We start from the raw sequence: 230,686 nt of genomic DNA, 5'->3' as shown, positions 1-230,686 counted from the left end.
GCTGACCTCCTATGAAGGCTGGCGCGCCACGGGAACGTGGACCGGCACCGGTAAACATATCGAACAGCCGCGAGCCGCGCTTGGCAGTGCAGTGAATAGATGACCTACCTCCCGCCTCGCCGCTCGGACGGCACCGCCCAGAAACGCCGCCTGCAACGCCCTTGGCCGAAGGGCCGGCCCTTCCGCATCTTGTCGATAGATGGTGGGGGTATCTGCGGCATCCTGCCGGCAGCTGTGCTCGCCGAGCTCGAGCAGCGGTTCCTGGGCGGCAAATCGGTGGCGGGTTGCTTTGATATGATTGCCGGGACCTCCACCGGCGGCATTATCGCGCTGGGGCTTTCGCACGGCAAAACCGCGCGCGAGATCCGTGAAATCTACGTCGAACGCGGCGGCTTGATCTTCCCGCCGCCCAATCCCCTTCAGCGCGTGTTGCGCAGGGTGCGGCGCTTCGGCCGCTATGCCTATGATCGCGATAACCTCGAAAGCGAGCTGTTGCGCATTTTCGACGACACCCCGTTCGGGATGGCCGGCAACCGCCTTGTGATCCCAAGCTTTGAGGGGCGCTATGGCGAGCCGTGGTTGTACAAGACCCCTCACCATCCCGATTACAAAAAGGACCGGTTTGAGCGGATGGTCCGGGTCGGGCTTGCGACGGCGGCGGCGCCGACGTTCTTTCAGGCTCTTCCCAACAATGGCTACATGATGGTCGACGGTGGCCTATGGGCAAACAACCCGACGATGAACGCCCTTGTCGATACGCTGGCGTGTTTCGAAATCGACCGTGCCAATATCCAGATTCTGAGCCTCGGCTGTGGAGAGACTGCTTTCAAGGTCGACGCTACCAAGTCCAAAGGTGGGATCCTACAATGGCGCGACATCTACTTTGGCGCTATGCGGGCCCAATCACTAAATGCCCTCGGACAAGCATATCTGCTGGTTGGTAAGGACAATGTGATGCGGATCGATGCGCCCGAAGCCCCTTCGCCTATAGCCCTCGACGACCACCGCCGAGCAAGAACCGAACTTCCCGCGATGGCCAGGGTTTTGGTTGAAGCGGCAGGGCATCGGATTGAGCAAATGTTCCTTCATTCGCCAACGGATCCGTATGTGCCACTTCCACTTCAGAGTGAAGCCGACTAGCTCTGACCTTCTATTTTTCTCAAGTTTCCTCAGTTAATAATGTGCGCGTGTAATAATGATTCTCTATTGATTCTTCCGCAACGCATGCTTGGGTGCAAGCGAGATGGGTCGCACGATTGTAGCTTTCGACGGCCCCAGCGGCGTCGGCAAGTCAAGCTTGCTGCCGCAGGTCATCTCCCTATTGGCTGATCGAGGACAGCAGTACGAGCTGTTCAGCAATGTGGAGTCTTCCTCCCTCAACACGCTGATACGTAAGCTCGCTAGCTCCGCAACACCCGGTTTGACTCTCAGCTTGGCGCTTTCCACAGCTCGCGCAGAACTTATCGAAAGTAACATGGGCAACCTTCTGCTCGACAGATTCGTGCTGTCTGGCCTTGTCTATCAACCCATTTCCGGGGTCGACCAGGATTTCGTCTACGCAAGCAACGCGCCCTTGCTTGAAGGGGTTACAACAGTTGCTCTCGAGATCACCGCTATCGAGCTTCGCAAACGCAGGCGATCACGTGGACCGATGCGATCGGATTTCTTTAAGGACCGATTGGATATCGAAACAGAAATATCGCTTTTCGCCGAGCGTGCGGAGTTCCTTCGGTCCAAAGGCCACGTCGTTATCACATTGGATGCGGGAGGAACCATCGAAGACACCGCGATGAACGCTGTGAATCTAATCACTGCTTGTGGCCCAATGTCATGAATGATCCGCGCATTCTAGGCGCGGACGGCCGCCTTGACCTGCTGCTCGTTAATTCGCCGCTGAAGGACTACGGCCACGCGCGCCGCGTCAACGACTTCACTCTGCCAACCCTTGGGCTCGGCTACATCGCTACTGTAGCCGCGGCAACCGGTTTCAGCGTCGGACTGCTCGACAGCGAAGCGCTTGGGCTTGGGCTCTCAGAGACGGTCGGCATTATCAACGACGCACAGCCAGGTTGGGCGGGATTCAACCTGCTCGCGCCAACCTACGCCCATAGCCGCGCAATCCTTGCCGGCCTGGATCCGGGCATTTCTGTGATGCTAGGCGGTCATCAGGCGAAAGCAATGCCCCGGGAAATCCTGGAGGATCATTGCATTCCCCGTATCGACGCACTTGTTGTCGGCGAAGCGGAAGCCCGGGTGCCGCTTCTCTTGGCCGATATCGAGTCACGCAGCAGCCTGCCCTCAATCGGCTGGCGGAACGGTGACAGTCTCACCATGCCGCAGATGCGGGGTGACAAGGCCCTCCTGGCACCGAATATCGATGCTATGCCGTTTCTGGATCGCAAGTATCTGGCGCAAGACCCTTACCTCGACGCCGGCGAACTGGAATCAGCCATGGTCGCTTCACGGGGATGCCCCTTCGATTGTTCGTTCTGCGGCGCCGCGGTGAGCGCGAATCCTGACGTGAGCATCCGCATACGAAGTCCAGACAATCTTATCGCCGAGATGGCCACGCTACGCGATCGATACGGCGTTACCCGCATACGATTTGTCGACGACCTCTTTCTTGCCAACTCCAAGATAATTGTCAGGACGCTCGACGCCTTTGTCCGAGCCAATCTTTCGCTTCGTTGGGACGCGACCGGCCGGATCAACGTCCTCGATAAGGTTCCGAACGACACTATTGACCTTATGATAGCGTCCGGTTGCCGCGAAGTTGCTCTCGGTATAGAGGCTGGCAGCGACCGGCTGCTCAAGCACATCGACAAGAAAATTTCCGTCGCGCAGACCATCAGAGTGGTCACCCGCCTCTGCAGCGCTGGCATTTCGGTGAAGGGCTATTTCATCCTAGGCTTGCCCACCGAAACGCGCGAAGAACATCGCGCAACATTGGATCTGATCGAGACCCTTTGGTCGGTGACAGACGCCCTTCCGGGGTGTTTTCGGTGCAGTGCCTTTGAATACAGACCTTATCCTGGCACCCCAGACTGGCACCGCCTCCTTCGCGCGGGTTACTCCCCGTCTGCAATGCTAGCCTATAGCTCACCCGAGCCCTCCGGAATCCAAGCCTCTGCCGGCCGCGACGAGTTCAATTTCTCGACTGGGATTCAGTTCGGGGAAGTTCCCGTGGATCAGGTTCGAAAGAACTTATATACCATTATGGCGTTACAAAATGCGAGATGATCGGACAGAAGATATTGTTTCTCGGATTGTGCGCAAAAAAGACCGCCGACGGCGGATTGCATGCACCGCTCGCTCCCACGTCCCGCTCCGGCAGTTTCCTAGCCTCTTTGTTGGAAGAATTGCCGCTAGGCGAAATTGCCATCGCACGTGACAATATCATACCCGGCCCAGTATTTGGACAGAATGGCATAGAGCGCAATCCGACATGGGCGGAACTGTTGCCCTGGCTGCGTGACCATTGGCTCTGGAGAGACGATACGCTAGCAGCGATCGTTGCGTTTGGCGCGGAAGCCAAACGCGCATTCGCAGCTCTCGCTGCAGAACGATCATCCGATACACCGGTCTATTTTTTCCATCATCCCTCTTACGCGTTGCGGCAGCCGAAAAGCCGCCGCGCGGAGTATGCGCGCAAGCTTTCGCAAGCGATTGTTGGTACCGATGCATCGGTAGCTGCGCAGCTCTAGAACATGCTTAGGCGTTTCGGGTGCCGTCAGGCGTACGAAACCCTTAAGCATGGCGGCCATTGATGGCTGCTTGTCGCCTCCTGAAAGCGGACGTTGCTGGCGACGAAGCCAATGGCCGTAGCCTCGGGCAAATCTGCGAGCCTCAATAGTTGGCGTCGGTTTATCAGGTCGAATGCCACACCGAGGTTTCGCCTCCGAAGGGAGAACGGATTTTTCAGTTTAGATTTATTCTTGATTTGGGCAAGCCGCCTTCTGACATCACCCTATTCCAAGGCACAAGAACTTGCCATCAGTGATAACGTCGCGATTCGATGGCAAACAGAGACAAAACAGGAGACGACAATGAAGCTCGTGCGCCTACGACTAAGCAACTTCAGGTCGTTTTGTGAGGCGCACGTAGAAGTAAATTTGGGAGATCTGACATTTCTGCTCGGTCCGAACGGCGCTGGCAAGACCACGGTTCTGCAAGCGTTGGCCAGACTGTTCAGTCTCGATCCCGTGCAGCGCAAGATCAGGAAGTCCGATTTTCACGTTCCGCATGACGAGAAGCCTGATGGGGTACCGGCCGAACGAGAACTCTGGATAGAGGCCGACTTCGAGTTCCCGGAGCTGGCAGGCGAGGATGAGGAGGAGGACGCACCGGCGGTTCCCGGCAACTTTGCGCATATGCAATTGATGGGAGTTGACGGGCCGGCCCAGGTACGCTTCCGGCTGGATGCCAAGCTCGATCAGGATGATGACATCGAAGAGAATTTCACCTTCGTCATGAAGGTGGATGCCGATGGGAATCCGCTCGAGCGGAGCCGGGTCGCAAAGCACGATCGGAACGCCATTCAGGTCCACTATCTGCCCGCCCGGCGCGATCCGGCAGACCACATCTCATACTCGGCGAATGCACAGCTTGGCCGGGCCCTGCGAGCGGCGGACTGGGCCGGAGAACGCGACAAGGTCTCCACTCTGACCGAGGAAATCAGCTCGACCCTCGCCGGCAATAAGGCCATCGAGGGGATGACGGACGCGTTGTCGGGCCAGTGGGGCAACCTGCACAGGGGGGACTATTTCGCCGACCCATCAATTTCGTTTGATCGGAGCGAATTGGAGAACCTGCTGCGCCATCTGAGCATAGGCTTCACGCCAGGCCACGGCGAGCAGCTGGTCGATTTCTCTCGCCTGAGCGACGGGCAGCAGTCGATTCTCTATCTTTCGATCGTGCTGGGCATGCACCAGATCGGCAGTGATGTGCTGAGCGGCAAACTGCCAGATGCCTTTGACATCGACAAGCTGCGGCCCGCTGTCTTCACGCTGATCGCGCTGGAAGAGCCCGAGAACAGCCTATCACCGCATTATCTGGGACGAGTCGTCCGCGCGCTCGAAGAATTCGCCGGGGGACAGGACGCGCAGGCGGTGCTCGCTACGCACTCCCCCTCACTGATGCGTCGCGTTCCGCCGGAAGCCGTCAGATACATGCGGCTCAATGAAAAGCGCACTACCATCGTCAGGCACATCGAGCTGCCCGAGGACGGGGAGGCGCACAAGTTCGTTCGCGAGGCGGTGCAGGCCTTTCCCGAACTCTATTTCTCGCGCTTGGTGATTCTCGGCGAAGGTGACAGCGAGGAGGTCGTGTTGCCTCGGCTGCTGGCCGCCGAGGGGATCCTGGCCGACGACGCATCGATCTCGGTCGTGCCGCTCGGCGGCCGGCACGTCAATCATTTCTGGCGCCTCCTGCACGGCCTCGGTATCCCCCATGTCACTCTGCTCGATCTGGACCTCGCAAGGTACCAGGGTGGCTGGGGACGGATAAGATACGCGGCCCGTCAACTGCTTGCCTATGGCGACGTCGCCAACGCGGGATTCACCGTGGCCGATGCGAATGCCATCCCAGCATGGGACAGCGACGACGGTCTTATGGTGGATGATCTTGGATGGATCGAGCGTCTGGAGGAGCATCGGGTGTTCTTCTCGTCGCCGCTCGATCTCGATTTCCTCATGCTCACCGCCTACCCGGACGCATATGACCTCGAGGAGGACGAGCTTGAGGAGCCTGATGAGGATGGCCTCAGGGCGGTGCTGGGCAGGAAGCACGACACTGTCGGCAACCAATATGAGGATGACGAGCTCGAATACTTTGACGCCTATCACAGGCGATTCAAGCTTGGCAGCAAGCCCGTGTGGCACATCCAGGCAATGGCCAGCCTGACGGACGAGGAGCTGAGGGACGAGATGCCCGAAGTCCTCAAGCGTTTGCTCGCGCGTGTCCGCGACGACCTGAAGGCGTTGCCCGAATGATGCGCGTTGACCGCTGGACGCCATCGGACAACCTCAAGCTCGAGCCGAATGCCCTCCTGGCTGCAACAGAAATCGACCGAAACCTGGCGCTGACCGCTGGGCCAGGAGCGGGCAAGACCGAAATGCTGGCGCAGCGGGCGGACTTTCTCCTCCGCACCGGCACGTGCCGTTATCCCAAGCGCATCCTCGCCATCTCGTTCAAGGTCGATGCGAGCCACAATCTGAAGGCGCGCGTTCGCAAGCGCTGCGGCCCCGAGCTGGCCGCGCGGTTCGACAGCCATACATTCCATGCGTTCGGCAAGCGCATCATCGACCGTTTCCGGCTGGCGCTGACCGGGCGCGATGCTCTTGATGCGGACTACAGTGTCGGGCCGGCACGGGTCCAGAGACAGTCGATCACTTTCCAGGACATGGTGCCTTTGGCTGTAACCATCGTTGAGTCCAGCGCCATCGCCAGGAACGCCATTCGACAGACCTATAGCCATGTGTTTCTGGACGAGTTCCAGGACTGCACGAAGGAGCAGTACGCGCTAATCAAAGCCTGCTTCCTCGACTCAGGCGTCAAGCTCGTTGCTGTCGGCGACACCAAGCAGCGGATCATGGGCTGGGCCGGCGCGCTCGAGGGAATCTTCAAGACCTATGCCTCGGATTTCCACGCCAAAGCGCTGAACCTGTATCAGAATTTCCGCTCTGCGCCCCGACTTCGCCGGATGCAGAACGCGATGGTGCGGGTCATGGACCCGCCTGCTGCGCTCGATGACGACGAACTGCAGGGTGACGATGGTGAGATCGAGATCCTTCACTTCAAGAATGCCAGGGAGGAAGCCTCACATCTGGCCGACGCGATCAAGGGATGGATAGAGAATGATGGCCTGGACCCTTCCGAGATCGCGGTGCTGGTGAGCAAGCAGCAGAACCTCTATTGCCGGAAGTTGCGAGCCGCGTTGCGGGACCGAAAGGTTCCGTTTCGCGAGGAAGACCAGACGCAGGACTTCGCATCCGAACCGGTTGTTCGTCTGATCACCGATTTTCTTCTTGTAGTCGGGGGAGGCGCACAACCGGAAGCGTTTCGCCGCCTGCTCGAAGCCGTCGTCTACAATGAAGGTCTCGATGAAGAACAGGAATATCGGGCCCGCTCCCGATGGGATCGGTTTGTCACGGACATTCAGGCGAGGGTGGCGGCGGGACAGATCAAATATGCCGATCGAGATGCGCTCGCGGCGCTGGTGGAGGAGTTGATCGAACTGATTGGCCGGGATGCTATTGTCGCCCTTTCCGCAGACTATGCTCAGGGCAACAGGCTCGATCAGCTGATACAGGATACGGTGACCCGCATATCGCAATTGACGCAGGATGGAACGGACATCGGCACGGCGCTCACGGCGTTCTCGGCCGATCGCTCCGTCAGGATCATGTCAATCCACAAGAGCAAGGGACTGGAGTTTCACACCGTGGTCGTGATGGGCGTCGAGAACGAGACATTCTGGGGAAAGATCGCCGAGGAGCGATCGGCCTTCTTTGTCGGTATCTCCCGCGCCAAGCAGCGGCTGGTGCTCACGATCTGCGAGCATCGCGACCGGCCCGACGGAGCCAAGAACTGGAGCACTGAGCGTTCGCCACAAGCGGAATTTGTCGGCTACGCGCAGGCACACGCTTAGCCGACTCGACGAGCCCTTGAGCCTTGTTGCGCTGGCCGCTAGGGGGCGAGATCATTGGATGCACGGGAGCGGTGGTGCACCCAGTGAAACTCGCCTGAGGTCATGTAGACGATCGCGCCCTTTTCGGCCGCGACCAGCTCGAGATACGCGAGCAATTGACTCACATAGCCGGCGTGAATGTCCGGCGTGGGCGCGACATCGCTCTTCCAGTCGAAGGCCGCGATTGGCGCATTTGCTTCGAACGCGATCGCGTCAGCCCGGGCGGACACCAGGATCGTGTCGGACCGCGCACCATAGAGCGGTATCTCCGGCTCGAGCTTGCCAATGTAGGGCTGCAATTCCTTGTGCGAGAAGGTCCTGAGTGCCGTCCCGGCCAATTCGGCTGGGTCCGGCCTCTCGGGACCCTTGATGCCCAACTGTCCGATCAGCGCCGATGCCCGGTCTTCGAGCGCGGGCAGATCCGGTAGGAGGAGACCGGTCAGCAACTCCTCCATCAGCTTGTGAAGCAGTACGCCGCGGGAGACGCCAGCTCCGACCACAATGGGCTCCGTGTCCGCGCTTTCGTCGAGCGCGGCGACATCCAGCGTGGCGCGATCGAGCAACTCGCGATCGATATCCGCCAGACTGGGGCGGCGCCACTCGATCCTCGGGTTGAGCCGGACGATCCGGGCGTGCTCGTCGGCGTAGATCGCGGCGGATTGCCCATTCGGCGTGGGCGGCGAAACGGGCTCGGACGGCTGGCGAGTCGGATACCTTACCTCCTCCAGCGCGGCTTGACCCAGGTCGAGGAACCTTGCCCAGCCACCGTCGGGAGCCCAGCTCGGCGCCGGCAGGACCAAGAGGTCCAGGGCGCGCGTGCAAGCAACGTAGAGAAGCCGCTCGCGTTCGTCTGCTGCCTCGGCCCGGTCGGCGGCAATGGCTGCGTCGAGCGTGCTCGAGACGACATCCCCCAATGTCCAATGCACGCTGTTGTCGACTGAGCCGAAGAAGAAGTCATCGTCGCCATCCGGCATGGTGACGAAGTTGATGGGTACGACAATCGGCCATTCGAGGCCCTTCGCCTTGTGAACCGTAACGATGTCGATGCTGTCGCCCTCATAGTCGGACGGAGCTTCGTCGGTCGCCGCTTCGCTTTCCCATTCGGCTGCGAGATCGATTGCCAACTGTTTGAGCCCCCGCACCTGATAACGGCGCGCGCGTTCGAGAAACAGATGGAGGTTGCCCAGGGCGCGTGCCTGTTGATCCAAGCCGCGGGCAGCGATGGTCGGGATGATCCGGAGTTGTTCGACGGCTTCGGCAAGCAGCGCATACGGTGTCGTCCCACGACGCTTGCGCCATAGCTTCTGCAGGCAATGTATGGCACGATGGGCAACAGGGTGGGTGACCCGCGACAGGTCGGTTTGAAGGTCGAGGACGGCGCCTTCATCCTGCTCGCGCAGGGCCGAAGTGATGTCCAGAAGCTCTGCTTCGGTGAGGCCGACCAGTGGTCCCCGCAACACGGCCCCCAGCGCGAGTGTGTCGCGGCTGTCGGCCAGGGCGCCCACCAACGACACGACATCCTGGGACTCCTGGCGACGATAGAGGTTCTTGCCCGCTTGCGACGCGACGGGCAGACCCCGTTCCTCGAGCGCGCGTTCGTACCGCCATAGCTGGGTGCGACGGGGAGCCAGCAGTGCAATGTCGCCCGGCTCGGCGCGCACGACCTTCCCGTTCGACCGACGTACCCACACGTTGCCCACAAGTCTGGCGCATAGCTCCGCCACCGCCTGCGCCTCGAGATCCCGGATCGGGTTGACATAGCTGTCTGGCGGGACGTCATAGCTCAGCTTGGCGATACTCTGGATGCGGCTTGGGTCTTCGACGACCGTGGCGTCGAGAGCCGCGTAGCCGCCCTGCTGTTTCGCCAGACGATCGGCGAATACCCGATCGACATGCTGGAGGATGCTCTTCCCGGAGCGGAAGTTTGCAGAAATCTGCAGAACGTTTCCAGGGAACTGGGCCTCGATCGTGGCGCGTGCGCGCAGATACGATTTGAGATCGGCGCGACGGAAGCGATAGATCGCCTGCTTGGGATCGCCAACCACGAACAGCGCTCCAGGACGGAGGCGGCGGTTGTGCCACGGCTCCGCGCCTCCGGACTCGCCGGCGATCAAGAACAGGATCTCGGACTGAAGAGGGTCGGTGTCCTGATATTCATCCACCAGGATGTGGCGATATCTCGATGCAACGGCCACCCGCACCTTCTCGTCGGATCGAAGCAGGGCGCGTGTGCGAACGAGAATGTCGTCGAAGTCAAGAACCGCGGCGTTGCGTTTGAACGCCTCGAATTCGGCGACCAGTTCGTCGGTCTCGCCGAAGAAACGGGCAAGCAGCGCGTCAGCGATGGCGCCCATCGAGTCGGCGAAGAGTAGCGCGCAGCACTCGTAATGCTCCTTGCCAGTGGCGGAGAACGCTTCGCCGTCAGCCTTGCCAGCAGATCGGGACCAGGCGCCCACGCGGTTCTTGTATCTGGAGACCACGTGTCCGCCGCGTGGCAACAGCGCGTCGCTCGTCGGGTGAACGAGCAACCACAGTTGTGCGAAATCGAGATTCGCCTCGCTTGCCGGCGCGAGCATATTGGCGAGCTCCTCGAAGGCCAGCACGTCGGCGATCGCGTCGTCCGGCGCGGCGACACGGCTAATCCAGCGCCGGTATTCCGCAACAGCGTCGATAAGTTCGTGGATGGTGTCAGCGTAGCGTGGCGGTGGAAGGGGACGGGCCTCGGGGTGGGCGCGACGGAATCTGGCCAGGGATTTTAGCGTCTTTACTGCGAGATTTGGATCGTGTGCCGCCATGACCACGATGGGATCGTCTCGTCGGCCGTCATGCCCGAGTCGACGGTTGAGCCACGCGTCGAAGACGGCGTCGAAGGCGAGGTCGGTCTGGTCCGCGTCCATGACGGCAGCACCGGGGTCGATGCGCGCTTCGACGGCGTAGCTCTGCAGGATAGTGAGGCAGAAGCTGTGGATGGTCGAGGCGGTGAGTTCGCCCAAACCGGCCCGCGCAGCGGAGAGGGCCTCGACTTGAGCTTCGCTCAGCGTTTGCGCTCGAAAGGCCGGTTCGAGGTCTTTCGGTATCGTTCCATCGATCAGCAGGGCGGCGAATTTGTCGACGCGTCCACGAAGTTCGGCGGCAGCGCGCTCGGTGAAGGTGATGGCGGCTATCGATGCCGGCGAGCGGCCGGCCGCGAGCAGCACGGCGACGCGCCCCGCAAGCAGCGAGGTTTTGCCGGTGCCGGCCGCGGCCTCGACTAGAAGCGTGGCGTCGAGATCGGTGAGGGCGCGCTCGCGTTGCGTGCTATCAGGAACTGAGGTCATTTGGTGCCCCAATAGGCTGAGAGCTCACGGCCTGCCGCCTCGCGGATGGCATTGCCCTTGCGTTCGAGGTAGCTGGCTATCGCAGGCAGTGCGATCTTGCCGAAGCGCTCCGGCATACTCGCGACACCCGGGTAGACCACACCAGACTCGAGGGCGCTGCGCGCGAGACCGACCCAGGCCGACACCAGAGCAATGAAGTGATCCGGGTTCTTCAGGGGCGAAGCGATGACCGGCGGGCGAAGGTAGATCAGGCGAGCGACCAGTTGCTTGGTGTCGGGCAGCAATTGGCGGCAGGCAAGCGAGTAGAGGACGCGTTGCAGTTCGGCGCCGCCATCGATATACATCTGATCGGGAATCTTTGGCCTCTGGCCAGTCTTGTAGTCGGTTACGCGTGCCGCGACGGCCGCAGCCCGAAGGTCGAGGCGGTCGATGCTCCCGCGAATGTGGATATCCGTGCCGGGAAGGACGACGGGGAGAGCAGGATCCCACGGCAGGGATTGGGTCACATCGTTGTCTCGGACCTCGCCGCCAAACGGCAGCTCGGTCCAGGATCGGGTGCCAAGCTCTGTGAACGTCTCGAAAGTGAGGCCGGAGAGGCTCATCTCGGCCGCCTTCCGCACCGTGTTGGTCCACAGCACCGGCGGCGGCACATTCATTTCCAGCGGCCAGGTTTCGATGACCTGGGCGCATGCGTTCGCGAGCGCATCCTCCATCTCATGCCGAGCGGCTACGGTATATCCGGGCTCGGGTTCGAGCTGATCGACCGTTCGCCGCAGCAGTTCGTGGATAAGCTGCCCGAAATCATCGGGGGATAGAGTGAGGCCACGTTCCTTGTGGACCACGTCGCGCCAACCCAACGCATAGTACCAGACATAGCCGAGAGGATCTCGCAAGAGACGGGACAGCGATGTAGGCGACTGGGCTTTGCGCAGCAAGGCTGACAAGAGGGGATGGGCTCTTGCGACGAATCCGTCGTGAGGGGTGAGGCTGCGCAGGTTCCAGTCGCCCCACGCCGCGAGGCCCGTCGCGACGATCGGGTCCGAATTTCTGTCCCGCGGCCGGACAAGCAGACGGTCCGCTTCGGTCAGCGCGTGAGGGGCGATATCGTCGCGATGGAGGTTTGCAACCTTGGCGGCACGCGGCATGAAAGGGCTGGTCCCGACGCGCTTGCCGTCGCTGCTCAGTCTTCCGCATGAGAGCACCGCTTCTTCGGCTGTGGCGAGAATGTTGTCGAGGCAGCGTCGGTCCAACTGTTCGAGGGGCTCGGCGTCGACCAGCGCGGCAGGGATGATGTAGCTGGGCAGGATAGGATCTAGTCCACTGCTGCGTGGCCATCCGCTGGTCGTGAGTCCGACAAGCCAGACGAAGCGGCGCGGTGCTGCAGCGAGTTGGTCCCCCGAGCACCATACGACTGCGTCAGCCGGATCTCGCTCGTCGGGAATACGCAAGGACTCGAGCGAGAACATAAGCGCCGATGCCGGCGCTGACCGCAAGGCTTCATCCCAGAGTCTGCGGGAGCGCCCTCGGAGCAGCAATCTGCCCGCCTCGGCGGCAGCGTCACTTCCGGCCTCTATCAACTTGAGTATGGGCAGGACTATTGCAGCCGTCTCGGGATGAGGCCGGAGGGCGCGTTCCCAATCGGCCGCGGTCGAGAGCGACGCCGCGCCAGACACTGGCAGTCTACCCTCCGGCAGAATATCCATGGTGCCGTGATCCGAGAGCAGAGAAAGCAGGCGCCGGACCCGGGCCTGACTCAGGCCGCCCTGCAGTGCATCGGCAAGCGCGGCGCAGCGTTGACCGTCCCGGGTCGAGAGTGCCGGTCGGCCGTGGACGAAGCAAAGGGGCAGACCGGAGGCTGAAGTGAGCGAAAGCATGTAGTCGTCCCACGCGGTCGGCACCGTTGCCACGATGGCGATGTCGGCAGCGCGGGCGCGACCAGAGGCGAGGAGTTCACGTGCCCACCGCATCGCTTCGAGGACCTCGTGATATGGGTCGGCACAGCTGACACCGCGCTGGCTTCCATTCTGGCCTGCTGCCCGCCTAGGCGTGCCGTGGAACCAGACGGTATCGCAGAAGGCTGGCGCGTCCCATTCAACTTCAATCACCTCGCGCAAGTCATTCACTAGCTGCCGCCAGATTGGATCGATCGCATGCGCGCCTTCAATGCGGAGGGTTCCTATCAAGCGAGGGGCGAGCCGGACCGCAGCACGGGCCAGATCGTTTAAATCTGGCAGAAGGTATTCGCCCGGCCGCAGCTGAAGACGTACAACGTCTTCGATTCGTGACAAGTCTTGGACGCGCGGCTGTTTGGCATAAGGCCCTGATCTAAGATCGAATCCTGCGCGCCAAACATTTCGAAGCGTACGGAGTATAGCACGTGTCGCTCCGGGAAGGTCGGCTATCGGGGCGAGGTCCTGGAGAAGGCCGGGTTCGCTCAACGCCGTGCGGATACCGATTTCAATGCTTTCTCGGGAAGCTGGGTGCAGCAATCCGCCAGCGAGGCGTGCCGCCAGCAAAGGAGTCGTCATAATCTGGAGACCGAACTCATGACCGCGTGCGGCCGCCGCGCGACGCATCGCAAAGGCAAGCCGACCTTGAACGAGCACGCTGCGAAGAGTGAAGCCACCGGTCATGCTAGTCTTCGTAGCAGAATTGATTGCATTCGTCCGCGTCGGCCAAGATTGCATTGCGGTAGAAGGTGTCGACTAGGCGTTGAACCTTATAGTCGAGATTTGGAAACTTTACCCGAGGGTCTAGTCAGCGGTTTGCGCTTAATGTGTGAGCCGGTCCGGGCGGAGTCTTAGTGCGAGTCCTCTTCTAACCAAACTATCGGTCCTTAGGGTCCAAGTCGCCAGAAAGGACCGCGACCAACCTTCTAGAGTCGCCTGTGGGTCAATCAAGCCTGCGATCCTGCTTGGCAGGATATCTGCCAACGCCTTTTGGGCTCGGCCCAGAGCCATCTTCTCCCAGTCGCGACCTAGCAATGGCGGTGTCATGGGGACGATCTCAGCATTCCCTCGAACCCGGCCATCCAATTGGGATTGATCTCCATCCGGAAGACTTGCGAGCGCGTCGAGCGCAGGAATTCCACGAAGGCCGTGTCGCTGCCGTCGCTCAGGACGCTGGCGCGGCTAAAATGATGTTTGGGCCGCGTCTCGGTCGCAGCGAGTTCCGCCATATCTTGAAGAGCATGGGCAAAGCCCATCAAAACTGGCTCGGCTTCAGCTTCGGCGTCCCAGCCAAAATGTTTGTCCGCCCGGTAATAGGCTTCGCCAAAGCCCCGGTGCGCCTCGGCGACGATCAACCCGCCGGCCAATGGCCCCAGCTTTTTGATATGCTCTGCCGCTGGCACGTGCTGGCCGAGGGCGCCGAATAGACCTACTTCGATTCCGCCCCGGGCCGCGACCGCTGATCGCAGTCCATATTGCTCGAGCCGCCCTTCGAAACCGAGCGTCTCGAAACCCTCGAGTACCGCCGGATTGGAGCTTTTCCAAAAGGCGCGAATCGGCTCCGGAACTAGAGTCTCGCCGTTGCAGATCCCGCGTACTAGTCGAACTAGCATCAGCTGACGGGCAAATAGGTTGGTCCCTTCATGAGCGATTGCAGCACGCTTTGTGCCGCGCGGCAGACGAGGGAGGAGCCGGCGCAGCATCATCAGCATTTCGGTGTATTCGAGTGCCATAAGAAGGATGCGGAATAGCGTATCCGCCGAAATATTGGCTTCGATCGCTGCGTCGCTTGCCGCGAGAAGCCCAAGCCCATCGGCCTGAGTTTCGCCGATCAGCCGCGCAGTCATCACATGCATCCGTTGTGCCATCTTGCTGCCGCGTGTGGCGAAGCCGTCGGGCCGGCCGTTGTCGTCGAACTTCTGGACCGTCTCGGGCAGGAGGAAGCGTTCGCGCGCGGGACCATCGCCGGTCTTATCGAAACGGAGCTCTTGATACTGGTTCGCAATCCAGGCGAACATCTCGAAGGACGGCGCGCCCTCGGCCTGCTGCAGGATATGCGCGATCTCGTGGCCGGCGATGAAAGTGAGGAGCAATTGTGCTTCGATGATCACGACCAGTTGCTCATCGAAATACTTGGGCCGGGGGACAACAGTGCCCGCCCCCTTTTCCGCGCTGTAGGCGGCGAGGCGCGCATTGGCTCGCTCGGTCATTGCGGCGGCAAGCGCTAGATCGCCGTCGTCATAGAGCGCCTCAGCTGCTCGGATAAGGAATTCTACATGTGAGATGATCGGTCGTTCGCCCCAGAAGCCGCGCAAGAGCAATAGCTCGAGCGCATTGGCCTGCTCGATGTCGACGAAGGCGACACGCGCACCCTTATGGCTCATCACGACACTCGACCATTGCATAGTGCTGATTGGCACCAAGGCGACATGGTCAAGCATCCAGGAATAGTGGTTCGCGAGGAAAGCGCGCAAGCGATGAAGCGCAGCACGGTGAGAGGCGGTAACGCGTCCTGCCGGCGTGCGGCCGAGGCGCTGCTTGATTGCCTGCCAAGCCGGACGGGGAATCATGGTTCAGTCCTTGTCACGCGCGTCGAGCAGCGTGAGCACCTCCTTTACCTGCGATGGCTTGAGATTCTTGAAGCGGACCCTCTCGCCATCTTTTTCATACTCGAATTCTCCACGCGATGTGATCAGATAGGTGAGCGAGGCGGTCACCAGCGGCACCAGAAGCGGCTTCAACTCCACCACCCACTGGACAAGGTTCGCACCGTCGAAGTTGCCAACCTCGATCGGATCGCCCAGATCATTCTGTGGGTCGAGCGCATCGGCGAGCCTGAGTTCCTTCCAGAGTTGCCGAAACTCGCCGGCATAGTCGGTGGGAATGCTAATCGAAATGATCGTCATGGTCGTCCTCCCCTGTTGTATCGCCCTGTTGGATCAGCAGCGCGGGCCAGTCAATCGGTCGCGTGCCTTTGGTCGAGTTTTGAAAGCACGTGAAAATTATGTCGACTATTGACGATGAACCGGAACCGGTCGGACCTATCTGGCACAAGTGTAGGGAGCTAACCAGTCGTTGGAACCTGCCGAGCAGAAAACGGCACCAAGCCTGCATTCCGCCTCGCGAACTATTAAAAAACACGCCGTATTGAAAGGCACTTGATATGCAGTTTTATGTGCATAATATTGTGCAGAGTGAATTCTGAGGTTTCGTCATGACTCAAGCGCTGCTAACTCACAATGCGATGGTCTCCGGCTTTGTCGATAGCCTGCAGGAGCCGCGTACGCCCTACATTTCGCCGAAGCGCCTGTCGCAGGCGCTCGGCGTGAAGGTGGCCAACCTGGCGCAGTTGACCGGTGTTCACCGCAACACGCTGCGCAACCCGTCATCGGAGCGCCTGCAGGGCCGGATGCGCGAGATGGTAAAGGTGATCTCGGCCGCAACGGAGCTCACCGGCGACGTCGACAAGGCGATCTACTGGTATCGCAACGAACCGATCGCCGACTATGGCCATCGCACGGCGGCCGAGCTCGTCGCCGATGGCCAGGTCGAAGCAGTCCTGGCCTTGATCCGGGATCTCGAGAACGGGGCGCGCGGGTGAAAGTCACCCGAGTCGGGCCGGACGAGATCTTCCATCGCTATCTGACGCCCAAATGGGCCTTCCTGCCCACCAGCGGTGCAGGCGCGGCGATCGACGGCGGTCGTTTCAACCGGCCCGGCCTCGAAGCGCTTTACCTGTCCCGCGCGCCTCAGACAGCGTTGGAGGAATACAAGCAGGGCGCCAGCATCAGCCCGCCGGCGACCCTTGCCGCTTACAAGGTCACACTCGCTGAGACGGCCGACCTTTCGCAGGGATTCGACCCGGACATCTGGGACGGCGCCTGGCGCGAATGGGATTGTCCCTGGCGCCAAATCGCTCGCATCAACAAGAAAGTCTCGCCCTCGTGGAAACTTGCGGACATGGTCATCACGACCGGGCTGCGCGGCATCCTGTTCCCGTCGCTGCGTCATGCCGGCGGCACCAACCTGGTGATCTTTCCGGCCAATCTTGTCGACGGCGATCATGTCGCGGTTCACGATCCCGATCACCGGCTGCCGCACGACCAGTCGTCCTGGTCCTGAGCGAGCGCCTGTCTCCGTGGCCGCAACGCGACAACGCCCCGCTCAGGACACCTGGTCCTCAACGACATCATCCTCGCCCTCGCCGCTAGGCAACCTAGCTGGAATACCGCCGGCCAGCAGCTTCTCCTTAGACAGCAGCCCGGCATCCTCGAGCGCCTCGAAATCCGGCAGCTGGCGCAGCGTGTCGAGCCCGAACTGCGAGAGAAAATTTTTTGTCGTCACATAGGTATAGGGCGCCCCGGCTGCGGGCTGCGCGGTCCCGAGGCGATCAGATCTTGCGCGCGCAGCACGCCGATCAAATCGCGCGACACTTCCTTGCCGAAGAAGCTCGACAGCTCACCGCGGGTAATCGGCTGGAAATAGGCAATGCACATCAAAACAAGCGCTTCGGATTGCGATAGTTCTTTTGCCCCCTCGCCCGCCGCCGTGCCGAAGGCGGCGCGGATGGCGTCGCCAAAAATTTTCTTGGTCCGGTGTTGCCAGCCGCCGGCGACCGCGACCAGCTCGTAGGGGCGGCCGGCGAGCTCGGCGCGAATGTCGTCGATGATCAGCTCGAGATTGCAGTTTCTTCCCACCACCCGCGCGAGGACACTACGTGTCACCGGTTCATTTGCTGCAAAGATCACCGCTTCGACGCGGCCCATCCATTCGCGCCAGCGCAATTCTGGCGGCAGGTGGTCCAATTCCGTGTCGAGCAACACAGGCTGTTCGTTCGGCTTGCGGCGGCAGAGGCTTCGCTCATCACTAGAGTCCGAACAGGCGAAAAGTCGTGCGACCGGAAAGCTCGCGCACAGCCTCGAGTTGTTGCAGCCGCTCGAAGAGGCGTCGCGCCGCAAAGCGGGACAGGTTTTTGGTCGTCAGCGAGCCCGAAACGGCGTCGTCCTCGAGCAGTCTTTGGACCACATCTCCCGCGCCCTTGGCGCGCAATTTTGGTGCGACGGCCAGGAGTTTTTCGGCACGACGCGACAGCTCGGCAGCCAGCCGGCAGGCGTCCGCCGCCGCCTGCGCCAGCGCCGCGCAGACCGCCCGCTCAAAACCTTTTTCGCCGGGTCGAATGCGCTTGCCGCCGGCCTCGCCGCGAAAAGCCGGACCAAAGGCCTGCGCCATCAAGAGCGGCAGCGGCCGCGGCCAGCGCAGGCTTTGCGCCAGCACCAAGTCGGCCAGCCACCAGGCCAAAAGCTCGGAGTCGGGCCGCATGGCGAGGATGCGGGTGGCGATTGCCGCCGCGGCGAACGGCGCCGGCCGCTGCGACCCCGCCACTTCTTCTACCTCCGTAGAGAGGTCAGCGAGAGCCGCGCCGTCCCAATGGAGCCCCAGCTGGTCGACGATCTTTTCGAGTCGATCAGCGCTGGCGGCGGGCGGCTGCACGGCCAACTGCCGCCAAGCGCCAAGAACCGCGCCGGCCGGACCGGGATCTGCGCAGGCCGGGCGGAGGTACCAGGCGTCGCGCAAAGCGACCGCGTCCTCGGCGCGGCCGGCGAGCCGCATGCTGGGGGCGGCGCAGTTGAGCGCCAACCGCTGCCGCCAGGCGCCGGACCAGCTCGGTTGCGCGCGGGCGACCGTGTCGAGGACACCCAAGGCGGCGCCGGCCCGGAAGGCGGCGTCGCCGTCGCTCGGCGCGCCGGCGCTTGTGATCGCCCACGCCGGAATGGAGGGCGGCGCAGAGGAGCTGGCGGTCGCGGGATCAAGGCGAATCATGATTTTGGAGGGTAAAGCGCTCGTGCGCTTTGTGCTACGATTTTCGTACCAAAACGCACAGCCTGTCGCCTGATAAAAACGAACGATAATGTTGCATTATCTGTCGTTGTCCGGAATTAAGCCGGGCTTCGGAGGTCGTGCGCGGCATTGTGCGCACCATGGCAAACCGCGCGTCTACGCCGGCGGCGTTGCGGCTGCCGGTCGCCCGCATGCAACCCACCGAGTAACAGCTGGAGTTATATCTGTCGTGACAATCGCACCTAGCATCGCCACGCAGCCTGCAAAGGCGCGCCTAAAGGCGCACGCTGGACCTTGGTCGAAAGGGCTGCTTCGGTTTACCAATCCTGTCGTCCTAGGTTGACCAATCCGTTGTTGACCGTGAGCGGGTTTACCAATAAGGGCGGCTATATTCTCCGCAAATCCAATAACTTAATGCCAACCCAGAATTAACTGTCATTGAGGCCATAGGTAAACTCGATCTTTGGATCGGAAATCCCTACCCTCAGCCAGCAAACACTCCTGTTTTCAATCGCATAGGCCACCCACAAGCGATCCATAATTCCGGACTGGTAAATCCCCTGAAAGGCCAAATAATTCCGGACGTCATAACACGTTGCGATCTTATGCGATTTTCGAAGCACAAACCATGAACATGTGGCCCAGTAGCATTAGGTTTGAACTTGCCGCCTCAAGGTCAGCTTGGCGCCGATTCCGGCCTTTCAGGCAACCTTTGCCTCCGTCCAGAAGCAGAAATTGCGGCTGACGATGCTGACGGTCGCAGCTGTACCACGAGTCGGACATCTTGATTAGCTTTACCAATGGCGGCTTCCGCAATCTCGACATCGCCAGCGTCCCAAGCGCTAAAGGTTTCCGCGGATTGACGATAATGATCGAGTGTATTTGGCAAATCTATTGCGGGTTACGGGTCGACCTTTGAATATCAACATGTCTTTGAAGTGCGACGAATGCTCAAACAGCGATAGCCAAAATACTGGTGGTTGAGGGCGTCGAGAACTCCGGGCCGGGTGAGATTCGGGAATCCGAGGACGGTAAGGGTGCGAAGATGGTGTTCGCCGAGCATCGGCTCCAAGCCGCCGGTAAGCGGCGCGTCGACCAGGATGCCGCCGAGATACATCGGCGCTTCCGGGACCGCGACTGGATGCCGGCGGGTCGATATTATGCCGTGCAGGTAAGTCAGGGTCTCGGCATCGTCGAGCACGCGCACCTCGGGCATGAAACCGGACAAAAGATCGAGGACCCGGTCGGTCTCGTCGCGAAACCGCGCCAGCTCCTGGGGCCAGTCTCTCCCGCCGCCAGATTGGTGTGCGTCAACGAGCGCGCTTTCAGCCCTCGCCCGTGCGTCCGGGGGCGGCATGAACAGCAAAGTCAGGTGATAGCGGCTCTCGTAATGCGCGACCTTGCCCTCGAAGGCCGCGCGTCGTTCTTCATCGACCAGCCAAGACGCGGCGTCGGGAAAGGTTGAGTTAGGATAGCCGAGCGCCTCTATGCGCTCGGCTTCGAAGAACAATGCCCAGCCGGAGCCGAGCCTTCTCAACGCGTTGTTTCCCCGGGCGCAGATGCCGACAAGTTCTGCTTCCGTCGCGCTTTCGAGATCGGGCCCGCGGAACCGTAAGGTCCGCTGAAAGCTGCCGTCCTTATTGAGCACGATGCTGGGCGCGACGAGCGCTGCCCAGGGCAGATGGTCGGCAAGTTTGTCGGCTTTGCTGCGGTATTCTGATAGGTTCAGCATGCCAACCATCCCTTCAGACGAAGGTGACGAACGAGCACGCTGGCGAAGTCTGGATCGCGTTTTGTGGCAAAGACCGCCAGCGTGTGGCCGGCAATCCAGAGCACCAGCCCAGCGATCCACTGCTGCAAACCGAGGCCGATAGCTGCGGCCACCGTGCCGTTGAGGATCGCCACCGCTCGCGGTGCACCGCCCAGCAGGATGGCTTCGGTCAATGCCCGGTGAACGGGAACCGCGAAGCCCTCAGTATGCTGCTCTCCAGCGGCCATCACACGAGTGCTCCGCCGCCAAAGGAGAAGAAGGAGAGAAAGAAGCTCGATGCCGCGAAGCCGATCGACAGCCCGAAGACGATCTGGATCAGCCGGTGGAAACCGCCTGCGGTGTCACCGAAGGCAAGGGTTAAGCCCGTGGTGATGACGATGATCACGGCGATAATCTTGGCGACCGGTCCCTGTACAGACTCCAGGATCTGCTGCAGCGGCTGTTCCCAAGGCATGCCGGAGCCTGCTGCGCGGTCTGAGACCGTGAGAACAAGCACGAGCGCGGTGGACGAAAGAAAGCGAAGCTTCTTGCACATGAATTGGCCTTTCAAAACAGCTGAAGTTGCGGGAGCGTCAGTTGCATGACGGCGTAATCGCCGCTGGCCTCTGACCGCTGGACCATAGTTCGTCCGGTTTGACGACCGACTTTTCAGATTGGTCGGCTGAGTAGCCAGCGTCGCCCGCCGCCACCGAGACCGGCAACTGTTACGCAGAAGGACGAAGCCGATGCCACACATCCATTTCGTAAATCTTTCTATCTACCAATTTGATTTCCCCGATTACCTGATGAGGAATATGAGGGCGCCAGGTGGCGTGGTGGGTTGCATCAAAAGGAGTATTTGCGATGGCAAACATCATCGAGAGTAAGTCCTCGCGTACCGAATGGCTCATCGGCACCGATCTCGAGGATTGGATGGCGGGTGACGAGGGCAATGACCGGCTTGAGGATCGTCGCGGCAATGACAAGATCGAAGGTGGCGATGGCGATGATCACGGCATCGGCGGCGAGGGAAATGACCGAATCTGGGGCGGAACGGGCGACCACTATCTTCGCGGCGACAACGGCCGCTTCCAACCGCGCCTCGTCGGCGAGGATCATGACAAGCTCTCCGGCGGTCCCGGCAACGATGTCCTCTACGTGGTGATGGCAAAGACAATTTGACGGGGGGGCGGCAATAACACGTTTCTGTTCCAGTTCCACAATCCGATCCACGGAGTAGTCGAGGGGACGGCGGACATTACCACTATCAGCGATTTCAACGCGAAGGAGGACACTTTCGCCTTCGATGCGGTGGGCCTCGGCGACGACGGTTTTGGCGCGAACTTCGTCAACAACGCCGCCGCAAAGTCTGGCAGCCCGGTGAGCAGCTTCGACAGCGGTCCGTCTGCGGGTGCGAAGGGCGAGCATGTGGTGGTGATCACTGACGATTCTTTTGAGACTGCCTCCGACGCAGCGCGTAAGATCTCCGGCGAGGCCGTCGGCGACATCATCGTCTACTACTGCCACGACGATTTTAGCAAAATGGCGAAGCTGGCGTATGTCACCGGCGAGAACCAGGCGCATGACTTCGTCAACATAAGTGGTGTGACGAGCTTTAGCGCCATGGCCGACCTGGGCCTGACCGCGTCCGATTTTCACCTACATTTAATCCGGAAAACCCTATGTGGAACCCGCGCCCCGCCACCCCCGGCGGGCGCTTTCCTTTCCGCTACTTGCCCTGGCCGCGGGTTCCGGGAGCGGGCGGAGCGTGATTAAACCTGTGGGTCGCGCCGGAACTCTCCCTGAGACCGACATAGTCGAGGCGATAAGGCTGTTCCGGCCTACTGCCTGGGTCGATAGCGTCACCCTTCCAGAGGTTCAGCCGGAGGCTGTTGTTGACGCGCACCATCATATGCCAGGACTAGGCATGTTTGGCGCGAAGCACTGGTCCCTGGATCAGCGAGCGGATGCGGTCAGTGTATAGGCTCCTGCGGCGAGCACTGTGCGGTGCTAGATGGATAGATCATCACAATACTTGTACGGAGGGCGCCCTGAGTAACCATCCTTGGAACATTTCAGCTTTGAGACCTTTCCCTCTGACCTCCACTGTGTTGGGAATTTTACTAATCAGTGGCGTAGTCAACGTGCTTGCGCTGATCTCGCCGCTGTTCATGCTGCAGGTCTACGACCGCGTTCTGGCAAGTGGCAGCGTACCGACGCTGGTGGGGCTCGTCGTGCTTGCTGCGGGGCTCTTTGCGTTCCAATGCCTGCTTGACATCCTTCGCGCCCGCGTGCTGCTGCGGATCGGCGAGCGTTTCGATGGACAGCTTTCCGGACGCGTTCACGATGCGATCGTTCGCCTTCCGCTTTTAACGCGTATGCCTGGCGACGGGTTGCAGCCGCTTCGCGATCTCGACAATGTTCGCGGATTCTTAGGTGGAAACGGCCCGACGGCGTTTTTCGATCTGCCATGGTTGCCAGTTTATCTTGGCATTTGCTTTATCTTCCACTTCTGGATCGGCATGACGGCGCTTATCGGAGCGATCGTCCTTATGTCTCTGACACTTCTTGCCAACGCTCTCTCGCGACGGGCGATACGCGATACGATTGCCCACAGCATCGTACGCAATGGTCTACTGGAAGCTGCGCGCCGCAATGCCGAGGTCGTGCAAGCTCTCGGTCTCGGAAAGCGGATCGCTGCCCGATGGCACAAGGCCAATGCCAAGTATCTGGCCGCCAACCGGAAAGCCGGGGACGTGGCAGGTGGGCTGGGTGGCGTTTCAAGATCGCTGCGCGTGATGCTGCAATCGGCCATTCTTGCCGTCGGCGCGTACCTTGTCATAGGGCAGGAGGCTACGGCCGGGGTCATGATCGCCAGCTCGATCATGATGGGCCGTGCGCTGGCTCCGGTCGATCTGGCTATTTCAAGCTGGAAACCCTTTCTCATGGCGCGCCAAGGTTGGGCGCGGCTGGAGGACGTTTTGGCAAAGATTCCTGAAGCCGCTCCTGTCATGCCTATGCCTGCACCTGGACGCGAACTGCGCGTCGAAAGCGTGACGATCGTTCCGCCCGGCGATACGAAGCCGACCGTGACCGGCCTTGCGTTTGCCGTTCAGGCGGGAAGCGCACTCGGGGTCATCGGTGCATCGGGTTCCGGCAAGTCGACACTGTCGCGCGTCATCGTCGGCGCATGGGCGCCGGTCGCTGGAAAGGTTCGCATCGACAGCGCAAGCCTCGATCAATGGGACCGTGAAGCACTAGGCCGTCATATCGGCTATCTGCCGCAGGGCGTTGAACTGTTCGACGGCACCATTGCCGAAAACATCGCGAGGTTTGAAGGCGATCCCGACCCTGAGGCTATTGTGGCGGCGGCGAAAGCAGCTGGCACGCACGAACTGATCCTCCGATTTGAGCAGGGTTACGACACTCCGATTGGTGAGGCCGGATCAGCGCTTTCCGCCGGGCAACGCCAGCGCATCGGTCTTGCCCGTGCTCTCTATCGGGACCCCTTTCTTGTCGTGCTTGATGAACCCAATGCCAATCTCGATGCGGAAGGCGAGGCCGCCGTCGTTGAGGCGATCCGTTCTGTGCGCGCGCGCAAGGGCATTGCGGTTGTCGTCGCTCATCGGCGGAGCGCCCTGCGTGCAGTGGATTACGTGTTGGCGATGGAGAGTGGGGGGCAGAGGGCCTTCGGTCCGCGTGATGAAGCGCTGTCCAAGGTCCTGAAAGGGGGCAGCGACGGCACCAGGCGCATGCGTCAAGGCGCACCAAGTCTTCACACGATGAAAGGCGAGTGCTGATATGGTGGCCCCGATCTCCGGAATTTGTCAGAACAATGACGTTTCCAGCTCCATTCGCCGTCACCTGTTGGTGGGCCTTGTGGCCAGCGTGATCGTTGTCGGAGGAGCCGGAGCCTGGGCGGCCGTCACGAATCTTGCCGGCGCAGTTGTCGCATCCGGACACTTTGTTGTCGATTCCCATGTGAAGAAGGTGCAGCACCCAACCGGCGGGGTGGTGGGAGAAATCCTAGTGCGCGAAGGTGATAGAGTGAAAGCCGGCGACGTCGTCATGCGGCTCGATGCCACCCAGACACGCGTCAATCTCGTCATCATAACCAAGCGGCTCGATGAGCTGGCCGCCCGGCTGGCACGACTGGAAGCTGAGCGTGACGATCTGGCGGAGATCGCCTTCCCCCACTGGCTGCTCGCTCGCGGAGAGGGTCCGGACGCAGCCGCGGTAATACATAGCGAGACGCGGCTATTCGAACTCCGAAGACAATCCCGCGAAGGAAAACAGGCCCAGCTAGCGGAGCGCATTGCTCAGTTTCAGCACGAGATCGAGGGACTCAAGGAGCAGGAAACTGCCTACGAGAAAGGCATCGAAATTTTCCAAAAGGAAATTGCTGCCCTCAGTGGGCTGCGCGAACAAGGCCTTGTCTCGAACCAGCGCTTGAATAGCTTGAAGACGCAGGTTGCCACTTTCGGCGGCGAACGCGGTGAGAAGATTGCATATCAGGCACAGACGGAAGGCCGCATAACTGAAACGCGCCTTCAGATCCTGCAGGTCGATCAGGATCTCAAGACGGAAGTCGGCCAGGAGATCAGTGAGGTTCAGGTGCAGATAGGGGAATATATCGAACGCAAGGTGTCGGCTGAAGACGAACTGCGACGACTCGGTATTGTCGCGCCTCAGTCAGGCATCGTTCAACAACTCGCAGTTCATACGGTCGGCGGAGTGATCACGCCCGCCGATCCGATCATGCTAATCGTGCCCGAAGGCGACGACCTGACGCTAGAAGTGCGGATCAACCCGAAGGACATCGACCAAATCCAGCTCCGTCAGAAGGCTATGCTGCGGATGTCGGCCTTCAACCTGAGAACCACGCCGGAATTGAATGGATATGTAAGCCGGATCGCAGCCGATCTGGTGACGGACGATAAAAGCGGCATTTCCTTTTACTTGGTGAGTCTCTCAATCCCGCGTGCGGAACTGACGAAACTCAAGGACCTGAGGCTCGTGCCCGGCATGCCGGCCGAAGCGATGGTCCAGACGGGCGAGCGTACGGCGCTTTCCTATCTTGTGAAGCCGCTGTCCGACCAAATCAGCCGCGCATTCCGCGAGGAATAGAAAATAGGGCTTTTCGCCGCTGAACTCTCTATTTGCGAAACGACTGAATCAGGATGCCGTCCGGTTGTCCGAGTCCTCAGCAACCGCAGGTCGTTGCGGGTGATGTGAAACGGCGTACGCCCCCGCCCTACCTGGGTTCACGGCATGCACGCCGGCCGGAGGAGACGAATACTTGCCCGCTCCGTCTATCAGACACAACACAGGAGACACATGGCACTAGTCAGTGGCAGAGACTTCCGCACAGCGGCGGCAGCGGGGGCGCCCCAGGGACGAGGAGATCCGTTGTGGCGACGACGCCGATTATGTGAGCGGCGGTCCAGTGCGACGATGTGATATGGGGCGGTGGCGGCGACGATTTTTTGCGCGGCAATGAGGACTACGACTTCCTCCATGGTGAGAGGGGCAACGATTTTCTGTTGGGCGGTGGGGGAAAGGATTATCAGTTCGGCGAAGAGGGGCGACGATCATCTGTTCGGCGGAAAGGGCGACAATAATCTGTCCGGCGAAGAGGCAAAGATATTCTGTCCTGCGATGAGGCAATGACTTGCTCCACGGTGGCAAAGACGACGATCATCTGTTGGGCGGTAAGCTCCAACAACTTCGTCTTCCAAGCCCAGAGCGGCAACGATAGAGTGATGGACTTCGAGGCGGGGCGGGACGTCGATCGGCGAGGTGAAGTTCAATTGTACTGAAGCTACGGTAAATACTTGTCGATCGCGCCTTTCAGTCTGGCAAAGACACGGTCGTTGCCCTCGAACCGGGTAATTCGATCACGCTTGTCAATGTGAGTTTTTGACGACTTTCACACGCACCCGGACCAGTATTTCTAAATCTGGATGTGAACTTTCGATAAATTGTCCATTCGGCCCGATCGAGGAGACTCGAGTTACCACGCTTCAGATTCGTCGGAGGGACCGAATGAACATCCATAAGAATGCCCGTCTGACGCCGCTCCGTTGAGAGGAGATGGCGCTTGCGGTCATCGAAGGCGGCGTTTCGCAAGCCCCGGCGGCGTTGCATTCGCGGTGACGGCGAAGGTCGTGAAGCGATGGATCGAGCGCGACAAGGCCGAAGGCCGTGCCGGCATGGGCGACCGCTCGTCGCGGCCCAGTCACAGTCCAAATGCGACCGATCAGGCAGCGGTCGACCGGACCGTCGCGTTGCGACGCCAGCGCCTCACGGGCGAGCGCATTGCACGTGTGGTCGCCGCCTCGCCGGCGACGGTGAGGCGGGTGGTGGCGCGGGCCGGGCTGTCGCGGCTGAAGGACCTGAACCCGCAGAGCCGGTGCGTTGATATGAGCATGACGCGCCAGGCGACATGGTCCACATCGATATCAAGAAGCTCTTCACACCACCGGGGATAGCACCGGCCAAAGCAATGACCGGGCGTCCCGTAAAGGCGGCACCGGCTGGGAGTTCGTCCACCTCTGCGTTGACGATTCCTCCGCGTCGCCTTCAGCCAGATCCTGCCCGACGAGAAAAAGGAAAGCGCCGTTGCCTTCCTGAATGCCGCCATCGCCTATTATGTCGGAGCCATCGCGAGCGGCCGCGAGCACATCAACGACGAAGCAGTCGAGAACTGGGAGCCGGAATTCGAGGCCGAGGCGGCATGAGCAAGGATTCTCATAAACTGCCAAATCCGAACGAAACTGGCGCATTCTTATGATTAAGTGCCAAGCGACAGCTGCGAACCGGTTGCATGCTTGTTCGGCATAATGGTCCGTCGACGCGGGAGAAGGAGTGTGGCGCTGGGACATTACAATCCAGCCCATGCAGAAGGCGCTGACCCAGATGAGCCTGCAGCTCCAGCACGTGGAGACCGACAGCACCGGCCAGACGGGGCTGCGCAGCAGCCAGATCAGGGTTGCGCCGCCCGGCAGCCCCTGATCGATCTGGGACCTATGACTCGCGCCAACGCGAAACCTTCCTTGACGCGAGCCTCGTGGCAACCCCTCCAGAGTCGCCATGGCAAAGGCATGGCCTCCCAGGCCCAGGACTCCCACGATGGACGCCTGGGTCGGGAGCCGGAGCGTCCTCCTTGCACCGTCAGAAGAGGAAGAAATAGAGGTCTGGGTGGGCGAGAACGTCCTCAGCCTTGACATCAAGGAGCAGGATCGAGTTGTCCTTGCCGAGGTCGACAACCGTGCCTTCGTAGACTTGGCGAATGCCGTTAGCGAGGTCGGCGGGCGTCTTGATGTTGGTGCCGTTGATCCCCTTGTTGACCTGGAGGATGTCCTCGCCAGGCATAAAATCCCAAACTTGATCTTTGCCGCTGCCGCTCAGGAATTCGAACGTGTCTTTGTCCAAACCGCCCACGAGCTTATCGTCTCCGCCCCCCCCAGCAGCCAGTCGGCCCCCTCCCCGCCAATGACCTTATCGTCTCCGCCGCCCCCCAGCACGATGTCGTCCCCGTCCTCGCCCCAGACATTATCGTCTCCGCCGTCGCCGAACACGTTGTCGTCCCCTCCGCCGCCCATGAGCACATCGTCTTGGGCGCCGCCCGTCAGGAAGTCGACCCCTTTTCCGCCCGTCTCAACGATCCCGGCTTGGAATTCACGTTCAGGGTGCTCGGGATCAACAAATCCGCGTTCAGGGTCGCCGGGATGAGATCCGCCGGAAGGAGATTCATCGCCGATGTCGGGATCAGGTTCATCGCCGATGTAGGGATCAGGTTCATCGCCGATGTAGGGATCAGCGCCCGCGGAAAGGTCAGGGCCAAGAACACGTTTAGAATCCCTGGAACCAACAAATGGTTCAGGGTCGGTCTCGGGATCAGGGCCGCCTCCAGTGACCAACTGGGGGACGACGGCATCTCCACCGGCATGACGGTCGAGAGCGTAGTTGCCAAAGATCACGTCCGATCCAAACGTCGTGCGCAGGATCTCGCTGCGGTCTGCGCCATTAATCGTAGCCATGCCTATCTCCTTTGTTAGGTCCGCCAGCCGAGAGGTCGCACTGTTTGCGGCCGCGCCCGGAGGGGCGGCCGGATCAACCATTGAGGTCGCTGTGAGCGCGCTGGAGTGGGAGCCATCACGAAGCTCCTATGCACCCTCTCATGCAGTATTCCGGAAGAGTGGTGAAATTGATTTTTTCAATGGCAACATCCACGCTCTGGATGAGCTATAGCGGAATCGGTACTGTCAACTTGACGCCGTCGAGGCAAAGTTGTTGCGCGCAGCGTCACGCGGTACTGTCAAGTTGGCGAGAGGCGGCGATCTGTGGCACCGTCTTGGGCATGAGCACGACGTCCAATCCCTACTGGGGATGCAATTCTAGACATTTCCGTAACGAATAAAGTTAACATTCTTTTCACTTGATTTTTGGGCATAGGAGTTGGGTTCAACCATCGCTCACAAACGCGAGTATGTCCGATACGGTATCAAAAGCGATTGTGGCCATGGCCTCAATAAGGCGCATTGCTGCTGCGTGCGGTTGCGCAACACCATGCCCTATGCGGGGCGATGATAGGGGGCGATCTGCACAATCTGACGATGCTCTTCACGCCCGCACCGTCACACCCCCATGCTCGCTTTCACCTCAGATGAGGCTTCCGACCAGACAATAGTGGATTCCGCCGTACCTTTCCGCATGTATGTGATATAAACATCAAAGTTATGGAGGACGCATATCCTGAATTGCCGCTTTGCTCCGCCATCTTCAATTGGTAGGACGATCAGAGGTCGGGAAAATCGGAGGTAGCGGACCTGCGATTAGCTCACGCGCCATGCAAATGCGATCGAGAGGGCCTATCTGCACCAAACTCGAGTAGCGACAGCAATGGGCTTTTGAGCTAAGGTTAGGACGCGATGGCATCGAGCGAATAGAGCGATAACCAGGAACCGAACCAATCCACAGAAATATTTTGTTGGTATTTCTGTTGGCTAGTTCTGCTATAGCGGCGCGCTAACCATTTGGAAACAGAGCGAGTTTTCCATAGCTTGGATTCCGCCTCTGGGCACCATCCTTATACCTTTGATATTCAAGTCTTTTTAGGATCGCGTCATAGCGGCGAATTCCAGAGTTTGACGCTTTTCTCAGACCGGTTTGACAATTTCCGTTCGCCGCCCTTCGCCTCGGCGTCGAAATTCTTAACCACCGCCAAGCCGCCGGGCGGAACTTGGCCATGTCTATCACCGAGCCGATCTGGCGATGCCTGCAGCGCCATTTGAATGGCGGCTTCCGATCCTGCCAAATGGCAAGGCCTTCGGCGATCGCCCCACCTTTTCGATGAGTTCGTTAAATTTGGCTTCGAGCCGGAGGAGCTTGGCGTCGGAATTCCTCGCCTTAGCGCCTATCATCTTGCCTTCCCTGCGGGGCGCTTGACATCCGAGGCCGCGGCAGCGACGCCCACGATGGCCGATTTCAGGCTTGACTAGCAAGACAGTGTTCCTCCAACCCCGTCCGCGACGAAGCCTACAGGGGACCTTGCGTCACTGACTCCATTTTCATCTTTTTGACGAAAACTGCTCGTTTTCAACTTTTATTGACGAAGACTGACGTCATTCGATTAACGCTGGCGGTCAAAAATCAGTCAAAATAATTCTAACGAAGCCAAAACGGTGGGAAATCGCCCACCAAAAATGACAAACGATTGGGCTCGCTGGATGGATTCGTGATATTTGCGGGACATCGCTCGCGTGATTCAGGCGAGCGTTTGCGGCACGGTGCGGAGATACAAACGTGGCAAGGAATGTCCGAAAATCAGCGGTGGAGGACATGGCGCCCTCGGCGTCCGCCGGGTCATGGGAAGACGATGGCGGGCGCGGACGGGTCGATTTGATTCCGGCCAAGCGTCATGCCTTCATCCTCGAATGCCTTAAACGGCAAGGAGCCGTAGGCGTTCAGGAGCTCATCGATCTCATCGGCGCATCGCCTTCGACGATCCGGCGCGATCTCGAGACGCTTGAACGGCAGGGAGCACTGGAGCGAACGCATGGCGGGGCGATGCTTCAACGCACGGAACTCGCCACCTTCGAGCCGGATCTCGCCACCGCGGCGCATTTCGCCAGGGCTGAGAAAGAGGCCATCGGTGCCGCCATGATGTCGGAACTCCGCGCCGGCCAAAGCGTCATTTTCGACGCAAGCACGACCGTGCTGGAAGTCGCCCGCGCTATCGCCGCGGCGCCTATTCCGCTTACGGCCGTTACCAACAGCCTTGCGATCGCGCAGATACTTGCAGCCGTGCCGGAAGTACGCCTCGTCATGCTTGGAGGCACCTGCAAGCCGGGCTCACTGACCCTGGTCGGCCAGCCCGGCGAGAATTTCCTGCGAACCATCCACGCCGATGTGGCCATTCTTGGGACCCATGCCATCACCGGAGACATGCTCACGGAGACCTCGCTAGAGGTTGCGGCGATGAAGCAGGCGATGATCGCGGCGGCGCGCCGTGTCGTCGTGCTTGCGGACAATTCGAAGTTCACTGCCCCCAATTTCTGCACCATCTGCCGTCTGGCCGATATCCACCAGATCATTACCGACGAGGGCATCGATCAGGCTCACCTCACCAATCTTCGGACGCTCGATGTGAACGTCCGCGTCGTGCGCGTCAGCCGTCCAGGTTCTTCAGTTGAGCGCTCTTGAGATTGCGGATATCCGGGTCGTAGCCGACGACCTGACCGGCGCCCTGGACAGCGCGGTTTCCTTCGCGTCGCCTGGCCACGGCATTGGGGTGAGCTGGCGACTGGACGGTCCGTTTTCGGGGCGCATGGCTGTCGATGTCGCCACACGAGAGGGCGCCGAGGCCACGGCCGTCGCCAGGCACCAGGCGCTCGCGCCATGGCTCGCCGCCGGACAGCTGAGTTTCAAGAAGATCGACAGCCTTTTGCGCGGTCACGTCATCGCCGAAATAGAAGCCTGCATCGTCGAGGGGACGTACCAGCGCGTTGTGCTGGCGCCTGCTTTCCCGTTTCAGGGGCGCGTTACGCGCGTCGGACGCCAATGGCGGCTCGATCGCCCCGAAATGGTAGGTCCCGACCTCCTCGCCGACCTCGGCCAGCGCTTTTCGGCCGGGCGTTCAACACCGGGGGCACGGTCGGCTCATTTCATCACCCTCTACGACGCCGAAACGGACACGGACCTGGACAAGATCGTCGCAACGGCCGGAATGCCGGAGGCACGGATCTTGTGGGTCGGTACAGGCGGCTTGGCGGCGGCACTCGCCCGGCACATGAAAGCACAGCAGAAGCCTGCTCTTGCGTTATCCGGGCCGTTCCTTGGCCTGGTCGGCACAAATCACGAGGTCACAGCGGGACAGGTGGCCCTCTTTGCCGCCCGGCATGCGGATGCGCATATCGTTATCGAACGCGACATCGACAAAGCGAGAAAGCGCTTGGCGGAGCGGATGATGCAAGGCGCGCCATCAATTGTCAGCGTCGCTGCATCGGGTGATCGCCACGCGGTGGCGGATCATATCGGCAAGGTGTTTGCCTCGCTTCTCGAAGATTTGCCGAAGCCCGGCACGTTGCTCGTCACTGGCGGCGAAACATTGCGGTCGGTGTGCGACAGCCTAGGCGCCGTCGAACTCACGGTCGAAAGCGAGATCGAGCCGGGGCTGCCGGTTTCCGTCATCAAAGGCGGCGTTTTCGAGGGGCTGGCCACGATTTCGAAATCGGGCGCGTTCGGCGACAGCGCCCTGCTCTGCAGGCTTGCCGCTCTCGCGCGTTCCTGATCAGGACGATCGCCGGCGAAGACGCGGCACATCCGCCTTGCCGGTCGAATAGCGTCAAAAAACACTGCGAAGCCGAGTGCGGTCGAGATTTCAGCCCGCAGAGGGAGAAGCGGAGGCCGATCAGCCGTGAAATTTGATTGCGAATGATCGCGAAAGAAAACTATTGCGCATATCTGGCCAGAAGGATTAGAAGATGATCACAATTGACCGATATGGGGTGTTTATGTCTGGTCCAAGGCTCGGCATCACAATGGGTGATCCCGCGGGCATCGGCCCCGAGATCATCGCGAAGGCATGCGCACGGCTGAAACCGCGCCTTGCCGAGGGGTCACTGTCGCTTCTCATCATCGGCAGCGTCACCGCGATGCGCGCGATGGAGTCCATTTCAGGACGTATCGAGCGGGAAGAACCGTCGGCTTCGCCCAACGGACATTTTCCGCCCGTGGCCATTCTTGAGGCCGGACCAGAGCGGATACCCATAGAGACAGGCGTCATGTCGGCCGAAGGCGGGCGCCTTGCCTACCTGGCCATCGAAAAGGCTGTTCGCCTGGCTCAGGCCGGCTCGATTGCAGGCCTCGTTACGGCTCCTCTCAACAAGGAAGCGCTCAACCTGGCCGGCTATCACTATGCCGGCCATACCGACATGCTGGCAGAACTGACAGGCGCACGCGATTCCGTGATGATGCTTGCCCATGGCGATTTTCGCGTCAGCCATGTCTCGACCCATGTGGCGCTGGCTCAGGTTCCATCGAAACTGACCGAACCCCGATTGCGGCGGGTGATCCAGTTGACCGTCGAGGCATTGCAAGGCCTCGGCATTGCGCATCCGCGCATTGCGATTGCCGCGCTCAACCCGCACGCCGGCGAAGGCGGCATTTTCGGTCGTGAGGATATCGACATCACGACCCCGGTCGTCGCCTCTTACACATCGCCCGATTTCACCGTGATTGGACCTGTTCCGGGCGACACGGTCTTCGTCAAGCTACGTGCCCGCCAGTATGACGCGGTGGTCGCGATGTATCACGATCAGGGCCATGTTCCGGTGAAACTGCTCGGCTTCAATGTCGATCCCGCGACCGGTGAGTGGAAAGCGCTCTCCGGTGTCAATGTGACGCTCGGCCTTCCGATCATCCGCACCTCCGTGGACCACGGCACGGCCTTCGATATCGCCGGCAAGGGCATCGCCAACGAGGACAGCCTGGTCGAGGCGATCGAGTTCGCCGTCCAGATGGCCGCGGCAAAATCCAAACCTTAGGCACCGGCACGCCTGCAACGCACGAAGAAGCGGATCGAACCATGGCTGTAGAGAAGTCCCATCTCATGCTGATCGACGGCAGATTTGTCACCGGCGAAGCCGGCACGCGCCCGGTGATCAACCCGGCCAACGGCAAGGTTTTTGTCGACGTGCCCGAGGCAAGTCCGGATCAGGCTCGCCAGGCGATAGAGGCAGCCCGTAAGGCGCAGAAAGCCTGGGGGCTCAAATCACCCCTCGCCCGTGCGGCGATCATGAAGCGGATCGCGGTCTTGATCCGGCAGAACACCCGACATCTGGCCGAGGTGGTCGTCAGGGAGCAAGGCAAGCCGATCAATGAGGCCATGGGTGAAGTGGGCGGTGCGGCCGAGTTCTTCGACTACTACGCCGAGTTTGCCCGCCGCATTCAAGGTGAGATCCTGCCATCCGACTACGCGGGAGAGCAGGTCTGGATCCAGCGCGTACCCGTAGGCGTCGTCGCCGCCATCATTCCCTGGAATTATCCGAGCGCCCTGGTCAGCCGAAAGGTGGCGCCCGCCATGATCGCCGGCGACACCATCGTCCTCAAACCGCATGAAGACACGCCGCTTTCGGCGCTCGAAATGGCTCGCATCTTTGTGGAAGCGGGCGTGCCGGACGGCGTCGTCAACATCATAACAGGACGAGGCGAAACCATAGGCGAGGTGCTGTGCACGGAACCCGGCGTCGACCTCATCACCATGACCGGAAGCGTGCCGACCGGCAAGCGCATCATGGTGAATGCTTCGCGCAACCTGACGCCCGTTTCGCTGGAGCTTGGCGGCAAGGCGCCCTTCATCGTCCTGGCCGATGCCGATCTCGACCTGGCGGTGCGGTCGGCGGCCACCTCGCGCTACATGAATTGCGGGCAGGTCTGCATATGCAACGAACGCACGCTCGTCCACCGTTCGATTTACGATCAGTTCGTCACGCGCTTCGTGGAGTTCTCGAAGTCGCTGGTCGTCGGTGATCCGATGCAGGCGAATACCGATATCGGTCCCAAAGTCAGCCGTGAGGAATTGGAAAAGGTCGAGGTGGTCCTGGCGGAAGCCGTCGCGGGCGGCGCGAAGCTGGCTCTGGCCGGCGGACGCCCGGCCAAGGCGCCGATCGACGGTGGCTACTGGCTCAATCCGACCGTATTGACCGACGTGACGCCCGACATGCCGATCATGACGCGGGAAATCTTCGGCCCGGTCGTGCCTATCATGCCCTTCGACACCTTCGAGGAGGCAGTCAGCATCACCAATGCCAGTCGCTATGGCCTGTCGGCCTATCTTTTCACCAACGATCTGGGTCGCGTCATGAACGCCGTCAACGAGGTTTCGTTTGGCGAAATCTATGTGAACCGGATCGGGCCAGAAATGCTGCAGGGCTTCCATGTCGGCTTCCGCGAGAGCGGATTGGGCGGTGATGACGGCGTACACGGGCTCGAGAGCTACATGCGCAAGAAGACGGTCTACGTGAATTACTCGGGTGCCGCCACGGCGGCATTGATGCCTTACGGGCGCTGAACAGCGCCCAGCCAGTACGACCAGCCAGGTCGCTACCCGGCCGCAATGGCCGTTTCATCTCATCGGGAGGAATAAAATGCACTATCGTGGATTCATGGCGGCGGCTTTGGCCGTGGCACTATCAGGACTGGCCGCATCTTCGGCGATCGCCGACGACACCATTCCACCGGAAGCAAAGGCATTGCTTGAGCCGTTGCCCCTGTCGCCGAGAGGCCAACCCGTTCCGGGCTTCCCTGACGGTCCACCGGCGGTGTCGCCAGACGTGCTGAAATTCTCCGATGCCGACCTTGCAAAGCTGAAGGCCGGAAAGTTCACCGCCGGGCTGGTGATGCACACGATGGATGCCGGCTGGCCTCAATTGCAGGTGGCCGGGATCTCGAACACGCTCAAGGACCTTGGCATCGAGGTTGTCGGAACCACCGACGCCAAGTTCCAGCCCGGCCAGCAGATCAGCGATCTCGAGCAGATGATCGCACGCAAGCCGGATGTGATCTTCTCGATCCCGATCGATCCGAAGTCCGAATCCGAAGCCTACAAGAAGGCGGCGGCAGCCGGCATCAAGCTGGTTTTCATGGACAATGTTCCGGTCGATATGGCGCCGGGCAAGGACTATGTGTCCGTTGTCGCCTCCGACAATGAGAAGAACGCCTATTTCGCCGCCCAGGAACTTGTCGGGGCCATTGGCGGCAAGGGCGAGGTCGGCATCATCACACTGGTCTATGACTATTACTACTCTGTCGCGGCCCGCAAGGTCGGCGCACTCAAGGCATTCGGCGAACACCCCGACATCAAGGTCGCGGACGTCGGTACCTTCACCGCGCCTGAAAAGGCCTACGAGGTCGCCACCGCCATGTTGACGGCGCATCCCGACATGAAGGGCATTTTCGTTGCCTGGGACACGCCTGCGCAGCAGGTCGTGGCCGCGGCCAAGACACTCGGCCGCGACATTGTCATCACCACGAATGACATTGCCGCAGACAGCGCGCTGAACGTTGCACGTGGCGAGTTTCTGGCCGTGGGTGCGCAACGCCCCTACGACCAGGGTGTCGCGGAGGCCAAGGCGGCCGCGCTTGCACTGCTTGGACATGACGTCCCGCCGTACATTTCGGTACCGACGTTGCGCGTCAAGAAGCTCGACCTTCTCAGTGCCCTCAAACAGGTCACCAAGGAAGATGCGCCGGCTTCGGTGGTGAAAATCTGCAACGGCGAGTGCTTCTAGAGCAGTTCACCGTTTCACGGAAACGGCGAACCGCTCTATCTCTTTGTTTTTGCGCAATTCCAGACGGAAAACCGTACACACTTTTCCTGGAATTGCTCTGGCTCCTTCTTTCGCCGGCGGGCCGCAGCAGTCCGCCGGCGCTCCCCGAGCGATCGAGAAATCGTCATGGCCGAAGCGAAAACTTCAACGTCCCAGCGCCCTATCGTAACGATGCAACGCATCGGCAAGTCGTTTGGCGCGAACCGCGTGCTGTCGGACATTTCGTTCGAGGTCAAGGCCGGCGAAACGCATGCACTGCTCGGCGAAAATGGTGCGGGCAAGTCGACGCTCATGAAGATCCTCATGGGCGCGTATCGGACGGACGAAGGCCGGATTCTGTTCGACGGCGAGGATGTCACCGCCCTGTCGCTTCGAGAGAGGATCGATCGCGGGATCGCAATGATCTTCCAGGAGCTGAGCGTCTTGCCGAACCGTTCGGTTGCCGAAAACCTGTTTATCCTTCGCGAACCGCTCGCCTTCGGCCGACGTGTCGATGCCAGAAAGATGGTGCGCGAGGCCCAGGCTCTGATCGAGCGGTATGCCTTCTCGCTCGACGCTTCGGCACGTGTGGGCGACCTGGCGTTTGCTCAGCGCCAGATGGTCGAGATTCTCAAAGCGATCTCGCGGGGCGCCAAGCTGCTCGTAATGGACGAGCCGACTTCGTCCCTGACCATCCATGAGGAGGAAACGCTTTTTCGGACAATCGGTCAGCTTAAGCAGAACGGAATCGGTATCGTCTACATCAGCCATCGCATGGCCGATGTGCTGCAGCTTTCGGATCGCATCTCGATTATCAAGGATGGACGACTGGTCGGCCCGCTCCATCCGGAGAAAACGTCCATCGAGGATATCGCGGCGTTGATGTCCCGGCCCAAGGTCCAAACGCCTTCCCCTCCCGCAGCAAATCGGCAGCCTGCAACGCCCGCAGGGACGCCGGCTCTTGAGGTCCGTGACCTTGCCACCTCGCGCAAACTGTCCGGCGTGTCGTTTTCGATCAGCCCGGGCGAGATCGTCGGCCTTGCCGGGCTTGTCGGCAGTGGCCGCTCGACCCTGGGCAAGGCTTTGTTCGGCATCCTTCCGGATGTAACCGGCCACATCGCCGTCGGGAGCGACCCCGTCCAGCCGGGCAGTGTGAGCAGGGCCATCGCTGCCGGTATCGCGCTTGTTCCCGAAGACCGTCGGCTCGAAGGTCTTGTGGGTGGGCGCTCGATCGAGGAGAACCTCGCGCTCCCCCGCCTTTCCGAGTTCTCGCTGGCGGGTCCGTTCGGGCCGATGGCGAAGGCCCGGATAACGGCCCTGTTCAGACAATACCGGGACGATCTCAGTATCCTGTGCCGCGGTCCCTTACAGAAAGCCCAGGAGCTTTCGGGCGGCAATCAGCAGAAGATCGTCTTCGCCAAATGGCTGGCCATGAAGCCGAAGCTGTTGATCCTCGACGAGCCAACCTCCGGCGTCGACATCAATGCCAAGCGCGATATGCGCGACCTTGTGCGCCGCACGGCCGGCGAAGGCGTCGCCGTGCTGCTCATTTCTTCGGAACTCGAAGAACTCCTGGATTTGTCCGATCGCATTCTGGTGATGGCGCAAGGGCGGATCACGCGCAGCATCGATCGCGCGGACGACGAGACAAAACTTCGCGCGTTGCTGCAGGCCGAGGCGGCCAGACAAGCCAGTACGCGCGCCCAGGGAGTTGCAGCATGAAACCTTCGCCTATGCCCTCGCACGCAAATGCGATAAATTTTTTCCGCGATCACATCACCTATGTGATCTTCCTGGCGATAACCCTCTACTTCGTCCTGTTTGCTCCCCACTTCGCGTCTGTGTCGACCGCAAGCGCGGTTCTGCGCATCACGGCCATCGTTTCGGCAATGGCGATCGGCATGACATTCGTCATCATCTGCGGCGAAATCGACCTGTCGGTAGGATCGGTTGCAAGTTTTTCAGGGATGATCGGAGCGCTGCTGCTCGGCCAGGATGTTCCCACCTACGTCGCAGCTCTTCTGGTGCTGGCAGCCGGCGCAGCGATCGGGGCCACCTCCGGCATCCTTGTTACAAAAATACGCATTCCATCGTTTCTTGTGACCCTTGGCATGCTGTCGATCTTTTCCGGACTGGCGCTGACGATCACCGGCACCCGGCCAGTGTCGATCGTCGACGATGATTTCTCGAACCTGTTCTGGAACGGTATTTTTCTGGGCGTGCAGGCGCCAATCTGGTGGACAATCGTCCTAACTTCCGTCGGCTATTATCTTCTGCACCAGATGCCCTTCGGCAGGCGTGTTTATGCGACTGGTGGAAACCCTGTAGCCGCCCGCTTTTCCGGGGTGCGGACGGACAGCGTCAAAATTTTCGCCTTTGTGCTGTCCGGCATGATGGCATCCCTTGCAGGCATGATGCTCGCGGCCCGCTCCACCGCCGGCAATCCCAGCCTGGGGGCGGGTCTCGAACTCGACGTCATCGCGGCCGTGATCATAGGCGGGACAAGTCTCTTCGGCGGCTATGGATCGATCGTCGGTTCTGTCGTCGGAGCAATCTTCATAGGAATTCTCGGATTCGGTCTTCTCGTGCTCGGTCTTTCGACCAGCATCCAGGAGGTGATCAAGGGCGCTATCATCATCATTGCCGTCTCGTTGAACCGGCGTTGAAAGCAGCAGAGTTCCATGACCCGACGAAACGCGCGCGTTCCACGCGTTGACTGCCGAAGTAGGACCGACCCACCCGAAATTCTCTGCCGTCACAGACCTGCTGGCCCGCTCGGTGTCTGCGCTAGGTAGCGGCTTCGTTGGCCAGGTGATCCTTCATGAGGTCACCATAGGGTTCAACATTGAATGCCGTTGGAAAATTCTCGGGCTTATAGGCCGGGATCGCCGCCTTCCGATCCAGAACCGACTGATGGACCAGCGGCCGCCGTTCCTGTCGCTCGATCGTGCGCGGCTCGGCTTGCGGTAGGTAGAAGCCGAGGACCGATTTTCGCTTCCATTCACGCCATTTAACCGATTTTGGAATCCACTCGAGCGGCTTCCAGCCCACGGCCATTGAATCATGCACGATCCCCAACGGATCGGGGCTGACGAACGTCATCGTCCCCTCGCCCTTCCCTTCCCCGAAGACAAGCCGCTCCAGCATGCGGGAATTGGTCTGCAATCCAAATGCTTTGGCCTGATCAATCATCCAGTCGAGCGGAAATTTGGATATGGCGCTTTCCTCTTCAGGATAGCCACCGCCGATATCCGAATGAGATCCGGCGAACCAGACTTGTTTGATATCCTGCTCTTTTGCCGGCGCAATCTTGTCGAAAGGATTTTCGACGAACGGCTGCGGCTCGATCCACCGGTTCAGCCGGAACATGCGGCGATGCTCATCGATCGCAATTGCATGTCGAAAGGCTTCGACGCTCGGGTTGGTCCTCGTATGCGGCAGTGTGAGGAGCTGTGGCAGAAGCCGGTCGCTTCGCGGCACGATGATCGACGCCACGGTGTCCCAAACACCAAGAAATCTGATGCGCGCGTCCCGGGCTCCTGAAACCTTGGAAAAGTGCCAGGCAACGCTAAGGTCGTGCTCATCGCTGGCTTGCTTGTAAGAGCTTACGGCATACTCGACGATGTTGAGTTGGTCCGGATGCAGCAGGCCGATCATGTGGATCAAGCCCGCAACGGCGCGGGCTGTATAGGCTCCGCGGCTGAAGCCAAAGAGGAAGATTACGTCCCCTTCGACGTAGTGCCTGCAGATGAAGGCGTAGGCGCCGGCGATTTCAGCGTCGAGACCATATCCAGTTGCGAGCTCGAACACGGATTTCGCGTTCTGGCGCCATCGCGTCCAGGCATCGCTGGCACCGATGGTTCCTATGCCGGCGTCATAATAGACGCGCTGCTCCTCATTCTTCTTCAGGATGCGGAACAACTTCAAGACATTCGAGAGATTGCGCTCGATCTGGTTTCCCGTTCCATCGCAGCAGACAACGATGTTTTTGCCAGTCCGCTTCAACGCCACCGCCTTTGAAGGTCCAGTTCAGACCAACCGACTTTGACCCAAGCTGTCGATCACATCAACAGGCGTCTGACGATGGATACCGATGAGAATGTAGCGGCGCGGTCGGCGTGGTTCCGGTGGCGAAAGAAGAGGGGTTCAATCAAAGAAGCCCGTATCCTCTTCCCTGAGATACTTCCTGGCTGCTTCGGCGTCGATATCGAGGCCCAGTCCCGGCGCTTCCAGCAGGTCCACCATGCTGTCCTTCACGATCTGCGACGGCAGGCCGATCACGAGATCCTCCCACCAGGGGTCAGAGGCGCTCGGATATTCGAAGGCAATGTAGTTGGCGGGCAAGGTGGCGCAAACGTTGATCAGGGCGCCGAGGCCCAGCAGGCCGTTGGCGGTGCCGTGCGGCGCCATCAGGATGGAGTGCATGTAGGCGTGCTCGGCGACCCATTTGAGTTCGGCAATACCGCCGATATCGGCAGGATCGGGGCCGATGACGCGCACGGCCTGCGTCTCGATCAGCTCCTTGAAATTGTGCCGCAAGTAGATCTGCTCGCCGGTATGGATCGGCGTCGAGGTGGAGGTTGTCAGCTCCCGATAGGCCTGCGGATTGACCCACGGCACATAGTCACCGGTCAGCATGTCCTCGAGCCACATCAAATTGTACTTCTCCACCGCGCGAGCGAACTTGATCGCGTCGGGCAGCATCCAGCCCGGGCCGCAGTCGAGCGCCAGGCTGACCTTGTCGCCCAGCACTTCCTTCATGGCGATCACGCAGTCGAGCATGTGGTTGAAACCGCGCTCGCTGATCACGCCCTGATCCATGGCACCGTGATAGCCGGCCTTCTTCTGCGTCACGCCATAATGGAAGTCCTCGATGCTGTCCTTCATGTTCGAGTGGAACGAGATTCCTTGCTTGACCATGAAGAAGTTCTGCGGCTGCTCCATCATCCATTTGACGTCGGCCGCATAATCCTCCGGCCGGTCGCCCGCGCGTTTCCGGCGGATCGAGCCGTTATAGACGCGCACCTTGTCGCGCACCTTGCCGCCGAGCAGTTTGTAGGCCGGCACGCCAGCGGCCTTGCCGGCAATGTCCCACAGCGCATGCTCGATCGCGGAGACGGCGGCGCCATAGGGCTTGAACGAACCTCGCTGGCGGATCTTCAGCATCACCCGCTCGACGTCGGTCGGATCCTCGCCGATCAGCGCCTCGCGGAAATGCAGCACAAAGGGCTTGAGATAGGTCTTTGTGAACTCGACCTCGCCAAGGCCATGGAGGCCCTCGTCAGTGACGACGCGAACGATGGGATGCCGCCCGATGACGGCGCAGCGCAGGTCGGTGATCTTCATGGCACAGTCCTATTTCACAGACGAGAAAGCTGTCGGTGTGAGCAGCTGGCTGGCGATATTGGCAACGATCTGCCCGTCACGATCAGACTCGTCCCGGGCCCTGTGCCATGCCGGATCGGTGACGAAAGCCGCCCATTTCGCCTCACGCTCGGCCAGCGATTCCCAGGCGAGGAAATAGGTAAGGCGATTGCTGTTTTCGCCGATCGCCGTGGTGAAAAACCCGGCTTGGCGGATGCCATGCCTCTCCCAGATGGCCAGCGTTTGGTCGGAAAAGCGCTTGAGCAAGGCCGGCAGCCTGCCCGGCAGGCAGTCGTAGATACGCAGTTCGTAGATCATGGTTTCGTCCGTTTCTTTCTTCGCCTCTCCCCTCGGAGAGGTCGACACGAATAGTCGGTCGTTGGCCCTGTGAGCTTGAGGAATGAGGGCTGGGCGTCTGGGCTAACTCCAGGTCCGGTCCCAGCTATATTCATTGTCCCAATGCTCGGTGGATTGCCAGATGCCGGTGACACCCGGCTGCAGATGCTGCGAGATCACCTCGTCTACGACGTCGTCGATCCCCAGACCCGGCTTGTCCGGAACAGTGATGAACCCGTCCTGCACGAGCGGCTTGGGAAGGCCGGTGACGATATCGTCCCACCAGTCGACATCGGCGGAGTGATATTCGAGCGCCATGAAATTCTCGGTCGCGGTCGCGACATGGGCCGCGGCCATCGCTGCGATTGGACTTTCGGCCATGTGGATGGCCATGGCGACGCCGTGATCCTGCGCCATGTCGCCGATCTTCTTGGTCTCCAGGATGCCCCCGCTGGTGAGCAGGTCCGGGTGGATAATGGAGAGGCCACCGCTCTTGAGCAGAGGCTCGAACCCCTCCTTGAGGTAAATGTCCTCGCCGGTGCAGATGGGCACCGTGGTGGCGTCCTGCAACTGCCGGTACTGCTCGGTGTACTGCCAGGGGATTACATCCTCGAGCCAGGCCGGCACGTATTTTTCAATTCGCCTGGCGAGCCGAATGCCGTTCTGGAGTGAGATGTGGCCGACGTGGTCTATGGCGAGAGGGATCTCCATGCCGATGACCTCGCGAACCTCGGCAATGTACTGCTCGAGCAGGTCGAGGCCCTTGTCGGAAAAATGGAGGCTGGTAAACGGGTGGGCGACATTATGCAGGTTGTAGGCCGCGTTGCGGGCGCGCCGCTCATCAACGGTCTTGAGCGGGCCGCGGGCGGGATGAACGCGGTAGCCCTCGAGTGAGCCGGCAGGAGACACGACCGCGCCGGGCACATCCGCGATCTGCATCAGCCCCAGATCCATCTTGAGGAAGGTGAAGCCGAGCTCCATGCGCTGCTTGAGGCGCTTGCCGGTTTCTGTGCCGCTCGGCACGGTTGCATCGGTATCGCAATAGAGGCGCACCTTCTCCCGAAATCGGCCGCCGAGCATCTGGTAGATCGGAACGCCATAGGCCTTGCCGGCGAGATCCCACAGCGCGATTTCGACCGCCGAGACGCCGCCGCCTTGCCGGCCGTGCCCGCCGAACTGCTTGATCCGGCGAAACAGGCGGTCGATATTGCAAGGATTCTCGCCAAGCAACCGGCTCTTCAGCATCAGCGCGTAGGTGGCGCTGGCCCCGTCGCGCACCTCGCCAAGCCCGACGATGCCCTGGTTGGTGTAGATCTTGAGCAGCGCCGTCGTGAACGGTGCGCCGACGATTTCGGCCACCCGCATGTCGGTGATGCGAAGATCGGACGGCTTGGAGTTCACGTTCACTCGATCAAGGGCTTCGTCGGCTCCACCGGTCTTGGGCATCACTTATCCTCGTTTTGGTAGGCAGGGGCTTATCGGTGCGCATGCAGCCCCGACATGAGGCGACATGCGTCAGCCCAACTCAATCTCGTGGGCTTGCAGGTACTCGCGGTCCATCTCAATGCCGAGACCGGGCTTCGACGTCAGTTTGAGGCTGCCGTTCGAAACGTCGAGTGGTGTGTCGATGAGATGATCGTATTTACCCAGGTTCCACTCCGACGTCTCGAGTTTGTAGAAGTTAGGAACTGTCATCATCACCTGCGCCCCCGCCACCACGTTGATCGGCCCCGCGGCGTCATGCGGCGAGACCGGGACGTAGTAGGCTTCGCACAGGGCAGAGATCTTCTTGAGTTCGGTAATGCCGCCGGTCCAGGTGACGTCAGGCATGATGTAGTCAGCGAGCTTGTTTTCGAGCACCGGCACGAAGTCCCACTTGGTGTGGCCGCGTTCGCCCCACGAGATGGCGGCGCTGACCTTCTCACGCACCTGCTTGAGGGCATTGAGGCTCTCGGGCGGGCAAGGCTCCTCGAACCAGTCGATCTGGCCGGCTTCCTCGAGGCTTCGGCAGAGGCGAATGGCGGTCGGAACGTCGAAACGGCCGTGCGCATCGATGAGGATATCGACATCAGGGCCCGCCGTTTCGCGGATCAGAGCCGTGAGTTCGGCCGCTTCGCGCTCGTCCTTGCGAGTCATGCTGCCATCGAGGTAGCCGTCCCGCTGTTCGCGCGACACGCCATCGGCGCCACGTCCCTGATGCGGGAAAGGATCAAACTTGAGCGCAGTGTGTCCGGACTCGACGATGTCCCGAATTTCGCGGACCACCGCCTCCTTGCTGGTAAATTTGGACTGGTTGGGATGGGTGTAGAGCGCGATTTCATCGCGCACCGGCCCGCCCAGCAGCTCGTAGATCGGCTTGCCCAAAACTTTGCCCCGGATGTCCCAGAGAGCTATGTCGATGGCGCTCACGCATTCGACCGCGGCGCCGCGGCTGCCCATATAGGTGAAGCTGCGGAAAATCTTGTGCCAGAGATGCTCGATCCGGGCCGGGTCCTCGCCGGTCACGGCGGCGCCGATCTGCCGCAGGATCGTGCAGAGCGCGCGGTTGGCGAGCTTGGTGGTGGTCGTGATCTCTCCCCAGCCGCTCACCCCCTCGTCGGTCGTCACTTCGACGAACAGGTACTCTCCCCAATAGGACGCATCGGACTTGATCAGCCACGGCCGAATGCTCGTAATTTTCATGTCAGCTACCTCTGTCTGATCGTCGGGCTAGCGATGTTCTGGAACGGGCATTCTATCCGGCCCGAGCGGCGTTGCGCGCACGCATATGTTCGAGGATGTGCCGGCCGGAGCCCTCGACATGGCGAGCAACGAGTTCGGCCGCCTTGTCGGCATCTCCCGCCTTTACCAGCGCGATGAGCTCGCGGTGCTCGCGAATGATCGCGGCACGCCGGGCAAGCGTGAAATTGAAACGCCGGCTCACGGCTCGCAGCACTTCACGATGCTTCCACCAAAGCTCGGCGGCATGGCGGTTGTAATGCCGCTGGTACATCACGGTGTGGAAGGCGGTATCCAGCTCGCTGTGCCTGAACGTATCGGCGAAGTTGTTCTCTTCAATCAGGTCCTGGAGACGTTGGAGTTCGGCGATGTCCTCGCCGGTGGCCATATTCACAAACCATCGCGTCAGAGCCGGCTCGATCAGAACGCCGATCTCATAAATGTCGCGGACAAACTCCTGATCGATAGGCCGGACGCGCGCCCCGCGGTTGGGGAGAAAGGTGACAAAGCCTTCGCCGCGCAACAGCTGCAAGGCTTCGCGCACGGGGTTGGTCGAGGTGCCGTGGCGCCGGGCGAGATCAGTGACCACGAGCCGTTCGTTGGCGGCAAGCCGTCCCTCGATGATGTCTTCCCTGATCAGCTCATAAAGCGAGGCGCCTTCGCTGGACGCCCCTATGGGGTCAATCCCCACCGGTGGCTTGGCTTTGAAATCGTTTGGTTCGGCCAAGGCCGGCTCCCCTGGATTAATACACACCCTTTCCGATTAACACGCAAAGTTTCGATAAACAATGTACGATCTAACGCGTTGACAGGCAATTCATGATCTGAAAACGTACAAGGCTCCCGAACGGGTACACAGATACAAAGACGTCCTGCGATCAAACGAGCAAGACCGCTTTGCCTCGCCGCAAAGCGGCATGGGAGAACCAGGGAGGATACCTATGACGAGGATTATACTCGGCAGTGCGGTCCTGCGCGGCACTGTCGTCAGCGTTTTGGCGGCATCGCTGATGTCCACATCGGCGCTGGGCGCGCCGCCGGTCGACCTCAGCAAGTGGTCGCCGGAATATGTCCGCGCCATTGCGGGAACACAGGATTTCGACACGGCGGCCGATTGTGCCAAGGTCACCCCGCTGGACTACAAGGGGCGACTGACCTTCTGGTATCAGGGCGTGTTCGAGGGCGACCCCGACCTCCTGCGCCAGTACTACAAGGAATTCTTCGAAACCTTCCGCAAGACCTATCCAAACATCCAGCTCGAGGAACAAGCCCTCACCTATAACGATCTTCTCGACAAGTTCCGCACCGCGCTCCTCGGCAATGCCGCGCCGATGGCGGTCCGCTTGCAAATCCTGGGTGGTACCGAATTCGCTTCAAAAGGCTATCTGCAGCCGCTCAAGCCGGAGGATGTGGGCTATTCGACCGAGGACTTCTGGCCCGGCGCCATGAAGGCCGTGACCTGGGACGGTGTGACCTACGGCATTCCAACCAACAACGAAACGATGGCGTTCATCTGGAACGCCGACATCTTCAAACGCGCCGGCCTCGATCCGGACAAGCCACCGGCAACCTGGGACGACGTCATCAAGTATTCCAAGCAGATCCACGACAAGCTCGGCATTGCCGGCTACGGCCTCGTGGCTCGCAAGAATGCCGGCAATACGCCCTATCGCTTCATGCCTCAGCTATGGGCCTATGGTGGCGGCGTCTTCGACGAAGCGGCGGCAAACCCGACCTATGAGCAGGTCGAGCTGGACAGCCCGCAGAGCAAGGCGGCGCTGCAGGCTTCCTACGACATGTATGTTCGCGACAAGTCGGTTCCGGTTTCGGCACTCACCAACCAGCAGGCCGACAACCAGCCCCTGTTCGTCGCCGGTCAACTCGGCATGATGATCTCGCATCCTTCCGACTACAACGTCATGCTCGACCTGCAGAAGAAGGCGACGGGCACCGACAAGGACAAGGCGCAGACCGTCATCGACAACATGCGCTACGGCCTGATACCGGCTGGGCCCGACGGCAAGCGCGCGGTCGTGTTCGGCGGCTCGAACATCCACATCCTGAAGCCCGAATATGTCGAAGGCGGCAAGGTAGACCAGCCGGCCGCGAAGGCTATCATCTGCATGTGGACGAGCCCTGAATGGTCGCTGAAGATGGCCTATGCCGGATCGAATCCCGGCAACCTGAACGGCTTCAAGACCAAATGGATGAAGGAACGTCTGGACAACATCAAATTCCTCGATGTCACGACCTCGATGCTGCCATACGGCATCCCATTCCCAGCGCTGCCGCAGGCCCCGGAGATCATGAACATCATCGTCCCGGACATGCTGCAGAATGCCCTGACCGGAGCGATGACCGTCGACCAGGCGGCGGACGACGCGGCCCAGAAGGTGAAAGACCTGATGGGCGGGCTCTAGCCTGCGCCTGACCCACGACCTGACCGGCCGCGCTGACAGCGCAGCCGGTTCGTTCCGAAGAAACAAGGGCATACCATCGTGACGATCGTGACCGGCCAGGCCGAGGCGCGCCGAAAATTGCAACCCGGCAGGTCCGGTGCGCTGCGGAATATCTGGGAGCATCGCGCCGACTACGCGTACGTGCTGCCCGCGATCGCCGTGATGCTCATCGTCATCGCCTATCCGATCTACTACACGATCGAGCTGTCGTTCTATAAGACGCCGCCCGGCTTGCAGCTTCGTGACAAGACCTTCATCGGCTTCGACAACTACACGGCCATCCTCACCAGCGAGGTGTTCTGGAAAGTCACCTGGAACACGCTGATCTGGACATTCGGGTCCACCTTCATCTCCTTTGTCCTGGGGTTTGCCACTGCGCTGGCGCTCCACCGCGACTTTATCGGACGCGGTGTGCTGCGCGCTATCCTGATCATTCCCTGGGTCATCAGCGCGGTCGCCGCCTCCTATATCTGGAAGTGGATCTACCATTCGGATTTCGGCATCATCGGCGCAGTGCTGGTCGGCCTCGGATTGGCCGACCGACCGCCGAATTTCATCGACAATGTCAGCACGGTTCTCCCCTCGCTGATCGTCGTCAATATCTGGCGCGAGTTTCCGTTCGCCATGATCATGATGATGGCGGGCCTGCAGACAGTCCCCGAGCAGTTGCTGCTCGCCGCGAAAGTTGACGGAGCCAATGCCTGGCAGCGCTTCTGGCACGTCACCTTCCCGCATCTGCGCAACGTCTCGGTGGTGACGATCCTGCTGCTGGCAGTGGCCAACTTCAATTCCTTCATTATCCCCTGGATCATGACCGGCGGCGGGCCGTCGAACGCATCGCATATCTGGATCACCCATATTTACGAACTCGCCTTCGGCCGGCAGCGCTGGGGCGTGGCATCGGCCTATTCGGTGCTCCTGTTCATCATCCTGATGACGCTGGGCTACTTCTACGTCCGTGCGCTGAGCGGCAACGAGCGGAAGGAGGGCGGCGTATGAGCGCGATTGCCGAGACGGTCTCCCGAGGCCAGACCCGTCGCCGTATGCGCGTCGACGGATGGCGGTGGGCCGGGCGCATCTTCCTCGTTTTCATGCTGCTTTATACGGCGTTGCCGATGATCTGGATGCTGATCACCTCGATCAAATCGGGGTTCGCGGCGACGCAATTCCCGCCGCAATGGTGGCCGGACGAGCCGACCCTCGCCAGCTATCAGAAATTGCTCGATCCGCAGAACAGCGTCGGCCAGGACTTCCTCCGCTTCTTCTGGAACAGCCTGTTCGTGTCGACCGTCACGACAATCCTTTCCGTGATCGTGGCTGTCCCCGCGGCCTACGCTTTTTCGCGCTTCAGTTTCCCCGGACGGAACTTCCTGTTCTTCGCCGTTTTGCTGCGCAACATGTTCCCGGCAGTGATCTTTCTCGTGCCGCTCTTCATCCTGATGCGCGCGATCGGCCTGGTGAACACGCACGGCTCGCTCATTCTCACCTATCTGACCTTCGGGCTGCCGCTGGCGATCTGGCTGCTCAAGGGCTTCTACGACAACATCCCGGTGCAACTCGAGCAGGCGGCGCGCATCGACGGCGCAACGCGGTTCCAGGCCTTCATCCTGATCGTGATGCCGCTCTCGACGCCTGGGATCATCGCCACCGCGATCTATTCCTTCATCGGCGCCTGGAACGAATACATCTACGCCTACACCTTCCTTTCCAAGAACGAGCAATTGACCCTGCCGGTCGGCATCCAGCGCTTCTTCTCGGAAAACACGACGGACTTTCCGGGCCTGATGGCGGCCAGCTTCATGATGAGCGTGCCCGTCGTGGTGCTGTTCCTCGTCCTGCAACGATACTTCGTACGCGCCCTTACAGAAGGCGCGGTCAAGCATTAGGGAGTTGCCGATGGCCCACGTGGTCCTCAAAGATCTCGTCAAGACCTATGGCGGCTTCAAAGCTGTCAACGATGTTTCGCTGACGGTCAATGACGGCGAGTTCGTTGCGCTTGTCGGCCCTTCAGGCTGCGGCAAGACAACCACGCTCAATCTCGTCGCGGGGCTGACCTCGATCACATCGGGCGACATCGTCATCGGAGACCGGGTGGTCAATGATCTCGACCCCAAGGACCGGGACATCGCAATGGTGTTCCAGAACTACGCGCTGTACCCGCAGAAATCGGTCTACAAGAACCTGGCGTTCCCGCTGCAGATGCGGAAACTCTCCAGGGACGAGATCGACAAGAAGGTCAGAGAAGCGGCGCGCGTTCTCGACATGACGCACCTGCTCGAGCGCAAACCGCGGGAACTTTCGGGCGGGCAGCAGCAGCGCGTCGCCCTTGGCCGTGCCCTCGTCCGCGACCCCGCTGTGTTCCTCATGGACGAGCCGCTCTCCAACCTCGACGCCAAACTGCGCGTGCAGATGCGATCCGAGATCAAGCGCTTCCACCAGGACCTCAAGGCAACGATTATCTACGTGACGCACGACCAGCTCGAAGCCGTGACCATGGCCGACAAGATGGCGGTGATGAATGGCGGCTATCTGCAGCAATACGATTCACCGGCGCAGGTCTTTGCCCATCCGGTCAACATGTTCGTCGCCAGCTTTATCGGCAGCCCGGCGATGAGTCTCATTCCGCTGGAGGCTTCGACGGCAAACGGCAGCACCGCGCTGACCAGCGCGGAAGGCTGGACGCTTGAGCTGTCGCAACTCAACGCGCGCAAGGTCCAGGGAGCGACCACCAAGAAGGTCGTGCTCGGCGCGCGGCACTCGACGATCAAGCTGCACAAAAGCGCGGTCCCGGGCGCCATTCCGGCCAAGGCCTATACGGTGGAGCCGACCGGAGACGTCACCTTCGTGCAAGCATTCCTGTCGGGCGCCATCGTCAACATCAGCGTGTCGCCCAACGTCGCCGTCAAACCTGATGAGCGGATCTGGCTCGAGTTCGACCAGGAGCGGATGCATCTGTTCGACGGCGAAACTGAAATGGCCCTCAAGGCCGACTGAGACAGGGGATGCGCGTGGAACGCGGGCGTGTATGACCAAGAACCTGAAGATCACCGCGATCAAGCCCTACCCGGTATGGGTGGGAACGCGCAACCAAATGCTCGTCAAGGTCGAGACCGACCAGGGTATCTTCGGCTGGGGCGAAAGCGGCTTGAGCGGTCGCGAGAAAGCCGTAGCCGGCGCGGTCGAGCACTACCGCGAGTTTCTCATCGGCTGCGACCCGATGCAGATCGGGCGTATCTGGCAGGAAGTTTATCGCAGCCAGTACTTCGAAGGGGGTCGGGTCCTGCAGGCGGCGATTTCCGCCATCGACATCGCCCTTCATGACATTAAAGGCAAGGCGCTGGGGGTGCCGGTCTACGAGTTGCTTGGCGGCAAGCAGCGCGACCGCGTGCCCACCTTCGCCTCGACCGGAGACGAGGCCGAGGGCGATGTTGCGATCGAACGCGCCCGCGAACTGCGCGCGCAGGGCTGGCAGGCGATCCGCTTCTTCCCCATCGGACAAAGCAGCAAGGACGTCTTCGAGCCGCGTGAATCGATCGGCCCTACCGCGAGCATGCTGAACAAAGCGCGCGAGGCGCTGGGCGATGAGGTGGTGCTCGGCGTCGATTATCATCATCGGCTGTCGGTGGCCGAGGCGGCGAGCTTCTGCAACAAGCTTGGCCGCGGCGTGCTTGATTTCCTCGAGGAGCCAATACGGGCCGAGACACCAGAGGCGTACGAGTCCCTTCGTACGATGACCGACATCCCCTTTGCCATCGGCGAGGAATTTGCCAGCAAGTGGCAGTTCCTGCCTTACATCGAGCGCGGCATCCACCAGTTCAACCGGCTCGATGTCTGCAATGTCGGCGGGCTCACCGAGGCGATGAAAGTCGCCGGCTGGAGCGAGGCGCACTATGTAGACCTGATGCCGCACAATCCCCTTGGCCCGGTGTGCACGGCCGCAACCGTGCATCTCGCCGCCGCGGTGCCCAACTTTGCGTGGCTAGAAACCAGGATCCCCGAAAGGAAGCTGGGTTTCGACAATTCCGACTTTTTCCCCGTACAGCCAAGGCTCGACGGGCCCGATTATCCGGTCAGCGACCTGCCGGGGCTCGGCGTCGAGGTCAATGAAGCGGCGGTCCAGGCGCAGAGTTTCCGTTTCTGGGAAGCGCCACATCTCAAGCGCCGCGACGGCTCTGTCACCAACTGGTAATTCAATTTCAACCGGAGTCCGAAAATGACGCATACTCCCGATATCACGCGGCCGCCCAAGGACCTGATCGACGCGCTAAGGGAGATCGGCGCCGCCACGGTCGCGGGCACACTTGGCCATATGGGCTTTCGCAATCCGCACATGGTCGGCCCGGTGCCGCAGAACCATGGGAAGTCGATCGTCGGGCCGGCACTGACATTGCAGTTCATGCCGCAGAGACCGGACCTCTTCACCGAGGGAGAATATGCCGATCCGGAGACGCAACTTCACAGACATGTGCTCTACCATGCGCAGGAGGGCGACGTGGTCGTCGTCGACGCGCGCGGCGACATGAGCTCCGGTGTCTTCGGCGATATGATGTCGACCTATTTCAAGGGCAGAGGCGGCGCGGGCATCGTCATCGACGGGTGCATGCGCGACCGGCCCAATGTCGAAAAGCTCGACCTGCCTCTTTGGCTGCGCGGCTGGACGCCAAATTATCATGTGCAGACCAGCATCTATCCCAATGCGGTCAACGTTCCGATTGCCTGCGGCGGTGTCACGGTGATCCCCGGCGACATCATTGTCGCCGATGACGACGGGGTGGTGGTGCTGCCCGTCGCAATGGCCTCGAAGGTCATCGAAGAATCCCAGAAACATCACGATTGGGAGGAATTCTCACGAATGAAACTCATGGGGGGCGCGCCGTTGCAACGCTACTATCCACTGCACCCAAGCGCGAACGACGAGTACGAGGCTTGGCGGAAAGCCAACGCCAAACCTTGATAGACAGGATGAGCTGACAGTCGCCAGCGCGCGTCAGCCATTCCCCCTAATTTATCCTGGCGCCGCGCTGTGCGTCGAACAGGTGCGCCTTGCGCATCATCATCTCCAGCCCGATCTCCTGATCAGGTTTGAATGGCGGCCGATCCCGGCTCTCCGCCCGCTCGTTGACCTAAGCTGGGTTTAATCCCTGGCCACTCCAGACCTGTCCCTGCCGAAAGCTGGCGGCTTTTGCATCGGGAGATACCTGACCGCGCTGGTGGCGACACATTACCGTAACGGAAGCGGTCCTATCATCATTCGGTGATTTTGGGCGGGGGCCGGGATCGTCGGCCGGGACCGTCAAGATTAGGGGACCTGATATGGCCACGCAGCTTTGTCACATAGAGACAGCATTCTCGGGAGCGGGCTCGGCAATGGCTCCAAAGTTCGCGGAATCATGCGCTTGGGCGAATGCACGAGGCGTAACAATCTATCAGCGTTCAAAAACGGTATGGATCGCGGCCGGCGGCTATCGAGGCCGCGATTTGAAAGTAAAGGGACGGTCGCCTGCCACCGCGCTCGCACTATGGATTGAGGCTGTCCAGTACAGAGGTTCTACATGAGGCTGACCAACGAGGCGTCCAAGGCACGCAAGGAGATCAGCATCCATCGTATCGCCGCCCTGATACCAGCTTAGGATATCGCAGGCGGTCGCCGAAATTGGATCCCTGGCCGAAACGACCAACCCGGACCGCACGGCTTTCGTCGAGCTTGGTTCATCATGAGCTCGCGAGCGCCAGCATGACGCTCGCCCCAAGAGCGGAACACACCTGGCTCAACATCAAGCGGCCCCCTGGAGCTGAAAATTTTACGCGGCCGCGCCTGGCGCCGCGGCTCCGGTCGCGTAAAAATGCTTCTGCCGAAGCCGAATCAACTCCGCCATCATGTTTTCTCCAGAAGAAACGCCCATATTAAAAACAGGTTGGCGGACCGTTGCCATTCGGGCAGATACCGCTGGAGTTGCGGCGGTGATCCGCACCCGCCAAAACGGTTGGTGCGCCCTGCCGGAACGGTTGGATATCGCGGTCAACACGTAGGGAGAAACACGCGATCGGGTTGCGCTCGGCATGTGTTGATGGTTTGTTGCCGGTCAGCGGAGAACGAGTGATGCGAGAATCCATCGGTCAAGACGAATACGGGTCGACCAGCCCCTTCGATCCGGATGACCTGCCGAATTTGAATGCGATCGGGCCGGCCATGGGTAGCGGTAATGACTTCGAGAGATACGCGGTCGCCGTCATAATCGTGTTCGGCGCCCTGATCATAGGCGGGCTGATGGCCGCGTCGATGACCTTCGGCCACCGCAACGGTTTCCTGTTCGCGCTCGGCGGCGCCACATCGGCCTGGATATCGGGAAACGCGCTTCTGCTCGACCGGCCGCGCATCTACGCACTGTTCGTCGGCATCGCGGCCCTGATGCTGATCGCATCCACCGTCACGCTGATTTCGTGACGGCTTGATCGTCAATTAGAGCGGTCGTTTCACGGAAACTCAGGCCGCCCTGTCTTTTCGTTTTCGGTGCGATTGCGGACGCGGGTTCACGCGCTTGCGGAGTGCGCCAGTCCCATCAGTAGCCGAGCGCCTCGCCGGAAGCGGCGCGGCTGTCGATGGCGCCATTGTAGCGGGCGCCGCCACCCTTCCCGATTTCCGCAAGGCTCTTGCCGCCGACCAGGATGCCCGCCGCCTGGCCCCAGGTCTTGTCGCTGAGATCGAGGTGATAACCCATGCCGGCCAGCAGCCTTTCGGTGTCCGGCGACAGTCCGAACGGCTCGATATAGACCGTGTCGGGCAGCCATTGATGATGGATGCGCGGCGCGTCGATCGCCTCCTGGATGTTCATGCCGTGGTCGATGACGTTGACGATGGCTTCCAGCGTAATGGTGATGATGCGTGAACCGCCGGGGCTGCCGATGACCATGAACGGCTTGCCGTCCTTGGCCACCACGGTCGGGCTCATCGACGACAGCGGCGTCTTCTTCGGCTGGATGGCGTTGGCCTCGCCCTGGACCAGGCCGTAGAGGTTGGGCACGCCGGGCTTCTGGGTGAAATCGTCCATCTCGTTGTTGAGCAGGATACCGGTGCCGTCGGCGACGACGCCGGCGCCAAACGAGCCGTTGAGCGTGTAGGTGACCGCGACCGCGTTGCCGTCCTTGTCGATGATCGAATAGTGGGTCGTCTCCTTGCTCTCGCCGAACCCCTTCGGCATCAGGTCCTGAGAGACGCCGGCCCGGAACGGGTCGATCTTGTCGCGAATGTCCTTGGCGTAGGCCTTGTCCAGCAGTTTCGAGACCGGATTGTCGACGAAATCGGGATCTCCGAGCGCCGAGTTGCGATCGACATAGGCGTGGCGCATGGCTTCGATCATGACATGCACGGTCTCTGCCGAACCGGCGCCGAGATAGGACAGCGGGTAGCCTTCCAGCACGTTGAGGATTTCGCAGATGATGACGCCGCCGGAGCTTGGCGGCGGCGAGGAAATGATCTCGTAGCCGCGATAGGAACAGGTCACCGGCTTGAGCTCGCGCACCGCATATTGTTCGAAATCGCCCTTGGCCAGGATACCGCCCTTGGCGCCGCTTGCCTTGACGATGGCATCGGCGATGGCGCCCTTGTAGAAGGCGTCGGGGCCTTTTTCGGAAATCGCCGAGAGCGACGCGGCTAGGTCAGGTTGGACCAGCCGCTCGCCGATGCCATAGGGCTTGCCATCCGGCTTCAGGAATATGGCCGCCGCAGCTGGATCCTTCGCCAGCCTGTCGGCACCTCCGGCAAACGAGGCGGCGTCACCCTGATTGAGGATGAACCCGTCCTTGGCATAGCGAATGGCCGGCGCCATGAGGTCCTGCCGGGACAAGGTGCCGTATTTTTCGCGCGCCATCTCGAAACCGGCGACGGAGCCCGGCACGCCGACGGCGAGGTAGCCGTCGAGGCTGGCGCCTTTCACCGGTTTGCCGTCCTTGTCGAGATACATGGTCTTGGTCGCGGCCAGCGGCGCACGTTCGCGGAAATCGAGGAAGGTCGACTTGCCGTCCTTGAAGCGGACAGTCATGAAGCCGCCGCCGCCGATATTGCCGGCGTTGGGATAGACGACGGCGAGCGCATAACCAACAGCGACCGCCGCATCGACGGCGTTGCCGCCCTTCTTCAGGACTTCAACGCCCACCTCCGACGCCAGATGCTGCGCGGTGACAACCATGCCGTTCTCGCCCTTGACAGGCGCTGGCGAGGCGGCGATGGCGGCCGCCCATGGCGCGAAAGCGATCGTGAAGGAGAGGCTGACGGCGATCAGCGTGCGGCGAGTGATATGCATGGCGAGGCTCCTGGCGGGGGAACGCCTAGGAAACCGTGTTGGGGTGATCGAGTCCACTAACAATTGAGGGAGCACGAGAAAGAGCCCCCACCCGGATTGCCATCCGACCTCTTCCCTAGTGGAGAGGAGGCCGTCAGCGCTCGCGCCAGTCTCTTCTCCCCAGCGGGGAGAAGGTGGCCGTGAAGCGGCCGGATGAGGGGGCGGGCTCGGCCTCAGACAATGCCACCGCTGCCGCCGGCAACGGCCGGGCGTTCCGCCGCGACCTTGGCGCGGTAGCCTGCCGCCCGGTAGGCGGCGACTGGGTCGATGGCGCCGCCGGTGTTAAGCCGCGCCATGGCCAAGATCGGCTCGACATCGGTGCGGTAGGCTGATTTTAGCGTCTGCGTTGCCATCAGCGCGTCGTTGCCGTCCTGAAAACCTTCAAGCGCCTTGCGGTCGACCAGCAGCGCCTGCGCGTAGGCGCGCTGCACCTCGACCGCGGACAGCATCAGGCTCTCGATCGGATCGGTGACGTTGTGGCTCTGGTCGAGCATATGCGCCGGATCGAAGCCGTCGGCGCCGGACAGTTCGCCGTCGACCAGTTCGTTGAAGACGAGGAACAGTCGGTAGGGGTCGATCGAACCGGCATCGAGGTCGTCGTCGCCATATTTCGAATCGTTGAAGTGGAAGCCGCCGAGTTTCCTAAACTGGATCAGCCGCGACACGATCATCTCGATGTTGACGTTGGGCGCGTGGTGGCCGAGATCGACCAGGCAGAAGGCCTTGTCGCCCAATTCCTTGGCAATGATGTAGTTTGTGCCCCAGTCCTGCACGACGGTGGAATAGAAGGCAGGCTCGTACATCTTGTGTTCGGTGAACAGCTTCCAGTCAGCGGGCAGCCCGACATAGACCTCTTTCATGGCATCGAGATAGCGCTCGAACGCCCTGGCGAAGTTGACCTGGCCGGGGAAGTTCGAGCCGTCGCCAATCCACACCGTCAGCGCCTTCGACCCAAGCGTCTTGCCGATCTCGATGCATTCGAGATTGTGCTCGACCGCTTGCCGGCGCGTTCCGGCGTCGGCATGCGACAGCGAACCGAATTTGTAGGACAGCTTTTGGTCCCTGGCGTCGGAGAATGTATTGGAGTTCATGGCGTCGAAGCCGAGGCCGAAACGCGAGGCCGCCTGCTTCAGCCGGTTCGGGTCGGCCTTGTCCCAGGGAATGTGCAGCGACACCGTCGGTGTCGCCTGCGTCAATTGCTTGATGACGGCGCAATCCTCGATCTTGTCGAAGATGTCGCGCGGTTCGCCGGCGCCGGGGAAACGGGCAAAGCGCGTGCCGCCGGTACCGACACCCCAGGAGGGGATCGCCACCGCGAACTTCTCGACCTTGTCTCGGATCGGGTCGATGGCGATGCCGCGACGGTCGAGCCGGTCGCTGAGCGAGGCGTAGTCACGCTCGAGGTCGGCCTTGCGCGCGGCGTTGTCTTTTTCGACGACGTCAGCCGAGATGATGGTTTCGGACACTGCTGTTCCTCCCAAATTTCGTTCGGCTGGCGCTGCCCCTCATCCGCCTGCCGGCACCTTCTCCCCGTGAACGGGGAGAAGGAAGGCCTAGCGCGTAAAGCTTTGCGCGTTGCCGGCGTCGACATTGACGATGTTGCCGGTCGACTTGGCCGACATGTCGGAGGCGAAGAAATAGATCGCTTCGGCTATGTCCTCGGGAAACACCGAGCGCTTCAGCATCGAGCGCGAGCGGTAATGTTCCTCAAGGTCGTCGGTCGACATCTTGTAGGCGGCGGCGCGCTGTTCCTTCCACTCGCCGGACCAGATCTTGGAGCCGCGCAGTACGGCGTCCGGATTGACGACGTTGACCCTGATCTGCGCCTCCGCGCCCTCCAGCGCCAGGCAGCGGGCGAGATGGATCTCGGCGGCCTTGGCGGTGCAATAGGCGGCGGCGTTCGGCGAGGCGGCAAGGCCGTTCTTGGAGGCGACGAAAACGACGTTGCCGCCAATCTTCTGCACCCTAAACAGCCGGAACGCTTCCCGCGACACCAGGAAATAGCCCGTCGACAGGATGTCCATGTTCTTGTTCCACAGCGCCAGCGTCGTGTCCTCGATCGGCGCCGAGGAGGCGAGGCCGGCGTTGGAGACCAGAATATCGATGCCGCCGAACTCGACCGCCGTTTCGGCAAAGCCGGCGACGACCTGATCCTCCGACGTGACGTTGATGACCACGGGGCGGACAAAATCCTTGCCATAGGCCTTGGCCAGTTCGTCGTTGGCGCTGGCAAGTGCTGTCTCGTCGATGTCGGCGAGCACCACGCAGGCGCCTTCGCGCAGCAGCCGGCTCGCAGTCGCGCGGCCGATGCCGCCCGCGCCGCCAGTGACGAGCGCGATCTTGCCGGCAAGAGCCTTGGGCTTCGGCATGCGCTGCAGCTTCAGATCCTCGAGCAGCCAGTATTCGATGTCGAAGGCTTCCTGCGCAGGCAGGCCGACATAGGAGGAGACGGTCGAGGCGCCGCGCATGACGTTGATGGCGTTGACGTAGAACTCCCCCGAAATGCGAGCAGTCGCCTTGTCGCCGGCGAAGGTGAACATGCCGACGCCGGGCATCAGATAGACCACGGCATTGGGATCGCGGATGGCGGGCGAGTCCGCATGCTTGCAGCTGTCATAATAGGCCTGGTAGCCGACGCGGTATTCGGCAATGTCGTGGGCCAGCCGCGCGATGACGGCATCGACATCGGGCTTGGCCGGATCGAATTCGATGACCAGCGGCCGGATCTTGGTGCGCAGGAAATGGTCCGGGCATGAGGTGCCGAGTGCCGCCAGCGGGCGCAGATCCCTGGAATTGACGAATTCGAGCACGGCGGCGGAATCGTCGAAATGGCCGAGCTTGTGGCTCTTTTCCGAGATCAGGCCGCGGATTCTCGGCATCAGCTTCGCGGCGATGGCGCGGCGTTCGGCGGCGTCGAGCGACTTGACCGCTTCGCCACCGAAAATGGCGACGCCCTCGGAACGGCGCTCGAACCACTCGATCGCCTGGTTGATCACCGAGATCGTCGTTTCGTAGCATTCCTTCGGGCTGTCGCCCCAGGTGAACAGGCCGTGGCTTTCCAGGATGACGCCCTTGGCGGCCGGATGGTCGAGGCAGAATTTCTCCAGCCACAGGCCGAGTTCGAAGCCCGGCCGCTTCCACGGCAGCCAGCCTATGGCATCGCCGAAGATTTCTTTCGTCAAGGCCTTGGAATCTTTGGCGGCCGCAATGGCGATGATGGCGTCGGGATGCATGTGATCGACATAGGGCTTCGGCACGTAGGCATGCAGCGGCGTGTCGATCGAGGCCGCGCGCGGATTGAGATTGAAGGTGCAGTGGGGCAGATAACCCACCATCTCGTCTTCACGCTCGACGCCGCGATAAAGGCCTTTGAGGGCTCGCAATTTGTCCATGTAGAGCGTGGCAAAACCATCAAGCTTGATCGAAGCGCTGTCGCCGCCGGAGCCCTTCACCCACAGCACTTCCACGTCCTGTCCGGTGAGCGGATCCTTTTGCCGGATTTTCGACGATGTGTTGCCGCCACCGTAATTGGTGACACGCTTGTCGGAGCCGAGCGTGTTCGAACGATAGACCAGAAGCTCGGGATCGCTCATCCCCCTTGCCTTCGCATCATCCCAAAGATTGGCGAGGCGCGAGCCGGAGCGCTTGTCGAGCATGGGTAATCCTCCCTTGAAGCGCGGACGGTGCGCTCCTCTTTTCGTCGGGAATGTCTACGCAAGACGTGGCTTTGTCAATCACAAACGATCAACATCAATCATATTGCACTGCACAATGAAATTATATGATCGGAAATGATTGACACTGCGCGATTTCTAATGCCAGATGGCCATGCAGGGAGGAACCATGCACGAAAAAGAGCGCCACAGGATCATTCTGTCCGCCGTCCAGGAAAAGCCTGTGGTGACGGTGCAGGAAATGGTCGATCTGACGGAGTCTTCCGAGGCGACGATCCGGCGCGATATCGCGGCCCTGCACGTGCAAAAGCGACTGCGCCGGGTGCGCGGCGGCGCCGAGGCGATCACGCCGCCACAGTTCATCGGCCTTGCCGGCAGGCCTTTTTCCGTGAACGAGACGCTCAACGCCGCGCAGAAGCGGGCGATAGCGCGGGAAGCGGTGGAGCTCTGCAAGGACGGCGAGCCGATCATCATCAACGGCGGCACCACCACCTTCCAGATGGTGCATTTCCTGACCGGCCGCCGCATGCCGATCTTCACCAATTCCTTCCCGATCGCCGAAAGCCTGCTCAAGCACTCCAAGAACACGGTGATGCTGTCCGGCGGCACCATCTACCGCGAGCAGAACATCATCCTGTCGCCCTTCGACAATGACGTGACGCGCAATTTCTACGCGCGCCGCATGTTCATGGGCGCCCAGGGGCTCGGGCCGCTCGGCCTGATGGAAGGCGATCCGCTCTTGATCCAGGCGGAACAGAAGCTGATCGATCAGGCCGACGAGTTGGTGGTGCTGGTCGATTCCTCGAAATTCCGCAAACGCTCCAGCCTGATCCTGTGCGGGCTGTCGCGCATCGCCACCGTCATCACCGACGACGGCATCGAGGACCGCGAGGCAAAGATGCTCGAAACAGCGGGGGTAACGCTGATCGTCGCCCGCAAGTCGGCAAAGGAAGAATCTTCGCTGCAAGCCTGAGACACCCTCACGCCCGCAGCGGCGATGGAATGCAACGCTCAAGGGAGGAATATTCGATGAGCTTTCTGAAGAAACTGATGGTTACGGCGGCCTTTTCCGCCGCCATGGTCGTGAATGCCGCCCATGCCGAGAACGTCAAGATCGCGCTGGTGGTGAAGTCGCTCGGCAACGGCTTCTTCGACGCCGCCAACAAGGGCGCCGAAGAGGCGGCCAAGGAACTGGGCGATGTCGACATCATCTACACCGGCCCGACCAAGGCGACCGCCGAAGCGCAAATCGAGGTGGTCAATTCACTGATCGCGCAAAAGGTCAACGCCATCGCCATCTCGGCCAATGATGCCGACGCGCTGGTGCCGGTGCTGAAGAAGGCCATGGAGCGCGGCATCACCGTCATCTCCTGGGATTCGGGCGTCGCCAAGGAAGGCCGCCAGCTTCACCTGAACCCGTCCGACACCGGCCTGATCGGCGAGACCATCATCAAGCTCGCCGCCGACTATTTGCCGGAGGGCGGCGACGTCGCCATCCTGTCGGCCTCCTCGACCGCGACCAACCAGAATGCCTGGATCGACGCGGCCAAGAAGGTGCTGCCGGAGAAATTCCCGAAGATCAAGCTCGTCGCCACCGTCTATGGCGACGACGATTCGGCCAAGAGCACCGACGAAGCCAAGGGCCTGCTGAAGTCCTATCCGAACCTCAAGGCGATCATCGCGCCGACCACCGTCGGCGTCGTCGCCGCTGCCCAGGTCGTCACCGATGAGAAGCTGATCGGCAAGGTCAACGTCACCGGCCTCGCGCTGCCGTCGGAGTTCAAGAAGTTCATCGACAACGGCGCTTCACAGGCCGTGGCTCTTTGGAACCCGATCGATCTCGGTTACTCCGCCGTCTACCTCGCCCACGATCTGGCGGTGAAGAAGGAAGAGGCCAAGCCCGGTGCGACGCTGTCGATCGGCCGCGTCGGCAAGGTCACGCTCGACGACACTAATTCGGCTGCGATGGCTCCGCCCTTCCAGTTCGACAAGACCAACATCGAGAAGTTCTCCAAGATCTACTGATCCGGAGCTTCAAGCTGACGCGGCGGGGTTCACGCCCCGCCGCAACTTCAAACGCACCTTGTTTCAGGGCTTGATACGACCATGGACACGACAGCCCAACACGGCACGGTGAAGGATGGGCCCCTGGCCTCCACGCCACGCCTGACGCTGTCCGGCATCTCGAAGAGCTTTCCAGGCGTGCGCGCGCTGCACAATGTCAGCCTGTCGCTCTATCCGGGCCAGGTGACGGCGCTGATCGGGGAAAACGGCGCCGGCAAGTCGACGCTGGTCAAGATCATGACCGGCATCTACCAGCCCGATGCGGGCATGATCAGCATAGAGGGGCAGGACGTCACCCTGCCCAGCGCGCACGCCGCCTTCGGCCATGGCGTTACCGCCATCCATCAGGAAACCGTGCTGTTCGACGATCTGACGGTCGCCGAAAACATCTTTCTCGGCCATGCGCCGCGCACCCGCTTTGGCACCATCGACTGGCGCACCATGCGCAGAAATGCGCGCGAAGTGCTCGACACCATGCATGCCCGCCATATCGACGCCGATGCAAGGCTGAAGGACCTCGGCATCGCCAACAAGCATCTCGTTGCCGTGGCGCGGGCCATGTCGATCGACGCGCAGATCGTCATCATGGACGAACCGACGGCCGCCCTTTCGATGAAGGAGATCGAAGAGCTCTTTTTGCTGATCGAGTTCCTCAAGAGCGAAGGCAAGGCGATCCTGTTCATCAGCCACAAGTTCGACGAGATCTACCGCATCGCCGACCGCTACACCGTGTTCCGCGACGGCGAGATGGTCGGCGAAGGGCTGATCAAGGATGCCGCCCAGAGCCAGATCGTGCGCATGATGGTGGGCCGTGCGGTCGATCACATCTTTCCACAGCGCAAGGCCGAGATCGGCGCGCAGGTGCTGTCGGTCTCCGGCCTGTCGCACCCCACCGAATTCAACGACATCGGTTTCGAACTGCACAAGGGCGAGATTCTCGGCTTCTACGGTCTTGTGGGCGCCGGCCGCAGCGAGGTGATGCAGGCGATTTCAGGGATCACTGGCACCTCCGGCGGCACGATCACGCTGGACGGCAAGTCGATCGTGCCGAAATCGGCGGCGGATTCGATCGAGGCCGGCATCGTCTACGTGCCGGAGGAACGCGGCAAGCAAGGCGTGGTGATCGGCCTGCCCATCTTCCAGAATGTTTCTCTCCCGTCGCTGGCACGCACCTCCAAATCCGGCGTGCTGCGGCTGGCGGAGGAATTTTCGCTCGCCCGCTCCTACACCGAGCGGCTCGACCTCAGGGCCTCCTCGCTCAGCCAGGATGTCGGCACGCTGTCGGGCGGCAACCAGCAGAAGATCGTCATTGCCAAATGGCTGGCGACCACGCCCAAGGTCATCATCCTGGACGAGCCGACCAAGGGCATCGACATCGGCTCCAAGGCCGCCGTGCACGGCTTCATGGCCGAGTTGGTGGCGCAAGGCCTGTCGGTTATCATGGTGTCGTCGGAGCTGCCCGAAATCCTCGGCATGTCCGACCGCGTCGTCGTCATGCGCGAGGGCCTTGTCGCGGCCGTCTACGACAACAACGGACTGGACGCCGAGACGCTGGTCCGGACGGCGGCGGGGATCGCGGCATGAAAACTTTGCTGAAATATCGCGAAATCTGGTTGCTGGCGGCCATCGTCGTGCTGATCGGGCTGATCTCGACGCGTTTTCCCGCCTTCGCCGACCCCGGCAATTTGCGCCAGGTGTTCAACGACACCTCGATCCTGATGATCCTGGCGCTCGGGCAGATGGTGGTCATCCTGACCCGTTCGATCGACCTGTCGATGGCGTCGAACCTCTGTTTCACCGGCATGGTGGTGGCGATGCTGAACGCCGCCCACCCGGCGATCCCGATCCCGCTGCTGATCGTCATCGCGCTGGTCGTCGGCCTGGTGCTCGGCGCCATCAACGGCCTTCTGGTGTGGCGGCTGAACATCCCCTCGATCGTGGTGACATTGGGCACGCTGACCATCTATCGCGGCGCCACCTTCGTCATCTCCGGCGGCGCCTGGGTCAATGCCGACAAGATGAGCCCCGAGTTCATCGGCTTCCAACGCGCGGCCTTACTCGGCATTCCGGTGCTGTCCTGGATCGCCATTCTGGTCATCGCGCTGTTCTTCATCCTGATGACGCGCACCGCGCTCGGCCGCTCGATCTATGCCATCGGCGTCAATCCTACGGCGTCGGTTTATGCCGGCATCGATGTCGGGCGGACGAAATTCATCGTCTTCTGCATCTCCGGCATGATCGGCGGGCTCGCTGGCTATCTCTGGATCTCACGATACGTGATCGCCTCGGTCGAGGTCGCCAACGGCTATGAGCTCAACATCATCGCCGCCTGCGTCATCGGCGGCATCTCGATTGCCGGCGGCATCGGTTCGGTCGGGGGCGCGGTGTTGGGGGCGCTGTTCCTGGGCATCATCTCCAACGCGCTGCCGGTCATCAACATCTCGCCCTTCTGGCAGATGGCGATTTCGGGCAGCGCCATCATCCTCGCCGTCGTGCTCAACGCGCGCGGCGAACGCCAGCAGGGCCGCATCATCCTGAGAAAAATGGAGGCGGCATGAGCGACGTCCCTGCCCCGCGCCACATTCCGGACCGGCTCGACAAGCCGTTTCGTTCGGCGATCTTTTCCTGGGAAGCGCTGCTGGTCGTGGTGGCCCTCGCCATCTTCGCCATCAACAGCTTCGCCTCGCCCTATTTCCTCGACCCTTATTCGCTGTCGGACCTGACCTTCAACTTCACCGAGAAGGGCCTGATCGCCTTCGCCATGGCGCTGCTGATCATTTCGGGCGAGATCGACCTGTCGGTCGCCGCCATCATCGCGCTGGCCTCGACCATGATGGGCATGGCGGTGCAGGCCGGCGCCGGAACGCCGGTGCTGGTGGCGATCGGCATCGTCGTCGGGCTCGGCTGCGGGGCCTTCAACGGCCTTCTGGTCACGAGGCTTGGCCTGCCCTCGATCGTCGTCACCATCGGCACGATGAGCCTGTTTCGAGGCATCGCCTTCATCATCCTCGGCGACCAGGCCTACAAGGGTTATCCCGAGAGCTTCGCCTTCTTCGGCCAGGGTTACGTCCGGTGGGTGGTGTCGTTCGAATTGGTGCTCTTTCTCATCGCCGCCGTCGTCTACTGGTTCGTGCTGCACCGCACGAGTTTCGGCCGCCGCGTCTTCGCCATCGGCAACAATCCGGTCGCGGCACAGTTTTCCGGCGTGCGTGTCGGCCGCATCAAGTTCATCCTGTTCTGCCTGACCGGGCTGATGTCCGGCATCGCCTCTGTGCTGATCACCTCCCGGCTCGGTTCGACCCGTCCCTCGATCGCGCAGGGCTATGAGCTGGAAGTCATCACCATGGTGGTGCTTGGCGGCGTCAGCATCCTTGGCGGCGCAGGCAGCATTGTCGGCGTCGTGCTCGCCGCCTTCATCATGGGGCTGGTGACCTTCGGGCTCGGCCTGCTCAACGTGCCCGGCATCGTCATGTCGATCTTCATCGGCCTGCTCCTGATCATCGTCATCGCGCTGCCGATCGTCTGGCGGCGGCTGCGCGGGGGACGCTGATGGCCGAAAAATACGCGTTCAAGATGATGCTCAAGCCCGGCATGAAGGCGGAATACAAGAAGCGTCACGACGAGATATGGCCATCGCTGGTCGCGCTGTTGAAGCAGGCCGGGGTTTCCGACTATTCCATCCATCTCGACGAGGAGACCAACATCCTGTTCGGCGTGCTGTGGCGGCGGGACGACCATGGCATGGCCGACCTGCCGAAGCATCCGGTGATGCAGCGCTGGTGGGCAGACATGGCCGACCTCATGGAGACCAGGCCTGACAATGAGCCGGTGGCCGTGCCCCTGGAAACCATGTTCCACATGGCATGAGTGCCCCGCGCCACATCGCCGTCATCGACATCGGCAAGACCAACGCCAAGGTGGCGCTGGTCGACCTCGCCACGCTGCGCGAGGTCGCGCTGCGCCGAGTGGCGAACGCGCCGGTGCGGCAAGCCCGCTACCCGCATCACGACGTCGAGGCGCTGTGGGCCTTCATCCTCGACAGTCTTGCCGATCTCAACCGCGAACAGACCATCGACGCCGTTTCGATCACTACCCATGGCGCGACGGGCGCTCTGGTTGAGGCCTCCGGCGAACTGGTGTTGCCCGTGCTCGACTACGAATTCGACGGCCCCGAGGAACTCGCGGCCGAGTATGACGCGATCCGTCCGCCCTTCGCTGAAACCGGCACGCCGCGGCTGCCGCTCGGCCTCAATCTCGGCGCGCAATTCTTCTGGCAGCAGAAGCGCTTTCCGACGGAATTCGCCAGGGCAACGGCGATGTTGATGTATCCCCAATATTGGGCGCTGCGGCTGACCGGCATCGCCGCCAACGAGGTGACCTCGCTCGGCTGCCATACCGATCTGTGGAACCCGTGGAAAGCGGATTTTTCGGCAATGATCGACCGCCTCGGTTGGCGCGCGTTGATGGCGCCGGTGCGGCCGGCAAGGGACCGGCTCGGCCCGCTCCTGCCGGCGCTTGCCGAGCGAACGGGGCTCGATCCGCGGACGCCTGTGTTCTGCGGCCTGCACGATTCCAACGCCTCGCTGTTGCCGCATCTTCTCGCCGACGCGCCGCCTTTCAGCGTCGTCTCGACCGGCACCTGGGTGGTGTCGATGTCGGTCAGCGGCAGATCGGTGGCGCTCGACCCGGCGCGTGATACGCTGGTCAACGTCAACGCGCTGGGCGATCCCGTGCCATCGGCGCGCTTCATGGGCGGCCGCGAATTTTCCGTGCTGACGGATGATCAGCCGGAGAACTGGACCGAAGACGATGTCGGGGCCGTGCTGGCAAAAAGGACGCTGCTGCTGCCATCGACACAACAGGGGTCGGGACCGTTCCCGCATCATGCGGCGGCGTGGCTCAACGCTGACGGCATGAACAGCGGCCAGCGCTTTGCCGCCATCTCTTTCTATCTGGCGCTGATGACGGCGACCTGCCTCGATCTGATCGGCGCCGACGGCCCGACCATTGTCGAAGGCCCTTTCGCCCGCAACCGGCTCTTTGTCGGCATGCTGGCGGCGGCGACCGCCAGAAGCGTCGTCGCCTCCGAAGCCGCGACCGGCACCAGCATCGGTGCCGCGTTGCTGGCATCGGACAAGGCTGAGGCGCATGGCAAGGGCTTGAGACAAGAACCGCCGGTCGACCCCGCCTTGACGGATTATGCAAGCACCTGGCGTGCGGCGGTCGAAGGGCGGGGCTAACTACGGATCCGCTTGCCTAATCTTCATAGACCAGCCCCTGTGGATCGATTTCGGGCTTTCGGCCGGCGACGAGATCGGCGAGGAATTTGCCCGAGCCGCAGGCCATGGTCCATCCGACATGGCCGTGGCCGGTGTCGAGATAGAGATTTTTGTAGCGGGCCCGGCCGATGACCGGCACGGAATTGGGCATCATCGGCCGCAGGCCCGCCCAGAACATGGCCTTCTTCTCGTCGAAGGCGCCAGGGAAAAGATCCTTGCCGGTGCTGATGATGGTGTTGAAGTCAGCGGGCTTGAAGCTTCGGTCAAAGCCGGTGAACTCGGCCGTCGAGGACATCCGCAAGCGGTTGCCCAGCCTGGAATAGCCGATCAGCCGGTCCTCGTCGGCGCCACCCATAGTCGGCCCCTTGCTTTCGTCCCCCAGGGGGATCGTCGCGGTATAGCCTTTCACCGGATAAACCGGCAGGTCGATGCCGTAGCGGCGGCCGAGTAGGCCGCTTTCCGGGCCCATTGCGATGACAACCGCATCGCCGGCCACCGGGCCTGACGAGGTGATGACGGCCCGCACCCTGTCGCCTTCGATATCGAAACCTTCGACCGTGGTGCCGAACCGGAACTCGGCGCCAAGCCTCTCGGTCGCATAGGCGGCGAGCCTGTCGACAAACAGTTTGGAATCGCCAGTCTGGTCAGTGGGCGAATAAACCCCGCCGGCTATCTTGTCCTTCACCCCGGCAAGCCCCGGCTCCAGTTCGACCAGCCGGTCGCGCCCGACGATCTCGATCGGCAAGCCATGCTCGGCAAGATAGCGATAATTGTCGGTCCCGGTGTCGAGACTCTTCTGCGAGCGGAAGAAGTAGAGGATGCCCTTCTTGCGCTCGTCATAGTGGATGCCGGTCGCCTCCGACAGCGCATTGATGCAGTCGCGCGAATAGAGCGCGAGCCGCAGCTTGATGTCGGTGTTGGCGCGCAGGCGCGCCACCGTGCACTGGCGCAGGAAGCGCAGGCTCCAGGCGAGAAAATAGGGATCGAAGCGCAGTCGCACCTTGATGCCGAGATCGTGGTTGTAGAGCCCGCGCAGGAAGGTCTTCAGCGCCGCCGGGGAAGCCCAGGCGGTGGCATCGCCCGGCGACACCAGCCCGGCATTCGACTGGCTGGTGCCCCGCGCCGGCGCCGGATGACGCTCGATGACGGTGACCTCATGGCCGTCGCTCGCCAGATAGTAGGCGGCCGCCGTGCCGACGACGCCGGCCCCGAGCACCGTTATCTTCATGTCGTCCCCCCAAAAAGGTCGAACCGGGCAGCGCGCTTCCGCCCTCCGCGAACGCTTCCATAGCGCTTCGCGGAGCGGCTTGCGAGCCCTTGGGAAAACCCGCTCAACCGCGTGCGGAATTCTTCCCCGTCAGGATACGCTCCCAAGCGAGCGCATCTGCAACGATCTGGTCGAGATCGTCGCGTTGCGGCGTCCAGCCGAGTTCCGTCCGGGCGAGATCGGAATTGGCAACCACCGCGGCGGCGTCACCGGGGCGGCGCTCGCCCGTCCTGACCTCGAAATCATGGCCGAAGGCGCGGCGCACGCTCTCGATCACCTCCAGCACCGAATAACCGTGGCTGTAGCCGCAATTGGCGACGAGACTCGCGCCCCCGGCGCGCAGCCGCTCAAGGGCCAGACGATGCGCCGCGGCCAGGTCGCTGACATGGATGTAGTCGCGCATGCAGGTGCCGTCCGGCGTCGGATAATCGTTGCCGTACACCTGCATGAACGGCCGCTTGCCGAGCGCCGTCTCGCAAGCGACCTTGATCAGATGCGTGGCGCCAGGCGTCGACTGGCCGGTGCGCCCCCTGGGGTCGGCGCCCGCGACGTTGAAATAACGCAGCGCCGTATAGCGCAAGCCATGCGCGATCGCCGCATCGCGCAGCATCCATTCGCTCATCAGCTTGGAGAGACCGTAGGGCGATTCCGGCGCCAGGCGGGCGTCCTCGCGCACCGGTTCCAGCCCGGCGCCGCCATAGACGGCGGCGGTCGAGGAGAAGATGAAGTTCGGCACGCCCTCGCGTACCGCCGTTTCGATCAGCGTGCGCGTCTTGCAGGTGTTGTTCTCGTAGTAGCCGAGCGGATCGGCGACGGATTCGGGAACGACGATCGAGCCGGCAAAATGGATGATCGCATCGACATTGTTGTCGCGGATGATGGAGCCGACCAATTCCTTGTCGGCGACATCGCCGACGAACAGCTTTGCCTCCGGTGCCACCGCCCATTCGAAACCGGTCGAAAGCCGGTCGAGAACGACCACGCTTTCGCCCGCATCCAGCAATTCCCAGACCATATGGCTGCCGATATAACCGGCGCCGCCCGTCACCAAAACCGTCATTCCGCGTCCTCGCATTCAAGATCTATCGGAAACTGTCTCAATAACCGCTCTACTGGAAAGCCCGCCCCATGACCAATAAAACCCTGCGTAACCGACTTGGCCGGCATAGGGCATCATGTCGAAACAAAAGCGCCCTACAGGCCGGTGTTGCCAGGACATAGGCCATGATCCGCCCTCGTTAGGAACAGGCGCGGGGCGTGGCATTTTGACCAAAACGGGCCGGTGGACGGCCAATCGGGCAATGATTATGATCCAGCGCAAAACTGGGAAGCCGACATGAATTATCAGCGGTTCTTCGAGGACGCGATCGACCAGCTCCATGCGGAACGACGCTATCGCGTCTTTGCCGACCTCGAGCGCATAGCGGGCAAATTTCCGCGTGCCATCTGGCGTGCCAACGGCCGCGCAGAGGAAATCACCGTCTGGTGCTCCAACGACTATCTCGGCATGGGCCAGCACCCGGATGTCATCGCAGCGTTCCAGAATGCGGCGGGCCGGATGGGTTCGGGCGCCGGCGGCACCCGCAACATCTCCGGCACCAGCAATCCGCTGGTCGAACTCGAGCATGAGCTCGCCGATCTGCACGACAAGGAAGCCGCGCTGGTCTTCACCTCCGGTTTTGTTTCCAACGAAGCCTCGATCTCGACCATCGCGCGGCTTTTGCCCAACTGCCTGATCATTTCGGACGAGCTCAACCATGCCTCGATGATCGAAGGCGTGCGGCGCTCGGGCGCGGAAAAGAAGATTTTTCGCCACAACGATGTCGCGCACCTGGAAAGCCTGCTGCAGGCGGCGGGCCGCGAACGCGCCAAGCTGATCGTGTTCGAGAGCGTCTATTCGATGGATGGCGATATCGCGCCGATCAGAGAGATCGTCGACCTCGCCGAGCGCTATAACGCCATGACCTATATCGACGAGGTCCACGCCGTGGGCATGTACGGTCCGCGCGGCGGCGGCATCACCGAGCGGGAAGGCCTCGCCGACCGCATCGACATCATCGAGGGCACGCTCGCCAAGGCATTCGGCACGCTGGGCGGCTATATCACCGGCACCAGTGCGGTGATCGACGCCGTGCGCTCCTACGCGCCGGGCTTCATCTTCACCACCGCGCTGCCGCCGGCCATCGCCGCCGCTGCCACCACATCGATCCGTCATCTCAAGCGCTCGCAGGCCGAGCGTGACGCCCAGCAGCAGCAGGCGACGCGGACCAAGCAGATCCTCTCCGCCGCCGGCCTGCCGGTGATGGAATCGGCGACCCACATCGTGCCAGTGCTGGTTGGCGACCCCGAGCTTTGCAAGATGGCCAGCGATCGCCTGCTCGGCGTGCACGGCATCTACATCCAGCCGATCAACTATCCGACCGTGCCGCGCGGCACGGAGCGGCTGCGCATCACGCCGACGCCGTTCCATTCGGATGCGCTGATCGCCGAGCTGCAGGACGCCCTGGTCGAGACCTGGGACGCGCTCGGCATTTCCTATGGTTCAGCAGGACGACCTTCCGTGGCCAAGACCGACCGGATCATTCCCCTGCTGGTGCCCAAGTCAGGCGGCTGAAAGCCGCTTGAAACTCCACTCCGGCGGCCATCTGGCGCGCCGGAGCGACTTTCAATTCGGGCTTCGTCAATCTCTCAAACAGCTGTCATCCACTTCGCAAGCCGGTGCGCCGCCTCCTCGAGCTGGTCGAGGCGGCGGTGGAAGCACAGCCTGAGGAAGGCTTCGCCGCCCGGGCCGAAAGCCGTGCCCGGCGCCAGGCCGACATTGGCCTTGTCGACGATCTCGAAGGCGGCGCTGCGCGAATCGGTAATGCCGTCGACCCTGAAGAACAGGTAGAAAGCACCTTGCGGCACGGTGAACCGAGCGCGGTCGGTGGCGCCGAGAATGCCGCAGACCAGATCGCGCGCCTTCCTAGCCCTCTCCACCTGTTCGGCGACGAAGACATCGCCTTCATCGAGCGCCGCGACCGCGCCGCGCTGCATGAACTGGGCGACACCTGAATTTGAATACTGGATCAGGTTCTCGAACACCTGCTGCAAACTCGGATGGGTTTTGATCCATCCGACGCGCCAGCCGGTCATCGCCCAGTTCTTGGAGAAGCTGTTGACGAACAGGATGCGGTCCTCTCCGGTCGCGATGTCGAGGAAGGACGGCGCGCGGCCTTGGCCATAGTGGAACAGCGAATAGATCTCGTCGGCGATGATCCAAAGGCCATTTGCCCGGGCGAGATCGAGAATGGCGCGCAAAGTCTCATGGTCGGCGGTCCAGCCGGTCGGATTGGACGGCGTGTTGATGAACAGCGCCCTGGTCCTGGGCGTGATTGCGGCCGCGATCTTCTCGACATCGCACGACCAGCCATTGCCGGATTGATCGAGCGTGACCGGCACCGGCACGGCACCGGCGATGGCGGCGGCGGCATCGAAATTCGGCCAGGCAGGCGACAGATAGATCACCTCGTCGCCAGCACCGGCGAGCGCGTCGAGCGCAAGCTGGATCGCATGCATGCCGGAACCGGTGACGATGAATTCGTCCTCGGCGAAGTGTTTGCCGAAATGCCTCTGGTAATAGCGGGCAAGCGCCTGCCTCAGATCGGGGATGCCCCTCTGCCAGGTGTAGAACGTCTCGCCACCGGCCAGCGCTTTCGACGCGGCATCGGTGATGAAGGACGGTGTCGGCAGATCGCCCTCGCCGGCCCAGAGCGGGATCAAACCGTCGCGCAGCCTGCCATAGTTGACGACGGCGACGATGCCGCTTTCAGGCGCAGCCAGGGCCTCGGGGCGCAGGTTCTGGATCAGGGTCATGGGCAGGTCCGTTCGAATAGCGATAGCATGCCGGCTGTTCTACTACGGGCGAAAGCAAAAAACCCCGGCCGTGAACGACCGGGGTTTTGGTCCAGAAGAACCTGATGCCTCTATCTCCTGGCGAGCAAATCGCGGATTTCGGTCAGAAGCTGCACATCGGCAGGCGGCGGCGCGGCGGCAGGCGCGGGCTTTTCGGCCTCCAGGCGCCTGCGCAGGTTGTTCACCGCCTTGACCATCAAGAAGATGATGAATGCCAGGATGAGGAAGTTCAGCACGACGGTGATGAAGCTGCCATAGGCGAAGACGGCGCCCTCTTTCTTTGCCTCGGCCAGCGTGGCCGAGTGGACGTTCGAGGACAGTCCAAAGAAGTAGTTGTTGAAGTCCAACCCGCCGAAAATCGCGCCCACGATCGGCATGATGATGTCGTTGACAAGGGAATCGACGATCCTGCCGAAAGCAGCGCCGATGATGACGCCGACGGCCAGGTCCATCACATTGCCCTTGGAAATGAATTCCTGGAATTCTTTCAGCATTTCGACCCTCCTGCCATGATCGGCCGCCTGCCGCCTCACCACCGTTCTCCAGCGCCGGCCAAGCCCACAATAGCAAAAACCTCCGGTTGCAAAACCGGAAAAAGGCCAAGGCACCGGTTTGTTTTTACCCGCATCATCAGACGTCCATGCGCCGAACGCCGCGATGGACTCAGCTTCCAAGCTGTGGTTGCGTGCGGTGAGCGGGCGTCGAGCCGGCCAGGGAGGAAGCGCGAGCCGTGCAGGGCTTGTTCATCGTTGTCATCGCGATCGCTTATGTGACGCTGCTGTTCGCCATCGCCAGCCTTGGCGACCGCCGCTCGGCCAGTTCCGGGCCCGGTCGCGCACGGCCGTTCATCTACGCGCTTAGCCTGGCCATCTATTGCACCTCCTGGACGTTTTTCGGTTCTGTCGGCCTGTCTTCCGAGCGCGGCCTTGAGTTCCTCGGCATCTATACCGGCCCGGTGCTGGTGTTCCTGTTCGGTTTTCCCTTGCTCAACCGTCTCGTGCGGCTGGCCAAGACCGAGAAGATCACCTCGATCGCCGACTTCCTCGGCGCGCGCTATGGCAAGAGCTTCACCGTGGCCGCCATCGCCACGCTGATCGCGACCATCGGCGCGGTGCCCTATATCGCGCTGCAGCTGAAGGCGATCTCCGGTTCCGTCAGCCTGATGGTCGAGCACTACACCGGCTCGCCGCCCTCGTTCGATCCTTTCGTCAGCGACATCTCGCTGGTGGTCGCCATGCTGCTGGCACTGTTCGCGGTGCTGTTCGGCACGCGCCACGCCGACGCCACCGAGCACCAGGACGGGCTGGTGCTGGCGGTGGCGGTCGAAACCGTGGTCAAGCTTGCCGCCTTCCTGGCGATCGGCCTGATGGTCACTTTCCTGATCTTCGGCGGGCCCGGCGACATGTTCGGCAAGCTGGCCGAAAACGGCCAGGTGCGGCAGGCGATGAGCTATTCGACGTCGCTCGCCACCTGGCTGGTGCTGACCTGCCTGAGTGGCTTCGCCATCATCCTTCTGCCCCGGCAATTCTACGTCACCATCGTCGAGAACCGCAGCGAGGCGGAACTGCGCACCGCGACATGGGTGTTTCCGCTCTATCTGGTGGCGATCAACCTGTTCGTGCTGCCGATCGCCTTCGCCGGACTGTCGCTGGTCGGCACGAAGACGAGCAGCGACCTTTATGTGCTGTCGCTGCCCTTGTTCGGCGGTCACGATTTCCTGGCCATGGCTGCCTTCATCGGCGGCCTGTCGGCGGCCACCGCCATGGTCATCGTCGAGAGCGTGGCGCTGTCGATCATGATCTCCAACGACCTCATCATCCCGCTGTTCGTGCGGCGGCTGCTGAGGACGACGTCTTCCGAAAACGAGGACTGGTCGACGCTCATCCTCAACGTGCGGCGGGCATCGATCTTCATCATGCTTTTCATCGCCTTCCTCTACTACCGCGAGAGCACCGACAGCGCGCGGCTGTCGTCGATCGGCCTGATGTCGTTCGCGGCGATCGCGCAATTCGCGCCGGCGCTGATTGGCGGGCTGATCTGGCGCGGCGCCAATGGCAGGGGCGCGGCCCTCGGCATGGTCGCCGGCATCCTGATCTGGGGCTACACGCTGCTGTTGCCATCGCTCGTCGCGCCCGAAACCGGCATATTGGTGCATGGCCTGTTCGGCTTCGAAGCGCTGCGGCCGCAGGCGCTGTTCGGCACCGTTGCGGAGCCGTTGAACCACGGCGTGCTGTGGAGCCTGTCGATCAACGCACTGTTTTTCGTACTGGGCTCGCTGTCACGCGCCGCGGTGCCGCTGGAGCGCATCCAGGCGTCGATCTTCGTGCCGCGCGAAGCCGGGCCGATGCCCAGCCTGCGCCGTTTCCGTACCGCCGTCACCGTCAACGACCTGAAGGACACCATCGCGCGCTATCTCGGCGTCCAGCGCACCGAGCGGTCGTTCCAGTCCTTCGAAAAGACCACCAACGTCATCCTGCATGGCAATGAGCAGGCCAGCATGGACGTCATCCGCTTTTCCGAGCAGCTTTTGGCCAGCGCCGTCGGCTCTTCGTCGGCGCGGCTGATCCTGTCGCTGCTGTTTCGCCGCCACGACCGCGAATCCAGGGATGCCTTCCGGCTGCTCGATGACGCCACGGAAGCATTGCAACACAATCGCGACCTGTTGCAGATCGCGCTCGACCAGATGGAACAGGGCATCACCGTCTTCGACCGGGATTTCCGGCTGATCTGCTGGAACCGCCAGTACCGCGAGCTGTTCGACCTGCCCGACGACATGGGCCAGGTCGGCGTCTCGCTCGACCAGATCCTGCGCCATCTGGCGGAGCGCGGCGATATCCCGACCGACCAGCGGGTGACGATGCTCAACCGGCTGACCAGCTTCGTCAGCCCCTGGCAGATGGAACTGAAGACCAGCGGCCGGATCCTGGAGCTGCGCTCCAACCCGATGCCGGACGGCGGCATCGTCGCCACCTATGCCGACATTTCCGGCCGCGTCGAGCAGGACCTGGCGCTGAAGCGGGCGAACGAGTCGCTGGAACAGCGGGTGAAGACCCGCACCATCGAACTGACCAGGGTCAACGAGGAGTTGACCCGGGTCAACGAGGAACTGGCGCAGGCGCAGATGCTGGCCGAGGAGGCCAATCTGGGCAAGACGCGCTTCCTTGCCGCGGCCGGCCACGACATCCTGCAACCGCTCAACGCCGCCAGGCTCTACTGCTCGTCGCTGATCGAAAAGGCCGGCAAGGGCCCGGCCGGCAAGGCCGCGGTCAACATCGACTCCTCGCTGGAATCGGTCGAGACCATTCTAGGCGCCGTGCTCGACATTTCCCGCCTCGATGCCGGTGCCATGAAACCGGACGACACGGCCTTCAACCTAGACGCATTGCTGCGCCAGATCGGCAATGATTTCCGGCCGCTTGCCGCGGAAAAGCAACTCAAGCTGACGATCATGCCCTCGTCGCTGACAGTGATGACGGATCGCAACCTGTTGCGCCGCCTGATCCAGAACCTCGTTTCCAATGCCATCAAATACACACGTCACGGCCGCATCCTGGTTGGCGTGCGGCGGCGCGGCGAACTGGCGGAAATCCAGGTGATCGACACTGGCATCGGCATTGCCGGCGACAAGCTGAACACGGTGTTTCGCGAATTCACCCGGCTGGACGAAGGCGCGCGCGAGGCCGAAGGCCTCGGCCTCGGCCTTTCGATCGTCGATCGCATCGCGCGGGTGCTGAGGCTTGAAATCCGTATTTTCTCCAACCCGGGCAAGGGCACGCGCTTTTCCGTCATCCTGCCGGTGGCGGCCGTGCAGGAACCGAAACGCGAGGTTGAAACCAGGGCGCCGGCCCGCGCGGCGGCTTCGCTGTCCGGACTGAGCGTGCTGTGTATCGACAACGACGCCCGCATCCTCGAAGGCATGCGGCTGCTGCTCGAAGGCTGGGGCTGCGCCGTCGAGACCGTGTCCGGCACAACGAACCTGGATACCGCGATCCGCCACCCGGACATTGTCCTTGCCGACTATCATCTCGATGGCGAAACCGGCCTCGACGCCATTGTCAGGCTGCGAGCGATCCACGGCGACGACCTGCCCGCCGTGCTGGTCACCGCCGACCGTTCCAACGAGGTACGCACGGCGGCGGCCGGGCTCGACGTCCCGGTGATCAACAAGCCGCTCAAACCGGCCGTGCTGCGCTCTATGATGGCCAGGGTCAGGCCGCTGGTGCCGGCGGCGGAGTAATTGTCAGATTTGCTTCATTTCGGCCCCGCCGACAGCGCCCAGGCTTCGAGATAGGCGCAGAACATGTCGGCCGTCGCGTCGGCATGGCTTGTATCTCTGCTGACGGGCGAGGCGTTTCCGAGAAACTGCTCGCCGATCCGATATCCACATAACCATCCGCAGGCTCGGGCGCTCAGCTCACCGGCTGCAGCGGATCGCTGCCGATCTTGGACAGCAGGATCACCGCCTGGGTGCGGCTGTCGACGCCGAGCTTCTGCAATATCGCCGAGACATGCGCCTTGATCGTCGCCTCGGAGACGCCGAGCTCATAGGCGATCTGCTTGTTGAGAAGGCCTTCCGCCAACATGCCGAGCACGCGGGTTTGCTGCGGCGTGAGCGCCTGCAGGCGCTTGATCAGGTCCGATATTTCGGGGTCGCGCTCGACACCGAGATCGATGCCGGCCGGTGCCGCGATATCGCCCGCAAGGACCGATCGCACGGCGTCGCGGATTTCCTCCATGCTGGCCGATTTGGAGATGAAACCGGACGCGCCGAGGTCGAGCGCGCGCCGGATGGTCGCCGGGTCGTCATGGGCGGAGACCACCACCAGCGGCGCCGCCGGATGGATGCCGCGCAACGAGATCAGGCCGGAAAGGCCGCTCGCGCCCGGCATCGACAGGTCGAGCAGCACCAGATCGACCTCCTCGTTGGCCACGACCAGCGCCTTGGCGCTTTCGAAATCGCCGGCTTCGTGAATAGCGGTGACATTGCCGATGCCGGCAAGCGCTTCGCGCAACGCACCGCGAAACAGCGGGTGATCGTCGGCGATGACGAAAGAATAGCCTGATGGCAAATATCCCTCCCCGGATCCCTTGATGGTCTTCTGTTTTCTCGGGACCTGATGCAACGATTATGAGGCGCTTCGCGCTGTTTTCAAGCAGCAAAGCCGGCGCACCGGATTTCCCCAGACGGCCTGTCTTCAGGTCTTCTGCGAGTTGGGTTTGGCGCCGTCGCCGCTGTCCTTGTCCATATCTTTGACGATGCCCATGAAGCCCTTCAGGAAACGCTCCATGTAGCTCATCGTCTTGTTGAAATCCTCCTCGCTCGGCAATGTCGATTCGAGGCGGGCCGAGAGCGAATTCTCGAGCCTGGTGACGCGCTCGTCCATGGCTTTCATCGAAGTTTGCAGGCGATCGACCTCGTCCTGGAAGGCAGCGCGTTCATCGGCCGCCATCTTGCAGACGAGTTGGCCGGAGCGCTCCTCGCAGATCGACATCGCGCCTGTCTGCGTGTCCATGCGGACATAGCCGTTGGCGGATTTCTCCAGACGATAGCGGTCGGTCTCCTCGGAAAAGGCGGACGCCGCGACCAGCGAAACGAGCGCGGCGGGGATCAAGATGTGCTGCAGACGCATGTTGTCCTCCATGGCCAAAGCCTGAGATATCGCATGTTTGCGCCGGAAATGGGGAAGATCCTTGGCACGGCCTTCCCCGCACGGCTGGTTCGGACTATAGCGCAACCATGTCTCAGATTATCTACAAGATAACCCCGGAAGGGCCTTGGCGCGAGGCCGAAGCGAACGGCCGCTTCACCGGAGCGCCGATCGATGTCGCCGACGGCTTCATCCATTTCTCCACGGCGGCACAGGTCAAGGAGACGGCGGCGAAACATTTTGCCGGCCAGGCGGGGCTTCTGCTGGTTGCCATCGACGGGACCAGCCTGGGCGATGCGCTAAAATACGAGGCCTCGCGCGGCGGCGCGCTGTTTCCGCACCTCTACGGCGTGCTCGACCTGAAAGCCGTGCTGTGGGTCCGGCCGCTGCCACTCGGCGCCGACGGCACCCACCAGTTCCCGGCGCTGGAGGCCGAATGAGCGTGCTCGACCGGATTGGCCAGAAGCTGCTCTTCACGTTCGACCCGGAAACCGCGCATGGCCTGTCGATCGCGGCGCTGCGCTGCGGCCTGCCGGTCGGCTCACGGACGGCGCGCGATGCGCGGCTGAAGGTCAGCCTCTGCGGCCTCGATTTCCCCAATCCGCTCGGCATGGCTGCCGGTTACGACAAGAATGCCGAGGTGCCCGATGCGCTTCTCGGCCTCGGCTTCGGCTTTGCCGAGGTCGGCACGGTCACGCCGTCGGCGCAGCCTGGCAATCCGAAGCCGCGCATCTTCCGGTTGCCGGCGGATGAAGCGGTGATCAACCGGCTCGGCTTCAACAATGAAGGCCATGCGGCCGCCGAGAAACGCCTGGTCGGCCGCAAAGGGCGCTCCGGCATCGTCGGCGTCAACATCGGCGCCAACAAGGACAGCGCCGACCGCGTCAACGACTATGAGCGCGGTGTCATCCGCTTCGCGCCTTACGCCAGCTATCTCACCGTCAATATTTCCTCGCCCAATACGCCCGGCCTGCGCACCATGCAGGCGCGCGAACAGCTCGGCGAGCTGTTGTCGCGGGTCATGGCCGCGCGTGCGGCGGCGGCAAGGCAGCCGCCGGTGTTTCTCAAGATTGCGCCTGACCTGGTCGAAGCCGAGCTGGAAGACATCGCCGCCGAGGTCACCCATAAGGCAATAGACGGCATCATCGTGTCCAACACCACCATTTCTCGCCCGGCGCTACGCTCCAGCGGCGCGGCAAGCGAGACCGGCGGGCTTTCCGGCCGGCCGCTATTCGAGCGCTCGACCATCGTGCTGGCCCGTATGCGCAGGCTGCTGGGGCCGGACATGGCCATCATCGGCGTGGGTGGGGTCAACTCCGCCGAGACTGCGCTGGAGAAGATCCGCGCAGGCGCCGATCTCGTCCAGCTTTACACCGGCATGATCTATGCCGGGCCGGCGTTGCCGGGGCGCATCGTCGCCGGCATGGCGCGTTTCGCCGAGACGGAACGGCTCAACTCCATCAGCGACTTGCGCGACCGCCATCTCGACCAATGGGCTTCAAGGCCGCTCAACTGAACGCCGTCCGCAGCCGCAGCCGCAGGATGGCCAACAGGCTGAGGCCACGCACCAGCAGGAAGACATGCAATGCCGCCCACAGGCCATGATTGCCGAAAGCAGGCGCCAGCGTAATCAGCGCGGCCGCGAAGGCCAGGAAAGACAAAAGCATCATGTTGCGCATGTCGCGACCAGGTCGCGCCGATGAAGACGCCGTCCATCTGGAAAGCCAGCACGCCGCTTAGTGCGGTGAAGGCCGCCCAGGGCAGGTAGGTGTCGGCCACCGAGCGGACTTCCTGCGACGTGGTGACGACGGCAACCAGATTGGCACCGGCCAGCAGAAGCACCAGGGTTGCGGCGCCCGCCAATCCGAAACCCCAGAACAGGGTCAACCGCACCGCGCGCCGGAACGGGTGCTCAGCCCGCGCACCGACGGCGCGGCCGGCGAGCTGTTCCGCGGCGGTGGCGAAACCGTCGAGGAAATAGCCTGCGACGAGGAAAAAATTCATCAGCACGGCGTTGGCGGCCAGCGTAACCGTGCCGAATTGCGCACCCTGGCGGGTGAACAGCGCAAAGGCGGCAAGCAGCGAGAACGAGCGGATCATGATATCGCGGTTGAGCGACAGCATGCGCAGGAACGCGCTCATGTCGAGCAGGCGTTGGCGTGGCACGGGCGGGCTTGCCCTGAACCGCCTGATGACGATGGCGAGGCCAAGCAACATGGCCAGGAATTCGCCGGTGACGGTTGCCCATGCGACGCCGGCGACGCCCCAGCCAAGCTCCAGGCCAAGCAGGATGCAGAGCGCGATGTTGATGCCGTTCAGCACCAGCTGCAGCACCAACCCGAGCCCGCCCTCGCCTCGGCCGAGGACATAGCCGAGAATGGCGTAGTTGATCAGCGAGAAAGGTGCCGCGAGCAATCTGATGCCGATATAGACGCCCATCGCCTCGCTGACGCGCGGCCCGGCATCCATGAACCACCGCCCGCCGGCCGCGATCAGCGGCGAAAGCGCCGCCAGCACGATGCCGGCGACAACAGCGATCAGCACCGCGCGCCAGAACACCGCCTGTTCCTCCAGCGCGTCGTTGCGCCCGAAAGCCTGGGCGACCAGACCGGTGGTGCCGGAGCGCAGGAAATTGAAGGTGGTGAAGACGACGTCGAAGACCAGTGCGCCTGCCGCCAGGCCGCCAAGCAAGGCGGCGTCGCCGAGCTGTCCGACAACAGCCGTATCGACCATGCCGAGCAGCGGCGTCGTCAGGTAGGCGAGCGTCATCGGCACGGCGATGACGAGCACCGTGCGGTTGGTGACGACAAAGGATCCGGGAACGATTGGGGATCCGGCGTCGGCTGGGATTGCACCCTTCTCCAAAGAATTGCTGCCTTGCTGATTGCGGCTTGATCGAACAGCCGGTGTGCCCCATTTTCCGGCCACCGCGCAATCCACCCTTGCCATGGCGGCCAACCGAAATTCCGGTCTGGCGCGAGCCGCCGGATCCGGTTCATGTCCCTCCAGATCGTCCATCATCCCGACTACGACGCCGGCTTCGCCGTCAACCATCGCTTTCCGATGAGCAAATATCCGCTGCTGATGGAGGCCTTGCACGCACGCGAACTGGCCATGCAGGGGGCGCTCAGCATGCCGGAAGCGGCGCCGGCGCCATGGCTGAAGCTTGCCCATGCGGCCGACTATGTCGACCAGGTCATCAGCTGTTCGGTGCCGGACAAGATCGAACGCGAGATCGGCTTTCCGGTCGGCCCACGCGTCTCGCTGCGCGCCCAACTCGCCACCGGCGGCACCGTACTGGCGGCCCGGCTGGCCTTGCGCCACGGCATCGCCTGCAACACCGCCGGCGGCAGCCATCATGCGCGGCGCGCGCAAGGCGCGGGCTTCTGCACCTTCAACGACGTCGCCGTCGCTTCGCTGGTGCTGCTCGCCGAAGGCGCGGCGCGGAACATACTCGTGGTCGATCTGGATGTGCATCAGGGCGACGGCACGGCGGACATCCTGGCCGGCGATCCGCGCGTGTTCACCTTCTCCATGCATGGCGAGCACAACTATCCCGCGCGCAAGATCGCCTCCGACCTCGATGTCGCACTGCCCGACGGCACGGGCGATGCCGCCTATCTCGAAAGGCTGATCGCCATCTTGCCGGAGCTGTCCGCCCATGCGCGCTGGGACATCGTTTTCTACAATGCCGGCGTCGACGTCCATGTCGAGGACCGGCTCGGCAGGCTGGCGCTTTCAAACGACGGGCTTCGTGCCCGCGACGCCATGGTCATCGGTCACTTCCGCTCGCGCGGCATCGCGCTATGCGGCGTCATCGGCGGCGGCTATTCTACCGACGTAGCCGCGCTCGCGGCGCGCCACGCCATTCTGTTCGAGGCGGCGGCGGACTACGCCTGACCGCTATTTCCTGTAGTTGGCGATTCTGAGCAGGATGAACGCCGGAACCACGATCGCCGCACCCAGCAGAATATAACCCAGGAAGCGGTCGATGGCATGGAAGCCCAGATTCCAGAGATCCAGGAAGAATTTGCGGATGCCATAGAGCACGTCCATCGGCGACCAGCCGAAGGCGGTCATGACGAGGCCGACGAGGAACGACACCACCAGCAACTTCAGGAGTACCCTGAGCGGGGTGTCGCCGAGAAAGCGCGTCAATGCGGACAAGACCTGTCTCCGGCTCTGATCGCCCGATTCGGCGACAGGATCAGAAATACGCACTTGGCCGCCCCGCTTCAAGCCGGGCGGGCCAAGGCTCTGAACCTGGCTGACAAAGCCTATGACGGCCGGTCCGGCGGTGCCGCCGGCTTTTCATGATAGGAATTTTTTCCTTGACGGGGTGAAGGCAACTATGGTAGATATTTGGCTATGGTGCTGAGTTGCGCCAGGGACCCGCCGCACAGGCGGGTTTATCCGTTCAAGGCTCCGTCAACAGCGCACCGTCGAAGGCTCCGAAGGAACTCGTTAACGCGGATCGTGCCCCGGTACCAAGCCGGCGACCATAGGCGCATGGCAGGCGAGCAGCCGGCGGCGGCTGATCGCGGCCGGCTTATCTGTTTTCTAACCAATTGCCGCTATTGCCATTCCTGGAGCGGGAGCTAGGCTTTGATGGAAGCGGAAAAAATCGGCGCGCGCCGCGCGGTCATGCTTTCGGTTGTCGTGCCGTGCTATAACGAGCGGGACGGCGTGGCTGAGCTTCACCGACGCGTCACCGCCGCTTGCCTGGCGCAAAACCCTTCCTACGAGATCGTGCTCGTCATCGACGGGGCGACCGACGGCACCCGCGAGGCCGTTTTCGAACTGGCGCAAAAGGACGACCATGTCGTCGCCATCGACCTTGCCCGCAACTATGGCCACCAGATCGCGCTGAGCGCGGGGCTGGAGTTCTGCCGGGGCCAGCGCATCCTCATTCTCGATGCCGATCTCCAGGATCCGCCTGAACTGCTCGGCGCGATGATGGCGAAGATGGATGAAGGCTTCGACGTCGTTTACGGTCAAAGGGCCAAGCGTGATGGCGAAGGCTGGTTCAAGCTGGCTTCCGCGTCGATGTTCTACCGGCTGCTGCGCCGGATGGTCGACGTCGAGATCGCGCCGGACACCGGTGATTTCAGGCTGATGAGCCGCCGCGCCCTCGACCATCTGAACGCCATGCCGGAGCGCTACAGGTTCATTCGCGGCATGGTGAGCTGGATCGGGCTGAGACAGGCCGCCTTCTCCTATGAGCGGCAACGGCGTTTCGCCGGCGCCACCCACTATCCGCTGAAGAAAATGGTTCTCCTGGCTGTCGACGCGATGACCAGCTTTTCCATCGCGCCGTTGCGGTTTGCCTCGCTTCTGGGAATGCTTTCCGGCGCGCTGGGGATGGTCGTGCTCGGTTATACGCTGCTCGAATGGTCGCTGGGAAACGTCCTGCCGGGCTGGACCAGCCTTGCCGCGATCATGCTGATCCTGGGCAGTGTTCAGCTTCTGGTGCTCGGCATATTCGGCGAATATCTCGGCCGGATGTACATGGAGACGAAGCGGCGGCCGCTCTATTTCGTCAACGAGATCGTTTCGCGAAGCGATGTGGCCGTCGAAAACCAGGACCTGCCTGTCCACCGCCTCCAGGAAATGGTGAAGAGAGCCGCGCGTGGCTAAGGCCACGATCGACCGGCCGCGACGGGACCTCTCGACCGGAACGAACGCGAAATGGCCGGGAGCCGCGACATGAACCAAGCCACGGCAATCGCGATGGCTACGCCGTCGCTCGAGGATGCACAGCGCAGCAGGCTGTTGTTCTGTCTTTTCTGCGCCTGCACCGTTGCCTACGTGCTGATGAGGCATGCCAACTCCCTCCTTCTGGATCCTGACAGCTGGTGGCAGGTGAAGGTCGGGCTGGATTTCCTGGCGAACCGGACATTTCCGACCGTCGACCCCTATTCCTATACCTTCGCCGGCCAGCCCTGGATCGCCAAGGAATGGCTGGGGCAGGTGCTTCTGGCGCTCGCCTATAGCGCCGGTGGCTGGAATGGCGTCGTCACGCTGATCATCGCCACGATCGGCCTGACAGTCTTCCTGATGGGATGGTTCCTCAGCGCATGGCTGAAGCCGGTGTTAGCGGTGGTGCTGGCTTTCGTCGCGGCTTTCCTTGTCGCCCCGATCTATACGGCGCGCCCCCACGTCTTCACTTTGCCAATCATCGTCATTTGGACGGCAATGCTGTTTCGCGCGGCGCAGGAGGAAAGAGCGCCATCCCCGTGGCTGCTCGCGCTCGTCGTGTTGTGGGCGAACCTGCATGCCACATTCACCTTGAGCTTCGTCATCGCCGGCTTTGCCGGTCTGTATCTCCTGTCGCGCATAGGCCTGTCGAAACCGGTTCTCCTGGCGAAATGGGTCGCGTTCGGCCTGCTCTGCCCAGTGGTCAGCCTGGTCCATCCCTATGGCGTCAAGGCCATCCTGGCGACGCTTACCGTCGCCTATGGCAACGAGGCGGTGCCGCTAATCCTGGAATGGCGGCCCTTCAACGCCCAGGAAGAGCTCATCAAGGAAGCCGTGATGCTGCTGGCGCTTTTCGGGCTGTTGGTGTCACGGCTGCGGATCGGCTGGGCCAAGGCGCTGTTCATCCTCTTCACCCTGCATGCCTATCTCAGTCACCAGCGGTTCATGTACCTGTTCTTCCTGCTGGTTCCGCTGGTGATCATGGCTGAGGTCGCACAGCAATATCCCGCACTTTCAGCCGCGACCTGGCTGGCGCAAAAGCGCGACGGATTGGAAAATTTCTTCGCCAGGCATTACTACGCCATCTCAGGCGCGGTGGCCGTCCTGCTGATCGGCGCGGTCTCGGTCCTCGGCAGCGTCCAACAGATCGCGCCGAGCCCGAAGACGTCCGCCAGCGGAGCACTCGCCTTCGCAAGGGATCAGCAGCTGTCCGGCAACGTGCTGAATTCCTACAATTTCGGCGGCACGCTGATCTTCCACGGGATCAAGACCTACATCGACGGCAGGACGGACCAGCTGTTCCTGGACGGGTTCACGAAAGCCGACGACGCGACCGGACACAGTGACGGCAAACCACTGCTCGAGGCCCGGCTGAAGAAATACGCCATAGGCTGGGCGCTGCTGGCGGCCGGCGACACCCGCATTCCCTTCTTCGAGGAATTGGGCTGGAAGCGGGCCTACGCGGACGAATACGCCGTGATCTACCTGCCCGGCGCCTGATCCGCGGCGCCAGCCCAAACCGGCTTCGGCCCTCCAGCATTCGCCTTGACACCGATGTTGCGGTGCAGCAAATTGCACCGGAGAGGACGAACAAAGTGGGATCGAGAATCAAGGCTTTCTCGCATCGCGGCAATGCCGCCGCATGGGCCGGTGAACCGGGTGCGCCACGACTGCCGCCGGCCATGGCGCGCGAACCGGCCGCATGAACTACAGACGCGACATCGACGGCCTGCGGGCCATAGCGGTGCTGCCTGTCGTCCTCTTTCATTTCGGCTTGTCCGCCATCCCAGGCGGCTTCACCGGCGTCGACATCTTCTTCGTCATATCGGGCTATCTGATCAGCGGCAGCCTGCTCGACGATCTCGAACGCGGCCAGTTCTCGATCGGCCGCTTCTATTGGCGCCGCGCGCGGCGCATCCTGCCGGCGCTGACCTTCGTCATCGTGCTTGCAAGCATTGCCGCCTGGTTCATCCTTTTGCCGTCGGACCTGCACGAATTCAGCCTCAGCGTCATCGCGGCCTCGACCTTCTGGTCGAACATCTATTTCTGGAAGACGACGAACTATTTCTCGATCGACGCCGAGCTGCGGCCGCTGCTGCACACATGGTCGCTCTCGGTCGAAGAGCAATATTACATCTTCGCGCCCATACTGGTGTACCTGATCTATCGCTATGCCTCGAAACGCTGGCTGACGATATTGCTGCCGATCGCGATCGGCAGTTTCGCCCTGGCGGTCATGGCGACCTCGATGGCGCCCACGGCGGGTTTCTACCTGTTGCCGACGCGCATCTGGGAACTGGCGCTGGGGGCCATGCTGATGCTGAGAAAGCCGCCGGCACTTGCCAACCGGCCGGCAATGGAACTGATCGGCCTCGCCGGCTTTGCCATGGTCGCCTTCGGCTTCGTCACGATTTCAGAGAGCGACCCCTTTCCGGGCTACAATGCCTTGTTCCCCTGCATCGGCACCGCCCTGCTCATCTATGCCGGCCACGAAAGGGCGGGCGAACAGGGGCCGGCAACCATCGCCACGCGGGTGTTGCAGTTTCCGCCGCTGGTCTGGATCGGCCTCATTTCCTATTCGCTCTACCTCGTTCATTGGCCGATCAATTCCTTCGTCCATTACGTTTCGCTGAAAGCCATCGGCGTGCCGACGATCATCGCCATGACCGTGGCAAGCTTCGCCCTGGCGGCGTTCTCGTGGAAATATGTCGAGCAGCCGTTTCGGCGGAAACGGGCCTACACCGCACCGCTGCCTATCTTCGCCTTTTCCGCGACGGCAATCGTCCTGCTCTGCGTCGGCGGCGTGGCCGGGGCGCTCGGCAACGGTTTTCCGGAACGCTTCCCGGACTTTTCAACGGAACGGATCCAGGTTGGCGACTGGCGCAACGGCATCTGCTTCAACGAAGGCTCGAACCGGATCGAGGACTGGAACCTTGCCGCCTGCACCCGAACGAGCGGCTTTGCCACCAATGTGCTGTTGTGGGGCGATTCCTTCGCCGCCCACTATGTCTCGGGACTTGAAGCCAACGCCCAGAAAATCCAGGCTAACGTCATCCAATACACCTATGCCGGCTGCCCCCGGACCTGACCTATTTTTCCTATGCCCGACCTGCCTGTACCAGCTTCAACGAGCGAGCCCTGTCGATCATCCGCGAAGCCAACATTCAGGCCGTGATCCTGAGTGGCCGATGGACCGACTACGAGGTCAGGGGCTTCGGCGGTCTCCAGAAGACGATCGACCGGCTTCGCCAGATGGGCGTCAAGGTCTACGTCATCGGCCAGTCTCCCGAATTCATCGCCGACGTCCAGAAAATCGCCTTCTTCGCAAGACGAGGAGATACCGCGAACATGTCCTGGCCGATGGCCATGGATCCGGACATCAACAAGCGGGTTCTGCCCTTCGTCAAAGGCGCTGACTTCATAGACCCGCTGACCTATTTGTGCGACGCCGCAGGCTGCTCGTATGCCGATGCCGGCAACAAGCAATTTCTCTATTTCGACTATGGTCACTTCTCTTCCGCGGGCGCAGCACTCGCCATCTCGAGATACTGGCCGAGCTTTGCAGCCGGCACCGAGATCGCGAAAGTGAGATAGCAGACGGAACCGGCATGCGGCGCGCCGGTCGCTGGGACGGTACCGTGTGGAAAGTGAGCCGCTTTGCGATTGCCCGATGGCCAGCCCTCATGGTAACGAGGCTGCTGCGCGGGTATGATGTAATGGTAGCCTGTCAGCTTCCCAAGCTGAACGCGCGGGTTCGATTCCCGCTACCCGCTCCAGCATAAGCCGCAAGGATTCGAGCTTGGAGGCGCCCGCGATCGAGGTGGGCGGTTTTACAGGTAGTTTTACAGCCTATGTTCTCGATCTGACCTCGTTGAGCCTGCGGATCTTCTCCTTGATCGCAGCACCGCGACCAACGTAGCGGCGAATGATCCGCTCAACGGTGTTCTCCTCCCATGCCATGATCTCGGCGATCTCGCGCGCGGTGAGACCGGCAAGGTAGAACTTCGTCGCGGCAGTGCCGCGCAAATCGTGGAAGTGCAGATTGTCGCCTTTCGACCAGGCCTCCTCCTTCGCCGTGTCGAACGCCTTGGTGAGACTACCCGGCGCCCAAGGCCCTTTCTTGCTGTGCGTCAGGATGACCGGAGAGCGTTTCGGTATGCGCGCGAGGACGTCACGCAATTCTTGGTAAAGCGGGATGATCGCCTCGCGGCGGCGGCCGCTCTTGCCCGTGGGAATGACGATCGCATCCTCGCCGACGTGGGACCAGGACAGTCGAAGGAGATCTCCGGCGCGGAGGCCAGTATGGGCCGCCAGGTCGATGGCGTGCGCAATCTCGACTGAGCACGTCTTCTTCAGATGCGCAATATCGCCATCCGTCCAGATGATCTCTGAGCGATCATTGTCCGAATGGTTGTAGATCTGCTTGATCCCCTCGCACGGGTTGGAAGCGATCTTTCCCAGCGGATCGACAGCGTAGGAGAGCACGCGGGACAATACCTGCATGCCATAGTCCGCCGTCCGGGGCTTCTCAGCATATTTGGCTCGCCATTGCCGGATGATCGGCCTGATCCTCTCAGGCCGATCGAACTGCGCGATCCGCAACTCGCCGAAATGGTCGGCGATGCGGTCAAGCCAGGGTCCCCAGTTGCGCCGCGTTGAGTGGGCAAGCTTCTTATAATCGGGGCTGGCCTTGTAAAGCGCCACCAGGGATCGGAAACGACTGTTGTCGGGTGTCGTGACGCTGTCGATCGCTTGGTTGTATGAAGCGACGAATTCAGGGGTTCCAGGTTCACCGAGAACCCGCGGACCGCCACGCCAGGCATACCAGTAAACCCTCCCCTTGGATCTGACCCGGTGAAGGCCTTTCAGTTCAAGCGTGACCATGCTTCGCCTCGAATTCGGCGAGCTCGCGATCAAGATGGTCGTTATCGCCGTAAGAGCCGGCAATGCCGGAGAGGCTATCAAGCAGACGGTCGAGCACCGCCTTATCCCAGACTTTGCGGCCCAGGAATCCAATTGGCTGGGGCGCCAAGCCGTTCTTCACAAGTTTGTCGAGATGTGCGGGGCTCACGCCCAGATATGATGCCGCTTCCTTGCGGTCGAAGCACCTGCGTTCATTTGCAGGTAGGGCGTGAATGAGGGAGGCAACGATCTGCATGGTGTTCAGTTGGAGCGGAGCTTCATCGTGCACATTGGTGTGAGAGAGAAGAGGAAGCGTTGACGGGATGCTCGCGGTGATACGCAATTTTACCTATAGCGAAATAGAAAGCGGACTGCACTTTACGCAGCGTCAATTAGGTTCAAATCGAGATTGGAATAGGTCTGCCATGTTAATCCAACTCGAAAACCTGCTCTGGAGAAATCCGGGGAATGGCCAGCATCCGCCGAAGAGGAACAGTGCGGTGGATCCCCATGGGAGACCATCGAAGTCCTAGGTGCGGTATCGAGATGCGATGGGGATGCGTTGGGGCACCACCGATGTTTGGGGTTCCAATCCTCCTCTCGCGGTCGTGCGCAACCTAAAGTTGATTTCGTATGTTGACACTACAACCGATTTTCTTGGCATTTCCAAGCAAAACTGTCAACATTCCAAGGCAAAGCGACCGAAAATGCCAATTTGAAGCGTTCCGCTGTCAACTTCTCCGACAACAAAAAGCCAATGATTTCAGTCCCAGGTTGACAGAGTTTTACATTATATTGGCACCCGGAGCCCGAAATGAGCTTTTTCGCCGGTCTGTCAACATCGCAAACTGCTGATGGACCTGGCAAAGAGCGCACCGGCAAGCGCATTGAGCGACGAGATCGCGCTTGACGCCCCAAGCAGCGCGAAACTGTCGAAACCGCTGCTGACGTTGCCCGCGAGGAGGCACAACGCCTTACCCTGCAAGGCCGAATATGTATTTTCAGCCACTGGGGCCTCGAGCGGGACGACTAGCTGCCCCGCCTCCGAGCGACGGGCTTCCAACAGTAAGATTCTGTTGTGGTGGAGGCCATATCTCGACACAAGCGATGTATCGATAGAACGCCCTAATTCGGCAAAGGAGGCATTTCGGCCTGCCTTCGTCCTGCTTCGATGCCGAATTCAGTCCGCTTACCTCCCATGGAATAAAGCGGGAAGGAAAGGCGGCGACACCAGCCAGCCTCAGCCGCCGGGTGGCTTAGAGATCGGCCACGTTTCAGTGGTCGGTCTGCCCCCGCGCCACTTAGTGGCGAAAGTCGCCTTTCTGCAGGGGAGCTCTCAGGTACCTCCCGAGCAAACGACAGTCACTGACTGCGACGAGGTCTCAGGAACTCACCGGCGACGACCTGTGTGTCGCCCCGACGTGTCCTGCACGCGTGCACTCGCAAAGGGAGATGCCCAGCGCTTAGTTCAGTTGTCGCCAGCAGGGGTTAGGCCAGTGAGGATCGTGAGATAGCGCTTTGCAGCATTTAACGACCATTTGTCTGAACGAGGGCCTTTGAAGCCGAGATCGTTAAGGCGATGCATGAGGGCAGAAGGCGACAGCTCCGCGCCGCGTGGTAGCTCCGCTTTCATTACGTCCACAATTGGCTTTATTTTGTTGGCAGTGTGCAGAGCTCTCTGCCTGTTTGCGGCGACACCAGCTGCCGGACCGCGAGTAATGCTTCCTGCAGGCCTTCTCTTCAGGCCCGCAGAAATGGCTAGGCCGCGCCTACGACGATCAATCGACATGCCTTCGATTGCATCTCGCACGCTTTGTCCGAGATTGTGCCAGCAGTTATTGTTGGAGGCGTCGCGAACGGCTAGATCCAAGCCATCGAGATAGGCCACGCATTTCGAGTACTTATCCCTTGGCACGCGGCTGAGCAGCTCAATTAGCCCGCCAACCAAAAGCTCGGCGCTTCGCAGTTAGTTCGAGCGAGCCCCTGCCGGCATGTCGGATCAACTGCAACGACCGTGGATGGGGCAGACCAACGAGCTTTCCTTCAGGACGACCAGCCACAAATTGCCTGAGCCCCGGCAAGCCAGGGGGAACTATCTTCGGCACAGTCACCAGAAAGAACGCCTAGCGCCGCTTCAAACCGGGTGCTTAGGCTGCCTCTATCTGACCTCATGGGATAACGATGATCGCACCGCGCAATACCCCGGTCTAGCCGCTTTGGGCAATCCCAAGCCACAGCGTCGTTGCGCAGGCGGGCGGTCAGTGCTGGAGGCACTTGCGGCCGATTGCCATTGCCTTGTAAGTGCCCTTCAGATCGACGACAAAGGTCCCCTTGGTTTCCGGGAACACGATCATTTTATATTTCTTCGCCACGTCGCGCTTGAATTTCGGGTCGTCTGTCAAGATGTAGCCGCCGGAATATCCGCCCTTGAGTTCGCCGCTCGTGCTGGTGGCCACACCACTATAAAGATGGCCGGCCATGGAGACGAAGATTTGCGATTGGTTGCCGTTCCGAAGGCCGATATCCATCTTCGTGAACACGCCAAGATACCCGACCTCCTGATTTGCGGTAACGCCCATTTGCACAGCACTTGGGCCATCCTGGCGCACGATCAAGCAATCTCCGCGAGTTTTATTTGCATAGACAGTCCAGCCCTCGATGTCGTCCCCGTATCGGACAAGCACGTCGCTGGCCTTGGGCAGGGGATTTTGATTTTGTGCGTAGGCTGCCATCGGGGATGACAGTGCCACTGACGTTGCTGCGATGAGTGTCATGAAGTTTCGCATAAATACTCCCCCCGTGTGATTGGAGTGTGATTGGAATTTCGGCACCCGCTCAAAGTGCTGCCGTTCCGCCCTTGGGGGAAGGTAACTAACTGTATGCTACCCGTGTTAGATCGATCGAGGATTTCCAACCCAGCTTTCCTGGGCGACCCGATATCGGCGTACCATAACGTTAGTTATGTCCCCTCCGCGGATTAGTTGGCCAATCTTTCGCCTTAGGCCCAGGCCGGCCGCTGTTTAGACCTGCCGGTTCGCCTTTTCCCGGTGCGAAGACGTAGATCATCAAGGTGTTCGGCGCTGCAGCGCCCGAACAGGAGGAACTTCATGAAAGGCAACTGGATAGACGAGCTTGACGTCGAATTCTTCATCGGCTCGCTAAAGAAAGCCGGCCTCGCCAATACCGACTGACCGTAATTCTGAGGTAGGATACAGTTAGTTACCTTCCGCAGCGAGCGGCATTGCCTCAGCTTAAGTGGGTGTCGAAACGTTCTCGTTGAACGCGTATTTGCTCCACTGGAGCCTTAGTTCGACACGACATGGAAGCCTGGCTCTAAAGACGGGCGCACTTGGCCTCACGCGGGGACAACAATGCTCAATATTGTCGCGCTCATTACCCTGATCATTGTGCTTTTGCTGGTCGCCTACGGTGCGGTTGCGGTTTGGGCAATCCCTTATGAGATCGCCAAGGCCCGCAATCACCCCCATCAGGACGCTATCGGGGCTGCGACCTGGGTCAGCCTTTTCACCTTGGGTGCGCTGTGGCCCTTCCTATGGATCTGGGCGTTTCTCTATCGCCCAGATCGCGGCTGGGGAGTTTCACCGACCACAGTCTCAGAAACCTCCGGCGAACTCCTCGAACTCGATAGACGCGTTTCAGCGCTTGAACGCGCACAGCAGATCGTGAGGTGACACCATGGGCGCGCTGCTGCTCCTCGGCTACGCTGCGGTCTGCGTTCTCATCTTCAAATTCCTTCGTGTGCCCGTCAACAAATGGACGGCGACCACCGCATGCCTAGGAGGTGTGGTTGTCGTGGGCGGCCTGTTAGCGACCCTGAATTACAATCACCCGTTCACGACGCAAGGACGCCTCTATTTCTTCACCACGCCCATCATTCCCGAAGTGAAAGGCCGTGTGGTCGAAGTCCCGGTTGAACCAAACGTTGCCCTTAAGAAGGGTGACGTCCTGTTCAAGATCGATCCGGAGCGTTACAAATTCGTCGTTGCACAGAAGGAAGCGGCGGTCGCAGAGGCGGAGCAAGGTGTCAAGCAGCTCAAGTCGACGCAGGACCAGGCTACCGCCAGCGTTGCGAAAGCTCAGGCTCAGATCGATCTGGCCCAGCAGACATTCGATCGTCAGACGGAACTGCTTGTTAATAAGGTGGTTGCGCAGGCTACCGTCGACACGGCGTCTCACAACCTTGAGGCGGCAAACCAATCATTGGCAGAGAATCAGGCGGCGCTGGAACGAGCTCGATTGGCATATGCGTCCGAGATTGGCGGCGTAAACACGACGGTCGCCAGACTGACGGCTGACCTAAGCGATGCCAAATACGACCTCGACCAAACCACGGTTAGAGCACCGACTGACGGCTATGTTACGCAGCTCTTCCTCCGCCCTGGCATGATGGCAGGAACGGCACCGGCCATGATTTTTATCCACCAGGGCGACAGAATCTTCGCAGCAGCCTTTCCGCAGGCTGTCGTTCAACGCCTGACGCCTGGCGAGGAAGCAGAGATTGCATTCGACGCTATTCCTGGGAAGGTATTTGAGGGCAAGGTCAGCCTGCTTGTCGACGCGGTTTCGCAAGGTCAGTTGCAGGCGAGCCCCACCCTTCTCAATCCTGAGGATCGCGGACAGACACAAGGTGTCGCCCTTGTGGGTATCGATATCACCGACGATGTTTCAGGTTACCAGCTGCCTGCCGGAGCAACAGCTCAGGTGGCCGTATACAGCACGCACTTGGCCTCGGTGGCGGTTCTTCGGCGCATTCTGCTGCGCATGAAAAGTTGGATGAACTATATTGTTTAGCTGATCGGAAGCCACGTCCGTCGGTGCGCGTGCAATGTCCAGGATAGCTTGGAGCCTTTCATGCCGGACAATGGCGGTTCGGCCACGACAGCCGACGTCGGGACGTTGTCGGTGCTGCGCTCGGGCGTTTGATTGCCTTGACGAGGACCAATTTCGATAGCGCCGACTGCGACATGACAAGTCGCTTGCAAGATCGCTCCCGGCGTCGGCTGAAGGCAATTCAGATCCGCCAAAGCCAGTACCTCAACAATCGGATCGAGCGCATACGACCGATGCTCGGCTTCAAGTTGACGGCCGCCGCCTCCACCTCCTGTCCGGTATCGAAATGGTCCACATGATGGCGCAAGCGACAGGCGAGGTCCGCCTTCAATCCGAACCCGTCCCTGGCCGAGCAGTTCGCCACTCTCGCTGCAGCATGAGACGATCAGCAAGCCAGCCTTTCGGCGGCCGCGATGAATTTGCAACAGAACCGTTCTGGTTGATCGTGACATAGCTGTGGCAGCGAGGCCCGGATTGGCGACAGGACGTGCGGGGTCAAATTTAAGCTAGTCACCTGTCAGTTGCCATTTTTCATCGGGATTGAATTGCTTTATCGCGCCAACCACAGCCTCCGTTTTCGGACCCAGGTCGGCCTCATAGACAATGCCTTGCTGATTGACCACAAAGGTCTTGACGCCGGTTTCGGCATATTTCACTGGCCAGGCCAAAAGCGCGAAACCCGCGATCATGTTGCCGTTGATGATGTAGTTGTAGGCACCACCGGCAATATTCTTGCCTTGCCCGGCCAGGATACGGAAGCGATAGCCAAAATAGCCATCGCCTTTCTTCGCCTTGTCGAGAGCTGCCTGGTTGATGAAGTCGCCTGCCGGACTGACGCCATGGGCTTCATCGGGCGGCCAGTATAGTCCGTCGGCCTGGCCCTCGCTGCTGGACAGCTTCTGTGCGTACTCCAGGACGCCATCACCATCGCGGTCTTCCGCAGCATAATCACGCTGGGCGTCCACGTAGGAGCGGACAGTTTCGATCGCCGCGATCTCATTTTCGCCGACGCGACGGTTGGTGATCTCTTCGATACCAGCATAGGTATCGAAGGCCCACTTGCCGTCCTTACCCTTGGTGATAGGGAATGGCAGCGTCCATAGCTTGTCGCCAATATTGAGTTCCTTGCGGTCGCCAAGATCGCGCACGATGACCGTCTTGGCAGCGCCCTGCTTGATCTGCGCGTAGGTATCCATCACGCCTTCGCTTGTCCGCAGCTTCGCGGCATCCAGCCCAAGCAATGCCGCCAGTCCATCGAAATCGTCCTTCGTCAGGACCGATTTGAACGCATCCACAGCCGCTGAGGCATCATCGAAAACCGGTGGATCTTTTTCGGCCACATAGTCCGACAGGCTTTGCACCTCCTGCGCGCTGACAAAATTTGTAGAACCTGCGCCAATGCTCAAGATCATTCCGGCACCGAGCAGCGAATGCAGAACAAGACTCCGGGCACACGTTTTCATGGTCGGTTTCCTCTCGCCAAAGTTTTAACGCCTGCGCCCGCCACCGCCGCGCCCGCCACCGCCCTGCCTGCCGCCGCTCGGCCTGATCATCTTGTGACCGCCGCCGCCGCTGCGAATTCCGCCTCCCATGCTCCTCGCACCGCGGTTGGAGGCAATCTGCTGGCGTTTTCCGGAGTTGACGTTGCCAAGGCCCGAAGGCTTCCTCGGCCTGTTGTCCACTCTCGCTGCCGGCTTCGGCTTGCCAACCGCGCGATTGATTTTCCCTGACGCCTTGGCGGCAGGGCGGTCATTCTTTCGTGCCGAGGCAATTCGCTTGGTGTTGGTTGGCTTGTTGAAATCCGGCCTCGACGCCGGGGGCCGGTTTTTCAAACCCTCTCTGATTTCGCGTTGGCGGACGTCCTTCACCTTGCCGGATTTTCCGGCAAGCGTGCTCGCTCGGTCCCTTTTAAGATCGGACGCCTTGTTGCGCATATTGTTGCGATCGTCCGACTTGACCCGGTCGCCGATCTTCGTTTTGTCGATGTTGGCGAATTGGTTCTTGTCGAAATTTAACTTCGAACGGTCGACGTTTTTCCAGTCGACGTCGTTGAAATTGACCTTGCCGTTTATATTATTGAAGCAATTGTTGCAGTCGATGTCGACATCGTTGCCGTTCCAGCGGCCGCCCCAAACACCCCAGTCATTCCAATCCACTGCCGCGGCCCAGACGGCGCCAGTCACGAAGGCCGCGAAATAGGGCGCAGTGGGATAATAGTAGCTTGGGTAGGGATCGGGATAATAGGAGATCGGAGCGACCGGATAGTCGGTCGCATAGAGCATTTGCGGCTCATACCGTGGAACATAGATCGTGTCCGCGCTCGCGGATTGGATGACGACATTGTCGTTCTCCTCGACAACCTTGATCTTGTCATCGGACTTGATCACGCCTTTGGCGACAGCCGTGTCGCGCAACTGCTGAATGGCGACCAGAACATCTTTTTGCTGATACGTCAGGGCGTTGCCAAGCGCCTGGGTCCACTCCAGATCGTCACTCATCATCCTGACAATGTCGGGATAGTTGAGCAGCGAGATGACGCTGCCGTCCCAGCTCTCCTTCGGTTTCAAGCTTTTGTTCTTGGCGATCTGATCCAAGAACCGGCTCGCCTCCACGATCTGCAGTGGATAGAGCGATGCTTCGGAAATCACTGCGACAAGTTCGTCGGGATAGAGCGCAATTCGCGCTACCAGGACTTCGAGCTCATCTTCGTCGAGCGGTTCTGGAGCTTGGGTGGCCGCTGCGCTAGCTGTAGCAGCGGCTTGATCCTGGGCAATCGCGAAAGAGGCCGGACAGGAGCACATCAAGAACGCCATTACGGCCACAGTGCCAACAGGCCAACGCGGAAACTTGATCTCCATTGTCGTGCCTCCAAGGTATGTGAGCCTGGTTGTCAGCGATGTTCTGTTGCCAAGTCCAAGCGAACTAATTCTCTTGGCGCATTAGCTGCCGAGGGGCAACGTAAGTTACTGTATGTCACGTTCCCAACGGGGCGAAACATCCCAGGGGTCGGCTCCCCATCAACAGTTCCTCCGTGAACCAATAGCGCTCTGACACGCGGCGCAGATGAACGGCCTTCATCGAACAGGCTCTATTCGGCTGCTTCGGCCGACCGGCACCGTTGTTGACGATCTCGCAGTTACCTTGCTTCCAATCGATCGATATGGCGAGAGGTCCGACTTGACCGCGCCGACAATGTCGAGCGGCGATTGCTGCAAACCGGCCGAGCAAACAGTATTCGCTCGACCCAAATCGCCCCAATGCGCGGGTCCGGTTTACCTTCGTAGCTCCAATGGGCACTCTCCGAGGCAAAGCTAGACTTGGCGGGCTTGAAATCGCCAATTGATTTTACCGGGTAGCATACAGTTACTTACCTTTCCCAAAGACCAGAAAGGCAGCAGTTTCAGCGGGCGTCGATGGCGGAAGGCGAGGATCTCCCGCCCGCCCGTGAGAGGCGAACGGTTACGAGTGGAATGGGTACGCAAAGTTCCTGCGTGGGTGGAATGAACCTGCATTCGGGGAGGTAGCGACTAATGTCGGGCCATGCATCCTCGCCCAAGGCTATCGCGGATCCCGTCGTGGACATCACGGATATGTTCGCGTTCCGAGTCCCCAACGGTCCGGCACTCTGGTCTTGGTGCTGAATGGGTTTCCGTTCGCCGGAATATCGGCACTTTTTTCGGACGCGGTCGACTACCGCGTCCGTCTGCGACCAGTGGCGATCACCTCGAGCGGGCCAGGATCGGTGTTTGCCGTCCTCGGGACTGTGTTCACCACGACCTGCGCGATCGCCGCCGGAGTGTGGGCAGGATATCTCGTCTGGCAATCCATCAAACCGGATGAATTCGGCGCAGAGGCGCGGCCTTCACCCGGGCCGCGGCAGTAATCAGGAGAACGGAGTGATGGACGTCATCGTCATTGGCGCCGGACCGGCCGGTGTGTTCGCCGCGCGCCGTGCGGCCGAGCTGGGCGCAAAGACGACGCTGGTAACCCGCGAGGAATTTGGCGGCATGGGGGCCACCGACGGACCAGTTCCGGTGCGTACTCTAGCACATGCCGCCCGGCTGATTCGAGAAGCTCGCCAGCTTAGCCAGTACGGCATCGCCGTGAGCGAGCCGATGCTTGAGTATATGCGGCTACTCGCGCGCGTCCGTGAGGTCGTAAACGATGTGCGCAACTTTTCACTTCGGCCTGAGGACATGGATCGTCTGGGAGTAACGGTCTATGAGAAGGCAGGCACAGCGCGCTTTGTCGATCCGCATACCATCGAAACCGAGAGTGGGCTGAGGCTCCAAGCGGACAAGATCATTCTTTGCGCGGGAGGCATGAGCCGGCGCCTATCGGTTCCCGGCTTCGAGTTGACCTCTACGCACACCGATGCCTGGAGCGCAACTGCGGTCCCGCCGTCGATGCTGGTCATCGGCGGGGGGGCGACTGGGGTGCAGCTCGCCTCGATCTTCAACGCGTTTGGCTCAAAGGTCCAGCTTTTCCAGGCCGGACCGCGCATCCTGCCGACTGAGGACGAAGACGTGTCGGCGGCCGTCGCAGCCTCCTTCCGCGGGGCGGGCATCACGGTGCGCGAGGACTTCGGTACCATCGAATCGTTTGAGAAGACACCGAGCGGCGTGCGAATGGTCTTCTCGAAGGGAGACACACCGGACAGTGCTGAGGCCGCGGTCGCCTTCGTCGCGGTAGGCTGGGTGGCCGACTCCGCCGCGCTGAATCTGGCGACGGCAGGCGTCGAGACCGATGCGCGGGGCTATGTGCGCGTGGACGCCTCACTGCGGACTTCCGCGCCGCACGTCTACGCAGCGGGCGACATCACCGGCCGCCTGATGTTGGTTCCGCAGGCGATCGAGGGCGGCTTGGTGGCAGCCACGAACGCCGTGCGCGGCGCGTCGACGACTCTTGGGGATCTGGTAAGTCCAATCGGCAGCTTCACCGACCCGGAATATGCACAAGTAGGTCTGACCGAGGCGAAGGCCCGCGAAACCCACGATGCGGTTGTTGCCGTGGTGCGCTTCGACGAGACCACCCGCACGATAATAGACGGCCGGACGAGCGGGTTCTGCAAGCTGATCGCCGATCGCGCGACGCGCGCGATCCTGGGCTGCCACGTTGTTGGCGAGAGGGCAGTCGAGATCGTCCAGGTGGTGGCGGTCGCCATTGCCGCAGGGATGCGAGTGGACGACCTGGCACGGGTTCCGCTCTCATTTCCCACCTACGCCGCTATACCCGGACGTGCGGCATACCATGTCGCCCAGCAGCTCAATCTGGGAGTAGAAGGCCAGGCGTACGCCCCTGCGTGAGTCGTGTTGACGATTCCACCTTCGCATTCAGCGACGATTTTCCCGTCCTTCTTGCTCGCGATTACGTCGCCTCTGCACCGGCCTCTCTGACGAACTTTGTCAATACCTTGGTGACCCACGTCTTCGCGCCACGACACGGCGATCCGGCAAGTCTAACAGTGGCCAGCATGGGCCGAGAGAAAGAAGTTGGCCAACTAATCCGCGGCTGGGAACGCAACTAAAGCGCGTCGCGTCGAGACGGATTCGAGCGACGCGCTTTAGGTCTTTGTTTTTATGCATGTCGTTTTCCCAAAACCGCTACCCACTTTTGGGCGACATGCATTAACGGTATGGTACGCCGGTTATCTGTCCAGCCTATCTGCTTGGCACGACGGAGCAGCCGCCGGGACCCAGGCTCGATATCGCGCAGCCCAAACTGAAGCTTCGAGCTTCATTGTTCGCTTTATGGGCCACCCAAAGAGGTTGCCTCGGTGGTGCAGGTTGCGTCGGGCAATGCGCCTTCGGCGCGCAGCAGCTCGACTTCGGCCTTTGCCGCCGCAAGGTCGGCTTCAAACGCGCCTGGAATGGCATGCAGCCGCGAATGGCCGCGCGTTTGGAGCGCCTCCAAGATGTCGACTTACCCAAGCGGGGCGGACTTGATACCGCCGTTTGATTTTACTGGGTAGCATACAGTTAGTTACCTTTCCCAAAGAGCAGAAAGGCGGCAGTTTCAGCGGGCGCCGAAATTCCATTCGACACAATTCCAATTACCGCACGGGCCACCTGATGCGTGCGATATTGATCGATATTTATATTGTCGGGTTGATTGGCGACGGATCAAGGAACGGCAAATTAAAATAGGGAGGAATATCGATGGACAACACGAAAAGCGATGCTGCGGCAAACGTGGCAGCGGCCGCGAAGGCGGGCGACTGGACCCAGCCACGCGCAATGGCGATCCCCAAGGGAGGCTATTTCGAGAAGGAGAACGGGCGCTATGGACCAATCTTCCCGAAGACCCCGGCGAATTACGGCTTCACGATCATCGCCAAGGTCAAGCCGGGCCAGGAAGAAGCCGTTCGCGCCCACGGCCTGACCCTCCAGTCGGCTGTGGACGCCAAGCCCGACGCGCTCGCCGTGCTGAAGCTGCACTACCTGCGGTGGCAAGTGTTCCCCATCGAGGGCGCCACCTACTTCATGTACCAGGGCATCTTCGACACCGACTTCGACAAATACACGGAAGATGCCGTTATGCTCTTCAGCTCGCTCGGCCTCAACACCGTCTTCACGAACCTCGAAGGGTTCCCGGAGGACTGGAAGACGAATCCCGAGGCCTTCATCAAGTTCGTGCGCGAGCACCATCACCCGAGCTTCGTCGAATACGGCGAGTATCCATTCGTCTCGGGGGAAGAGGTGAAGAAGGCGTTGAGGATCAAGCAGGCCTTGTCGCAGATGCTCGATAGCATGCAATAAGAGCCGGCATCCCCAGTATCGCGGCGCCACATCGACGCTCTGTTCGGCGATCGATTAGATGCTGCAACGTTGAAGACTCGGAGGCGTTCATGCTCGAATTCGACGATATCCAACATATGCTGCTGACGCGCGTGCCGGCTGTAACGGGCCGGTATGAGTTCCTCTCGTTCGGAACGCCCGCACAGGGACGAGCCTGGCTCCGGCGTGTGCTTCCCACCGTTGAATCCACAGCGGCGGCCACTGCTTCGGTCGATTCCGAGAAACGGTGGGTTTCCGTCGCGTTCACATGGAACGGATTGCGAGCGGTCGGAGTGGACGAGGGATCACTCGCAAGCTTTCCTGAAGAGTTTCGGGAGGGCATGGTTGCGCGCGCCAGGATGCTCGGCGACACCGGCGCCAACCATCCCGACAACTGGGTGGGAGGACTTGCCAGCCCGGACCTGCATGCGATCGCGATCCTCTTCGCCCGCTCGGAGGAGGAACGCGATCGCTGCGTAAAAGAGCATGACGCCTTCCTCGCCGAGACCCACGGTGTCAAGGTGCTGTCTTCGCTCGATCTCTTGGCGACGCCACCCTTCGACCATTCTCACGATCACTTCGGCTATCGTGACCGGCTCACGACGCCGGAGATCGAGGGCACAGGTGTTGAACCCTCGCCGGGATCGGGGGCGCCGCTAAAAGCCGGCGAGTTCATCCTCGGCTACGACGACGAGCTCGGTCCCGTTCATGGGCTGCCGCAGCCGGAGATTCTCTCCCGCAACGGCAGCTTCATGGCCTACCGCCGGCTGGAGGAGCATGTCGGCGCATTCCGCGATTTCCTCCGTCAGAACGCCGCGACGCCCGACGAGCAGGAGCTGCTTGCCGCTAAGCTGATGGGACGCTGGCGAAGCGGAGCGCCGCTTGTGCTGTCGCCAGAAAGGGATGACCCCACGCTCGCCGCAGATCGCCAGCGCAACAACAATTTCGACTACGGAAAGATGGATCCGCTCGGCTACGCGATCCCGCTCGGCGCCCATATCCGGCGGATGAACCCGCGCGACACCGCCGCCAACATGAACCGGCGACGGATGCTTCGGCGCGGCGCGACCTATGGACCGCCGCTTGCGGAGGACTCACCGGAAGACGGCCGCGAGCGCGGTGTTGCCGCCTTCGTGCTCTGCGCAAGCCTCGTCCGCCAATTCGAATTCGCCCAGAACGTCTGGATCAACGACAAGCACTTTCACGAGCTCGGCAATGAGCACGATCCGATCATCGGCACCCAGGACGGGACGCTTGAGTTCAAGATCCCGAAGCGTCCGATCCGCAGGAAGATCACTGGGTTGCCGGCATTCACCACAGTCAGGGGCGGCGCCTACTTCTTCCTGCCAGGGCTAAGAGCGCTCCGGTGGTTGGCCGCGTACTGAGCCTTCTGGCTCGCTTGGCACTCATTTCCGGGGTGCGTCACGAGCGGCGCCAGCAATGCAGGAGGTGATGAAGTGTCAGCCCATGGAGCAGGACAGAGGTCGATCGCCAACTCTGAGATCGACATCACGGATGTCTTCGCCCTTCCCGCCTCGTCGCCAACACGAACGGAAGTCTTGCCCGACGGCGCTCGGCAAATCCCTGTCTGCAGCAATCGGCCGCCCCGCGTCACCGGCGGGGTGAGGGTGAAGCTGAACGCCTGTTCATCTTCCCCGACGGCAAACGCCGCCCGTGGCCCGGTCGAGGCGCAGGATAGCCTCCTCACTCTAGCCCTCACCGCTGCCCTTTTGTGCAGCGTTGGCGCTGCGCTCGCGCAGGAGGACGATGAAGATCTGGCTAAAGAGCTCGCTAACCCGCTAGCAGCAGTCATCAGCGTACCCTTCCTCGGAAACTACAATGGGGATGTCGGTCCGAAGCGAGATGGTTCCCAATGGTTTGTGAACATCCAGCCGGTGGTGCCGATTACCCTCAATGCCGACTGGCATTTGATTTCACGGACCATTTTTCCCGTGATGTTGAAACAGGGTGACGGCTCTCCTGGCGCCGGGTTCCAGTCCGGTCTTCGAGACACAACGCAGGGTTTTTATTTTTCTCCCAGCCAATCGTTCAATGGCTTCTCTTGGGGCGCCGGCCCGATATTTTTGCTGCCGACGGGAACAGATCCCCTGCTCGGCGCCGGCAAATGGGGTGCAGGCCCGACGGGAGTTCTACTTTGGCAGAGCAGCGGCTGGTCGCTCGGCATTCTCGCCAACCACATCTGGTCCTTTGCGGGTGAAGCAGATCGTCCCGATTTCAATCAGACCTACCTGCAGCCTTTCATCTCCTATACGACACGAAACGCTTGGACGTTCACGGTTCAAATGGAAAGCACCTACAACTGGAAAACCAGCGAATGGTTGGCGCCGGTTAATTTGATGGCCTCCAAGATCGTCCATTTTGGCGAACAGCGGGTCAGCATCGTGGGCGGTGTGCGCTACTGGGCCGGCTCTCCAGAAAGCGGTCCCCATGGTTTCGGCGCCAGGCTCGGGATGACCTTCCTGTTTCCGGTGCGATGAACGAGACGTCCGGGATGATTGATCGGGACGTGAAGTTTGAAACAGCCCGCAACTAGAGAAAAGGCAGTTTGCCATGTCTAAAGCAACGAAACAGAAAGACTGGACAAAACCCGCCGCCATCGCGATCCCCAACCCGCGGGATCAACCGCATCCCGGCGTTTCTTCAGCGGATTCCTTTCTATTTGCGATCGCTAACGCAAAAGGGAAGACAGGCATGAGGGTCGACCAGAGCCATTCGCGTGCTCCAGCTAACCGCTCTTGGCGGATATCTGGTGACGCTCGTCCCTCTGCTTCGACTCTGACGCATTGTGTCACGCACGTAACAGGAGGTGGATCGAATGTCTGACCATGGAGCTGGACCGCGCTCGATCGCCAACCCGGAGATCGACATCACCGACGTCTTCGGCTTTCCCAGCCCCGAACGTCCGGGGCACCTGGTGCTGGCGATGAATGTCTATCCGTTCCAGCAGATCGAAGCGACGCGGCTTCTGTTCTCCGACGCGCTCGACTACCGGATACGGGTGCGCCCCGTCCGGATCGCCTCGAAGGGGCCTCGAGCAGCATTTGCAGTGGACGAAGCCGAACGCGCGTTCAGCTTCACGTTCATGGTACCGGAGGCGCCCGAAGGCGGTGACCGGCTCGCGCAGTCCGGGACCTGTCATGGACCGTTCGGCAATATAGTTGTCCGCGTTGGTGACGAGGCGGGCGCGAAATCGAGCGGCGTCCGCGTTTTCGCAGGGTGCCGGCTGGATCCGTTCTTCGTCGATCAATTGTTTTCCGGTGGAATGAGGCTCAACCGGCGAATTCCGGAGATAACCGGCGTGAACTCGGTTGCCGGCCAGAACGTGCTGAGCATCGTCGTCGAGATCGACCATTCCATGTTGTTCGGCGCTGACGCCGGACCACTGGTCGCGGTCGTGGCCGAGACGGCGACGAACGGATCGTTTCGGGCGCGACTGGATCGCGTCGGCCGACCCGAGATCAAGAACTTCATCATGATGGACAAGGCGTCGGATACCGTTAATCGCGATCTCGACGTCCGCGATCTCTACAGCGAAGAGGACGGCTTTAAGCTTCGGCCGGATTATCTCGGCGCATATCGCGCCCGCCTCAACGGCAGCATGGCGATCTATGACGGGCTTGACGGCAAGACCGACTGGCCGCTTGACGAGACTGGCACTCATCCACTGACCGAGATGCTGCTCGCCGACTTTCTGGTCGTCGACATGTCCAAGCCGTTCGATGAGGACGGCTACCTCGAAATCGAACGGGCAATGCTGCGCGACGCGGCTCACCAGACCTGCGGCGGGCGGTGGATCAACCACGACGTCGTCGACTCGCTCTTGACGATCCTGATCAACAACGGCAACGGTCCGCGCATCTCCGATGGAGTCGACCAGACGACGATGCCCGCGTCGCGCATCTTCCCGTATCTGTCGCCTCCGACACCGATGCCGCCGAAGCTGGCGCCACTTGTCGGGATCCCGAAGTGATGCAAACGCTGTCGCCCGCGATGTCGATCCGCACGACCAACGGTTCGATCGCGCTGCTCAACCTGAACGCTCAGGTCGACGGCCTCGAGCTCCATGCCGCGCGGGGACGACTGACCGGCCGCTCCTGGATGGAACTGGTCGATCTCCTCGTCCTGCGCGCCCAGATCACCGGCTGCATCGCCGACTACGAGCGCACCATCGCGATCGCGGAGCAGCGTGTACGCGACGCCCCCGCTGACCCGACAACGTTCCTGTCGCGGGCGCGGGCGTGGGGATGCCTGCATCGTTTTGATGAGTCGCTGGCCGATCTCGATGCCGCCGAGCGCCTCGGCGCGGCCGGCCGCGACCTTGCGCCCGAGAGGGCGGCGATCTTTCAGGCCGTGGGCCGCTATGACGAGGCGATGGTGCTCCGTCGGGCCGCATTCGAACAGAGAGCCGACTTCGAGACGTGCGCCGGGCTTGCCTCCCTCCATGCGGAACTCGGGGAGACAGCCGCCGCCGAGGAGCTGTTCGAGGAGAGCCAAGCTCTGTTTCGGGGAGTCTCGCCGTTCCCATTGGCGCAGCTTGAGTTCCAGCGCGGTCACATGTGGCATGAGCATGGGGATCTTGCGCGCGCGCGGGAATGGTACACGGCGGCCTGGCGGCGTCTGCCGGCCTTTGCGCACGCGGAGGGCCACCTTGCCGAAGTGGAGGCCGCCATGGGTGAACGCGACGGAGCAATCGCCCGTCTCCAGCGGCTCGCAGCGGCCTCGGACGACCCGGACTATGCGGCGCAGCTTGCCAATATTCTCGGCGATGCCGGCCGGATCGAGGACGCCCACGTTTGGCGTGTTCGCGCCGAAGAGCGCTACGACGCGCTGGTCGCAAAGCATCCCGCCGCCTTCGCCGATCATGCGTCCGAATTCTGGGCTTCGGCGGGCGGCAATCCAGAAAGGGCCATCGCCCTAGCCAAGTTGAATCTCGAGATCCGCCGGACGCCCCGCGCCCACGCGCTTTTCTCCCGGGCCATCGCAGCATGCGCTGGGCGGCCGAAGCGCATCAATGTCGACAGCCCGGTCCATTGAAGGAGTAAACCTATGCTCAAGCTTCTCGCACTGATCGCCGTCGCGAAATCTGGCAATACGGCGCCGGTTCGATCCAAGCCGCGCGCCGGCTGCGCCCCGCATTGACATCCATGTCTGAGTCGCTCGCCACGGGCCGGGTCCCGACGCTCCATCGATGTCTGACGCATCTCGATGCGGCCGTTGAGACGACGTTACCCGACGCCCAGGATCAGGCGGTGGCGAGCCAGGCCGATCGGCAGGGCAACGATCTCGCCCGACGGGGCGATGAATCTCGATGAGCACGCGAAAGGGAGCACCCGGATGAGCCTGGCCCAACTGATACCAATCGCAATGTCCATCAGCCTCTTCATCGTGGTTTTCGTGCTCGGGACGAAGACGCGGCTCGAGGACCTGTCCTTCCTTCTCCGGCATCCCGGGCTGCTCATCCGATCAATTGTGGCCATGAACGTCATCATGCTGGTATTTGTGGTGGCTCTGTCACAAATGTTTGACCTCAACCCGACGATCAAGATCGCCTTGGTGGCGCTCGCCGTTTCTCCCGTGCCTCCACTTCTTCCAAGCAAGCAGATCAAGGCAGGGGGTGCCGCAAACTATGCGGTCGGACTACTCGCGGCTGCGTCGCTCGTGGCGATTGTCCTTGTTCCAGTCAGCATCGAGCTGATGGAGTACGTCTTTCCGTTCGAACTGCACATTTCGGCCGGGACAATTACGTCAATCCTCGTGCTTTCCGTCCTCGTGCCGCTGGTCTCTGGCATCGCCATAGGCGGGTTTGCACCGGCCTTTGCACAACGCTGCGCGCCGTACCTGTCAACAGCGGGAACGGTATTGCTGCTTGCGGCCCTCATTCCGTCACTGGTCAAGGCCTGGCCGGCTTTCTCGGGCCTTTTCAGCCAAGGCGTCCTTCTTTGCCTCGTCTTGTTCTCGCTCGTCGGCCTTGCGGTCGGCCACCTCATGGGTGGGCCGGTCCCGACAGATCGCACGGTGCTCGCCCTCGCCACCGCGACGCGCCACCCTAGTATCGCCATGGCCATCGCCACCCTCAATTTTCCCGACCAACGTGCGGTGCTGGCGTTAATCATCTATCACCTCGTCGTGGCCAGCGTCGTCTCCCTTCCATACCTGCGATGGCGCACTCGCGAACACGGCGCGGTGGGACCCGCCTAGCGGCTGCCGTCCCCCGCCTCTAGGCGGGCAGCTAGGATGTCGGCGCGTAAGTTGAACGCAAATCGAAGGTGACTGGCATCAAAACGGACCGACGACTGCGAAACGTGCTTCCTAATCCGTTCGACGACCAACCGGCCAACAAAACGACCAAGGCTGCGATGACCTACGCCTTGTTGATTGCCGCCAATATCGCGGCATGGATGTGGGCATGGATTGCGTTTGCCGACCGGCCGGCATTGCTTGGCACCGCGCTGCTCGCCTACATGTTCGGCCTCAGGCATGCATTCGATGCCGACCACATCGCGGCGATCGACAACGTCGTGCGCAAGTTGATGCAGGAGGGTAAGGCGCCCTATGCGGTCGGGTTCTTCTTTTCGCTCGGCCATTCGACCATCGTCGTCCTGGCCTCAGTCGCCATCGCCGCGGCCGCCACTATGATGCAAAACAGGCTGGAAGAGTTCCACAGCATTGGCGGCGTCATCGGCACAGCCGTCTCGGCACTCTTCCTGCTCATCATCGGTTTTGCCAATCTTTACATTTTGAAGGGCATTTGGGCTGCGTTCGCTCGTGCCCGTCGTCGTGAAAAGATCGTTGATGAAGATCTCAACACCTTGCTTGCAGGAGGCGGTTTGCTGGCGCGCATTTTTCGTCCACTGTTTGGGATCGTGTCGCGGTCGTGGCACATGTATCCGATCGGCTTCCTGTTCGGCCTTGGGTTCGACACTGCTACAGAGATCGGGTTGCTCGGCATCTCTGCTACCCAGGCAGCGCAAGGCATGTCCTTCTGGACGATCCTGGTATTCCCGGCACTTTTCACCGCCGGGATGTCCCTTATGGACACCACCGACAGCGTCCTGATGACCGGCGCCTGTGGTTGGGCTTTCGTCAAGCCAATCCGCAAGCTATGGTACAATCTCACCATCACCGCGACTTCCGTCGTGGTGGCCATCTTTATCGGCGGCCTAGAAGCACTCGGGCTGATCGCCAACAAGCTCGGTTTGGAGGGTGGTTTCTGGGACTTTGTCGGAGAAATGAACGACAATCTGGCGAACTTCGGCTTCGCTGTCGTCGGCATGTTCATAGCCAGCTGGCTGATCTCGATGGTGATCTACAGGTTCAACCACTACGATGATCTAGCCACTGAATAATCCAACGATTGCGAGTCCCTAGGTAAGCAACGTGCTCAGCCCGACTCTGGAGGTGCCGCAGAACGGTCAATCGGCGATCTTCAGCCCAGCTTTCCTGAGCGAGCCGATGAAGAATTCACCGTCTTTCGGGTTACCCAACAGCATCGAAACCTGCTGGCGAATGTTCTTTATCAAATCCGGCTGACTTTGCTCCAGCCAGACGCGCTCCTGGCCAGCCCTGGCTGCGTTTCCCGCTTCACCGAAGATAGCTGCGCCAATCAAATGGTAGATCGGGTTCTGGGGAGCAGGCGATTTCTCTAGCCACATGGCTGCCTGCGAATAGTCGCCGCCGAAATAGGAGCACAGGGCCAGGTCCGTCTCATAATAGGCAGAGGTCCCCGGATTCTGTTGGCGCCACTCCAGGATCATAGGGCATCCTTCTTTCCAATTTCCGGAAACCGCCAGGCGCTCTCCATATTCGCCCATAAACTCGGTGTCGTTCGGATTGATCTCCAAGCTTTCCTTGCCCAGTTTTAATGCCGCATCGATCTGCTTGTCGAAATAGAGGGCTACCATTTTTGCCTGGCGGCCTCGCATATTCACAGGATCGAGCGCCATGGCGCGCGCCGCGGAAACCAGGGCGCTCTGCAGCCTTGATGCCGACAAAGCGGGATCGGTAGAGAACCGGAACCGATAGTCATCGATGTAAACCAATGACAAAAGAGCCCAGGCAGTGGCATAGGTCGGGAAGCGCCGCACCGACTGCTCAAGGCATGTGCGCACAGAAGAACGGTCTTCCGGATCAAGGTCTAGCCGATATCCCTGGAAAGAAAGCGTGCAGCTGTATGCGGCCCAATCGTCGGGGGGCTTGCTCACATAAAGACTCTCGTCCGCCTGGAAGATCACGCCATCAGTTTGGGCCAAGGCCCTTGAAACGCTATTCGCAATCTCGGTCTGGGCATCCACGAACGCTGTGACGTTCAACGGGCCACTATATCGGTTCGCCCATAGAATCGAGTTGTCGGCACGCTTGATCATTCGCACCCGAAGCTGGAAGGCATCGGCCGTCAGCGAGACGCTCCCGGCAATGACGAAGCGTGGCGGAGGCATTGTGGCGTCGTCTGGCTTTGCCGCGGACTCCATGACCAGAATGTCCCCGAACTTGGAAAGCTTTTCGACAATTTCCTGCTTTAGCCCGCTTGCTATCGCCCCCGCAGCCTGGGAGGCGCTCTGGTCCTCAAAGGCTTCGACGAGCACACGGGGTCTTTCAGGTGCGCCGATTCTGGCGGATGTCCACCACCAGGCAGATACGGCAGCCCCGAATGCCAGCAGGGCGGCAAGCGCGGCCGAAACCAGCAATCGTGCCGACATCCGCTGCGCCGGGCGCTCGACGACCGGTCGCGAAACGATCGGGGCCGGGGGCTGCGCCACAGGGGTTTCTGCGCGACGCACGAAGTCAGGAACGTAGCCGCCCTTCGGAATGGTGATGAGAATTGGGTCGGCATTTCCGGAGGTCAGGTAGTAATGCTCAAGCGCGCGCCGAAGGTGGCCAGCTTCGATGCGGACGATCGGATCCGTCTGGGGGTCGAAGGATTCCCCGCGACCAAACACTTCGACGGCGATCGAATAGGCCTTGATGCGATCGCCACGTCCAGCAAGGGTCTCCTCCACGACATAGCGAAAGAAACGATGTTCGCGGTCCGTGCCATCAAAATCTCGACTGTCTAGAATCAGTGCAAGCTCGGCGCGGCAATCCCCAAGAAAGAGATCTTCTTCCCGCGCCGCGGTTATCCCCGACCGTATCAAGGTACCCTCGCATGCCCAGACCGCCAATTTATCGGCTTTTCCTAGGGCAATAGTGCTCTCCTAAACGTATCTTACATTCCCAGAACTAGCTCATCACAATTTAATTCGCCTTGACCAGCGAAATGACGAGAAAACATGTTGAGGCGGCTTTTTAAAAAGCGGCCTCATTCTCTCGTTGTGGTTGTCCGTTTGTCGCCGTGTCGTGCTTTTCCAAGATGCCTTTTGCCGCCTTTTCCTTGGGCAATTACACACACCTCCACGTAACTTACATTCCGCCGCCACCCCGCGCCAATATAATTCGACCACATCGTTGAATTGTACCATGGCCACACAAAACGGACGGCCCAAAAAACATAGTGCGACTTCGGCGGCGGTGCGTCGGCTTCCGCAATTCGAACTGGCGATCCATCGTCTGATGGACCGCAATGAGAGCTTTCGGGACATGTGCGAGGAACTCGCGGATGCGGAGTTTGCGCTTTCGAGGGTGGACCTGGTCGCGCCGGAACTGCGCGAGGCCAGGCGAACTGAATGGCAGGAACTCGTAGACCGGTTGGTCGGGGAAGTCAGAGCAGTCGTCCTGGAATCGGAAGCTGCACGACGAACTGGCTTCAATCCCGGATCGCAGCGCTGAGCAGTTGGATCGCCTTGTCGAATGGAGGGTTGGCTTTGGAAGTTCTGTCCAGCGATCGGCACCTGAAGATCGCGGTGACGCTGCTCGCGTCGTTGCTCGTCGGCACTGCGGCCTGGGCCGAGGAGACGCAGGACCTTGCCAAGAAGCTGTCCAATCCGATTGCCTCGCTGATCAGCGTGCCAATTCAGTTCAACTACGACAGCGGCTACGGTCCGAACGATGGCGACAAGACCTATGTCAATGTTCAGCCAGTCATCCCGTTCACGCTCAACGATGACTGGAACCTGATCTCTCGCACCATCGTGCCGATCGCCTGGCAAAATGACATTGCAGGACCGTCCGGGGACCAGTTCGGCTTGGGCGACATATCCGAAAGCGTGTTCTTCTCGCCGTCCCGGCCAACAGCGAGGGGGATCATCTGGGGTGTCGGTCCGGTGCTGCTTTTGCCGACGGCAACTGACGCGTTGCTTGGCGGCCAAAAATGGGGGGCGGGGCCGACGGCTGTCGTCCTGAAGCAATTCGATGGGTGGACGGTCGGTATGCTGGCCAACCACATCTGGTCGTTTGCCGGCGACAGCGATCGCAACGACATCAACTCCACATTCCTGCAGCCCTTCGTCTCTTACACGACGAAGGATGCCTGGACCTTCACGCTGAATACCGAGAGCACTTACAATTGGGAAGCGCACCAGTGGTCAGTCCCGATCAACTTTCAGGTCTCGAAGCTGGTGGTCATTAACAAGCAGCCGATTAGCCTGACAGCGGGCGTGCGCTACTGGGCTGAAAGTCCTGACAGCGGTCCTGACGGTTTCGGCTTCCGCACCGCGATCACGTTCCTCTTTCCGAAGAAATGAGATCGGAGGCGACTGCTTGGCCGAAGAACAACCGGACGTCTTCAGGTCGCCTGAGTGCTGGTTGGAAACTGAACGCAATCGCACACAGCAGGTGAAGAAGATGAACCGGTTTGATGATTATACTCCCACCAATGAAGCCATCGGACAGTAGCTCGCGGCTGTGCCGTACTTTGGCTGGTTTGCCTCGCCCATCCGGCTGGAGCTGCCGATCTGGTTTCACCGGTGACGCCGGAGTTGAAGCCCGTGGAGACCGCCCAAGGCTGGCCCTACGCCGTTGCGCCGTATTTCTGGGCGGCCGGGCTCGCCGGTGACGTGGGGTCCTTCGGTCTCCCCATCGTCGAGGTCGATGCGAATTTCGGCGACATCCTGAAGAATCTGGACTTCGCAGCGACGGCCACCGCCGAGGCACGCTACGACCGTTACAGCATTTTTGGCGACATCCAGTGTGTCAAGATATCCGCGGGCAAAGGCACACCGAGAGGTGTCCTCGCCACCAGCGTCGATCTTAAGTCCGAAATATTTTTCCGGCCTGATTGGAGCCGGCTATACAGTCCTCCAGAGTGACGCCGGACGTCTCGATCTCGTCGGAGGTATGAAGGTTTGGTCCGTAAACAACGACTTGGACTTCCATGGCGGTATCCTTGACGGGGTCTCTGCCAGCGATGGAAAGACCTGGGTGGATGGGTTGGTCGGCATTCGCGCGAACTACTCGTTCACGCCCGAAATCTATCTGACGGGCTGGGGCATGGTTGGCGCAGGCGGCGCCAAAGTCGACTGGGATGTCGCAGCCGCACTGGGTTATAGGTTCAACGAGCGATTTTCGGCAGTCGCCGGCTATCGTGCCCTCGGAGTCGACTACGACAATGACAGCTTTGTGTTCGATGTCGTCCAGCAGGGTCCGATAGTGGGTCTAGTCATGCGTTTCTAGGGCAATTCCAGGAAAAATGTGAAACGGTTTTCCGTCTGGAATTTGCGTCAAGGGTGAATTGCTCTAGCTGGCAATCGATGCTGATCCTCAGACAGCCGGCCGAAAGCCGCTTCGCGCCAGTGGGTGCCGTTCTGGCCGTAGCATACAGTTAGTTACCTTCCTCGCAGGAAGGCACTCCTCCAGTCTGCCCAAGAAGCAGTGCCGGCTTCATGTCAGTCCCAAGGCGAGGAGAAGATTATGGACGCGCGATCTCGGCGGTGTCAGGTCGGACTCGATGCTGGGGGCAAGAAGACGAGCTTCCTGGTGGATACGTACGGCAATGTCAAATCCGTGGAGCCAGGTTGATATGCATCATTTTAATTGGCGGATTGGTTCGTTGGGGAGACATTTCCTCGTCTCTGTCCTGCTGTTCTCAATCGCCGGATGCGCTTCCCGGCCGGCCAACGTGCTGCTACCCGTGGCCGATACCTCTCCATTATCCAGCAAGGTGCAGATGTTGGTGGCGACGACCCGCGCTCGCTCTGCCAATCCGGCCGAGATGTATACGGGCGAGCGAGGACTGGCTCCTTCATTCGAGGACATTACGGTGTCGATCCCACCGGCATCGGTGCGTAAGGTCGGCGAGGTCGCCTGGCCCAAGCAGCTGCCCTCAAACCCGGCGACCGATTTCGCGGTGGTGAAGGCCGAAGAGATAACAAAGAACGGCGCGAAGGCGTGGCTCCGCGCTTCTGTCAGGAAGAGCCCGGACCACAGTGTCCTTGTCTTCATCCATGGCTTCAACAACCGCTTCGAAGACTCGCTTTACCGATTTGCGCAGATCGCCGAGGATACCGGCACCGACAGCGCTCCGATTTTGGTCACCTGGCCATCTCGGGGCAGTACACTCGCCTATGGCTACGATCGCGAAAGCACCAACTACACGCGAGATGCGCTCGAGACACTGTTCCAATATCTCGCTCGCGATCCCGAAGTAAAAGAGGTTTCGATACTCGCTCATTCGATGGGCAACTGGCTTGCATTGGAATCCTTGCGCCAAATGGCCATCCGCAATGGCGGCCTGCCGGCGAAATTCAAGAACGTCATGCTGGCGGCGCCTGACGTCGATGTCGATGTGTTTCGCACCCAGATTGCGGACATGGGTAAGCAGCATCCGCAGTTCACCCTCTTTGTCTCGCAGGACGATCGCGCGCTCAAAGTCTCGCGGCGGGTCTGGGGCAATATCCCGCGGCTCGGATCCATCGACCCGGAACAGGCTCCCTATAAGGAAGAACTCGCTGATAACAATGTAACCGTTATCGATCTGACGAAGATCAAATCCGGAGACAGATTGAACCACGGCAAGTTCGCCTCGTCTCCGCAGATCGTGCAACTGATCGGGGCGCGGATCGCCAACGGTCAGACATTAACCGACAGCAGGGTCGGCTTGGGTGACACGGTTATCGCGGCAACCAGCGGAGCCGGGGCGGCGGCCGGCGATGCCGCTGGACTGGTGATCGCCGCCCCAATCGCGGTGGTCGATCAGAATACGCGTGACAACTACACCAACGAGGTCGAGTCACTGGCCGGCTCGAACAAGCCAAAACCCGCAGCCGGTATTGCCTGTGACAGTGGCCAGGCGAAGGCTGGTCAATGCAAGCAGTGACGCGGCGTTGAGATTAGAACCGGGCTAGAACAACCGGCACTGCGTCCATGCCGATCAGACGACTTCGCGCACTGCTTGGGGGATCCCTCCAAGCGGTTTTGACGAACACGTTTATTGGCGCCCTCAACAAAAGCCGTCGATCATAAGTTATCCGCACACAGGGCAGGCGGCGAGACCTGTGGTGCCCATCCTGCCTAGCGGTTGCCGCGTTGAAGGCCCTTGCCACCCTATTTTGACATGTCTTTTCGGCGATGGATCCCCATCCCGTTGGTATGAGCAGCGTGGCGTATCACCGGAGCGGATTGGCTAAGTGATTGTATTCGCGTCGCTGACGCACGCAGGTCTCGTATTCCATGCCCGTCATACGTTCAGCCTATCTACCTCCGCGCTTACACTTCCTCCCACGTAACTTACGTTCCGCCGCTGTCTCCAGGTAATACTGTGACGTCTTCAACCGGGATCAGCAAGACGCGATTGGGCGTCATGACATCGAGGTCATGCCATAGCCGATTGCAGCGCCCAACGCTGGCTGGTGTTGCTAGCAAAGAGGAGATGAACATGAAAACGATCAAGTGGTGTCTCGCTATTTTGGCGGTTGCTGCTGGACTTGCGCTCGACGGCAGCGTTCCCGGGATTACGGGCTTTGCGATATCGCAAGCGGAAGCAAGAGTTGGCCGGCCGCTCACCCCTGGAAGCGTTGCCGGCGTCCATAGACGTACGGCGCGGCGGGTCATTCGCCGCTCGACAATCTACGTCGCGAGGCTTCCGGCCAGCTGCCGCACGGTTGTTCTTTACGGCGTACACGTCTGGCACTGCGGACACACCTACTACCAGGCGACCGGTGGCCGTTATGTGGTCGTATATCCCTGAGCATCAAGCGCCCTCGGAAGGGGCGTGAAGCTCGGTAGTTGGGGCCACCCCCAACCGGTGCCCGGAAACCTGCGGGTTTCAAAGCAGCGTTGGTCGACGCTGCGGTTTAAGCTACCGCCCTGGACGAAGCAGAATATGCCTAAGGCATTTGGGCACGGCGGCATAGGCAGCGCGTCGAGGCGGCTGACACATAATTTGGGCGCCGCAATAGGACGACTGATGTGAGCGACAATCCATCGCCAGGTGCCGATCTCACCTCTCTGACCACGACCCTCGAGGAAGTTGCAGGACGCTTCGTTGAGGGCGCCCAGGCGCGATACCTGGCCTGGTTCGGAGCGCCAGCCGAATACGACAGCTTGCGGAGCTCGCTCGCCGCCGCGTCGACATCGGTTACTGGCCTTTGCTTCCAAATCGCTCTGGTTTCAGGGATCGTCGCCGGCACGTTCCTATTGATAAGCCGACAGGCAAACAGAAACGGTGCCGAGCGCAGCAGTTGGCGCCGCTTTTCATACCGTTCGGCTGCGGCTGTCGCGGCTTTGGTGATCGGCTTGCTCGTCGCGCAGCTTCTCGCTGGCCCGGGCCTGCCTCTGCGAACGTTGCGTCTCTGGACAGCCTTGACCGTTGTGGCATGCATCATGATCTTTGCCGTGCAGGCCGTCGTCCTTGCAAAGGTCCGCGCTGAATTTCGCGACCGCCCAATCCATCTGACGGCCCTGGTGAGGGATCTGACGTTTGCGCTCATGTGGGCGCTTGGTGGCCTTTCGGTGGTTTCGACACTGCGAATGTGGAGCGCGGGACCAGGCATAACGGATTTGATAGGGACGTCTCTGGTAACCATCCCGACACTGATCCTACTCATCAGGGCGGTTTGGCGCCATCGGCGAACCATGGCTGGATCGGTAGGGGGCAATCGCCCTAGAGGCCGGTGGCGGGCGGGATTCGCACGGATCTGGCCTGCAATCGTGATTGGCATTCTGCTTTTCATCGCGGCTAACGCCCAGATCGCGCGTACTCTGGGTGCCGCGCTTCCCGGTTTGGCGGTGCTGTTGAGCGCGCTGATGGTCGTTGCCATTCCACATCTCGACTCCATCGTTTGGGCTTGGGCCGAGCGCGGTTTGGAATCCCGCAGCACCTCGACCGCCGCTGTAGCTTGGCGCCAGACCGCCAGGTTAGCGCTCGTGATCGTGATGGTCGCTTTGCTTGGTACGATATGGGCGACGCCTTTGGCGGTCGGCTTAAGCATCGATCTCAGATCGGTTACCCGCCAGGCGTTTGGGGTCGCCTTGATAGCGCTGTTGGCTGCTTTCCTGTGGAACCTTATTTCAACGGCGATCGAACGCATTTCGCTCGTCGATAGCGTACCCAATCCACTTCTGCCGCGCTCGAGGCTTGGAACACTTATTCCGCTGTTGGGAGCGATCGGCAAGTCGAGCGTCCTCGTCATGGCTGCACTCTCGATCCTGGTTTCGATTGGCGTCAACGTATGGCCATTGATCACGGGACTCAGTGTCTTTGGGCTGGCGATCGGATTTGGCTCCCAGACCTTGGTCAAGGATATCGTTTCCGGCCTATTTTTCCTGATTGACGATGCGTTTCGGGCCGGAGAATACATCGAAACAACTGGTGCCAAGGGTACTGTGGAGAAGATCTCCGTGCGATCCGTCAGGCTGCGCGGTGCGCGAGGCTCCCTTGCGACCATTCCGTATGGTCAGATGGGCAAGATCGAGAACTTCAGCCGTGACTGGGCCATCGACAAAATGACCTTCCGTGTCGCTTTGGACACCGACGTCGATCTGGTTCGACAACTGCTCGAGAAAATCGGGAGTGACCTTATGGCCGATCCAGGATTCGCCCCATTTTTCATCGAGCCCTTCAAAAGCCAAGGCGTGGTAGCCATCGAGGATGGAACGCTGCTGATCGGGTCAAAGTTCAAAGCAAAACCCGGCAAGCAATCAGAAATTCAACGGGCGGCGGTGAAGGGTGTGCACAACGCGTTTCGAGAAAACGGTGTTCGCATGGTGCCGAAGCCTCTGATGGACAAAGCTGCAGGAGCCTGATGCGGGAAATTTGGGGCGCCGCGGCAACTAGGAAGAGGCGGAGGCAGCCGGCCGTATCAGTCTCCAGGCCGCATACGGCTTGTAGAATGGATCGAGATGAATGTGCTGAACCTTGCCGTGCCAGGTGAAGCGATGGCCGGTGACCATGTCCTCCACCTCGATCGAGGCGTCGTCAGGTAGGCCAAATTCCCAAAGTGGCACCTCAAAATCCGCGCCGTGAGCCGAGTGGGGATCAAGGCATACATGAAACAGCAGGAAGTCTGCCAAGTCGGCCGTGCGCTTCCCGTAGTAGATGATGTTGTCGTTCCAGGCATTGTAGAAAGCGAGGCGGGTGAAATCCTGAAGCGCCTTGTGTTCTCGACGAAGTCGGTTCAGGAACCGGATGTCCCATTGGACGTTGCCCGGCTGATCCATGTCCCACGCGCGGATCTCGTACTTCTCCGAGTTCAGGTATTCTTCCTTGCCCGGAATCGCTTCGGCCTCGCCGATCTCGAAGCCGTTGTAGATTCCGTAGTTGCCGCCCAGCGTCCCTGCCAAGATTAGCCTGACTTGGAAACCCGGTCTGCCGCCCTGCTGAAGATAGATCGGGTTGATATCTGGCGTGTTGGCGAAGAAATTGGGCCGTATATAATGGCGGCATTCGGTCTTCGTGAGCTCAGTAAGATAGTCCTCCAACTCCCTTTTGGTATTGCGCCAAGTGAAATGGGAATAGCTTTGGCTGAACCCTAATTTGGCGAGGTGTTTCATGACGTTGGGGCGGGTGAAGCCTTCGGCGAGAAAGATCACGTCGGGATGTTTGGCGCGAACTTCGCCGATCATCCATTCCCAGAAAGGGAACGGCTTGGTGTGCGGGTTATCTACCCGAAAGATCTTGACCCCATGGTTGATCCAGAACAGCAAGATATGTCGCAAGGCGTGCCAAAGCTCGGGAATGGAACCCGCGCGAAAATCGAGATTGACGATGTCCTCATATTTCTTGGGAGGATTCTCGGCAAACTTGAGGGAACCGTCAGGCCGCCAAGCAAACCATTCGGGATGTTGTCGTATCCAAGGGTGATCAGGCGAGCACTGGATCGCAAAGTCCAGCGCTATCTCCAATCCGTGCTCTCGCGCGGCAGCCATCAGGCGACGAAATTCCTCGAAGCTTCCCAATTCCGGGTGGATGGCATCATGCCCACCATGCTCTGAGCCGATAGCGTATGGGCTGCCCACATCGTCCACGTCGGCAGTAAGGTTGTTATTGCGGCCCTTTCGCATGGTCCTGCCTATCGGGTGAATGGGCGGAAAGTAGAGGACGTCGAAACCGAGAGAGCGCACATAAGGCAGTCGGGCGACCACGTCATCGAATGTGCCATGACGCGTGGGATCGCCCGACTGGGACCGCGGGAAAAGCTCGTACCATGCGCTGAACGCCGCGGCCTTCCGATCTGCGAATATTTCAAGAATCTTGCTGTAGCGACAGATATCAGTTCGCGGTCCAGCACGGCTCATCAATGCTGCCACCGCCTCGGACTTGAGAAGAGCCAGTCGCTGCACGCCCGTTCGCAAAATCATAAGCGACGCAAGAACCTGTTCGAGTTCGTTGGCGTCTCTTGGGTTTGCCGACGCAGATCGTGCTGCCTTCTGAAGCAGGCCGCGGCCCTCTTCGACCTCAGCTTCAAGACCTTGGGCTGCAGCATCCTTTTTGGCTACATCTTCGCGCCATGTGGCGTAGAGATCGTGCCACGCGCAGAAAGTGAATTGGTAAAGTCGATTTTCATCGAGCACAACCGTGGCGCGCCAGCGGTCCTTTTGCAACAAGCTCATTGGCTGCTGAAGCCAGGCATCTGTGCCTGCGGGCCGGTAGAGCAGACGAGCATCGAGCGTGTCGTGGCCGTGGCTGAAGATGTCCGCCTCGATCAGGACCGGTTCACCAACGACACATTTAGCCGCGAAGCGCCCCCCGTTAATCTCGGGGCTTGGATCTTCGAAAGCAATCGGATCGGCCGCCAAGGCGACCCTAGGGTTTGTTCCTTGTGGCAGATTCTGCAAGTCATACGGCAGAGGTTCTACCGAATGCCAGGATCCAGGCTTTGCGGCTCGACCGGCGGTCTTCATCCACGTCCACTTTCCGACCTGCTACAATCAGGAGAGGATGCAGCGTTGCTTGTCGCTGCGGAACGTAATTAACCGTTATTGGAGGGTTCGAAATTAGCCCCTGGCTTGTGATCTCAGCCTTTTCGAAGCTCCGAAGAAACTCCATATTTCTATTATTGATTATCGCCAGCGTAGTTTTCGCCAGATCTGACGCCTCTGCTCCGGTCGCACAAAGCTCGCTGGATCGACTTGGACTCTTCGCTGACGCTGCAGCGGCATCGGACAGAACGGGCAACTGTCGGCTCGCATAGTGAGTTACCCAACCCCCACGTAACTTACATTCCTACAATTGCCCACTCGCGGTAGCCTGTTGTCACAAGCCAGGGATCGCCATCTCCTCAACATATCAGGCACCCAGGCGCAAAAGTGGGTGAGAGGTCGTGAAAATGGGTAGCGGGCGCGTTTGGTTTGTGACGATCCTCGGCGCGGTGAGCGTCCACAGCAATGACGCCGGACCTTCGCCGGACACGACCGAGAGAACCAACCAATGAGGATCGCTCAGGTAGCGCCGTTGGACGAGTCGGTGCCACCGCTTCTATACGGGGGGACGGAACGGATCGTATCATATCTGACTGAGGAGCTTGTCAAAAGAGGCCACGAGGTATCGCTGTTCGCAAGCGGGAATTCCGTGACCTCGGCAAATCTAGTTGCGCAGGGGACTACAGGGCTGCGCCTTGATCCAGCCGTTCGACGGTCTTCCATCGCTGCCCACCTGGCAATGCTCCATGAAGTGCGTCGGCAGCAGGACCGGTTTGACATAATCCATTGCCACCTCAGCCACTTCCAGCATTTCCCGCTCTTCGAGGGTTTCGCGGCAAAAACGCTAACCACGCCGCACGGGCGGCTCGACTACATCGATCTCTCTGGCACCTATGCCAGGTGGCCCTATTTCTCGCTTAGCTCGATCTCGTTGCGTCAGCGTCAGCCGCTGCCCGAGGCGCGATGGTTGGGCAACGTGTATCACGGCCTGCCGCTGCATCTTTATCCTGCACCCGACGCTTCTCCTCCAAAAGAGCCCTACCTTGCCTTCTTGGGTCGGATTTACCGCGACAAGCGGCCCGATCGCGCGATCGAGATAGCCAGATTGAGTGGCATGCGGCTCAAGATCGCCGCCAAAATGGATTATAGCAACCGTGCCTACTGCGAAGAGCTTGTCGAGCAAATGAAGAGCCCTCATGTCGAATTCCTGGGAGAAGTCGACGAAGCCGGCAAGGCCGCTCTTTTTGCTGGCGCGCAGGCTTTGCTTTTCCCGATCGAGTGGCCTGAGCCATTCGGCCTCGCGATGATTGAAGCCATGGCATTTGGGGTCCCGGTGATAGCTTGGCCGAACGGTTCTGTGCCTGAAGTCGTGGACGAGGGCATCACCGGCTTCGTGGTCGAGACCATCGGCGAGGCTGCAGCAGCGGTCGACCGAGTCCGCTCGCTCGACCGGCGCCAGGTTCGGCGCAAATTTGAGGAGCGTTTCAGCGCGTCGCGGATGGTCGACGACTACGAGGCAATCTACGCCTCGATCGTTGCTGGAAGCAAACCGACGAAGAGATCTGTGAAGATGGCGCGAGACCGGATTAGCGCGACGTCAATACGTCGGAAGATGGCGACGACCTAGGTCTGGACCAGTTCCACGGGCGCTAGCGAATGAGGACAATCGCGTTAGCAGGCAAATGTTTGCGCCACGAGACACCGCCGGAATTTAGTGAAGGCTCCGGCACGCGTGGCTTAAATTGGGGCGCGGGTGGGACTAGAATGTGTGAATACAAATGAGTGAAGATCGTCACCCAACCGACGCAATATTTGAGAATGGTCCGCCTGTAAGTCTTCAGCGTCGTCTCGGGTTAGTGAAAGGCAGTCAGCTCAACGTTGGCCGTCGCGCGTTGATGGTTGGGTTGATAGGTTGGCTTCCTCTTCTTGTTCTGGCTGGCTTTCAAAGTGCTCTACACCCCGACGGGATTACGTCACTGCTTTGGGAGGTGGACGTGCACGCGCGGTACTTGGTTGCCGCGCCGCTCCTTGTTTTGGCTGAGGCGCAGTGCGCGCCAAGGCTCAATGCCATCGTACGGTACTTTGCTGATGCCGGGCTTGTAACAGACAAGGACCGTGGGGCTTATGACACAGCCCTCGCTTCAACCCGCGCGCTGCTCAATTCGAACGCTGCAGAGATTGTTGTAATCACTCTTGCCTACCTCGTTGTCTCAGCGGCGGCCTTTTCGCTGCCGTTCGATCAGTTTCCGGTCTGGCACAAGACTGGCAACTCCACCCCTACCTTCGCCCCGGCGGGCTGGTGGCACGTCCTCGTAAGTCTCCCTCTGCTTCTGACTTTGCTGTTTGGCTGGGCGTGGAGGTTTGCTCTGTGGGCGCATTTCCTTTGGCGGATCGCCAGGATCGAGCTCAGGCTCTTGGCATCCCATCCGGATGGCGCAGCCGGTCTTGCTGTGCTCGGATATTCGTTGAGGGCATTTTCCCCTATAGCAATGGCAGTTGCTACGATCGTCGCCGGGCGTTTAGCACAGATCGTGTTGGCCGATGGCGTGATGCCGAGAGATACAACCATTTTTAGTGCCTGCCTCTTGCTAGCTGTGGGCGCCCTATTTGCAGCGCCTTTGTTTCTTTTTACGCCGATTTTGATGAGGACGTTGCGGCACGGTTCGTTCGAATACGGAGCGCTTGCCAACAGGGTTGGCGCTGCCTTCGAAGAGAAATGGATTGGGCTCGGTCGACTTGTCGACAATTCCGCGCTGGAAAGGCCAGATTTCTCGGCAACTACGGATTTGTACGCGATCGTCGCCAATGTCTATTCGCTGCGACTAGTACCGGTCGACCTCAAAAGCATTACCGCCCTCGGTGTTGCATTGCTGCTCCCGTTCGTCCCTGTGGTATTCTTGGCAATGCCCGTCAAGGAAATCTTGGCAGAATTAAAAGGACTGCTTTTCTAGGCAAGCGAGATAACGAATCTCAACACGCAGATTCCCAGTTGGATGTGCTTGCTTCGGCAAAGCTGGTGGCTGCAAGGGTTGCCGGCTGAACGTCCGCTTCAGCAAACAGTGCCACTGGCTCGATTGACCGATGTCAGGCGCATTGCTGTCATCACCGTATTTCATGGGACCAGTGGCAGATTGTCACTGTCGCTCGCCGCTCCGAGTTGGCCTAGTTCAGAGTGCGTTTGCCGCCGTGTCGCACCAGGCGAAGTTTCACTCCAGGCTTCCGCCAAGTCCGAAGAGTCTCCGCAACTTGCGGCGCAATGTAAGCCCATGCTTCATCTCGCGTCATCATCTTGGATCGAAGCAATTCGTCGTAGTCAGTCAAGGAATGCCGGATATAATTCTGCAATTCTATACCGACTGCTGTGCCTAGTTTTAGATCTTTCCAATCCTTAGCGCTCACCCTTGCGGCTATCGTCAGACAGGTCTTCTTTGGACAACCTGGATGGTGGATACGCATGTGTCGCATCACGTCGTCGAAGGAAAAAGTGTGGGAGGAATTTTGTTTCGGCTGGTCGTCATCAGGCATTGTCAATGAGCCACAAATTCGTTGACCAGATCGGCGGAAACACCGGCGACAAACTGATCAGACAAAGACATGTTTGCGGGCCGGCGATTTGGACTGTGACTGAAAATCCGCCTTAGTTTCTGCACCTTTTCGAGCGTGGGCGCAGGATCCGCATCCCAGGAAGCGAGCCTGATCACCTCGAGCCAGAAACGCTCGTTGGGCGTAATCTCGCGATCACGACCGCGGGCCGCCTGGCGCCACCCTTCGACAGAGAAGTCCTGCCCGCCGCTCATTTGCCGAAGATCCCGCGAATGGTGGACCGTGCCTTCGAGGTAAGGCTCGGATTGGTGTGGTCAGACGCCCGGCGAACTTCCTCGAGCCAGGCCACCTCGTTCTCGGTGACCAGCGTCCCGAAGATCTGCCGGACTGCAAGCTCAGTAGTGGCACCGCCCAGCTGCTCGATCGCCAACTGGAAAAGCATCACCGGATCGCACTCAAGAGCGGTTGCCAGAGACGACACCCTGTCGAGCGGCAGCTTGGCGGTGCCGGCCTTGATCATCGCGAGCATGTTCGGATTGACGAACCCTGCCTCGCCGGCGATTGCGATCTGGGTCTTCTTCGGCCTCAGCTCCAATATGCGCTTCTCAAGATATTTTGCGAGCCTGGTGCCCGCATAAGGTTTCCCCTGATGGCTACTCATCGTCACTTCCTCTGAAATCACAGCTTCGATGTGCTGCTATTTTCTTTATAGCGACGGCCTGTTGGGGACTTCGTGGGATCAGCGCAGGGGATTTTGGGCACGATCCGGACGATACAAAACGTTGGATATTCTATTGACATATACAACGTTTTGTATCAACTAATGTGCATGTCGGTAGGCGACCAGACACATCAGGAACGCGCAATCTCACTCCTTCGCGAGCGGGGTATCGCACGTCTATCGGAATTCATCGCGGCCGGGATCACCTCCACCACGATAGCCCGGATGGAGAAGCGAGGTGTGGTCCTTCAGCTCGGCCGCGGCCTATATCAACTTCCCGATGCCGAGCTCGATGCCAATCACTCGCTGGCGGAAGCGGCCAAGCGCGTCCCCCGCGGCATCATTTGCCTGGTTTCCGCCCTTGCCTTCCACGAGCTGACCGACACCATTCCATCACGCATCTGGATGGCTATCGGATCGACGGACCGACGTCCGAAGATCGAGAGCCCGCCAATCCAGTTCGTTCGCTTCGGAGCCAAGATGCTGGATGCTGGAATCGAGGAGCATGTCATCGAGGGCGTCACGGTTCGCATCTACAGCCCCGCCAAGACGGTTGTCGATCTCTTCCGCTACCGCCGATCGGAAGGAAGGCGCTTCCAGCAAAGCACCGGCCTCAATCTTGCGATTGAGGGCCTGAGAGAGGCGCTACGCAGCGGCAAGGCGCGTCCTTCCGAGATCGTCTCCTACGCCGACGACGCCGGCGTTTGGAAAGTCGTGCAACCCTATCTCGAAACCCTCACCGCCAATGGCTAAGACCATCGTCAACATGGGCGCCTCGGTGCGCGCCAGGCTTCTTGTCATCGGCAAGGGGCGTGGACAGACCTTCGATCTCGTTCTGACGCGCTATGCGATCGAGCGTCTCCTCTACCGGCTCGGAAAAAGCCGATTTCGCGACCGCTTCGTTCTGAAGGGTGCGATGCTGATGACGACCTGGTTCGAGACACCGTTCCGGCCGACTCGCGATCTGGATCTGCTGGGGTATGGCGATCCTGATGCCACCGGCATGCTCGCAATCTTCGCCGAGATCTGCGCGATCGACGCCAACGACGGCGTCGTGTTCGACGGCAATGGACTCAGCGTGGACCGTATACGCGACGAGCTGGAGTATGGTGGCCTGCGTCTTCGCACCAATGCCGACATCGGCGGCGCGACAGTGCGGGTCTCCATCGACATCGGTTTCGGCGATGCAACCGAACCCGGCCTCGAGGAGCTTGACTACCCCGTTCTCCTCGACAGTCCAGCACCGCATCTTCGCGCCTATGCGCGCGAGACGGTGATCGCCGAAAAATTCCAGGCCATGGTGTTGTTGGGTCGCGTAAACAGCCGCATGAAGGACTTCTACGACATCTGGCTGCTCGCAAAGACACATCCCTTTGAGGACGATCGCCTGGCGAGTGCCATTGCCGCGACATTCGAGCGGCGCAGGACAGCTATCCCGGCCGACATTCCGGATGCTCCCACCCAAGGTTTCGCATCGGATCCTACCAAGCAGCAACAATGGTCTGCATTTGTGCGAAGCCTGGAGGACAACGTGCCGCCTCTTACGGAGATCGTTGCCGAGATTGCCAAATTCCTGATGCCTCATGCTGCGAGGGCACGGCTTTCGGGTTAAGGCTGTCACGCGACCTGATAGCGAACCTGTCGGCTGCAGCTTGGCGATGCCGGCAGGCGCAAGAACGGCCCTCGAAGGTTTTACATGGCCACTGATTTCATTAGGTAATTTCTGACGAACAACGGCCCTGTTTTACAGCCAAACCATTGAAATGTCTGGACTACGTCCAGCTTCCCAAGCTGAACGCGCGGGTTCGATTCCCGCTACCCGCTCCAGTCTGCTCCGCAAGGGCTTGCGCCCTTGCCAAGCCGCTCCAACTACCGGTTTCTCGCGCAATTCCGGGAAAACCGCTCCAGCCGTTTTGCCGATATCGTTTTAGAGCCAAACACTGACCCAGACGCGCCTGCGCCAGCAGCGGACATGGCGGCGGCCGCGGCGCCAATAGCTGCGGCAGACCCTGCGCCAGGCGCGGCGGCGCCCATAACGACGGTGCCGGCGATGCCACCGGCGATGCGAGATCTGCTCCACCTCGGCTTGATCGTCTCCTTCGAAGACGGCCGCATCCGACCTGTCGAGGTCGTCCTTGTCGAGCTCGTCAAGGATTCCGTTGCCGTCCGGGACCCCGGCAACTGCTCTGCCGGGCCTGGCCAGGCCTGCAAAAGCAACTGCCCCCGCGGCGCCAAGCATTCCAGTAAGAAACAACCGACGTTCCATCAAAATCTCCCGAGTTGTTTATCATCGGCGCATCGTTCCCCGGCTCGAAACGAGCTCCGGCGCGAACGCCGATTGGCCTTTGAACGCACTTACCTGGTTTTTGTTCCGGTCACCCCACTTCGCGCAGGATGAAGTCATGCAGCATCTTCGCCGCCGGCGACAGGGCGCGGTTCTTCACCGTGATCAGGCTGTAAGGCCGGACCTCGATGTCGAACTCGGTCTGCACGACATCGATCGCGCCGGCCAGCCCTTCGGGATTCTGGATGAATTTCGCCACCTGGATCGAGACCGGCGCGATGGCGTCGGAGTGCGCGACCATGACCAGGGTCAGGAGCAGCGAGCTGGTGTTGAGGATGCGGTCCGGCAGCGCGATGTTGCGGTTCAGGAAATTGCTCTCCATGGCCTGGCGCAGCGGCGAGCCGCCGGACTGGAAAACCCAGTCATAGGCCGCGGTCTCCTCCAACCGCACCGCCTTGCCCTCGGTCAGCGGATGGCCCCGGCGCACGATCAGGCAGGCCTTCTCGACGCCGATGACACGGGACTCGAACAGCCGCGGGTTGAGATCGTCGGGGATGCGCGCGATGATGAAGTCATGGCGCGATGCGATCAACTCGCGCGCCAGCACGTTGGAGGTCTCGACCTGCATGGTGATCTCGATGCGCGGGTAGATGCGGCGGATTTCGCGGATCGCCGGCACCGCGAGTTCGATCGCGGGCGCCGTCACCGCACCAAGGAACACCGAGCCGCCCTTGCCCGCCTTGAGTTCGGAGATCTCGCGATCGACCTCGCGCATCTCCAGCAGGATGGAGCGCGCGCGCCTGGCCAACGCCTTGCCATAGGGCGTCAAGGTGACGCCGCGCGGCAGCCTTTCGCAGAGCGTGACGTCCAGCACGGCTTCCATCTCGGCGATCATGCGCGAGGCCGCCGGCTGTGAGATATTCATGACCTGGGCGGCGGAGCTGACCCGGCCGTGATCGTCCAGTGCTACGATCATGCGCATATGGCGCAGGCTGAGGCCGCTGCGCAGCAGGGTCTCGCCGTCACCGGGGAGCACCTCGTACCCTTCTGAAATCCCACCAGGATTGCGCAACGTTGCCATGGATTCCCTTCGCTCCCAAGCCCTTGAGTTCAGCGTCAACGTATACCAGTTTCGGTATAGCAATCATCAAAGATCGCATTTGACAGTTATGGCAAAGGGACACACCCTTCGCGCGTCCTGGGGCGTGCCAGTCGATGACGAGGAAAATCGTGTCGATTGAAATCAGTCCCAGGGCCGATTGGGAGGATACCGGAGATCGATAGACGACAGCGGCGCTTGCGCTCCTGCTCGCCTGCGCGGCCCGCGAAGCCCCGAGGTGTCGCGTCCATCAACCAGGGAGAGTAATTGTGAAGATCATCAAGACGCTGGCCGCCGTCGCGGCCCTTGGCATCGCTGCCATGACCTATTCGGCGCACGCCGCCGACAAGGGTCTCGTCGGCGTGCTGATGCCCACCAAGACCTCGCAGCGCTGGATCAACGACGGCGATGCCGTCAAGTCCCAGCTCGAGGCTTTGGGCTATACGGTCGACCTGCAATATGCGCAGGACGACATCCCCAACCAGCTCAGCCAGCTGGAAAACGAAATCACCAAGGGTCCGAAGGCGCTGATCATCGCCTCGATCGACGGCACCACCCTGTCGGATGCGCTGCAGAAAGCCGCTGACGCCGGCGTCGTCGTCGTCGCCTATGACCGCCTGATCAAGAAGACGCCCAATGTCGACTACTACACCACGTTCGACAATTTCGGCGTCGGCGTGATCCAGGCGAATTCGCTGGTGAAGGGCCTCAAGGAGCGCTTCCCGAATACCAAGCCGTGGAACGTCGAACTGTTCGGCGGCTCACCCGACGACAACAACGCCTTCTTCTTCTACAACGGCGCGATTTCCGTCCTGCAACCGCTGATCGATGACGGTTCGATCAAGATCAAGTCCGGCCAGACCGGCATGGACAAGGTCGGCACGCTGCGCTGGCTCGCCGCCACCGCCCAGGCGCGCATGGACAATCTGCTGTCGGCCAACTATTCGGACGGCAGCCGCGTCGATGGCGTTCTGTCGCCCTATGACGGCCTGTCGCGCGGCATCACCGCCTCGCTGCGCGCCGTCGGTTACGGCACGGAGGCTCAGCCGTGGCCGATCGTGACCGGCCAGGACGCCGAGACCGCCTCGGTCAAGCTGATCATCTCGGGCGAGCAGTACTCGACCGTGTTCAAGGACACCCGTGAACTGGCCAAGGCCACCGTCGAGCTCGTCGACAAGGTGCTCTCTGGCGGCAAGCCGGAAGGCCTCGACACCAAGACCTACAACAACGACGTCAAGGTCGTTCCCTCGATCCTGCTGACGCCGCATGAGGTCGACAAGTCGAACTACCAGGCTCTGGTCGTCGATTCCGGCTACATCAAGGCCGACGAACTGAAGTAAATTCGGTTGCATAGCCAGGGGTCCTGCGTAACGCAGGGCCCCTTTTCGTTCACCAGCGACCCCGGTATGTTGCGGGTCTCGCAGGAGCACTTTACCCATGGCCTCGACGATTTTGGAGATGCAGGACATCACCAAGACGTTTCCCGGCGTCAAAGCGCTGTCGAACGTGAACCTTCGGGTCGAGGAAGGCGAGATCCACGCCGTGGTCGGCGAGAACGGCGCCGGCAAATCGACGCTGATGAAGGTACTGTCGGGCGTCTATCCCTCCGGCACCTATGATGGCCAGATCATCTTTCAGGGCCAGGAATGCCAGTTCAAAGGCATTCATGACAGCGAACGCAAGGGCATCGTCATCATCCACCAGGAGCTTGCGCTGGTGCCGATGCTGTCGATCGCCGAAAACATTTTCCTTGGCAACGAACACGCCCGATACGGCGTCATCGATTGGAACGCCAACGAGGCGCGCACCAGCGCCCTGCTGAAGAAGGTGGGCCTCAAGGAGGACCCCAAGACGCTGATCACCAATATCGGTGTCGGCAAGCAGCAGCTGGTCGAGATCGCCAAGGCGCTGAGCAAGGAGGTCAAGCTCCTGATCCTCGACGAGCCGACGGCGTCACTCAGCGAAAAGGACAGCCAGGCGCTGCTCGATCTTCTGCTCGAATTCAAGCGACAAGGCATGACCTCGATCCTGATCTCGCACAAGCTCAACGAGGTGAACCGGGTCGCCGACAAGGTGACCGTCATCCGCGACGGGCGAACCATCGAGACGCTGTCCAGGAAGGACATCTCGGAAGACCGCATCATCACCTCGATGGTCGGCCGTTCGCTCGACGACCGCTATCCGCCGCGCGAGCCCGATATCGGCGAGGTCGTGTTCGAGGTGAAGAACTGGTCGGTCTATCACCCGCTCCACGCCGAGCGGCAGGTGATCAAGGGCATCGACATCAATGTGCGCAAGGGCGAGGTGGTCGGCATTGCCGGGCTGATGGGCGCCGGACGAACCGAATTCGCCATGAGCCTGTTCGGCCGCTCCTATGGGCGCCGCATCACCGGCGAGGTGCTGCTCAAGGGCAAGCCGATCGACGTCTCCTCTGTGAGCAGGGCGGTCGAACACGGCATTGCCTATGTGACCGAGGATCGCAAGACCTACGGCCTCAACCTCATCGACCATATCAAGCATAACATTACGCTGGCCAATCTCGGCGGCGTGTCGCGCCACAGCGTGATCGATGATTTGCGCGAGCTTGCCGTCGCCAACGACTATCGCAAGCAGACCAACATCCGCGCCTCCAGCGTCTATCAGATGACCGGCAATCTTTCCGGCGGCAACCAGCAGAAGGTGGTGCTGTCGAAATGGCTGTTCGCCGACCCGGAAGTGCTGATCCTGGACGAGCCGACGCGCGGCATCGATGTCGGCGCCAAATATGAAATCTATACGATCATCGCGCGCCTTGCGGCCGAAGGTAAGGCGATCGTGGTCATCTCGTCGGAAATGCCAGAACTGCTCGGCATCACCGACCGCATCTATGTCATGAACGAAGGCCGCATCGTCGGCGAAATGCCCGCGGCGGACGCAAGCCAAGAAAGAATAATGCGCGCCATCGTTCGGGGAGAAGGAAAAGCAGCATGAGCACGGAAAGCGCCCCCGCCCCGCAAAGCAACGTCGCCGAAGATGTAGGGCAGCGTCCACGCATCGCCGTATCGGCGCTGGCGACGAACCTGCGCGAATACGGCCTGATCCTGGCGCTGATCGCCATCATGGTGTTCTTCCAGTTCACCACCTCGGGAACGCTGTTCAAGCCGGTGAACCTGAGCAATCTGGTGCAGCAGAACTCCTTCATCATCGTGATGGCGCTCGGCATGCTGCTGGTCATCGTATCGGGCCATATCGACCTCAGCGTGGGGTCCGTGGCCGGCTTCATCGGCGCGCTGGCGGCGATGATGATGGTGATCTGGCCTCTCGGCATATTCAGCAACCCGCTGGTGGTCTCCATCGTCTGCCTGATCGTGGGCGGCCTCATCGGCGCGGCGCAAGGCTACTGGATCGCCTATCACCGAATACCGAGCTTCATCGTGACGCTGGCCGGCATGCTGATCTTCCGCGGCATCTGCCAGGCGCTGCTCGGCGGCGGATCTTCGGTCGGGCCGCTGCCGCCCGAGTTCAAGGCACTCAGCTCCGGCTTCATTCCAGATGTCATCGGACCGCTGACGCTGATCCCGCCAACGGTGAATGCAGCCGGCAAGACGATTATGGGCAGCGGCCTGACGCTGCACATGACGACGATCGTGCTGGGCCTGATCGCCGTGCTGGCCTATGCCTATTTCGGGCTACGGACGCGACGCAAACGCGAACGCCACGGCTATGAGGCCGAGCCCTTTACCCTGTTCGTCATCAAGACGCTGGTCGGCAGCGCGCTGGCGCTGTTCCTGGTCTACCAGTTCGCCAGCTATCGGGGCCTGCCGGTGGTGCTGCTCGTCATGGGCCTGCTGATCTCGCTGTTCGTCTTCGTCACCAAGCGCATGACGATCGGCCGCCGCATCTATGCGATGGGCGGCAATGCCAAGGCCGCGCAGCTGTCGGGCATCAAGACCGAGCGGCTGACGCTTTACGTGTTCGTCAATATGGGCGTGCTGTCGGCGCTTGGCGGCCTGATCATCGCGGCGCGCCTTGGCCAGGCCGTGCCGGCGGCAGGCCTCGGCAGCGAGCTCGACGTCATCGCCGCGGTGTTCATCGGCGGCGCCTCGGCGATGGGCGGCGTCGGTCAGGTCATCGGCGCGGTGGTCGGCGGCTTTATCATGGGCGTGATGAACAACGGCATGTCGATCATGGGCGTCAATGTCGACTGGCAGCAAGTGGTCAAGGGCCTGGTGCTGCTCGGCGCCGTGATCTTCGACGTCTACAACAAGAACAAGGCCTGAACAGGCTTCAGGCGAGGCAAGCAGGAGGCATACGGTCGCGGCGCTGCCGGCAATTCGCCGGCTTGAAAAAGTCCTTCAGGGACCGGGCTCGCGAGCGCAATCCGGACGACGAGTTCAACCCGTGGCACGGCCAGTCCGAGCCGCGCAGGTCAGGGTTTGCCAGAAGGCAGCCATGCCAAGATATGAGAGAGGACTGATCATGCTGATCTCGCAGATTCTCGACGACGCCGAGACCATCCGTGTCGTTGCACGCACGGGCGGCAAAACCCGGATCATCAACGGCGCGCGCAGCGTCTATTCGCTGGCGATGGAAGCCGCTCGTACCGGCGTGGGCCTTGCCGCGCTGATCGAACGCAAGGGACTTGGCGAGACCGTCGATCTCGACGCCGCCTACAAGAAGGGGCGGCTGCTGTCGCCGATCAATCATCCCGATCCGGCGCATCTGCATCTGACCGGCACGGGGCTCACGCATCTCGGCTCGGCGGCAACGCGCGATTCCATGCACAAGAAGCTCAGCACCGACGGCGAAGAGCAGCTCACCGATTCCATGAAGATGTTCCGCATGGGGCTGGAAGGCGGCAAACCCGCGAAAGGTCAGATCGGGGTGCAGCCGGAATGGTTCTACAAGGGCAATGGCACGATGGCCGTGGCGCCGGGTGCCGCGCTCCTGTCACCGGCCTTCGCCAAGGACGCCGGCGAGGAGCCCGAGGTTGCCGGCATCTATGTCATCGGCGACGACGGCGCGCCGTTCCGGGTCGGCTTCACGCTGTCGAACGAATTTTCCGACCATGTGACCGAACGCGTGAACTACCTCTTCCTCGCCCATTCCAAGCTGCGCAACGCCTCCTTCGGACCTGAGATCCTGGTCGGCGACCTGCCCGCCGACATCAGGGGCTCCTCACGCATCTGGCGCGACAGCAAGTTGATGTGGGAAAAGCCGTTCCTGTCGGGCGAAGCGAACATGTCGCACACCATCGCCAATCTCGAACACCACCATTTCAAATATTCGGCTTTCCGCCAGCCGGGCGACGTGCATGTGCACATGTTCGGCACCGCGACCCTGTCCTTCGCCGACGGCATCAAGACCGAGGCCGGCGACGTGTTCGAGATCGAGGCCGGCGATTTCGGCCTGCCGCTGCGCAACCCGCTCGAAATCGAAAAGCCGGTGAAGGTGGCGGTGAAGGCGCTGTGAGGGTGGCCATCATTTCCTTCTCCCCCTGTGGGATCCGAAGGACGGGGCGAGACCCGTGGCTCGCCCCAGGGCAGTGGCTCAGCGCGCAGCGCCGAGACGGATGAGGGGTGCTGGCTGAAGTGAGGCGTTGGCGTTCCCTGGAACACCCCCCTCATCCGACCTCGCTTCGCGAGGCCACCTTCTCCCACAAGGGGAGAAGGTAAGAAGCGTCTCAGATCTCAATAAATATCGAAATCGAAATACTTGTCCTTGATCTTCTTGTAGGTGCCGTCGGCGACGATGGCGTCGATGGCTGCGTTGAGCTTGTCGCGCAGCGCCGTATCCTCGAGACGCACGGCAATGCCGGCTTCGGTCTCGGTGCCCTTGACGTCGCCGACCATCTTGCAGCAACCGTCGCTCGCCTTCTTCATCCAGTCCATCAGCACGAACTTGTCGGAAAGGACGGCATCGAGGCGGCCGTTCTGGAGATCGGTGATTGCCTCTTCCTGGGTCGGATAGAGCTTCGCTTCGGCGCCGGCCTTGCCATAGACGTCCTGGGCGTAATTGGCCTGCGTGGTCGCCGCCTGGGCGCCGACCGTCTTGCCGGTGAGTGCCGCCGGTTCGGTCGAGGCGATGTCGCTGTCCTTCAGGGCGACGAGCGACAGCGGCGTCGTATAATATTTGTGGGTGAACGCAACCTGCTTCTTGCGCTCCTCGGTGATGCTCATCGAAGCGATGATGGCGTCGAACTTCTTGGCCTGCAGCGCCGGGATAATGCCGTCCCAGTCCTGGGTGACGATCTCGCATTCGACCTTCATCTGCGCGCACAAGGCGTTGGCGATGTCGATGTCGAAGCCCTCGACCTTGCCGTCGGGCGTGATGGTGTTGAACGGCGGATAGGCGCCCTCGGTGCCGATCTTGATTTTCTCCGCCGCATGCGCCGACAGGGCGCCGGCACCAAGCGTCAGCATGGCGGCGGCGGCCGCCGATACGATCCATTTCGAAATCTGCATTTTCATTCCCCTTGAGCGCCGCCACGTCGGCGGCCGGCGAGGCAGCCAAGCATGGCGAGCCGGCGCAGGCAAGTATCTTGCCTGACGGTGATGAGCGTTCAGGGCGCGGCGCGAAAGTGCTTGGACAGCTTCAGGCCCTGCGCCTGGTAGTTCGAGCCGAGCTCGGTGCCGTAAAGCGCCTGCGGCCGCTTCAGCATATGCTCGTAGACCAGCCGGCCGACGATCTGGCCATGATCGAGGATGAACGGCACCTCATGGCTGCGCACTTCGAGCACGGCGCGGCTGCCGGTGCCGCCGGCCGCCGAGTGGCCGAAGCCCGGATCGAAGAAGCCGGCATAGTGGACACGGAACTCGCCCACCAGTGGATCGAAGGGCGTCATTTCGGCCGCGTAGAGCGGCGGCACATGCACCGCTTCCTGGCTGACGAGGATGTAGAACTCGTCCGGATCGAGCACCAACTCGCCGGCGCCGCTCTTGTGGATCGGCTCCCAGAAGTCGACGATCTCCTGCGCCGCGCGTTTGTCGACATCGACGAGGCCGGTATGGTGTTTGCCGCGATAGCCGACCAGCCCGTCACTGTCGCCGTTGAGATCGATCGACAATGCGATGCCGCCGCCGGAGATGTTCGGCGGTTCGGTGGCGACCAGCATTTCGGCCCGGTGCAATTGATGCAACTCTGCTTCCGAGAGCAGCGCATTGCCGGTGCGGAAGCGTATCTGCGAAAGGCGCGAGCCGGCGCGCACGACGATCGGGAAGGTGCGTGGGCTGACTTCGAGATAGAGCGGACCATGATAGCCGACGGCGATCTTGTCGAACTCGTGGCCGCGATCGGTCATCACGCGGGTGAAGATATCGAGCCGCCCGGTCGAGCTCTTGGGATTGGCGGACGCCGAAATTTCCGCCGGCAGCGCTAGGCTTTCGAGCAGGGGCACGATGTAGACGCAGCCGGTTTCCAAAACGGCGCCGTCGGCCAGGCTGATCTCGTGCAGCTTCAGCCGGTCGAGTTTTTCACTGACCTTGTGGTTGGGACCCGGCAGGAAGGACGCGCGCACCCGCCACGCCTTGTCGCCGAGCCTCAGATCAAGGCTGGCCGGCTGGATCTGGTCGGCGTCGAGCGCACGCGACGACTTCAGCGCGCCGGACTGGAACAGCGCCGCAATGTCCTGATCGGGAAGAATTCCTGTCTGCCGCAAAGTCTGGCTCCGCTCTGCTGGTACAAATCTCTTAATGAAGCCGGCAATTGACGCAAGCGTGGCGCGGGTCTAAAGGGTCGTTATCCCGTGGTGATTTGGCCGGTCGGCTTGCAGCCACGTTAAACAAGTCGCTAAAGGACCGTCGGGCCGCAAGGCCGCATGGACCGGTTGCGACTTTTTCGCGGCCGGTTTTTTTGTGTTTGGATAGGACGATGACGAGCAAGACGCGCAACTGGAAGCCTCAGACCGCACTCGTGCATGGCGGAACCCTGCGTTCCGGCTTCGGCGAGACTTCCGAGGCGATATACCTGACCCAGGGCTATGTCTATGAAACGGCCCAAGCCGCCGAAGCCCGCTTCAAGGGCGAGGAACCGGGCTTCATCTATTCGCGCTACGCCAATCCGACCGTCGACATGTTCGAGAAGCGCATGTGCGCGCTCGAAGGCGCCGAGGACGCGCGCGCCACCGCGTCCGGCATGGCGGCGGTGACGGCAGCCCTCCTGTGCAGCGTCAAGGCCGGCGATCATATCGTTGCGGCGCGCGCCCTGTTCGGCTCCTGCCGCTGGGTGGTCGAGACGCTGGCGCCGCGCTACGGCATCGAGGCGACGCTGGTCGACGGCACCGACATCGCCAATTGGGAAAAGGCGGTTCGGCCCAACACCAAGCTGTTTTTCCTGGAAAGCCCGACCAACCCGACGCTTGAGGTGGTGGACATCGCCGCCGTCGCTTCGCTTGCCAATTCGATCGGCGCGCGGCTGGTCGTGGACAATGTCTTCGCCACGCCGCTGCAGCAGAAGCCGTTGCAGCTCGGCGCGCATATCGTGGTCTATTCGGCGACCAAGCACATCGATGGCCAGGGCCGATGTCTCGGCGGCGTCATTCTGTCGGACAAGAAGTGGATCGACGAGAACCTGCACGATTATTTCCGCCATACCGGCCCCAGCCTGTCGCCGTTCAATGCCTGGACGCTGCTGAAGGGCCTGGAAACGCTGCCGCTGCGCGTGCGCCAGCAGACGGAGAGCGCCGGCAAGATCGCCGATTTCCTGGCCGAGCAGCCGGAGATCGCCCGCGTGATCTATCCCGGGCGCGCCGACCATCCGCAGGCTGACGTCGTGAAGAAGCAGATGTCGGGCGGCTCCACCCTGATCTGCTTTGACGTCAAGGGCGGCAAGCAGGGTGCCTTCGCCTTGCAGAACGCGCTCGACATCGTCCTGATCTCGAACAATCTCGGTGACGCCAAAAGCCTGATCACCCATCCGGCGACGACGACGCACAAGAACCTCAGCGACGAAGCGCGCGCCGAGCTCGGCATCGGACCCGGCACGCTCAGGCTGTCGGTCGGGTTGGAAGATACCGACGATTTGCTGGACGACATCGCGCAGGCGTTGAAGGCCCGATGAGGACTGGTGGCAGACCGAGGATTACAGGCCTGCCGCTTTGCGCAATGCTTCGTTCATGCGCGTCTGCCAGCCATCACCACCGGCCCTGAAACGGTCGACAACATCGGCGTCGAGGCGCAACTGTACCGCACGTTTGGGTCGCGCAAGCGGCGGTCGGCCAACTTTGCGGCGCGAAGCGGCATCGGTCGGCTGCGCATCCGGATCGGCCTCGGCGGCGGCAGTGATCGCAGCATCTTCCTCGTCGGTCCTCGCGCCAAGCGCCTTTCTGGCGAGCCCCAAAGCATCAGCGCGCGACTGCTTTGGGGGAGTAGCCTCGCGGCGCACGATCGTCTTAGAGGTTTTCGACATAGTCCGTAATCTCCTGTCTCGTTGCCTTGCGTGGCGAAATTACGCGGATCGCATGGCTTCGCTCGACATAGACCATCACATAAACGCCAGCCTCGATCAGACCGATGGCAACAAGACGATCCTCGCCAAAATCCTCGCTGTCATCGAGCCGGATAACGGCATTGGCGAAATCGAAGGACGGAGCGATCGCGAAATCCACGCCATGCTTGGCCCTGTTTGTCTTTGCCTTGTTTTCATCCCACTCGAACAGCATCGCCGTGGGGGCGCTCCATAGGTTATTGTATACACAAAAATAGAGCCTAGTTCAACAATTTTTGTATATACGATAACCTTCCTCGACATCAAGCTGAACCGCCGACATCAAGCGCGGGAGGGCGTCTCTTCGAGCTCGGCCGCCTTGGTGCCGATGGTCATGGCGTTGCCGCGCCAGTCGACGGCCCCGCCCAGCCAACCGCGCATCCAGATCGCCGGCAACATCAGGTCGCGTGCGATCATCGCGGTGACGATGCGCGGCGACAGATACCAGCCCTTTGCCGAGGCGAGCATGCATTCCGGCAGGTAGGCGAGCGCCAGCACGCAAAGCGCTGTCATGGGCAGGCTGACGCCGGCGCTGGCCGCGGCGATCAGCGCCAGCACGAGCGGAGCCGCCACGCCGGTCAGGATCTCGGGCGCGAAGAAGAGCGGAAAGGTGACGCGGCGCAGGCGCGCCCAGCGGGCCTGGCGCGACCAGATCTCGCCCGGCATGCGCTGCCCGAGCGGCTGCTCGAAGGGCGAAGCGACGAGATTGACGCGCAGGCCGAGCCTGTTGACCAGTTTGGTCGACGCGGCATCCTCCGCGATCTCGGCGGCGAGCACACGGATGCCGCCATTGGCGTCGAGCATCTGCTTGTTCCACAACATGCTCTTGCCCTGGGCAAAGCCGAGGCCAAGCGCCTCGCCGGCATATTGCCAGCGCGCCTGCAGCGTGTTGAGAAAGGCGCATTCGACTTCTGCCCAGAAGCCGTCGGGCCGCGAACCGATCGGCGTCGAGCAAACCAGGCCGGTGTCCCGGCGCCATGCCGCCATCAGGTGCTGGACGTAGTCTTTCGGCATCAGCACGTTGGAATCGGCGAGAATGACCCAGTCGTGGCGCGCAGCCTCCCAGCCCTTGACGCAGTTGTTCAGTTTCGGGTTGGCGCTGACGCGGTTGTCGCCGGTGAGCAGGCGGGCCGGCACGGCTGGAAAGCGGGCAATCGCGGCGCGGATCGGCTTGACCGCGGGGTCGTCGGCATGGGCGACACAGAAGATCAGTTCGTAGCGGGGCCAGGCGAGCGAGAAAGCGCGCTCAAGCGTCTCATGGGTAAACGGCTCGACGCCGCGCGCCGGGATGACGATCGACACAGGCAGCGGCTTGCCGGCCGGCGGCGCGATGGCGGCGCGCCGTTTCAGGCGCGAGCAGGCGAGCAGGATGCTGGCGAGATTTGAGGCGATGAGAGCGATCGAAAGCGAGCCGGTTATGAGAGCGAGTTCCATCGATATCCGGTCACTCCAGAAAAACCGGCCCGCTTGGCGGCCGTTTTCGACAGTTCGACAGAGCGCCCGAGTCGCCCGGCATTGCTGGTGCACACCATCATTGTCATGTGTCACTCAAATGACATTGTTTGTCGGCACCTGCCCTTCAGGGACAGCAACTCGGACGCGCACGGTTGATCGAACCGCAAAGAGCGCCGAATGTTCCGCACCGGATTTGTTTTGGAGCCGCTCATGTACCGCGCCGTCACGCGCAACATCGAAGTGCAGGTCAGGCCGTTCTATCTCGGGGACCGCTCGGATCCTACGGAAAACCGCTACGTCTGGGGCTACCAGATAACGATCGACAACCAGTCCGACGAATTCGTGCAGCTGTTATCGCGCTATTGGCACATAACCGACGGCGCCGGCCGGGTCGAGGAAGTGCGAGGCGCCGGCGTGGTCGGCGATCAGCCCGAACTCAATCCCGGCGACAGCTACCAATACACGTCGGGCTGTCCGCTCTCGACGCCGTCGGGGATCATGGTCGGCCACTACACCATGCGCAACGAGCGGGGCGAGACATTCGACATCGCCATCCCCGCCTTCTCACTCGACCTGCCGGGGACAAGGCGGACGGTGAATTAGACCCGGCGAAATCGGCGACAGCGTTGTTCTCCCCGTCACCATACGGCGAGAAATGTCCGGCAGGAATGAGGGGCAGCGCCGCCCGTCATCCGCTCTCGGGCCCCTTCTCCCCGTAGAACGGGGAGAAACAAGAAACCCTACTGAGTCGTAAATTCCGCCGGGTCGAAGTCATATTGCGTCGAACAGAACTCGCAAGCGACGTGGATGCCGCCGTCCTCGGTGCTGTCCTTGATCTCCTGCGCGGAGAAGCCCTCGAGGATGCCGCGGATCTTGTCGCGGGAGCATGAGCACTGATCGGCGACGGGAACGCCGCCGAAGACGCGCACGCCATGCTCGTGGAACAGACGATAGAGCAGCCGCTCTGCGCCGATGGTCGGATCGATCAGTTCGGTCGGCTCGATAGTGCCGAGCAGCGCCAGCAATTCCTGCCAGGAATTGTCTGTGGGATCGTGGATCTCCTCGCGCGGATCGCCATCCCCGCCGGGCAGGTCAGGAACGCGCATGCGCTCGGAGGCCTGCGGCAGGAACTGCGCCAGGATGCCGCCCGCCCGCCACTGCTCGTGCGCGCCGCCGGGGCCGGGCGTCAAAAGCTTGGCGACCGAAAGCCGGAGATCGGTCGGGATCTGCTCCGACTGGCGGAAATAGGTGCGCGCGGCCTCTTCCAGGGTCTCGCCGTCGAGCTGGACGATGCCCTGGTAACGTTGCGTGTGGGCACCTTGGTCGATGGTCAGCGCCAGCACACCGTTGCCGAGCAGCGTCTGCTGCGAGGTCTCGCCGGCCGCAATCAGCGCCTCCAGCCGGTCGACATCGAAGCGCGCATAGGCACGCAGCGCCGAGGGGGTGGAAAAATCCGCGACCAGCATGTCGACAGGCCCGTCGGTGCGGGTCTGCAGGATGAACTTGCCCTCGAACTTGAGCGAGGTGCCGAGCAGCACCGTCAGCACACAGGCTTCCGCCAGCAACCGGGCGACCGGCTCGGGATAATCATGGCGGCCAAGGATCGCATCGAGCATCGGTCCAAGCTGCACGGTGCGGCCGCGCACATCGAGCGGGCCGACCTCGAAGGGCACGACGTGATCATCGCCGGCGTAACCGAATTCGCCGAGTTTGGGGTGATGTTCAGCCACTTGATGGGTTTCCAGCATGACAAAGCTCCAGGGCGCGGCCATGCCGCCCTTTGGGGAGCATGCGTCTAAACGCGCTTGATTTGCGTGATGCCGCGCAGATAGGCATCGCGCCTCCGGAGATCAAGTTCCCCGGCACGTCAAGCGCCAAGACACTTCAAGTCCACTTCAGGCCCCAAGACACCAGGCAAGCACGGCCTTCTGGGCGTGGAGCCGGTTCTCGGCCTCGTCGAAGACCACCGAATGTGGACCGTCGATGACCTCGTCGGTCACTTCCTCGCCGCGATGCGCCGGCAGACAATGCATGAACAGCGCGTCGGGCTTTGCCTTGGCCATCAGCTTGGCGTTGACCTGGTAGGGCGAAAACACATTGTGGCCGCGGGCACGGTGCTCCTGGCCCATCGACACCCAGCAGTCGGTGACGATGCAGTCGGCCTGGTCGACGGCTTCCTCTGGCGAGCGGGTAAAGGAGAGCTTGCCGCCATGCGCCTTTGACCAGTCGACATGCTTCTGCGCCGGCTCGCTGCCTTCGGGCACCGCGACGTTGAGGTTGAAGCGGAACCGCGCCGAGGCTTCCAGCAGCGAATGCAGCACGTTGTTGCCGTCGCCGGTCCAGGCGATGGTCTTGCCGGCGACCGGACCGCGATGCTCCTCGAAGGTCATGATGTCGGCCATCAGCTGGCAAGGATGGGTATCGTCGGTGAGCCCGTTGATCACCGGGATGGTCGCATTCTCGGTCAGCTCCAGCAGCCGCTCATGCGAGGTGGTGCGGATCATGATGGCATCGACATAGCGCGACAGAACCTTGGCGGTGTCGGCGATGGTCTCGGAGCGGCCGAGCTGCATCTCGGTGCCGGTCAGCATGATGGTCTCGCCGCCAAGCTGACGCATGCCGACATCGAAGGAGACGCGCGTGCGCGTCGACGGCTTGTCGAAGATCATCGCCAGCACCTTGCCTTCGAGCGGTTTCGAGCGCTCGCCCGCCTTGAGGCGCGCCTTGCGCTCCACTGCGTCGGTCAGCATGGAGCGCAGGTCGCCTTCGGAAACGGCGGAGAGGTCGGTGAAATGACGAAGTGACATCAGGAGCTTTCGAATTTACTTCGCGGCTTCAGCGGCGATTGCCTCGGTCAGGGCCTTGGCGCCGGCGCGAATGCGCTCCAGCGCTTCATGGATCTCGCTGTCCGTGACGGTGAGCGGCGGCAGCAGGCGAATGACGTTGTCGCCGGCCGGAACCGCGAGCAGATGCTGGTCGCGCAGCGCCATGTTCACCTTGCCGTTGGGCATGGCGCATTTGAGGCCCAGCATCAGCCCCGTGCCCCTGATATCCTCAATGACCTCGGGGAATTCGTCGGCCACCCCTGCCAGCCCTTGCTTCAACAACAGCGCCTTGCGCTGCACATCCGCCAGGAAGCCCTCCTCCAGCACCACGTCGAGCACGGCATTGCCGACCGCCATGGCCAGCGGGTTGCCGCCGAACGTAGTGCCGTGGACGCCCGCGGTCATGCCGACAGCCGCCTCGTCGGTGGCAAGGCAGGCGCCCATCGGGAAGCCACCGCCAATGCCTTTGGCGATGGCCATGATGTCTGGAGCGACCCCCGACCATTCATGCGCGAACAGCTTGCCGGTGCGGCCGATGCCGCACTGGACCTCATCGTAGATCAACAGCAGGCCGTGCTGGTCGCAGAGCTGCCGCAGCCGCTTCAGCGATTGTGTCGGCACCGGGCGGATACCGCCCTCGCCCTGCACCGGTTCGATCAGGATCGCCGCGGTCTCCGGCGTGATCGCTTTTTCGGCGGCGTCGATATCGTCGAAGCCGACCTGGTCGAAACCCTCGACCTTGGGGCCGAAGCCTTCGAGATATTTGTACTGGCCGCCGGCCGCGATGGTCGCCAGCGTGCGGCCATGGAAGGCGCCCTCGAAAGTGATGACGCGGAAACGCTCGGGATGGCCCTTGACGAAATGGTAGCGCCGCGCCGTCTTGATCGCGCATTCCAGCGCCTCGGCGCCCGAATTGGTGAAGAACACCTTGTCGGCGAAGGTGGCGTCGGCCAGCCGCTCGCCGAGCCGGCTCTGCCCCGGGATCTCGTAGAGATTGGAGACGTGCCAGAGCTTGGCAGCCTGTTCAGTGAGCGCCGCGACCAGATGCGGATGGCCGTGGCCCAGCGAATTGACGGCTATGCCGCCGGCAAAGTCGAGATATCGCTCGCCCTTGTCGGTAACCAGCCAAGTGCCTTCCCCATGGTCGAAAGCCAGGGGTGCGCGAGCAAAGGTCTCGAAAAGCGCCGAACCGCTCATTATATGCGTCTCCGGAACCGGAAAATCAAAAAAGCCGCCAAAGCGGCGGCCTTTGCGGCTTATCGGGTTTTTCAGCCATGAAGTCAACGAAAACGTCGCGTAGTGGCGCGCGGCAAGCCTCCCGACGGGACGCCGGCTCATAAGTGAGCTGGCAAGTTGGGGAAAACCGAAAAAACCGATTCGTGTTGCACTTCGGACTCTTGTCACCGAGTCAGCGCATAAGGTAGTTGTAGTCGGGAAATAACTAGATTTCGTGCGGCGGACCTAATCACCAGATATATGTGGTGTCTGCCCCAGCAGTGGTGCTGGGCCGGGAATGGATTCCGATTGCCGTACGCTTAGCAGGAGCGCGGTCATGAATTGGACTGACGAGCGGGTCGAACTCTTGAGAAAACTGTGGTCGGAGGGTCTGAGCGCAAGCCAGATTGCTGCCCAGCTTGGAGGGGTCAGCCGCAATGCCGTCATCGGCAAGGTGCACCGGCTGAAATTGTCGGGCCGCGGGCGCGCCACGGCAGCGCCGGCACGCCAGAAGAAGACGGCGCAAGGGTCGGGCGCGCAGAAATCGGTGTCGCGCCCCGCGAGTGCGACCCGCCACGTCACGACATCGATCGGAGCAACGGCGCTGCAAGCGCAGTTCGATGCCGAGCCGGTGGCCCGCCACTATATTCGGCCGGTCGAGAATGTGGTGGTGCCGATCTCGCGGCATCTCCAACTCACCGAGCTCACCGAGCGCACCTGCAAATGGCCGAACGGCGATCCGCTGTCGGAGGACTTCAATTTCTGCGGCAACGAAGCCGCCGAAACCGGCCCCTATTGTAAATACCATGCCCGCGTGGCGTTCCAGCCGGCAGCGGAGCGGCGGCGGAATAGATAAGGACTAAGGCAGTAGGGCAGTCTGTTTTGAATTTGCGCTCCCGAGCGTTCTCTAAACCTACTGCCCTACTGCCCTACTGCCCTACTGCCCTACTGCCCTACTGCCCTACTGCCCTACTGCCCTACTGCCCTACTGCCCTACTGCCCTACTCTCACAGCCATCCATTCTTGCGAAACCGCCAGTAGAGAAAGCAGCAGATCAGCGCAATCGCCAGCAGCACCATCGGGTAGCCGTATTCCATTTTCAGTTCCGGCATGTCGCTGAAATTCATGCCGTATATTCCCGCGAAGGCTGTCGGCACAGCCAGGATTGCCGCCCATGAGGCGAGCTTTTTGGAGATCGCCGTTTCCTGGCTCTGGCCCACCAGCAGGCTCGCCTCGAAAGCAAAGGCCAGCACTTCGCGTAAGCTGTCGATCTTTTCCTGGACGGTGCGGATATGGTCGGTCACGTCACGAAACAGCGGGTGCATGGCTGAATGGATCTGCGGCAGGTCGGCGCTGGTCAGCCGGCGGCAGACCTCCACCAGCGGCAGTGCGGCATTGCGCAGCCGCAACAGATCGCGACGCAGCATATAAAGGCGTTCGATATCGGGGCCGGTCATCGGCTTCAGCAGGACCCGGTCCTCGATCGCCTCGACCTCATCCTCGATCTGCTCGAGCACCGGCATGTAGTTGTCGACGATGAAATCGAGAATGGCATAGAGGACGAAATCCTCGCCCTTGGCCAGTGAATGCGGGCAGCTTTCCCAGTGCTGGCGCACCACAGCATAGGATGTCGAAGGGCCGTGCCTGACGCTGACGATGTAGCCGCTGCCCACGAACAGATGCGTCTCGCCGAAGGTGACGCGGCCCTCGATCAGCTGCGCGGTGCGGGCGACGATGAACAGCGCATCGCCATATTGCTCGATCTTCGGCCGCTGGTGCGGATGCTCGGCATCCTCGATTGCGAGCTCATGCAGATGAAATTGCGCCTGCACGCGCAGCAGAAGCTCGCGGTCGGGTTCAAGCAGCCCGATCCACACGACGTGTCCCGCTTTCCTGGCCCATGTGCCGGCTTCCTCGATCGGGATGTCGGCGATGCGGCGCCCGGCTGTGTAGACGCTGGAGGCGATGACGGCCGATGTCGGCGGCGCGGGCTTGAAGTCCCGGACATATTCCATCGCAGCCTCCCGAAGCACTGCCTTTGCTGGGAACCAGCAGGCTTGCCTCAGGGATAGTCTAGCGCAATACGACCAAACGTTCGAGAGAAAGTGCGTTCACTTGATCGGCTGCGTTGCGGAAAGGCCGATCTTGTCCGTCTTGTCGCCCTTCGGCCGGTCGGCAGGCATCTGGTCGCCGGTGACGATATAGTAGATCGTCTCGGCAATGTTGGTGGCATGGTCACCGATGCGTTCGATGTTCTTGGCGCAGAACAGCAGATGCGTGCAGGGCGTGATGTTGCGCGGATCTTCCATCATGTAGGTCAGCAATTCGCGAAACAGCGACGTGTACATGGCGTCGATCTGGTCGTCGCGGTCACGTACGAAGCCGATCCTTTCGACCGAGCGCGAGGCGTAGACGTCGAGCACTTCCTTGAGTTGGGTCAACGCCAGGTCGGCCAGGGCTTCGAGGCCGCGGAACAGGCTGGTCGGCTGGCGCCCGTCGGCAACCGCCACCACACGCTTGGCGACATTCTTACCGAGATCGCCGACCCGCTCGAGATCGGCCGAGATGCGGATCGCGCCGACGATCTCGCGCAAGTCCGTCGCCATCGGCTGGCGCCGGGCGATGATGATGATTGCCCTGTCGTCGATTTCGCGCTGGCCTTCGTCGAGGACGGCGTCGTCGCGGATCACCTTCTGGGCAAGGCCGGGATCGGCATTGACCAGGGCGGAGATCGCCTGTTCGACCATGCGTTCGGCATGTCCGCCCATGGCGGCGATGCGCTTCGACAGATCTTTCAGCTCCTCGTCATAGGCGCTGACTATGTGCACGGACTGCATGACCGGATGCCTTCCCACGGATGATCTGACTTTGAGTCGTTTCCTCGAATCCCCGCTGATACGCTAACCGGATGACAGAAAAAAGAAATGGCAGCTTGGAAACTAGGGCGCCTCAGGCCGCCGGCAAATGAACCGAGAAGGCGGCGCCCTTGCCGACTTCGGACTTGATCGAGAGCCTGGCGTTGTGGCGCGTCAGGATATGCTTGACGATCGACAGGCCAAGGCCTGTGCCCTTCTGGGTTCGACTGCTCTCGACGTCGACGCGATAGAAGCGCTCCGTGATGCGCGGAATGTGCTCCTCGGGAATGCCGGGGCCAAAATCCCTGATCGTCACGTCGATGACCGCTTCGCCCTCGGCGTCGCCGCGCTCGATCGACACCACCACGCGGCCGCCCGACTGCCCATATTTGCAGGCGTTTTCCAGAAGGTTCTCGAAGACCTGGAACAGTTCGTCGCGGTCGCCCGGCACGTCGAGAGGGCCGTCGGCGAAATCCCGCTCGATGACGACGCCGTTTTCCCGCGCCAGCGGGGCCAGCGAATCGATGACGCTGTCGACGGTCTGGCGCAGGTCGACCTCGGTCCCCGGCCGCAGATAGGGCTTCATCTCCAGCCGCGACAGCGACAAAAGGTCATCGATCAGGCGTGCCATGCGGCCGGTCTGGTTCTGCATGATCTGCAGGAACTGCTCGCGCGCCGCCGGGTCATTGCGGGCCGGTCCGCGCAGCGTTTCGATGAAACCCGATATCGAGGCGAGCGGCGTGCGCAATTCGTGGCTGGCATTGGCGATGAAATCTGCGCGCATGCGGTCGATGCGGCGCGCTTCGCTCTGGTCCTTGAACACCATCACGTAGAGATCAGTGCCGTGACCGACGGAGGAGGCACTGACCCGGTAAGTCCGCTCGACCGGCAGCCTCTCGGTGTAATCGATGACATCCGACGCGACCTCGCCCGACAGCACGCCGTCCAGAAGAGCCTGCATTTCCGGCGCCCGGAATTTAAGCGACAACGATACGCCAGGCGCGATGCCGCCAAAGGCGGCGAAGGCGGCGGCGTTCGCATGAACGATGGCCGCGGCATGGTCGAAGATGATCAAGGGGTCGACGACGGCCGCCGCCAGATATTCGCCGGACAGGCGTTGCAGGCCGATGGCCTCGATCGCCGCGCCGCTTTCGCCGGGCTGGCGCGTGGCTCCAGCCGGTATCATCGCCGCCACCAGCAGCAAAGCCAGCGCCGGCAGCAGCACATAGGCGGAAATGCCCGCAAAGGCATAAACCGCCATGACCGCGACAAGACCGGCGACCAGCAGCCATCGGCTGTTCCACAGCCGCGCGGCAAGCGCCTGCGCCATGCCCTTCTCATCTGCGCCCTGGTCCGCCATTCGCGCCTGCGCCCCGCTCCCGGTCCGGCAATTTCGCTGGACCGGCCTGGCGCATGACGCCGAAAAATCAGAATCGATTTTCGGAAAGGATCATGCGCAAAATCCAAAAGTGCAGCGCCCTTTGCGTCTGAAGCGGCGCGCGGCACTGCAATGGCTCAATAGCACGAGTCCGTAAGCTGGAAAGGTTCGCCTCGATGAAAAAAGCCAAGGAAAACACCGCCGCGGCGACCCCGGGGCCGCTGAAGCTCAGGATCAACGGCAAGGAGCGGGAGTTCGACATCGAGAATCCGGCACTGCCGGACTGGGTCGAGGAGCGCAAGCTGACCGCGGGTGGCTATCCCTACGACAAGAAGATGAAAAGCGACGAGTATGACGAGACGCTCGAGGCCTTGCAGATCGAGCTGGTCAAGGCGCAGGCGTGGCTGCAGTCGACAGGCAAGCGGATGATGGCGCTGTTCGAGGGCCGCGACGCGGCCGGCAAGGGCGGCACGATTTTCGTCCTGCGCCATTACCTCAATCCGCGCACGGCACGCAACGTAGCGCTGACCAAGCCGACGCCGACCGAGCTGGGGCAATGGTACTACCAGCGTTATGCAGACCACTTCCCGACCGCGGGCGAATTCGTCACGTTCGACCGTTCCTGGTACAACCGCGCCGGCGTCGAACCGGTGATGGGCTTCTGCACGCCCGAACAGCACGAGAGGTTTCTCGACGAGACGCCGCACTTCGAAAGGATGATCGTCAATGACGGCATCCACTTCTTCAAATTCTGGCTGAACATCGGCCGGGAAACGCAGCTCGAGCGATTTCACGATCGCCGCCACAGCCCGCTGAAGAGCTGGAAGTTTTCGCCGATCGACATTGCCGGCATTACCAAGTGGGACGACTACACCAGGGCGCGCGATACCATGTTCGAGCGCACCCACAAGGAATTCGCTCCCTGGATCATCGTGCGTGCCAACGACAAGCGCCGCGCGCGGCTGGCGGTGATGCGGCGCATCCTCCTGTCGCTGCCTTATGACGGCCGCGACCTCGACATCATCGGCAAGGAAGACAAGAAAATCATCGGCGAAGGGCCGTCATTCCTGGCAAAACAGGACTGACGGTGCCTGCGCCACGCGGCACTGGACCGCGTGGCGCAACGCCTTTGGCGCGACGCTCAGGCTGCTAACCGGGCAATCCGCTGCAGCCGCCGCAGCGTGGTGTCGTCCTGCAGCGCCTGCTGGAACAGCGAGATCTCCTGATCGATGCGTTCGCAAAGTTCCGCAGGGTTCCCCTTGAGCAGGCCGCGCGTCTGCAGCAACGCGGCGACCGGCTTCCTGGCGAGCTGCCTTGCCCGGCCGAGGGTTGCCTCCTCGACGCTGCCTTCGGAGACGATCTCGGCGACCAGGCCGAGCGCCCTGGCGTCGTCGGCGCACAGCGTGTCGCCGAGGCAGAAAAAGCGGAAGGCGCCGGCGTAGCCGAGCTTCTGCGGCGCCAGGATGCTGGTCGCGGCATCCGGCACCAGGCCGAAATCGACGAACGGCACCCGGAACGTGCTTTCGGCGGACGCGATCACCATGTCGCAATGGAACAGGATGGTGCAGCCAACGCCGACCGCATCGCCGTCGACACAGGCCAGTATGGGTTTGGGGAACGTCGCCAGCGTGCGGAACATGTCGGTGACGGCGGCGATCAGCTTCTGGTGCTTGGTAGCGTCGAGAAATTCGGAAAAATCGCCGCCGAGGCAGAAGCAGCCCGCCAGACCGCGCAGCACGACGACACGCACATCGTCATTGTCGGCGGCTTCGTGAAATGTCCTGGCCAGGCTTTCATAGGCCCTTCTGTCGAGCACCGGCCGGCCGTCGGTCGACGATACGGTAACGATCAGCGTGTGGTTGCGCAGTTCGGGTTGCGGGTGCGCGTTCATGGCCGTTTCCGATCTCATGACGCCCGCCTTTGCCCGAACATATCGGGATATCCCCTGGCCAGAACGGGAGCGTGGTGATTGCGGCGCGAACGCACCACATCCAGCGTGTGCTCGTTGAAGGTGAGCAGCGTCGCGACGACCTGCTGGTTGCCATAGGTGCGCTGATAGCCCAGCGGCGTGGCCAGGAAATGCAACTGGAGCGCGCGCAGCACCCACATCGGCTCGAACTCGATGATCACCTTGTCGACGCCGCGCTTCAGCCCCCACTCGACGAAGCCGGCAATGAGCTCGGTACCGACGGTCGAGACGCCCCGGCGGCCGTCGCGAAAGCCGGGGGCGACCGCATAACGGGTCAGTTCCCAGATGTTCGGACCCGACGGCGGCGTTCCCACGGAAAGGTCGGTCAGCACCTCCGTTAGCAGATGCGGCCGCGTGGTCGGCAACATCCTCTGGTAGCCCGCGACCTCGTTGCCTCTGATGACGATCTGATGCACCGCTTCGTCATGATCGAACTGGTCGATCTCGAAGCCATCGGGGCGCCGCAGGTCCTCCCACCCCATTTCCTCGACAAAAATCCTGTAGCGCAGCCGATGCACGGCCTCCCACAGATCGGGATGTTCCATCAGTTCTTTTGTTGTAAGGGAAAAAATCATTTGCCGTCTCCTGTTCAAGAGGAAGATACGGCCGTGCCCTCGCAAGAAAATTACGCGATCACGTAGGCAGGAATTTCTAGGCCGACCCGGCCGACCTAACTAATATAGCCGCGCCTTATCGCTTCAGCGACTGCCTGTACGCGGTTGACGGCGCCGAGTTTGCTTTTGGCGTTAAGGAGGTGTTTCTCCGACGTGTGTTCGGAGATGCCGAGGATTTGCGAAATCTCCCATTCGGACTTGCCGACGGCGGCCCATTGCAGGCATTCGCGTTCGCGCGGTGTCAGCTCTACGCTATCGATGGTCTTGCTGGCCTTCGTGTGAAGCTGCATGGCGCGGCCCACCGCATAGGTCGACACCAGCGACACCAGGCCGAACTCGGCGGCGGACAGTTCCACGGCCTCGCCACCCAGTGACACCATGACGATCTGGCCGTCGAGCGTGATCAGCGGGAAGGCCAGCCCGTCGCGCAGCTTGAACACGACGGCGTCGCCCATCACTTCGCCGCTGCTTCTGTCGATGCTAACGCCCTGGGCCGCTTCCCGCCACTGGAACGGCGCCTGCAACTGTTTCATGTGGCTGACGATCGGGTCGTGATCGACATAGTTGCGCGCCACGTAGCGCTCCAGCCATTCGACAGGCCAGTCGCAAAGCAGCACATGCTGCTTCTGCTGGCCGGTCGGGGTGCCCGGCTGCGGAACGGTGCCCGCCATCAGAGCGGTCAGGCCAAAATCCGATGTTATGCCCAACAGCCTCTCGCAAACCGCAGCCGCCGTTCCGGCATGCTGCAGGTGATCTATGTATTCCAGCGTGCGATCGAACTGACCCATCGCAACATCAAACCCCATGTTGCCTCGTTGAAATCGATGATCCGTGCCTTGTTGGCACTTCGCCACCGACCAGGGATTGCAAAGCGTTGCCTTGTGGTTGTGGTTCTCGACCCTGGTCCCCCACCAGGGCAGCCACCGCTGTTTGCAAACCCGCTAAAGCATATCCTGAAATCGACGCGTTGAAATCAAAAAGCATTGTGCCTGTACTATTTTCGTACCAGAACCGATGCGAACACAGGTGCGGCGGAAGTTTATCATGGCGTTCCAGCGGAGGTCTCTCGTCCTTGCGTCGATGCTGATCGCGTCGCTGGCGTTGGGTGAGCGCGCGCGCGCGCCGAGCCGCAGGTGCCGGTGCTGTGGGATGCCAAGGAGCGGCTACCGAAACCGGATCTCTCCGCACTGCCGCGGCTGCGGTTCCTGACCACAACCGATTTCCCGCCCTTCAACTTCCTGGACGCCGCGGGAAAGCTGTCCGGTTTCCACATCGACCTGGCGCGCGCCATCTGCGCCGAGCTCGGCATCGTCGACAAATGTCAGATCCAGGCATTGCCGTGGGCCGAGCTCGAAGGAGCGCTTGAGAAAGGCGAAGGCGAAGCGATCATTGCCGGCATCGCCGCGACGCCGCAGTCACGCCAGACATACGCCTTCTCGCGCTCCTACCTGCAATTTCCGGCGCGCTTCATCATGCCGAAGGGCGAGGCGCTGACCGAGCCGCTGTTCGCCAAGCTGCGCGGCAAGCGTGTCGGCGTGATATCAGGCTCGGCGCATGAGCGCATGCTGCGCGATTATTTCAACACCGTTCAGGTCGTCACCTTCGACAGGCCGGAAGACCTCTACGCCAACCTCAAGGCCGGCAAGATCGATGCCGCCTTCGGCGATGGCATGCGTTTCGCCTTTTGGCTGGGCGGTTCGGATGCGGCCGGCTGCTGCCGCTTTGCCGGCGGACCTTATCTGGCGCCGGAATATCTGGGTTCGGGCATGGCCATCGCCGCCCGATCCGATGACCCGGCGCTGGCCGCCGCTCTCGACTACGCGCTGCAGGAGATTTCGCTGAAAGGCACGTTCGCCGAGTTCTACCTGCGCTATTTCCCGGTCAGTTTCTTCTGATCCGGTCCCGGTCAGCTTTCTGATCCGGTCCCGATCAGTTTCTTCCGGTCGGGTTGAGTGTCGCCGCTCAGGTCAGCGTGCGCAGGCGCGCCTTGGCCGCACGCGCGATCGCCGCGACGGTCAGCGTGTCGAGATCGAGCTTGAGGCGAATGAGTTGGAGCACCCGCACCTCCTCCATCCGCATTTCGAGATCGACGGCCGCGACCTCGAAGGCGGCCGCATAGGCGGTGTCGCGCAGGCGCTCCGGCAGGGCCTCGGCCACGCTTGCCAGGACACCCTCCAGCCCTCCCTTTTCATGCAGCTTCTTCTGGCAGGCCTGGGCGACGCCAACCAGGCGGTCGTGGTCGAAATCCTCGAACACCGGCCATGAGCGGACGACCTCGCCGATCCGCGCCAGCTCGACATCCGTCATGTCGCGGTCGGAGGCGGAGGTGATGACCATCAGGTAGATCAGCGCTTCATGCGGGGTCGGCATTCAACAACTCCTCGATACGGGCTGCGAAGGTAGGAACGCGTTCCCTGCGCTGCAAGGAAAAAGCGCCGCGCTCGTTGACGCTCCGGTCAGGCGCGCATAGAGACCGGTTGAAAATCCTCACTTGCGGCTTTGCCGGCGTCTAATTTGGAAAACAGTGACATGGCGGGATCAAACATCATCGATCTCAATCCCGAAGTGCTGACGGCGGCGGCCGAAAGCAAGGCGTGGCCGTTCGAGGAAGCCCGCAAGATCATCGAGCGCTACAAGGGCCGCGAACTCCCGCAAACGGTGCTGTTCGAAACCGGATATGGCCCGTCCGGCCTGCCGCATATCGGCACGTTCGGCGAGGTGGCGCGCACGTCGATGGTGCGGCATGCCTTCCGCGTCATCACGCAGGACAAGGTCGCCACCAAGCTGCTGTGCTTTTCCGACGACATGGACGGCATGCGCAAGATACCCGACAGCGTGCCGGATCGCGCGGCGATGGAGCCGCACCTGCACAAGCCGCTGTCTTCGGTGCCCAACCCTTTCGGCGGCGATTATGCGAGTTTCGCCGACCACAACAACGCGATGCTCTGCCGCTTCCTCGACACGTTCGGCTTCGACTACGAGTTCGCCAGCGCGACGCAGTACTACAAGACCGGCCGCTTCGACGCGATGCTGTTGCGCGCGGCCGAACGCTACGACCAGATCATGGCGGTGATGCTGCCGACGCTGGGCGAGGAGCGGCAGGCGACCTACAGTCCGTTCCTGCCGATCTCGCCGAAGAGCGGCCGCGTGCTCTACGTTCCCATGAAGCACGTCGATGCCAGGGCGGGCACCATCACCTTCGACGATGACGGTACCGAGACCACGCTTCCGGTTACCGGCGGCAAGGTGAAGCTTGCAGTGGAAGCCCGATTTCGGCATGCGCTGGGCGGCCCTTGGCGTCGATTTCGAGATGTTCGGCAAGGACCATCAGACCAATGCGGTGGTCTATGACCGCATCTGCAACATCCTCGGCGGGCACGCGCCGGAGCATTTCGTCTACGAGCTGTTCCTGGACGAGAACGGCCAGAAGATCTCCAAATCCAAGGGCAATGGTCTGACCATCGACGAATGGCTGACCTACGCGCCGACGGAGAGCCTGGGGCTCTATATGTACCAGCGGCCGCGACAGGCCAAGAAGCTCTATTTCGACGTCATCCCGCGGGCCGTGGACGAATATTACACCTTCCTTGCAGCCTATCGGAGGCAGGACTGGAAGGAACGGCTGGGCAACCCGGTCTGGCACATGCACGACGGCAATCCGCCCGCCATCGACATGCCCGTGCCGTTCTCGCTGCTGCTCAACCTGGTCAGCGCCTCCAATGCGCAGAACAAGGACGTGCTGTGGGGCTTCATCTCGCGCCATGTGCGGGGCGTGACGCCGGCGACCCACCCTGAGCTCGACAGGCTGACGGGTTATGCGATCCGCTATTTCGACGATTTCGTGAAGCCGACGAAGACCTTCCGCGCGCCCGACGACGTCGAGCGGGAGGCGCTGGAAGCGTTGGATCAGGCGCTCGGCGCCCTGCCGGCGGGCTCGGACGGCGAGGCGATCCAGAACGCCGCGCTCAACATCGCCCGCAAGGTGGAACGCTATCAGGATCATTCCAAGAAGAGCCCCGAAGGTGGTCCGGGCGTTTCGGGCGCCTTCTTCCAGATGATCTACCAGGTGCTGATCGGGCAGGAGCGCGGACCGCGCTTCGGCTCGTTCGCGGCACTCTACGGCATCGCCGAGACGCGCGGGCTCATTCAGAAGGCGTTGGCTGGTCAGCTGGCTTGAGAATGCCGCCGACCTCTTCCAAGATCGAGCCCGGCGCTTGCGGCGCCGGGGCGCGGGCGGCCGGCATCGAAGGCACGCCTGAAAGGCTTGGCGCCGATCCGAAAATGCCTTTCCTTTCGCTGCGCGCTTTTTCCCCGACTTCGACGTAAGGGCCGCCTTTGGCGGCGCGCGCCCAGCCGTTCTCGACCAGCCATCGGCCGACATCCTGCTTGCCGATCCGGCAGTCGGCGGCGATCAGGTCGCGGCCGCCTTCCGGCGGCACGGCGCAGACCACCGCCCGGCCGCGCAGGAAGGCGCGGAACGCCGTGCGCGCGCGGACGCCGCAGGGCCAGGATTTACCGTCCGAGGTGCAGGTCTCGTCCTGCCCGACAATGTCGACGCCGGAAACCGCGACAGAATAGCCCTTCGCCTCGATCAGTCCGGCGGCGGGCGCGACCGGCTGGAACAGCTTCGTCCCTTTCCAGTCGTCCGGCATTTTCGGCTTGGGCGGCATGGCCAGCGCCAGCTTGCTCAACGGCGCGCGCGGCTCCACCCGCTCCAGCTCCTTGCTGGGAAGCTCCGGCGGCGCCACGACTTGGGGATCGATCGCACGCGAGTGCGGGCTAGCGGCGGGGGGCGGCGGAGCGGCAATGGCCGATGTGGCCGGCTCCTCCGGCACACCGTCGGTGCCTGGCTGAGAGACCGTATCGGCGCTCGGATCGATCTGTTCCACCGCGACGGTAGCTTCGCCGCTCTTCAGCGCGCGGCCGCCGGCGACTACCAGCGCGGCCATCACCGGGATCATCAGAACCGCAAGGACAAGATGAGGAAGCCGCACCCGCCCGCACCCTATTGGCTTGCCCAGACGATCCGCGCCACCCATTCAACCTCGCGCATGGGAATGTCGCGGTCGGGATGATCGGGATTGAGCGAAACCAGTGCGATCGACCTGGCGGTCTGGCGATCGAGCACCTTGGCCATCACCTCGCCGCCCGTCGTCTTGACGACGACGCGATCGCCCTTGCGGATGAGGGCTGCCGGCTCGACGATGAGCACGTCGCCATTGCGGTAGAGCGGCAGCATTGAATCGCCTTGCACCTGAAGCGCATAGGAACTCTCGGTCGATTGCGCCGGCAGTTCCACCAGATCCCAGCCTTGACCGGCCGGGAAGCCGGCATCGTCGAAAAACCCGCCGGCGCCGGCCTGGGCAAAGCCGAGCAACGGAACGGCACGCCCGCGGGCGGGCATCGCGCCGTGGGCGGCCCGACCTTCTATCAGCCCGGTGAATTCGTCGAGCGAAGCGCCCGTCGCCTCGATGATCTTGGCCAGCGATTCGGTCGAGGGCCAGCGCGGCCTGCCGTCCGACGACAGTCGCTTCGACTTGTTGAAGGCAGTCGAATCAAGGCCGGCCCGCTTCGCCAGGCCGGAAGCCGAGAGCGAATACCGCTCGGCCAGAGCGTCGATGGCGGCCCAAACACGGTCATGCGAGAGCAATTCCGCTCTCCTTGCAAAAAGGAAAAAATGCCTTTCCTTTCTAGTCTTCGAATGAAGGTTTGTCCACCGGTTGTGCCATGGCACTACATCTTCCTGCTGGCCGCGCCAATTCCGGTTTCCGGGTCAACCGATCCGCTTGGCCTGCTCCCGCAGGTTCCGGTGCGAGGCCATGAACGCCCGCTCGGCTTCGCTGGGCGGACGCGGCTGGGCGGAGCGGCCAAGCGCGGCGACAACCTCGTCAATATCGAGAAAGCGCCGGGCGGCGCGGTCGTAGACGCCGGCTGTCGTCATGATCAATGCGGCGGTCTCGCCATTGTCGAGGACGAAACGGTGCTTGCCGATGACCTGGCTGCCTTCCCAGGTCTCGATCGAAGACACCACTTCGAAACGCCGCCACAGTTTGATCTCACGCACATAGGCCGATTGCAGCCCGCCGATCATCGGCGCCCAGCCATTCGTTCTCGCCAGCGTGATGAGGCCGGCGCGGATGAAGATATCGATGCGGCCAAGGTCCGCCAGCATCATATAGCGGGCATTGTTGAGATGGCGGTTGAAATCGATGTCCGTCGGCAGGCAGCGAAAGGCCAACCGGCTTTCATCACCCATCTGGTAAGAGCCACGGCTGCGCGCCGTGGCCATCATTCGCGCAAGGCGCCCCAGACATACATTACGGCGCGGCGCGTCTTTTTCGGACGCGCAAGGGACGCCACGACACCTTTGATTCCGGCCACGCTCAGGCCGCCTGCTTCACGTCGCCCTTCGCGTAGGGGTCGAAGCGCTGGTAGAAAGTCTCGCCCTTTTCGGCCATGTCGAGCAGCAGCCTGGGCACCTTGAACTCGGCGCCGTATTTCTTCTGCAAGCTCTTTGCGATCTTGACGAACTGCCCGGCGCCGATGCCGTCGATGTAGGACAGCGCGCCGCCCGTATAGGGCGCGAAGCCGAAGGCCAGGATCGAGCCGACATCGGCCTCGCGAGGATCGGTGACGATGCCCTCCTCCATCACCCGAGCCGCTTCCAACGCGATGGTGACCAGCAGGCGCTGCTGCAATTCCGCATAGTCGACCTTCTCCGGCTTGAGCTGCGGATAGAGCTCCTTAAGGCCCGGCCACAGCTTCTTCTTGGCCGGCTTGGCCGGATAGTCGTAGAAGCCCTTGCCGTTCTTGCGGCCGAAGCGGCCGTGGTCGTCGGCCATGGTGTTGATCAGCGCCATCTGCTTCGGGTCGACCGCCTTGTCGCCGAGATCCCTGATGGTCTGCTTCATGATCTTCTGGGCGAGGTCGATGGCCGTCTCGTCGGTCAGCGCCAGCGGGCCGACCGGCATGCCGGCGGCCTTGGCGGCGTTCTCGATCATCGGTGCCGGAACGCCCTCGATCAACATCTTGTAGGCTTCCGACATATAGCGCAGGACGCAGCGGTTGACGTAGAAACCGCGCGTATCGTTGACGACGATCGGCGTTTTCTTGATGGCGCGCACGAAGTCGATCGCGGTGGCCAGCGCCTTGTCACCGGTCTTCTTGCCAAGGATGATTTCGACCAGCATCATCCTGTCGACCGGCGAGAAGAAATGGATGCCGATGAAATTCTTCGGCCGCGCCGAATTCTTGGCCAGGGCGGTGATCGGAATGGTCGAGGTGTTCGACGCGAAGATCGCCGACGACTTCAGCACCGCTTCCGCCTGTTCGGTGGCGCTTTTCTTCACCGCGGAATCCTCGAACACCGCCTCGACCACGAGATCGCAGCCGGCAAGGTCGGCATAGTCCGATGTCGGCGTGATCAGCGACAGGAGCCTGTCCTTGTCCTCGGGCTTGGCACGCCCCTTCTTCACCTGATCCGAGATCAGACCATCCGAATGGGCCTTGCCCTTCTCGGCGGACTCCATGTCGCGGTCGAGCAGCACCACCGGGATGCGGGCTTTGGCCGTGACATAGGCGATACCGGCGCCCATGAAGCCCGCGCCGAGAATACCGATCTTCTTGAACCTGGTTTCCGGCACGCCGGCCGGGCGGCGCGCGCCCTTGTTGAGTTCCTGCAACGACACGAACAGCGAGCGGATCATCGCCGCCGCTTCCTTGGTCTGCATGATCTCCGTGAAATAGCGCTGTTCGATCCTGAGGGCGGTGTCGAACGGCACCAGCAGGCCCTCATAGACGCATTTCAGGATCGCCGCGGCGGCCGGATAATTGCCATAGGTCTCGCGGCGCAGGATGGCGATGGCCGGCGGCCACAGATTAGCGCCCGCCGCCGAATAGACCGGGCCGCCGGGCAGCTTGAATCCCTTCTCGTCCCACGGCGCTACCGGCTTGAGGCCGTTCCTGATCATGGCCTTCGCAGTCTCGACCAGCTTGGCCGGCTCGGCGACCTCGTGGATCAGGCCCATCGCCTTCGCCTTCTGCGGCGACAGGTTCTGGCCGGAGGTCAGCATTTGCAGCGCCTGCTGCTGGTCGGTGAGACGCGGCACCCGCTGGGTGCCGCCGGCGCCCGGGAAAATACCGATCTTCACCTCGGGGAGCGCCATCTTCACCTTGTCGGAATCGGCGGCGACGCGGCCATGGCAGGCCAGCGACATTTCGAATGCACCGCCCATGCAGGTGCCGTTGATTGCCGAAACCCACGGCTTGCCCGATGTTTCCAGCTTCCGGAACAGACCGGTCATGGTGCCGGCGTTTTCGAACAGCGCCCTGGTCGCCTTTTCGAGATCCTTGCCCTTTTCAGCCGCGAAGGTCGTCAGCATCTTCTGGAGCATGGTGATGTCGGCGCCGCCTGAGAACGTATCCTTGCCGGAGGTGATGACCGCGCCCTTGATGGCGGCGTCGCCCGCCACCTTGTCGACAATGGCGTTCAGCTCGCGCATCACCTCCTCGGTGAAGACGTTCATCGAGCGGTCCGGCATGTTCCATGTGACCAGTGCAATGCCGTCGGCGTCGGTGTCGAGGGTGAAATTGGTGTAGCTCATCGTTTCTCTCCCCGTCAGACGCGTTCGATGATGGTTGCGGTGCCCATGCCGGCGCCGATGCACAGCGTCACCAGCGCGGTGTTCAAATCGCGGCGCTCGAGCTCGTCCAGCACGGTGCCGAAGATCATCGCGCCGGTGGCGCCCAGCGGATGGCCCATGGCGATGGCGCCGCCATTGACGTTAATCCTGTCGTGCTCGATATCGAAGGCCTGCATGTAGCGCAGCACCACGGAGGCGAAGGCCTCGTTGAGCTCGAACAGATCGATGTCCGACAGCTTCATCTTGGCGCGCTTCAACAGCTTCTCGGTGACGTCAACGGGGCCGGTCAACATCAGCACCGGCTCGGAGCCGATGTTGGCGAAGGCGCGGATGCGGGCGCGCGGTTTCAGGCCCATGGCCTTGCCGGCCCGCTTCGAGCCCAGCAGCACGGCCGCCGCGCCGTCGACGATGCCCGACGAATTGCCGGCATGGTGGACGTGATTGACCTCCTCCACTTCCGGATGCTTCTGCACCGCCACGGCGTCGAAGCCGCCCATTTCGCCGGGCATGACGAAGGAGGGATTGAGCGAGGCCAGCGACTGCATGTCGGTCGATGGGCGCATATGCTCGTCATGGTCGAGGATGGTGAGACCATTCTGGTCCTTAATCGGGATCACCGAATTCCTGAAGCGGCCATCGGCCCAGGATTTTGCCGCGCGCTTCTGGCTCTCGACGGCGTAGGCGTCAACATCGTCCCGGCTGAAGCCGTATTTTGTGGCGATCAGGTCGGCCGAAATACCTTGCGGCACGAACCAGCCGGGCAGGCCGACCGAAGGGTCCATGAACCAGGCGCCACCCGAGGCGCCCATGCCGACGCGCGACATCGATTCGACACCGCCGGCAATGACGATCTCATCGGCGCCCTGGGCTATCTTGGCGGCGCCGAAATTGATGGCGTCGAGGCCGGAGGCGCAGAAGCGCGAGATCTGCATGCCGGGCGCCGAGGTCGCGTAGCCGGCCTCGAAGGCCGCGGCGCGCGGAATGACCGACCCCGCCTCGCCGACCGGGTCGACACAACCGAAGATGATGTCGTCGACAGTTGCAGTGTCGAGCCCGTTGCGGTCGCGCAGCGCCTCCAGCGTCCTGGCGGCGAGCCGCACTGCCGGCACTTCGTGCAGCGAGCCATCCTTCTTGCCCCTGCCGCGCGGCGTGCGAACGGCGTCATAGACGTAAGCTTCGGCCATTTTCCTGCTCCTTGGGTTTGCCGACCGATGCTCAGAGCGAGCGGCCGATCAGCAATTTCATGATCTCGTTGGTGCCGCCATAGATGCGCTGGACGCGGGCGTCGCGGAACATGCGGGCGATCGGATATTCATTCATGTAGCCATAGCCGCCATGCAATTGAAGGCATTCGTCGACGACTTTGCCCTGCAGGTCGGAAAGCCAGTACTTGGCCATCGACGCCGTCACCGGATCGAGACCGCCATCGATGTGGCGCGCCACGCAATCATTGTAGAAGACGCGGCCGATCGTGGCCTCGGTCTTCAGTTCGGCCAGCTTGAACTGGGTGTTCTGGAAATCGATGACCGCCTTGCCGAACGCCTTGCGCTCCTTGACGTATTCGATGGTCAGCGCCAGCGCGCGCTCGACCATGGCAATCGCGCCGGTGCCGATCTGCAAACGCTCCTGCGGCAATTGCTGCATGAGCTGGATGAAGCCTTGTCCCTCCTCGTGGCCGAGCAGGTTGGAGGTCGGCACACGCGCACCGTTGAAGAACAGTTCGGACGTGTCATTGGCCTTCAAGCCGATCTTGTCGAGGTTGCGGCCGCGCTCGAAGCCGTCGACCTCGTCGGTCTCGACGACGATCAGCGAAGTCCCCTTGGCGCCCTTGGCCGGATCGGTCTTGGTGACGACGATGATGAAATTGGCGAGCTGGCCATTGGTGATGAAGGTCTTGGAGCCATTGATCTTGTATTGGTTGCCGTCCCTCTCGGCCCGCGTCTTGACGCCTTGCAGGTCGGAGCCGGCGCCGGGCTCCGTCATGGCGATGGCGCCGATCAGTTCGCCGGTGGCGAGCTTCGGCAGCCATTTCTTCTTTTGCTCCTCCGAGCCGTAGTGGAGGATGTAGGGGGCGACGATCGAATTGTGCAGACCGATGCCGAAGCCGTCGACGCCGACATGGCCGATGGCCTCGATGATGGCGCTCTCATGGGCGAAGGTGCCGCCCGATCCGCCATATTCCTCCGGCATTGAGGCGCAGAGCAGGCCGGCGGCACCGGCCTTCAGCCAGCTCTCGCGGTCGACCATTTCGTTCTTCTCGAACTCGTCGTAACGCGGCGCGATCTCTTCGGACATGAAGCGGTGCGCCATGTCGTAGAGCATGCCGACCTCGTCCGCCGCCCAGGCGGGCTTCGGCAGGCCAAGGATTTCGGCTGGGTTGGTCATGCGATGATCTTCCTCCCAAGGTCTGCCATCGAAATTGAGATCCGCGCACTGTCGCGGCGCCCCCTCCCGGCCCCTCTGGACCGCCCTCACCTCAAAGGGAGAGGGACCATTTCTAGAACGCTTCCGCCGGCAGTGCCATCAACGTATCGGCGCCACTGGAGATGCGGGCGAGACGCGTCGCGGTTTCCGGCATGATCCGCTCCATGAAGAAGCGCGCCGTCACCAGCTTGTTGTCGTAGAAGGACGACGCGCCGTTGGCGCCCGACTTGCCTTGGGCGGCCCTGGCCATCTGCGCCCACATATAGCCGAGCGCCACGAGGCCGAAGAGATGCATGTAGTCGGTCGAGGCGGCGCCGGCATTGTCGGGCTTGGCCATGCCGTTCTGCAGCAGCCACATGGTCGCCGTCTGAAGATCGTTGAGGCTCTTCTTCAATGCCTTGGTGAAGGGGGCCATCTTCTCGTCGGCGCGGTTCTCTTCACAGAACTCGCCGACTTCCTTGAAGAACGCCTGCACCGCGCGGCCGCCGTTCAGACCCAGCTTGCGGCCGACGAGATCGAGCGCCTGGATGCCGTTGGCGCCTTCATAGATCATGGCGATGCGGGCATCGCGCACGAACTGGCTCATGCCGTGCTCTTCGATGTAGCCATGGCCGCCGAACACCTGCTGCGCCATCACGGCGTGATCGAAGCCCTTGTCGGTGAGCACGCCCTTGACCACCGGCGTCATCAGCCCGGTGTAGTCGTCGGCCGCCTGGCGGTCCTTGTCGTCGGCGGAGCGATGGGCGATGTCCGACTTGATCGCCGTCCACAGCGCCAGCGCGCGGCCGGCCTCGTTGAAGGCCCTCATGGTCATCAGGCTGCGGCGGATGTCGGGATGGACGATGATGGGATCGGCCTTCTTGTCCGGCGCCTTCGGCCCCGACAGCGAGCGGCCCTGCAAGCGGTCCTTGGCGTAAGCGACGGCGTTCTGGTAGGCAATCTCCGACAGCGACAGCCCCTGCAGGCCGACGCCGAGCCGCGCCTCGTTCATCATCGTGAACATCGCCTTGAGACCGCCATTGGCCTCCCCCAGCAGCGTGCCTTGCGCCTCGTCATAATTCATGACGCAGGTCGAATTGCCGTGGATGCCCATCTTCTCCTCGATGGAACCGCAGGAGACGGTGTTCCTCTCATCGGGATTGCCAGAAGCATCGAGCTTGAGCTTCGGCACGATGAACAGCGAGATGCCCTTCACCCCTTCGGGCGCCCCCTCGATGCGGGCCAGCACCAGGTGGACGATGTTGTCCGCCATGTCGTGCTCGCCGGCCGAGATGAATATCTTCTGGCCCGAGATCTTGTAAGTGCCGTCGCCATTCGGCACGGCCTTGGTGCGCAGCAGGCCCAGATCGGTGCCGCAATGCGGCTCGGTCAGGTTCATGGTGCCGGTCCAGGCGCCCTCGACCATCTTCGGCAGCCATTTGGCTTTCTGCTCGTCGGTGCCATGGGTGATGATCGCCGCGATCGCGCCCTGCGTCAGGCCCGGATACATCATCAGCGACATATTGGCCGACACCATATACTCAGCCACGGCGGTATGCACGGCATAGGGCAGGCCCTGGCCGCCGAACTCGACAGGCGCCGCCAGCCCCATCCAGCCGCCTTCGCGATACTGGTCGAAGGCTTCCTTGAAGCCCTTGGGCGTCGTCACCGAGCCGTCGTCATGGCGCACACAGCCTTCCATGTCGCCGACACGGTTGAGCGGATGCATGACGTTTTCCGCGAGCTTGGCGGCCTCGGCGAGGATCGCCTCGAGCACGTCGGGCGTTGCATCGGAAAAGCCGGGGAGATTGGAATGGCGCTGGTAGCCCAGCACCTCGTTGAGCACGAACAGCGTATCCTGAACGGGCGCCCTGTAGATCGGCATGCTCTTCCTCCACCCTGCGGACCTGATCCGAAACCCCCGAATTCATGTCAGGGCGGCATGCGGATCCGTGTTGCAGCGGGAGATAACAAAAATTGACGTTTGCGTAAACGTCAATTCAGCCGATGCGACAAAATTTCTCCTGCACCGCAGCAAACCGGACGCGATGCAGTGCATGTGGTGGAACCCCCAATGAAAGAAGCCGCGTGGCGCTCGCCACACGGCTTTTTTCGATCATGGACGTTGCGCCGCAAGGCGGCGGGGCAAATCAGCCGGCGACGCTCGCCTGCGGCGCCGAGCGCTCGACCAGCATCTGCCGGACGGCAGCCATGGAGGTGCTCAATTCGCTGATGGCGTCATCGATGAGCGTGCGCTGCTTCTGGAGGCGGGCAAGCTGCTTCTCCGACTTGTCCAATGCCAGCCGCAACTGCTTGGTGTTGGAGCCGGTGGGATCATAGAGATCCATCATCTGCTTGACGTCGCGCAACGAGAACCCGACCTTGCGGCCGAGCAGGATCAGTTTCAGCCGAACCCTGTCGCGGCGCGTGTAGAGGCGGGTTGAACCGTCGCGCTGCGGGTTGAGCAGGCCCTTGTCTTCGTAGAAACGCAGCGTGCGCAGCGTCACGCCGTATTTCTTGGCCATTTCGCCGATGCGGACGAGGTCCTCGCCGGAGTCAACGGATATAGTGTTGGTATTGGCCGCGGTCTCGCCGGCCGAGATAAGCTTCATGGTCACTGGCTTTCCCCGTCTGTGGCGTCGCGGTCCCGGACCAAGCGATGCCTGACTGAAAGCGGGGGCGTGCTTCCAGCCGTGGTTTCGACAAACAAATCGCAAACAGCACGCTTGATGCGCCTTTTACGTTTACGTCAATTCTATACCGATAGCCCTCTCATGACGCAAGGGCGTTGTGCGGGCGGCGCTTTATGCCGCAGCGGCCGGTTCACCGCGAACTTCGTCGCAACTTCTTAAGCTTGGTTAACGCGTTGTTTACCACGTTGGGCGAATTGTGCGCATGTCGGCTACCCGTGTTTATCCTGTATCGAATTTTTCACGGTTTTTCGGAGCGCGGGTGAACCCCGGGAAGCTTGTCTTCCACCGTGGTGCGGCCGCCTTCGTTCCGGCGAGGATTTGGGGAGCTGGTCGCAAACCGGCCAATCTGAAAGACGGACGCACCGATGAACAGCAAGCGGTCCTACCTCGATACACTCAACGCCGGCAGGCAGCGCAGGCCTCAGACCACGCTCGAGCAGTTGAACCGCTCGCTGGAGACGCTGGAACAGCGGCTAGAGAGGACGCGCGAGGATACGATGGCACGTCCCGATCCCCGCCAATATGGCGCCGAACCGCGCTATCCCGCAGCACAGCCTTCGGCTCAGCCGCGCTGGTACCAGGATCCGCAGCCCGCGCCGCATCCGCAGGCTCCGATGCCGGCGCCGGCCGTCGGCCAGAACTACCAGAACCTTGCCCGCGATATCGACCGCATCCGCGGCCAGGAAGACAGCGTTGCCATGGTCGGCAAGATCGCCGGCGAGCTGCGCGGCATGCGCGAGGAATTGCGCCACCAGATGACTGCCGGGCTGCAGAGCGAATTCGAGGCGCTGCGCAAGGACATCGACCGCGCACTGCTGGCAAACGCCAAGTCAGGCGCTTCGGGCAAGGGCAGCGCCGAACTCGGCCTCGAATTCGAGCGGCTTTCCGGTGCCATCAAGACGCTGTCGGAAAAAAGCGACGACAGAAGCGTCAACATGCTGCGGCTCGAACTCGAACAGGTCAAAGCCGCGCTCGACACGCTGGCGCGCGAGGAGAGCGTGCAGAAGGTCGACCGCCGCTGGGACGATTTCGATCGTCGCTGGACAGCCTTCGAGGACCGCGTCGACGCCGACCAGCGCAACCGCTCACCGGACCCCGCCATTTCGGGCCTGACCGATCGGCTGGAGCAGATCAGCAACGCCGTCAACAACCTGCCGGAATCGCTATCCCTGCGCTCGCTGGAGGAAAAGGTCCGCACGCTGGCCAGCGCCGTGGATCATTTCGCCAGCCAGCAGGACAATCGCGGCGGCAGCACGCTGGCCATCATCGACGAGCGGCTGGACGAGATCTCCCGCGCCATCGTCGCCTCGACCGTCGCGGCACAGGCCAATACGCTCGACCATGAAGCCTTCGAGCGCATCGAGAAACGGATCGATTCGCTCGCCCGGCAGATCGAGGAAGTGGCGCAGGACCACCCCGGCAACGCCGTCGTCGACCGGCTGAACACGCTGTCGAGCCGGGTCGACGAACTCGCCGGCCGCGCCGCCCTGCCCGAGCAGGCGATGGAACGGCTGGCCAAGCAGATCGCGCTCATCGCTGACAAGATCGACCGGGCGCCGGCCATGCCCGACGCCGACTATATCTTCCACGGGCTTGAGCAACGCTTCGACGTGCTGTCGTCGATGATGGAACGGCGCCAGGGCGACGCCATCGAACAGGGCAACATGCTGTTCCGCGACCTTGAGCGCCGGCTGGACGAAGTTGCCGACCGGCTCGACCAGCGCATGCCGCAAGTCGACGGCGCCGGCATCATGGAAGCCATCGATGCCCGCTTCACGGCGCTCGCCAAGCGCATGGAAACACGCATTCCCGACCCCGCCGGCGAAGCCGCGATCCGTGGCCTGGAAAGCCGGCTCGAAGACATTTCGAGCCGCCTGGACTCGTCCGCCGCGCAAGTCGCCGGCATCGATCCGGCGCTGATCCGCAGCCTGGAGGCGCAAGTCGCCAGCCTGTCCGCCCACCTGTCCAGGCCCAGCGCACCGCTGCCGGAGTTCGAGGACATCAGCCCACGCCTCAATGAAATCGAGAAGGCGCTGGCGGGAACGCGCGACTCCATCCTTGGCGCGGCGCGCGAGGCGGCCGAGAACGCGGTGCGCTCGCTGGCCGGCTCGGGCGCCGACACGTCGGCGGTTTCCGGCCTTGCCCAGGACCTGAAGACGCTCGAGACGCTGACACGCCGTTCCGACGAGCGTAACTCGAGAACGTTCGAGGCCATCCACGACACGCTGCTCAAGATCGTCGACAGGCTGGGTTCGCTGGAACCAGGCGAACCGTCCGAGGCGATGAGCGAGCTTCTGGATGCACGCCCGGACGAAGCGATCGGCAAGCGCCGTGCGCGAGCCGGCAAGATGGCCGTGGACGCTCCGTCGATGGATATCGACGAGCCCATGCCGTTGACAGGGGACATGGCCGATCTCGACGGCCGCGCCGCCGCGATCATGCGCAGCCAGCCTGCTTCGCCACGCGGGCCGGGTGCGCGCTCGCCCGCGGAGGCGGCCGCCGCCGCCGCCATGGCCGCGCTTGGTTCCGATCCGATCGCCGGGAAGGGCGAGCCGACCGGCCGCCGCAAATCGATGCTGGGCGGCCTGGCGCGCGCCTTCAAGGGCAAGAAGGAAGCAGACGTTCCGCCGCTGGCGGGCTCGGTGCCGGGCCCGGAAATCCCGAGCGTCGATCTCGACGAGCCGCTCGACCCGAAAATGGCCAACCGGCCACTGGAGCCCGGCTCCGGCGCGCCCGACCTCAACGCCATCATGAAGCGCGTGCGCGACGAGCGCGGGCAACCGGCAAAGCTCAGCGACAGCGATGCCGCGAAATCGGACTTCATCGCGGCTGCCCGCCGCGCGGCGCAGGCCGCCGCCGCCGAGGCCGACGCCTTGAAGCGCCAGTCGACGATGAAGGGACCGGTGAAGGCGCTCAGGATCGGCGACCTGCTCAAGGCGCGGCGCAAGCCGATTTTGATGGCGGCCGCCGCGATCATGCTGGCGCTTGCCGGCTTGCAGCTTGGCAAGGCGTTCCTCGCCGATCCCGCCCAGGTGGCAAGCAATGACGCGCCGGCCGTTGCCTCGCAGCCGCTGCAAACCGCATCCGTCGACGCCGCGAGCCCGCCCAAGCCGGAAACCCAGTTGGCGGCAGCGAACAGCGAACCGGCCCGTGAGGTCAGGCAGGCCGAGCCCTCCGCTCCGGCGGTCAAGGACGACATGGTGGCGCAGACCGCGCTCGCCATGCCGTCGGACGGCGATGGGCCGACGAACGCCGGCCCGACGGCGGAACCGGCTCCGGCGGCGATAGCTCCCGTCATGCCTGCCGGCGCGGGTGCGGCAGGCTCCGACGCGATGGCTTCGGCAGAACCCATTTCCGCCGGTCCCGTAGCAGCGGCTCCTTCTTCTCCGGCACCTTCCGCTGCTGCCGGCGGAACGCAAACGACGGACAGCGGTATCCAACCGACAGTGGCTGCACCGGCCATGGCCAATGACAGCACCGGCGCCGTCGTGCCCGCCGGCGCTCCCGCGGCCCCGGCCAAATTCGACATTCCCGCCGATGTAGGCCCGGTCGCCCTGCGCGACGCCGCAGCCACCGGCGACGCCAAGGCGCTGTTCGAGATCGGCTCGCGCTATTCCGAGGCGCGCGGCGTCAAGGAAGACATGGCGGCCGCGGCCAAATGGTATGAAAAGTCCGCGGAACTCGGCTTCGCTCCGGCCGAGTATCGCATCGGCAATTTCTACGAGAAGGGCATCGGCGTCCCGCGCGACATCAAGAAGTCGAAGACCTGGTACCAGCTCGCCGCCGAGCAGGGCAACGCCAGCGCAATGCACAATCTGGCAGTGCTGTTCGCCATGGCCGCGGACGGCGTGACCGACAATGAATCGGCCGCGCACTGGTTCCAGGAGGCCGCCGATCTCGGCGTGAAGGACAGCCAGTTCAATCTCGGCATCCTCGCCGCCAAGGGCGTCGGCATGAAGCAGAACCTGGAGGAGTCCTACAAATGGTTCGCGCTCGTCGCCAAGACCGGCGACAAGGACGCTGCCGCCAAGCGCGACGAGATCGCCAACGCGCTGCGTCCCGAGCAACTCGAGCGCGCCCGCGCCGCCACCGAATTGTGGAAGGCCAAGCCGCTCGATCAGGCCGCCAATTCGGCCGACATTCCCGAATCCTGGCAAGATGGCACACCGCAGACCACGGCCAGCATCGATATGAAGAAGGCGGTCAAGAATATCCAACTTATCCTCAACAAGAACGGCTACGACGCCGGCGGCGCCGACGGCGTGATGGGCGCGAAGACCAAGAATGCGATCGTCGCGTTCCAGACTGACAACAAGCTGCCCGCGACCGGTGCGGTCGACGAAAAGCTGGTCAAGGCGTTGCTGGCGCGCAAATAGCGGCAGGAGCGTCGTATCCGCGACGCCCCTGCCACACATTTGCCTGTTAACTGCTTGAGATGTTTTTTGTTTCGGCGCGGCGGCGGGGTTTGACCCTGCCGCCGCTTCGGCGCAAGGAAAAATTGGCTTTTCGGTGCGATACTATCCGCAACGGCGGTATTCGCCGACTGGCAAACTGATCGAGACCGACGGGTGGGCATCTATCTCCCGATTGCGGAAATTTCCGTCAACGTCTTCGTGCTGCTGGCCATGGGCGCTGCGGTGGGCTTTCTGTCGGGCATGTTCGGTGTCGGCGGCGGTTTTCTCATCACGCCGCTCCTGATCTTCTACAACATCCCACCGGCAATCGCGGTGGCGACCGGCGCCAACCAGGTCATCGCCTCATCCTTCTCCGGCGCGCTGTCGCATATGAAGCGCGGCACGCTCGACTTCAAGCTCGGCGGGGTGCTGCTTGCCGGCGGCATCGTCGGTTCCACCGGCGGCATCTACGTCTTCGCTTTCCTGCGCAGGCTGGGACAGCTCGACCTGTTCATCTCGCTGCTCTATGTCGTGCTTCTGGGCACCGTCGGCGGGCTGATGCTGGTCGAAAGCATCAACGCGCTACGCGCCACGCGCAGCGGCGCGGCACCGATGATGAAGAAATCCGGCCAGCACAACTGGATCCACCGCCTGCCGCTGAAGATGCGGTTCAGGGCCTCGAAGCTGTTCGTCAGCGTCATCCCCGTGCTTGGGCTGGGCGCGGCCATCGGCTTCCTGTCTTCTATCATGGGTGTCGGCGGCGGCTTCATCATGGTGCCGGCTCTGATCTATCTCCTGAAAGTGCCGACCAACGTCGTCATCGGCACCTCGCTGTTCCAGATCATCTTTACCTCGGCCTACACCACTCTGGTCCACGCCACCACCAACCAGACGGTCGACGTGATGCTGGCCTTTCTTTTGATGGCCGGTGGTGTCGCCGGCGCGCAATATGGCGCCAAGGCCGGCCAGCGGCTGCGCGGCGAGCAGTTGAGAGCGCTGCTGGCGATGCTGGTGCTGGCGGTGGCGATAAGGCTTGCCATCGACCTCTTCGTCACGCCGCCCAACCTTTATTCGCTGTCCGGCGCGGGCTTCAACTGATGAATGGCCTGAAAGCGCTCGCAACCGCGGCTCTTCTGTCATTGATCGCCGCCGCACCCGCGAAGGCGCAGACGCCGCCGACCGAAAGCGTCCAGATCGGCCTTTCCACCGACAAAGTCTCGATCACTGCCGGCTTTTCCGGCGCCGATCTGACCATTTTCGGCTCGCTGGAAAATCCCGATCCGCTGGTGGCGCGCCAAGGCCGCTACGATATCATCGTCGTGCTCGAAGGCCCACCCAAGCCGGTGGTGGTGCGCCGCAAGGACCGGGTGCTCGGCGTCTGGGTCAACCTGGAATCCGAGACCTTCGAAAACGTGCCGGTGTCCTATTCGGTGGCGACGACGCGGCCGTTGCAGGACATCACCGAGCCGAACAGCTACAGGCAATTGTCGCTCGGCGCCTCCAATCTCTACATGCAGCCGGCCGATGCCGGCGACAGCCCGGCCACGATCGAGGAATTCACCGCGGCGTTGCGCGAACGCAAGGCCGCAACCGGCCTCTACAGCGAGAATGTCGGCGGCGTGCAGTTCCTGTCACAGAACCTGTTCCGCGCCACGGTGCGGCTGGCGCCGAACGTTCCGGTCGGCACCCACAAGGCGCGCGCGTTCCTGTTCAAGAGCGGCCTGTTCATCAAGGAGAGCTCGGCCCAGCTCGAGATCCGCAAATCCGGTTTCGAACAGTCGATCTTCCGTGTCGCCCACGACTATTCCTTCCTCTACGGCGTCTTCGCCATATCGCTGGCCATGGTGACGGGCTGGCTCGGAAGGTTGATCTTCCGCAAGGACTAAAGCGGCTACAAAGGGGTTTTCCTTTCCCGGATCATGCTATAGACCGCCACCTCCCGGTCTACCGGGCAACACGCACAATTCAATTCGGCAGAGCGGTCCGATCACCCCGGACGACAGAGAGCGCACGCTTCACAGACGGCGCCGAACCGCTGCTTTAGCAGAGATGACAGGAGGCTGCGATGCGACCAGCATTCGCCGGCATCGATTTTGGCACTTCCAACTCCACCGTGGGCGTGGTCAGGAGCGGCCAGCCGCACCTCGTCGCGCTGGAAGGCGGCGAAGTCACGCTGCCAAGCGCCGTGTTCTTCAACTTCGAGGACAACCGTACCTGTTTCGGCCGCCACGCAATCGCCAATTACACCGACAGCGTCGAAGGTCGGCTGATGCGCTCGCTGAAAAGCGTGCTCGGCAGCGCGCTCGCGCAGGAAAAGACGCGCATCAAGGCGCGATCGATCGGCTTCATGGAGATCGTCGGCCTGTTCCTCGGCCATCTGCGAAAAAGACTGGAGGACGATGCCGGCGGCGCCGTCGAGAGCGTGGTACTCGGCCGGCCGGTGCAGTTCGTCGACGACGACGCCGAGGCCGATGCCAGGGCACAAAGCGAGCTCGAAGGAGCCGCCCGCGCCCAGGGCTTCAAGCATATCGCCTTCCAGTTCGAACCGATCGCGGCGGCCCTCGACTACGAGCAGAAGGTGACGCGCGAGGAACTGGCGCTGATCATCGACATGGGTGGCGGCACGTCGGACTTCTCGATCGTAAGGGTCTCGCCGCAGCGTGCCCGCTCGCTTGACCGCAAGGACGATATCCTGGCCAGCCGCGGCATCCATATCGGCGGCACCGACTTCGACCGATTGCTCAGCATCGCGCATGTGATGCCGGAACTCGGCTACCTCAGCCCGACCAAGGACGGCAAGCGCAACCTGCCGGCCAGCTACTTCATCGATCTTGCCACATGGCAACGCATCAACCTGGTCTACACGGCCAAGGCGATGACGCATCTGCGCCAGATCCGCTACGAGGCCGAGCGCGCCGATCTCGTCGACCGCTTCATCCATATCGTCGAGCACCGGTACGGGCACGCGCTGGCCGCTCTTGTCGAAAGGGCCAAGATCGAGCTGACCGACAAGGTCTCGGCCGATGTCGAGGTGAGGCTGCCGGAAGTCCAGTTCGCCGCCGAGATCACCCGAAAGGCGCTGGACGCCACGATCGCCAGGGACATCGAGCGCGTTGCCGCCACGGTCGGCCAGACCATCGGCGACGCCGGGGTCAAGTCGTCCGACATCACCGCCGTGTTCCTGACCGGAGGATCCACCGCGATCCCGCTGGCGAGACAAAAAATCCTGTCGCTGGTGCCTCAGGCTTCGGTCATCGAGGGCGATATGTTCGGCTCGGTCGGACTTGGCCTTTCGCTGGACGCGCAGCGCAAGTTCGGCTGATATCCGGACAATTCACGAACGCGCGGACGCCTTCTCGTCGGCCCCCAAATGCGCCTTGAGCGCCATCTGGGCCAAGCTTGCCTGGCGGTCGCGATGTGTAATCATGGCGAAGTCGCGTTTCGGCAGTTCGAGCGGCACGGACCGCAGGCTGCCTTCGGCGACGGCGCGTCCGACGACGAGCTCCGAAATGATGGTGGCGCCGGCACCGGCCTCGACCGCCTGGCGAACCGCCTCGTTGCTCGGCAGCACCAGAAATATCTGCAGGTCGTCAAGCGAAATCCCTTCGCGGCGCGCCAGATCCTCCAGCACCTCCCGCGTGCCGGAACCGCCCTCGCGGATGATCCAGCGCAGCCCTTTTATGTCGGGGCGGCCCGGCGCGATTTCGGCGATCTCGGGATGAGAACCGGCAACCACCAGCATCAACCGGTCGATATCGACCTTGGCGCGGCGCAATATGTCGGACTCGGTGCGCCCCTCGACCAGGCCGAGATCGGCGGTTCCATCCAGCACGCTGGCTTCGACCTGCCTGGTGTTGCCTATGCTGACGCTCAGCCTGACCGCAGGATAGGCTTCGTGGAAGGACGCCAGCCGGCGCGGCAGCCAATAGCTGGCGATCGTCAGGCTGGCGGCGATGGAGAGGCTGCCGGCAACCGTCTGCGAGACATGTTCCAGCACATTGCGTGCGGCGGCGGCTCGTTCCAGTACGGCCTTGGCTTCTGGCAGGAACCGGTGACCGGTCTGGGCAAGCTCGATGTTGCGGCCGACGCGGTTGAACAGATGGACGCCATGCTGCTCCTCAAGCGCGCGGATGGCGGCCGACGCGGCCGATTGGGAGATGCCCAGCAGCTCCGCCGCCTTGGTCATGTGGCCGCGCTCGGCGACGGCGACAAATATCCGCAACTGGTCAAGTGTCATAAGGCATTAAGAACCAATATCGATCGAATTTACAAGAACAACTGATTAGACGGGTTGATAGCTTTATTCTAAGTTTTCAATCGAAGTTAGAAAAAATTCGCTACCGATTGACAGACAATGAAATGATCGGGCGGTTCAAGTCCCTGTTCGCGCACTGGACCCGCGGCCTGCGGCGGCGGCTGGCCGGCGATCGCTATCATCCGGAAGAGCATTACATGCGCGGTCCCGGGCCGAAAACCAGGGCCAAAGCCGCGAACCGCAGAAGCGCTCGGGGATCATGACCCAAGGATCTCCGCGCGGCGCGAATTCCGCCCCGTCCCAACGCCCGCTCGCCGACACGAACGCACCCGACGAGAACGATGGCGTCGACACCTCGCCCGCCGTCTCCGACCGCATCGCCAAGACCACATGCTATATGTGCGCCTGCCGCTGCGGCATCGACGTGCACATCAAGGACGGCAAGGTCCGCTACATCAACGGCAACAAGGATCATCCGGTCAATCGCGGCGTGATCTGCGGTAAGGGCAGCTCCGGCATCATGCAGCATTACAGCCCTGCCCGGCTGAAAAAGCCGCTGCTGCGCACCGGCTCGCGCGGCTCGGGAGAATTCCGCGAGATCGAGTGGGAAGAAGCGCTGACGATCGCCGCGCAGCGGCTTTCGTCCATCCGCCGCAGCGACCCGAAGAAACTCGCCTTCTTTACCGGCCGCGACCAATCGCAATCCTTGACCGGCTGGTGGGCAAGCCAGTTCGGCACGCCGAACTTCGCCGCGCATGGCGGTTTCTGTTCGGTGAACATGGCCGCAGGCGGGCTTTATACGATCGGCGGCTCGTTCTGGGAGTTCGGCGAACCCGACTGGGACAATACCCGGTATTTCATGCTTTTCGGCGTCGCCGAGGACCATGATTCCAACCCGATCAAGATCGGCCTCGGCAAGCTGAAGGCGCGCGGCGCCAAGGTGGTGTCGATCAACCCATGTCGCACTGGCTACAACGCCATCGCCGACGACTGGATCGGCATCCGGCCGGGCACCGACGGCCTGTTCGTGTTCGCCCTCATCCACGAGCTCTTGAAGGCAGGCCGCGTCGATCTCGACTATCTCCTGCGCTACACCAACGCCCATGTGCTCGTCATCCAGGATCCGGGTGCGGCCAATGACGGGCTGTTTGTCCGCGACAGCGCCGGCAACCTGCTCGCCTGGGACAGGGTGGCGAAGGTGCCTGTCCGCGCCACCGACGCCAGCGCCAAACCGGCATTGACCGGCAGCTTCACCGTCGACGGTCGTCGCTGCGTTCCGGTGTTCCAGCTGATCGCCGATCGATACCTCAATGAGAGCTATTCGCCCGATGCGGTCGCGGAGCGCTGCGGCATTGCCGCCGATACGATCCGCAGGATCGCCGCCGAGCTCGCTCATGTCGCCTTTGAGCAGACGATCGAACTGCCGGTGGCGTGGACCGACTGGGCCGGCCGCCGCCACGAGACGATTAGGGGACGGCCTGTGTCGATGCACGCGATGCGCGGCATCTCAGCCCATTCCAACGGTTTTCATTCTTGCCGAGCCATTCATCTTCTGCAGGTGCTGCTCGGTACGGTGGACGTCCCGGGCGGCTTCCGCTTCAAACCGCCTTATCCGCGTTGCGCGCCGCCAGGACCGAAGCCTGCCGGCAAGAGCGTCCGGCCGATGACGCCACTGGACGGCATTCCGCTCGGCTTCGTCTGCGGGCCTGACGACCTTCTGGTCGATGAGGCAGGGGTGCCGATCCGCATAGACAAGGCCTATTCCTGGGAGGCGCCGCTCGCTGCGCACGGCTTGATGCACACCGCCATCCGCAATGCCTGGGCCGGCGATCCATACAAGATCGACACACTGATGATGTACATGTCGAACATGGCCTGGAATTCCTCGATGAACACCGTCGAGACAATTCGTATGCTGACCGACCGCGACGAGGCGGGCAATTACAAGATCCCTTTCATCATCTATTCCGACGCCTATTATTCCGAGACCGTGCCGTTCGCTGACCTCGTGCTGCCCGACACAACCTATCTCGAACGGCACGACTGCATCAGCCTGCTCGACCGGCCGATCAGCCATGCCGACGGACCGGGCGATGCTATACGCCATCCCGTGGTCGAGCCGGACCGGGACGTGCGCCCGTTCCAATCGGTGCTGATCGAGCTCGGCGCGCGCCTCGGCCTGCCGGGTTTCGTCAGGGAGGACGGGGCGGCCAAATATGCCGACTATGCCGACTACATCGTTAATCACGAGCGCACGCCCGGTATCGGCCCGCTTGCCGGCTGGCGCGGCAAGGACGGCAATTCGACCGGCAAGGGCGAGCCAAACCCGGACCAGTTGCAGCGCTACATCGACAATGGCGGCTTCTGGCACCGCGATTTCGCTGAGGACCAGCGCTACTACAAGATGGCCAACCGGTCCTATCTCGATTTCGCGGTGCAGATGGGCTTCATCCCGAAGGCCGAACCAGTCGTCTTCCAGCTCTATTCCGAACCCTTGCAGCGCTTTCGTCTTGCCGCGCGCGGCCATGGTCGGGCCGTGCCGCCCGAGAGCGAACGCCAGCGCATCGAGACCTACATGGACCCGCTACCCTTCTGGTACGTGCCGTTCGAGGAAGCGGCCGTCGACCAGCAGAAATATCCGTTGCATGCGCTGACGCAGCGGCCGATGCACATGTACCATTCCTGGGGTTCGCAGAATGCGTGGCTGAGGCAGATTACCAGCCAAAACCGGCTGTTCGTGCATGAGAGGACCGCGGCAGGTCTCGGCCTTGCCGACGACGACTGGGTGTGGATCGAAAGCATCAATGGCAAGGTCAAGGGACAGATCAAGCTGGTCGAGGGCGTGAACGAAAGCACGGTCTGGACCTGGAACGCCATCGGCAAAAGGCGCGGCAGCTGGGGGCTGAAGGACGATGCCGCCGAGAGCAATCGCGGCTTCCTGCTCAACCACATCATCGGCGACCAGACCGCGGCAGACACCAACGGCAGGCGGTATTCGAATTCCGATCCGGTGACCGGCCAGGCGGCATGGTTCGATCTCAAGGTGCGCATCGTCAAATGCGCGGCGGAGGAAGCCGGTTTCACCGAGCCGCAATTCGAGCGTTTCCACCAGCCGCCGCAATTCCAGCCATCGCCGGACACACTTCGCTTTGGCGCCGAATTCCGCATGAACAGGGAAGCCGCCAAATGACCTGCGTCCCCGCCCACACGGGCAAAAAACTAGGCCTGGTCATAGACCTCGACACCTGCGTCGGTTGTCAGGCCTGCGTCACCGCCTGCAAGGAATGGAACACCGGCGGCCACATGGCGCCGCTGACCGACATCGACCCCTATGGCGGCCATGTCGACGGCGTCTGGTTCAATCGCGTGCACAGCTACGAGCACACCACCGCGATGGGCGGCCGCACGGTGAACTTCCCGCGCTCGTGCCTGCATTGCGAGACGCCGGCCTGCGTCACCGTGTGTCCGACCGGCGCTTCCTACAAACGAGCCTCGGACGGCATCGTGCTGGTCGATGAGGACAAGTGCATCGGCTGCAAGCTATGCAGCTGGGCCTGCCCCTATGGCGCGCGCGAATTCGACACCGATGTCGGCGTGATGAAGAAATGCACGCTCTGCGTCGACCGCATCTACAATGACAATCTCGCCGAGGAGGACCGCGTGCCGGCCTGCGTCGCGGCCTGTCCGACCAGCGCACGGCATTTCGGCGATCTCGGCGACCCCGCCTCGGCGGTGTCGCAACTGGTTGAGGAGCGTGGCGGCGTCGACCTGATGCCGGAACTCGGCTACCGCCCGACCAACAAATACCTGCCGCCGCGCGCGCATAGCGAACGCGCCGCAAAGATTTCTGCGCCAACCCTGGAGCCGGTGAGGGCCGAGGGTGGGTTCCTCGGCTGGGTCGACCGCATGCTCTCGAACTAAACCCCATGCATCCAGCCTTCTCGGTCGTCTTCTTCACCACCGCCACCGGCGCCGGCTACGGCCTGCTGGCGCTGCTCGGCGTGCTGGCGCCACTTGGCGTCATCGCACCCGATTTCTGGCTGGGCTTCATCGGCATGGGACTGGCGCTCGGCCTGATCACCGCCGGCCTGTTGTCCTCGACCGGACATCTCGGCCGCCCCGAACGCGCCTGGCGTGCCTTCTCGCAATGGCGCAGTTCCTGGCTGTCGCGCGAAGGCGTCGCCTCGGTCGCCACCTTCGTCCCGGCGGGACTGTTCGGCATTGGCTGGGTCATTCTTGGCCGCACCGATGGCTGGGTCGCCGCCGCCGGACTTCTGGCAACGATTGGCGCCGTCATCACCGTCTGCATGACCGGCATGATCTATGCCTCGCTGAAACCCATCGCTCAGTGGCACAGCCCTTGCACCTTGCCCGGCTATCTCATCTTCTCGGCGATGAGCGGCAGTGTGCTTCTGGCCGCGCTATGCCAAGGCTTTGCTGTCGGTTCCAAAATGCTTCTGGCGGCCTGCGTACTGCTGACCCTGCTCGGTTGGGCCTGGAAGCTTGCGACCTGGCGGTACAACGACCAATTGGAAATCCCCACCAACGGCAACACCGCAACCGGGCTTGCCGGGGGGACGGTTAGGTCGCTGGAATGGCCGCATACCGAGGAAAATTATTTGCTCAAGGAAATGGGTTTTCGCATCGCCCGCAAGCACAGCGCAAAGCTGCGGCGGATCACCCAACTCCTGGGCTTCGCGCTGCCCGCCTTGCTGCTGATTGCGGCCTTCGCCTTGCCGTCACCTTTCGCGGCGCTCGCATCGGTGTTCGCCGCGGTCGCACAGTTTGTCGGCATGCTGGTCGAGCGTTGGCTGTTCTTCGCCGAAGCGAAGCACACGGTCACTCTCTACTACAAGAAATAGCGGCTTCAGCCGGGCCGCAGCATCGAGCCTGAAATCGCAAAGATGCGGTCCGTGCCGAGCATATAGGCCATCAGCGATTCCAGGCGGAACAGGCCGGCATAGGCGCGGTCGAGCACGTTGAGCGAGCCGGTATAGGCGCCGAAGGCGGGCATGATCATGCGGCCGCCATCGCCGGCGAAGCAGCGCCGCCGCACCGAACGGCCCTGCTGCACGATGCGGGCGCAGGGATGGAGATGGCCCGATATCTCGCCCTCGACGCGCAGCTTCGACGGCTCGTGCCGGAACAGCAACGAGCCGATGGCGAGTTCGCGCACCGTTTCGCCCGGCAGGTCGGCGGGCGCCTCCGGGTCATGGTTGCCGGCCACCCAGAACCAGTCGCGGCCCGCCATCAGCGCCTCCAGCCGTTCGCGGAAACTTCGATGCATGCGCTCGGCGCCGCCACCATCGTGGAAGGAATCGCCCAGGCTGATCACGATTGCCGGCTGGTAGTCCGAGATGACGGCCTGCAATCGCAGCAAGGTCGCGCCGGTGTCATAGGGCGGGAGCAGCATGCCGCGCCTTGCCAGCGATGAGCCTTTTTCCAGATGCAGATCGGAAACGGCCAGAAGCTTGAGCTCGGGAAAGTAGAGCACGCCGCGCGGATCGCAGACCGCACGTTCGCCGGCGATGCCGACCAGATCGGCATCGGCGATCAACGATGCGCGCGCCAGCGAAAAATTCATTCCTCAGCCATCTCCGGCCCCATGGCTTCCTCAACCAGCGTGGCCGCGTCCATCAGCAGCGTTTCATCGGCTTCGCCGTGCACCGGCATCTTGCCGATCTCGAGCATGATCGGCACGGCGAGCGGCGATATCTGTTCGAGGTTCTTATGCATGATTCGACCTTGAATGCGCGAGAGCATGTCCGCAAGTCTGCTGACATCGAGCAAGCCCGCCGCCGCGTCCGCGCGCGTCGCCTGGAGCAATATGTGATCCGGCTCATGGCTGCGCAGGACGTCATAAATAAGGTCTGTCGAGACAGTCACCTGACGGCCACTCTTCTCCTTGCCGGGATGACGCTTTTCGATCAGCCCTGAAATCAGCGCGCAATTGCGAAAAGTGCGCTTGAGAAGCCAGCTGTCTGCCAGCCAGGCCTCGAGATCGTCGCCAAGCATGTCCTCATCGAAAAGCGCGCCGAGCGAGGGTTTTCCGGCTTTGAACATCGCCCCCATGTCGCCCAGCGACCAAATGGCCAAGGCATAGTCGGTGGCGACGAAGCCAAGCGGCCTGGCGCCCGTCCTGTCCAGACGGCGGGTAAGCAGCATGCCGAGCGTCTGGTGGGCCAGCCTGCCCTCGAAGGGGTAGGCGACCAGATAGTGGCGGTTGCCGCGCGGAAAGGTCTCGATCAGCAGGTCATCGCGTTTGGGCAGCACCGATTTGTCGGCCTGGAAGCGCAGCCAGTCGGCCACCTGCTCGGGCAGTTTCTTCCACCGCTGCGGATCGTCCAGCATGGCGCGGACCTGTTCGGCGAGATAGGTCGAAAGCGGGAACTTGCCGCCGCCATAGTAAGGCACCTTCGCATCGCTGCCGGGCGCGTTCGAGACGAAGCACTCATTCTCGCGAATGCCTTCGAAGCGAAGAACTTTGCCGGCGAACATGAAGGTATCGCCATGCGTCAGCGTCTCGAGGAAAGCCTCCTCGATCTTGCCTAAAACCCTGCCGCCGCGCGACACGGAACCCTTGCTGCCGGCCTGGACATAACGCACGTTGAGCGCCGGTACCTCGATGATAGTGCCGACGTTCAGCCTGTATTGCTGGGCCACGCGCGGATTGGATACCCGCCACAATCCCTCCTTGTTGAGGCGGATGCGGGCGTATCGCTCATAGCTCTTCAAGGCGTAGCCACCCGTGGCGACGAAATCGACGACGCGGTCGAATGTCGACCGACCCAGCCCGGCATAGGGGGCCGCCGACCGCACCTCCTCGTAAAGATCGTCCGCGCGGAACGGTGCGCCGCAAGCACAGCCAAGGACATGTTGCGCCAGCACATCGAGCCCGCCATCGACCAGTGGAGGCGTATCCTGCGCGCCGAGGTAGTTGGCATCCAGCGCTGCCCGGCATTCGAGCACCTCGAAGCGGTTGGCCGGGATGAGGACGGCTTTGGATGGTTCGTCCATGCGGTGGTTGGCGCGGCCGATGCGCTGCGCCAGCCGGCTCGCTCCCTTGGGTGCGCCGACATGCACGACGAGGTCGACGTCGCCCCAGTCGATGCCGAGGTCGAGCGTCGAGGTGGCGACGATGGCGCGCAGCGCATTGTCGCCCATCGCCTTCTCGACCCGCCGCCGCTGCGCGACATCGAGCGACCCATGATGCAAGGCGATCGGCAAGGTATCTTCGTTGACGCGCCACAGTTCCTGGAACAGCAACTCCGCTTGGCTGCGCGTATTGACGAACAGCAGGGTCGTCTTGTGGCGCTTGATCTCGCGGTAGATCTCGGGCGTCGCGTAGCGGGCCGAATGTCCGGCCCAGGGCACGCGCTCCTCCGAATCCAAGATGGATATTTCGGGCTTTGCGCCGCCGGTCACGACGATCAGTTCGGCCATTTCGGGACTTGCCGTATTTTTGGGCGGATTCTGGCCGACCAGCCAGCGGCGCAATTCGTCCGGTTCGGCCACCGTGGCGGAAAGTCCGATGGTCTGAAGCTCGGGCATGAACTGCCGCAGCCGCGCCAGACCAAGCGCCAGGAGATGACCCCGCTTCGAAATCACCAGCGAATGCAACTCGTCGAGCACGACATAGCGCAGGTCTTCGAAGAAACGCCTGGCATCGGGTGCCGCGATCAGCAGTGCAAGCTGCTCGGGCGTGGTGAGCAGGATGTCGGGCGGCACCAGCTTCTGCCGCTGGCGTTTGTGCGCCGGCGTGTCGCCGGTACGGGTCTCGATGGTGAGGGAGAGCCCGATCTCTTCCACCGGTTTGCCGAGGTTGCGCTCGATGTCGACAGCCAGCGCCTTCAGCGGCGAGATGTAGAGCGTGTGGATGCCGCGGCGGGCCTGTCCCGGTTTTCGCCTGGCCCTGACGGCCAGTTCGGTCAGCGAAGGCAGGAACCCGGCCAGCGTCTTGCCGGCGCCGGTCGGTGCAATCAGCAGCACCGACTGCCCTGCTTGAGCCCTCGCCAGCAATTCGATCTGGTGGGCGCGCGGCGACCAGCCTTTCTCGCCAAACCATCTCAGGAATGGCTCGGGCAGGACAACGGCGGCATTCTGGTCGGCAAGGCGCGGCTTCTCTGTCACGCGTCAGAGGTAGCGCGACGGCGTGCGAACGCCAAGAACAATCGGAACAAAAGGTGATCGAGCAGTTTTTCTCTCCCCCGGAAGAAGGGAGGATCGGCGCTATGGCCGCCGGAACTCCGTCGGCCCGCCGTAGAGATAGCCGATGCGGGCGACGGCTTCCTTCAGACCTTCGCGAGATACCAGCATGGTGTGGCCGTTGGCGTGGATCATGGTCTCGGCATCGGTCATGATGGCGACATGGCCTTTCCAGAAAACGAGATCGCCGCGGCGCAGGCCGGAATAATCGGGGCCCGGATCGAGCGGCTCGCCGATGCTCTGCGCCTGCATGTCGGAATCGCGCAGGACATCGGCGCCGGCCATGCGCATCGCCAGTTGCACGAGGCCGGAGCAATCGATGCCGAAGCCGGAGACACCGCCCCAGAGATAAGGGGTGCCAAGGAACGTCTCGGCCACCGAAACATAGTCGGCGGCCACATTACTGAGCGGCCGCAGGTGACCCGCTATGATTGCCTCACCGGAGGGCAGGACGGCATAGTGGGTGCCGCGCGTTTCGGCGGACCCGGTCACCGTGACGGTGGACCCCATCGACAGCTGTCCCGCGATCGGAAGGCGCAGATCCGGGCCGGGATAGAGGAAAGTTCGGGGCACGGAGACGATATGGGTGAGCGCATGATCCCGCCCGCCCAACATGGCGTCGGCGACATAGCCGACATAACCGTCCCGTTCGGCCTGAATCCAGGCCCAGCCCTCTCTGTCCTCGAAAACGAGCACGTCATCGCCGAACAGGGCTTGCGTGTTGACACCAGCGTCTGGACGCGGAGCCTTGCGGATATCGGCAACCGGGATCGAAATCCGCGCCGGCCGGCCGGCGACAAAGCGGTCGGCAGCGACCTCTCCTTTCAATCTCGCATCGGCAAGATCGGGCCGAAAGGCGTGGAGGCGGGCATCCCTGGCGGTCAAATCAGTTCATCCATTGAAGCGGCTGGTCATCAGATGGGCAGCTCTTGTGCCTTGGCGATGATACCATCGCCGAAGCGCTCGACAAAGAGGGCGCCCTCGACCGTGCGCTTGATCAGCACGTTGCGCTTGTCGAGCTCGTCACGATGGCGCGACACCAGTTTGAGCGCGCCCATCGTGTCGAGCGCCCTGGTGATGACCGGCTTGGTGACGTTGAGACGGGCCGCCAGCCCGCGCACCGTGTGCGGCGGCGGATCGAGATAGATGGTGAACAGGATAGCCGTCTGGCGCATGGTGAGGTCGGGCGCGTCGTCGCGCACCTGCGACAGCATCACTTGCTGCCACAATCGCAAGGCCTGGCTCGGGCGCATCGAAATCGACATCGCACGAGAATGACGGCAAATTGTTTCGGTTCCGTTTCAGTTTCAGCAATCTGCCGGCCCTGAAAGTCGCCGCCACATCAGCCAAAACGCTTCGAGATGACGTGCTCCAGTGCCCGGATGCCTTGCGCCTCGCCGCCGGCAGGTCCGTGCGGACGATCGGCGGGGTTCCAGGCGAAGATGTCGAAATGCGCCCAGCTTGCCGTCTTCTCGACAAAACGCTTGAGGAACAGCGCCGCGGTGATCGAACCGGCGAACCCATCGGTGGTGACGTTGTTGATGTCGGCGATCTTCGACGACAGCTTCGCATCATAGGGCCGCCACAGCGGCATGCGCCACAGCGGATCCTCGACCGCCAGCGAGGCGGCCGCCAGGTCCGAGGCCAGCGCCTCGTCGCCGGTGTAGAAGGGCGGCAGGTCCGGACCGAGCGCGACACGGGCAGCCCCGGTCAGTGTCGCCATGTCGACAAGCAACTGCGGCTCCTCCTCGTCGGCCAGCGCCAGCGCGTCGCCCAGAACCAGTCTCCCCTCGGCGTCGGTGTTGCCGATCTCGACTGACATGCCCTTACGGCTCGCCAACACGTCGCCAGGCCTGAAGGCGTTGCCGGCGATCGAATTCTCGACGGCCGGGATCAGCACGCGCAGCCGCACGTTCAATCCGGAGGCCATGATCATCGAGGCCAGACCCAGCACATTGGCGGCGCCCCCCATGTCCTTCTTCATCAACAGCATGCCGGACGACGGCTTGATGTCGAGGCCGCCGGTATCGAAACAGACGCCCTTGCCGACCAGCGTCACTTTCGGCGCGCTCCTTGGCCCCCAGCCCATGTCGATAAGGCGCGGTGCACCGGACGAAGCGCGGCCGACGGCATGGATCATCGGGAAATTCTGCTTGATGAGGTCGTCGCCCTTGATCACCGACACTTCGGCCTTGTGAATTTCGGCCAGGGCTCGAACCGCCTTCTCCAGCTCGTCCGGCCCCATGTCGCTGGTCGGCGTGTTGACAAGATCGCGCGTCAGGAAGACGCCTTCGACGATGCGGCGAACGCGTTTTGCCTCTACGCCGGCCGGCAATTCGAAGCGCAGCGCCTTGCCCGGTTTCTTGCCATAGCGGGTAAAGACATAGCCGCCGAGGGCCAGCGCGATCGCCGCCAGCTCCGGCTCGGCCGGCGCGGAGGCGAAATGCCAGTCGCCCTCCGCCAGGCTTTTCGCCAGCGCGCCGACGGCCAGCGCGCCCTCGCCGTCGCCAATGCCGAACAAGGCACCGCCGAGCGCGCCGTTTTCCGCAGGCACGATGAGCGTCCTGCCCGCTTCGCCGGAGAAGCCGTTGGCCCTGGCCCACGCCACGGCTGATGACGTCAGACCGGCCGTCTCCAGACCGTCCTTAGCCACTAGATGGACAGGAAGCGGGTTGTTCAGCTTGTTCTCGACCAGTTCCACTGACATTCGATGTTCTCCTGCCGACGTCCGTCGATTCGGCGCTTCTTAACTGTCCGTTAGGGTTAACAGAATATTTCTTCGAGAGGGAAGATGGCCACGCAATGGCCACGCGCATGAATGGAGGCCCAGGGTGCCGATGTCGACGAACCGCACGATGAACGCCAGCGGAAAGCGGCTCATCACCACGGCCTTCATGCTCGCGCTGGCCGCAGGCGTTGCCGGCTGCGGAACCGACAAGATCAGCACAGGCTCGATCGGACGCACCAGCGGCAAGCCGCTGGAGACGATGTCGGCGGGAGAATTGCACAATGCGACGGCAGCGCTTGGCCAGTCCTATTCCAGGAATCCCAACGATAAACGGATAGCGACCAACTTCGCTGCGGCGCTGCAGATGGATGGCGATGCCGACCAGTCGCTTGCCGTGATGCGCAAGCTGGCGATCGCCTATCCCAAGGATCGCGACGTGCTTGCCGCCTACGGCAAGGCGCTGGCCGCCAACGGCCAGTTCGAGGCGGCGCTTGATGCCGTGCGCCGGGCGCAGACGCCGGAATATCCCGACTGGAGGCTGGTGTCGGCGGAAGCGGCCATTCTCGACCAGCTCGGCCAGAAGGACGACGCGCGCCAGCTCTACCGCAAGGCGCTGGAGCTCAAGCCGAACGAACCTTCGGTGCTTTCCAACCTTGGCATGTCCTATGTGCTGGGAGGCGACCTGCGCACCGCCGAAACCTATATGCGCTCGGCCGCACAGCAGCCGAATGCCGACAGCCGCGTGCGCCAGAACCTGGCGCTGGTCGTCGGCCTGCAGGGCCGCTTCGACGAAGCCGAGAAGATCGCCTCGCAGGAGCTGTCACCCGAACAGGCGCAGGCCAATGTCGCTTATCTCAGGCAGATGCTGGCTCAGCAAAATGCCTGGAGCCAGCTCAAGGATCAGGACAAGGCGAAAGCCGCAACCAACTGAGCGGCACGCGGCCACCGAACCCTGCATAAGAGAACCGCGCTGCGTCAGCCGCGCGGTTTTTCTTTGGATCGGTCAGATTCACCTACTGGCTGCTGGTTTCGTGCGCCTGGCCGAAGATGCCGCGCTGGCTGACCTGGATGCCGGCAGGGCCGAGGATGATGGCGAACAGCACCGGCAGGAAAAACAGGATCATCGGCACGGTGAGCTTGGGCGGCAAGGCGGCGGCCTTCTTCTCGGCAGCGTTCATGCGTTGGTCCCGGCTTTCACCCGCGAGCACGCGCAACGCATGCGCCACAGGGGTGCCGTAACGCTCGGCCTGGACCAGTGCCTGCGACACCGACTTGACGGATTCCAGGCCGGTGCGGCTGGCGAGGTTCTCATAGGCCTGCTTGCGCTCCTGCAGATAGGAGAGCTCGGCGTTCGTCAGGATGAATTCTTCCGCAAGGGCCACCGATTGGGCGCCGATCTCGTCGGCGACCTTGCGCAATGCCGCTTCCACCGACATGCCAGATTCGACGCAGATCAGCATCAGGTCAAGCGCGTCCGGCCATGCCATCTGGATCGATTGCTTGCGCTTGGTGGCGCGGTTGTTGACATAGACGACCGGTGCGTAGAAGCCGCCATAGGCAACGAGGACGCAGACGAACAGCCGGATGAACAATGGCTGCTGCGGCAGTCCTCCGAGCACGAATATGTAGATCACGCCCAGTGCGAAGCCGACAAACGGAAGCACGAGGCGGAAGAAGAGAAACCGCGTCAGCGGGTTCTGTCCACGGAAACCGGCAACCTTGAGCTTCTGCAAGGTACCCTCGTCGGCGAGGGCGCGCCGCAGGTCGAGCCTGTCGACGATGTTGCGCATGCCGATCGACTGTTCTTCGCGCAGGCCCTTGCGGCGGCGATCCGCCTCGCTTGCAAGCCGCGCGCGCTGCTTGGCGCGCAATTCGTCGCGTTCCAGCGCGACCGACTTCATGCGCGCCTTGAGCTGGTTTCCGCCAAATGCCGGCAGCAAGGTGAAGACCGTCGCGAACACGGCAATGCCGACCAGCAGCGCGATCAGGAGGCCGGGATCCGTCAGTGATTTGACGACTTGTTCGGTCATGCCGCGGCCCTAGACTTCGAAGTTCATCATCTTGCGCATCACGAAGATGCCGATCGACATCCAGACGGCCGAAACCCCCAGGATCAGGTTACCGATGCTCGTGGTGAACAGCGGCATCAGGTAGTTGGGGCTGGAGAGATAGACGAGAAATGCGACGATGAAAGGCAGCGCGCCGATGATGGCGGCGGACGCCTTGGCTTCCATCGACAGCGCCTGGACCTTGGCCTTCATCTTCTTGCGGTCGCGAAGCACGCGCGAAAGATTGCCCAGCGCCTCGGAGAGATTGCCGCCGGCCTGCGACTGGATCTGAATGACGATGCCGAAAAAGCTCGCCTCGGTGCATGGCATGGTTTCGGGCATGCGCAAGGTGGCATCCGGGATCGACAGGCCCATCTGCTGCGAATCGACGATGCGGCGAAACTCGGCCTTGACGGGCTCGGGAGATTCATTGGCGATCAGGCGCACCGCATCGTTCAGCGGCAGGCCGGATTTGACCGCGCGCACGATGATGTCGAGCGCGTTGGGAAATTCGTTGAGGAATGCCTTGACCCGCCGCGCGCGGCGAAATGAGACGAACCAGCGCGGCAGGCCGAGCGCACCGGCCAGCAGCACGCCAGGCAAAACAAAAAGCGGCGCCCCCACCACAAAGGCGATGATCGTCAGGGCTAGGCCGCAAATGGCGGAATAGATGTAGAAGCGTTCGATGGAAACCTTCAGGCCGGCTTGGCGCAGTTGGGCTTTCAGCGGCGGTTTCTTGACCGCGCTGTCCTTGGATTTCTGCTTCTCGTCGAGTTCCTTCAAGGAATCCTGGACCGACTTGCGTCTTTTGGCCGCCTCCGCCACGCGATCGCGCGAGGCCTTGACGACGGAGCGATCCGTTTCCGCGGTCTTGATCGTTTCCAGCCGCTTGCCGGCCTGCTTTTCGTTGCTGATCCGGGTGAACAGGAATGCATAGGCGACCGCGCCGGCGCTGAAGCCGGCGAGCACGACAAACGCCAATACGGTGCCGTCAATTCCAAACATCGACCAGAACCCTTACGCCTGCAGCAGCGTCAGTCAGCGCGTTTCTCCATCGCCTCAAGCGCTATTGCGAGGCGCTGCTCCTCGCCATAGTAACGGGCGCGGTCCCAGAAATGGGGGCGACCGATGCCGGTCGAAACATGCTCTCCCAGCAGCCGCCCATTCGCGTCCTCGCCCTTGATGTTGTAGAGGACGATGTCCTGCGTGATGATGACGTCGCCTTCCATTCCGATCACCTCGGTGATGTGAGTAATGCGGCGCGATCCGTCGCGCAGGCGTGCCGCCTGGATAATCACGTCGATGGAGCCGACGACGATTTCGCGCACGGTCTTCTGCGGCAACGAAAACCCGCCCATTGCAATCATGGATTCGATACGATTCAGGCATTCGCGCGGGCTGTTCGAGTGGATCGTTCCCATCGAGCCGTCATGGCCGGTGTTCATCGCCTGCAGAAGGTCGAACACTTCGGGTCCGCGCACTTCGCCGACGATGATGCGCTCGGGCCGCATGCGCAGGCAGTTCTTGACCAGATCCCGCATCGTCACCTCGCCTTCCCCTTCGAGGTTGGGCGGGCGGGTTTCCAGACGGACAACATGCGGCTGCTGTAGTTGCAGTTCGGCCGAGTCCTCGCAGGTGATGACGCGTTCCTCGCGATCGATGTAGTTGGTCAGGCAGTTGAGGAGCGTCGTCTTGCCCGAGCCGGTGCCGCCGGAGATGACGATGTTGCAGCGAACACGGCCGATGATCTTGAGAACCTCGGCTCCTTGCGGCGAGATGGCGCCGAACTTCACCAGCTGATCGAGCGTCAGCTTGTCCTTCTTGAATTTGCGGATGGTGAGCGCGGTGCCGTCGATGGCGAGCGGCGGCGCGATGACGTTGACGCGGGAGCCGTCGGGAAGACGCGCATCGCAGATCGGGCTGGATTCATCGACGCGGCGGCCGACCTGGCTGACGATGCGCTGGCAGATGTTGAGAAGCTGCTGGTTGTCACGAAAACGAATGCCGGTCTGTTCGACCTTGCCGTTGACTTCGATGTAGACGTTCTTGGAGCCGTTGACCATGATGTCGGCGATGTCGTCGCGGGCGAGCAATGGCTCGAGCGGCCCATAGCCAAGCACGTCGTTGCAGATATCCTCGAGCAGTTCTTCCTGTTCGGCGATCGACATCGCGAAATTCTTGATCGCGATGATGTCGTTGACGATGTCGCGGATTTCCTCGCGCGCGCTTTCGGGATCGAGCTTGGCGAGTTGCGACAGGTCGATCGTGTCGATCAGGGCGGCGAAGACCTGGCTCTTGGTGTCGTAATAGGTTTCGCTCTTTTCGCGCGCCGCCCGCTTCGGCTCCGGAGCTATCGGCGGCGCCTCGACCGCGCGGCGGGCCGGCGGTGCAACAGGAGCGCTCGACGCAGGTGCGGCCGCCGGCCTCGCAAGAACCGCCGTATCGGCCGAATCCGCGACGGCTGGCGCGGTCGGCGCCGGTGCCGGCTGGCGGAATTCCGGCTTGAACCGGTTGCCGTCGTCGCTGCCTCTCTTACCAAACATGATCGACTACCGATTCCACTGAAGAAGCATCATTTCTTGTTGCGCGAAAGCTTGCCGAGCAGATTTCCGAGACCCGCTTTTTTCTTCACCCGGATTTCGCTGCGACCGGTCAGCACATGGGCAATTTCGTTGATCGTGGCGACAACCGGGTTCTTGGCGTCCATTTCACCAAGCATACGTCCGTTGTTGGCGGCATTGCCGAACAGCAGCGGGTCAAAGCCGATGATCGCCATCGCGGCCAGGCCGAGCGGCTCGGCGAAATCGGACGGGGAAATCTCCGGACGTTTGGGCACGCCGGCCTGATTGATGATGAGTTTGGGCGGCGAGTCGTTGGGACGAAGCCGTTTGAGCATGTCGACCAAATTCTTGGTATTGCGCAAATTGGCCAGTTCCGGCGTCGCCGTGATGACGATTTCATCGGCCTTGATCAGGGTGTTCTTGGTCCAACCCGTCCAGACATGGGGAACGTCGAGCACCAGGAGCGGCACGGTGCGCTGCGCGGTGTCGACAAGCTGCGTAAAGGCGTCGGGATCGAAATCATAGACGCGTTCGAGCGTCGAGGGCGCGGCGAGCAGCGAAAGGTGTTCGGCGCACTGGGTCAGCAGCCGGTCGAGATAGACTTCATCGATGCGCTCGGGCGAAAACACCGCTTCGGCGATGCCTTGCGCGGGATCCTGGTCGAAATTGATGTTGGCCGTGCCGAAAGCAAGGTCGAGGTCTGCGACGACCACCTCGGATTTGAACAGGGAGGACATCGCCCAAGCCACGTTATGGGCGATGGTGGAAGAGCCGACGCCACCCTTGGCGCCGACGAAGGCGATCGAGCGGCCGAGCGGCTCGGCTTCCGGATCGACAAAGATCGACGATATGACGCTGACGATGTCGGCCATCGACACCGGCGCGATGACATATTCGGAAATGCCGGAGCGGATGAGCTCGCGATAGAGGCCGACATCGTTGTAGTGGCCGATTACCACCACTTTGGAAGACGGGTCGCAATATTCCGAGAGCTGCGCGAGCTGTTCCAGCAGCTGTTTGGGTTCGCTGCGCGACTCCAGCAGGATCAGGTTCGGCGTCGGCGCCGACTGGTAGAATTCGATGGCCGTGGGGACGCCGCCCATATGGACCTTGAGATGGGCCTTGGTCATGCGGCGGTCCTCGCCGGCGCGCTCGACTGGATTGGCGACACCCTCGGTCTCGCAGAATGCCTGGATCGAGATGCGGGGAACCGGCCGCAGCGCCTGCATCGCGGCGATGTCCTGCGGCGAGGTCTCACCGCCGTCCACGGGGGTGTCATAGGCAAGATTGCTCATGGTCATCTTTCCGTGACTTCTCTTTTCCTTAGGGCGCGGCTCAGTACGTCACTTCAGAATTGCCGAGGAACTCGTCCGAAATACCCCTGCTGCGGTAGACGTCGATCACCGCGCCACGATTTTCCGCGTCGATGGTGGTCTGCTTGCGCGGCCCGATCAGGTCGGCCGGATTGGCCATCTGGGCGGCGAGATTGTTTTGATAGGAGCAGCCGAAATCGGCATAGTGTTTGTTCTCAGACGTCTCCAGCAGGTCATCTGGCCATCGTCCGCATTTATCGGTCTGGGCCTTCACCGCGATATAGGCGACGCGGATCGGGGCGGATGTCTCGCTCGAGGCAGCCTGATACGAGACGACCACGATCCGGTTGCGCTTGACGCCCGCGGCAATCGCGAGCCGGGCGAAATCGCGCGCTGCGGCGGCGGCGGCGACCTCGTTGGCCGAGCCGCTCGGAACCTGGATCGTCAGCGTCGGGGCAGCACTCTTGTCATAGCCGTCGAGGAAACCCAGGAGCGTGTCGCGCTGCGAGCCGGTCATGCCGCGGTCACCCGCGCCGACAGGTAGGTCTATCTTTTGGTTCTTCTCGGCGATCACGATCGGATGGTTGGTGCGGTAGTCGTCTGGAATGGCGCCGACGGTGACACTGTCGCGCTGGGCGCAGCCGGCCAGCAATGCCGCCATCGCCACCGCCAGGGCAGGAATGGCGCGCCGGAGAATTCGCGAACGGCCGGAGCGCGTGGTCATGGCGATGGTCCTTGCCTGCAATGCTGACTGAGACATGTCCGCTTCCCCGTTCACTTATAGATGAAGCCGACGACGCCGTGATAACGGCCGCTGGGCTTGTCCGTCTGCATTGTGCCGTAGACACGATTGACTCGGCCCAGGAACATACCGGCGCCATCGCTGGCGGCGTTGAAATTGTCGTCAGGCTTGGCAAGGTCGTTTCGTGCCACCGGTTTCACCAGATAGGGCGTGATGATGATCACCAGTTCGGTCTCGTTGCGCACGAAGTCTCTGCTTCGGAACAGTGTGCCGAGCACCGGGATCTTTGTCAGCCCGGGCAGGCCGGCGACAGCCTGCCTGACGTCATCGCGGACGAGGCCGGCGATCATCATAGAACCACCTGACGGCAATTCGACGGTCGTGTCGGCAAGTCGCTTGCGGATAGACAACAGCGTGGTTCCGGGCAACCTGCCTGCAGCTTCCAGCGTGGTGGCGCCTTCGGCAGTCGGCTCCGACACGGACGTCCGGACCTTGAGGCTGATCCGACCGGCCGACAGCACAACCGGCTGAAACTCCAGGCCGATGCCGTATTCGAGTTTGTCGTTGGTGTATGTGACCTGCCCTGTCTTGTTGTCGTCCGAAACATTGTTCGTACGGCTGGTGATGAGATTGAACTCGCCACCGACCTTGAATGTTGCCTTCTCACCCGACACGGCGGTGAGGGTCGGCTCCGCCAGCGTCTTCATGACGCCGCCTTGCTCCATTGCGTTTAGATACGCCTGAAGCGCCGAGGTGCCGATCGAAGCTCCCGAGAATTGCGACAGCGGTTTCCCAAGCCCGTATGCCGGGGTGCTCATCGCGTCATAGCTGATACCGTTGCTACCGCCGCTGCCCACCATGTTGACGCCAAGCTGCTTCATCACGGAGCGGCTGACTTCGGCGACCGTCACCTTGAGCGTGACCTGGTCGTCGCCGATGATCTGCAAGAGATTGACGATCTTCGAGACGCGGCGTTCCTGGTCCGGATTGTTAATGTCGACACCACTCTGGGCCGAGCCGCCGGCCGCGGTCTGCGAATATTGTCCTGTCGTCGCTTCACCGCCCGAGACGAAGATCGTCGCCAGGTCGACGGCGCGTTTGGCGTCCAGCGGCGTGTCGACGGTTCCCGTCAGAACGACGTTGTCGTTCAGCAGTTCGACCTTGATGGCCGATGTCGGGATGAAGCGCTTGATATAATCCTCCAGGCCTGCGACGTCGCGTTCGACGGCCAGATCGAGGCTGACGATCTGTTCCCCATTCGGCCCGAACACAAAGATGTTGGTCTCGCCAACCGCCTTGCCGAACAGGTAGATGCGCCTCGCGGTGCGGGTCACCGCATCGGCGACGGTCGGATTGGCGACAAGAATGTCGTAGGCATCACTCGGCAAGTCGATGACCACCGACTTGTTGAGGCCGAGCTTGACGCGCTGGGTGGCCGCCGAAGCCGAAACCTGTGCACTCTTGGCCTCGACAACGCTCTGCACGTTTGTCCCAATGAGCAGCAGGCCGAAAGCCGCTGCCATTATCGCCGGCAGTTTACCGCTTAGCCTCATTTCCTTGCCCCCACTTCGGAAACTTCGCCCGATTTGATCAGCCTGACTGTTCCCTTGCGGCCATTGCCGGAAACGAGATAGTCGGCCTCATCCAAATTCTTTTCCTGGGTGTCCGTGATCGCCCGCAGCGCGAGCGTCAGGCGATCCGCCATCTGCTGGGCGACGGTGATGATCTCCGCCTGCTTGGGCGTCAGTTCCAGCGTGGCGGTCTGGCCCACCCTGGTCTTCTTGCCTTCCTCGTCCTCCTGGATGGTCTGGTCGATCGCCAGGACGCGGATGTTCTTGAGGATGGTTTCGGTGTTGAAGCCGGAGCCGCCGCTGTTGGCATCGGCCCGGCGGGTCATGATGACGTCGACGAAATCATTCGGAAGGATGAAGCCGCCGGCGGAGGTGTCGGCCGATATCGTCGTGGCGACCGCCCGCATGCCGGAGGGCAGGATCGACGACATGAAGCTTTGCCCCTCGCCGATCAGCTTGGAACGCCGCACCGGCTCGCCCGCATACATCGGCACACGGGCTATGGACGCCTTCAGTTTCTCCAGGGCGTCGGGAGCAGTGGCCTTGGTGATGAAATTGGCGTTGATGCCGTCAGCCGGCCAGGATTGCCAGGCAATGTTGTTCTCGAGCGGGCTGCCCATGGTGACATCGCCCGACAGGACAAGCACGTCCTGCAATGCCACGGCGGGAGCCGCCGGACCGGACTCGACGATCTGCGGTGGCGGCGCGGCGACCATGTTCTTCGCAACATAGCCAGCACCACCCGCCGCGGCGACCGCCACGCTCAGAATAATCAATCGGGATGCTGGCATCTGTCCGAACCCTCGCCTTGGCAAACCACCTAGCCAGGCCGGACTTTGCAGCGGCAATCGTCAAAACAAGGTTAATGTAATGCTTACGATCGTGATTAATTTAAGGTTTACATAAATTAGCTGTATTGCGCAGCCACGGACAAACAGCCAGCCCCGCTCCGCGGAGCCAGCCCGCAACACAGCCAAGGAATGATCGGTAAAGTCAGGCCGCCAGCCTGGCCAGCGCCCAGACCATCAGGGGCGAATCCGGGTAGGTCAGCAATCCGCCCAAACCGAGCGCGATGCCGTAGGGAACCCCGGTCGTCTCGTCCGCGAAGTGACGCAGGAACGGATTGCGGCCGGTAAAAACCGCAAGCGGCGACTTCCGGTAGACGAGAATGGCAAGCGTCAGCAAGCCGCCTATGAAGGTCGAGACTACGAGATACTCGACGAGCTGGATGTTGAGTCCCATCCACACGGCGGTCGCGGCCAGCAGCTTGGCATCACCGCCGCCCATGCCGCCCAATGCAAAGAGGCCGAACGTTACGGCAAGAACCAGCGCGCCGGCGGCGAAATGCCAGCCATAGGCCGCCCATTCCATGCCGGTCAGCGGCGCAACCAGTGCGAAGACGACGACGAGCAGCACCGGCACGCGATTGGCAATCGTCATCGACAGCATGTCGGAGATAGCGGCGAACAGCATGCAGAACGGGAAGACGACGAAGATCAGGGCTTCAAGCATCGGCGCTGTGCCTATTATCGGATTAAGCCGCACTCAATCTAAGCATGTTCGATTAACGATTGATGAGGCTCAGAGCAGAAAGACATTGAATAGAACAAGGGCCGCCAGGTGGCGACCCTTGTCCAGAACGCAATCCGAGCGCTCAATATACTTGACGTCGCTCAGGGCGTCGGGACGTTGTTCAGGGATGTTCCGATAGCTTCGAACTTGGCGTTGATGGCGTTGCCGAGCGCGCCGGCGCCGACGATGATGGCAAGCGCGATGAGGGCGGCGATCAGACCATATTCGATAGCGGTCGCGCCGGATTCGTCCTTTACGAAACGTGCAATGAGATTAGACATTCGAGAGCTCCTACTCCACGTGTTACAGCACTTCCGTCAACTTCTGTGATGGTTGATCGGATGCTGCCAATCTAGGGAGAAGCTCTTTCGATCGACTTAATAAACAGCCTTACCGATTCCTTTCCCGGTTGGAACATATTGCGTGGTTAACTATGGGCTAAGTGCCGGCCGAGGCGCAATTCCCACTCAAGCAGCCGCAAAAGAAATAGCTCCGCGACCACAATCCGCGACAGGAACCCGGGTGTGGCCGGCGCGTATGACGATCGCCGCACATGGCGCCCGGGCCTGCTTAACCGTTGGTTCACCAATCTCGTTCATGTTCCGTTGAACAGTCCGCCCGCCTGGAGCGCGTCAATGGCCGAGCCGAAATCGTCGATCCTGATTGCCGTGCTTCTTGCCGCCGTGAGCTTTGTCATGCCCGCCAGGGCCGACACCGGCATCGAGGTCACCATGAACCAGGCCAAGATCGTCAAACTGTCGCGCCCTGCCGACACGATTGTGGTCGGCAACCCGGCAATCGCCGACGCGTCCGTGCAGGACGCCTCGACGATCGTGCTGACTGGCAAGGGCTTCGGCGTCACCAACCTCGTCGTCCTCGACCAGGACGGCAGCCCGATCATCGATGAACAGATCACCGTCGTGCGGCAGGCCGCCTCGTCGGTGCGCATCTACCGGCGCGCTGAAGTTCAAACCATGTCCTGCACGCCCTATTGCGAAAGCTCCTACAAGAGCGAAGCCGAAAAATCCTCGGAAGCCGAGATGAGCGTCAGCCGGTAGGCGCGCGGTCCAGGTTAGCGGGTGGTTAAGACGCCCGCGGCGACTTTAACGATCATTCAAACCGGACTTCAATTGGTTTGCACTAATACACCTGCCGAGACCGTCTGGGGATGGGCAGGATCAGAGCATGAGCATCGAATTCGTCTCGACAAGCGACCGCAAGGCAAGACGGGCACGGTTTTTCGCACGCTTCGCCGGCGACCGCCGCGGCAGTACGGCACTGGAATTCGCGCTGCTCGCATTGCCGTTCGCGGTTCTTGTCTTCGCCATCCTGGAAAGCTGCATCTCATTTGCCGGCCAGGAAGTTATGGCCAACATCACCGACGACATAGCGCGCAAATTGCGCACCGGGCAGTTGAGACCGGCCGACGTCGCCGGGGACAAGTTGAAGACCATGATCTGCGACAAACTGGAGATCATCGTCTCGCAGGATTGCGCCAAACAGTTGGACGTGGACCTTCGCGAATATCCGACGTTCGCCGACGCGGCCACGGCTAGCTTCAAGATCGACAACGGCAACATCATTTTGATGCAAGGCACCAACTCGCAGCCCTTCGCGACCACGCCAGGCCTGGCGGAATCGAAGAACATGCTGCGGGTCTTCTACAAATGGCCCGTCATGACCGATCTTCTGGCTCAGTCGATGGGCGGTAACAAGACACTGCATTTTGCATCGGTGACCTGGCAGAACGAGCCATTCGACAACTGAGTTCGCGGCGGAAGCAAAAGCCAAGAAAAAGGGCAACGGGCATGATGCGTGCGGGGGCACATCCAGGAATGGCAGGACGCTGGGGGAAGTGGGCCGGTTTCATACGCGATCGCCGCGGCATCGCGGCGGTCGAGTTCGCCCTTATCGTTCCCATCCTGCTGATCATGTATTTCATCACCATGGAGGCTTCCCAAGCCATCGAGACCAGCAAGAAGGTCAGCCGCATCGGCAGCATGGTCGCGGATCTGGTCACGCAGCAGCCGACCATCGTCAAGGCGGACCTCGATGCCATCATGAAAATCGGCACCTCCACCTTGCAGCCCTACAATCGCTCGACGCCGGATATCACCATCACGGCAATACAGGTCACAACCGACACGCCGCCCAGGGTGAACGTGGTGTGGTCGCGCAAGGTGGTCAATGGCGTCTACAGTATCGGCACCGCCCTGCCCGCAACCACCACGGTTCCGGCAACGCTCAGGGTCGCAGGCACCTTTCTCATTCGTGTCGAAAGCAAACTTGGTTACAAACCGATCATCACCTGGTCCGCAGACAGCTCACAGACGGCCGGATTGACGACGGTCTTCAACAATATATCGATGGGCGAGACCTATTATCTGCGTCCGCGCAGAAGCCTGACGATCCCCTGTAGCGACTGCTGACGAGCTCTATCGCCGCACGCCACCGTCCGACACCAGACGCACGATGGCGTGCGCCATCTCGTAGTCCTTGGGAACCACGGTGGCGAAACCGCCGGAATGCTTCGATTCCAGCAAATCGTAGAAATCGGGCGTCGTCGATTTGAGATTGGTGAGAAAGACGGCCAACCGGCGCTTGGCTTCCGGGTCGAGATCGCTGCGCACCGCATGGGGACCATATCTCAGCAAACCCGACGTCCATACGACTTGAAGGGCGGTCGCCGAAAGCCCGGCGGCTTCGAGCCTTGCCTGCGTGCCCGATAGTCTTGGCTCGCCGTCGGCCGCCGCCGCCGCCCAGCCGAACAAGGCATCGGCCTGGCCATCGACCAGCATTCCTTCCGCGGCCGAGGCGGAATCGGCATGAACTAGAAACGATGCGTCCTCTGCGATCTTGACGTGCTCGGCGGCCAGTCCGGCCAATGGCAAAAGAGAACCAATGCTGTCCGCCGGCGGCATGGCGATCCGGTGGGTTTCCATCGCCGCCAGACTTGGCACCTTGCCATCCTTCGTCAGCAGCACGGCGCGGATGCCGACCGCGCCGTCGGAATCGACCGGTGCCACGAGCGGTTCGATGCATTCGCAGCGCTGTGACGCCGTTGCGTAGGCGGTCGCCGAGTAGACGGCATATTCGATGCGGGCGTTGGCTTGCGCATCGATCAGCGCGGCATAGTCGCGGGCAACGACGAACTCCACCTTCATGCCCAGCGCGTTGGTAAAGGCCTCGGTCAACCGCGCCAGGCCTGGAACGGAGTTGCCTGCGCCGGGTTCGGCGACGATGCCGATGCGAAACGTGCCGATATCGCCGCGCCAGTCGGCGCGCGCCGAGCCGGACCAGACCGCGCCTTGCGCGATCATGAGAGCGGCGCATGCCTTCAGGGCAGCTTTCATGGGAGACCCGGTCCTGCGATCCGTCAATGAATTGGTTCCGGACTATCGCGCCGAGCGGTTGCCGTTTGGTTTCCGAATTGCCAATGCCGCCGTGGAACCCTATGTCTGGATGCTCAAACCGGCAACAATGACCTCATGGCGCGTGCTTTCCTCTTCGTCCTGGATTCCTTCGGCATAGGCGGCGCCGCCGACGCCGAACGCTACGGCGATGCCGGTGCCAACACCTTCGCCCATATCACCGAGGCCTGTGCGGAAGGCCGCGCCGATCGCGAAGGACTTCGCCAGGGACCGTTGTTTGTTCCCAACATGGCGTCGCTCGGACTTGGCAAGGCTGCCGAGACCGCGACGGGGCTGGGCTTTGCCGCTTTCGGGACGGATCTCGTCGACAATGCCTTCCACGGTGCCGCCCAGGAGGTTTCGAGCGGCAAGGACACGCCATCCGGCCATTGGGAGATAGCCGGCCTGCCGGTGCGTTTCGACTGGGGTTATTTTCCCGACACGATCCCAGCCTTTCCCGCCGAACTGACCGAGGCGATCATCCGCGAGGGCAAGGTGCCGGGCATTCTCGGCAACTGCCATGCGCCTGGCACCGAGATCATCGAACGGTTCGGCGAGGAGCACATCCGCACGGGCAAGCCGATCTGCTACACCTCGGTGGACTCAGTCCTGCAAGTCGCCGCGCACGAGGTCCATTTCGGCCTGGAGCGGCTCTACGAATTCTGCAAGCTGGTGCGTCGCCTGGTTGATCCGCTGAGGATCGGAAGGGTGATCGCGCGACCGTTCGTCGGCGAGACGGCAGCCACTTTCGAGCGGACCTACAATCGACACGACTACGCCGTGCCGCCACCCGAGCCGACATTGCTCGACCGGCTGACGGCGCGTGGCAGCCGTGTCATCGCCGTGGGCAAGATCGGCGACATCTTTGCCCATCGGGGGATTTCGGAAGTGCGCAAGGCCGCGGGCAACATGGCCATGTTCGACCAGGCGCTTGATGCAATGGATGCGGCCCGCGACGGCGATCTCGTCTTCGCCAATTTCGTCGATTTCGACACCGAGTTCGGCCATCGCCGCGATGTTGCAGGTTATGCCGCCGCGCTCGAGGCCTTCGACCGGCGACTGCCGGAAGCATTCGCGAGATTGCGACAGGGCGATCTGCTGATCCTGACGGCCGACCACGGCAACGACCCGACCTGGCGCGGCACCGACCACACACGCGAACGGATTCCGGTGATCGGCATCGGACCGGGTCTGACGGGCGGCGACATCGGGCTGAGAACGACATTCTGCGACATTGGTGAAACCGTGGCCGAACATCTCGGGTTGGCGCACGGCCGCTACGGCACTTCCTTTTACCCGGATATGGGCGGCCATGCCTGAATTGCCCGAGGTCGAGACGGTCCGGCGCGGGCTGGAGCCGGTTCTGGAGGGTGCCCGCATCATCTGGGCCGAGGCACGCCGGCCGGACCTGCGTTTTCCATTCCCCGAAAAATTCGCCGAGCGGCTGACCGGCAAGACGATCACGGCGCTCGGACGCCGAGCCAAATATCTGACGATGGATCTCGAAGGCGGTCCCGCCCTGATCTGCCATCTCGGCATGTCGGGCTCGTTTCGCATCGAGACGGCCGACGCTGCCGAAATGCCCGGCGTGTTCCATCACGAGCGGTCGAAGAGTTCGGCGCACGACCATGTCATCTTCGACGTCGCCTCTCGGGACGGCACCTGCTCGCGCGTGGTTTTCAACGATCCGCGTCGCTTCGGCTTCATGCTGTTTTGCGAAGGGCCGCCGGACACCCATCCGATGCTGGCGGGGCTCGGCGTCGAACCCACCGGCAATGCGCTTGACGGAGTGCTGCTGGCCTCACTGCTGAAGGGCCGGAAATCGCCGCTGAAGGCCGCTCTTCTCGACCAGAGATTGATAGCCGGGCTCGGCAACATCTATGTCTCGGAGGCGCTATGGCGCGCCGGGCTGTCGCCGCTGCGCGAGGCGGGCACGATAGCCAAAGCCGGCAAGAAAGCGGGTGAGCAAAGCCGGGGGCTTGCCGTGGCGGTCCGCTCGGTCATCGCAGATGCCATTGCGGCCGGCGGATCGTCGCTGCGCGACTACATGCAGACCGACGGTTCGCTGGGCTATTTCCAGCACTCCTTCGCGGTGTATGACCGGGAGGGCGAACCCTGCTCCAAGCCTGGCTGCGGCGGCCATATCGAGCGCATCACGCAGAGCGGCCGCTCGACCTTCTATTGCCGGACCTGTCAGCGGTGAGCTAGATCGATCTTCAATTGCCTGGAAGAGGAGCCGAAGCCATGGCCTATGAAACGATCGTCGTTGAAACCAGGGGCAAGGTCGGGCTGATCACCTTGAACCGGCCGAAGGCGCTCAATGCGCTGAATTCCCAGGTCATGGCGGAATTGGTGGCCGCGGTAAACGTGTTCGGGGCAGATGACGGCATCGGCGCGATGGTCGTCACCGGTTCCGAGAAGGCCTTCGCCGCAGGCGCCGACATCAAGGAAATGCAGTCGATTTCCTACGTCGATGCCTACATCAAGGACTTTTTCGTCGGCTGGGAAGAGTTGACCCGGGCGCGCAAGCCGATCATCGCGGCGGTGGCCGGCTATGCGCTGGGCGGCGGCTGCGAACTGGCGATGATGTGCGACTTCATCATCGCCGCCGACACGGCAAAATTCGGCCAGCCCGAAATCACGCTCGGCGTCATTCCCGGCATGGGCGGTTCACAACGCCTGACCCGGTTCGTCGGCAAGTCGAAGGCGATGGACATGTGCCTGACCGGGCGGATGATGGATGCCGCGGAGGCCGAGCGTTCCGGCCTGGTCTCGCGCGTCGTGCCTGCCGGCGAGCTTGTCGAGGAGGCCGTCAAGGCGGCGGCCAAGATCGCCGATTTTTCGCTGCCGTCGGTGATGATGGCAAAGGAAGCCGTCAACCGAGCCTATGAAACGACGCTCGCCGAGGGGCTGCGGTTCGAACGTCGACTGTTCCATTCGCTGTTTGCGCTCGACGACCAGAAGGAAGGCATGGCGGCCTTCGCCGAGAAGCGCAAGCCGAATTTCACCAATCGCTGACAGCGCACCTCCGGGGGCCAAGTGCTTCGGCGTGGCTGAAAAAATGCTCCGGCGCGACGACAGCCAAAAAGAACGCCAGCCAGCGTTGACGCGCCGGGAAAGCTGAACTATAAGCCGCACCAACCGAGGCGGCCCTGTGGCTGCCCGTTTGTTTTTTGTGCCCTGCGGCATGCCGCATGCGCCGACCAGATCAGAAGAGAGGCATCATGGCCAATACATCCTCGGCCAAAAAGGCAACGCGCAAGATCGTCCGCCGCGCGGCGATCAACAAAAACCGCCGCTCGCGCGTCCGCACTTATGTGCGCCAGGTCGAGGAGGCGCTCGCCTCCGGCGACAAGGCCGCCGCGCAGGCGGCTTTCAAGGCCGCTGAGCCGGAATTGATGCGTGCCGCGACAAAGGGCGTGATCCACAAGAACACCGCGGCCCGCAAGGTTTCACGGCTGGCCCAGCGCCTCAAGGTGCTGTCGGCCTGACGTCCCTTTCCGGACTGATCTTCTGAAAACCCGGCCGATAGTGCCGGGTTTTTTCGTTTGCCGGCAAGCACTTAAAAAGAATACTCGGAAACGGCGTCGAAAGCGGAGTTTGCGGTCCGAAATGCTTTGCCGGCATATGCGTGCCGGCTGATGGTCCAGATACTTGAAAAGTGTCGGCTAAAAAATTCTCCCTCCGCAGAAATAATCGATATTTCCCAGCTAGTTACAGATAGTCATCCACACGTTGTCCACAGCGCGGCGAAGCGCCAGGAGAACAACTGGCTGTCAAGCGATTTATTTCACAAAATTTCGCGCCAGCCCGGCTTTTTCATATTCGCCGGAAAAGGGTTTGAATCACAATGGCTTTGTCAAAGTATAGTGCTGCCGCATGGCGCTTCGGCGCGCCGGACCTAACCAGATTCCTTAAAAATCCGTTAGACGTGGCCTTGCCCTATCCACAGCGATTTCGGTAATGTCGGTCCATCGAAAGGGATGGGCCGGGTGGCCCTGACCCAGCCTGAATGGGCCAGCTTAAATTGGCGGGGTTTGTGGCGCGGATCAAGTCCGCGGACAGGGTTGGTTTGCTCTTTTTCGATACGGTAGGGGACTGGCGTAACTATACATGGCAGGTCGACAGCGCCGGCGATTTTCGCCGGACGGTGTTGCATTGCCCTGACATACCCAACACGGACTGGCTTCCATGGGCCGGCACCGGTTCCCTGGATAATGGGCGACGTTCATCTGCCGGCGGCGGCAGCGGGCGTCGCAGCAAAGCGCAGTCGCTGGAACACGGATGCAGGAGGCGCATCCCCGGCGGAAAAACAGGTACAGAGACAAGGAACTCGATCATGCAGAGCGGCGTCGAAAGGGAGCTTACCAATGACATCCCATTTTCAGGAAATCTGATCGGAGCTGATGAGATGGCGGCTTCCAGCGACGCGGAACAGAAGTTCGACCGGGTCAAGGCCCAGTTGAAGGCGCGCTTGGGAACCGAAGTCTATTCGAGCTGGTTCGGGCGCATGAAGGTCGCGGAGGCTTCAAAGGGCATCGTTCGCATTTCGGTGCCCACTGCCTTCCTGCGCTCGTGGATCAACGGCCATTATCTCGACCTTATCTGCGAGCTTTGGAAGCACGAGGATCCGGAGATCCTCAAGATCGAGATCATCGTGCGCACAGCCACCCGACAGGGACGCAGCCATGCCGAACCGGAGTTGGCGCCGGCGCGCAAGATGACGCGACAAACGCAGACGGCGCTGGCCGCCGGCACCGTAAGCCCCGGCAGGCTGGAGCGGGCTCCGGCGCCGCGCCCGGGCATGCCGGCCGAGAGCGAGTTCCGCCACAATGTGCTGGGATCGCCGCTCGATCCGCGTTACACGTTCGCCTCTTTCATCGAAGGGCCGTCGAACCGGGTGGCCTTCGCCGCGGCCAAGGCCGTGGCGGAATCGCAGTCGAGCGCGGTGCGCTTCAACCCGCTCTTCCTTCATGCGACGGTCGGCCTCGGCAAGACCCATTTGTTGCAGGCTATAGCCGCGGAATCGCTGAAGCAGAACCCGAAATCGCGCGTCGTCTACCTGACGGCGGAATATTTCATGTGGCGCTTCGCCACCGCGATCCGCGACAACAATGCCTTGACGCTCAAGGAACAGCTTCGCGATATCGACCTGCTCATCATCGACGACATGCAATTCCTGCAGGGCAAGTCGATCCAGCACGAATTCTGCCATCTGATCAACATGCTGCTCGACAGCGCCAAGCAGGTCGTCGTCGCCGCCGACCGGCCCCCGTCGGAACTGGAATCCCTCGAACCGCGGGTCCGCTCGCGCCTCAATGGCGGCGTCGCGCTCGAAATGTCGGCCCCCGATTTCGCCATGCGCCTGGGCATGCTCAAGCTGCGCCTCGCCACCGCCAGGCACGACGACGCTTCCCTCGACATCTCCGACGAGATCCTCAATCACGTCGCCCGCACGGTGACCGGCAGCGGCCGCGAACTGGAAGGCGCCTTCAATCAACTCCTGTTCCGCCAGTCGTTCGAGCCGCAGATCACCATCGATCGCATCGACGAGATCCTCGGCCATATCTACCGCACCGGCGAGCCGAAGCGGGTCCGTATCGAGGATATTCAGCGCATCGTCGCGCGGCACTACAATGTGTCGAAGACCGAGTTGCTGTCCAACAGGCGCACGCGGACCATCGTCAAGCCGAGGCAGGTCGCCATGTATCTGTCCAAGGTGATGACACCGCGCTCGCTGCCCGAGATCGGGCGGCGCTTCGGCGGCCGCGATCACACAACGGTGCTGCACGCAGTGCGCAAGATCGAGGATCTTTCCGGCGGCGACAACACGCTGGCGCAGGAACTGGAACTGTTGAGACGGTTGATCAACGACCAGGCCTGAGCCGTTCGAAAACGCCTGGCGGCGTGCTTCGCCGCCTTTATCCCCAGAAAGCCCGCGTAGCCGGCCCGAACCGGTCGCGCGGGCTTGCGTTTGCTGGTTTTTTCCTGTCAGTTTACGCAGATTCTGAAGCCTGTTCAGACCTTTCGCGGGACGCCGCCAGCCGGAGACCCGCTCATTCATTCAAGCGAGCCTGGTTCGTCATGCGTGTTATCCTGGAACGGTCAAATCTCCTGAAGTCGCTCAACCACGTCCACCGCGTGGTCGAACGGCGCAACACCATACCGATCCTGTCCAACGTGCTGCTCAGCGCCGAAGGCGCCAGTCTGGAAATGAAGGCCACCGACCTCGACCTGGAGGTGACGGAAGCGACGCCCGCCAAGGTCGAGCGGGGTGGCGCGACGACGGTTCCGGCGCATCTGCTCTACGACATCGTGCGCAAGCTTTCCGACGGCGCCGAGGTGATGCTGAAGACGGACGAGGACGGCAACGCCATGACGGTGACCTCCGGCCGCTCGAGCTTCCGCCTGCAATGCCTGCCGCAATCGGACTTCCCCGAGCTTTCGGCCGGATCCTTCTCGCATATCTTCCGGCTCGACTCGGTCGCGCTCAAGGGGCTGATCGAGAAGACCCAGTTCGCCATCTCCACCGAGGAGACGCGCTATTATCTCAACGGCATCTATCTTCACACACATGAGGTCGGCGGCAAGCTGAAGCTGCGCTCGGTGGCGACCGACGGCCATCGCCTGGCGCGCGCCGAGATCGACGCGCCGGCGGGTTCCGAAGGCATGCCGGGCATCATCATACCGCGCAAGACGGTCAGCGAATTGCAGAAGCTGGTCGATGATCCCGACGTGGCGGTCACCACCGAGCTGTCGGACACCAAGATCCGCTTCACCATCGGCAGCGTCATCCTGACTTCCAAGCTGATCGACGGCACCTTCCCCGATTATCAGCGGGTCATTCCCACCGGCAACGACAAGAAGCTGATCATCGACCGCCAGAGCTTCGCGGCCGCCGTCGACCGCGTCTCGACCATCTCCTCCGAACGCGGGCGCGCGGTGAAGCTTTCGATCAGTGAGGGCCAGGTGACGCTTGCGGTCAACAATCCGGATTCGGGCAGCGCCACCGAGGAGTTGGCCGCCGACTATTCAGCCGACCCGATCGAGATCGGCTTCAACGCCAAGTACCTGCTCGACGTTGCCGCACAATTGACCGGTTCAGAGGCCCGGTTCATGTTGGCCGACGCCGGTTCGCCAACGCTGATCCACGACATGGCCGATGAAACCGCGCTTTATGTGCTGATGCCGATGCGGGTGTAGAGCAGTAGCGGTTGCCGGCACAAACCCATATAAGTAAGCTTACACTTACCAATTTCCGCAACTATGCGGCGCTGTCGATCGAGCTTGAGCCTGGCGCGGTGGTGTTTTCCGGTGACAATGGCGCCGGCAAAACCAATCTGTTGGAAGCGATTTCCCTGTTGACGCCGGGCCGCGGCCTGCGCCGCGCGCCTTACGCGGACGTCGCGCGTGAGGGCGGTGACGGCGGCTTTGCGCTGCACGCACGGCTCGACGGACCTGACGGCCAAGTCGAGATAGGGACGGGCATTTCGGGTGGCGACAGTCTTGGCGAGGGCGGCAGGCGGGTGCGCATCAACGGCGCCACGGCGCGATCCGCCGAGGACATGCTGGAATGGCTGCGCGTCGTGTGGCTGACGCCGGCCATGGATGCTCTGTTCACCGGACCGGCCGCGGACCGCCGGCGCTTTCTCGACCGGCTGGTGCTGGCGATCGATCCAGGCCACGGACAGCGCGCCCTCGACTATGAAAAGGCGATGCGCGGCCGGAACCGGTTGCTGACGGAAGGTTCGCGGGATTTGAGCTGGTTCGAGGCGATCGAGATGCAGATGGCCGAGACGGGCGTGGCGATCGCCGCGGCGCGCGCCGAAAAGGTGCGCCTTCTGGCCGCCATGATCGACAGGCTGCCCGACAGCGGCCCGTTTCCGCAGGCCGATATCGGCCTGTCGGGCGATCTGGAAGCCGAGATCGCCACCATGCCGGCTGTCGACGTCGAGGAGCGGTTCCGCCGCACGCTCGCCGGGGGCCGCGACCGCGACCGCGCCGCCGGGCGCACGCTCGAGGGCCCGCACCGCTCCGATCTCGTGGTCCGGCACCGACCCAAGGCGATGCCGGCGGCGCTGTGTTCGACCGGCGAACAGAAAGCGTTGCTTGTCGGCATTGTCCTGTCGCATGCCAGATTGACCGGCGAGATGTCCGGCTTGACGCCAATCCTGCTGCTCGACGAGATCGCGGCACATCTCGACGGCGGCCGGCGTGCGGCGCTGTTCTCGATCCTGGAGGAGTTGAACTGCCAGGCTTTCATGACGGGAACCGATGCGGCGCTGTTTTCCAGCCTGGCGGGCCGGGCGCAGTTCCTGACCGTGGATCACGGCACGGTCGCGCCGATGGCTGTGTGAGCACCTGACAAGATTTTTCTCCCGCTATATGGTCGAGCCATGATCGCCACCACCCTCACCGACGAAGAACTCGAACGCTATGCCCGCCACATCGTGCTGCCCGAAATTGGCGGCGCCGGCCAGCAGCGCCTGAAGCGCGCGCGGGTGCTGGTCATCGGCGCCGGCGGATTGGGCGCACCAGTGCTTGAATATCTTGCCGCAGCCGGCGTCGGCACGCTCGGCGTGATCGACGACGACACGGTTTCGCTCTCCAACCTGCAGCGGCAGGTGATTCACGACACCGACACTGTCGGCATGCTGAAAACCCACAGCGCCAAGGCGGCAATCGCCCGCATCAATCCCAACACCGCTGTCGAAATCCACACATTGCGCCTGACCGCGGACAATGCCCAAGCCCTCGTCGCCCGTTACGACGTGGTCGTCGACGGGTCCGACAATTTCGAGACGCGCTATGTCGTGGCCGATGCCTGCGCGGCGGAGGGAAAGCCGCTGGTGCACGCCGCCGTGGGCCGTTTCGATGGCTCCGTGACCGTGCTGATGCCGTTCCAAGCCGATAGGGATGGCACCTCCAACCCCGGCTACCGCGACCTCTTCCCGGAGGCCCCGCCGCCGGGTCTGGTGCCGTCCTGCGCCGAGGCCGGGGTGCTTGGCGTGCTGACTGGGGTCATCGGCACGTTGCAGGCGATGGAAGCCATCAAGCTGATCACCGGCATTGGCGAGCCGCTGATCGGACGACTGCTGCTCTATGACGCGCTGGCCGCGCGTTTCGAGACCATCCGCTACAAGAGACGAAACTGACGTTGAAGCGCACTGCCGATATCATCATCACCCGGATTCCGGCCGACTTCGACGGCTGGAACGAAGTGCTCGCCCTGATCCTGCGCGCATTCGCCTTCATGGACGGCATCATCGACCCGCCGTCCTCGGCGCACCTGCTCACCGCGGAAACTTTGCGCGACAAAGCCCGCCGCGAGACCGGCCTGCTGGCGCTCAGCGGCAACAGGATCGTCGGCTGCATCTTCGCCCTGGAACGAACCGACCACCTCTATGTCGGCAAGCTCGCCGTCACGCCGGACTGTCAGGGCCAGGGCATCGGCAGGTTGTTGATGCAAGCCGTCCAGGATTTTGCCCGCAGCCGCGGCAAGGCCGCAATCGAGCTGCAGACGCGAATCGAGCTGACTGGGAACCAGGCAGCCTTTGCCCGGCTCGGTTTTCGCGAGACCGTGAGAACGGCGCATGAAGGTTATGCGCGACCGACTTCGGTTACCATGCGCAAGACTGTTTGGTAAGTTTCCACTTACATTATGTTGCGAAGCCGCTCAGGTCCTGAGCGGCAGCACGCGATCCGGCGGGCGGTGGCCGTCGACGAAGGCGCGGATGTTGATGATCACCTTCTCGCCCATGTCGATGCGGCCCTCGAGCGTCGCCGACCCCATATGCGGCAAAAGCACGACCTTGCCCTTGGTCGCGAGCTTGAGCAGTTTTCCGTTCAATGCGGGCTCGTGCTCGTAGACGTCGAGTCCGGCGCCGGCGATCCTGCCATCCTGAATCAGCTTGACCAGCGCCTCCTCGTCGATGATGTCACCGCGCGCGGTGTTGACGATATAGGCGGTGGGCTGGAGCAGCGCCAGCCGCCGCGCCGAAAGCAGATGGAACGTCGCCGGCGTCGAGGGGCAGTTGACCGAGATGATGTCCATGCGGGCCAGCATCTGATCGAGGCTTTCCCAATAGGTCGCCTCCAGCCCGTCCTCGACCGCCTGCAGCACGCGATGGCGGTTGTGATAGTGGATGGAGAGGCCGAAAGCCTTGGCACGCCTAGCAACGGCGGTGCCGATACGCCCCATGCCGACAATGCCGAGCCGTTTGCCCCAGATGCGCCGGCCAAGCATCCATGTCGGCGACCAGCCGGCCCATTTCTTGTCGCCGGTGAGTACATTGGCGCCCTCCGCCAGCCGGCGCGGCACCGCCAGCATCAGCGCCATCGTCATGTCGGCCGTATCCTCGGTCAGCACGTTGGGCGTGTTGGTTACGGTGATGCCTTTCTTGGCCGCGGCCGCCACGTCGATCTTGTCGACGCCATTGCCGAAATTGGCGATCAGCTTGAGGTTTTCGCCGGCCTGGGCGATCAATGCCGCGTCGATGCGGTCGGTCACCGTCGGCACCAGCACGTCGGCCTCCTTGACCGCCGCGACCAGTTCCGGTTGCGTCATCGGCCTGTCCTCGACGTTCAGCCTTGCGTCGAACAGCTCGCGCATGCGGGTCTCGACAGGGTCGGGCAGTTTTCGCGTGATGACCACGAGAGGCTTCTTTTTGCCTGCCATTGTTTCCCTCGTTGAGACCTCTTTAACCAAGACCGGCGAAACTGGAAGCCGGTCGCGGTAGCCGATTTACCCATGTACCAAGCGGTGCCGCCGAAGACAAAGAAAAAGGGGCGCCGAGGCCGGCAGGCCAGCGCCGAAAGGAACGAAAGTGTCTGGTTTCGCGTCGCTTCGCCTGACCCTCAGCGCAGCATTTCTCGGCGCTCTGCTCTATTCACCCCAACTGTGCGCGCAAGGTGCAGCGGCTCCCGCCCAGAGCGTCGTCACGCTCGGGCCGAGCGGCCTGCCGCTGCCACGATTCGTCAGCCTGAAATCCGGCCGCGTCAATTCGCGTGTCGGGCCGGGCGCCAACTACTCGGTCGACTGGATGTATCTGAAGGCAGGCCTGCCGATGGAGATCATCCAGGAGTTCGACACATGGCGCCGCGTGCGCGACGCCGACGGTTCGGAAGGTTGGATCAACCAGTCGCTGCTTTCGGGCCGGCGCACGGCGATCGTGGCGCCGTGGCAGCGCGGCAAGGGCGCCCAGATCAATCTCCTCAGGAGCCCCGAAAAGGACGCCAGCGTGGTGGCGATCGTCGAGCCGGGCGTCATGGGCACGATCAAATCCTGCGACGGCCAGTGGTGCGAAATGACGCTCGATGGCCACACCGGCTGGCTCGCCCAATCCGTCGTCTGGGGCGCCTATCCCGGCGAACGGGTCAAGGACTGATTTTTGGCCTTGCCCGACTCGTTTGAACCGCAGGCCGGACCGTTTAGCGGCCGATGCGGCCGAGATGGGTATCCTGAAAGCTGCTCGACAGCTTCAAGCCGTAACCCAGCGCGCGATCGATAGCGATGTGGGCGATCCAGATCAATGCAACCGCTAGAGCGGCTGCATTGCCGAACAGGCTGCCGGCAAGCACCAAAAACACCGGTGGGACCAAGATGTGGAAGGCATTGTAGCAGGCGGCGCCGACGCGCGGCCCGGCGAGATAGCCGAACATGGACAGATCAGGCGCCAGGATCAACAAGGCGAACAACCGCCAGGACGCACCGGCGAGTGCATAAAAGACGATAGCGGACACCGCGACAGCGGCCCATTCCAGCCGGATAGCCAGATCGAGGGGTTTCATTCCTGGCCGTTCATACGCGCCTGGCCGTTCATACGTGCCCGGCCGTTCATACGTGCCCAGCCCCCGGTCATTCGGCGCGTTTGGGGCGCAGCCTCACCACGATGTCGACATTGGCGATCTCCATCCCCTCGGGTGGTTCCGGTAGGTTGGCGACGGTGACCGGACCATTGGCGATGTCGAAAATCCGGTTTTCGCCTTCGATATAGAAATGGTGATGATCGGAGGTGTTGGTGTCGAAATAGGTTTTGGCGCCCTCGACAGCCAGAATGCGCAGGAGTCCCGCCTGGGTGAATTGGTGAAGGGCGTTGTAGACGGTGGCCAGCGACACCGGCACGCCGGCGGCGACGGCCTCCTCGTGCAGTTCCTCGGCCGACAGATGGCGGTCGCCCTTGGCGAAAAGCAGGTCGGCAAGCGCAATGCGCTGCCGTGTCGGCCTCAGGCCGGCTTCACGAACCCGCTTGTCCACAGCGACATTTTCCTTCCGGCAGCCCCGGTCCATCTGGTCGTCCAAGCTCACAGTTCCGCCTCAAGACACGTCCAGAATGGCAAAAAAATGGATGTCTGCCGAAACCGGACCCCTTTCGACATATATTCTGTCGTCCGGATGCGATCAATAGCGCGCATTGACCCGGCAAGACTGGCGGGTTAAGCGCAAACGCCGGTTTCCGGCCTGAAACAGATTGTGTTAGGACACCAACGACAAGGGCGCGCCAGCGCCCGGGACATATGGGAACGAGATTGATGGCGGGTTCGAAATCCAGCTACGACTACGAAGAATTGCTGGCCTGCGCCCGCGGCGAGCTGTTCGGACCGGGCAATGCCCAGTTGCCTTACCCGCCGATGCTGATGTTTGACCGCATCACCGAGATCAGCGAAACGGGCGGGGCTTTCGACAAGGGCTTCATCCGCGCCGAATTCGACATCAAGCCGGACCTGTGGTTCTTTGCCTGCCATTTCATCGGCAATCCCATCATGCCTGGATGCCTGGGCCTCGATGCCCTGTGGCAGCTGACGGGTTTCTATCTCGGCTGGCTGGGCGAACCCGGCAAAGGCATGGCGCTGTCGACCGGCGAGGTCAAGTTCAAGGGAATGGTCACGCCCTCGGTTAAAAAGGTCGAGTATGGCGTGGAATTCAAACGTGTGATGCGTGGCCGGCTGGTGCTGGGCATCGCCGATGGTTGGCTAAAGGCGGACGGCGAACCCATATACGCGGCAACGGACCTGAAAGTCGGTCTGTCCAAGCAGTCGGCGGTCGCTTGACCGTCGCCCTGGCCGACTTCGTGGCCAGCATTCCTGGAAGGAGTTGCGAATGAGACGTGTCGTAGTCACAGGCCTCGGCATCGTGTCGTCGATCGGCAACAATGCCAACGAGGTGCAAGCCTCGCTGCATGACGCCAAATCCGGCATCAGCTTCTCCGACTCCTTCGCCGAGCACGGCTTCCGCTGTCAGGTCTGGGGCGCGCCGACGCTCGATCCCAGCGCCATGATCGATCGCCGCGCAATGCGCTTCCTGAGCCAGGGAGCAGCCTGGAACCATGTCGCCATGGACCAGGCGATCGCCGATGCCGGGCTTGGCGAGAGCGACATCACCAATGAGCGCACCGGCATCGTCATGGGCTCGGGCGGGCCTTCCACCCGCACCATCGTCGAGGCGGCCGAAACCACGCTCAAGAACGGCAGCCCCAAGCGCATCGGCCCGTTCGCGGTGCCGAAGGCGATGTCGTCGACCGCGTCGGCGACGCTGGCCACCTGGTTCAAGATCCACGGCGTCAACTATTCGATCTCGTCGGCCTGTTCGACCTCGGCGCATTGCATCGGCAATGGCTACGAACTGATCCAGTGGGGCAAGCAGGACATGGTGTTCGCCGGCGGCCACGAAGATCTCGACTGGACGATGTCGGACCTGTTCGACGCCATGGGCGCCATGTCGTCGAAGTACAATGACAGGGCATCTGCCGCTTCCCGCGCCTATGACGTCGATCGCGACGGCTTCGTCATCGCCGGCGGCGCCGGCGTGCTGGTGCTCGAGGAACTGGAGCATGCCAAGGCGCGCGGCGCCAAGATCTATGCAGAGATCGTCGGCTACGGCGCCACCTCGGACGGCTTCGACATGGTTGCGCCCTCGGGCGAAGGCGCGGTCCGCTGCATGCGGCAGGCGCTGGCGACCGTCACCACCCCGGTCGACTACATCAACACCCATGGCACCTCGACGCCGGTGGGGGATTCCCGCGAAATGGGCGCGATCCGCGAGGTGTTCGGCGAGAAGATGCCCTTCATCACCTCGACCAAATCGCTGACGGGCCATTCGCTGGGCGCGGCCGGCGTGCAGGAATCCATCTATTCGATCCTGATGATGCAAGGCGGTTTCATCGGCGAAAGCGCCCATATCGAGACTCTCGACCCCGAATTCGAGGGCATGCCGGTGGTGCGAAAGCGCATCGACAACGCCAGGATCGACACCGTTTTGTCCAATTCCTTCGGCTTTGGTGGCACCAACGCAACGCTGGTTTTCCAGCGCTATTCCGCATAAGGCCACGTTTTTTCCACGAGGATTGGCGATCATGGACGGATTGATGAAGGGCAAGCGCGGGCTTGTCATGGGCGTCGCCAACGATCATTCGATCGCCTGGGGCATAGCCCGGAAACTGTCCGAACATGGGGCCGAACTTGCCTTCACCTACCAGGGTGACGCCTTCGGCCGCCGGGTCAAGCCGCTTGCCGACAAGCTCGGCGCGGCGCTGGTGGTTCCCTGCGATGTCGAGGACAGCGCCTCGGTCCACGCCACCTTCGAGGCCTTGGGCAAGGCCTGGGGCGGGCTCGACTTCGTGGTCCATGCCATCGGCTTTTCGGACAAGAATGAGCTCAAGGGCCTCTACGCCGACACCAGCCGCGACAATTTCATCCGCACCATGGTCATCTCCTGCTATTCCTTCACCGAGGTCGCGCGCCACGCCGCGGCCCTGATGCAGGATGGCGGATCGATGATCACCCTGACCTATGCCGGTTCGGTGCGCGTCATGCCGAACTATAACGTCATGGGCGTCGCCAAGGCCGGCCTCGAGGCCAGCGTGCGCTATCTCGCCAACGATTACGGCCCGCGCGGCATCAGGGTGAACGGCATATCGGCCGGACCGGTGCGAACGCTTGCCGGCGCCGGGATTTCCGATGCGCGCCACATGTTCTCTTACCAGCAGCGCAATTCTCCGCTGCGCCGCACCGTGACCATCGACGAGGTCGGCGGCTCGGCACTCTATCTCCTGTCCGACCTCGCTTCCGGCGTCACCGGCGAAATCCACTATGTCGATTCCGGCTATCATATCGTTTCCATGCCGACGCTCGAGGAGCTGAAGCAGACGGATCGCGCGAGCGAATAGGCCATTTCGCGAAATAGTCTTTTCTCCTGCGAAGAAATAATTCCCTTCCAATAAAATTGGATGCATTCGCGGAAACTCATTTTAAGGGCCTATCGGCTATAGAGTCCCGCAATTTGGGGACTTTCAATGCCTGCCGTCAGCAACCCGAACCGCACACCGGTGTTCCGGCTGATCACCATAGCCAGTTCGGGCATTGGCAGTTTCATTCTCGGCATCTGGGGGCTGAAGCACGCGCTTGGCGACGGCTTTGCCGGCATGCCGGCGGACGTGATGGTGGCGATCATGGCTGCCCTTTGCGCATTGGCGGCGGCGGGAGCCGCGATGTCTTTCTTCGCCGGCGTCGATGAATCGGCTGATTTCGTCTTCAACGAAACCCAGTTCGACAAGCTGACCGGATTGCTGGCGCGTCCGGCGATGGTCGGCAAGATCGCCGAGGCAGCCTGCGCGACGAGCCGCACCGGGGCCCCGATGTTCCTCATCGACATCGACATCGACCGGTTCAAGCAGATCAACGACGCGATCGGCTACAGCCAGGGCGACGAACTGATCCGCGCCTTCACCAAGCGGCTGCGGGCCTGCGTGCCCGAGCGCGTGCAGATCGGGCGCATCGGCGCCGGCGAGTTCGCGGTGCTGCTTCCCGATCATCAGATTCAGGGAACAATGGAAGCTATGGTGGAGAGGCTCATCGACGAGATGATGGAGCCCTATGAGCTCAGCAGCCACCAGCAATCGGTGAGCCTGTCGGTGGGCATCGTGGCGATGCCCAAGGACGGCGTCGACCCGGTCCTCATCCTGCGCCGCTCCAACCTGGCGCTGCAAAATGCGCGCGCCAGGGGAGTCGGCAACTGGTCGGTCTTCGATACCGAGATGGGGCGGGTCGCCGATCATCGCCAATGGGTCGAATCCGAGCTGCACATCGCATTCGAGCGCGGTGATTTCGACCTTCACTATCAGCCGCAGCTGGACCTGCCGAGCGGCCGCATCGTCGGCTATGAAGCGCTGATCCGCTGGAACCATCCAGAACGCGGCATGATCCCACCTCTGGAGTTCATCCAGATCGCCGAGGAAACCGGCATGATCAATCCGATCGGCGAATGGGTTCTGCGCAAGGCATGCAGCGACGCCCGCCATTTACCCGACGACTGCTTCGTCGCCGTCAACATCTCGCCGGTCCAGTTCATGACCAAGGACTTCATCGGCCTCGTGCGCGACACGATGCGGACCACCGGCATCAAGCCGTCGCGGCTGGAGCTGGAAGTCACCGAGACGGCCATGATGCAGGACCGCGACCGCGCCGCCGCCATCCTGAAAGAGCTTGCCGATATGGGCATCTCGGTTGCCGTCGACGATTTCGGCACCGGCTATTCCAATCTCAGCTACCTGATCGATTTTTCCTTCGGCAAGCTGAAGATCGACCGCTCCTTCGTCAGCCGCATCGATACGGATTCGAGCTCCGGCGCCGTCGTATCGACCATTGTCGGCCTCTCGCGAGCACTCGGCGTCAGCATCATTGCCGAGGGCGTCGAGACAGAGGACCAGGCGACACTGCTCAGGGCAGCCGGTTGCGAGGTGGTGCAAGGTTATCTGTTCGGCCGGCCGGCGCCGCTTGCGGTCATGGCCGGCGAGGGACATGTCATCGAGGATTCGAGGCGCGTCGCCAATCTGCACTGAGTGTCACGCCGTTGCGTGTCAGCGACGCGCGGAAAGAACCTTGAACATGCCGTCACGGGCGAGCTCGGCATGGCTGGAGAAGGCGGCGGCCAGTACCGGCTCGTAGGGCAGCTGGCGGTTCGCCACCATGTACAGCCGTGCTCCCGGCTTCAGCGCCTTTGCCGCTGCCCGGATCAGGCCGGCGCCGATCTCCGGTTCGGCCGCGCGGCTGCGATGAAAAGGCGGGTTCATGATGACCGCGTCGTAGCGACGCTCGACCGGCTCCCCCTGCAGGTCCGTCCAGAAGAAACCTTTCGCAACCGACTGGCTGGCCGTGGCAAGATTGGCTTTGGCGGCTTCGAGAGAAGCGAAATCCGCCTCATAGAGATCAAGTGCCGAGATGCCGGGCGAACGCGCTTCCATCTCCGCCGCCAGATAGCCCCAGCCGGCGCAGAAATCGGCGACATGGCCGCGCAGGTCGGCTGGAAGATGGTCCGCCAGCAACTTCGAACCGGCATCGACACGATCGAAGGAAAACATGCCGGGCGCCGTGCTGAAGCGGCCGTCGACCAGCCCGGCGGGATTGGCGGCACGCAGCGCTGCTGCCGTCTCCGTCCCGGCCGGCCGGCGAAGCCAGAAGGCGATGCCGTGATATTTGGGCAGATGGCCTTCGAGCGGCACAAGCTCGTCCATGCGCTTGCGCAGGCTGGCGATGCCATCATCCTTGCCGCCGGCAATGACGATCAATCCGCCCTCGGTGACGCGCTCCAGCGCATCCGCGATGCGCAGCTCGTTCTGGCCGCGATGGCGGCCCGCGAGCACCAGCGCGGCGTCAAAGCCATCGCCCTGCGTTTGCGGGGTGACAGTGAAGCCCGCGGCTTGCAGCGCGCGAAAATGCGGCCGAAAGCCTTGCACCACGTGCAGCTCGGCGTCGAAGTCCTGCGGTGTCCGCAAGCCGGATTCGGCCCCTAGAAAAAGCGCCCGTTCGCCCTTGCCTGGCAAAGCGACCGCCTCGGCCTCGAATGGATGGAAAAGTGTCTTCAGCGGTTCGGCAGACATGCCTTTGCTCCATAAACGAAAGCGGGCGCGACATGAGCCGCGCCCGCTTCGATTTTTCGGTCAGGCCGTTCAGGCGGCGTTTTCTTCGCTCTCAGCCTTCTTGTCGCGAACGATTTCCTTGCCGGTGGTCTGGTCGACGACCTTCATCGACAGGCGGACCTTGCCGCGCTCATCGAAGCCCATCAGCTTGACCCAAACCTTGTCGCCTTCCTTGACGACGTCCGAAGTCTTGGCGACCCGGTCGTTGGCAAGCTGCGAGATATGGACGAGGCCGTCACGCGGGCCGAAGAAGTTGACGAAAGCGCCGAAGTCGGCGGTCTTGACGACCGTGCCTTCGTAGATTTCGCCGACTTCCGGCTCGGCCACGATGGTGTGGATCCACTTCTTCGCCGCCTCGATCTCCTTGGCGTTCGCCGAAGCGATCTTGACCGTGCCGTCATCCTCGATGTTGATCTTGGCGCCGGTCTTCTCGACGATCTCGCGGATGACCTTGCCACCGGAACCGATCACGTCGCGAATCTTGTCGGTCGGGATGTGCATGACCTCGATGCGCGGTGCGAACTCGCCGAGCTCGGCGCGCGCGCCGGACAGCGCGTGGCCCATTTCGCCGAGAATATGCTGGCGACCGTCCTTGGCCTGGTCGAGAGCGATCTTCATGATCTCCTCGGTGATGCCCTCGATCTTGATGTCCATCTGCAAGGAGGTGATGCCGTTGGCGGTGCCGGCGACCTTGAAATCCATGTCGCCGAGGTGATCCTCGTCGCCTAGGATGTCGGAGAGCACGGCGAAGCGTTCACCTTCCTTGATCAGGCCCATGGCGATACCGGCGACCGGCTTGGCCAGCGGCACGCCGGCGTCCATCAGCGCCAGCGAGGTGCCGCAGACGGTTGCCATCGACGACGAGCCGTTGGACTCGGTGATCTCCGAGACCACGCGCAGCGTGTAGGGGAACTGGTCTGATGTCGGCAGCATCGGGCGGATGGCGCGCCAGGCGAGCTTGCCGTGGCCGATCTCGCGGCGGCCGGGCGAGCCCATGCGGCCGGTCTCGCCGACGGAATAGGGAGGGAAGTTGTAGTGGAGGAGGAACTTCTCCTTGTACATGCCGGTCAGCGAATCGACATACTGCTCGTCCTCGCCGGTGCCCAGCGTGGCGACGACCAGCGCCTGGGTCTCGCCGCGGGTGAACAGCGCCGAACCGTGGGTGCGCGGCAGGACGCCGACCTCGGATACGATCTTGCGCACGGTCTTCAGGTCACGGCCGTCAATGCGCGAACCAGTGTCGAGAATGTTCCAGCGCACGACCTTGGCTTGGAGCTCCTTGAACACACTGCCGATCTGCTCGGAGGAATATTTCGGCTCTTCGCCTTCGGCCGGAGCGAAGGCCGCCTTGACCTTGGCCTTGACGGCGTCCACGGCGGCATAGCGCTTCTGCTTGTCGGTGATCTTGTACGCGTCGCGAAGCTCGTCGCCGACGATCTTCAGCATCTCGGCTTCGAGAGCGGAATAGTCCGGCGCGGTGAAGTCGCGCGGGTCCTTGGCGGCGACCTCGGCCAGCTTGATGATCGCGTCGATCACCGGCTGGAAACCGCGATGGCCGAACATGACCGCGCCGAGCATCAGGTCTTCGCCGAGCTCCTTGGCTTCGGACTCGACCATCAGCACGGCGTCGGCGGTGCCGGCGACGATCAGGTCGAGCTTGGATTCCTGCATCTCGTCGACATGCGGGTTGAGCACGTATTCGCCGTTGATGTAGCCGACGCGGGCGCCGCCGATCGGGCCCATGAAGGGCACGCCCGACAGGGTCAGGGCCGCCGAGGTGGCGACGATCGACAGGATGTCCGGATCGTTCTCGAGATCATGCTGGACGACGGTGACGACGATCTGCGTGTCGTTCTTGTAGCCGTCGGCAAAGAGTGGGCGGATTGGGCGGTCGATGAGGCGCGAAACCAGCGTTTCCTTTTCGCTCGGACGGCCTTCACGCTTGAAATAGCCGCCCGGGATCTTGCCGGCGGCGTAGGTCTTTTCCTGGTAGTTGACGGTCAGCGGAAAGAAGTCGAGGCCCGGCTTGGGCTCCTTCATCGAAACGACCGTGGCGAGAACCTTGGTCTCGCCGTAGGTGGCGAGCACGGCGCCGTCGGCCTGGCGCGCGATCTTGCCGGTTTCGAGGATGAGCGGGCGACCGCCCCATTCGATTTCCACTTTGTGGTGATTGAACATGTCTTGTCCTTCATATGAGGAAAGGGCCGCGCCGTTTCAGCGTGCGCGGGTGCCCTTTCCCCTGGCTTCCTTTCTCGGGCAGCCACGGGCAAGACAACGGGAAGCTCGATCCATGTCGGCCGGATGGCCGCGCGAGCGTCCTGCAATCCTGCCCCATGACCGTCCATGGGGTGGCTTCGAGGGGGCCCTCTGCACGCTCGAAACCGGATTTGGCCAATCGATCCGACTGGCCCTGCGCATGACCCCACAAGCAGCGGCTTGTGGAATGCGTCACGCGCAAACTCAACTTGTTGGAGCGTCCGTCCGGCATCCGGATGGGTGCGCGGCGCTCCAGTACCTGCATTCGAGATCGGATTGGTCCGGTGCTCAAATGCGCGACCGGCGGGCCCTTGTGAGGCCCGCCGGTCAATTCGTCAACGGCGCAGGCCGAGCTTCTCGATCAGCGTCTGGTAGCGCGTGTCGTCCTTGCGCTTGAGATAATCAAGCAGGCTTCGGCGCTGGGAGACGAGAGCGAGCAGACCACGGCGGGAATGGTTATCCTTCTTGTGGTCCTTGAAATGGTCGGTCAGGTTCTTGATGCGCTCGGAAAGGATGGCTACCTGAACTTCCGGAGACCCGGTGTCGCCCTTGGCGGTTGCGAATTCAGTCATCAATTCCTGTTTGCGCTCGGCAGTAATCGACATCGTGTTTTTCCTTATCTGTTCGAGGAAACGGGTCGCCCTCAGCCGGGATGTCGTCCAGCAGGGGCCGGTGCAAGCAGAGCGTCATAGCGCTAAGCTGCGGCGCATATAGTGCAATTCCCAAGAAAACACCAGCCCAATTCACGAAGCCGGCTTTTCACGCCAAAACGGCAAGTTATCCCTGTCAAAGCCATTTTTTCCATTTGAAGAAGGCAATCAGCCCAACCGCGACCACGGCCATGAACAGCAGCGACAAGGGATAGCCGTAATAGGCCTTCAGCTCAGGCATGTTCCAGGGCGACGTCTCCGGATCGAAATTCATGCCCCAGACGCCGACCAGAAACGTGAGCGGCATGAAGATGACCGAGACGATCGTCAGATAGGAAATGACGTCGTTGGTGCGTGCCTGGCTCAGCGACAGATGCATCTCGATCAGGCCGGTCAGCATGTCGCGCTGGTTCTCGACCAGCTCGATCAGCCGCAGCGCGTGGTCGAGCGTATCGTTCAGGAAGACCTTGGTTTCGGCCTTCACATAGGACACGTCGTTGCGGATCAGCGTCGCCAGCGCGTCGCGCATCGGCCACAGCACCCCCTTCAGCACATTGGCGTCGTGCCGCAATCCATGAAGCTGCTGCATCTGATGCTTGTGCGGTGCGTGCAGCATCTGGTCCTCGATGCTGTCGACGAGTTCGCCGGCCGCCTCGATCGGCGGAAAGTAGCTGTCGACGATGGCGTCGATCAGCGCATAGGCGAGATAGTCGGCGCCACGGGCGCGCAGCCGGTTCGGCGCCGAGCTTTCGATGCGCTTGCGCACCGGATCGAACGGATCGCCTTCGCGCTCCTGGAAGGTGACGACGAAATTCTTGCCAAGGAAAACGGCGATCTGCTCGTAGCGGTGCGAGGCGACGTCGTCGATCATCCGCACGACCACGAAAGCATGGTCTTCGTAGAAATCCACCTTCGGCCGCTGGCCCGTGTTGACGACGTCCTCCAGCGCCAGCGGATGCAGGCTGAAGATGCGGCCGATCTCCTTGATCAGCTCGATATTGGCCAGGCCGGTGCAGTCCAGCCAGATGACCGGCCACTTTTCGCAATTGGCATTGACGTCGTCTATGCTGGCATTGTCGATCGTTTTGGACTTTTGCGGCGAGATCAGGGTGAGCCGCAGTTCCGAGCGTCGCGCCGCGGGATCGGCGATCAGCGTTCCGGGCGATGCACCGACCGGCGGCCGCCTGGCCCTGAGCGGCGCCCGCGTCTTGATCGCCTCAACCTTTGCCATGCGGTCCCTCGGATAGATGTCGCATAGAGATTAGACGAGGGCCCTCACCCGGCAAAGACCCGTTTGGGCTTGAACATGCCCTGCTCGACGGCGCCGATGGCCACCAGCTTGCCGCGCGCGGTCGCGCAGGCTTCCTCGGCCTCCACCGGCGCGTCGCGGCCCCGGATGATGACGGGATTGCCGAGGCGGATCTTCGTCGCCGCATCGTCGCTGATGGCGATCTGCGGCAGGCAGTCGAGTGCCGCCGAGGTGTCGACAAGCAGCGCGTCGATCGCGCCAAAATCGATCGGCGCTTCTATCGAATCGGGGGACGGTTGCTGCGTGCCATGACCCTGCTCGCCGAAGCGCGCCGCCTCCAGTTCGGCGACGGTGACGAAATCCTCGGCGGTGAACGGCTCGACCTCGATCCGGCGCAGTTCAGAAATATGGCCGAAGCAGCCGAGATCGCGGCCCATGTCGCGGGCCAGCGAGCGTACATAGGTACCCTTGCCGCATTCGACCTCGAAAACCGTGTGATCGGCCCCGTGCTCGACGATGTCGAGGCGGCCGATTTCGATCTCGCGCGCGGGAATGTCGACCTCCTCGCCGTCGCGGGCGAGATCATAGGCGCGTTCGCCCGCGATCTTGATGGCCGAGAATTGCGGCGGCGTCTGCATGATGACGCCGGTGTACTTCGGCAGCAGCGCCTGCACTTCGGCCTCCACGGGGCGCCGGTCGGAGTCCCTCGTCACCGGACCTTCGAGGTCGTCGGTCGAGCGCTCCTGCCCCCAGGCCACGGTGAAGCGGTAGATCTTGGCGCCGTCCTGGACGTAGGGCACGGTCTTGGTGGCTTCGCCGAGCGCGATCGGCAGCATACCGGAAGCGAGCGGATCGAGCGTGCCGGCGTGGCCGGCCTTCTCCGCCTGGAACAGCCACTTGATCTTGGAGACGGCCTCGGTCGAGCCCATGCCGACCGGCTTGTCCAGCACCACCCAGCCCGAGACCGGCCGGCCCTTCTTCTTGCCGCGGCGCGCCATTATTCGCTGTCCTTATCGTCGTCGTCCACATCCAGATCGCGCGCCACCTCCGGCGATTTCAGGAGATCGTTGATCCTGGCGAAATTGTCGAAGGAGGTGTCGAGCCGGAAGCGAAACTCGGGCATGTACTTCATCTGCCGCAGCGCGCCGGAGACACGGCCGCGGATGAACTTGGCATGCTTGTTGAGCGCCTCGACCACCGCGCCGGCGTCCGTGGCGCCGAGCGGCGAGATGAAGGCGGTTGCGATCTTGAGGTCGGGCGACATGCGCACTTCCGACACCGAAACCACGGCATTCTCGACCAGCGGATCGATGATCTCGCCGCGCTGCAAGGTTTCGGACAGCGCATGGCGCACCTGCTCGCCGACGCGCAGCATGCGCTGGGATGGGCCTGATGTGGTCGAACGGGGCATTTTTTCTCGATCCTGAAAGCGTGGGGCGCGGGATAGGACCGTGCCTCATGTCTCAAATGTTTGCCAGGCGGCGGCCTCTCGGCCACCGCCTGGCATGACGGACGTCACACGAACTCAGAGCGTGCGGGTTACCATCTCGACGCGGAAGCACTCGATGATGTCGCCGACGCGCATGTCCTCGTAGTTCTGGAAGGCCATGCCGCATTCCTGGCCGCCCGGGACTTCCGAAACCTCGTCCTTGAAGCGCTTCAGCGTCTTCAGCGTGCCTTCGTGGATGACGACGTTGTCGCGGATCAGGCGCACGCCCGCGCCACGCTCGACCTTGCCTTCGGTGACACGGCAGCCGGCGATCTTGCCGACCTTGGTGATGTCGAATATCTCGAGGATCTGCGCATTGCCGATGAAGGTCTCGCGACGCTCCGGCGAGAGCATACCCGACAGAGCCGCCTTCACGTCATCAACGAGGTTGTAGATGATCGAGTAATAGCGGATCTCGATGCCAGCGGCCGCGGCAGCGGCACGTGCCTGCACATTGGCGCGGACGTTGAAGCCGATGATCGCCGCGCCCGACGTCTCCGCCAGTGACACGTCGCTTTCGGTGATGGCGCCGGCGCCGGCATGGACGATGCGCGCACGCACCTCGTCGGTGCCGAGCTTGTCGAGCGCTGCGTTGATCGCCTCGATCGAACCCTGCACGTCACCCTTGATGACCAGCGGGAACTCCTTCAGTCCGCTCGTCTGCAGCTGCGACATCATCTGTTCGAGCGAACCGCGCTGGCCGGCATGACGGGCAACCGCCTTCTCGCGGGCCAGACGCTGGCGGTACTCGGTGATCTCGCGGGCGCGGGCCTCGTTGTTGACCACGGCGAAGCGGTCGCCGGCCTGCGGCGTGCCCTGGAGGCCGAGCACCTCGACCGGCATAGCCGGCGGCGCTTCCTTGACGTGTTCGCCACGATCGTCGACCAGCGCGCGCACCCGGCCCCATTCATTGCCGGCGACAAGGATGTCGCCCGGCATCAGCGTGCCGGTCTGCACCAGCACGGTGGCGACGGGGCCCCGGCCCTTGTCGAGCTGCGCCTCGATGACGACGCCCTCGGCGGTGCGGTCCGGATTGGCCTTGAGGTCGAGGATTTCGGCCTGCAGCAGGATCGCTTCGAGCAGCTTGTCGAGATTGGTGCCCTTGGTCGCCGACACTTCGACGTCCAGCACCTCGCCGCCCATCGATTCCACGAACACTTCGTGGCGCAACAGCTCGGAGCGCACTTTCTGCGGATCGGCGTCATGCTTGTCGATCTTGTTGATCGCCACGATGATCGGAACGCCGGCCGCCTTGGCATGGCTGATCGATTCGATCGTCTGCGGCATCACGCTGTCGTCGGCCGCCACCACCAGGATGGCAATGTCGGTGGCCTGGGCGCCGCGGGCGCGCATGGCCGTGAAGGCGGCGTGGCCGGGCGTGTCGATGAAGGTGATCTTCTGACCGTTCTTCTCGACCTGATAGGCGCCGATATGCTGGGTGATGCCGCCGGCCTCGCCGGAGACGACATTGGCGTTGCGGATCGCGTCGAGCAGCGAGGTCTTGCCGTGGTCGACATGCCCCATGATGGTCACGACAGGCGGCCGCGACACCAGGTCTTCCGGACGGTCGGCGATGTTGAACAGGCCTTCCTCGATGTCGGACTCGGCGACGCGGCGGACCGTGTGGCCGAATTCGGTGGCGACCAGTTCCGCCGTGTCGGCGTCGATGACGTCGCCCGGCTTCAGGATCTGGCCCTGCTTCATGAAGAACTTGACCACATCGACGGCGCGCTCGGACATGCGCTGCGCCAGTTCCTGGATAGTGATGGTTTCGGGCAGGATCACTTCGCGCATAACCTTCTCGCGCGGCTCATTGTGCATCGCGCGCTTGAACTTTTCCTGGCGGCGGCGCATCGACGACAGCGAACGGGCCCGCGCATCCTCGTCGGAAAGCGCGGAGTTCAGCGTCAGCTTGCCGCGACGGCGGTCTTCCTCGCCCTTGGTCGGCTTGGCCGGACGCGCCACTTCGGGCGTCACCAGGCGGCGCACCGGCGCACCGGCGCCAGTCCGCTTCGGCTTGACCTCTTCTTCCTCGTCGGCGGTCGCCAGTTCGGCGGCCTGCGGCGCGCGGCGACGCGCCTCTTCCTCGGCGCGGCGGCGGGATTCGGCCTCGGCCTGCAACCGCGCTTCTTCCTCGGCCTGGCGGCGTGCGGATTCCTCGCGCTCGCGCTTGCGGCGCTCCTCATCCTCGGCGCGGCGCTTGGCTTCCTCGACGGCGCGTTGCCGGTCCTCGACCTCGCGCGCCTTGGAGCCTTCGAGCGCCCTGCGGCGCGCTTCCATTTCGCTGCGGGACAGTTCGTTCAACACCATGCCGCTACGCTCGACCGGTGCCGGCGGAGGTGGAGGCGGCGCCTTGGGTGCCTCCTGCACGACGGGAGCCGCCGCGACCGCCGGCTTCGGGGTGAACACGGGTGCCGCCACCGCCGGCTCCGGCTTGTCGCCGGGCAGCGAAAATTTGCGCTTCTTGGTCTCGACCACGACCGACTTGGTGCGGCCGTGCGAGAAGTTCTGGCGCACGGTGCCCTGTTCCATGCCGGGGCGCTTCAGCGTCAAGGTCTTCTTCGGCGTAACACTCAACGTCTTGTCGTCGCCCGATTTCGTATCGCTCATTCCATATCCTCTGCGGCCTCATCTTCGTCAGCAACGGCCGCAAGCATTGCCAGATCGTCCGGGGTACCGCCCCGATATCGGTCGAGCGCAACCATGCGCTTCTGGACCGCCTTACCCGCGTCTCCCGCGAGGACGGCAGCATGTATCACATTTGTACCCCCCAATGCCAAGCTCAACTCGGCCTCGGAGAAAAGTTTGTAGGCAAGGATGGAGGGGCCGCCAATATGGACGGTCGCCCGCCGCGCCTGGCTGATCTTGCGCACGCCATCGTCTGAGGCTTCGGTCGCGTGGAGCACGAAAAGCGCCAATCCACCGCGCACCGCGCTCTCCACCTTGGTGGCGCCCAGCGCGATCGCCCCTGCCTTGCGAGCGAGACCCAGCATGCCAAGGGCGGATCTGGAAAGCAGCCCATCGACCATGCCGCCGAGATCGGGCGGCACGACCACCTGTGCCTTAAAGGCGCGGCTAAAAAGGTTCTTGGCCGCCGCCTTGTCAATATGTAGGCGGTCGGCGCTCACCCAGCAACCACGGCCGGGCAGATTTCTCTTGAGATCCGGTACGACGGCCGAATCCGGGCCGACGACGAACCGGATCAGTTCATCCGGTTCGGCCTGCTTGCGGGTGACGATGCAGGTGCGATCGTTCATCTCGTCCAAGGGCGGTTTCTGTGCGATGCGGTTTCACCTCACGCACCAACGGCTTCGTCAGCCGGCGCTTCTTCGGCTGCAAGCTCGTCTTCGGAAATCCAGCCGGCCTTGAGACGGGCCGCGAGCACCATCTGCTCGGCATCGGCGCGCGAAACGCCATGATCGGCCAGCACGCCCGGATACACCTTGGTCTCGCCGTCCTTGCGTTCCTTCCAGCCGGTGAGGTCGTCGGCGGCATAGCCGGCGAAATCCTCGATCGTCTTCACGCCGTCCTCGCCGAGCGTCACCATCATGGCGGTGGTGATGCCGGGGATTTCGCGCAGCTCGTCCTTGACGCCCAGCGCCTTGCGCTTTTCGTCGTGCTCGGCTTCGATCTTCTCCAGATATTCGCGGGCCCGGGTCTGGATCTCCGAGGCGGTATCCTCATCGAAGCCGTCGATCGAGGCGATTTCGCCGGCATCGACATAGGCGACTTCCTCGACGCTGGTGAAGCCTTCGGAGGCGAGCACCTGGCCGACCATCTCGTCGACGTCGAGAGCTTCCATGAACAGCGCCGAGCGCTCGACGAATTCCTTCTGGCGGCGCTCGGATTCCTCGGCCTCGGTCAGGATGTCGATATCCCAGCCGGTGAGCTGCGAAGCGAGGCGCACATTCTGGCCGCGGCGGCCGATGGCCAGCGACAGCTGGTCGTCCGGCACCACCACTTCGATGCGCTCGGCGTCTTCGTCGAGCACGACCTTGGCGACTTCCGCCGGCTGCAACGCATTGACGATGAAGGATGCGGCCGAGGGCGACCACGGAATGATGTCGATCTTCTCGCCCTGCAATTCGGCGACGACCGCCTGGACGCGGCTGCCGCGCATGCCGACGCAGGCGCCGACCGGATCGATCGAGCTGTCGCGCGAGATGACGGCGATCTTGGCGCGCGAACCGGGATCGCGGGCGACCGACTTGATCTCGATGATGCCGTCATAGATCTCCGGCACTTCCATGGTGAAGAGCTTGGCCATGAACTGCGGATGGGTGCGCGACAGGAAGATCTGCGGGCCGCGCTGCTCACGGCGCACGTCGTAGACATAGGCGCGGACGCGATCGCCATATTTGTAGTTTTCGCGCGGGATCAGCTCGTCGCGGCGGATGATCGCTTCGCCACGGCCGAGATCGACGATGACATTGCCGTATTCGACGCGCTTGACGGTTCCGTTGACGATCTCGCCGATGCGGTCCTTGTATTCGTCATACTGGCGGTCGCGCTCGGCCTCGCGCACCTTCTGCACGATGACCTGCTTGGCCGACTGGGCGGCGATGCGGCCGAAATCCATCGGCGGCAGCTGTTCGGCGATGAAGTCGCCGAGCTGGGCGTCGGGATTGCGCTCGCGCGCCGAGGAAATGGCGATCTGCGTGGCATAGTCGTCGACCTTCTCGACCACTTCCATCAGCCGCTGCAGCTTCATCTCACCGGTGTTGGGGTTGATGTCCGCGCGGATGTTGGTCTCCTGGCCATAACGCGAGCGTGCCGCCTTCTGGATCGCATCGGCCATGGCGGCGATGACGATCGACTTGTCGATCGACTTTTCACGCGCGACCGCATCGGCAATCTGCAGCAGTTCAAGTCTGTTGGCGCTTACAACCATGTTTTTTCTCCCGAGCCTGTTTGCCGGCGCTTGGGGCCTGGCAGCTCAATCAACTTTCCTGTTCGTGTTCTTCCGTAGCGCCCGATTCCGCACCCTCTGGTACGTCGTCGTCCAGTTCGCCGCGGCGTTTCTTGGCTTCCTTGCGCGCCCTGTTGTCCTTCGACAACGCATCACGGATGAGGTCGTCGGTCAGGATCAGCCGGGCTTCGGCAATGGCGTCGTAGGGCACGCGCACCGTCGGCTCCTCACCATAGGCCGCCTTGTCGCGCTCGATCAGCACATCGTTCTCACCGGCTTCGGCGATCTTGCCCTTGAAGCGCTTGCGATCCGCGACAACGACCGATGTTTCCATCTTCACCAGATGACCGGTCCAGGTCACGAAATCCGATTTGCGCACCAGCGGCCGGTCGATGCCGGGCGATGAGACTTCGAGATGATACGCCTTCTCGATGGGATCGTCGACGTCGAGCGCAGGCGACACCGCACGGCTCACCTCTTCGCAATCCTCGACGGTCATGGTGCCGTCCTCGCGCTCAGCCATGATCTGCAGCGTAAGCCCGTTCTGGCCGGACAGATGCACGCGTACAAGGCGAAAGCCGATGCCGCGCAGCACCGGCTGGACGATCAGCGCGATGCGCGCATCGATGCCGCTTTCGCGGATGATGCGATCGTCGCTCTCGCTTGCCGTTGACGTCATTCGATTCCTGTCGATCATTCTCTAGCCATCGGCAGGTAATAAAAAAGAGCGGGACCGGGTGGCCCCACTCTTCGTCATACCGACCAAGAATTTGAGGCTGATATAAACGATCCGCCCCGGTGTTTCAAGCCCGCCGTCCCAACTTGTCGTAAGCAGATGAGTTGTCCGGATTAGGTAGCACGTGAGTTGTCCGGTTTTATCGCCAGCGGATGGAGGCTGGGGATGAAGCGGACGGCATGGCTACAGGACCGGAGAATGCAGAAGTTTCGAGACGTATTGAGCCGCTGGAATGGTGGCGATCTTTCGATGATGGAGGCAGGCGAGTTGCTTGGCATGTCGGAGCGGCAATTCCGACGCTACCGCGACCGGTACGAAGAGGCTGGGGAAGCAGGGTTGCTGGATCGGCGCTTGGGCAAGCTTTCGACGCGTCGGGTGCCGGCGGAAGCGATTGAGGAGATGCTGGAGCTTTACCGTCATCGCTACCTCGGCTGGAATGTGAAGCATTTCCACGAGCACCTGCTGCGCGATCACCATTTCAGCTGGGGTTACACCTTCATCAAGACGCAGCTCCACGCGGCGGGCCTTGTGGAACGGGCCAAGCGGCGCGGTGCTCACCGGCGCAAGCGGGAGAGGAAGCCTTGCGAGGGGATGATGCTGCATCAGGATGGCAGCCGTCATCGATGGCTGGCGGGTGAGCCGATGCTGGACCTGATCGTGACGATGGACGATGCGACGAGCACGATCTATTCGGCCTTCCTGATCGAGGAGGAAGGCACGGCGTCGAGCTTTCAGGGCCTTCTGGAGACATTCGTCGCCAAGGGATTGCCATCGAGCCTCTACAGCGATCGCGGCAGCCACTATTTCGTGACGCTGAAGGCCGGCGAGGCGGTCGACAAAAGCCGGCTGACCCAGGTCGGCCGGGCGCTCGAGCGGCTGGGTATCGAACATATTCCAGCCTATTCCCCTGAAGCGCGAGGCCGCTCGGAGCGGATGTTCTCCACCTTGCAGGATCGGCTGCCGAGGGAGCTGGCGCTGGCCGGAATTGCCGACATCGAGGCCGCCAACCGGTTCATCGCACAGACCTACCTACCAGCTCACAATGCCCGCTTCGCCAGGCCGGCCGCGGTCGAGGACAGCGCCTTTGTCGCCGCAGACCCGCAACAACTGGCCCAGATCCTGTGCATCGAGGAGGAGCGCGTCGTTGCCCGCGACAACACGGTCGCCTTCGCGCGGCTGCGATTGCAGCTGCCGCAGAGCCCGATCCGGCATCACTTCGTCAAAGCCACCGTCAAGGTCAGGCACTACCCGGATGGAACCCTGGCGATCTTTCACGGGCCGCGCCGCATCGCTCGCTACAGCTCTGACGGCGCCGCAATCGAAGACACTTGCCCCATCAGGCAAGCCGCGTGAACCGCTTCGACGCCAAAACAGAAGCGGACAGATCATGTGCTACCAAACCGGACAACTTGATTAGCTACCGACAGCCCGCCGTCCCAACTGCGCGAATGTCCTGGCGCATTGGGGTTGCGCCAGGTGCATGCCATCCATGCGGCAACGGCCCTTGTTGGTCCTCAAGCCGCGCTCCTATCTATGTTGCATTGCACAAAACGACAGCGATAGCGCGTCACCGCACGCAAAAGGACATGACAATGAACAGCCGCAAGGTTTTTTCCGCCATAGGCGATCTCTTCACCACATTCGGCAGCGCCGTAGCCGCGTCGCGGGCGGTGGAAGCCAGCCGCAAGCCGCACGCCCAGGATCTGCGCAGGCTCGGCATGGATCCGACGGCTTTCGACAAGATCGGCCGTTTCTGAACTCCGGCCAACGGGCGACATTCGATTTCTGTGTCTCCGCAACAATTGAAGATCGCCCCCCTCACGAAGGGCGCCTGGATCCTGATGCCCAAATCCCGATGCCTGGGATCTGATGCCTAGGTCCTGATGAAGGTAAGATAGGCCGGCCGCCTGCCCTCGCGGACGGCTTTCGCCTCGTAGCGGGTGCCTGGCCAGCCATCGTAGGGGCGATGCCAGTCGACGGCCTCTGAAGCCTGCCAGGCGAAACCGCCATGCGCACGGCAATGCAGCAGGGTCCAGTTCACATAGGTGTCGATGTCGGAAGCGAAACGGAATTCGCCGCCACGCTTCACAACGCGTGCGAAACGCTCGAGATTGACCGGGCTGACGAAACGGCGCTTCCAGTGCTTCTTCTTCGGCCACGGATCGGGATAGAGCAGGTCGATGCCATCGAGCGAGGCCTGCGGCAGCCAGTCGAGCAGCCGCGTGGCGTCGTCGTCGTAGACCCTGAGGTTGGCCAGCGGCTTTTCCCGCACCGCCGTCATCATCTTGGCCATGCCGTTGACGAAGGGCTCGACACCGATAAAGCCGGTCATCGGCGCTTCGGTCGCGCGATGCAGGAGATGCTCGCCGCCGCCAAAGCCGATTTCGAGGCGAACGGCGGAAACATCGGCTTCGAACAGAGCCCGCAGATCCGACGGTGCCTCAGTCGTCAGATCGAGCCGATAGGTGTCGAGGCCGCTTTCCAGCGCCGCCGCCTGCTGCGGGCGAACCGGCTTGCCGCGCCGACGGCCGAAGAAGGCTTCTGTCGCGCGGCTTGGCCTGTCCCCGGAACTCATCGGCTGATCAAGGTCCTGTCGCCGCCCTCAGGCAGCGACAGCATCCTTGAGCGCCTTGGCGAGATCGGTCTTTTCCCAGGAAAAAGATCCGTCGCGGCCGGCCTTGCGGCCGAAATGACCGTAGGACGAGGTCTTGGCGTAGATCGGCTTGTTGAGGTCGAGGTGGCGGCGGATGCCGGACGGCGACAGGTCCATCACAGTGCGCAGCGCCTCCTCGAGCCTTGCCTCGTCGACCTTGCCGGTGCCGTGCAGGTCGACATAGACCGACAAGGGCTGGGCGACGCCGATGGCGTAGGAAAGCTGGATGGTGCAGCGGTCGGCAAGTTTCGCCGCCACAACGTTCTTGGCCAGGTAGCGCGCCGCATAAGCGGCCGAACGGTCGACCTTGGTGGTGTCCTTGCCCGAGAAAGCGCCGCCGCCATGGGGTGCGGCGCCGCCATAGGTGTCGACGATGATCTTGCGGCCGGTCAGCCCGGCGTCGCCATCAGGCCCGCCGATAACGAACTTGCCGGTCGGATTGATGTACCACATGCAATCGTCGGCGATCTTGAGGTCACCCAATGCCTCGCGGATATAGGGCTCGACGACCTTGCGCACCTTCTTGGAATCCCAGCTCGCATCGAGGTGCTGGGTCGACAGCACGATCTGCGTCGCTTCGGCGGCCTTGCCGTCGATATAGCGGACGGTGACCTGGCTCTTGGCGTCCGGCCCGAGCTTGCCGGCATCGCCGTTGTTCTGGTGGCGGGCGGCGGCCAGGAGTTCGAGGATCTTGTGGCTGTAGTAGATCGGCGCCGGCATCAGGTCCGGCGTCTCGCGGCAGGCATAGCCAAACATGATGCCCTGGTCGCCGGCACCCTCCTCGCCCTGGCGGTCGGAGGCATTGTCGACGCCTTGGCCGATATCGGGCGACTGGCCATGCAACAGAACGTCGATCTTGGCCTTTTTCCAGTGGAAGCCGGCCTGCTCATAGCCGATCTCGCGGATCGCCTTGCGGGCGACCGACTTGAACTTCGCCGGGTTGACGACCGGATGGCCGGCGGCATCCCTCAGGATGTTGCCTTCCTTGTCCTTCTTCAGCAGCGTCTCGGGAACGCGCACCTCGCCGGCGATGACGACGCGGTTGGTGGTCGCCAGCGTCTCGCAGGCGACGCGGACTTTCCACGGGTCCATGCCCGTCTTCTTGGCCTCACGGTAGACCAGGTCGACGATCTCGTCGGATATCCGGTCACAAACTTTGTCGGGATGGCCCTCGGCAACGGATTCCGAGGTAAAGAAGTAGTTCTGCCGCGTCACGGGTGTCCCCTCTTGAAAAAACGATCGGCAGGCTGCCGATTTGGCGCGCCACGTGTTAGCGGGGCGAAGCGCCGCTCGTCAAGCGGTGCCGCCCTTCTGGCATGAATGTCGATGTCGATATTTTGTACCACCAGCGGCCGAAATGCCGCCGGTCGAGTCCTGTTGCGGATCAGTCGGAATCTTCGGACGCCAGCGACTTCACCAGGTCTATGATCCTGCGACGCACCTTGACGTCGGCGATCTTGACGAAGGCCCGGTTGAGTTGAAGGCCCTCCGGGCTGCCGCAGAATTCCACGGCGAAAGCCATCGAAGCATTCTCCGCGAAACCGCGGCCGGCCGGGCTCTCCTGGCCCGGCGCATCCTCGAAAAAGAAGGCGACAGGCACGCCGAGTATGGATGCTATCGCCTGCAGGCGGCTTGCGCCGACCCGGTTGGTGCCCTTTTCATATTTCTGTATCTGCTGAAATGTGATGCCGAGGTTCTCGCCTAGTTTTTCCTGGCTCATTCCCAACATATTGCGGCGAAGCCGGATGCGACTTCCAACATGGATGTCGATCGGATTCGGTTTCTTCTTGTTATCTTCTGTCATTTTTTCCTCGCCGAATTTTTTCGGCTTTGTGATTTTTTTCCTACCCAAACAAAGCCGGAGGCGACTGCCCCAACAGAACGATCCACCGGCTTCGAGAAATTTTCAGGCGTTACAGTATGAGTTTCTAATGTGTCGACTGTCAATTCACCCGTAGCCTTTGCCTTACATTGAACAGGACGGCAGCCAGGGCAAACAGCAACATGATCAGCATTCCGTTAATGCGCAGCTGGCCGGCGGACACGACAGCTTGCCGCGAGATTGGCACACGGACGTCGATGGCCCCGCGCGCGTCGATCGCCAGCGCATCGACGATGCGCCCCCGTGGGTCGACAACCGCCGAGATGCCGTTGTTGGCCGCACGCAACAAGGGCAACCCGTTCTCCACCGCGCGAATCTGAGCCTGCCTGAAATGCTGATAGGGACCCGGCGTATCGCCGAACCACGCATCGTTGGTAACGTTGACAATAAGCTGCGCTGACGTTGCGTCAACCGCCACCAGTTCGGGAAAGATCACTTCGTAACAGATGAAGGGCAAGGCGCGGACGCCATCCGGCAGCGTGATCGCATGCCGCTCATTGCCTGCCGTGAAGGTCACCGGGCCAGCGACCAGTTGTTCGATGCCGAAACGATCGAGCAGGTCGGCGAAAGGCAGGTATTCGCCGAACGGCACCAGATGGACCTTGTCGACGGCGTCAGCGATTTCGCCCTTGTCGTTGATCGCCACCACGGAGTTGTAGTAGCGGCTGCCGGCACCGGCCGCCGCACCGCCTTCCTCGCGCACGACGCCGGCGATCAGCATCTGGCCGGCGTCCAGCATGTCGCCCAGTGCGGTCAAAGCGTCCGGCCGCTCGGTGAGGAGGAACGGGACCGAGGTTTCGGGCCACAGGATCAGTTGCGGCTTTTCATGGCCGGGGTCCGGCGCCTTGGCCGACAGGCCTATCAAGGTGGCGAAGATACGGTCGCGCACCGAGGCGTCCCACTTTTCCGAAAGGTCCACGGCCGGCTGGACGATGCGCACATCGATCGTGCGGGCCTCAGGCGCGGCCGGAGCGTTGAGCCTGAGATAGCCGAAGCCGGCATGAGCGGCGACGAGCACGACAAGCAGCGCGACGCCAAGACGAAGATGCGTGCGCGCCGCCAGCAGCGCCGGCAGCGAGAAGACGAACACGGCGAGCACGTTCATGCCGACCATCCCGGTGACCGAGACGCTCTGCATCAGCAGGGGCACCGGCATCGCCGCGTAGCCGATCGCATTCCAGGGAAAGCCGGTGAACAGGAAGCCGCGCAGCCACTCGGCCAGCCCGAAGGCGGCGGCCAGGGCCGCGATGCGGCCGATGTCGTTGCTCCACAGGAGCCGGGCGACCATGGCCGCAAAGCCGTAGAAGAAGGCCAATGCAAAGGGGATGCCGACCACCGCGAAGGGCAGCGCCCAGGCGAAACTGTCGGCCTCTACAAGCAGCGCCGATCCGATCCACCACAGGCCGGCGAGGAAATAGCCGAAGCCGAACCACCAGCCGACGGCAAAGGCCGGCCGCAGCCGCGCAAACAGGCTGCCCGAGGCCTCACCGGTCGCCCCGTCGAGCAGCCAGACCAGCAGCGGAAACGAAATGAAACAAGCGGCAAAGAAATCGTACGGCGCCTGGCCGAGCACCGCCAGGGCGCCCGCGAGGAACGCCACGAGCGCACGCCGCCAACCCCAAAACAGAATTATCCGGCCGGCCAGGCGGTTCATGCATTGTTCCGAGTCGTGCGAATCACGGCAGCAGATTTATCAGGCCGCGGCCTGCGCTCCAAACTTCGGGTGGTCTGCCGTGAAACCCACTCACCACTGCTGGAGCGCATCGCGTTTGAACTGATCAGACGACGCGCCTTAGGTCTTTGTTTTTGTGCATGTCCTCCTCCCAAAACCGAAGTTACTTAGGGCGACATGGATCAGCGGTGCCACCCTTCTATGCGCACGTCGCCGAGCCGTTCGGCCTCTTCCAGCGGAACGGAGCGGATGGTCTGGGTGAAGGTCCAGACATGGCCCTCGGGATCGCGCGCCCGATACTGGCGCTCGCCGTAGAACTGGTCCGCCGGCTCCTGGATTATACCGGCACCCGCCGTCCGCGCCTGCTCGCAATGTGCATCAATGCCGTCTTTCAGCCTGACATAGACCGACTGCGTGTTCTTGCCCGAGACCGAGGCCGGGCTGGCGACGTAGTCGCTCCATTCGAATCGACAATGATGTAGCAGTCGCCGAACCGCATCTCGGAATGGACGAGCTTGCCGTCGGCATCGCTGACCACCATGCTGCGCTCGAAGCCGAAAGCTGCCTCCAGCCAATCCAGCGCGGCCCGCGGATCCCTGTAGAACACGCCGGATCCCAAGGCGGCGTGCTTGAAGGGGTCTTCGGTCATCCGCAGGCGCTTAAGCCTGCTCGGTGCGCGCCGCGGCGCGGCGGCGACGTTCGCCCTTCTGGTTCTGCACGATGCGCACGCGCTTGACGCGGCGCGGATCGGCGTCGAGCACATGGAACTCGAAGCCAGGGATGGCCTGCACCACCTCGCCGCGCGCCGGCACCCGGCCAAGCGTGTTGAAGATCATGCCGCCGATGGTGTCGACATACTCGCCATGTTCGCCGGCGGCGAAATCCCCGCCGATCATCTTGGCAACCTCGTCGATCTCGGCCTTGCCGTCGACGACGAACACGCCTTCACCGGTCTGGGTGATCATCGGCTCGTCGTCGTCGTGCTCGTCCTCGATGTCGCCGACCACCATCTCGACGATATCCTCGAGCGAGACGAGCCCGTCGGTGCCGCCATACTCGTCGATGACCAGCGCCATCTGCGTGCGGGTCGTCTGCATGCGGCCCATCAGATCGGAGGCCAGCATGGACGGCGGCACGAACAGCACCGGCCGGATCAGGTTCAGTTCGCCTATGGTGCGCGAGAGATCGACCTGGGTGAGGTCGAGAACCGTGGCCGTGGGTGTCTTCCTGGTCGCCCGGCCCTTCCTGACGCGCGCAATCTTGGTGATATGGGCCAGCACGTCGCGGATATGGACCATGCCGCGCGGGTCGTCGAGCGTCTCGGCATAGACCGGCATGCGGGAATGGCCGGACTGCTCGAACATGCCAAGCAGATCGCCAACCGTGGTCGTGATCTCGACCGCCTCGATGTCGGCGCGCGGCACCATGACGTCCTCGACGCGCACCTCGCG

Annotated in this window: 189 protein-coding genes, 1 tRNA gene, 11 pseudogenes and 1 riboswitch (2 of these 202 only partly in view); of the genes and pseudogenes, 103 read left to right on the top strand and 98 right to left on the bottom strand. The window is 62.0% G+C overall.

What is annotated here, in order from left to right; translation table 11 throughout:
* The 7 genes from ACIU1A_RS32600 to ACIU1A_RS32570 form a co-directional block, all read left to right on the top strand.
* Positions 1-103: the final stretch of a hypothetical protein gene (locus tag ACIU1A_RS32600; RefSeq protein WP_404926234.1), read on the top strand. 275 nt of this gene lie to the left of the window's left edge; 103 of the gene's 378 nt are visible here — the last part of the coding sequence; the start codon falls outside the window, past its left edge; its stop codon occupies positions 101-103.
* Positions 100-1,140: a CBASS cGAMP-activated phospholipase gene (locus ACIU1A_RS32595; protein ID WP_404926233.1), complete on the top strand. Its 1,041-nt coding sequence runs from the start codon at positions 100-102 to the stop codon at positions 1,138-1,140. Before ACIU1A_RS32600 ends, ACIU1A_RS32595 begins: the two co-directional genes overlap by 4 nt.
* Positions 1,141-1,243: 103 nt before the next feature.
* Positions 1,244-1,834, top strand: coding sequence for a dTMP kinase (locus tag ACIU1A_RS32590; RefSeq protein WP_404926232.1), 591 nt, complete (start codon positions 1,244-1,246; stop codon positions 1,832-1,834).
* Entirely contained in the window at positions 1,831-3,240 is a 1,410-nt protein-coding gene (locus ACIU1A_RS32585) for a B12-binding domain-containing radical SAM protein (protein ID WP_404926231.1), read from the top strand. The genes ACIU1A_RS32590 and ACIU1A_RS32585 overlap by 4 nt, the downstream gene beginning before the upstream one ends.
* A complete protein-coding gene (locus tag ACIU1A_RS32580) occupies positions 3,237-3,704 on the top strand; it encodes a hypothetical protein (protein ID WP_404926230.1) in 468 nt (155 codons plus the stop codon). Before ACIU1A_RS32585 ends, ACIU1A_RS32580 begins: the two co-directional genes overlap by 4 nt.
* A gap of 342 nt (positions 3,705-4,046) precedes the next feature.
* A complete protein-coding gene (locus ACIU1A_RS32575) occupies positions 4,047-5,990 on the top strand; it encodes an ATP-dependent nuclease (RefSeq protein ID WP_404926229.1) in 1,944 nt (647 codons plus the stop codon).
* Complete coding sequence (locus tag ACIU1A_RS32570) at positions 5,987-7,648, top strand: UvrD-helicase domain-containing protein (RefSeq protein WP_404926228.1); 1,662 nt, start codon at positions 5,987-5,989, stop codon at positions 7,646-7,648. Before ACIU1A_RS32575 ends, ACIU1A_RS32570 begins: the two co-directional genes overlap by 4 nt.
* 38 nt (positions 7,649-7,686) lie before the next feature.
* Here the strand turns inward: ACIU1A_RS32570 and ACIU1A_RS32565 are convergent, their stop codons facing one another.
* The 4 genes from ACIU1A_RS32565 to ACIU1A_RS32550 form a co-directional block, all read right to left on the bottom strand.
* Positions 7,687-11,004 (bottom strand): UvrD-helicase domain-containing protein, encoded by a 3,318-nt coding sequence (locus tag ACIU1A_RS32565; RefSeq protein ID WP_404926227.1) that lies wholly within the window; start codon positions 11,002-11,004, stop codon positions 7,687-7,689.
* Positions 11,001-13,637: a PD-(D/E)XK nuclease family protein gene (locus ACIU1A_RS32560; RefSeq protein WP_404926226.1), complete on the bottom strand. Its 2,637-nt coding sequence runs from the start codon at positions 13,635-13,637 to the stop codon at positions 11,001-11,003. The genes ACIU1A_RS32565 and ACIU1A_RS32560 overlap by 4 nt, the downstream gene beginning before the upstream one ends.
* A 359-nt stretch (positions 13,638-13,996) precedes the next feature.
* Positions 13,997-15,523 (bottom strand): hypothetical protein, encoded by a 1,527-nt coding sequence (locus ACIU1A_RS32555; RefSeq protein ID WP_404926225.1) that lies wholly within the window; start codon positions 15,521-15,523, stop codon positions 13,997-13,999.
* Between the two features lie 3 nt (positions 15,524-15,526).
* Positions 15,527-15,859, bottom strand: a complete 333-nt coding sequence (locus ACIU1A_RS32550) for a hypothetical protein (RefSeq protein ID WP_404926224.1) — start codon at positions 15,857-15,859, stop codon at positions 15,527-15,529.
* Between the two features lie 308 nt (positions 15,860-16,167).
* On the opposite strand from ACIU1A_RS32550, the gene ACIU1A_RS32545 reads away from it, so the two are divergent.
* Positions 16,168-16,554 (top strand): hypothetical protein, encoded by a 387-nt coding sequence (locus ACIU1A_RS32545; protein ID WP_404926223.1) that lies wholly within the window; start codon positions 16,168-16,170, stop codon positions 16,552-16,554.
* Complete coding sequence (locus ACIU1A_RS32540) at positions 16,551-17,075, top strand: RES family NAD+ phosphorylase (protein WP_404926222.1); 525 nt, start codon at positions 16,551-16,553, stop codon at positions 17,073-17,075. Before ACIU1A_RS32545 ends, ACIU1A_RS32540 begins: the two co-directional genes overlap by 4 nt.
* Positions 17,076-17,117: 42 nt before the next feature.
* Here ACIU1A_RS32540 and ACIU1A_RS32535 read toward each other — a convergent pair.
* The 5 genes and pseudogenes from ACIU1A_RS32535 to ACIU1A_RS32515 form a co-directional block, all read right to left on the bottom strand.
* Positions 17,118-17,719, bottom strand: a pseudogene (locus ACIU1A_RS32535) (SMC-Scp complex subunit ScpB).
* A 100-nt stretch (positions 17,720-17,819) separates the two neighbouring features.
* Positions 17,820-18,773, bottom strand: a complete 954-nt coding sequence (locus ACIU1A_RS32530) for a DUF1403 family protein (protein WP_404926221.1) — start codon at positions 18,771-18,773, stop codon at positions 17,820-17,822.
* Positions 18,774-19,749: 976 nt separating this feature from the next.
* Positions 19,750-20,523 (bottom strand): annotated as a pseudogene (locus ACIU1A_RS32525) (conjugal transfer protein TrbE); the annotation flags it as partial.
* Positions 20,517-20,789, bottom strand: coding sequence for a VirB3 family type IV secretion system protein (locus ACIU1A_RS32520; RefSeq protein WP_404926220.1), 273 nt, complete (start codon positions 20,787-20,789; stop codon positions 20,517-20,519). The pseudogene ACIU1A_RS32525 and the gene ACIU1A_RS32520, both read right to left, overlap by 7 nt.
* Positions 20,789-21,097, bottom strand: a complete 309-nt coding sequence (locus tag ACIU1A_RS32515) for a TrbC/VirB2 family protein (protein WP_404926219.1) — start codon at positions 21,095-21,097, stop codon at positions 20,789-20,791. Before ACIU1A_RS32515 ends, ACIU1A_RS32520 begins: the two co-directional genes overlap by 1 nt.
* Positions 21,098-21,405: 308 nt before the next feature.
* Between ACIU1A_RS32515 and ACIU1A_RS32510 the strand changes: the two genes are divergently transcribed.
* The 6 genes and pseudogenes from ACIU1A_RS32510 to ACIU1A_RS32485 all read left to right on the top strand — a co-directional run.
* Positions 21,406-21,723 (top strand): hypothetical protein, encoded by a 318-nt coding sequence (locus ACIU1A_RS32510; protein ID WP_404926218.1) that lies wholly within the window; start codon positions 21,406-21,408, stop codon positions 21,721-21,723.
* Positions 21,724-21,852: 129 nt separating this feature from the next.
* Positions 21,853-22,317: a hypothetical protein gene (locus ACIU1A_RS32505; RefSeq protein WP_404926217.1), complete on the top strand. Its 465-nt coding sequence runs from the start codon at positions 21,853-21,855 to the stop codon at positions 22,315-22,317.
* Between the two features lie 296 nt (positions 22,318-22,613).
* Positions 22,614-24,341, top strand: coding sequence for a type I secretion system permease/ATPase (locus ACIU1A_RS32500; protein WP_404928052.1), 1,728 nt, complete (start codon positions 22,614-22,616; stop codon positions 24,339-24,341).
* A 13-nt stretch (positions 24,342-24,354) separates the two neighbouring features.
* Positions 24,355-25,668, top strand: coding sequence for an HlyD family type I secretion periplasmic adaptor subunit (locus tag ACIU1A_RS32495; RefSeq protein WP_404928051.1), 1,314 nt, complete (start codon positions 24,355-24,357; stop codon positions 25,666-25,668).
* Between the two features lie 329 nt (positions 25,669-25,997).
* Entirely contained in the window at positions 25,998-26,162 is a 165-nt protein-coding gene (locus tag ACIU1A_RS32490; RefSeq protein ID WP_404926216.1) for a hypothetical protein, read from the top strand.
* Positions 26,163-26,634: 472 nt separating this feature from the next.
* A pseudogene (locus ACIU1A_RS32485) lies at positions 26,635-27,194 on the top strand (leucine zipper domain-containing protein); the annotation flags it as partial.
* A 520-nt stretch (positions 27,195-27,714) separates the two neighbouring features.
* On the opposite strand, the gene ACIU1A_RS32480 reads toward ACIU1A_RS32485, so the two are convergent.
* Both ACIU1A_RS32480 and ACIU1A_RS32475 read right to left on the bottom strand, forming a co-directional pair.
* Positions 27,715-27,984, bottom strand: coding sequence for a hypothetical protein (locus tag ACIU1A_RS32480; protein ID WP_404926215.1), 270 nt, complete (start codon positions 27,982-27,984; stop codon positions 27,715-27,717).
* Positions 27,948-28,583, bottom strand: a complete 636-nt coding sequence (locus ACIU1A_RS32475) for a calcium-binding protein (protein ID WP_404926214.1) — start codon at positions 28,581-28,583, stop codon at positions 27,948-27,950. Before ACIU1A_RS32475 ends, ACIU1A_RS32480 begins: the two co-directional genes overlap by 37 nt.
* A gap of 1,765 nt (positions 28,584-30,348) precedes the next feature.
* Between ACIU1A_RS32475 and ACIU1A_RS32470 the strand changes: the two genes are divergently transcribed.
* From ACIU1A_RS32470 to ACIU1A_RS32435, 8 genes and pseudogenes are all read left to right on the top strand, one after another.
* The gene (locus ACIU1A_RS32470; RefSeq protein WP_404926213.1) at positions 30,349-31,248 is read left to right on the top strand and encodes a DeoR/GlpR family DNA-binding transcription regulator; all 900 of its coding nucleotides are present in this window, start codon (positions 30,349-30,351) and stop codon (positions 31,246-31,248) included.
* Positions 31,235-31,549, top strand: a pseudogene (locus ACIU1A_RS32465) (four-carbon acid sugar kinase family protein); the annotation flags it as partial. The gene ACIU1A_RS32470 and the pseudogene ACIU1A_RS32465, both read left to right, overlap by 14 nt.
* Positions 31,550-31,810: 261 nt before the next feature.
* Complete coding sequence (locus ACIU1A_RS32460; protein WP_224518989.1) at positions 31,811-32,335, top strand: nucleotide-binding domain containing protein; 525 nt, start codon at positions 31,811-31,813, stop codon at positions 32,333-32,335.
* A gap of 250 nt (positions 32,336-32,585) precedes the next feature.
* Entirely contained in the window at positions 32,586-33,590 is a 1,005-nt protein-coding gene (gene pdxA, locus ACIU1A_RS32455) for a 4-hydroxythreonine-4-phosphate dehydrogenase PdxA (RefSeq protein ID WP_404926212.1), read from the top strand.
* 41 nt (positions 33,591-33,631) lie between these two features.
* Positions 33,632-35,116, top strand: coding sequence for an aldehyde dehydrogenase (gene aldA, locus ACIU1A_RS32450; protein ID WP_404926211.1), 1,485 nt, complete (start codon positions 33,632-33,634; stop codon positions 35,114-35,116).
* Between the two features lie 76 nt (positions 35,117-35,192).
* Complete coding sequence (locus ACIU1A_RS32445; RefSeq protein ID WP_140496521.1) at positions 35,193-36,335, top strand: substrate-binding domain-containing protein; 1,143 nt, start codon at positions 35,193-35,195, stop codon at positions 36,333-36,335.
* A 165-nt stretch (positions 36,336-36,500) separates the two neighbouring features.
* Positions 36,501-38,075 carry a sugar ABC transporter ATP-binding protein gene (locus ACIU1A_RS32440; RefSeq protein ID WP_404926210.1) on the top strand — a complete coding sequence of 525 codons (1,575 nt, stop codon included), beginning with the start codon at positions 36,501-36,503 and terminating at the stop codon, positions 38,073-38,075.
* 62 nt (positions 38,076-38,137) lie between these two features.
* A complete protein-coding gene (locus tag ACIU1A_RS32435; protein WP_404926209.1) occupies positions 38,138-39,019 on the top strand; it encodes an ABC transporter permease in 882 nt (293 codons plus the stop codon).
* A 121-nt stretch (positions 39,020-39,140) separates the two neighbouring features.
* On the opposite strand, the gene ACIU1A_RS32430 is transcribed toward ACIU1A_RS32435, so the two are convergent.
* From ACIU1A_RS32430 to ACIU1A_RS32405, 6 genes are all read right to left on the bottom strand, one after another.
* Positions 39,141-40,358, bottom strand: a complete 1,218-nt coding sequence (locus tag ACIU1A_RS32430) for a DUF2235 domain-containing protein (protein WP_404926208.1) — start codon at positions 40,356-40,358, stop codon at positions 39,141-39,143.
* A gap of 141 nt (positions 40,359-40,499) precedes the next feature.
* A complete protein-coding gene (locus ACIU1A_RS32425; RefSeq protein ID WP_140496529.1) occupies positions 40,500-41,699 on the bottom strand; it encodes a mandelate racemase/muconate lactonizing enzyme family protein in 1,200 nt (399 codons plus the stop codon).
* A 9-nt stretch (positions 41,700-41,708) separates the two neighbouring features.
* Positions 41,709-42,035 carry an NIPSNAP family protein gene (locus ACIU1A_RS32420; protein ID WP_404926207.1) on the bottom strand — a complete coding sequence of 109 codons (327 nt, stop codon included), beginning with the start codon at positions 42,033-42,035 and terminating at the stop codon, positions 41,709-41,711.
* Between the two features lie 102 nt (positions 42,036-42,137).
* Entirely contained in the window at positions 42,138-43,499 is a 1,362-nt protein-coding gene (locus ACIU1A_RS32415) for a mandelate racemase/muconate lactonizing enzyme family protein (protein WP_404926206.1), read from the bottom strand.
* A gap of 69 nt (positions 43,500-43,568) precedes the next feature.
* The gene (locus ACIU1A_RS32410; RefSeq protein ID WP_140513313.1) at positions 43,569-44,735 is read right to left on the bottom strand and encodes a mandelate racemase/muconate lactonizing enzyme family protein; all 1,167 of its coding nucleotides are present in this window, start codon (positions 44,733-44,735) and stop codon (positions 43,569-43,571) included.
* Positions 44,736-44,787: 52 nt separating this feature from the next.
* Complete coding sequence (locus ACIU1A_RS32405) at positions 44,788-45,498, bottom strand: GntR family transcriptional regulator (protein ID WP_140524027.1); 711 nt, start codon at positions 45,496-45,498, stop codon at positions 44,788-44,790.
* 214 nt (positions 45,499-45,712) lie between these two features.
* Between ACIU1A_RS32405 and ACIU1A_RS32400 the strand changes: the two genes are divergently transcribed.
* From ACIU1A_RS32400 to ACIU1A_RS32370, 7 genes are all read left to right on the top strand, one after another.
* Positions 45,713-47,191 (top strand): ABC transporter substrate-binding protein, encoded by a 1,479-nt coding sequence (locus tag ACIU1A_RS32400; protein WP_404926205.1) that lies wholly within the window; start codon positions 45,713-45,715, stop codon positions 47,189-47,191.
* A 78-nt stretch (positions 47,192-47,269) separates the two neighbouring features.
* Positions 47,270-48,229: a carbohydrate ABC transporter permease gene (locus tag ACIU1A_RS32395; protein WP_404926204.1), complete on the top strand. Its 960-nt coding sequence runs from the start codon at positions 47,270-47,272 to the stop codon at positions 48,227-48,229.
* On the top strand, positions 48,226-49,116 hold the full coding sequence (locus ACIU1A_RS32390; RefSeq protein ID WP_140496543.1) for a carbohydrate ABC transporter permease: 891 nt from the start codon (positions 48,226-48,228) through the stop codon (positions 49,114-49,116). The genes ACIU1A_RS32395 and ACIU1A_RS32390 overlap by 4 nt, the downstream gene beginning before the upstream one ends.
* 10 nt (positions 49,117-49,126) lie before the next feature.
* Complete coding sequence (locus tag ACIU1A_RS32385; RefSeq protein ID WP_140496545.1) at positions 49,127-50,224, top strand: ABC transporter ATP-binding protein; 1,098 nt, start codon at positions 49,127-49,129, stop codon at positions 50,222-50,224.
* A 31-nt stretch (positions 50,225-50,255) separates the two neighbouring features.
* Positions 50,256-51,419 carry a mandelate racemase/muconate lactonizing enzyme family protein gene (locus tag ACIU1A_RS32380; RefSeq protein ID WP_404926203.1) on the top strand — a complete coding sequence of 388 codons (1,164 nt, stop codon included), beginning with the start codon at positions 50,256-50,258 and terminating at the stop codon, positions 51,417-51,419.
* Positions 51,420-51,443: 24 nt separating this feature from the next.
* Entirely contained in the window at positions 51,444-52,184 is a 741-nt protein-coding gene (locus tag ACIU1A_RS32375) for a ribonuclease activity regulator RraA (RefSeq protein WP_140524019.1), read from the top strand.
* A 1,146-nt stretch (positions 52,185-53,330) separates the two neighbouring features.
* Positions 53,331-53,675 carry a hypothetical protein gene (locus ACIU1A_RS32370; protein WP_140496551.1) on the top strand — a complete coding sequence of 115 codons (345 nt, stop codon included), beginning with the start codon at positions 53,331-53,333 and terminating at the stop codon, positions 53,673-53,675.
* 115 nt (positions 53,676-53,790) lie between these two features.
* On the opposite strand, the gene ggt is transcribed toward ACIU1A_RS32370, so the two are convergent.
* From ggt to ACIU1A_RS32355, 3 genes are all read right to left on the bottom strand, one after another.
* Positions 53,791-55,530 carry a gamma-glutamyltransferase gene (gene ggt / locus ACIU1A_RS32365; RefSeq protein WP_140580365.1) on the bottom strand — a complete coding sequence of 580 codons (1,740 nt, stop codon included), beginning with the start codon at positions 55,528-55,530 and terminating at the stop codon, positions 53,791-53,793.
* Positions 55,531-55,742: 212 nt separating this feature from the next.
* Entirely contained in the window at positions 55,743-57,035 is a 1,293-nt protein-coding gene (rhaI, locus tag ACIU1A_RS32360) for an L-rhamnose catabolism isomerase (RefSeq protein WP_404926202.1), read from the bottom strand.
* Positions 57,036-57,122: 87 nt separating this feature from the next.
* On the bottom strand, positions 57,123-59,225 hold the full coding sequence (locus tag ACIU1A_RS32355; RefSeq protein ID WP_404926201.1) for a bifunctional rhamnulose-1-phosphate aldolase/short-chain dehydrogenase: 2,103 nt from the start codon (positions 59,223-59,225) through the stop codon (positions 57,123-57,125).
* A 187-nt stretch (positions 59,226-59,412) separates the two neighbouring features.
* Between ACIU1A_RS32355 and ACIU1A_RS32350 the strand changes: the two genes are divergently transcribed.
* From ACIU1A_RS32350 to ACIU1A_RS32320, 7 genes are all read left to right on the top strand, one after another.
* On the top strand, positions 59,413-60,216 hold the full coding sequence (locus ACIU1A_RS32350; protein WP_140496559.1) for a DeoR/GlpR family DNA-binding transcription regulator: 804 nt from the start codon (positions 59,413-59,415) through the stop codon (positions 60,214-60,216).
* A 56-nt stretch (positions 60,217-60,272) separates the two neighbouring features.
* Complete coding sequence (gene rhaS, locus ACIU1A_RS32345; RefSeq protein WP_140513297.1) at positions 60,273-61,268, top strand: rhamnose ABC transporter substrate-binding protein; 996 nt, start codon at positions 60,273-60,275, stop codon at positions 61,266-61,268.
* 81 nt (positions 61,269-61,349) lie between these two features.
* On the top strand, positions 61,350-62,891 hold the full coding sequence (locus ACIU1A_RS32340; RefSeq protein WP_404926199.1) for a sugar ABC transporter ATP-binding protein: 1,542 nt from the start codon (positions 61,350-61,352) through the stop codon (positions 62,889-62,891).
* On the top strand, positions 62,888-63,865 hold the full coding sequence (locus ACIU1A_RS32335; protein WP_140564780.1) for an ABC transporter permease: 978 nt from the start codon (positions 62,888-62,890) through the stop codon (positions 63,863-63,865). Before ACIU1A_RS32340 ends, ACIU1A_RS32335 begins: the two co-directional genes overlap by 4 nt.
* Positions 63,862-64,857, top strand: a complete 996-nt coding sequence (locus ACIU1A_RS32330; protein ID WP_140513291.1) for an ABC transporter permease — start codon at positions 63,862-63,864, stop codon at positions 64,855-64,857. Before ACIU1A_RS32335 ends, ACIU1A_RS32330 begins: the two co-directional genes overlap by 4 nt.
* A complete protein-coding gene (gene rhaM / locus ACIU1A_RS32325) occupies positions 64,857-65,174 on the top strand; it encodes an L-rhamnose mutarotase (RefSeq protein ID WP_140496569.1) in 318 nt (105 codons plus the stop codon). Before ACIU1A_RS32330 ends, rhaM begins: the two co-directional genes overlap by 1 nt.
* A complete protein-coding gene (locus ACIU1A_RS32320) occupies positions 65,171-66,547 on the top strand; it encodes an FGGY-family carbohydrate kinase (RefSeq protein WP_140524001.1) in 1,377 nt (458 codons plus the stop codon). The genes rhaM and ACIU1A_RS32320 overlap by 4 nt, the downstream gene beginning before the upstream one ends.
* Positions 66,548-66,563: 16 nt before the next feature.
* Here the strand turns inward: ACIU1A_RS32320 and ACIU1A_RS32315 are convergent, their stop codons facing one another.
* Together ACIU1A_RS32315 and galE are read right to left on the bottom strand one after the other, a co-directional pair.
* Complete coding sequence (locus ACIU1A_RS32315) at positions 66,564-67,814, bottom strand: D-amino acid dehydrogenase (protein ID WP_404926198.1); 1,251 nt, start codon at positions 67,812-67,814, stop codon at positions 66,564-66,566.
* A gap of 103 nt (positions 67,815-67,917) precedes the next feature.
* Entirely contained in the window at positions 67,918-68,913 is a 996-nt protein-coding gene (galE, locus tag ACIU1A_RS32310) for a UDP-glucose 4-epimerase GalE (protein WP_404926197.1), read from the bottom strand.
* Between the two features lie 276 nt (positions 68,914-69,189).
* On the opposite strand from galE, the gene hemA reads away from it, so the two are divergent.
* A complete protein-coding gene (gene hemA / locus ACIU1A_RS32305) occupies positions 69,190-70,467 on the top strand; it encodes a 5-aminolevulinate synthase (protein WP_140513285.1) in 1,278 nt (425 codons plus the stop codon).
* Positions 70,468-70,541: 74 nt separating this feature from the next.
* Here hemA and ACIU1A_RS32300 read toward each other — a convergent pair whose 3' ends face one another.
* Positions 70,542-71,708 carry a pyridoxal phosphate-dependent aminotransferase gene (locus ACIU1A_RS32300; protein ID WP_404926196.1) on the bottom strand — a complete coding sequence of 389 codons (1,167 nt, stop codon included), beginning with the start codon at positions 71,706-71,708 and terminating at the stop codon, positions 70,542-70,544.
* Between the two features lie 110 nt (positions 71,709-71,818).
* The gene (gene mscL, locus ACIU1A_RS32295; protein ID WP_404926195.1) at positions 71,819-72,241 is read right to left on the bottom strand and encodes a large conductance mechanosensitive channel protein MscL; all 423 of its coding nucleotides are present in this window, start codon (positions 72,239-72,241) and stop codon (positions 71,819-71,821) included.
* A 236-nt stretch (positions 72,242-72,477) separates the two neighbouring features.
* Here mscL and ACIU1A_RS32290 point away from each other — a divergent pair, with 236 nt between their 5' ends.
* Complete coding sequence (locus ACIU1A_RS32290) at positions 72,478-75,984, top strand: NahK/ErcS family hybrid sensor histidine kinase/response regulator (RefSeq protein ID WP_404926194.1); 3,507 nt, start codon at positions 72,478-72,480, stop codon at positions 75,982-75,984.
* Between the two features lie 172 nt (positions 75,985-76,156).
* On the opposite strand, the gene ACIU1A_RS32285 is transcribed toward ACIU1A_RS32290, so the two are convergent.
* The gene (locus ACIU1A_RS32285) at positions 76,157-76,816 is read right to left on the bottom strand and encodes a response regulator transcription factor (protein ID WP_140513279.1); all 660 of its coding nucleotides are present in this window, start codon (positions 76,814-76,816) and stop codon (positions 76,157-76,159) included.
* 126 nt (positions 76,817-76,942) lie between these two features.
* Positions 76,943-77,377 carry a hypothetical protein gene (locus ACIU1A_RS32280; RefSeq protein WP_140496589.1) on the bottom strand — a complete coding sequence of 145 codons (435 nt, stop codon included), beginning with the start codon at positions 77,375-77,377 and terminating at the stop codon, positions 76,943-76,945.
* Between the two features lie 107 nt (positions 77,378-77,484).
* Between ACIU1A_RS32280 and ACIU1A_RS32275 the strand changes: the two genes are divergently transcribed.
* Positions 77,485-77,835 (top strand): DUF952 domain-containing protein, encoded by a 351-nt coding sequence (locus ACIU1A_RS32275; RefSeq protein WP_140496591.1) that lies wholly within the window; start codon positions 77,485-77,487, stop codon positions 77,833-77,835.
* On the top strand, positions 77,832-78,911 hold the full coding sequence (locus ACIU1A_RS32270) for a quinone-dependent dihydroorotate dehydrogenase (RefSeq protein ID WP_404926193.1): 1,080 nt from the start codon (positions 77,832-77,834) through the stop codon (positions 78,909-78,911). The genes ACIU1A_RS32275 and ACIU1A_RS32270 overlap by 4 nt, the downstream gene beginning before the upstream one ends.
* On the opposite strand, the pseudogene ACIU1A_RS32265 reads toward ACIU1A_RS32270, so the two are convergent.
* Positions 78,904-80,260: pseudogene (locus ACIU1A_RS32265) on the bottom strand (MATE family efflux transporter). The gene ACIU1A_RS32270 and the pseudogene ACIU1A_RS32265 overlap by 8 nt on opposite strands.
* 132 nt (positions 80,261-80,392) lie before the next feature.
* Between ACIU1A_RS32265 and ACIU1A_RS32260 the strand changes: the two are divergent.
* On the top strand, positions 80,393-81,295 hold the full coding sequence (locus tag ACIU1A_RS32260; RefSeq protein ID WP_140513273.1) for a histone deacetylase: 903 nt from the start codon (positions 80,393-80,395) through the stop codon (positions 81,293-81,295).
* 3 nt (positions 81,296-81,298) lie between these two features.
* On the opposite strand, the gene ACIU1A_RS32255 is transcribed toward ACIU1A_RS32260, so the two are convergent.
* Entirely contained in the window at positions 81,299-81,562 is a 264-nt protein-coding gene (locus ACIU1A_RS32255; RefSeq protein WP_140496599.1) for a DUF6460 domain-containing protein, read from the bottom strand.
* Positions 81,563-82,003: 441 nt separating this feature from the next.
* On the opposite strand from ACIU1A_RS32255, the gene ACIU1A_RS32250 reads away from it, so the two are divergent.
* The 4 genes and pseudogenes from ACIU1A_RS32250 to ACIU1A_RS32235 all read left to right on the top strand — a co-directional run bounded on the left by ACIU1A_RS32250 (position 82,004) and on the right by ACIU1A_RS32235 (position 86,868).
* A complete protein-coding gene (locus tag ACIU1A_RS32250) occupies positions 82,004-83,032 on the top strand; it encodes a glycosyltransferase family 2 protein (RefSeq protein WP_140564793.1) in 1,029 nt (342 codons plus the stop codon).
* Between the two features lie 69 nt (positions 83,033-83,101).
* Positions 83,102-84,592, top strand: coding sequence for a hypothetical protein (locus ACIU1A_RS32245; RefSeq protein WP_404926192.1), 1,491 nt, complete (start codon positions 83,102-83,104; stop codon positions 84,590-84,592).
* A gap of 202 nt (positions 84,593-84,794) precedes the next feature.
* Positions 84,795-86,686, top strand: a pseudogene (locus ACIU1A_RS32240) (acyltransferase family protein).
* Positions 86,687-86,794: 108 nt separating this feature from the next.
* Positions 86,795-86,868: transfer RNA gene (locus ACIU1A_RS32235), tRNA-Gly, on the top strand.
* Positions 86,869-86,941: 73 nt separating this feature from the next.
* On the opposite strand, the gene ACIU1A_RS32230 is transcribed toward ACIU1A_RS32235, so the two are convergent.
* The 4 genes from ACIU1A_RS32230 to ACIU1A_RS32215 form a co-directional block, all read right to left on the bottom strand.
* Complete coding sequence (locus ACIU1A_RS32230) at positions 86,942-87,976, bottom strand: tyrosine-type recombinase/integrase (protein WP_404926191.1); 1,035 nt, start codon at positions 87,974-87,976, stop codon at positions 86,942-86,944.
* Positions 87,963-88,337 (bottom strand): helix-turn-helix transcriptional regulator, encoded by a 375-nt coding sequence (locus ACIU1A_RS32225; RefSeq protein ID WP_404926190.1) that lies wholly within the window; start codon positions 88,335-88,337, stop codon positions 87,963-87,965. Before ACIU1A_RS32225 ends, ACIU1A_RS32230 begins: the two co-directional genes overlap by 14 nt.
* A 1,125-nt stretch (positions 88,338-89,462) precedes the next feature.
* Positions 89,463-89,882 carry a hypothetical protein gene (locus tag ACIU1A_RS32220; RefSeq protein ID WP_404926189.1) on the bottom strand — a complete coding sequence of 140 codons (420 nt, stop codon included), beginning with the start codon at positions 89,880-89,882 and terminating at the stop codon, positions 89,463-89,465.
* Positions 89,883-90,252: 370 nt separating this feature from the next.
* Entirely contained in the window at positions 90,253-90,780 is a 528-nt protein-coding gene (locus ACIU1A_RS32215) for a hypothetical protein (protein ID WP_404926188.1), read from the bottom strand.
* 585 nt (positions 90,781-91,365) lie between these two features.
* On the opposite strand from ACIU1A_RS32215, the gene ACIU1A_RS32210 reads away from it, so the two are divergent.
* From ACIU1A_RS32210 to ACIU1A_RS32200, 3 genes and pseudogenes are all read left to right on the top strand, one after another.
* Positions 91,366-91,686 (top strand): DUF3302 domain-containing protein, encoded by a 321-nt coding sequence (locus tag ACIU1A_RS32210; RefSeq protein WP_404926187.1) that lies wholly within the window; start codon positions 91,366-91,368, stop codon positions 91,684-91,686.
* A gap of 4 nt (positions 91,687-91,690) precedes the next feature.
* Positions 91,691-92,806 carry an HlyD family secretion protein gene (locus tag ACIU1A_RS32205; RefSeq protein WP_404926186.1) on the top strand — a complete coding sequence of 372 codons (1,116 nt, stop codon included), beginning with the start codon at positions 91,691-91,693 and terminating at the stop codon, positions 92,804-92,806.
* Positions 92,807-92,973: 167 nt separating this feature from the next.
* Positions 92,974-93,225, top strand: a pseudogene (locus tag ACIU1A_RS32200) (IS6 family transposase); the annotation flags it as partial.
* Between the two features lie 126 nt (positions 93,226-93,351).
* On the opposite strand, the gene ACIU1A_RS32195 reads toward ACIU1A_RS32200, so the two are convergent.
* Positions 93,352-94,257, bottom strand: coding sequence for a DUF2950 domain-containing protein (locus ACIU1A_RS32195; RefSeq protein ID WP_404928050.1), 906 nt, complete (start codon positions 94,255-94,257; stop codon positions 93,352-93,354).
* 75 nt (positions 94,258-94,332) lie between these two features.
* Entirely contained in the window at positions 94,333-95,703 is a 1,371-nt protein-coding gene (locus tag ACIU1A_RS32190; RefSeq protein WP_404926185.1) for a DUF3300 domain-containing protein, read from the bottom strand.
* A gap of 1,041 nt (positions 95,704-96,744) precedes the next feature.
* Here ACIU1A_RS32190 and ACIU1A_RS32185 point away from each other — a divergent pair.
* The 8 genes from ACIU1A_RS32185 (at position 96,745) to ACIU1A_RS32150 (ending at position 106,988) form a co-directional block, all read left to right on the top strand.
* Positions 96,745-98,151, top strand: a complete 1,407-nt coding sequence (locus ACIU1A_RS32185; RefSeq protein ID WP_404926184.1) for a dihydrolipoyl dehydrogenase family protein — start codon at positions 96,745-96,747, stop codon at positions 98,149-98,151.
* An 852-nt stretch (positions 98,152-99,003) separates the two neighbouring features.
* Positions 99,004-99,603 (top strand): hypothetical protein, encoded by a 600-nt coding sequence (locus ACIU1A_RS32180; protein WP_404926183.1) that lies wholly within the window; start codon positions 99,004-99,006, stop codon positions 99,601-99,603.
* A gap of 89 nt (positions 99,604-99,692) precedes the next feature.
* Positions 99,693-101,006 (top strand): Dyp-type peroxidase, encoded by a 1,314-nt coding sequence (locus ACIU1A_RS32175; RefSeq protein WP_404926182.1) that lies wholly within the window; start codon positions 99,693-99,695, stop codon positions 101,004-101,006.
* A 72-nt stretch (positions 101,007-101,078) separates the two neighbouring features.
* The gene (locus ACIU1A_RS32170; RefSeq protein ID WP_404926181.1) at positions 101,079-102,119 is read left to right on the top strand and encodes a transporter; all 1,041 of its coding nucleotides are present in this window, start codon (positions 101,079-101,081) and stop codon (positions 102,117-102,119) included.
* A 338-nt stretch (positions 102,120-102,457) separates the two neighbouring features.
* A complete protein-coding gene (locus tag ACIU1A_RS32165) occupies positions 102,458-103,612 on the top strand; it encodes a DUF4331 family protein (RefSeq protein WP_404926180.1) in 1,155 nt (384 codons plus the stop codon).
* Positions 103,612-104,676, top strand: coding sequence for a tetratricopeptide repeat protein (locus ACIU1A_RS32160; protein ID WP_404926179.1), 1,065 nt, complete (start codon positions 103,612-103,614; stop codon positions 104,674-104,676). Before ACIU1A_RS32165 ends, ACIU1A_RS32160 begins: the two co-directional genes overlap by 1 nt.
* 300 nt (positions 104,677-104,976) lie before the next feature.
* Entirely contained in the window at positions 104,977-105,840 is an 864-nt protein-coding gene (locus ACIU1A_RS32155) for a bile acid:sodium symporter family protein (protein ID WP_404926178.1), read from the top strand.
* 104 nt (positions 105,841-105,944) lie between these two features.
* The gene (locus tag ACIU1A_RS32150; RefSeq protein WP_404928049.1) at positions 105,945-106,988 is read left to right on the top strand and encodes a HoxN/HupN/NixA family nickel/cobalt transporter; all 1,044 of its coding nucleotides are present in this window, start codon (positions 105,945-105,947) and stop codon (positions 106,986-106,988) included.
* 66 nt (positions 106,989-107,054) lie between these two features.
* Here ACIU1A_RS32150 and ACIU1A_RS32145 read toward each other — a convergent pair whose 3' ends face one another.
* Positions 107,055-108,800, bottom strand: a complete 1,746-nt coding sequence (locus tag ACIU1A_RS32145) for a hypothetical protein (protein ID WP_404926177.1) — start codon at positions 108,798-108,800, stop codon at positions 107,055-107,057.
* A gap of 639 nt (positions 108,801-109,439) precedes the next feature.
* On the opposite strand from ACIU1A_RS32145, the gene ACIU1A_RS32140 reads away from it, so the two are divergent.
* The 5 genes and pseudogenes from ACIU1A_RS32140 to ACIU1A_RS32120 all read left to right on the top strand — a co-directional run bounded on the left by ACIU1A_RS32140 (position 109,440) and on the right by ACIU1A_RS32120 (position 115,755).
* Positions 109,440-110,258 (top strand): transporter, encoded by an 819-nt coding sequence (locus ACIU1A_RS32140; protein ID WP_404928048.1) that lies wholly within the window; start codon positions 109,440-109,442, stop codon positions 110,256-110,258.
* A 174-nt stretch (positions 110,259-110,432) separates the two neighbouring features.
* Positions 110,433-111,186, top strand: a pseudogene (locus tag ACIU1A_RS32135) (hypothetical protein).
* Positions 111,187-111,532: 346 nt separating this feature from the next.
* Positions 111,533-112,828: an alpha/beta hydrolase gene (locus ACIU1A_RS32130; protein ID WP_404928047.1), complete on the top strand. Its 1,296-nt coding sequence runs from the start codon at positions 111,533-111,535 to the stop codon at positions 112,826-112,828.
* A gap of 558 nt (positions 112,829-113,386) precedes the next feature.
* Positions 113,387-113,698, top strand: coding sequence for a hypothetical protein (locus ACIU1A_RS32125; protein WP_404926176.1), 312 nt, complete (start codon positions 113,387-113,389; stop codon positions 113,696-113,698).
* 221 nt (positions 113,699-113,919) lie between these two features.
* On the top strand, positions 113,920-115,755 hold the full coding sequence (locus tag ACIU1A_RS32120; RefSeq protein WP_404926175.1) for a mechanosensitive ion channel family protein: 1,836 nt from the start codon (positions 113,920-113,922) through the stop codon (positions 115,753-115,755).
* A gap of 27 nt (positions 115,756-115,782) precedes the next feature.
* Here the strand turns inward: ACIU1A_RS32120 and ACIU1A_RS32115 are convergent, their stop codons facing one another.
* Positions 115,783-117,852, bottom strand: coding sequence for an alpha-1,4-glucan--maltose-1-phosphate maltosyltransferase (locus ACIU1A_RS32115; protein WP_404926174.1), 2,070 nt, complete (start codon positions 117,850-117,852; stop codon positions 115,783-115,785).
* A gap of 526 nt (positions 117,853-118,378) precedes the next feature.
* On the opposite strand from ACIU1A_RS32115, the gene ACIU1A_RS32110 reads away from it, so the two are divergent.
* Both ACIU1A_RS32110 and ACIU1A_RS32105 read left to right on the top strand, forming a co-directional pair.
* The gene (locus ACIU1A_RS32110; RefSeq protein ID WP_404926173.1) at positions 118,379-119,497 is read left to right on the top strand and encodes a glycosyltransferase family 4 protein; all 1,119 of its coding nucleotides are present in this window, start codon (positions 118,379-118,381) and stop codon (positions 119,495-119,497) included.
* 151 nt (positions 119,498-119,648) lie between these two features.
* Positions 119,649-120,821 (top strand): hypothetical protein, encoded by a 1,173-nt coding sequence (locus ACIU1A_RS32105; protein WP_404926172.1) that lies wholly within the window; start codon positions 119,649-119,651, stop codon positions 120,819-120,821.
* 211 nt (positions 120,822-121,032) lie between these two features.
* Here ACIU1A_RS32105 and ACIU1A_RS32100 read toward each other — a convergent pair whose 3' ends face one another.
* From ACIU1A_RS32100 to ACIU1A_RS32090, 3 genes are all read right to left on the bottom strand, one after another.
* Entirely contained in the window at positions 121,033-121,326 is a 294-nt protein-coding gene (locus ACIU1A_RS32100) for a DUF2293 domain-containing protein (protein WP_404928046.1), read from the bottom strand.
* A 71-nt stretch (positions 121,327-121,397) separates the two neighbouring features.
* Complete coding sequence (locus ACIU1A_RS32095; protein ID WP_404926171.1) at positions 121,398-121,667, bottom strand: hypothetical protein; 270 nt, start codon at positions 121,665-121,667, stop codon at positions 121,398-121,400.
* Entirely contained in the window at positions 121,664-122,074 is a 411-nt protein-coding gene (locus ACIU1A_RS32090; protein WP_404926170.1) for an XRE family transcriptional regulator, read from the bottom strand. Before ACIU1A_RS32090 ends, ACIU1A_RS32095 begins: the two co-directional genes overlap by 4 nt.
* Positions 122,075-122,242: 168 nt before the next feature.
* Here ACIU1A_RS32090 and ACIU1A_RS32085 point away from each other — a divergent pair, with 168 nt between their 5' ends.
* Together ACIU1A_RS32085 and ACIU1A_RS32080 are read left to right on the top strand one after the other, a co-directional pair.
* Positions 122,243-122,887, top strand: coding sequence for a type IV toxin-antitoxin system AbiEi family antitoxin domain-containing protein (locus ACIU1A_RS32085; RefSeq protein WP_404928044.1), 645 nt, complete (start codon positions 122,243-122,245; stop codon positions 122,885-122,887).
* Positions 122,880-123,746, top strand: coding sequence for a nucleotidyl transferase AbiEii/AbiGii toxin family protein (locus ACIU1A_RS32080; RefSeq protein ID WP_404926169.1), 867 nt, complete (start codon positions 122,880-122,882; stop codon positions 123,744-123,746). Before ACIU1A_RS32085 ends, ACIU1A_RS32080 begins: the two co-directional genes overlap by 8 nt.
* A gap of 763 nt (positions 123,747-124,509) precedes the next feature.
* Here ACIU1A_RS32080 and ACIU1A_RS32075 read toward each other — a convergent pair.
* The gene (locus ACIU1A_RS32075; protein ID WP_140496609.1) at positions 124,510-125,499 is read right to left on the bottom strand and encodes a LysR family transcriptional regulator; all 990 of its coding nucleotides are present in this window, start codon (positions 125,497-125,499) and stop codon (positions 124,510-124,512) included.
* A gap of 287 nt (positions 125,500-125,786) precedes the next feature.
* Between ACIU1A_RS32075 and chvE the strand changes: the two genes are divergently transcribed.
* The 4 genes from chvE (at position 125,787) to araD1 (ending at position 130,968) form a co-directional block, all read left to right on the top strand.
* Positions 125,787-126,857: a multiple monosaccharide ABC transporter substrate-binding protein gene (chvE, locus tag ACIU1A_RS32070; RefSeq protein WP_140496611.1), complete on the top strand. Its 1,071-nt coding sequence runs from the start codon at positions 125,787-125,789 to the stop codon at positions 126,855-126,857.
* A gap of 97 nt (positions 126,858-126,954) precedes the next feature.
* A complete protein-coding gene (gene mmsA, locus ACIU1A_RS32065; RefSeq protein ID WP_140496613.1) occupies positions 126,955-128,487 on the top strand; it encodes a multiple monosaccharide ABC transporter ATP-binding protein in 1,533 nt (510 codons plus the stop codon).
* Positions 128,484-129,776 (top strand): multiple monosaccharide ABC transporter permease, encoded by a 1,293-nt coding sequence (mmsB, locus tag ACIU1A_RS32060; RefSeq protein WP_140496616.1) that lies wholly within the window; start codon positions 128,484-128,486, stop codon positions 129,774-129,776. Before mmsA ends, mmsB begins: the two co-directional genes overlap by 4 nt.
* A 199-nt stretch (positions 129,777-129,975) precedes the next feature.
* Positions 129,976-130,968 carry an AraD1 family protein gene (gene araD1 / locus ACIU1A_RS32055; protein WP_140550479.1) on the top strand — a complete coding sequence of 331 codons (993 nt, stop codon included), beginning with the start codon at positions 129,976-129,978 and terminating at the stop codon, positions 130,966-130,968.
* Positions 130,969-131,186: 218 nt separating this feature from the next.
* Here the strand turns inward: araD1 and ACIU1A_RS32050 are convergent, their stop codons facing one another.
* Positions 131,187-131,960, bottom strand: coding sequence for an ABC transporter substrate-binding protein (locus ACIU1A_RS32050; RefSeq protein WP_404926168.1), 774 nt, complete (start codon positions 131,958-131,960; stop codon positions 131,187-131,189).
* Between the two features lie 98 nt (positions 131,961-132,058).
* On the bottom strand, positions 132,059-133,153 hold the full coding sequence (locus ACIU1A_RS32045) for a 2'-deoxycytidine 5'-triphosphate deaminase (RefSeq protein WP_140523969.1): 1,095 nt from the start codon (positions 133,151-133,153) through the stop codon (positions 132,059-132,061).
* A gap of 77 nt (positions 133,154-133,230) precedes the next feature.
* Positions 133,231-133,308: riboswitch (SAM riboswitch) on the top strand.
* A gap of 57 nt (positions 133,309-133,365) precedes the next feature.
* On the opposite strand from ACIU1A_RS32045, the gene ACIU1A_RS32040 reads away from it, so the two are divergent.
* Positions 133,366-134,553 (top strand): O-succinylhomoserine sulfhydrylase, encoded by a 1,188-nt coding sequence (locus ACIU1A_RS32040; protein ID WP_140513257.1) that lies wholly within the window; start codon positions 133,366-133,368, stop codon positions 134,551-134,553.
* A gap of 21 nt (positions 134,554-134,574) precedes the next feature.
* Here ACIU1A_RS32040 and ACIU1A_RS32035 read toward each other — a convergent pair whose 3' ends face one another.
* The 3 genes from ACIU1A_RS32035 to ACIU1A_RS32025 form a co-directional block, all read right to left on the bottom strand.
* A complete protein-coding gene (locus tag ACIU1A_RS32035) occupies positions 134,575-134,901 on the bottom strand; it encodes a BrnA antitoxin family protein (protein WP_140496628.1) in 327 nt (108 codons plus the stop codon).
* Positions 134,885-135,154 (bottom strand): BrnT family toxin, encoded by a 270-nt coding sequence (locus ACIU1A_RS32030; RefSeq protein WP_140564808.1) that lies wholly within the window; start codon positions 135,152-135,154, stop codon positions 134,885-134,887. The genes ACIU1A_RS32035 and ACIU1A_RS32030 overlap by 17 nt, the downstream gene beginning before the upstream one ends.
* 107 nt (positions 135,155-135,261) lie before the next feature.
* A complete protein-coding gene (locus ACIU1A_RS32025; RefSeq protein WP_404926166.1) occupies positions 135,262-136,413 on the bottom strand; it encodes a ceramide glucosyltransferase in 1,152 nt (383 codons plus the stop codon).
* A gap of 231 nt (positions 136,414-136,644) precedes the next feature.
* On the opposite strand from ACIU1A_RS32025, the gene apaG reads away from it, so the two are divergent.
* Positions 136,645-137,037: a Co2+/Mg2+ efflux protein ApaG gene (apaG, locus tag ACIU1A_RS32020; RefSeq protein ID WP_404926165.1), complete on the top strand. Its 393-nt coding sequence runs from the start codon at positions 136,645-136,647 to the stop codon at positions 137,035-137,037.
* Between the two features lie 137 nt (positions 137,038-137,174).
* On the opposite strand, the gene ACIU1A_RS32015 is transcribed toward apaG, so the two are convergent.
* The 3 genes from ACIU1A_RS32015 to ACIU1A_RS32005 form a co-directional block, all read right to left on the bottom strand.
* The gene (locus ACIU1A_RS32015) at positions 137,175-138,206 is read right to left on the bottom strand and encodes an Hsp33 family molecular chaperone (RefSeq protein ID WP_404926164.1); all 1,032 of its coding nucleotides are present in this window, start codon (positions 138,204-138,206) and stop codon (positions 137,175-137,177) included.
* 123 nt (positions 138,207-138,329) lie between these two features.
* Positions 138,330-139,241 carry an ornithine carbamoyltransferase gene (gene argF / locus ACIU1A_RS32010; protein WP_140496638.1) on the bottom strand — a complete coding sequence of 304 codons (912 nt, stop codon included), beginning with the start codon at positions 139,239-139,241 and terminating at the stop codon, positions 138,330-138,332.
* A 15-nt stretch (positions 139,242-139,256) separates the two neighbouring features.
* A complete protein-coding gene (locus ACIU1A_RS32005) occupies positions 139,257-140,456 on the bottom strand; it encodes an aspartate aminotransferase family protein (protein WP_140496640.1) in 1,200 nt (399 codons plus the stop codon).
* 355 nt (positions 140,457-140,811) lie between these two features.
* Between ACIU1A_RS32005 and ACIU1A_RS32000 the strand changes: the two genes are divergently transcribed.
* Entirely contained in the window at positions 140,812-141,330 is a 519-nt protein-coding gene (locus ACIU1A_RS32000) for a GcrA family cell cycle regulator (protein ID WP_140496642.1), read from the top strand.
* A 151-nt stretch (positions 141,331-141,481) separates the two neighbouring features.
* Here the strand turns inward: ACIU1A_RS32000 and ACIU1A_RS31995 are convergent, their stop codons facing one another.
* The 3 genes from ACIU1A_RS31995 to ACIU1A_RS31985 all read right to left on the bottom strand — a co-directional run bounded on the left by ACIU1A_RS31995 (position 141,482) and on the right by ACIU1A_RS31985 (position 144,689).
* Positions 141,482-142,489, bottom strand: a complete 1,008-nt coding sequence (locus ACIU1A_RS31995) for a magnesium and cobalt transport protein CorA (RefSeq protein ID WP_140629542.1) — start codon at positions 142,487-142,489, stop codon at positions 141,482-141,484.
* A gap of 96 nt (positions 142,490-142,585) precedes the next feature.
* Positions 142,586-143,311 carry a phosphate signaling complex protein PhoU gene (gene phoU, locus ACIU1A_RS31990; RefSeq protein WP_140496645.1) on the bottom strand — a complete coding sequence of 242 codons (726 nt, stop codon included), beginning with the start codon at positions 143,309-143,311 and terminating at the stop codon, positions 142,586-142,588.
* A 112-nt stretch (positions 143,312-143,423) separates the two neighbouring features.
* Complete coding sequence (locus tag ACIU1A_RS31985) at positions 143,424-144,689, bottom strand: ATP-binding protein (protein ID WP_404926163.1); 1,266 nt, start codon at positions 144,687-144,689, stop codon at positions 143,424-143,426.
* Between the two features lie 194 nt (positions 144,690-144,883).
* Here ACIU1A_RS31985 and ppk2 point away from each other — a divergent pair, with 194 nt between their 5' ends.
* On the top strand, positions 144,884-145,792 hold the full coding sequence (ppk2, locus tag ACIU1A_RS31980; RefSeq protein ID WP_404926162.1) for a polyphosphate kinase 2: 909 nt from the start codon (positions 144,884-144,886) through the stop codon (positions 145,790-145,792).
* Between the two features lie 56 nt (positions 145,793-145,848).
* On the opposite strand, the gene ACIU1A_RS31975 is transcribed toward ppk2, so the two are convergent.
* From ACIU1A_RS31975 to ACIU1A_RS31965, 3 genes are all read right to left on the bottom strand, one after another.
* Positions 145,849-146,616, bottom strand: coding sequence for an enoyl-CoA hydratase-related protein (locus ACIU1A_RS31975; protein WP_224680799.1), 768 nt, complete (start codon positions 146,614-146,616; stop codon positions 145,849-145,851).
* Positions 146,613-147,251 carry an acyl-homoserine-lactone synthase gene (locus ACIU1A_RS31970; RefSeq protein ID WP_140629547.1) on the bottom strand — a complete coding sequence of 213 codons (639 nt, stop codon included), beginning with the start codon at positions 147,249-147,251 and terminating at the stop codon, positions 146,613-146,615. Before ACIU1A_RS31970 ends, ACIU1A_RS31975 begins: the two co-directional genes overlap by 4 nt.
* 95 nt (positions 147,252-147,346) lie before the next feature.
* Positions 147,347-148,096, bottom strand: a complete 750-nt coding sequence (locus tag ACIU1A_RS31965; RefSeq protein ID WP_246673029.1) for a LuxR family transcriptional regulator — start codon at positions 148,094-148,096, stop codon at positions 147,347-147,349.
* A gap of 327 nt (positions 148,097-148,423) precedes the next feature.
* Between ACIU1A_RS31965 and ACIU1A_RS31960 the strand changes: the two genes are divergently transcribed.
* On the top strand, positions 148,424-149,185 hold the full coding sequence (locus ACIU1A_RS31960; protein WP_404926161.1) for a transporter substrate-binding domain-containing protein: 762 nt from the start codon (positions 148,424-148,426) through the stop codon (positions 149,183-149,185).
* Between the two features lie 67 nt (positions 149,186-149,252).
* Here the strand turns inward: ACIU1A_RS31960 and ACIU1A_RS31955 are convergent, their stop codons facing one another.
* A complete protein-coding gene (locus ACIU1A_RS31955) occupies positions 149,253-149,660 on the bottom strand; it encodes a tellurite resistance TerB family protein (protein WP_140496659.1) in 408 nt (135 codons plus the stop codon).
* 159 nt (positions 149,661-149,819) lie between these two features.
* Between ACIU1A_RS31955 and ACIU1A_RS31950 the strand changes: the two are divergent.
* Positions 149,820-151,467 (top strand): annotated as a pseudogene (locus tag ACIU1A_RS31950) (lysine--tRNA ligase).
* On the opposite strand, the gene ACIU1A_RS31945 reads toward ACIU1A_RS31950, so the two are convergent.
* The 8 genes and pseudogenes from ACIU1A_RS31945 to ACIU1A_RS31910 form a co-directional block, all read right to left on the bottom strand.
* On the bottom strand, positions 151,433-152,284 hold the full coding sequence (locus ACIU1A_RS31945; RefSeq protein ID WP_404926160.1) for a thermonuclease family protein: 852 nt from the start codon (positions 152,282-152,284) through the stop codon (positions 151,433-151,435). The pseudogene ACIU1A_RS31950 and the gene ACIU1A_RS31945 sit on opposite strands and share 35 nt — an antisense overlap.
* An 11-nt stretch (positions 152,285-152,295) precedes the next feature.
* The gene (locus tag ACIU1A_RS31940) at positions 152,296-152,940 is read right to left on the bottom strand and encodes a helix-turn-helix transcriptional regulator (RefSeq protein ID WP_404926159.1); all 645 of its coding nucleotides are present in this window, start codon (positions 152,938-152,940) and stop codon (positions 152,296-152,298) included.
* 123 nt (positions 152,941-153,063) lie between these two features.
* Positions 153,064-153,608 (bottom strand): annotated as a pseudogene (locus ACIU1A_RS31935) (thioesterase family protein).
* Positions 153,609-153,673: 65 nt separating this feature from the next.
* Complete coding sequence (locus tag ACIU1A_RS31930) at positions 153,674-155,893, bottom strand: 3-hydroxyacyl-CoA dehydrogenase NAD-binding domain-containing protein (RefSeq protein WP_404926158.1); 2,220 nt, start codon at positions 155,891-155,893, stop codon at positions 153,674-153,676.
* A gap of 14 nt (positions 155,894-155,907) precedes the next feature.
* Positions 155,908-157,116 carry an acetyl-CoA C-acetyltransferase gene (locus ACIU1A_RS31925; protein WP_140557624.1) on the bottom strand — a complete coding sequence of 403 codons (1,209 nt, stop codon included), beginning with the start codon at positions 157,114-157,116 and terminating at the stop codon, positions 155,908-155,910.
* A 31-nt stretch (positions 157,117-157,147) separates the two neighbouring features.
* The gene (locus ACIU1A_RS31920; protein WP_404926157.1) at positions 157,148-158,317 is read right to left on the bottom strand and encodes an acyl-CoA dehydrogenase family protein; all 1,170 of its coding nucleotides are present in this window, start codon (positions 158,315-158,317) and stop codon (positions 157,148-157,150) included.
* Positions 158,318-158,429: 112 nt separating this feature from the next.
* Positions 158,430-160,220 (bottom strand): acyl-CoA dehydrogenase, encoded by a 1,791-nt coding sequence (locus tag ACIU1A_RS31915; RefSeq protein ID WP_404926156.1) that lies wholly within the window; start codon positions 160,218-160,220, stop codon positions 158,430-158,432.
* A 265-nt stretch (positions 160,221-160,485) separates the two neighbouring features.
* Entirely contained in the window at positions 160,486-160,947 is a 462-nt protein-coding gene (locus ACIU1A_RS31910; RefSeq protein WP_140497287.1) for a MerR family DNA-binding transcriptional regulator, read from the bottom strand.
* A gap of 446 nt (positions 160,948-161,393) precedes the next feature.
* On the opposite strand from ACIU1A_RS31910, the gene ACIU1A_RS31905 reads away from it, so the two are divergent.
* The 4 genes from ACIU1A_RS31905 (at position 161,394) to ACIU1A_RS31890 (ending at position 168,744) form a co-directional block, all read left to right on the top strand.
* Positions 161,394-165,404 (top strand): peptidoglycan-binding protein, encoded by a 4,011-nt coding sequence (locus ACIU1A_RS31905; protein WP_404926155.1) that lies wholly within the window; start codon positions 161,394-161,396, stop codon positions 165,402-165,404.
* A 192-nt stretch (positions 165,405-165,596) separates the two neighbouring features.
* Complete coding sequence (locus tag ACIU1A_RS31900) at positions 165,597-166,520, top strand: sulfite exporter TauE/SafE family protein (RefSeq protein WP_404926154.1); 924 nt, start codon at positions 165,597-165,599, stop codon at positions 166,518-166,520.
* Positions 166,520-167,308, top strand: coding sequence for a TIGR02186 family protein (locus ACIU1A_RS31895; RefSeq protein WP_140523928.1), 789 nt, complete (start codon positions 166,520-166,522; stop codon positions 167,306-167,308). The genes ACIU1A_RS31900 and ACIU1A_RS31895 overlap by 1 nt, the downstream gene beginning before the upstream one ends.
* Before the next feature lie 179 nt (positions 167,309-167,487).
* The gene (locus ACIU1A_RS31890) at positions 167,488-168,744 is read left to right on the top strand and encodes an Hsp70 family protein (RefSeq protein ID WP_404926153.1); all 1,257 of its coding nucleotides are present in this window, start codon (positions 167,488-167,490) and stop codon (positions 168,742-168,744) included.
* A gap of 12 nt (positions 168,745-168,756) precedes the next feature.
* Here ACIU1A_RS31890 and ACIU1A_RS31885 read toward each other — a convergent pair whose 3' ends face one another.
* Positions 168,757-169,659, bottom strand: coding sequence for a LysR family transcriptional regulator (locus ACIU1A_RS31885; protein WP_140496685.1), 903 nt, complete (start codon positions 169,657-169,659; stop codon positions 168,757-168,759).
* Positions 169,660-169,936: 277 nt separating this feature from the next.
* Between ACIU1A_RS31885 and ACIU1A_RS31880 the strand changes: the two genes are divergently transcribed.
* From ACIU1A_RS31880 to ACIU1A_RS31870, 3 genes are read left to right on the top strand one after another with little or no spacing between them, the layout of a single operon-like run.
* Positions 169,937-172,867 (top strand): molybdopterin oxidoreductase family protein, encoded by a 2,931-nt coding sequence (locus ACIU1A_RS31880; RefSeq protein ID WP_404926152.1) that lies wholly within the window; start codon positions 169,937-169,939, stop codon positions 172,865-172,867.
* Positions 172,864-173,598, top strand: a complete 735-nt coding sequence (locus ACIU1A_RS31875; protein WP_404926151.1) for a 4Fe-4S dicluster domain-containing protein — start codon at positions 172,864-172,866, stop codon at positions 173,596-173,598. The genes ACIU1A_RS31880 and ACIU1A_RS31875 overlap by 4 nt, the downstream gene beginning before the upstream one ends.
* 5 nt (positions 173,599-173,603) lie before the next feature.
* Positions 173,604-174,539 carry a dimethyl sulfoxide reductase anchor subunit family protein gene (locus ACIU1A_RS31870; RefSeq protein WP_404926150.1) on the top strand — a complete coding sequence of 312 codons (936 nt, stop codon included), beginning with the start codon at positions 173,604-173,606 and terminating at the stop codon, positions 174,537-174,539.
* Positions 174,540-174,544: 5 nt separating this feature from the next.
* Here ACIU1A_RS31870 and pdeM read toward each other — a convergent pair whose 3' ends face one another.
* The 5 genes from pdeM to ACIU1A_RS31845 all read right to left on the bottom strand — a co-directional run bounded on the left by pdeM (position 174,545) and on the right by ACIU1A_RS31845 (position 180,589).
* Entirely contained in the window at positions 174,545-175,261 is a 717-nt protein-coding gene (gene pdeM / locus ACIU1A_RS31865; RefSeq protein WP_404926149.1) for a ligase-associated DNA damage response endonuclease PdeM, read from the bottom strand.
* Positions 175,258-177,807 carry a ligase-associated DNA damage response DEXH box helicase gene (locus ACIU1A_RS31860; protein WP_404926148.1) on the bottom strand — a complete coding sequence of 850 codons (2,550 nt, stop codon included), beginning with the start codon at positions 177,805-177,807 and terminating at the stop codon, positions 175,258-175,260. The genes pdeM and ACIU1A_RS31860 overlap by 4 nt, the downstream gene beginning before the upstream one ends.
* 99 nt (positions 177,808-177,906) lie before the next feature.
* The gene (locus tag ACIU1A_RS31855; RefSeq protein WP_140523910.1) at positions 177,907-178,767 is read right to left on the bottom strand and encodes an NlpC/P60 family protein; all 861 of its coding nucleotides are present in this window, start codon (positions 178,765-178,767) and stop codon (positions 177,907-177,909) included.
* A 29-nt stretch (positions 178,768-178,796) separates the two neighbouring features.
* Positions 178,797-179,147 (bottom strand): MarR family winged helix-turn-helix transcriptional regulator, encoded by a 351-nt coding sequence (locus ACIU1A_RS31850; RefSeq protein WP_140513216.1) that lies wholly within the window; start codon positions 179,145-179,147, stop codon positions 178,797-178,799.
* A gap of 77 nt (positions 179,148-179,224) precedes the next feature.
* Positions 179,225-180,589, bottom strand: a complete 1,365-nt coding sequence (locus ACIU1A_RS31845) for a M17 family metallopeptidase (RefSeq protein WP_140629770.1) — start codon at positions 180,587-180,589, stop codon at positions 179,225-179,227.
* Positions 180,590-180,719: 130 nt separating this feature from the next.
* On the opposite strand from ACIU1A_RS31845, the gene ACIU1A_RS31840 reads away from it, so the two are divergent.
* Positions 180,720-181,541, top strand: a complete 822-nt coding sequence (locus tag ACIU1A_RS31840) for a tetratricopeptide repeat protein (RefSeq protein WP_140496703.1) — start codon at positions 180,720-180,722, stop codon at positions 181,539-181,541.
* Positions 181,542-181,623: 82 nt separating this feature from the next.
* On the opposite strand, the gene ACIU1A_RS31835 is transcribed toward ACIU1A_RS31840, so the two are convergent.
* From ACIU1A_RS31835 to ACIU1A_RS31795, 9 genes are all read right to left on the bottom strand, one after another.
* Positions 181,624-182,640, bottom strand: coding sequence for a type II secretion system F family protein (locus tag ACIU1A_RS31835; RefSeq protein ID WP_140496706.1), 1,017 nt, complete (start codon positions 182,638-182,640; stop codon positions 181,624-181,626).
* A 9-nt stretch (positions 182,641-182,649) separates the two neighbouring features.
* Complete coding sequence (locus tag ACIU1A_RS31830; protein WP_140496708.1) at positions 182,650-183,663, bottom strand: type II secretion system F family protein; 1,014 nt, start codon at positions 183,661-183,663, stop codon at positions 182,650-182,652.
* A gap of 29 nt (positions 183,664-183,692) precedes the next feature.
* Positions 183,693-185,201, bottom strand: a complete 1,509-nt coding sequence (locus ACIU1A_RS31825; RefSeq protein ID WP_140496710.1) for a CpaF family protein — start codon at positions 185,199-185,201, stop codon at positions 183,693-183,695.
* Positions 185,202-185,230: 29 nt separating this feature from the next.
* Positions 185,231-186,514, bottom strand: a complete 1,284-nt coding sequence (locus ACIU1A_RS31820; RefSeq protein ID WP_404926147.1) for an AAA family ATPase — start codon at positions 186,512-186,514, stop codon at positions 185,231-185,233.
* Positions 186,515-186,554: 40 nt separating this feature from the next.
* Complete coding sequence (locus ACIU1A_RS31815) at positions 186,555-187,292, bottom strand: CpaD family pilus assembly protein (protein ID WP_140496714.1); 738 nt, start codon at positions 187,290-187,292, stop codon at positions 186,555-186,557.
* 14 nt (positions 187,293-187,306) lie between these two features.
* Positions 187,307-188,827: a type II and III secretion system protein family protein gene (locus ACIU1A_RS31810; RefSeq protein WP_140639946.1), complete on the bottom strand. Its 1,521-nt coding sequence runs from the start codon at positions 188,825-188,827 to the stop codon at positions 187,307-187,309.
* Positions 188,824-189,636 (bottom strand): Flp pilus assembly protein CpaB, encoded by an 813-nt coding sequence (gene cpaB / locus ACIU1A_RS31805; RefSeq protein ID WP_140624818.1) that lies wholly within the window; start codon positions 189,634-189,636, stop codon positions 188,824-188,826. Before cpaB ends, ACIU1A_RS31810 begins: the two co-directional genes overlap by 4 nt.
* 202 nt (positions 189,637-189,838) lie before the next feature.
* A complete protein-coding gene (locus ACIU1A_RS31800; RefSeq protein WP_404926146.1) occupies positions 189,839-190,357 on the bottom strand; it encodes a prepilin peptidase in 519 nt (172 codons plus the stop codon).
* Positions 190,358-190,518: 161 nt separating this feature from the next.
* Positions 190,519-190,698 carry a Flp family type IVb pilin gene (locus ACIU1A_RS31795; protein WP_140496730.1) on the bottom strand — a complete coding sequence of 60 codons (180 nt, stop codon included), beginning with the start codon at positions 190,696-190,698 and terminating at the stop codon, positions 190,519-190,521.
* A 354-nt stretch (positions 190,699-191,052) separates the two neighbouring features.
* Between ACIU1A_RS31795 and ACIU1A_RS31790 the strand changes: the two genes are divergently transcribed.
* The 3 genes from ACIU1A_RS31790 (at position 191,053) to ACIU1A_RS31780 (ending at position 192,846) form a co-directional block, all read left to right on the top strand.
* Positions 191,053-191,475: a pilus assembly protein N-terminal domain-containing protein gene (locus tag ACIU1A_RS31790; protein WP_140496732.1), complete on the top strand. Its 423-nt coding sequence runs from the start codon at positions 191,053-191,055 to the stop codon at positions 191,473-191,475.
* A gap of 127 nt (positions 191,476-191,602) precedes the next feature.
* Positions 191,603-192,184 carry a TadE/TadG family type IV pilus assembly protein gene (locus tag ACIU1A_RS31785; RefSeq protein ID WP_404926145.1) on the top strand — a complete coding sequence of 194 codons (582 nt, stop codon included), beginning with the start codon at positions 191,603-191,605 and terminating at the stop codon, positions 192,182-192,184.
* A 41-nt stretch (positions 192,185-192,225) separates the two neighbouring features.
* Positions 192,226-192,846 carry a TadE/TadG family type IV pilus assembly protein gene (locus ACIU1A_RS31780; protein ID WP_404926144.1) on the top strand — a complete coding sequence of 207 codons (621 nt, stop codon included), beginning with the start codon at positions 192,226-192,228 and terminating at the stop codon, positions 192,844-192,846.
* 6 nt (positions 192,847-192,852) lie between these two features.
* Here ACIU1A_RS31780 and ACIU1A_RS31775 read toward each other — a convergent pair whose 3' ends face one another.
* Positions 192,853-193,770, bottom strand: a complete 918-nt coding sequence (locus ACIU1A_RS31775) for a phosphate/phosphite/phosphonate ABC transporter substrate-binding protein (RefSeq protein ID WP_404926143.1) — start codon at positions 193,768-193,770, stop codon at positions 192,853-192,855.
* Between the two features lie 135 nt (positions 193,771-193,905).
* Between ACIU1A_RS31775 and ACIU1A_RS31770 the strand changes: the two genes are divergently transcribed.
* The 9 genes from ACIU1A_RS31770 (at position 193,906) to ACIU1A_RS31730 (ending at position 203,473) form a co-directional block, all read left to right on the top strand.
* On the top strand, positions 193,906-195,147 hold the full coding sequence (locus ACIU1A_RS31770; protein WP_224671384.1) for a phosphopentomutase: 1,242 nt from the start codon (positions 193,906-193,908) through the stop codon (positions 195,145-195,147).
* Positions 195,140-196,030, top strand: a complete 891-nt coding sequence (gene mutM / locus ACIU1A_RS31765; RefSeq protein WP_404926142.1) for a bifunctional DNA-formamidopyrimidine glycosylase/DNA-(apurinic or apyrimidinic site) lyase — start codon at positions 195,140-195,142, stop codon at positions 196,028-196,030. The genes ACIU1A_RS31770 and mutM overlap by 8 nt, the downstream gene beginning before the upstream one ends.
* Positions 196,031-196,071: 41 nt before the next feature.
* Positions 196,072-196,845 carry an enoyl-CoA hydratase gene (locus ACIU1A_RS31760; RefSeq protein WP_140496745.1) on the top strand — a complete coding sequence of 258 codons (774 nt, stop codon included), beginning with the start codon at positions 196,072-196,074 and terminating at the stop codon, positions 196,843-196,845.
* A 206-nt stretch (positions 196,846-197,051) separates the two neighbouring features.
* Complete coding sequence (gene rpsT, locus ACIU1A_RS31755) at positions 197,052-197,318, top strand: 30S ribosomal protein S20 (RefSeq protein WP_140496747.1); 267 nt, start codon at positions 197,052-197,054, stop codon at positions 197,316-197,318.
* An 848-nt stretch (positions 197,319-198,166) separates the two neighbouring features.
* Positions 198,167-199,711 (top strand): chromosomal replication initiator protein DnaA, encoded by a 1,545-nt coding sequence (gene dnaA / locus ACIU1A_RS31750; protein ID WP_140496749.1) that lies wholly within the window; start codon positions 198,167-198,169, stop codon positions 199,709-199,711.
* A gap of 200 nt (positions 199,712-199,911) precedes the next feature.
* Positions 199,912-201,030: a DNA polymerase III subunit beta gene (gene dnaN / locus ACIU1A_RS31745; protein WP_140496751.1), complete on the top strand. Its 1,119-nt coding sequence runs from the start codon at positions 199,912-199,914 to the stop codon at positions 201,028-201,030.
* Positions 201,031-201,041: 11 nt separating this feature from the next.
* On the top strand, positions 201,042-202,184 hold the full coding sequence (gene recF, locus ACIU1A_RS31740; RefSeq protein ID WP_404926141.1) for a DNA replication/repair protein RecF: 1,143 nt from the start codon (positions 201,042-201,044) through the stop codon (positions 202,182-202,184).
* A gap of 39 nt (positions 202,185-202,223) precedes the next feature.
* Complete coding sequence (locus ACIU1A_RS31735; RefSeq protein WP_224680239.1) at positions 202,224-202,982, top strand: molybdopterin-synthase adenylyltransferase MoeB; 759 nt, start codon at positions 202,224-202,226, stop codon at positions 202,980-202,982.
* Positions 202,983-202,984: 2 nt separating this feature from the next.
* On the top strand, positions 202,985-203,473 hold the full coding sequence (locus ACIU1A_RS31730) for a GNAT family N-acetyltransferase (RefSeq protein ID WP_404926140.1): 489 nt from the start codon (positions 202,985-202,987) through the stop codon (positions 203,471-203,473).
* A gap of 30 nt (positions 203,474-203,503) precedes the next feature.
* On the opposite strand, the gene ACIU1A_RS31725 is transcribed toward ACIU1A_RS31730, so the two are convergent.
* A complete protein-coding gene (locus ACIU1A_RS31725; RefSeq protein WP_140496760.1) occupies positions 203,504-204,505 on the bottom strand; it encodes a D-glycerate dehydrogenase in 1,002 nt (333 codons plus the stop codon).
* 148 nt (positions 204,506-204,653) lie between these two features.
* Between ACIU1A_RS31725 and ACIU1A_RS31720 the strand changes: the two genes are divergently transcribed.
* Complete coding sequence (locus ACIU1A_RS31720; RefSeq protein ID WP_140496762.1) at positions 204,654-205,214, top strand: SH3 domain-containing protein; 561 nt, start codon at positions 204,654-204,656, stop codon at positions 205,212-205,214.
* Positions 205,215-205,257: 43 nt separating this feature from the next.
* Here the strand turns inward: ACIU1A_RS31720 and ACIU1A_RS31715 are convergent, their stop codons facing one another.
* Together ACIU1A_RS31715 and irrA are read right to left on the bottom strand one after the other, a co-directional pair.
* Positions 205,258-205,617: a DUF4260 domain-containing protein gene (locus ACIU1A_RS31715; protein WP_404926139.1), complete on the bottom strand. Its 360-nt coding sequence runs from the start codon at positions 205,615-205,617 to the stop codon at positions 205,258-205,260.
* Positions 205,618-205,684: 67 nt separating this feature from the next.
* Positions 205,685-206,116 carry an iron response transcriptional regulator IrrA gene (gene irrA / locus ACIU1A_RS31710; RefSeq protein WP_181167354.1) on the bottom strand — a complete coding sequence of 144 codons (432 nt, stop codon included), beginning with the start codon at positions 206,114-206,116 and terminating at the stop codon, positions 205,685-205,687.
* A gap of 242 nt (positions 206,117-206,358) precedes the next feature.
* Here irrA and fabA point away from each other — a divergent pair, with 242 nt between their 5' ends.
* The 4 genes from fabA (at position 206,359) to ACIU1A_RS31690 (ending at position 210,662) form a co-directional block, all read left to right on the top strand.
* Positions 206,359-206,877 (top strand): 3-hydroxyacyl-[acyl-carrier-protein] dehydratase FabA, encoded by a 519-nt coding sequence (gene fabA / locus ACIU1A_RS31705; protein WP_140496768.1) that lies wholly within the window; start codon positions 206,359-206,361, stop codon positions 206,875-206,877.
* Between the two features lie 49 nt (positions 206,878-206,926).
* Entirely contained in the window at positions 206,927-208,147 is a 1,221-nt protein-coding gene (fabB, locus tag ACIU1A_RS31700; protein ID WP_140496770.1) for a beta-ketoacyl-ACP synthase I, read from the top strand.
* Between the two features lie 31 nt (positions 208,148-208,178).
* Positions 208,179-208,991: an enoyl-ACP reductase FabI gene (gene fabI / locus ACIU1A_RS31695; RefSeq protein WP_404926138.1), complete on the top strand. Its 813-nt coding sequence runs from the start codon at positions 208,179-208,181 to the stop codon at positions 208,989-208,991.
* A 126-nt stretch (positions 208,992-209,117) separates the two neighbouring features.
* Positions 209,118-210,662: a putative bifunctional diguanylate cyclase/phosphodiesterase gene (locus ACIU1A_RS31690; RefSeq protein WP_404926137.1), complete on the top strand. Its 1,545-nt coding sequence runs from the start codon at positions 209,118-209,120 to the stop codon at positions 210,660-210,662.
* Between the two features lie 18 nt (positions 210,663-210,680).
* Here ACIU1A_RS31690 and ACIU1A_RS31685 read toward each other — a convergent pair whose 3' ends face one another.
* The 10 genes from ACIU1A_RS31685 to rimP all read right to left on the bottom strand — a co-directional run bounded on the left by ACIU1A_RS31685 (position 210,681) and on the right by rimP (position 222,971).
* Positions 210,681-211,700, bottom strand: coding sequence for a class I SAM-dependent methyltransferase (locus ACIU1A_RS31685; RefSeq protein WP_404926136.1), 1,020 nt, complete (start codon positions 211,698-211,700; stop codon positions 210,681-210,683).
* Between the two features lie 69 nt (positions 211,701-211,769).
* Entirely contained in the window at positions 211,770-213,917 is a 2,148-nt protein-coding gene (pnp, locus tag ACIU1A_RS31680) for a polyribonucleotide nucleotidyltransferase (RefSeq protein ID WP_140624825.1), read from the bottom strand.
* Between the two features lie 413 nt (positions 213,918-214,330).
* On the bottom strand, positions 214,331-214,642 hold the full coding sequence (gene rpsO, locus ACIU1A_RS31675) for a 30S ribosomal protein S15 (protein ID WP_281405124.1): 312 nt from the start codon (positions 214,640-214,642) through the stop codon (positions 214,331-214,333).
* Positions 214,643-214,781: 139 nt separating this feature from the next.
* Entirely contained in the window at positions 214,782-215,876 is a 1,095-nt protein-coding gene (gene corA / locus ACIU1A_RS31670) for a magnesium/cobalt transporter CorA (RefSeq protein ID WP_404926135.1), read from the bottom strand.
* A 44-nt stretch (positions 215,877-215,920) separates the two neighbouring features.
* Positions 215,921-216,892 (bottom strand): tRNA pseudouridine(55) synthase TruB, encoded by a 972-nt coding sequence (gene truB / locus ACIU1A_RS31665; protein ID WP_404926134.1) that lies wholly within the window; start codon positions 216,890-216,892, stop codon positions 215,921-215,923.
* Positions 216,892-217,305: a 30S ribosome-binding factor RbfA gene (gene rbfA, locus ACIU1A_RS31660; RefSeq protein ID WP_404926133.1), complete on the bottom strand. Its 414-nt coding sequence runs from the start codon at positions 217,303-217,305 to the stop codon at positions 216,892-216,894. Before rbfA ends, truB begins: the two co-directional genes overlap by 1 nt.
* Positions 217,306-217,419: 114 nt before the next feature.
* On the bottom strand, positions 217,420-219,993 hold the full coding sequence (gene infB, locus ACIU1A_RS31655) for a translation initiation factor IF-2 (RefSeq protein ID WP_140513170.1): 2,574 nt from the start codon (positions 219,991-219,993) through the stop codon (positions 217,420-217,422).
* A complete protein-coding gene (locus tag ACIU1A_RS31650; protein ID WP_140497289.1) occupies positions 219,990-220,640 on the bottom strand; it encodes an RNA-binding protein in 651 nt (216 codons plus the stop codon). Before ACIU1A_RS31650 ends, infB begins: the two co-directional genes overlap by 4 nt.
* Positions 220,641-220,678: 38 nt before the next feature.
* On the bottom strand, positions 220,679-222,274 hold the full coding sequence (gene nusA / locus ACIU1A_RS31645) for a transcription termination factor NusA (protein ID WP_140496790.1): 1,596 nt from the start codon (positions 222,272-222,274) through the stop codon (positions 220,679-220,681).
* A 49-nt stretch (positions 222,275-222,323) separates the two neighbouring features.
* A complete protein-coding gene (rimP, locus tag ACIU1A_RS31640) occupies positions 222,324-222,971 on the bottom strand; it encodes a ribosome maturation factor RimP (RefSeq protein ID WP_404926132.1) in 648 nt (215 codons plus the stop codon).
* 255 nt (positions 222,972-223,226) lie between these two features.
* Here rimP and ACIU1A_RS31635 point away from each other — a divergent pair, with 255 nt between their 5' ends.
* Positions 223,227-224,381 carry an ISNCY family transposase gene (locus ACIU1A_RS31635; RefSeq protein ID WP_140898061.1) on the top strand — a complete coding sequence of 385 codons (1,155 nt, stop codon included), beginning with the start codon at positions 223,227-223,229 and terminating at the stop codon, positions 224,379-224,381.
* 239 nt (positions 224,382-224,620) lie between these two features.
* Positions 224,621-224,785 (top strand): hypothetical protein, encoded by a 165-nt coding sequence (locus ACIU1A_RS31630; protein WP_181165285.1) that lies wholly within the window; start codon positions 224,621-224,623, stop codon positions 224,783-224,785.
* Between the two features lie 116 nt (positions 224,786-224,901).
* On the opposite strand, the gene ACIU1A_RS31625 is transcribed toward ACIU1A_RS31630, so the two are convergent.
* The 6 genes and pseudogenes from ACIU1A_RS31625 to ACIU1A_RS31600 all read right to left on the bottom strand — a co-directional run.
* The gene (locus ACIU1A_RS31625) at positions 224,902-225,603 is read right to left on the bottom strand and encodes a tRNA (guanine(46)-N(7))-methyltransferase TrmB (protein WP_404926131.1); all 702 of its coding nucleotides are present in this window, start codon (positions 225,601-225,603) and stop codon (positions 224,902-224,904) included.
* A gap of 27 nt (positions 225,604-225,630) precedes the next feature.
* Positions 225,631-226,896: a methionine adenosyltransferase gene (gene metK, locus ACIU1A_RS31620; RefSeq protein ID WP_140496798.1), complete on the bottom strand. Its 1,266-nt coding sequence runs from the start codon at positions 226,894-226,896 to the stop codon at positions 225,631-225,633.
* A gap of 169 nt (positions 226,897-227,065) precedes the next feature.
* Positions 227,066-227,485, bottom strand: coding sequence for a helix-turn-helix domain-containing protein (locus ACIU1A_RS31615; RefSeq protein WP_404926130.1), 420 nt, complete (start codon positions 227,483-227,485; stop codon positions 227,066-227,068).
* Between the two features lie 139 nt (positions 227,486-227,624).
* Positions 227,625-229,217, bottom strand: coding sequence for an apolipoprotein N-acyltransferase (gene lnt / locus ACIU1A_RS31610; RefSeq protein ID WP_140496802.1), 1,593 nt, complete (start codon positions 229,215-229,217; stop codon positions 227,625-227,627).
* A gap of 200 nt (positions 229,218-229,417) precedes the next feature.
* Positions 229,418-229,884: pseudogene (locus ACIU1A_RS31605) on the bottom strand (VOC family protein).
* A gap of 10 nt (positions 229,885-229,894) precedes the next feature.
* On the bottom strand, positions 229,895-230,686 hold the 3' portion of the coding sequence (locus tag ACIU1A_RS31600) for a hemolysin family protein (protein WP_404926129.1). Its footprint extends 303 nt past the window's final position; 792 of the gene's 1,095 nt are visible here — the last part of the coding sequence; its start codon lies beyond the right edge, outside the window; the stop codon is at positions 229,895-229,897.

The sequence above is a fragment of the Mesorhizobium maamorense genome (assembly GCF_044998965.1).
Taxonomy (GTDB): domain Bacteria; phylum Pseudomonadota; class Alphaproteobacteria; order Rhizobiales; family Rhizobiaceae; genus Mesorhizobium.
The sequence above is the reverse complement of the archived record's forward strand: the minus strand, read 5'-3'. Positions and strand labels throughout refer to the sequence as shown.

Bases quoted from the DNA above. Each gene is read 5' to 3' on its own strand.
- ACIU1A_RS32595 (WP_404926233.1), top strand. From the start codon at position 100: ATGACCTACCTCCCGCCTCGCCGCTCGGACGGCACCGCCCAGAAACGC.
- ACIU1A_RS32590 (WP_404926232.1), top strand. From the start codon at position 1,244: ATGGGTCGCACGATTGTAGCTTTCGACGGCCCCAGCGGCGTCGGCAAG.
- ACIU1A_RS32585 (WP_404926231.1), top strand. From the start codon at position 1,831: ATGAATGATCCGCGCATTCTAGGCGCGGACGGCCGCCTTGACCTGCTG.
- ACIU1A_RS32580 (WP_404926230.1), top strand. From the start codon at position 3,237: ATGATCGGACAGAAGATATTGTTTCTCGGATTGTGCGCAAAAAAGACC.
- ACIU1A_RS32575 (WP_404926229.1), top strand. From the start codon at position 4,047: ATGAAGCTCGTGCGCCTACGACTAAGCAACTTCAGGTCGTTTTGTGAG.
- ACIU1A_RS32570 (WP_404926228.1), top strand. From the start codon at position 5,987: ATGATGCGCGTTGACCGCTGGACGCCATCGGACAACCTCAAGCTCGAG.
- ACIU1A_RS32565 (WP_404926227.1), bottom strand. From the start codon at position 11,004: ATGACCTCAGTTCCTGATAGCACGCAACGCGAGCGCGCCCTCACCGAT.
- ACIU1A_RS32560 (WP_404926226.1), bottom strand. From the start codon at position 13,637: ATGACCGGTGGCTTCACTCTTCGCAGCGTGCTCGTTCAAGGTCGGCTT.
- ACIU1A_RS32555 (WP_404926225.1), bottom strand. From the start codon at position 15,523: ATGATTCCCCGTCCGGCTTGGCAGGCAATCAAGCAGCGCCTCGGCCGC.
- ACIU1A_RS32550 (WP_404926224.1), bottom strand. From the start codon at position 15,859: ATGACGATCATTTCGATTAGCATTCCCACCGACTATGCCGGCGAGTTT.
- ACIU1A_RS32545 (WP_404926223.1), top strand. From the start codon at position 16,168: ATGACTCAAGCGCTGCTAACTCACAATGCGATGGTCTCCGGCTTTGTC.
- ACIU1A_RS32530 (WP_404926221.1), bottom strand. From the start codon at position 18,773: ATGATTCGCCTTGATCCCGCGACCGCCAGCTCCTCTGCGCCGCCCTCC.
- ACIU1A_RS32520 (WP_404926220.1), bottom strand. From the start codon at position 20,789: ATGGCCGCTGGAGAGCAGCATACTGAGGGCTTCGCGGTTCCCGTTCAC.
- ACIU1A_RS32515 (WP_404926219.1), bottom strand. From the start codon at position 21,097: ATGTGCAAGAAGCTTCGCTTTCTTTCGTCCACCGCGCTCGTGCTTGTT.
- ACIU1A_RS32510 (WP_404926218.1), top strand. From the start codon at position 21,406: ATGGCAAACATCATCGAGAGTAAGTCCTCGCGTACCGAATGGCTCATC.
- ACIU1A_RS32475 (WP_404926214.1), bottom strand. From the start codon at position 28,583: ATGGCTACGATTAATGGCGCAGACCGCAGCGAGATCCTGCGCACGACG.
- pdxA (WP_404926212.1), top strand. From the start codon at position 32,586: ATGGGTGATCCCGCGGGCATCGGCCCCGAGATCATCGCGAAGGCATGC.
- aldA (WP_404926211.1), top strand. From the start codon at position 33,632: ATGGCTGTAGAGAAGTCCCATCTCATGCTGATCGACGGCAGATTTGTC.
- ACIU1A_RS32445 (WP_140496521.1), top strand. From the start codon at position 35,193: ATGCACTATCGTGGATTCATGGCGGCGGCTTTGGCCGTGGCACTATCA.
- ACIU1A_RS32440 (WP_404926210.1), top strand. From the start codon at position 36,501: ATGGCCGAAGCGAAAACTTCAACGTCCCAGCGCCCTATCGTAACGATG.
- ACIU1A_RS32425 (WP_140496529.1), bottom strand. From the start codon at position 41,699: ATGAAGATCACCGACCTGCGCTGCGCCGTCATCGGGCGGCATCCCATC.
- ACIU1A_RS32420 (WP_404926207.1), bottom strand. From the start codon at position 42,035: ATGATCTACGAACTGCGTATCTACGACTGCCTGCCGGGCAGGCTGCCG.
- ACIU1A_RS32415 (WP_404926206.1), bottom strand. From the start codon at position 43,499: ATGCCCAAGACCGGTGGAGCCGACGAAGCCCTTGATCGAGTGAACGTG.
- ACIU1A_RS32410 (WP_140513313.1), bottom strand. From the start codon at position 44,735: ATGAAAATTACGAGCATTCGGCCGTGGCTGATCAAGTCCGATGCGTCC.
- ACIU1A_RS32400 (WP_404926205.1), top strand. From the start codon at position 45,713: ATGACGAGGATTATACTCGGCAGTGCGGTCCTGCGCGGCACTGTCGTC.
- ACIU1A_RS32390 (WP_140496543.1), top strand. From the start codon at position 48,226: ATGAGCGCGATTGCCGAGACGGTCTCCCGAGGCCAGACCCGTCGCCGT.
- ACIU1A_RS32385 (WP_140496545.1), top strand. From the start codon at position 49,127: ATGGCCCACGTGGTCCTCAAAGATCTCGTCAAGACCTATGGCGGCTTC.
- ACIU1A_RS32380 (WP_404926203.1), top strand. From the start codon at position 50,256: ATGACCAAGAACCTGAAGATCACCGCGATCAAGCCCTACCCGGTATGG.
- ACIU1A_RS32375 (WP_140524019.1), top strand. From the start codon at position 51,444: ATGACGCATACTCCCGATATCACGCGGCCGCCCAAGGACCTGATCGAC.
- ACIU1A_RS32370 (WP_140496551.1), top strand. From the start codon at position 53,331: ATGCGAGAATCCATCGGTCAAGACGAATACGGGTCGACCAGCCCCTTC.
- ggt (WP_140580365.1), bottom strand. From the start codon at position 55,530: ATGCATATCACTCGCCGCACGCTGATCGCCGTCAGCCTCTCCTTCACG.
- ACIU1A_RS32355 (WP_404926201.1), bottom strand. From the start codon at position 59,225: ATGCTCGACAAGCGCTCCGGCTCGCGCCTCGCCAATCTTTGGGATGAT.
- ACIU1A_RS32350 (WP_140496559.1), top strand. From the start codon at position 59,413: ATGCACGAAAAAGAGCGCCACAGGATCATTCTGTCCGCCGTCCAGGAA.
- rhaS (WP_140513297.1), top strand. From the start codon at position 60,273: ATGAGCTTTCTGAAGAAACTGATGGTTACGGCGGCCTTTTCCGCCGCC.
- ACIU1A_RS32340 (WP_404926199.1), top strand. From the start codon at position 61,350: ATGGACACGACAGCCCAACACGGCACGGTGAAGGATGGGCCCCTGGCC.
- ACIU1A_RS32335 (WP_140564780.1), top strand. From the start codon at position 62,888: ATGAAAACTTTGCTGAAATATCGCGAAATCTGGTTGCTGGCGGCCATC.
- ACIU1A_RS32330 (WP_140513291.1), top strand. From the start codon at position 63,862: ATGAGCGACGTCCCTGCCCCGCGCCACATTCCGGACCGGCTCGACAAG.
- rhaM (WP_140496569.1), top strand. From the start codon at position 64,857: ATGGCCGAAAAATACGCGTTCAAGATGATGCTCAAGCCCGGCATGAAG.
- ACIU1A_RS32320 (WP_140524001.1), top strand. From the start codon at position 65,171: ATGAGTGCCCCGCGCCACATCGCCGTCATCGACATCGGCAAGACCAAC.
- ACIU1A_RS32315 (WP_404926198.1), bottom strand. From the start codon at position 67,814: ATGAAGATAACGGTGCTCGGGGCCGGCGTCGTCGGCACGGCGGCCGCC.
- galE (WP_404926197.1), bottom strand. From the start codon at position 68,913: ATGACGGTTTTGGTGACGGGCGGCGCCGGTTATATCGGCAGCCATATG.
- hemA (WP_140513285.1), top strand. From the start codon at position 69,190: ATGAATTATCAGCGGTTCTTCGAGGACGCGATCGACCAGCTCCATGCG.
- ACIU1A_RS32300 (WP_404926196.1), bottom strand. From the start codon at position 71,708: ATGACCCTGATCCAGAACCTGCGCCCCGAGGCCCTGGCTGCGCCTGAA.
- mscL (WP_404926195.1), bottom strand. From the start codon at position 72,241: ATGCTGAAAGAATTCCAGGAATTCATTTCCAAGGGCAATGTGATGGAC.
- ACIU1A_RS32280 (WP_140496589.1), bottom strand. From the start codon at position 77,377: ATGCGTCTGCAGCACATCTTGATCCCCGCCGCGCTCGTTTCGCTGGTC.
- ACIU1A_RS32275 (WP_140496591.1), top strand. From the start codon at position 77,485: ATGTCTCAGATTATCTACAAGATAACCCCGGAAGGGCCTTGGCGCGAG.
- ACIU1A_RS32270 (WP_404926193.1), top strand. From the start codon at position 77,832: ATGAGCGTGCTCGACCGGATTGGCCAGAAGCTGCTCTTCACGTTCGAC.
- ACIU1A_RS32260 (WP_140513273.1), top strand. From the start codon at position 80,393: ATGTCCCTCCAGATCGTCCATCATCCCGACTACGACGCCGGCTTCGCC.
- ACIU1A_RS32250 (WP_140564793.1), top strand. From the start codon at position 82,004: ATGGAAGCGGAAAAAATCGGCGCGCGCCGCGCGGTCATGCTTTCGGTT.
- ACIU1A_RS32245 (WP_404926192.1), top strand. From the start codon at position 83,102: ATGAACCAAGCCACGGCAATCGCGATGGCTACGCCGTCGCTCGAGGAT.
- ACIU1A_RS32230 (WP_404926191.1), bottom strand. From the start codon at position 87,976: ATGGTCACGCTTGAACTGAAAGGCCTTCACCGGGTCAGATCCAAGGGG.
- ACIU1A_RS32215 (WP_404926188.1), bottom strand. From the start codon at position 90,780: ATGCGAAACTTCATGACACTCATCGCAGCAACGTCAGTGGCACTGTCA.
- ACIU1A_RS32210 (WP_404926187.1), top strand. From the start codon at position 91,366: ATGCTCAATATTGTCGCGCTCATTACCCTGATCATTGTGCTTTTGCTG.
- ACIU1A_RS32205 (WP_404926186.1), top strand. From the start codon at position 91,691: ATGGGCGCGCTGCTGCTCCTCGGCTACGCTGCGGTCTGCGTTCTCATC.
- ACIU1A_RS32195 (WP_404928050.1), bottom strand. From the start codon at position 94,257: ATGATCTTGAGCATTGGCGCAGGTTCTACAAATTTTGTCAGCGCGCAG.
- ACIU1A_RS32190 (WP_404926185.1), bottom strand. From the start codon at position 95,703: ATGGAGATCAAGTTTCCGCGTTGGCCTGTTGGCACTGTGGCCGTAATG.
- ACIU1A_RS32185 (WP_404926184.1), top strand. From the start codon at position 96,745: ATGGACGTCATCGTCATTGGCGCCGGACCGGCCGGTGTGTTCGCCGCG.
- ACIU1A_RS32180 (WP_404926183.1), top strand. From the start codon at position 99,004: ATGGACAACACGAAAAGCGATGCTGCGGCAAACGTGGCAGCGGCCGCG.
- ACIU1A_RS32175 (WP_404926182.1), top strand. From the start codon at position 99,693: ATGCTCGAATTCGACGATATCCAACATATGCTGCTGACGCGCGTGCCG.
- ACIU1A_RS32165 (WP_404926180.1), top strand. From the start codon at position 102,458: ATGTCTGACCATGGAGCTGGACCGCGCTCGATCGCCAACCCGGAGATC.
- ACIU1A_RS32160 (WP_404926179.1), top strand. From the start codon at position 103,612: ATGCAAACGCTGTCGCCCGCGATGTCGATCCGCACGACCAACGGTTCG.
- ACIU1A_RS32155 (WP_404926178.1), top strand. From the start codon at position 104,977: ATGAGCCTGGCCCAACTGATACCAATCGCAATGTCCATCAGCCTCTTC.
- ACIU1A_RS32130 (WP_404928047.1), top strand. From the start codon at position 111,533: ATGCATCATTTTAATTGGCGGATTGGTTCGTTGGGGAGACATTTCCTC.
- ACIU1A_RS32125 (WP_404926176.1), top strand. From the start codon at position 113,387: ATGAAAACGATCAAGTGGTGTCTCGCTATTTTGGCGGTTGCTGCTGGA.
- ACIU1A_RS32115 (WP_404926174.1), bottom strand. From the start codon at position 117,852: ATGAAGACCGCCGGTCGAGCCGCAAAGCCTGGATCCTGGCATTCGGTA.
- ACIU1A_RS32110 (WP_404926173.1), top strand. From the start codon at position 118,379: ATGAGGATCGCTCAGGTAGCGCCGTTGGACGAGTCGGTGCCACCGCTT.
- ACIU1A_RS32105 (WP_404926172.1), top strand. From the start codon at position 119,649: ATGAGTGAAGATCGTCACCCAACCGACGCAATATTTGAGAATGGTCCG.
- ACIU1A_RS32100 (WP_404928046.1), bottom strand. From the start codon at position 121,326: ATGCGTATCCACCATCCAGGTTGTCCAAAGAAGACCTGTCTGACGATA.
- ACIU1A_RS32095 (WP_404926171.1), bottom strand. From the start codon at position 121,667: ATGAGCGGCGGGCAGGACTTCTCTGTCGAAGGGTGGCGCCAGGCGGCC.
- ACIU1A_RS32090 (WP_404926170.1), bottom strand. From the start codon at position 122,074: ATGAGTAGCCATCAGGGGAAACCTTATGCGGGCACCAGGCTCGCAAAA.
- ACIU1A_RS32085 (WP_404928044.1), top strand. From the start codon at position 122,243: ATGTCGGTAGGCGACCAGACACATCAGGAACGCGCAATCTCACTCCTT.
- ACIU1A_RS32080 (WP_404926169.1), top strand. From the start codon at position 122,880: ATGGCTAAGACCATCGTCAACATGGGCGCCTCGGTGCGCGCCAGGCTT.
- ACIU1A_RS32075 (WP_140496609.1), bottom strand. From the start codon at position 125,499: ATGGCAACGTTGCGCAATCCTGGTGGGATTTCAGAAGGGTACGAGGTG.
- mmsA (WP_140496613.1), top strand. From the start codon at position 126,955: ATGGCCTCGACGATTTTGGAGATGCAGGACATCACCAAGACGTTTCCC.
- mmsB (WP_140496616.1), top strand. From the start codon at position 128,484: ATGAGCACGGAAAGCGCCCCCGCCCCGCAAAGCAACGTCGCCGAAGAT.
- araD1 (WP_140550479.1), top strand. From the start codon at position 129,976: ATGCTGATCTCGCAGATTCTCGACGACGCCGAGACCATCCGTGTCGTT.
- ACIU1A_RS32050 (WP_404926168.1), bottom strand. From the start codon at position 131,960: ATGCAGATTTCGAAATGGATCGTATCGGCGGCCGCCGCCGCCATGCTG.
- ACIU1A_RS32040 (WP_140513257.1), top strand. From the start codon at position 133,366: ATGACGAGCAAGACGCGCAACTGGAAGCCTCAGACCGCACTCGTGCAT.
- ACIU1A_RS32035 (WP_140496628.1), bottom strand. From the start codon at position 134,901: ATGTCGAAAACCTCTAAGACGATCGTGCGCCGCGAGGCTACTCCCCCA.
- ACIU1A_RS32030 (WP_140564808.1), bottom strand. From the start codon at position 135,154: ATGCTGTTCGAGTGGGATGAAAACAAGGCAAAGACAAACAGGGCCAAG.
- ACIU1A_RS32025 (WP_404926166.1), bottom strand. From the start codon at position 136,413: ATGGAACTCGCTCTCATAACCGGCTCGCTTTCGATCGCTCTCATCGCC.
- apaG (WP_404926165.1), top strand. From the start codon at position 136,645: ATGTACCGCGCCGTCACGCGCAACATCGAAGTGCAGGTCAGGCCGTTC.
- ACIU1A_RS32015 (WP_404926164.1), bottom strand. From the start codon at position 138,206: ATGGCCGCGCCCTGGAGCTTTGTCATGCTGGAAACCCATCAAGTGGCT.
- argF (WP_140496638.1), bottom strand. From the start codon at position 139,241: ATGTCACTTCGTCATTTCACCGACCTCTCCGCCGTTTCCGAAGGCGAC.
- ACIU1A_RS32005 (WP_140496640.1), bottom strand. From the start codon at position 140,456: ATGAGCGGTTCGGCGCTTTTCGAGACCTTTGCTCGCGCACCCCTGGCT.
- ACIU1A_RS32000 (WP_140496642.1), top strand. From the start codon at position 140,812: ATGAATTGGACTGACGAGCGGGTCGAACTCTTGAGAAAACTGTGGTCG.
- ACIU1A_RS31995 (WP_140629542.1), bottom strand. From the start codon at position 142,489: ATGGAATATGTCCGGGACTTCAAGCCCGCGCCGCCGACATCGGCCGTC.
- phoU (WP_140496645.1), bottom strand. From the start codon at position 143,311: ATGCAGTCCGTGCACATAGTCAGCGCCTATGACGAGGAGCTGAAAGAT.
- ACIU1A_RS31985 (WP_404926163.1), bottom strand. From the start codon at position 144,689: ATGGCGGACCAGGGCGCAGATGAGAAGGGCATGGCGCAGGCGCTTGCC.
- ppk2 (WP_404926162.1), top strand. From the start codon at position 144,884: ATGAAAAAAGCCAAGGAAAACACCGCCGCGGCGACCCCGGGGCCGCTG.
- ACIU1A_RS31975 (WP_224680799.1), bottom strand. From the start codon at position 146,616: ATGAGATCGGAAACGGCCATGAACGCGCACCCGCAACCCGAACTGCGC.
- ACIU1A_RS31970 (WP_140629547.1), bottom strand. From the start codon at position 147,251: ATGATTTTTTCCCTTACAACAAAAGAACTGATGGAACATCCCGATCTG.
- ACIU1A_RS31965 (WP_246673029.1), bottom strand. From the start codon at position 148,096: ATGGGGTTTGATGTTGCGATGGGTCAGTTCGATCGCACGCTGGAATAC.
- ACIU1A_RS31955 (WP_140496659.1), bottom strand. From the start codon at position 149,660: ATGCCGACCCCGCATGAAGCGCTGATCTACCTGATGGTCATCACCTCC.
- ACIU1A_RS31930 (WP_404926158.1), bottom strand. From the start codon at position 155,893: ATGAGCTACACCAATTTCACCCTCGACACCGACGCCGACGGCATTGCA.
- ACIU1A_RS31925 (WP_140557624.1), bottom strand. From the start codon at position 157,116: ATGGCCGAAGCTTACGTCTATGACGCCGTTCGCACGCCGCGCGGCAGG.
- ACIU1A_RS31920 (WP_404926157.1), bottom strand. From the start codon at position 158,317: ATGACCAACCCAGCCGAAATCCTTGGCCTGCCGAAGCCCGCCTGGGCG.
- ACIU1A_RS31915 (WP_404926156.1), bottom strand. From the start codon at position 160,220: ATGCCGATCTACAGGGCGCCCGTTCAGGATACGCTGTTCGTGCTCAAC.
- ACIU1A_RS31910 (WP_140497287.1), bottom strand. From the start codon at position 160,947: ATGAAGCTTATCTCGGCCGGCGAGACCGCGGCCAATACCAACACTATA.
- ACIU1A_RS31905 (WP_404926155.1), top strand. From the start codon at position 161,394: ATGAACAGCAAGCGGTCCTACCTCGATACACTCAACGCCGGCAGGCAG.
- ACIU1A_RS31895 (WP_140523928.1), top strand. From the start codon at position 166,520: ATGAATGGCCTGAAAGCGCTCGCAACCGCGGCTCTTCTGTCATTGATC.
- ACIU1A_RS31890 (WP_404926153.1), top strand. From the start codon at position 167,488: ATGCGACCAGCATTCGCCGGCATCGATTTTGGCACTTCCAACTCCACC.
- ACIU1A_RS31885 (WP_140496685.1), bottom strand. From the start codon at position 169,659: ATGACACTTGACCAGTTGCGGATATTTGTCGCCGTCGCCGAGCGCGGC.
- ACIU1A_RS31880 (WP_404926152.1), top strand. From the start codon at position 169,937: ATGACCCAAGGATCTCCGCGCGGCGCGAATTCCGCCCCGTCCCAACGC.
- ACIU1A_RS31875 (WP_404926151.1), top strand. From the start codon at position 172,864: ATGACCTGCGTCCCCGCCCACACGGGCAAAAAACTAGGCCTGGTCATA.
- ACIU1A_RS31870 (WP_404926150.1), top strand. From the start codon at position 173,604: ATGCATCCAGCCTTCTCGGTCGTCTTCTTCACCACCGCCACCGGCGCC.
- pdeM (WP_404926149.1), bottom strand. From the start codon at position 175,261: ATGAATTTTTCGCTGGCGCGCGCATCGTTGATCGCCGATGCCGATCTG.
- ACIU1A_RS31850 (WP_140513216.1), bottom strand. From the start codon at position 179,147: ATGTCGATTTCGATGCGCCCGAGCCAGGCCTTGCGATTGTGGCAGCAA.
- ACIU1A_RS31845 (WP_140629770.1), bottom strand. From the start codon at position 180,589: ATGTCAGTGGAACTGGTCGAGAACAAGCTGAACAACCCGCTTCCTGTC.
- ACIU1A_RS31840 (WP_140496703.1), top strand. From the start codon at position 180,720: ATGTCGACGAACCGCACGATGAACGCCAGCGGAAAGCGGCTCATCACC.
- ACIU1A_RS31835 (WP_140496706.1), bottom strand. From the start codon at position 182,640: ATGACCGAACAAGTCGTCAAATCACTGACGGATCCCGGCCTCCTGATC.
- ACIU1A_RS31830 (WP_140496708.1), bottom strand. From the start codon at position 183,663: ATGTTTGGAATTGACGGCACCGTATTGGCGTTTGTCGTGCTCGCCGGC.
- ACIU1A_RS31825 (WP_140496710.1), bottom strand. From the start codon at position 185,201: ATGTTTGGTAAGAGAGGCAGCGACGACGGCAACCGGTTCAAGCCGGAA.
- ACIU1A_RS31820 (WP_404926147.1), bottom strand. From the start codon at position 186,514: ATGAGCAATCTTGCCTATGACACCCCCGTGGACGGCGGTGAGACCTCG.
- ACIU1A_RS31815 (WP_140496714.1), bottom strand. From the start codon at position 187,292: ATGTCTCAGTCAGCATTGCAGGCAAGGACCATCGCCATGACCACGCGC.
- ACIU1A_RS31810 (WP_140639946.1), bottom strand. From the start codon at position 188,827: ATGAGGCTAAGCGGTAAACTGCCGGCGATAATGGCAGCGGCTTTCGGC.
- cpaB (WP_140624818.1), bottom strand. From the start codon at position 189,636: ATGCCAGCATCCCGATTGATTATTCTGAGCGTGGCGGTCGCCGCGGCG.
- ACIU1A_RS31800 (WP_404926146.1), bottom strand. From the start codon at position 190,357: ATGCTTGAAGCCCTGATCTTCGTCGTCTTCCCGTTCTGCATGCTGTTC.
- ACIU1A_RS31795 (WP_140496730.1), bottom strand. From the start codon at position 190,698: ATGTCTAATCTCATTGCACGTTTCGTAAAGGACGAATCCGGCGCGACC.
- ACIU1A_RS31790 (WP_140496732.1), top strand. From the start codon at position 191,053: ATGGCCGAGCCGAAATCGTCGATCCTGATTGCCGTGCTTCTTGCCGCC.
- ACIU1A_RS31785 (WP_404926145.1), top strand. From the start codon at position 191,603: ATGAGCATCGAATTCGTCTCGACAAGCGACCGCAAGGCAAGACGGGCA.
- ACIU1A_RS31780 (WP_404926144.1), top strand. From the start codon at position 192,226: ATGATGCGTGCGGGGGCACATCCAGGAATGGCAGGACGCTGGGGGAAG.
- ACIU1A_RS31775 (WP_404926143.1), bottom strand. From the start codon at position 193,770: ATGAAAGCTGCCCTGAAGGCATGCGCCGCTCTCATGATCGCGCAAGGC.
- ACIU1A_RS31770 (WP_224671384.1), top strand. From the start codon at position 193,906: ATGGCGCGTGCTTTCCTCTTCGTCCTGGATTCCTTCGGCATAGGCGGC.
- mutM (WP_404926142.1), top strand. From the start codon at position 195,140: ATGCCTGAATTGCCCGAGGTCGAGACGGTCCGGCGCGGGCTGGAGCCG.
- ACIU1A_RS31760 (WP_140496745.1), top strand. From the start codon at position 196,072: ATGGCCTATGAAACGATCGTCGTTGAAACCAGGGGCAAGGTCGGGCTG.
- rpsT (WP_140496747.1), top strand. From the start codon at position 197,052: ATGGCCAATACATCCTCGGCCAAAAAGGCAACGCGCAAGATCGTCCGC.
- dnaA (WP_140496749.1), top strand. From the start codon at position 198,167: ATGCAGAGCGGCGTCGAAAGGGAGCTTACCAATGACATCCCATTTTCA.
- dnaN (WP_140496751.1), top strand. From the start codon at position 199,912: ATGCGTGTTATCCTGGAACGGTCAAATCTCCTGAAGTCGCTCAACCAC.
- ACIU1A_RS31735 (WP_224680239.1), top strand. From the start codon at position 202,224: ATGATCGCCACCACCCTCACCGACGAAGAACTCGAACGCTATGCCCGC.
- ACIU1A_RS31725 (WP_140496760.1), bottom strand. From the start codon at position 204,505: ATGGCAGGCAAAAAGAAGCCTCTCGTGGTCATCACGCGAAAACTGCCC.
- ACIU1A_RS31715 (WP_404926139.1), bottom strand. From the start codon at position 205,617: ATGAAACCCCTCGATCTGGCTATCCGGCTGGAATGGGCCGCTGTCGCG.
- irrA (WP_181167354.1), bottom strand. From the start codon at position 206,116: ATGGACCGGGGCTGCCGGAAGGAAAATGTCGCTGTGGACAAGCGGGTT.
- fabA (WP_140496768.1), top strand. From the start codon at position 206,359: ATGGCGGGTTCGAAATCCAGCTACGACTACGAAGAATTGCTGGCCTGC.
- fabB (WP_140496770.1), top strand. From the start codon at position 206,927: ATGAGACGTGTCGTAGTCACAGGCCTCGGCATCGTGTCGTCGATCGGC.
- fabI (WP_404926138.1), top strand. From the start codon at position 208,179: ATGGACGGATTGATGAAGGGCAAGCGCGGGCTTGTCATGGGCGTCGCC.
- ACIU1A_RS31690 (WP_404926137.1), top strand. From the start codon at position 209,118: ATGCCTGCCGTCAGCAACCCGAACCGCACACCGGTGTTCCGGCTGATC.
- ACIU1A_RS31685 (WP_404926136.1), bottom strand. From the start codon at position 211,700: ATGTCTGCCGAACCGCTGAAGACACTTTTCCATCCATTCGAGGCCGAG.
- pnp (WP_140624825.1), bottom strand. From the start codon at position 213,917: ATGTTCAATCACCACAAAGTGGAAATCGAATGGGGCGGTCGCCCGCTC.
- corA (WP_404926135.1), bottom strand. From the start codon at position 215,876: ATGGCAAAGGTTGAGGCGATCAAGACGCGGGCGCCGCTCAGGGCCAGG.
- truB (WP_404926134.1), bottom strand. From the start codon at position 216,892: ATGGCGCGCCGCGGCAAGAAGAAGGGCCGGCCGGTCTCGGGCTGGGTG.
- rbfA (WP_404926133.1), bottom strand. From the start codon at position 217,305: ATGCCCCGTTCGACCACATCAGGCCCATCCCAGCGCATGCTGCGCGTC.
- infB (WP_140513170.1), bottom strand. From the start codon at position 219,993: ATGAGCGATACGAAATCGGGCGACGACAAGACGTTGAGTGTTACGCCG.
- ACIU1A_RS31650 (WP_140497289.1), bottom strand. From the start codon at position 220,640: ATGAACGATCGCACCTGCATCGTCACCCGCAAGCAGGCCGAACCGGAT.
- nusA (WP_140496790.1), bottom strand. From the start codon at position 222,274: ATGGTTGTAAGCGCCAACAGACTTGAACTGCTGCAGATTGCCGATGCG.
- rimP (WP_404926132.1), bottom strand. From the start codon at position 222,971: ATGACGTCAACGGCAAGCGAGAGCGACGATCGCATCATCCGCGAAAGC.
- ACIU1A_RS31635 (WP_140898061.1), top strand. From the start codon at position 223,227: ATGCAGAAGTTTCGAGACGTATTGAGCCGCTGGAATGGTGGCGATCTT.
- ACIU1A_RS31630 (WP_181165285.1), top strand. From the start codon at position 224,621: ATGAACAGCCGCAAGGTTTTTTCCGCCATAGGCGATCTCTTCACCACA.
- ACIU1A_RS31625 (WP_404926131.1), bottom strand. From the start codon at position 225,603: ATGAGTTCCGGGGACAGGCCAAGCCGCGCGACAGAAGCCTTCTTCGGC.
- ACIU1A_RS31615 (WP_404926130.1), bottom strand. From the start codon at position 227,485: ATGACAGAAGATAACAAGAAGAAACCGAATCCGATCGACATCCATGTT.
- lnt (WP_140496802.1), bottom strand. From the start codon at position 229,217: ATGAACCGCCTGGCCGGCCGGATAATTCTGTTTTGGGGTTGGCGGCGT.